Genomic DNA, 230686 nt, shown 5'->3' on the forward strand with positions numbered 1-230686 from the left:
CGCACACCGGGGTGACCGTCCAGCGCGGGCCGACCCTGGACGGGTTGGGGGCCTATTACCGGGAGATGATCCAGGAGTCGGCGGCCGAGCCGGTCGATGTCGCCGCCGCGCTGCGTGAGGCGCAGGTGGATGTGCTGGTGTCCTATCTGCCGGTGGGCTCGGAGGCCGCCGACCGGTTCTACGCCCAGGCGGCCCTGGAGGCGGGGGTGGCCTTCGTCAACGCGCTGCCGGTGTTCATCGCCTCCACCGAGGAGTGGGCGCAGAAGTTCGCCGCCGCGGGGGTGCCGATCGTGGGTGACGACATCAAGTCCCAGATCGGGGCGACGATCACCCACCGGGTGCTGGCCAAGCTCTTCGAGGACCGCGGGTACGTGCTGGACCGGACGTATCAGCTCAACGTGGGCGGGAACATGGACTTCATGAACATGCTCGAGCGCACCCGGTTGGAGTCGAAGAAGATCTCCAAGACCCAGGCGGTGACCTCCAACGTGGTCCGGGAGTTCGGCACCGAGGAGGTGCACATCGGGCCCTCGGACCACGTGCCGTGGCTCAACGACCGGAAGTTCGCCTTCGTGCGTCTGGAGGGTCACGGGTTCGGGGACGCCCCGATCTCCTTGGAGTACAAGCTGGAGGTGTGGGACTCCCCGAACTCGGCCGGGGTGATCATCGACGCGATCCGGGCGGCGAAGATCGGGCTGGACCGCGGGATCGGCGGGCCGCTGACCTCGGCGGCGGCGTACTTCATGAAGTCCCCGCCCGAGCAGCAGGCCGATGACACCGCCCGGGCCAACCTGGAGGCCTTCATCCGCGGCGACCTCGAACGCTGAGCGACGCCCCACCGGGCACGGCAGGAGCCCCGCACCGGACCGGTGCGGGGCTCCTGCCGTGGACGGTGGGGCCTACACGAAGTCCTCGAGGCCGGCGCGGTGCAGCACGAACGCGGTGACCGGATCGTAGAGGCGCGGCGGGAGGTTGTCGTCGAGCGGGACGGCGACCTCCACCTGCCCCTGCGCCTCGGCGACGAACACCCCGGGGTCGTTGCAGTCGGCGATCGCGATCGTGCGCAGCCCGTGCGAGCCGGCCGCCCCGGCGAGGCCGTGGTCGGCGACCACCAGGTCCGGCGGGTTCTGCCCGTCGCGGCGCAGCTTCTCCAGGGTCAGGGACATCGGCCCGGGGAAGTGGGTGTGCCGCAGGCCCCCGTACTGCTCGACCATCACCACGTGCTCGATCTGGCGCACGTCGCCGTCCTCGAAGGCGAAGCCGTCCGGGACCCGGACGACGTGGGCGCCCGCCCGGCGGGCCACGCGGGCCAGCTGCGCGTAGACGGGGAACAGGCCGGCCGGGTGCCCCGTGGCGAAGAGCACGCGCCCGCCGGCGGCGACCACCTCCCCGAGCACGCGCGCGTAGCGCTCCAGCGCGGCGACGGCGAGCTCGGCGGAGATCGTGTCCTGGCCCTCGACGTGGGACCGGTCGGGCGAGATGCCGACCCGGTCGCGCATGAGCGCGAAGACCTCGTCGTAGGTCCAGTCCCGGGTGCGGACCACGCCCATGTGCTGGTGCTGGTCGCCGTCGAGGAAGCCCTGGATGTTGCGCAGGTTCGCCTCCCGGGGCGTGGCCACCGCTCCGGCGAGACGGTGGCGGTCGAGGTGGCGGGCGAGGTCGGCGGGGGGAAGGAACGAAGTCGTCACCGTTCGAGTGTAGGCACGCGCCGGCGGCTACCGTGGCGTACCCGCACGCGGTCCCGGACCCGGGCGTAGACCTCGGCCGTGGCCAGGGCGGTGCGCTCCCAGGAGTGCTCCCGGGCGCGGCGGGCCGCCGCGGCGCCCATGCGCGCCAGGGTCTCCGGGTCGCGACCGAGCCCGAGGAGGGCGTGCGCCCACGACGCGGGGTCGCGGTCGGGGACCAGCCGCCCGGTGACCCCGTCCAGCACGGCGGTGCGCAGCCCGTCCACGTCCGTGGCGAGCACCGGCGTGCCGCAGGCCTGGGCCTCCAGCGCCACGAGGCCGAACGTCTCGGAGGAGGAGGGCACGGCCACCACGTCGGCGCGGCGCATCCGCTCCGCCAGCTGCTGGGCCGGCAGGGCCGGGCCGAAGCCCACCGCGTCCGCCAGCCCGAGCTCGTGCACCTGCTGCTGCAGCCCGGCCGTGAACCGGCGGGTGCCCACGCCCACGATCTCCAGCTCGACCGGCACGCCGGGGGCGTCCGCGCGGATCCGGGCGAGCGCGTCCACCAGCACGTGCGGGCCCTTGAGGGCCTGCAGCCGGCCGGCGAAGAGCACCCGCAGCGGGCGCCCCGGGGAGCCGGGCCGGGGCCCGTGCCGACGGCTCGCGCCGGGCTCCGGCGGGGAGAAGGCGGAGAGGTCGACCCCGGGCGTGATCACGGTCAGCCGCGCCGGATCGGCGTCGTAGAGCTCGACCATCTGCAGGGCCTCGGTGCGGGTGTTGACCACGGTGGCCTCGGCCCGTGCGATCAGCTCCGCCTCCGCCTCGGCGCGGGCGGCGGGCTCCAGACCCTCGTCGGCCCGGGTCCGCAGGTTCTTGCCCAGGGCCGTGGTGTGCAGGGTCAGCACGAGGGGCACGCGCCAGTCGTCGGCGAGCTCCCGGCCCGCGGCCCCGGAGAGCCAGTAGTGGGCGTGCACCACGTCCGGGCGGGGGGCCTCGGCGCGGAGCACCTCGGCGAAGGCGCCGGTCAGTCCCGGGAGGTCCTCCTTCACGGCGCCGGCCGCCCCGGGCAGCGAGACCGTGAGCAGCCGCAGACCCGCGCGGATGCGGGACGCCCGCATCCCCGCGGTGCGCGGCGCGCCGGGGTCCCGGTCCAGGGTGGCCATGTCCACGGTGTGCCCGGCGTCCACCAGCGCCCCGGCGAGCTGACGCACGTAGACGTTCATCCCGCCCGCATCGCCGGACCCCGGTTGCTCGAGGGGACTGGTGTGCAGGCTGATCAGCAGGACGTGCAGCGGAGCGTCGGACACGGCTCCACTGTAGCCCCCGGCCCCGACCCCGCCCCGTGTCGGCGCCGCTGGTACTCTCCGGCCATGGTCTTCCACGCGGTCCTGCGGCGGATCCCGGGCCCCGGCGCGTGGGTGTTCGCGCCGGTGCCGGAGGAGCACGCCCCCGAGGTGCGCGGCCCCTTCGGCAGGGTCCCGGTGACGGCCACGGTCGACGGCACGACGTGGTCCACCAGCGTCCGGCGGGACTCCCGGGCCGGCTGGCTGCTCGCCGTGCCGGCGCGCGTGCGCGGGGACAAGGACGACGGGGACGTGGTGAGCGTCGAGGTCGTCGTGGACGCCTCCCGGCTCTGAGCGGGGGCGGTCGCCCGGGTGCGAGAATGGGACCCGTGAACCGTGCTGAGCCCGTCCCGTTCCCTCCGCCCGGCGCCGCCGCCCCCGGCGCCCTCTCCCGGACCTCTCCCGGGGGCCTCTCCGGGATCTTTCCCGGGGACCGTTCCGGGACCGTCTCCGGTGGGGTCCGGCCCGAGCGCAGCGCCGTGGTCGATCTCGCCGCGGTCCGCGCCAACGTGCGCAGGATCCGGGACCTGGCCGGGCCCGCGCGGCTGATGGCCGTGGTCAAGGCGGACGCCTACGGCCACGGGGCCGTGCCCGTGGCCCGCGCCGCCCTGGAGGCCGGCGCGCACGCCCTGGGCGTCGCCCACGTCGCCGAGGCCCTCGCCCTGCGCGCGGCGGGGATCACCGCCCCGGTGCTCGCGTGGCTGCACACCGTGGACACGGACTTCCGTGCCGCCCTCGCCCAGGACGTCGCGCTCGGCGTCAGCGGGTGGGAGCTCGGCCCGGTCGCCGAGGCAGCCCGGGAGCTCGGCCGGCCGGCGCGGATCCATCTCAAGATCGACACCGGGCTGGGCCGCAACGGCGCGACGGCCGAACGGTGGCCCGAGCTCGTGCGCCTCGCCGCGCAGGCCGAGGCCGAGGGGCTCGTGCGGGTCACCGGCGTGTTCACCCACCTCGCCGTGGCCGACGAGCCCTCCCGGCCCGAGACCCGGGAGCAGCTCGAGCGCTTCCGCGCGGCCGTGGACACGGCGCGGGCCGCCGGGCTGCGGCCCGCGCTGCGGCACGCCGCGAACTCCCCGGGCCTGCTGCAGGCCGCCGGCCTCGAACGCCCGGAGGACATGCTCCTGGACATGGTCCGCGTGGGCGTCTGCCTCTACGGGCTCTCCCCGCTCCCCGACCGCACCCCGCGGCAGCTCGGCCTGGTGCCGGCCATGACCCTGCGGAGCACCGTCAGCGCGGTCAAGGAGGTCCCCGCCGGGCAGGGCGTCTCCTACGGGCTGGGCTACGTGACCGAGCGGCCGACCACCCTCGCGCTGATCCCGCTGGGCTACGCCGACGGCGTGCCGCGCTCCGGGACCGGCGGGCCGGTGCGCATCCAGGGGCGCACCTATCCGGAGGTCGGCCGGGTCGCGATGGACCAGCTGGTCGTGGACCTGGGCGCCCCCGGCCTGTCCGCGCCCGAGCACGGGCTGCTGGGCGCGGACGCCGTGCTGTTCGGGGCCGGGGACGACCCCTCCGCGTCGGCCTGGGCGGACGCCGCCGGCACCATCAACTACGAGATCGTCACCCGCGTCTCGCCCCGCGTGCCCCGGGTGCACGTGGACGGCGCGGCGAGCGACGGGGAGGAGCGGGCATGAGCGAGTGGACCCTGAGCCTGACCGTGGACGGCCCGGAGCGGACCCAGGCCCTGGCCGAGCGGCTCGGCGCCCGGCTGCGCGCCGGGGACCTGCTGGTCCTCACCGGCGAGCTCGGTGCGGGCAAGACCACCTTCACCCAGGGGCTGGGCCGGGGTCTGGGGGTGCGCCCCGGCATCATCTCGCCCACGTTCGTGCTGGTGCGGCGCCACCCCAACGTCCCGGACGGGCCCCGCCCCGGCGGCCCGGACCTGGTGCACGTCGACGCCTACCGGCTGGACAGCGCGGGGGAGGTCGACGACATCGACCTCGAGGACACCGTGGACTCGGCCGTCACCGTGGTGGAGTGGGGCGCCGGGAAGGTCGAGCACCTCGCCGACTCCCGCCTGGAGATCGTGCTGGAGCGCGCGGTGGGCGCCGCGCCCGCCGGCGGTGCCGCGGGCGGGCACGGGCAGGAGGACGCGGCGGCGGACGGGACGGAGGACGAGGACGCCGAGCCCCGCCGGATCACGCTGACGGGGATCGGCCCGCGCTGGGCGGGCGGGCCCCCGCCGCTGGAGCGGCCCGGGGAGAGCTCCGCGCGCGGGCACTAGAATGGCCGGGTGCTTCTCCTGTGCCTGGACTCCTCCGCCGTCGCCTCCGCCGCGCTCGTGACTGGGGCGGGCGAGATCGCCGGCTCCTTCGTGAGCCCCGACACCCGCTCCCACGCCGAGGTGCTGGCCCCCGCCGTCCGTGACCTGCTGGACGGGCACGGCCGGACCGGCGCCGGGCTCGACGGCGTGCTCGTGGGCACCGGACCCGGTCCCTTCACCGGGCTGCGGGCCGGGATCGCGACCGCCCGGGCGCTCGCCTTCGCCTGGGACCTGCCGCTGCACGGACTGATGAGCCTGGAGGCCCTGGCGCATGACGCCGCCGAGCACGCCCGGGCGGCCGGCCACGAGGAGTTCCTCGTGCTCACCGACGCCCGCCGCAAGGAGGTCTACTGGGCCCGCTACGCCCTCGACCCCGACGGCCCGCGGCGGGTCGCCGGACCGGGGGTCGCCGCCGCGGAGCAGCTCCCGGCGCTGCCGGCCTACGGCCGCGGCGCGGGGATCTGGGCGGAGCGGCTGGCGCTGCCCGTGCCCGCGTTCGCCGGGGCCCAGCCCACGGCGTCCTCGCTGGGCCTCGCCGCGCTGCGCCTGCGCGCCCGCGGCGAGGGACCGGACCCGGACACGACCCCCCTGTACCTGCGCGAGTCCGACGCGAAGGTCCCCGGCCCCCGGAAGAAGGCCCTCGCGTGAGCGCCGCCACCCCGCAGCCGTCCTGGACCCTGCGCCGGATGACCGCCCAGGACGTCCCCGTGGTGCACGCCCTGGAGCAGGACCTCTTCCCGGCCGACGCCTGGCCGCTGGAGATGTTCTCCGCCGAGCTGGCCCAGCCCGTGTGCTGGTACTGGGTGGCCGAGCAGGACGACCGGATCGTCGGCTACGCAGGACTGATGTGCATCCGCCCGGTCGGCGACGTCCAGACCATCGCGGTGCTGCCCGAGCACGAGGGCCGCGGGATCGGCTCGGCGCTGCTGCGCACCCTGCACGGGCAGGCCCGCGAGCTCGGCGCTACCGAGGTGCTGCTCGAGGTCCGCGCCGACAACCCCCGCGCCCAGCGGCTCTACCGCCGCTTCGGCTACGAGCACATCCACACCCGGCCCCGCTACTACCGGGACGGCACCGACGCGCTGATCATGCGCGTGGACCTCACCGCCCCGGAGCCCCCGGGCGCCCCGCGCCCGACCCACCCCACGGAGGACGACCGATGACCGACGGACCGCTGGTGCTGGGCATCGAGTCCTCCTGCGACGAGACCGGCGTCGGGATCGTGCGCGGGCGCACCCTGCTCGCCAACGTCGTGTCCTCCTCGATGGACGAGCACGCGCGCTTCGGCGGCGTGATCCCCGAGATCGCCTCCCGGGCCCACCTCGACGCCCTCGTGCCCACCCTGCGCGAGGCCCTGGACCGGGCCGGTGTGGGCCTGGCCGAGCTCGACGCCCTGGCCGTGACCTCCGGGCCGGGCCTGGCCGGGGCGCTCATGGTGGGCGTCGCCGCCGCGAAGGCGCTCGCCGTGGCCACCGGCAAGCCCCTGTACGCCGTCAACCACCTCGTGGCCCACGTCGGCGTGGGAGTGCTGGAGGACTCGGGGATCGAGGGCTTCCGGGGCGGCTTCGACGACGGCCTGCCCCGGGACCTCGGCGCGCTGCTGGTCTCCGGCGGGCACACCGAGATCCTCGCCGTCGACGACCTCTCCCGGGACGTGCGGCTGCTCGGGGGCACGATCGACGACGCGGCCGGTGAGGCCTACGACAAGGTGGCCCGGGTCCTGGGGCTGGCCTACCCGGGCGGCCCGGCCATCGACGCCGCCGCCCGGTCCGGGGACCCCACGGCCTTCCGCTTCCCGCGCGGACTGACCGCGGGCAAGTACCTGGGCTCGGCCGAACGGCCCGGCCCGCACCGCTACGACTTCTCCTTCTCCGGGCTGAAGACGGCGGTGGCGCGCGTGGTCGAGGCGCACGAGGCCGAGGGCCGGGCGGTGCCGGTCGCGGACGTCGCCGCGTCCTTCCAGGAGGCCGTGGCCGACGTCGTCACGCGCAAGGCGGTCCTCGCGTGCACCGAGCAGGGGCTCGGCACGCTGCTGCTGGGCGGGGGAGTGGCCGCCAACTCGCGGCTGCGGGAGCTCACCGCCGAGCGCTGCGCCGCGCACGGGATCGAGCTGGTGGTCCCCAAGCTCTCCCTGTGCACCGACAACGGGGCGATGGTCGCGGCCCTCGCCGCCCGGGTCGTGGCCGAGGGCCGTGAGCCCTCGGGCCTGGGCTTCGCCGCCGACTCCTCCCTGCCCGTGACCACCGTCTCCGTCTGAGCCGGGCCGCGCCCGTCAGTCCACGGGCGTGACCAGGGTGCCGTCGGCGAGCCAGCTGCGCAGGTTGCGCAGGGTCAGCTCGGCCATCGCCCGGCGCGTCTGCACCGTGGCGCTGCCCACGTGCGGCAGCAGCACCACGTTCTCGAGCCGGCGCAGCGGGGCGGGCACGTGCGGCTCGGCCCGGTACACGTCGAGACCGGCCCCGGCCAGCCGTCCGTCCTCCAGGGCGGCGACGAGCGCGGCCTCGTCCACGACCGCGCCGCGGGCGACGTTGACCAGGAAGCCGTGCGGGCCGAGGGCGTCCAGGACCGCGGCGTCGACCAGCGCGGCGGAGTCCGGGCCTCCGGGCACGGCGACCACCAGGGCGTCGACGGCCGCGGCGAGCTCCGCGGGGGAGCCGTGGTAGCGGTGCTCGACGTCGGGGACCGGCCGGCGGTTGTGGTAGTGGATCTCGCAGCCGAGCGCGGTGAGGCGGTGGGCGACGGCCCGGCCGATCCGGCCGAGGCCGAGGATCCCGACGCGGCGGCCGGAGGCGTGCACGGTCAGCGGGTAGTTGCCGGTCGTCTCCCACGCCCCGCGGCGCACGAAGCGGTCGGCGGCCGAGAACCGGCGCAGCACGTCGAGGTAGAGGGCCAGGGCGGTGTCCGCCACGGCGTCGGTGAGCACGTCGGGGGTGTTGCTCATCCGGATCCCGCGCGCGGCGGCCCCGGCGGCGTCCGTCCCGTCGTAGCCGACGCCGAAGTGCACGACGGCCTCGAGGCGGGGCAGGCGGCCCATCAGCTCCCGGTCCACGCCGGTGCGCCCGGAGCACACCGCCACGCGCACCTCCCCGGCGTGCCGGTCCAGGAAGTCCTCCCGGTCGTCGGGATCCGCGGGCAGGCGCAGCGCCGAGTGCTCGGCGGTGAGGGTGTCCTCCACCAGGGGGTGCAGGGCGCCGATCTGCAGGACGGGGCCCCGCGGCACGGGGCCGCCCGGTCGGGTCGGTTCGGTCATGTCTGCCACCTGTGGGGGACGGGAGCCCGTGCGGGCTCGGCCGGACGGGACGGTCAGTCGTTCTCGCGGGTGCGGCGCACGATGTCGAGGGCGACCGCGCGCAGGTCGCCGCCGTGGGCGCGGGCCACGGCCCGCTGGCGCTGGTAGCCGGCGCCCTCCCGCAGGATCCGCTCCACGTCGGAGAGCTCCTGCGCGCAGCCCAGCCGTGCGGCGACGGGCTCGAGCCGGTCGAGCAGGCCGATCAGGTCCTCGCGCAGGTCCCGCTCGGTGTTGTGCGGGCCGGTGATCACCTCGGCGTCCAGGCCGTAGCGGGCGGCCCGCCACTTGTTCTCCTGGATGTGCCACGGCCGCAGCCGGGCCGGCTCCCGGCCGTCCTCGACGTCGCGGGACAGGGACTCCGCGAGGCACTGGGTGAGGGCGGTGAGCGCCCCGACCTCCCACAGGGTCGAGAGCCCGTCGCAGAACCGCACCTCGTCGGTGCCCAGCCGCGGCACGGGGCGCACGTCCCAGCGCGCCTCGCTGAGCTCATCGATGATCCCGGTGGAGACCATGTCCTCGATGCACTGCTCGTAGGCGTCCCAGGAGGGGAAGTGGTGGGGCAGCCCGGCGGTGGAGAGCTGCTGGAAGATCATGGAGCGCTGGGACGCGTAGCCGGTGTCCTCCCCGGCCCAGAAGGGGGAGTTCGAGGACAGGGCCAGCAGGTGCGGGTAGTAGGTCAGCAGCCCGTCGAGCACCGGCAGGGCCTTGGCCCGCGCGTCCAGGCCCACGTGCACGTGCACCCCGTAGATGACCATCTGCCGGCCCCAGTACTGGGTCCGGTCCACGAGCTTGTGGTAGCGCTGCTTGTCGGTGACCTGCTGGTCCTGCCAGCGCGCGAAGGGGTGGGTGCCGGCGGCGAAGATCTCGAGGCCCTGCGGGGCGGTGACCGTGCGGATCTCGTCCATCATGGACGCCAGCTGCTCGGTGGAGTGGGCCACATCGCGGCACACCCCGGTGACCATCTCGACGGTGTTGAGCAGGAACTCCCCGGTGAGCTGCGGGTGATCGCCGTCGGTGCCCCACTCGGGACGGGCCTCCAGGACCGCCTCGAGCGTCTCCCGGCCGCGGGGCACGAGATCGCCCGTGGTGCCGTCCACCAGGGCGATTTCCCACTCGACGCCCAGCGTCGACTGGTCGGAGCGGGCGAACGAGATCTCCACGCGGCAGGTCCTCCGTGCTCTGCGGGCGCGTCGGCCCGCGGGGTGCGGGCCGGATCGCCCGGTCGGGTGCGGGGCCGTTCGCCCGCGGAGCCCTCAGTCTACGGTTTCGACGACGAGCACGACGCGCCGCTCCCCGGCGCGGGCCCCGCTCCCCGGACCGCCGTCCGGGACCGGCGCCGGGTCCGTGCGGGTCAGCACGAGGGTGGCCCGGCCGGGGCCCTTCGGCGCGAGCTGACGGCGCAGCTGCTCGGGCGTGACGTCGGTGCCCCGCTTCTTGATCTCGAGGGTGCCGACCTCGTGCTCCCGCACCCAGCGCTTCAGCACCTTGACGGTGTGCGGGAGCACCTCCCGCACCCGGTAGGCGCGGGCCAGGGGGGTGCGGACCAGCTCGTCGGAGCTCAGGTAGGCGATCCGCGGGTGGATCAGCCGCGCGCCCAGCCGGCGGGCGAGGTCGGTGACGAGGCCCGCGCGGATCACCGCGCCGTCCGGCTCGTACAGGTACGACCCCACCGGGCCCACGACCGCGTCCGCGTGGGCGAGGTCGAGGTCCTCCGGGCTGGTGAGCTCCGTGGACCCGTGCTCGGAGAGGACGAGGGCCGCCCGCCGGACCCCGGGCCGGGCCACGGCGTTGAACCACAGCACGGCCTCGACCACGTCCCCGCGGTCGGACACCCACTGCGCCTCGCACCCGGCCGGCACCGCCTCGTGGGGGATGCCGGGGCCCAGCTTCACGCCCACGGGCAGTCCCCGCGCGGCGAGCGCCTCGACGAAGGACAGCGGCGGGGAGAACGCCTCGGGCTCGAAGATCCGGCGGGTCCCGGACGACGACGTCTCGCGCCGGGCCGGGTCCAGCCAGACCCCGTCCGGCGGCCCCCCGGGCAGTGCGTCCAGGTCCAGGGACGCGGCGTCGGCGTGCAGCACCGTGGCCTCGGGGAAGGGGCGGAGGTTGAGCAGGGCCACCGCGGCCGTGGTCTCGTCCAGCTCCACCGCGGTGACCCGCCGGTCCAGGGAGGCCAGGGCGAGGGCGTCGGCGCCGATGCCGCAGCCGAGGTCCGCCACGTGGGCGAGGCCGGCGTCGGCGAAGCGGCGGGCGTGCAGGGCGGCCACGCGCAGCCGGGTGGCCTGCTCGAGGCCGGCCCGGGTGAACAGCATCTGCTCGGCGAAGTCCCCGAACTTCGCGCGCGCCCGCGTGCGCAGCCTCGCCTGGGTGAGCACCGCGGACACGAGCTCGGCGTCGTGCCCCTGAGCCCGCAGCCGGGTCGCGGCCGCGAGGGCGTCGTCGGCGTCGTAGGGGCCGATCTGCGCGAGCAGCCGGCGCCCCTCGTCGGTGAGCAGGGGTGCGATGTCGGTCGCCTCGTCGCGCATGGGGCCACCCTATCCGGCCCCGGCCCGGGCCCGGCGCCCGGGCGCCGGGGGGTCAGTAGAACGCGGCGAGGCGGCCCCGCGGGCCGTCGATGACGGTCACCGGGGTCTCGAAGACGCGGCTGAGGACGGCGTCGTCCATGATCTCCCGCGGCTCGCCGAACTCGGCGACCCGGCCGTCCTTCACGGCGCAGATCCGGTCGGCGTAGTGGCTGGCGAAGTTGATGTCGTGCAGGACGATCAGGATGGTGCGGCCCATCTCGTCGCAGGCCCGCCGCAGGTGCTGCATCATCGACACGGCGTGGCGCATGTCCAGGTTGTTCAGGGGCTCGTCCAGCAGCACGTGGTCGGTCTCCTGGGCCAGCACCATGGCCACGTAGGCGCGCTGGCGCTGCCCGCCCGAGAGCTGGTCGAGGTAGCGGTGCTCCAGCGGCCCCAGCCCGAAGAAGTCGATGTACCGGCTGACGACCTCCTCGTCCACCGTGGTCAGCCGGCCGTGGCTGTGCGGGAAGCGCCCGAAGCCGACCAGCTGCCGCACCGTGAGGCGGGTGACGTAGTGGTTCTCCTGGCGCAGGACGGACACGATCCGGGCGAGGTCCTTGGACTTGGTGCGGGCCACGTCGTAGCCGGCGATGTCGATGGTGCCGGCGTCGAGGCCGAGCAGCCGCCCGATCATGGTCAGGAGCGTGGACTTGCCCGCGCCGTTGGGGCCGACCAGGGCGGTCATCCCGCCCGAGGGGATCTCCAGGTCCACGGGGCCGATGGTGACCTCGCTCCCGTAGTCCTTGCGCACGTTGGTGAGGGTGATCACAGCCGGCCCTTTCGGAGGATGACGTAGAGGAAGACGGAGCCGCCGACCAGCTCGATGATGATCGAGACCACGCCCTGGGCGTAGAACACGTGGTTGAGGACGAAGTAGGCGCCCGTGAGGACGAGGAACCCGGTGAGGACCGCCACGGGGAAGACGCGGCGGTGGTCGTAGGTGTCGGCGAACTGGTAGGCGAGCGTGGCCACCAGGAAGCCCAGGAACGTCATGGGGCCGACCAGCGCCGTGGAGACCGCCATCAGCACGGAGACGAGGAAGAGCGTGCGCATGACCTCGGTCCGGTGCCGCAGGCCCAGGTTCAGGCACACGTCCCGCCCGAGGGCGACCACGTTGAGGCGGGCGCAGCTCAGCCACAGGGCGCCGCCGGCCAGCGCGCACAGGGGGATGGCCACCGGAAGGTAGTCGGCGTGGGCGTTCGTCACGGAGCCGAACAGGCGCGCGGAGAGCACGTCGAAGTCGCTGGGGGAGAGCAGGCGCTGCATGAACGTCGAGACCGACCCGAGCCCGCCCCCGATGATGATGCCCACGAGCAGCATGACCTGCAGGTTCCCGTACCGGCCGGACAGCAGCCATCCGTAGAGGGCGAGGGAGAGGGCCACCATGAGGGCGACCTGCAGCAGGAACTGCGGCACGCCCTGCAGGACGAGGATCCCGGCGGCGCCCAGGAAGTACACCGTGGAGGTCTGGATCGCCACGTAGAGGGACTCGAAGCCCATGATCGACGGGGTGATGATGCGGTTGTTCGTGGCCGTCTGGAATCCCACGGTGGCCATCGCCTGGCAGAAGGCCACGACCGCCATGATCACGACGCTGGTGACCCGGCGCTCCGCGATCCGCCAGAAGCCGTCCGAGCCCACCGGCATCGGGTTGCCCCAGGCGAGCAGGCCGAAGGCGAAGCCCGCCGACGCCAGGGCCAGCGCGGCCACGACCGCCCAGTACCGCCGCCGGGCCTGCGGCGTGGGGAAGGCGCCGGCGCCGCGCCGGCCGGCGGGGGCCGTCGGTGCTGTGGCCGGTGTCGTCGCGGGTGTCATGATCACGGCCTCAGACACGTCGACGCTGCCTGAGGAGGAGGTGGACGAACACGACGGCGCCGACGATCCCGAGGATCACGGACACCGGGATCTCGAAGGGCATGATGACGATCCTCCCGATCAGGTCGCACACCGTCACGACGGCGATGCCCAGCAGGCAGACCCACGGCAGGTTGCTGCGCAGGTCGTCGCCGCGGACCATCGAGACGATGTTGGGGACGATGAGGCCCAGGAACGGCAGGTTGCCGACGACGACGGTCACCACGCCGGTGGCCACCGCGATCAGCCCGGTGCCGAGCAGGACGGTCCGGTGGTAGTTCAGGCCGACGTTGGTGGCGATGTCCTCGCCGAGCCCGGCGACGGTGAGCCGGTCCGCCACGAGGAACACCGCGACGACGACCAGCAGCACGATCCACAGCACTTCGTACTGGCCCCGCAGGACCGAGGTGAAGCTGCCGGCGAACCAGACGCCCAGGTTCTGCAGCATGTCGGTCTGCAGCGCCAGGAACGTCGAGACGGAACCGACCACCGCGCCCAGCATGATCCCGACGATGGGGACGATGAGCGAGGAGCGCAGGGACACCCGGCGCAGGAAGAGGAAGAAGATCATGGTCCCGAGAAAGGCCGCGGCCACGGCGCCGACCATCCGGGTGAGGAGGCTCGCCGTGGGGACCAGCAGCGTGACCACGAGCAGGCCGAGCCCCGCCCACTCGGTGGTGCCCGTCGTGGTGGGCTCCACGAAGCGGTTCTGCGTGAGCAGCTGCATCACCAGCCCGGACATCGCCATGGCGGCGCCGGCGAGCACCAGGGCCACGGTGCGGGGGACGCGGGTGATGGCGAACATCTCGCCGCCGCCCTCGGCGCCGAACACGTCGTAGACCCCCGTGAGGAGGGACGCGGCCAGCAGCGCGAGGACCCCCAGCGCGCCGGCGAGCAGCTTCCGGTCGAACAGCGCGCCCTTGCTCCCCGGGCCGTTCCCGGCCGGGGGACCCGGTGTGGTCGTCGTCATGAGCCTCTCCTCCGGCCTCGTGCCCGGCGCGGGACGGTGGTGGTGTCCGCCGTCGGAGGCCCCACCACCGTCGTCCGCACGGTCGGTCAGTTCTGCTCGCCCATGGCGTCGGCCAGGGTGTTGAAGAACTCCGTGTAGGTCTGGATGCCCTCGTTGGTGTACGTGTCCTTGGGCATGTACACCACGTTGTCCTCCCGCACCGCGGTGACGTTGCGCAGCGCCTCGGCGTTCTCGACGACCTCCTGCGCCGGCGTGTACTCGGCGTCGTCGGGGCTGACGGCCGCGTCACGGTCCATTACGAGGATCCAGTCGGGGTTCGAGTCCGCGATCGCCTCGACCGAGATGTCGTCGCCCTGGTGGTCGTCGGTGGCCCCGTCGACCTCGAGGGCCGGGGCGAAGTCGAAGATCTCGAACAGCGGGCCCAGGGTCCGCCCCACCTCCGGGGCGATGTAGCCGATCTCGCCGCCGGAGACGGTGACGGCCATGACCGTGTCCCCGGGCTGGTACTCCTCGACGACTCGCTGCATCGCCGCGTCGAAGGCGCCGTTGATCTCCTCGGCCTCCGCGCTCCGGTCGAAGATCTCGCCCAGCACCGAGGTCTGCCGCTTCAGCTCCTCGTCGAAGGGCTGGTCCTCCCGGGGGTCGAGCTCCACGATGGTGGCGTCCGGCACGAGGTCGGCGAAGTCATCGCGGTAGTCCGCGAAGCGCTGACCGTTGACGATGAGGTCGGGGTCCGCCGCGACGACGGCCTCGAGGTCGGGCTCGCGGTGGTTGCCGAGGTCGGTGACGGACTCGTCGTCGGCGTAGGCGATGGTGTCCGGCATGAGGGCGCGCGGGGCGGCCACCAGCTCGATGCCCCAGTCCGCCAGCGTCTCGAAGGTCCGGTTGTCGGTGGCGACCACGGACGCCGGCGGGGCGTTCACGGTCTGGGTGCCGTAGTTGTCCTCGACCTCGACCGTGGAGGCGGCGGAGGACTCCGCGGACGCCGTCTCGCCGCCCTGGGATCCACCGCAGGCGGTGAGGGCGAGGGCGCTGACGGCGGCCAGGACGGCGGCCGGGTACTGGGTGCGGTTCATGGTGTTCCTTCGTGCGGGGATTCGGGTGCGGGTCCCGTCGTGCCGCCCCCGGCGGGGCGCACGGCGGGGCGCCGCACGTGGCGACGTCCCGGTGCAGTGCACGGGACGTCGGGGCGGCACCGGTTCTCGGCCGAGGTAAGGCTTGCCTTACCGCTCAACCTAGAGTGTTCCGGGCGGGTGAGGCAAATCATTGGAGAACATCGGCGTGCCCTAATTCGACCGGCATGGGACCGGCCGCTCCACCGCGCTGGCACTCGCCTTGACCGACTGCTAGGCGACTTCTATAGTCGGCCTTGGCACTCTCCGGGTGAGGGTGCTAAGGGCCAGGCGATCGATCGGCACCGCGACGACGGTTGGTGCGCCAACCGGCCCGAAGCACGACGGCGGGCCCTGCCCGCGGTCGCCCACCGCTTTCCACGCCTACAGAGAAGGAGAGATCGTGTCGGTCTCCATCAAGCCCCTCGAGGATCGCATCGTCGTTCAGCCGCTCGCCGCTGAGCAGACCACCGCTTCCGGTCTCGTCATCCCGGACACCGCCAAGGAGAAGCCCCAGGAGGGCAAGGTCCTGGCCGTGGGCCCCGGCCGTGTCGACGACTCCGGCAACCGCATCCCGGTCGACGTCAAGGAGGGCGACGTCGTGATCTTCTCCAAGTACGGCGGGACCGAGGTCAAGTACAACGGCGAGGAGTACCTGGTGCTCCCGGCCCGCGACGTCCTCGCCGTCGTCGAGAAGTAGAGCCGGCGCAGCAGGCCGCGCAGTCCTGACGAAGGGTGCCCGCCGCGCGCCCCGCTTTCCCGGCGGGCCCGCGGCGGGCACCCTTCGTCGTCCCCGAATTCCCGAACCCCGCTGGACCACCAGCCACCCAGAAGGAGCTCTTCGCCCATGGCCAAGCAGCTGGCATTCGACGATGCCGCCCGCAAGTCCCTCGAGAACGGCGTCAACAAGCTCGCCGACACCGTCAAGGTCACCCTCGGCCCCCGCGGGCGCAACGTGGTGCTCGACAAGAAGTGGGGCGCCCCCACGATCACCAACGACGGCGTGACCATCGCCCGCGAGGTCGAGCTCGACGAGCCCTACGAGAACCTCGGCGCGCAGCTCGCCAAGGAGGTGGCGACCAAGACCAACGACGTCGCCGGCGACGGCACCACCACCGCCACCGTGCTGGCCCAGGCGCTCGTCAAGGAGGGCCTGCGCAACGTGGCCGCCGGGGCGGACCCCCTGAGCCTCAAGCGCGGCATCGAGAAGGCCGTCGAGGCCGTCGCGCAGCGCCTGCTGGACAACGCCCGCCCGGTCGAGGGCGTCAACGTCGCCCACGTGGCGACCATCTCCGCCCAGGACCCCACCATCGGGGAGCTCATCGCCCAGGCCTTCGAGACGGTCGGCAAGGACGGTGTCATCACCGTCGAGGACGGCTCCAGCACCGAGGTGGAGCTCGAGGTCACCGAGGGCATGCAGTTCGACAAGGGCTACCTCTCCCCGTCCTTCGTGACCGACGCCGAGCGCCAGGAAGCGGTCATGGAGAACTCCCTGGTGCTGCTGTACCAGGGCAAGATCTCCTCCGTGCAGGAGCTCATGCCGGTGCTGGAGAAGGTCCTCCAGGCCAAGAAGCCGCTGACCATCATCGCGGAGGACGTCGAGGGCGAGGCCCTGTCCACCCTGGTGGTCAACAAGCTGCGCGGCACCCTCGACGTCGTGGCGCTCAAGGCCCCCGGGTTCGGCGACCGCCGCAAGGCGATCCTGCAGGACCTCGCGGTGCTCACCGGCGGCGAGTTCATCACCTCCGAGCTCGGCATCAGCCTCGACCAGGTGACCCTGGAGCAGCTGGGCACGGCCCGCCGCGTCACGGTGACCAAGAACACCACCACGGTGGTCGACGGCGGCGGGACCCCGGAGCAGATCCAGGAGCGCGTCGCCACGATCCGCGCCGAGGTGGAGCGCACCGACTCCGAGTGGGACCGGGAGAAGCTCCAGGAGCGGCTCGCCCGCCTCGCCGGCGGGGTCTCCGTGATCAAGGTCGGCGCGGCCACCGAGGTCGAGGCCAAGGAGCGCAAGCACCGCATCGAGGACGCCGTGTCCTCGACCCGCGCGGCCCTCGAGCAGGGCATCGTCTCTGGCGGCGGCACGGCCCTGGTGCACGCGGCGAAGGTCCTCGACGAGTCCGACCTCGGGCTCACCGGCGACGCGGCGACCGCGCTCGGCATCGTGCGCCGCGCGCTGCGCCAGCCGCTGTACTGGATCGCGCAGAACGCCGGCCAGGACGGCGCCGTGGTCGTCTCCCGCGTGGCCGACCTGGAGCCCGGCCACGGCTACGACGCCGCCGCCGGCGAGTACGTCGACATGGTCGCCGCCGGCATCATCGACCCGGTCAAGGTCACCCGCTCGGCGCTGCAGAACGCCGCGTCCATCGCGGCGCTCGTGCTCACCACGGAGACCCTCGTGGTGGACAAGCCCGCCGAGGACGCGGGGCACGGCCACCAGCACTGACCCGCACCGCCCGTCCGACGGACCCGTCCCGCTCCCGCGGGGCGGGTCCGTCCGCCGTTGCCGCCCGTGCCCGGCCGCCTCCGGTAGAGTGCGGGGGTCCACCCGACCACGGCCGCACCCCCCATGGCGGCACGGTGTTCCCAGGAGATGCCCATGACCAGCCTTCGCGAGCATGAGGCGACCCCCGGCGCCGGGGCGTCCACGGCCGGGCGGGTGGCCCGGTACTCCGGGTTCCGCCCGGAGGTGCAGGGGCTGCGGTTCGTGGCGGTGCTGCTCGTGGTCCTCTACCACGTCTTCCTCGACCGGGTTTCCGGCGGGGTGGACATCTTCCTGCTGATCTCCGCCTTCTTCCTCACCCTGTCCTTCGTGCGCAAGCTCGAGGCCGGCCGGCCCCTGGCGATCGGGCGGTACTGGCTGCACGTGTTCAAACGGCTGCTGCCCCTGGCCGTGCTCACCGTGCTCGGCACGCTCGTGCTCGCGTGGCTGCTGTTCCCGGAGGCGCGGATCGACCGGATCCGCACCGAGGCCCTGGCCTCGGTGTTCTACGTGCAGAACTGGGCGCTGGCCCTGGCCGAGGTCGACTACTACGCGGCCGACGCCTCCACCGCCTCCCCGTTCCAGCACTTCTGGTCGCTGTCCGTGCAGGGTCAGGTGTTCCTGCTGTGGCCGCTGGTCTTCGGGGCGGCGTGGCTGCTGACCCGGTGGCGGGGGTGGCGGCCGGTGCCGGTGCTGGCGGGCATGTTCGGGCTGATCTTCGCCGCCTCGCTGGCGTGGTCGGTGCACAGCACCGCCACCCAGCAGGCCTTCGCCTACTTCGACACCCGCACCCGGCTGTGGGAGTTCGCCCTCGGCTCCCTGCTGGCCCTGGCGGTGCCCTACCTGAACCCGCCGCGGGCCGCCCGGGTGGCCCTGGGCTGGGCCGGGCTGCTCAGCATGGTCTCGGTCGGGCTGCTCATCGACGTGCAGGGGGCGTTCCCGGGGTGGATCGCCCTGTGGCCGCTGCTCTCGGCGGCGGCCATCATCGTGGCCGGGCAGTCGGGCTCCCCGTTCGGGCTGGACCGGATCCTGGCCTCGAAGCCGCTGGTGCGGCTGGGGGACGCCTCCTACGCCCTGTACCTCATCCACTGGCCGCTGCTGATCACCTACCTCGTGCTGCGGGACCGGCCGGTGGCCGGGCCGCGGTCGGGAGCGGTGATCATCCTCGTCTCCCTGGTCCTCGCGGTGCTGGCCACGAAGCTGGTGGAGCGCCCGTTCCAGCGCTGGGCGTGGCCGGAGCAGTCCAAGCGGCGGCTGGCGGTGTCCGTGGCCGTGAGCCTCGCCCTGGTGGCCGTGCCCGTGCTCGCCTGGCAGCAGGTCGACGCCCGGCGCGCCGCGGTGCTCGCGGAGGAGGCCGCCCGCAACAACCCCGGAGCCGCCGTGCTCCGGCCCGGGTTCGAGTTCCGCGGGGACCCGCAGGCTCCCGCGCTGCCGCTGGCCAGCGCGCTGCAGGACGAGTGGGTGGGACTGCCCGAGCCCTGCTCCGGAGAGTTCGCCCCCGCACAGGAGCCGCTCGAGGAGTCCTGCCGGCAGACGCCGCTCGTGCAGGACCCCACGCGCACCGTCCTGGTGGTCGGCAACTCCCACATGGAGCAGTTCATGGGTGCGGTGATCCCCCTGGCCGAGGAGCGCAACTGGCAGCTCGTGTCGGTCCTGCAGCCCGGGTGCCCGTTCGCCGTGCGCCCGGAGGGGGACGAGTGCCACGAGGGCAACCGGTTGGCCCTCGACTACGTGGAGCAGGTGGACCCGGACATGGTCCTGACGACGTCGACGTACGCGGCCCGGATGGACGGGCCCGGCGAGACCGTGCCCAGCGGATATCCCGAACTGGTCGACCGTCTGACGAGCCAGGGGATCGAGGTCGTCGGCTTCCGCGACAACCCGCGCTTCGACTTCAACCCCTACGAGTGCGCAGAGCGCCACGGCGCGGGCGCCGCCCGGTGCGACGTCCCCGTGCCGCAGGTGCTGGCTCCCGTGAACCCGGCCGACGCCCTCCTCGACCGCCCCGGCTTCACGTCCCTGGACCTCACCGACCTGATCTGTCCCGACGGGGTGTGCCGACCCGTGGTGGGCAACGTGCACGTCTTCATGGACGCGCACCACCTCAGCTGGGCCTACACGCGGACCATGGCACCGGCTCTCGAGGAGCGGCTCCTCGGTGCCGCCGGGCCCGAGGCTTCCTTGTGAGCACGGTGCTCACCCGCGCCCCGCGGCCCGGCGGCGGGCGGTCGCCGGCCTCGTCCGCGGGAACGTCCGGCGCCGGGGCGTCCACGGCCGGGCGGGTGGCCCGGTACTCCGGGTTCCGCCCGGAGGTGCAGGGGCTGCGGTTCGTGGCGGTGCTGCTCGTGGTCCTCTACCACGTCTTCCTCGGGCGCGTCTCCGGCGGGGTGGACGTCTTCCTGCTGATCTCCGCCTTCTTCCTCACCCTGTCCTTCGTGCGCAAGCTCGAGGCCGGCCGGCCCCTGGCGATCGGGCGGTACTGGCTGCACGTGTTCAAACGGCTGCTGCCCCTGGCCGTGCTGACGGTCCTGGGGACCCTGCTGCTCGTCGAGCTGCTCTATCCGGCCTACGACGTCGGACGGTGGCGCAGCGAGGGGCTGGCCTCGGTGTTCTACGTGCAGAACTGGGCGCTGGCCCTGGCCGAGGTCGACTACTACGCGGCCGACGCCTCCACCGCCTCCCCGTTCCAGCACTTCTGGTCGCTGTCGGTGCAGGGTCAGGTGTTCCTGCTGTGGCCGCTGGTCTTCGGGGCGGCGTGGCTGCTGACCCGGTGGCGGGGGTGGCGGCCGGTGCCGGTGCTGGCGGGCATGTTCGGGCTGATCTTCGCCGCCTCGCTGGCGTGGTCGGTGCACAGCACCGCCACCCAGCAGGCCTTCGCCTACTTCGACACCCGCACCCGGCTGTGGGAGTTCGCCCTCGGCTCCCTGCTGGCCCTCGCCCTGCCGTACCTGAACCCCTCGCGTCGGGTGCGCGTGGCGCTGGGCTGGGCCGGGCTGCTCAGCATGGTCTCGGTCGGGGTGCTGGTGGACGTGCAGGGGGCCTTCCCCGGGTGGATCGCGCTGTGGCCGCTGGCCTCGGCGGCGGCGATCATCGTGGCCGGGCAGTCGGGGTCACGGGTCGGGCTGGACCGGATCCTGGCCTCGCGGCCGCTGGTGCGGCTGGGGGACGCCTCCTACGCCCTGTACCTCATCCACTGGCCGCTGCTGATCACCTACCTCGTGCTGCGGGACCGGCCCATGGCCGGACCGCGGTCGGGGGTGCTGCTGGTGCTGCTGTCGGTGCTGCTGGCCGTGCTGGTCACCCGGCTGGTCGAGGACCGGCTCAGGACGTGGTCCTGGCCGGAGCAGTCCAAGCGGCGGCTGGGCGGGGTCGTCGTGCTCTGCCTCGCCCTCGTCGTGGCCCCGGTGCTCGCCCTGCAGCACGCGGAGGACCGCCGGGCCGCCGCGGTCCTGGCCGCCGCGGACCGCAACAACCCCGGGGCCGCGGTCCTGACGCCCGGATTCCGTGACCAGGCCGACCCGGACGCGCCGGCCGTGCCGGTGATCACCGGGGACTCCTACCGGAAGCCCGGGCTGGGCGAGCCCTGCCCCGCGGAGCTGGGCATCTCCGAGCGCCAGCAGCAGTGGTGCTTCGAGACCGTCCCGAACGCCGAGCCCGCCGCGACCCTCCTCGTCGTCGGCAACAGCCACGTGCACATGTGGATCCCGGCGATCGAGGAGCTGGCCGAGGCCAACGACTGGCGGGTGCTCACCTACATCCGCGGCAACTGCATGTACTCCACCGTCGAGGAGCAGGTGGCCGACCACGAGGCCTGCGCCCGCTGGCTGGAGGGCGCCGACCCCGTGGTCGACGCGGTGGGGCCGGACCTGGTGCTGCTGCAGGGCACCCGCAGCACGGACGAGGACGAGGAACAGTTCACCCCCGGGATGGAGCAGCGCGTGCGTGGCCTGGCCGAGCGCGGCATCCAGGTCATCGGGCTGCGCGACAACGCCCGCTTCGACTTCGTCCCCGCCCAGTGCGCCGTGGACCACGGCGCCGACGCCCCCGAGTGCGCCGCCACCCACACGATCCTGGACCCGGACAGCCCACTGACGCCGGTCGCCGACGAGCTGGCCCGGGTGTCGATGGTCGACATGGGCGACCTGATCTGCCCGGACGGACGCTGCCCACCGGTCGTCGGCAACGTGTACACCTACTGGGACAGCAACCACCTCACCGTCGAGTACGTGCAGACGCTGGCCCCCATGTTCGTCGAGCGGGTCCGGGACGCCCTGGCCGCCGACGGAGTCGCCGCCGGCGCCGCGGCGTGAGTCCGGGCACAGCCCGGCCGCCGGCCGGGTCCGGCGCGGCGGCGGGCCCGTAGAATGGTCGGGATTCCCTCGATGCTGAAAGGCCCCACCGTGTCGGATACCGCCGTCCCCACCGCCCTGTCCGAGGACCCGTTCGGGTTCACCGGGCTGACCTACGACGACGTCCTGCTGCTGCCCGGCAACACGGACGTCATCCCCTCGGAGGCCTCGACGCGCACCCGCCTGTCCCGGCGCATCACCCTGGAGGTGCCGCTGCTGTCCGCCGCCATGGACACCGTCACCGAGTCCCCGATGGCCATCGCGATGGCCCGCCAGGGCGGTCTCGGCGTGATCCACCGCAACCTCTCGATCGAGGACCAGGCGGAGCACGTGGACCGGGTCAAGCGCAGCGAGTCGGGCATGATCACCGACCCCGTGACCATCTCCCCGGACGCGACCCTCGAGGAGCTCGACCGGCTCTGCGGCTACTACCGGGTCTCCGGGCTGCCGGTCGTGGACGCGGAGCAGAAGCTGCTGGGCATCATCACCAACCGGGACACCCGCTACCTGCCGGAGAGCGACTTCCCGAAGCGCCGGGTGCACGAGATCATGACGCCCATGCCCCTGATCACCGGCAAGGTGGGGATGGCCAAGGACGACGCCCACGCCCTGCTGGCCTCGAACAAGATCGAGAAGCTCCCGCTCGTCGACGGCGCCGGCCGGCTCACCGGCCTCATCACCATCAAGGACTTCACCAAGGCCGAGCAGTACCCGCACGCCACGAAGGACGACGAGGGACGCCTGCGCGTCGGCGCCGCCGTCGGCTTCTTCGGCGACGGCTTCGAGCGCGCCATGGCCCTCGTGGAGGCCGGGGTGGACGCGCTGTTCATCGACACCGCCAACGGTCACTCCCAGGGCGTGCTCGACATGGTCGCCCGGCTCAAGGCGGAGCCCGCCGCCGCCCACGTGGACGTGATCGGCGGCCAGGCCGCCACCCGGCACGGCGCGCAGGCCATCGTGGACGCCGGCGCGGACGCCGTGAAGGTCGGCGTGGGCCCCGGCTCGATCTGCACGACCCGCATCATCGCCGGCGTGGGGGTGCCCCAGGTGACCGCCGTCAACGAGGCGGCCAAGGCCGCGATCCCGGCGGGCGTGCCCCTGATCGCCGACGGCGGCCTGCAGTACTCCGGGGACATCGGCAAGGCCCTCGTGGCCGGCGCGGACTCCGTGATGGTCGGCTCCCTGCTCGCCGGCTGCGACGAGTCCCCGGGCGAGCTGATCTTCGTCAACGGCAAGCAGTTCAAGACCTACCGGGGGATGGGCTCGCTGGGGGCCATGCAGTCTCGCGGCAAGAAGACCTCCTACTCGAAGGACCGCTACTTCCAGGCCGACGTCTCCAGCGACGAGAAGCTCATCCCCGAGGGCATCGAGGGCCAGGTGCCCTACCGGGGCCCGCTCTCGGCCGTGGTGCACCAGCTCGACGGCGGCCTGCGCCAGACCATGTTCTACGTGGGCGCCCACAGCCTGGAGGAGCTCAAGCACAAGGGCCGGTTCGTGCGCATCACCCCCGCCGGGCTCAAGGAGTCCCACCCGCACGACATCACCATGACCGTCGAAGCACCCAACTACCAGCGCTGAGCGGCGGTCCGCTGCACCGTTCGGAAAGGACACCATGAGCTACGACATCGAGATCGGCCGCTCCAAACGCGCCCGCCGCACCTTCTCCCTCGACGAGATCGCCCTCGTCCCCTCCCGCCGCACCCGCGACCCCCGGGACGTCTCCACGGACTGGCAGATCGACGCCTACCGGTTCTCGATCCCCTTCCTGGGTGCACCGATGGACTCGGCCACGTCCCCGGAGACGGCCATCGCCCTCGGCCGCGCCGGGGGACTGGGCGTGCTGGACCTCGAGGGGCTGTGGACCCGCTACGAGGACCCGCAGCCGGTGCTCGACGAGATCGCGGACCTCTCCGGCGACGACGCCCCGGCCGCGACCCGCCGGATGCAGGAGCTCTACGAGGCCCCGGTGCAGCCCGAGCTGATCACCGCCCGGCTCGCCCAGATCCGGGAGGCCGGCGTGATCGTGGCGGGCTCGCTCACCCCGCAGCGCACCGTGGAGCACTACCGGACCGTCCTGGACGCCGGGGTGGACGTCTTCGTGATCCGCGGGACCACGGTCTCCGCGGAGCACGTCTCCCGCAACCAGGAGCCCCTGGACCTCAAGAAGTTCATCTACGACCTCGACGTCCCGGTCATCGTGGGCGGCGCGGCCGGCTACACCCCCGCCCTGCACCTCATGCGCACGGGCGCCGCCGGGGTGCTCGTGGGCTTCGGCGGCGGCGCGTCCATGCGGATCCAGAACACCCTGGGCATCCACGCGGCCATGGCCACGGCGATCTCCGACGTCGCCGCCGCCCGCCGGGACTACCTCGACGAGTCCGGCGGCCGCTACGTCCACGTCATCGCCGACGGCGGCGTGGGGGTCTCCGGGGACATCGTCAAGGCCCTCGCGATGGGCGCCGACGCCGTGATGCTGGGCACCGCCCTGGCCCGCACGGCGGAGGCACCGGGGCAGGGCTGGCACTGGGGCGCGGAGGCGCACCACGGGCAGCTCCCGCGCGGGCTGCGCACGCGGGTGGGCACGGTCGGGCCGCTGCAGGAGGTGCTCTTCGGCCCCTCCCGGCACGTGGACGGCACCTCCAACCTCGTGGGGGCGCTGCGCCGGTCGATGGCCACCACCGGGTACCTGGAGCTCAAGGAGTTCCAGCGCGCCGAGGTGGTCATCCGCGGCTGAGCCCCGCCCGCGCCGGGATCCGCGCGGGCCCCGGCACCGGGGCCCGCGCCGACGTCCCGGACGGGCGGGCGGGGATTGGCGAACGTCCAGGAAGGCGCACTAGCCTTGACGGGTGCTCACGACCGCCCTGCGCCCCCGATCGATCCTCACGCTGCTCGTGAGCCTCGGGCTGGCCGTGGGCTTCGTGCTGCTCAGCCAGTGGCAGCTGGAGTCCAGCGAGCAGGCCCGCACGGTGGCGGACCCCGCCAAGGACGTGGCCGTCCCGCTCGCCGAGGCCGCCGAGGCCGGCACTGCCGTCACCGCGGCGCAGGCCGACCAGCTGATCACGGTCACCGGGGACTACCGGGACGGCTCCACGCTCCTGGTCCCCGGCCGGCTGCAGGACGGGTCCGAGGGCTACTGGGTCGTCTCGGCCCTGACCGTGGCCGACAGCGCGGGCCGGTGGCCGGACGCCGCCGGCGAGCTCACCGTGGCCGTGGCCCGCGGCTGGACCGCCGATCCCGCGGCCGTGCCGGCGGAGCCCGAGGGCCGGGTCGGCGTCGTCGGGCGCTACCTGCCCGCCGAGGGGCCGGTGCCCGGCGAGGGCCTGCCGGAGGGCCAGGTGGGCACGGTCTCCCCGGCCCAGCTCACCAATCTCTGGGACGCCCCGCTCTACGCCGGGTTCGTGGCGGCCTTCGCCGAGAACCCCGCCTCCGCGCCCGTCCAGCTCCGCGCGGACGGGACGCTCGCCGCGGACCCGGCGCTGCTGAGCCCGCAGCTGTCCGAGCTGGAGATCGACCAGCAGCCCACGGACGAGTCCGTGAACCTGCTCAACCTCTTCTACGCTGTCGAGTGGGTGGTCTTCGCCGGCTTCGCCCTCTACATCTGGTGGCGGTTCGTGCGCGACGAGTGGCTGCGCGAGCAGCACCCGGAGGAGTACTTCTACTTCGAGGGCGAGTACTACCTCGACGAGGCGAGCGGACGCTACTACTACTACGACCCCGAGGCGGGGGAGTACTACTGGTTCGACGACCAGCCCGGCCACCGGCCCGAGGACGGGCCCGGCGACCGGGCCCGCAGCGCCGGCGCCCACGGCAGGACCGACGACACCCAGGACAGGACCCAGGACAGGACCGGAGCCCACCATGACTGAACCGACCCAGCCGACCCCCTCCCCGAAGGAGCGCACCGACGGGGTGCGGGTCTCGCTCCCGCAGGACGCCCGGCCCGCATCCGGCGGACCCGGCCGGGTCCCGCGCCGGGCGGCCCTGCAGCCGCGCCGGCGCTTCGGCGGCACCGAGTCGCAGATCCGGGGGGCGCTGACCTTCTACATGGTCTGCGCCTGGATCTCCGGCACGTTCCTGCTGCTGCTCGTGGCCGAGATGATCACCCGCTACGGGCTGGGCTACGACCTGATCGCCGGGGGCACGGACAAGCTCACGGGGCAGACGGTGGCCCTGGGCTGGCAGGACCTGGAGCTGGAGAACCTCGCCGGCGGGGTCAACATCTCCACGTGGATCCTCATCGTGCACGGCTGGTTCTACGTGGTCTACCTCGTCTCCTGCTTCCGGGTCTGGACGCTCATGCGCTGGCCCTTCCCCCAGCTGGTGGTCATGGCCCTCGGCGGCGTCGTGCCGTTCCTGTCCTTCGTGGTGGAGCGCAAGATCCACGCCTCGACCACCGCGGAGCTGCGCGCCAACCCGAAGGCCGCCAAGCGGTACTGAGCCCCTCCCGCGCCTGGCCTAGGATGGAGGGCGTGACCGAAACACCTGAGACCCGTACCGAGCTGGAGCAGCGCCCGGTCCTGGTGGTCGACTACGGCGCGCAGTACGCGCAGCTGATCGCCCGCCGGGTCCGCGAGGCCAACGTCTATTCCGAGATCGTCCCGCACACCTGGTCCACCGAGCAGATCCTCGCCAAGCGGCCGGCGGCGATCATCCTCTCGGGCGGCCCGTCCTCCGTCTACGCCGAGGACGCCCCGCAGCAGGACCCCGCCCTCTTCGAGGCCGGCGTGCCCGTCTTCGGCATCTGCTACGGCTTCCAGGCCATGGCCCAGGCCCTCGGCGGCACGGTCGCGCACACCGGGGCCCGCGAGTACGGCGCGACCACCGCGACCGCCGTGGGCGGCCCCGGTGCCTCCATCCTCGAGGGCTCGCCCGGCACCCAGACCGTGTGGATGAGCCACGGCGACTCCGTGGTCGAGGCGCCCGCCGGGTTCGAGGTCCTCGCGTCCACCGAGACCACCCCGGTGGCCGCGTTCGCCGACGACACCCGCCGGCTGTACGGGGTGCAGTGGCACCCCGAGGTCAAGCACTCCGTGCACGGGCAGCAGGTGCTGGAGCACTTCCTGTTCGACGGCGCGCGCGTGGAGCCGACCTGGTCCACCGGCAACATCATCGAGGAGCACGTCCAGCGGATCCGCGAGCAGGTCGGCTCCGCCTCCGTGATCTGCGGGCTCTCCGGCGGCGTGGACTCCGCCGTGGCCGCCGCCCTGGTCCAGCGCGCCGTGGGCGACCAGCTCACCTGCGTGTTCGTGGACCACGGCCTGCTCCGGGAGGGCGAGGCCGAGCAGGTCGAGAAGGACTTCGTCGCCGCCACCGGCGTCAACCTGTACGTGGCCGAGGAGAAGGAGCGCTTCCTCGGCGCCCTGGCCGGCGTCACCGACCCGGAGCAGAAGCGCAAGATCATCGGCCGGGAGTTCATCCGCTCCTTCGAGGCCGCCGCGGAGGCCGTCGCCCGCACCGCCGCCCAGGAGGGCGAGCCCGTGCGCTTCCTCGTCCAGGGCACCCTCTATCCCGACGTCGTCGAGTCCGGCGGCGGGGAGGGCGCCGCCAACATCAAGAGCCACCACAACGTGGGCGGGCTGCCGGAGGACCTGCAGTTCGAGCTCGTGGAGCCGCTGCGCACCCTGTTCAAGGACGAGGTGCGGGCCGTGGGCCGGGAGCTGGGCCTGCCCCACGAGATCGTGGGCCGCCAGCCCTTCCCGGGCCCCGGCCTGGGCATCCGGATCATCGGGGAGGTCACCGAGGCCAATCTCGCGGTGCTGCGCCGGGCGGACGCCATCGCCCGCGAGGAGCTCACCCGCGCCGGGCTCGACGACGAGGTCTGGCAGATGCCGGTCGTGCTCCTGGCCGACGTCCGCTCGGTAGGCGTGCAGGGCGACGGCCGCACCTACGGGCACCCGATCGTGCTGCGCCCGGTCTCCAGCGAGGACGCCATGACCGCCGACTGGTCGCGCCTGCCCTACGACCTGCTGGCCCGCGTCTCCAACCGGATCACCAACGAGGTCGAGGACGTCAACCGGGTGGTGCTGGACGTCACGTCCAAGCCCCCGGGCACCATCGAGTGGGAGTAGCCGTCCAGCGGGAGTAGCCGTCGAACGGGCGCAGGCCCGCACGACCGGCCCCCGCACGGGCGAGACACGAGCAGCCGGGGTCGGGTGGTCCGCGCGGACCGCCCGGCCCGTGCGCGCCGGGCCCGCGGGCCGCGGCGCAGGAGGAGAACCATGTCGATCGGATCCGACCGCACCCCCCGGACGTCGGACACCCCCGGGACGCCGCCCGAGCGCGTCTCGCTGCAGCCGTGGACCCGGCAGATGGACGCCTACACCGGGCCGGACACCCTGCTGGACTTCAACCAGGTCGACAACGTCTGCATCGACCTGACCGAGGCGAACTCCTCGGGCCAGGCGCAGCTGCTCATGGGCCGGCCCACCCGCCTGTCCACGATCGTGCACGACCCGCAGGCCTACGGCCTGGCCGTGCGGGCCGCGCGCTCCCTGCGCACCAAGATCCACGAGCTGTCGGTCAACCACGGGCTCGACGCCGCGTACCTCGCCGCCGGCACCGCCTCCTGGCTGGCCCGGCCCAAGGGCTCGGACCCGACCGGGGCGGGCCAGCGGCGCTGGATCGCCCCGGTGCTGCTCGCCCCGCTCACGCTCCGGCCGCGCCCCGAGCTCGACGACTTCGAGCTGCAGCTGGTGGGCCCCGCCCGGCTCAACCCCGCCATGGTCCGCCGGCTGGCGGCCGACCACGGCGTGGACCTCACCTCGGGAGAACTGGCCCGGCTCGCCTACGGCACCCGCCGGCTCGACCCGGCCCCGGCGCTGGAGACCCTGCGCACCCTGGCCGGGGCAGTGCCGGGGATGCACGTGGAGCACAAGCTGCTCGTCTCCACGTTCGCGGACCTGCACGACCGTCCCGCCGACCTGTCGGTCGTGGCGCGCACCGCGGTGGTGCGGGACCTCGCCCGGCTCAAGGCCGCCGCCGTGGGGCGCATCCCCCAGGTGCAGGAGATCTCCCACGACGCGCCCCCGCTGGACGAGCGCGACCCCGCCGGCGAGCTGCTGCTGCTCGACGCCGACGGCCCCCAGCAGGAGGTCCTCGACCTCGCGGCGCAGGGGCACTCCTTCGTGGTCACCGCCGCGCCCGGCACGGGCCAGCTCGACACCGCCGTGAACGCCGTGGGCACCCTCGTGGCCGCCGGGCGCACCGTCCTCGTGCTGGGGGAGCGGCGCACCACCCTCGCCGCCTTCGGGCGCCGGATGGACGGGCTCGGTCTGGGCACCGCGGTGCTGCCGCTGTCCTCCCAGCTCAGCGACGCCGACGTGGCCCAGCAGCTCATCCGCGCGGTCGCCCGCAACGAGCGCGCCGAGCGCCCCGACCTCGCCGAGCTGCACGAGACGCTGCGCACCAGCCGCGACCAGCTGGCCGAGCACGTGCGGTCCCTGCACACCGTGCGCCCGCGCTGGTCCGTCTCCCCCTACCGGGCGGTGCAGGCCCTCGCCGAGCTGACCTCCCGCCGCCCGGCCCCGGCCACCGCGGTGCGCTTCCCGCGCTCGGTGCTCGACGCCGTCGCGGACCGGGACGCCGTGGTGGCCCGCCTCGAGCGCGCCGCCGAGCTCGGGGCCTTCGACGCCGGGACCCTGGCCGGGCCGTGGAGCGGGGCGCGGCTGGTCAACGAGGACGAGTCCCGCCAGGCCCACCGCCTCGCCCAGTCCCTGCTGCTCGAGCTGACCACGCTGGAGACCGGGATGCGCCACGTCCTGGCCACCAGCGGGCTGCGCGGCGGCACGACCGTCCCGGAGTGGGGGCGGCAGCTGCGGCTGCTCCAGGAGGTCCAGGACTCCCTGACCCGGTTCACCCCGGACATCTACGACCGGCCGGTCACGGACCTGGTCGCCGCCACCGCCGGCTCCGCCTGGCGCCGCGAGCACGGGATCGAGATGACCGGTCTGCAGCGCTCGCGGCTGCGCAAGGCCGCCAAGGAGTACATCCGGCACGGCGTCCACCTGTCCGACCTGCACAGCGCCCTCGTGCGGGTGCAGTCGCAGCGGGAGCGCTGGCAGGAGTGGGCCACGTCGTCGAAGCACCCCGTGGTCTCCGAGCGGGTGGAGGAGCTCGCGGCCGTGCACGCCCGGTTCGTGGAGGACCTGGAGGGATTGGCGATCGCGCTCGAGGGCGCCCCGGCCGGCGAGGACCTGCTCGCCCGGCCGATCGACCGCCTGCGCGAGACCCTGGACGGTCTCATCAACGACGAGGACAACCTCGAGATGCTGCCCGAGCGCACGGTCCTGCTCGACGAGCTGCGCGGACAGGGCCTCGGCGAGCTCGTGGACGACCTGGTGCGGCGCACCGTGGCGCCCGAGCAGGTGCCCGGGGAGTTCGACCTGGCCTGGTGGCAGTCCACCCTGGAGGCCATGATCACCGGCGACGACTTCCTGGCGATGCCCGAGGGGCACACCCTGCGCACCGTGGAGTCCACGTTCCGGCGCGCGGACGCGGCGCACATCGCCTCCGGCGCCGCCCGGCTGCTGTGGGAGCTCGCCGACCGCTGGCAGCGCACCGTGCGGCGCTCCCCGCGCGCCGGCGCCGCCCTGCGCCGGATGCTGCGCGCCGGCGCCGCGCCGCTGGAGGAGGTCGGCGCCTCCGCCGGCGAGCTGATCGGCTCGCTGGTGCCCGTGTGGACGGCCAGCCCGCTCGTCCTCTCGGCGGCGCTGCCCGAGGAGCACGACTTCGACGCCGTGGTGGTCCTCGACGCCGAGAGCTCCCCGCTCGCAGCGGTGCTGCCCGCGCTGACCCGCTGCCGGCAGGTGATCGCGTTCGGCGACCCGCACCTGGGCCGGCCCCAGCCCTTCACCGTGGCGCCCACCGCGGCGCCGGCCCCGGGCGCCCACCCCGTGGTCGAGGTGGACAGCGCCTTCGACGCCCTCTCCCGCGTGGTGCCGGAGCGGACGCTGCGGACCGTGCACCGGTCGATGGACGAGCGGGTCTTCCACTACCTCGACGAGCAGTTCTACGGCGGGCGGCTGCGCCGGCTGCCGCACGGCGAGTCCGTCACCGGCACCGCACCGGCGCTCTCCGTGGAGTACGTCCCCGACGGCGTGGGCGCCCTGACCGCCGCGATCGAGGGCATCCAGGCGCCCGCCGCCGAGGTCCGCCGGGTCGTCGAGCTCGTGTTCGAGCACGCCGCCCGCCACCCGCGCCGCTCGCTGGCCGTGGTGACGGCCAGTGCGGTGCACGCGGCCCGGATCGCCGAGGCCGTCCGGCGGCGGATGCGGGAGGAGCCGGCCACCGCGGCGTTCTTCGCCCCCGGCCCCGAGTCCTTCCGGGTGGTCGACCTGCACCGTGCGGCGGGGATCGTCCGGGACACCGTGGTCTTCTCCCTGGGCTTCGGCAAGACGGCCAACGGCCGCACCGTGCCGTACCTGGGCGCGCTGTCCGAGCGGCACGGCAGGCAGGCGTTCGTGCTGGCCATGACCCGGGCCCGGCACACCACCCGGATCGTGACCTCGCTGCACCCGGAGGAGGTGGAGGCCAAGGGACTCCAGCACGGCGCCCGGGACTTCGCCCGCGTGCTCGCCATGCACCTGGGCGCCGGCGCGGGGCCCGAGGAGAGCCCCCGCCGCTCCCACGAGGACGCCCTGGTGGTGGACCTCGCCCGCCGGCTCGCGCAGGGCGGGGCCTCGGTGCGGCTGCACCACGCCGGGGTCGTCGACCTCGCGGCCTGGGCGGACACCGAGTCGATGTCGGCCGGCGCCGTGCTCGACGGCCGGAGCCGCGCCGAGGGCCGTCCGCTGCGCATCCCCGTGGCCGGTCAGTCCGACGGCTCCGCCGAGGCCGCGGCGCTGTCCGTGCGCGAGCGCTCGCGGCTGCGGCCGCAGCAGCTCGAGCGGACCGGCTGGAACTACCTCACCCTGTGGACGATCGAGGTCTTCACCGATCCCGACACGGTGGCCGACCTGATCCGGCGCTACCTCGGCCTGCCCACCGGCCCGGGGCGGGACTCCCGTGCCCGGTGAGCCGGGGGCCCCGGTCCCGGCCGATCCCGCCCGGGACCGGCCCGCGCAGGAGCCGCCCGCCCCGGACCGGCCCGCCGTGCGGCGCCGGTCCCGGCGGGCGACCGGCGGCACGTTTTCCGGGCCGGAGCCGCGCCTGGCCGGCCTCGACGACCCGGCATCCGGGGCCGGGGACGGATCCCCGGACGAGGCGCACGAGGACTGGCTCAGGGCCCAGCGGCCTCCGCACTGGGGCTGACGGGCGCGGGCACGAGCACCACGGTGCTGGGCCCGGCACCCGCCAGCCGGGCCGCGTCCTCGTGCGGGGCCCCCACCACCAGCAGGCCCGCCTCCTCACCGGGCGAGGCGGTGAGCAGTCCGCCGCCCGCCCCGGACGCGGGGTCGGGGACCCACAGCACGGGCAGGGCCCGGCCCAGGACCCGCCGCTCGTCGGGGAGGCCGGCGTCGGCGGGGGCGTCGTCGGAGAGGCCGACGACGTCCACGTGGTCCCCCGCGCGCACGTGCTGCAGGACGGCCGGGTCGTCGATGCGCAGCGTCACCGCGGTGGCCCCGGGCGGGCGGCCGGTGAGCAGCCCGGGGCCGACGACGGTGGAGCCGGTCAACGGCTGGCCCGTGCCGGCGGCGCCCGCCAGGGTGCGCCCGGCCAGCTCGGCCGGGTCGGCGACGGCGCCCTCGGGCACCAGCCCGCGCGGATAGGCGGCCACCGCGAGCTGCTCCGGCCCGAGCACCGTGCCCGCCGGCAGGGCCTCGGCGGCGGTCACGACCGGCACGGTGCCGGCCCGGGGCGGGCCGAGCCGGAGGACGACCAGGCCCAGGGCGAGGCTGACGAGGACGGCCGCGGCGAGCCGGCGGCGCCGGGACAGCGCCGAGCGCAGGTGCAGGGACAGCGGGTAGCGGCGCCGGGCGGGGCGCGGACGAGGACTCATGGCCGGCACGCTACGGTCCCGGCCGTCCACGGGGCACGGCCGGACGGGGGCCGGGGGACGGGGCCGCAGGGCGGGGCCCGGCCGTACGGCCGGTGGAGCGCGGACGCCGGGAGGGCGTCGGCTCAGGCCGAGGAGCCGCCCGCGCCGGAGGCGGACGCCCCGGTGGAGGCCGGGGCGGAGGACGCGGTGGACGCGGCGGCCGCGGGCGCGGCGTCGGCCGCCGCGGGAGCCGGCGAGGACGCGGCGGACGAGGAGCTCGTGCCGGAGCGGTCCGATCGCGAGTCGTTGCGGTAGAAGCCGGAGCCCTTGAACACCACGCCCACGGTGTTGAACTTCTTGCGCAGGCCGCCGCCGCACTCGGGGCAGGCGGTCAGGGCCTCCTCGCTGAACGACTGGCGGATGTCGAACGCGTGGCCGCAGTCCTTGCAGGCGTAGGCGTAGACGGGCATGGGTCCTCCTGGAAACGGTCGCCGGGTGCGCTCTCTGGCACTCGAAGGTGTCGAGTGCTGATTCTACCGTGTGCCGGCACCCGTCCGGGCGCCCAGGCGCACGGGCCCGTCCTCCGTGAGCGCGAGCCCCACTGGGGCGTCGAGCGGCTCCGTGGGGACCGCTCCGGCGGGCAGCACCTCGTCGGCGAACACGCACACCGCGGTGCGCAGCTCGGGGTGTGCCGTGCGGGGCAGCTGCGCCAGGAACCGGTCGTAGTAGCCGCCGCCGAAGCCCAGCCGCCCGCCGTCGTGGGCGACCGCGAGCGCGGGCACCAGCAGCACGCCGACCGACCGCATCACCTCGGCTCCGTGGCGAGCGCCCACGGGTTCGCGCAGCCCGCCCAGGCCGCCGGTGCGCACCAGGGCGTCCGGGGTCCAGTGCGCCCAGGCGAGCCGGCGGCCCGGCTCGCACACCGGCACCCAGATCCGGTGCCCGCGCCGGTGCGCCGCGGCGAGGGCCGGCTCCAGGGGAGGTTCGGTCGGCATCGGCAGGTAGGCCGCGACGTCGAGGTGGGGGCTGCCGGCGAGCAGCTCGGCCAGGTGCCGCTCGAAGCCCACGGCGGCGTGCTCGCGTGCGGCGTGCGCCCGCCGGGTGCGGGTCGCGCGCAGCTCCCGGCGCAGGCGGGCCTTCGCCTCGGCCGGGGTGCCCGGGTCGGTCATCGTCGCGTCCGCTCCTGTCCGGTGCCCGGCCGGGACGGCGTCCCGGACCGACCGGCCCGTCCGGGCCGGTGGTGCGAGGGTAGCCGCGGGTGGCGTGGGGATCAACCGGCTGCGGTCGTCGATCCGTTAGCCTGTGCCCATGAGTGGAAACAGCAACCCCCGCGCGGTCCGCAAGGCCGTGATCCCCGCCGCCGGGCTCGGCACCCGGTTCCTGCCCGCGACGAAGGCCATGCCCAAGGAGATGCTGCCGGTCGTGGACCGCCCGGCCATCCAGTACGTGGTGCAGGAGGCCGTGGACGCCGGTCTGCAGGACGTGCTGATGATCACCGGCCGGTCCAAGAGGGCTCTCGAGGACCACTTCGACCGGGTGCCGGCCCTGGAGCACCAGCTGGAGGAGTCCGGCAAGACCGCCCTGCTGCGCGAGGTCGAGCACGCCTCGGAGCTGGGGGAGATCCATTACCTGCGCCAGGCCGATCCCAAGGGGCTGGGGCATGCGGTGCTGCGGGCCAAGATCCACGTGGGCGACGAGCCCTTCGCGGTGCTGCTGGGCGATGACCTCATCGACGCCCGCGACGACCTGCTGACCCAGATGATCGAGGTCCAGGAGCGCACCGGCGGCTCCGTGGTGGCGCTGATGGAGGTCGAGCCCGAGCAGATCAGCTCCTACGGCTGCGCCGACGTGAGCGCGGTGGAGGGCGACGAGTACGTGCGGATCAACGGGCTGGTGGAGAAGCCGGCCCCGGAGGAGGCGCCGTCGAACCTGGCCATCATCGGCCGTTACGTGCTGCACCCGGACGTGTTCGAGGTGCTGGAGAACACGGCTCCGGGCCGCGGCGGGGAGATCCAGCTCACCGACGCGCTGCAGACCCTGGCCGGGCGCGACGGGGCCGGCGGCGGGGTGTACGGGGTGGTCTTCAAGGGCCGCCGCTACGACACCGGGGACAAGCTCAGCTACCTGAAGGCCAACATCATCCTGGCCTCGGAGCGAGAGGACCTGGGCCCGGAGCTGCGGGAGTGGCTCAAGGACTACACCCGGTCGCTGCCGGTCGGCTGAGAGGCCGCGCTGCCGTGGCCGGACAGTTCCGGTGGCCCGTCGTCGTGTCCTGGGGCGATCTCCGGCTGCGCCCCCTGGCCCGGGGGGACCGCCGCGAGTGGGACGTCGTGCGCGCCCGCAACCGCGAGTGGCTCGATCCCTGGGAGGCGACGAACCCCGCCCCCGGCGGGGCCGCCCCCACGTTCGGGCAGTTTGTGCGGACCCTCGACCAGCAGGCGCGGCAGGGCACGGCCCTCCCGTTCGTGATCACGGAGCGGATCCCGGGGACGGAGCAGTTCGGCCTCGTCGGCCAGCTCACCGTCTCCGGGATCTCCTGGGGATCCTTCCTCTCGGCGAGCCTGGGCTACTGGGTGGACCGGAAGCAGGCGGGGCGCGGCGTCGCGCCCATGGCGGTGGCCATGGCCACCGACTACTGCTTCCAGGGGCTGGGACTGCACCGGATGGAGATCAACATCCGCCCGGAGAACACCAAGTCCCTGCGGGTGGTCGAGAAGCTCGGGTTCCGGGACGAGGGACTGCGCAAGGACTTCCTGCACATCGACGGGCGGTGGACGGACCACCGCAGCTTCGCGATCACCGCCCCGGAGGTGCCCGAGGGGCTGGTGCGGCGGTTCACCGCCTCGGACCGGCCCGCCGTGTGGGAGTGACCGGGCCCGCCGTGTCCACAGGGATACCCACAGGCGGCGCCCCCCGGTAGTAGGCTGTGCCTCACGGCCCGATCCCCGGGCCGGGACACGCCGCGCGCCGGCGGTTCCCTTACCGCTCGTCCGAGCGATCGCAGAGGCAGGACCACGACCATGATCTGGGTGAGCAGCTCGGCCGTGCTGGCCGTGGTGTGCGCGCTCTCCCTGTACTGGGTCGTGCCGCGTCTGCAGCACCGCCGCGGGGCATCCGTCGCGGCGCAGGCCCAGGATACCGGCACCGACCCGGCCGGTGCGGCCTCCGCCGCGGAAGAGTCTCCTCCGCAGGCCGCGGTTCCCTTCCCCGAGTCCCGCCGACGAAGGATCACCATGGCGACCACCGACACCGTCTCCCCGTCGTCCGGCACGGCCCGGCGCCCCGGGACGCTGCGCGTCCGGCGCGGCCGCGCCGGCCTCTTCCTGGCCGGCTGCACCGCGCTCCTGGCCGCGCTGCTCACCGCCGTCGTCGCGCCCTTCTCGGCCGCGGTGAGCTGGCCCTGGCCCGTGTTCCTCCTCCTGCTGGCGGTGGGCTCCGTGCTCGCCCTGCGCTACCTGGCCGTGCAGGACCGGGCCGCCCGCCGCGGGGCGGCCACGGTCCCGGCCGCGACCGTGGACCCGCACGCCCCCCGCGGGGACGTGGCGCTGTTCGACAACGAGGACGGGGCGCTCGAGCAGCTTCCCGCCGAGCAGCTCCCCGGTGAGCGGCTGCCCGCCGCCCACGACGAGCCGGCCGAGGACCTCGACCTCCCGGCCGAGCACGAGCAGCCCCGGGTCCCCCCGGCGTTCACCGTGGAGGAGCTGCGGGCCGAGGCGCTGCGGGTGGCGCGCGAGTCCGCCGATCCCGGCCGCACGTGGGAGCCGGTGCCGGTGCCGCGGCCGACCTACGCGGAGGCGCCGGTGGTGGAGCGGCCCGCCCCGGAGCCGCTGCCGGTGCCTGAGCAGCCTGCCTCCAGCTCCAGCAGCCTCAAGGACGCGGTGCGCACGGGGGAGGAGCGCGGGCGTGCCGCCCTCGACCTCGACGACGTCCTGAAGCGCCGCCGCGCCTGAGGCGCTCGCGCCGCGGTCCGTCCGCACCCCGCTCCGCCGCCCGGTCGACGACCGGGCGGCGGAGCCGTCCGGTGGGCCGTGCGTGTCGTCCCGATATCATCGTCACAACAGCCGGCCGCCGGCTCCGGCCGCCGGGCGCCCCGACCGAGGAGGACCCATGACCGCCGTCGCCCACCGCGAGGTCGAGCGCAAGTACGAGGTGCCGGAGGGCGCCGAGAGCAGCGTCGACTGGAGCGGGCTGCCGGGCTACACGGTCTCCGCCGAGGCCGTGGAGCACCGCATGGAGGCGGTCTACTACGACACGGAGGACATGGCACTGGGCCGGCGGTCCGTGGCGCTGCGCCGCCGCCGGGGCGGCGCCGACGACGGGTGGCACGTGAAGTTCTCCGAGGCCACCGGCCGGCAGGAGTGGCAGGTCCCGCTGCTGCGGACCCCGGACCGGATGCCCGCGGCCGTGCGCCACCTGCTGGCCGGGCTCACCGGCGGGGAGCCGCTGCGGCCGATCGCGACCCTGCGCACCGTCCGGCAGGTCCAGGCGGTCAGCGACGCCGGTGGGGACGAGGTCGCCGAGCTCGCCGCCGACGTCGTGGAGGCCGTCGACGAGCGCACGGGGACGGCGCGCTCCTGGTCCGAGTGGGAGGTCGAGCTCCTCGACGGGTCGATCCCCGAGGAGCGGCAGCAGGAGATCTTCGACGCGGTCGAGTCCGCGATCTTCGCGGTGGGCGGCCGGCCCTCGAACTCCCGGGCGAAGATCGCCCGGGCGCTCGGCGCCGAGGACGGGGCCGGCGCACCCGCGGCGGACGGGTCCGCGCAGGAGGCGTCGTCGCCGGGGGAGAAGCCGGGGCAGACGACGGGGACGGGCGGCGCGGGCCAGAAGGGCCAGCAAGGCAAGAAGGGCAAGCAAGGCAAGAAGGGCCAGAAGACCGCGAAGAAGACGGATAAGACAGGGAAGAAGGGGCGGAAGGCGAAGGGCACGGGCCCGGAGGCCCTCCGGACGGTGCTGGACGGGCTGGCCGAGCAGCTGGTGCTGTGGGACTTCAAGGTCCGCCTGGACGCCCCGGACGCCGTCCACCAGATGCGGGTGACCTCGCGGTCCCTGCGCAGCGTGCTGCGCGCGGCCGGGCCCTTCTTCGCGGGGGACACCGCGCAGGAGCTGGACGGGCGGCTGCGCGAGCTCGCCGGGGCGCTGTCCGGCGCGCGGGACGCCGAGGTGACCGCGGAGCTGCTCGCCGGGCGCGTGGCGGCCCTGGACGGCCGGGTGGACCCGGCCGCGGCGAAGGTTCTGCAGCGCGCCGCGGAGGAGCAGTCGCAGCGGGCCGCCGCCGCCGTCCGCCGGCGCGTCACCTCCCGGGAGCACCTGCAGCTGCTGGCGGACGTCAGGGCGTTCGCGGCGGCGCCGCCGCTGACCGAGGAGTGCGCCGAGCTCTCGGCGCGGGAGGTCGCCGACGCCCTGGTGCACCGGGCCCTGCGGAAGGTGGTCCGGGTGGCCGAGCGGGGGGCCGCGGCGGAGGAATCCGGGGAGACGGCGCAGGAGCAGCGGCTCGAGCACCTGCACGACGTCCGCAAGGCCGTGAAGCGGGTGCGCTACGTGGACGCCGTCCTGGACCGGGCCGGGTTCCGCCCCGGGAAGTCGCTGCGCCGGGCCGCCCGGGACGCGGAGGACTACCAGGACGCGCTCGGCCGGGTGATGGACAGCACGGTGGTCGAGCGATGGCTCGCGGACCGGGCGAAGGCCCTCCAGGGATCGGGGGAGGACCGCTACGCGGTGGGCCTGCTGCACGGCGCCGAGGTGTCCCGGATGCACGCCGGGGCGGAGGGCGGCTCCGAGGTCGTGGGAGTGCTGCTGTCGCAGCTGCGCGCGGACCTCGCCTGAGGGCTGGGGTCCGGGCCGGCGGCCCCCGTGGGGCGCGGCCGGCCCGGACACGACGGAGGCCCCCACCTGGCGTCCTGCCTGGTGGGGGCCTCCTGATCCGGTGGAGCTAAGGGGAATCGAACCCCTGACCTTTTCATTGCGAACGAAACGCTCTACCAACTGAGCTATAGCCCCGGAGCAACCGTTTCATCCTATACACCCGGCGCCGGTTTCGCATCTCGGGGGATCGGCGTGCCGCCCGACCTCCCGCCCCGGTGGTCGGGAGACTGCACGGCAGTGGGTAGATTGGCGGCCATGGACGACGCGCCCGGGCCCCTGCACCCCACCGACGACGACGCCGGGAGGGCGGCCGACCTCGCCGTCGCCTTCGTGCCCGGAGTGATGCCGGGCAAGTGGTTCTTCCGCTGGCGGGACCGCAACCGCGGCCGGGTCCTGGCCGAGCACCCGCTGGAGACGGACGCGTGGCGGGAGGAGCTCGAGACGGGGCGCGCGCACGCCTGCTTCGTGCGGCTGCCCGCCCACCCGAGGACCGGCGCCGACGACCTCGCCGCCCTGCGCCGGCAGTTCCGGGCCGTGGAGCTCTACGCCGAGCAGCAGGTGGTGGTGCTCCCGCGCGAGCACGAGCTGACCCTGCTCGACGAGGTGCCCGTCGCGGAGCTCGTGGACGAGGTGCTGCTGCAGGAGCCGGCGACCCTGCCCGAGCGGGAGCGGCTGCGCTCCCCGGAGGCGGCGGCCGCGGACGCCCCGCTGCCGCCGATCCGCCACGCCCGGGACGCGATCGAGCTCGTCGCCGCGGGGCTGGGCCTGGTCGTGGTGCCGATGTCGGTGGCGCGGCTGCACCACCGCAAGGACCTCGTCCACCGTGTGGTGCCCGACGCCGCCACGGTGCCCGTGCTGCTCGTGTGGCCGCAGGACCTGCCGGAGGAGCAGGAGGAGCTCGTGCAGGACTTCGTGGGCGTGGTCCGCGGGCGCGGCCTCAACAGTTCCCGCGGAGCGGCGGCGGCGCCGGCCCGTGCGGACGGGGCGGCCGCGGGCGGCAAGGGGCGGACGCCGGCGCCCTCCCGCGGGGCCGGCCGGGTGTCGCGCGGCCCGGCCCGCGGCGGCGGGCGCGCCGCAGGAGCCAAGGGGCAGGTCAGGGGCGGGCGCCGCTCCGGCGGCCGGGGTCGGCGCTGACCCTGCGCCGACCCCGGTGTCTGCCGGGACGGGGTCGCGTTGGTCGTGCCGACGCTCAGGCACCCGATCCCGGCCCACCGGGCCGGACGGCCCGGACCTGTCCCGTCTCGGGCGCTCCGGACGGGCCGGGGGCCGTCCCGTCCTGCCGGATCACCGTCTGGTTCAGCAGCGGCACGTGCAGGCCCTCGCGGTCGAGCATCTTCTTCATCCGCAGCCGCAGCGCCCGGGCCACGTCCCACTGCTTGAGGGGCACGGTGCGCACGGCGACGCGCACGGTCACGGACTCGCCGGTGACGGCCTCCACCCCCCACACCTCCGGGTCCTCGGTGATGAACTCCCCGACCTTGGGGTCGTCCCGCAGCAGGGTGGCCTCGTGCAGGATGAGCTCGGTCATCAGCTCGATGTTCGTGTCGTAGGGCACCGGCAGGTCCAGCACGCAGCGCGCCCAGCCCTGGGACTGGTTGCCGACGCGCAGGATCTCGCCGTTGCGCACGTGCCACAGGGTGCCGTTGACGTCCCGTACCTGCGTCACCCGCAGACCCACGGACTCCACGGTGCCGCTGGCCTCGCCGAGGTCGACGACGTCGCCGATCCCGAGCTGGTCCTCGGCGACGATGAAGATCCCGGACAGGTAGTCCTTCACCAGGGACTGCGCCCCGAAGCTCAGGGCCACGCCGGCGATCCCGGCGCTGGCCAGGACGGGGCCGATGTCGTACTCGAGCTCCGAAAGGACCATCAGCAGCGCGACCGCCCAGATCAGCACGGTGCCCACGGAGGAGAGCACGGAGCCGATGGTCGTGGCCCGCTGCGACTGGCGGGCCCCCGCGAGCCCGGCGTCCTCGACCCACCGCGGCCGGCCCCGGTCGAGCCGGCGGACGATCCTGGAACGGGTGCCGCGGGCGATGCCGCCGGACACCCGGCGGATGAGCAGCCGGGCCACGGCGGCGAGCAGGGCCGCGCCGAGCAGGACGATCAGGATCCGCAGGGGCTTGTCCAGCCAGAACTGCCAGCTCAGGTCGGGTAGGGAGGGCGACATGGGGAGGAGCATGGGGGAAGCGTAGCGAACCCGCCCGCCGGTCCGGGCGCCGTCCAGCCGGCCCGGAGGAGCGTCGGGCACAATGGGGGTCGATCCGGCGGGCCGACCGCGGCCCGCCCCCGCCCAGCCCCGAGGGGACCCATGACTGCCGCCAGCCCCGTCCTGCCCGCCGCCCTCGCACCCACCGCTGCCGCGCTCCCCACGGCTCCGGACCTGGCCGCCGCGAGCGGCGCGGCCGAGGGACTGGGGGGCGTCGCGGACTGGGCGGTGCAGGTGATGGAGGCCATCGGCGCCCCGGGCGCCGGTCTGCTGGTGGCGCTGGAGAACCTCTTCCCGCCGCTGCCCTCGGAGGTGATCCTCCCGCTGGCCGGGTTCACCGCCAGCCAGGGCAACTTCTCGCTGGCCGGCGCGATCTTCTGGACCACCCTGGGCGCGGTGCTCGGGGCGGTCGCCCTGTACTGGATCGGCGCGGCCCTGGGCCGGCGGCGGCTGCGGGTGATCGTGGACCGGATGCCGCTGGTGGACCTGCACGACCTGGACCGCACCGAGGCGTGGTTCGAGCGCCACGGCCGGGCGGCGGTGTTCTTCGGACGGATGATCCCGATCTTCCGGTCACTGATCTCCATCCCGGCCGGCGTCGAACGGATGTCCTTCCTGGCCTTCGTGCTGCTGAGCACCGCGGGGTCGCTGATCTGGAACACGGTGTTCGTGCTCGCCGGGTTCTACCTGGGGGAGAACTGGCACCTCGCGGAGCAGTACGCCGGGATCTTCTCGCGCGTGGTGGTCGTGACGGTCGCCGTGCTCGTGGCCTGGTGGGTGGTCAAGCGGGTGCTGCGCAACCGCCGGGGACTGTCCGACGCCGCCCGGCGTGAGCGCGGGGAGCCCTGAGCCCGGCGCTCACAGCCAGCGCTTGAGCCTGAATACCACGTAGAGCACCACACCGGTCACCAGCATCAGGGCCAGGGCCATGGGGTAGCCCCACACCCAGGACAGCTCGGGCATGAACCGGAAGTTCATCCCGTACACGGAGCCGATGATCGAGGGCGCGAAGAGGATCGCCGCCCAGGACGAGATGCGCTTCATCTGCTCGTTCTGCTCGATCGCGGCCTCGTTCTGCCGGGCGGCGAGCTGACTGGAGTCCAGCATCAGGGCGTTGGTGAGGGAGGACTGGAAGGCCTCGACCTTGTTGTTGACGTAGATCAGGTGGTCCAGGACGTCGCGCAGGCCGTGCCGCAGCTCGAGGTCCGCGCCGTCGAGCTCCTCGAGGAACTGCCGCAGCTCCATCTCCAGCGGGGCGACCGCCCGGTGGAAGGCGCTGACCTCCCGGGTGAGCTGGTAGATCCGCTGGGAGACCAGGCCGTCGCCCGAGCCGGAGAACAGGGCGTCGGAGATCTCGTCGATGTCGTTCTCCAGCCCCTGGACGACGGGGTAGTAGTCGTCCACGGTCTGGTCGAGCACGGCGTAGAGCACCGCCTCGGGGCCGGTGGCGAGCAGCCGCGGCTCGGCCTCCACCCGGGCGCGGACCCGTCCCACCCGGCCGTGCTCGGACCGGCGGACGGTGATCACGAAGTCCGGGCCCGTGAAGACGTGGATCTCCCCGAAGTCGACCGTCTCGGTGGCGTCCTGGTAGACGGCCGGGCGCAGCACCGTGAACAGGGTGCGGCCGTAGCGGTCCAGCTTGGGCCGCTGCTCGGCCTGCCGCACGTCCTCCATGGCCAGCTCGTGCAGCCCGAAGTGCCGGGCGAGGGAGTCGAGCTCCTCCTCCGAGGGGCTGTGCAGTCCGATCCACGCCAGCACGCAGTGCCCCTCCGGGTCCGCGCACCGCGGGTCCTCGGCCCGGAGCCGGGCGAGCAGCCGGTAGGTCTCCTCGAGCGTCGCGGGCGACGCGACGCGCTGACCGTCCCGGTAGACGGCGTTGTCGACGATGCTCACGCGGCCCATTATCCCCGGGCCCGCCGCGCCGCCGGTCTTCGGTTCCCGTGGGGCCTTCCTAGAATGGGTCCATGAGCTTCCCCATGGACACCCGGGTGGGTGCCTACGCCGTCATCGTCGAGGACGGGGCGGTGCTGCTGAGCCACTGGAACCCCCGCCACCCCACGCTGCGGGGGGCGTGGAGCCTGCCCGGAGGCGGCATGGAGATCGGGGAGCAGCCCGCGCAGACCGCCCGGCGGGAGGTCGCGGAGGAGACGGGATACACCGTGGAGCTCGACGAGCTGCTCGGGGTGCACAGCCGGCACATGGGGCCCGAGGAGCGCCTGGACGGGCGCGGGCGCCCCTTCCACGCGATGCGCGTCATCTACCGGGCGCACGTCACGGGCGGGACGCTCACCGCCGAGGTGGACGGCTCCTCGGACGAGGCGCGCTGGTTCCCGCTGCACGAGGTCCCGCAGCTGCCGCTGGTGAGCCTGGTGACGGTGGGCCTGGACCTGGCCGGCGTCGCCCCGGCCGCCGCGAGGCCCGCGGGGCGGGACCGGTGAGGCGCCGCCGCACGACCGCCGGCCTGCTCGCCCTCACCGTCCTCACCGGGTGCGCCGGCACCTCCGGGGTCCCGGCGCCGGTCTCCCCGGCCGCGGGCTCGGGCGCCCTGGCCGGCCCCGTCCGGATCGCGGCCGGACCCACCGGGCAGACGGCCGTGCTCGCCCACGTCTACGCCGGGCGGCTGCGGGAGGCGGGCTTCGACGCCACCGTGGTCGAGACGGGGACCGAGCGCGCGGACTATCTCGCGGCCCTGGAGCGCGGGGACGCCGACCTCGTCGCCGACTACTCCGGCAACCTTTACCTGCATCTGCGCGGGCGGGCCCCGGTCGGGTCCGCGACACCGGCGCCCACGGGCGCCGCCGGCCCCGGCCGCACGCCCGCCCCCGAGGACGGGGGCCTCGCCGAGGACCTCTCCGAGCTGCTCGGCCTGGGCGAGGAGCGGGCGGACGACGACGACGTGCTCTCCGGCGTGCGCGACGTCCTGCCGAAGGGGCTGCGCGCCCTCGAGCCGGCGCCGGCGGAGAACACGGTGGCGGTCGTGGTCACCCGGGCGACCGCCGTGGAGCACGAGCTCGACGACCTCGAGGACCTCGGGCCCGTGTGCGACGAGCTCGCCCTCGGCACCGACCTCGACTTCGCGGGCCGCTCCTACGGCCCGGAGGGACTGGAGGACGCCTACGAGTGCGTCCCCGAGCGCTTCGTGCCGTTCGGCGACCAGGAGGAGCTCGTGGACGCCCTGCTGGGCGACCGGGTCCAGGCCGCGGCCCTGTTCACGGCCACGCCCGCGATCGAGGACAACGCCCTCGTGGTCCTCGCGGACCCGCTCAACAACTTCGTCCCCCAGCGCGTGGTCCCGGTCGGAGACGAGGAGCTGCCGGCCGCGGCCGTGGAGGTCGTCGACGAGGTCTCCGCGCAGATCGACACCGACGACCTCGTGCTGATGACGCGGATGACCACCGCCCGCGATCCGTACACCCCCGAGGAGGCCGCGCGGTACTGGCTCGAGGGCGGCGACGACACCTGAGCGGCACCCCGGGCGTCCACCGGCCCGGGGGTAAGGTGGACCGCATGTCAGTGGTGAAGCAGTCCGACAAGCTCAAGAACGTCCTCTACGACATCCGCGGGCCCGTGCTGGAGCAGGCGGAGCACATGGAGGCGGAGGGCCACCGGATCCTCAAGCTCAACATCGGCAACCCCGCGCCCTTCGGCTTCGAGGCACCCGACGCGATCCTCGTGGACATGATCAAGAACCTGCCCAACGCGCAGGGCTACTCGGACTCCCGCGGCATCTACTCGGCGCGCACCGCCGTGGTGCAGTACTACCAGACCCGCGGGATCCTGAACCTGGACACCGACGACGTGTACCTGGGCAACGGCGTCTCCGAGCTGATCACCATGACCCTTCAGGCGTTGTGCAACCCCGGCGACGAGATCCTCATCCCGTCCCCGGACTACCCGCTGTGGACGGCCTCCGTGGCCCTGTCCGGCGGCACCCCGGTGCACTACCGCTGCGACGAGGAGAACGACTGGAACCCCGACCTGGAGGATCTCGCGGCGAAGATCACCCCGAACACCCGGGGCATCGTGGTGATCAACCCCAACAACCCCACCGGCGCGGTCTACTCGCGCGAGGTGCTGCAGTCGATCGTGGACCTCGCCGCCGAGCACGAGCTGATCCTGTTCGCCGACGAGATCTACGAGAAGATCACCTACGGGGACGCGGAGATGATCAACACCGCGAGCCTCACCGGGGAGGACGTCCTCTGCCTGACGTTCTCCGGGCTGTCCAAGGCCTACCGGGTGGCCGGGTACCGCTCCGGGTGGCTGGCGATCACCGGCCCCAACTGGAAGGCCGAGAGCTTCATCGAGGGCATCAAGCTGCTGGCCAACATGCGGATGTGCGCCAACGTCCCGGCCCAGCACGCCATCCAGACCGCCCTGGGCGGCTACCAGTCGATCAACGACCTGATCCTGCCCGGCGGCCGGCTGAAGGCCCAGCGCGACCTCGCCCACCGGCGGCTCAACGAGATCGACGGCGTGTCCTGCCGGCAGGCCGACGGGGCGCTGTACCTGTTCCCGAAGCTGGACGTGGAGAAGTTCCACATCGTCGACGACGAGAAGTTCGCCCTCGACCTGCTCAAGGAGCAGAAGATCCTGGTCAGCCATGGCCGGGCCTTCAACTGGCCCGAGCCCGACCACTTCCGACTGGTGACCCTGCCCTCCGTGGAGATGCTGGCCACCGCCCTGGACCGGATCGAGGAGTTCCTCAGCAACTACCGCCAGTGAACGGCGGTCCGCCCCGCAGCCCAGGAGGACCAGCATGAGCGTCGCCGACCGCAGGACCGGCACCGGCTTCGAGCAGGACGTGCGGCCGCTGCTGCGCGCCCGGCCCGGACTGTCCCTGGCCGACGTGGACACCGGCTCCACGCCCGGGTTCTCCGGGTCCAAGAAGCTGGGCACGGCCCTGCGGGCCGCCCGCGAGGGCGAGCTCGCCGAGCTGCAGCGGCTGATCTACGCCGAGGCCACCGCCGGCGCGCGGCACCGGGTGCTGCTGGTGCTCCAGGGCATGGACACCTCCGGCAAGGGCGGGGTCATCCAGCACGTGCTCGGCCGGCTGAGCCCGCACGGCGTGCACACCCACGGCTTCGGCCGGCCCACGGCCGAGGAGGCGTCCCAGCACTTCCTCGAGCGCATCCGCCGGCAGCTGCCGCGCCCGGGGGTGATCGGCGCGTTCGACCGCTCCCACTACGAGGACGTGCTCGTGCCCGTGGTCCACGACGTCCTCGAGGACCGTCAGGTGGAACGGCGCTACACGGAGATCCGGAACTTCGAGCAGGAACTGGCCGACGACGGCACCGTCATCGTCAAGGTCTTCCTGCACCTGGGCCGGGACGAGCAGCGCCGCAACCTCACGGCCCGTCTGGGCGACCGGACGAAGCAGTGGAAGTTCGACCCCTCGGACCTCGCGGCCCGCAGCCGGTGGGAGACCTACATGGCGGCCTACGAGCGGGCGATCGACGCCACCGACGCCGACCACGCGCCCTGGTACGTGGTGCCCACCGACCGGAAGTGGTACGCCCGGGCCGTGGTCCAGGACCTGCTGATCTCCGCCCTGGCGGGTCTGCGCCTGGACTGGCCGGAGCCCCAGTACGACGTCGAGGAGATGCGCCGGCGGCTCGCCGAACTCTGAGCAGCCCGCCGCTGCGCCGGGGCCACGCCCCGGCGTGTGCCGGCCGGCCCTGTCCGGCCGGTGTGCCGGGACGGGTCAGCCGCGGGCGTCGTCGTCGCCCTCGGCGTCCGCGCGGCGGGCCCGGGCGGCGTCGAGGCGCTCGCGGGCGCCGTCCAGCCACTGCTCGCAGCGCGTGGCCAGGGCCTCCCCGCGCTCCCACAGCGCCAGGGACTCCTCGAGCGAGGTCCCTCCGGCCTCGAGCCGGGAGACCACCTGCACGAGCTCCTCACGGGCCTGCTCGTAGCCCATGTCCGCGATGTCGGACAGGTCGGGCGCTGCTGCGGGACGGTCGGTGCTCGCCATGGTGGGGCCTCTCTGCGGCGGGTGGGTGCGTGCGGTGCGGACGGCGGACCTCGTCCGGTCCGCGGCTGCGCCCATTCTTCCACCTCCGGCCGTGCCTGCGCCCTCCCGGAGCACCGGTCCCCGTCCGGCGCGCGGGTGTGTCGTGCATCCCACCGGGGGGTCCGGGCCTATCGTCGGGAGCGTTCCCATTTGCAGTGGCACACGAATCGAGGCCCCCCCTTGACACTCGACATCACCCGCCGCGGCGCCCGCTGCGCCGCGGCACTCGCCGTCACCGGCGCCGTCGTCCTCGCCCCCGTCCCGGCGACGGCCGCCCCGGCCGACGGCGCCCCCTCCGCGCACCTCGCGGGCGGCGCGCCGGGCGCGGACGGACCGGCCGCCGCGGCCGACGACCGCCCCGACCGCCCCGCCGAGGCCCGCCGGGAGCGCAACCAGCAGGCCGTGGAACTGGTCGTCTCCGAGAAGGCCCCCGTCCAGGACCGCGGGGGCTCCCGCTCCGTGCAGGTGGCGCCGGGCCAGTGGGCCCAGTACGGCCTGCAGGAGAGCGACCAGATCCTGTCCTTCCTCGTGGAGTTCGGCGACCAGGCCGACCCGCGCTTCCCCGACGCCCCCGCGGGGCCGGTGCACAACGACATCGCCGCGCCGGACCGGGCCGCCGACAACTCCACCTACTGGACGGAGGACTTCGACCGGGAGCACTACCTGGACATGTTCTTCGCCGGGGAGGGCGAGTCCCTCAAGACCCTCTACGAGGAGATGTCCAGCGGCCGCTACACGGTCGACGGCGACGTCAGCGACTGGGTCACGGTGCCCCACAGCTCGGCCAGCTACGGCGAGACCGAGAGCCAGGCGGACATGACCCGCTTCATCCAGGACACCGCCGACGCCTGGTACGCGGCGCAGCTCGAGGAGGGGAAGACCGCCGAGGAGATCGACGCCTACCTGTCCGGCTTCGACCGCTGGGACCGCTACGACCACGACGGCGACGGCGACTTCGCCGAGGCGGACGGTTACATCGACCACTTCCAGGCCATCCACGCCGGCGAGGGCGAGGAGGCCGGCGCCGACTCCTCCGCCATCTGGTCGCACCGCTGGGCGGCCGGCCAGGCCGGCCGGGGGACCACCGGGCCGGAGGCCAACCCCTTCGGCGGCGTCCGGATCGGCGACTCCGAGCTGTGGATCCGCGACTACACCACCGAGCCGGAGAACGGCGGGCTGGGCGTCTTCGCCCACGAGTACGCCCACGACCTCGGCCTGCCCGACCTCTACGACACCAGCGGCGGGGAGAACGGCACCGGGTTCGCCACGCTGATGAGCTCCGGGTCCTGGCTGGGCCACGGGGACGGCACCATCGGGACCACCCCGAACCACATGGGCGCCTGGGAGAAGCTGCAGCTGGGCTGGCTGGACTACGAGGTGGCCACCGCCGGTGAGCGCTCGACGCACCGCATCGGCCCGTCCTTCCACGCCACCAAGGCCCCGCAGGCGGTGATCGTGACCCTGCCGGAGGACGCCGAGGGCAACGGCCGGTACTACATCGCGGAGAACCGCCAGTACCTCGGCTACGACGCGACGCTGCGGACCGGGCCCTACAACTTCGGCTGGGCGCAGTCCGCGCCGGACACCGTCGAGCACTTCCCGTACCAGGACGGGCTGAGCATCACGTACTGGAACACGGCCCAGCGCAACAACAACACGCGCCAGCACCCCGGCTCCGGGCTGGCCCTGCCGGTCGACGCCCACCCGCAGGCCCTCGTCTGGTCGGACGGAGCCCTGGTGCGCAACCGCATCCAGGGGTTCGACGCCACCTTCGGGAAGGATCCGACGGACCCGATCAGCCTGCACCGTGAGGCGAACGGGGCCGTGACCACCCTGGAGGTGCCCGCGCGTGCCGGGGTGCCGGTCTTCGACGACTCCGACCCGGGGGCCTACTACGACCGGGCCAACCCGCAGGGCAGCGTGCTCGTGGCAGGCACCGGGACCCGGATCGAGGTCGTCCAGAGCAATTCCCGGGGCATGATGACCGTCCGCGTCGGCTGACCCGGCGCGCCGCCCGGCGCTGCCGCCCGAAGGGGAGCCGCCGGCGCGGCACGCCCCGTTCCGCAGGGGCCGGGAGCCGCTCCCGGCCCCTGCGGCGTGCCGGGCCCGGGGCGCGCCCGGGCTCAGGCGCCGCCGGGGTGCTCTCCCGGGCGGCGGGCGGAGACCGTCTCGGTGCGCACGCCCAGCTCGCCGGCGGCCAGGCGCACCGCCAGCCGGTCCCCGGTGCGCACGGCCGCGGCGTCGGTGACCACCGCGCCGGAGGCGTCCAGCACCACGGAGTAGCCGCGCTGCAGCGTCTCCTGCGGGGACAGGGCGCGCACGCGGGCGCGCAGGTGCCGCACGGCGTCCCGCTCCCGCAACGCCCGGGAGTCCACGGCCGACAGCGCCCGGGTGCGCCACCGGTCGACGTCCTCCTCCCGCAGCAGGATCATGTCCTCCGGCTGGGCGAGGGCCGGGCGCGAGCGCATCCCGGCCAGGCCGGCGGCCTCCCGGTCCAGGAAGGCGCGCACGGCACGGTCCAGGGACGCCCGGGCCCGGGCCACCCCGGCGCGCTCCTCCACCACGTCCGGGACGATCCGCTTGCCGGCGTCCGTGGGCGTCGAGGCCCGCAGGTCGGCCACCCAGTCCAGCAGCGGCTGGTCGTTCTCGTGCCCGATGGCGCTCACCACCGGTGTCCGCGCGGCCGCCACGGCCCGGATCAGGGCCTCGTCGCTGAAGGCCAGCAGGTCCTCGAAGGACCCGCCGCCGCGGGCGATCACGATGACGTCCACCTCGTCCGTCCCGTCGAGCTCGCGCAGCGCCTGGGTCACCGCGCGCACCGCCCCGGAGCCCTGCACGGCGACCTCGCGCACCTCGAAGTGCACGGCCGGCCAGCGCAGCGAGGCGTTGCGGATCACGTCCTTCTCGGCGTCCGAGTTGCGCCCCGTGACCAGCCCGACCCGGCGGGGCAGCAGGGGCAGCGGCTTCTTGCGCCCGGCGTCGAACAGGCCCTCCTCGGCCAGGGCCCGGCGCAGCCGCTCGAGCCGCTCCAGGAGGTCCCCGAGCCCGACCGGCCGGATCCCGCGGCCGAGCATGGACAGCCGGCCGGTCTTGGCCCAGAAGTCGGGCTTGAGCTGGGCGACCACCCGCATGCCCTTCTCGAGCGGGCGGTCCAGGTGCGCGGTCTCGTTGGCGAAGAGGGTCACGGGCACGGAGATCTCCGCCTCGACGTCGCGCAAGGTCACGTAGGTGACGCGCGCGCGCTTGTTGAGCTCGATGATCTGGCCCTCGACCCACGTGGGGGCGCAGCGGGCGATGTAGGCGTGCAGGTTCTCCGAGAGCATCCGCAGCGGCCAGGGGTTCTCCGGGGTGGTCCGGTCCGCCCGCGCGGGCAGCTCGCGTCCACCGCCCGGGGGCACGTCCTCCTGCGGCTCGAGATAGGTCATGTCCCATGCTTACCACCCGGCGAGGACAGCCGCGCGCGCCCCCCGCCCGTACAGTGGTGCCGTGACGTCCTCCGCGCCCCCCACCTCCGGACACCGTCCCCGACGACGCTCCGCCACCGTCCTGCGCACCGGCCTCGGCACGGTCCTGGGCCTGACCGCCGCCGCGCTCGTGGCCGTGCTCGTGCCGCTGCACTGGGCCCAGGACACCCTCGTCTCGAAGGACGGGTTCACCCAGGTGGTGGGCACCCTGGCGGAGGACGAGCCGTTCCAGGAGGAGCTGGCCCGCACCGCGGTGGACCAGGCGGCCGAACGGATCGTGGGGGAGCGGGCCACCGGGGTCGGCTTCCTCGACCGGATGCTCGAGAACGCCGTCCGCCGCGCCGCGGACGTCGCGGCGGGACTCACCTCCGACCCCGCCTACCAGCGCGCGTGGACGGAGTCGCTCGCCCGCACCCACGAGGCCAACGTCCCCGCCGACGGCGCGGCGGACGCCCCGCCCCAGCACCTCGTGCTCGACATCGGCCCGGTCCTGCAGGAGGTGGACGCCGCCGTGCAGCGGGCCGTGGGCGTGGACGTCGGACTGGCGGACCGGGAGAGCACCATCACCGTGCCGGGGTCGAACACCGGGCGCCTGATCGCGGCGGGGACACGGCTCACGGACCTGGCCGTGCCGCTGACCTGGGTCGCCGCGGCCCTGGCGGTGCTCGCGCTGCTGGTGACCCGGCACCGCCTCGCCACCCTGGCCGTGCTGGGGCTCGGCTCGCTGGCCGGTCTCGGCGTCGTGTGGCTGGTCGTGGAGGAGAGCGTGCAGCGGGCCTCCGGCGTGCTGGGCTCGGACCCGGTGGTCCGGCTCGCCGCCGACCGCGTGCTGACCCTGCTCACCGGCTCCCTCGGCGAGCACATGGCCACGGCCGCCTGGGCCGCCGGGATCACGGGCGTCGTGGGCCTCGTGGGAGCGATCGCGGTGTCGGGCGGATCACGGCGCGGTGTCCGGCCCACCGCGTAGCATGGAGGCCATGCCGACCACCGTTGCGCTCTCCATGCCCACCGTCCCCCGTCAGCGGCGCTCGCCTGCCGACGTGGCCGCCGCCGCCCCCGTCGACGGACCCAAGAAGGTCCTGCTCGCGTCCCCCCGCGGCTACTGCGCCGGGGTGGACCGCGCGGTGATCGCCGTGGAGAAGGCGCTCGAGCACTACGGCGCCCCGGTGTACGTGCGCAAGGAGATCGTGCACAACAAGTTCGTGGTCGGCACCCTCGAGGAGCAGGGCGCCGTGTTCGTCGACGAGACCGACGAGGTCCCCGAGGGCTCCCTGCTGATCTTCTCGGCGCACGGGGTCTCCCCGGCGGTCGTCCGCTCGGCCGAGGACCGGCAGCTGCGCACCATCGACGCCACCTGCCCGCTGGTCACCAAGGTGCACCGCGAGGCCGTGCGCTTCGCGAGGAGCGACTACGACATCCTGCTCATCGGCCACGACGGCCACGAGGAGGTCGAGGGCACCTCCGGCGAGGCCCCCGAGCACATCCAGGTGGTCAACAGCCCCGACGAGGTCGACCAGGTCGTGGTCCGCGACCCCGATAAGGTCGTGTGGCTGTCCCAGACCACCCTCAGCGTCGACGAGACCCTGGAGACCGTGCAGCGGCTGCGCGAGCGCTTCCCGTCCCTGCAGGACCCGCCGAGCGACGACATCTGCTACGCGACCTCCAACCGGCAGACCGCGATCAAGAAGATCGCCCCGGACGCCGACCTCGTGATCGTGGTGGGCTCCGCCAACTCCTCGAACTCCGTACGGCTCAAGGAGGTCGCCCTGGAGTACGGCGCCCGCCGGGCCGAGCGCGTGGACTTCGCGCACCAGGTGGACGAGGCCTGGTTCGAGGGCGTCGCCACGGTCGGGGTGACCAGCGGCGCCTCGGTGCCCGAGGTGCTCGTCCAAGACGTGCTGCGGCTGCTGGCCGACTACGGCTACGGCGAGGTGGAGCAGGTCGTCACCGCCGAGGAGGACGTCCTGTTCTCCCTGCCCAAGGAGCTGCGCGCCCGCCTGACCGCGGCCGGGGACACCTCCCACCGCCTCGGCGGCCGCGGGGCCCGCCCCACGCGCTGACCCGCGTCCTGCTCCCCGTCCGCTGAGCCCCGGCCCCCGCTGCGCCGGGGCTCAGCCGGCCGCCCGGTCCGCGCCGGCGCCCGCCTGCCCCGGCGCGGGGCGGTCCGCGGACTCGGCGGACTCGGCGGACCGCCCGCTCACCGGCTCCCGTGCCGCCCCCTCGAAGCTCGTTCCGCTCGGCTCCGCGACCGCGAGCCGCGCCGCGCCGGGCTCCGGCCCGGTGTCCTCCGGCGCGGTGGACTGCGCCCCGGTGGACTGCGCCTCGGTGAACTCCGGGGCGGTGAGCGGACGCGGCGCCACCACGAGGGGCCGGGTGCTCAGCCGGTCGTCCGGCGCGAGGGTGGGGTCGAGGTCGTTGATCCGCCGGGCCGTGGGGAACACCCGGGTCTCCACCGAGCCGGCCAGCCGGTTGTACGTCTCGACCGACTTCTGCAGCGACCTCCCCATGTCGTCCAGGTGCTTGCCCACCGTGCCCAGCCGCTCGTAGAGCTGGCGGGAGAGGTCGAAGAGCTCCTTGGCGTTCTCCGCGAGCCCGTGCTGGCGCCACGTGAATGCCACGGCCTTGAGCGAGGCCAGCAGCGAGACCGGGGAGACGAGGGCCACGTTGCGGCCCGCCGCGTGGTCGAGCAGGGTCGGGTCCGTGTCCAGGGCGGCCGACAGCGCCGACTCGGCGGGCAGGAAGCACAGCACCAGCTCCGGGGAGGCGTCCCGCGCCTCCCAGTACTTCTTCGAGGCCAGCGCGTCCACGTGCCCGCGCACGGCCTTGGCGTGGGCGCTCAGCTGGGCGCGGCGGGCGTCGTCGTCCCCGGCGTCCTGGGCGCGCAGGTAGGCGGTCATGGGCGCCTTGGCGTCCAGCACGATGTCCCGGCCGCCGGGCAGGTGCACCACCATGTCCGGGCGGATCGCGCTGCGCTCGCCGTCCGCGGTGGTGCCGGTGGAGGCGACCTGCTCGCGGAAGTCGACGTGGGCGGTCATGCCCGCGGCCTCGACCACGCGGCGCAGCTGCACCTCGCCCCAGGTGCCGCGCGCGGAGCCCGAGCGCAGCGCGGAGGACAGCGAGGTGGTGGCGGTGCGCAGGTGGTCCCCGACCTCCCGGGTGTGCGCCAGGGCCTGGGTGATCCCGCCGTACTGCTCGGCGCGGTCCCGCTCCAGCGCGGCCACGTGCTCCTCGACCGAGCGCAGCTGGTGGGCCACCGGCGCCAGGGCCCGCAGCACGTTGTTGTCCTGCACCGAGCGGGCGTCGGCGTCGCGCAGCCGGTCCTCGAGCTGCGCCCGGGCCTCGACGGCCGCGGCGCGCTCGGAGGCGAGGTCCACGAGCCGGTCCTGCACGGCGGCGAGCTCGGCCTGCAGCCCGGCCCGTTCCTCCTCCGCGGTCCGGACGTCCCGACCGGTGCGGGCCCGGGCGACCGCGGCGCCGAGAAGGGCGCCCACGAGCAGGGCGAGGAGGACGAGGGCGACGGCGAGGCTGACGGTCATGCCCAGCAGTGTGGCACGTCACCCGGACACCGCACGGCAGGGCCGCCACCGGCCACCGCGCGCCCGGCGGTCAGCGGCGGATCGTGGTCCGGCGCACGGCCAGCAGCACGACCACCGCGAAGACCACCGCCCAGATCCCGGTGTTGAGCGCCAGCGCCCACAGGGGGTCGGACTCGACGGGCGGTCCGCTCGTGGCGACGACGTCCCCTTCCACGAGCGGGTACCGGGCCAGCCCGGCCAGGCCGTAGAGCGGGGTGAACCGGGCGATGTCGAGCATGACCCCGGTGAGCGGGACGAAGAGGTTGCCGAAGAAGCTGAGCACCACCAGCAGCCCCGACGCGGCGCTGACCGCGGACTCGGAGCGGAAGAGCAGCCCGGCGGCCAGGCCGTAGAGGGCGAACACGGAGGAGCCGGCCACCACGATCGCCCCCGTGGCGGGCCAGCGCCAGCCGCCCAGCTCGGCGCCGGTCAGGGCGCCCACGGCGTACACGGCCAGCACCGGCAGCACGGCCACGGACAGGGCCACCGCCACCTTGGCCAGCACGTAGCCGTGCCGCGGCGCGGGCGTCAGCCCGATCTGGCGCCCCCAGCCGCGGGCCTGCTCCACCGCGGCGGAGCCGGCGATCGAGGTGGTGGCGGTGACCGCACCGTACACCGCCATGGAGATCATGTTGTACCCGCCGGCGTTGCCGTGCCCTACGGGCAGGTCCGCGAAGTCCTGCAGCGCGGTGAACATCAGGTACAGCACCGGGGGCAGGACCACGGCGAAGAACGAGGTGGGGACCATCCGCACGGTGCGGCGCAGGTCGTGGGCGGCGTAGCCGAGGCTCATGGCGGGGACCTTCCGGAGGGTGGGCGGGGCCGGGACGCGGGGCGGGCGCTCAGTCGGCGACGAGGCCCAGGAAGGCCTCCTCGAGGCCCGCGTGGCTGATCTCGAGGTCGGTCGCCGCGGGGTCCGCCAGCAGGCGGCGGGCGATGGCGTCCGTGTCGGGGCCGGTCAACCGCCGGCGCGCGCCCACGGCGGGCAGCGGCGTGGCGCCGGGCACCTCGACGGGCCCGGTCCCGGACCAGCGGAAGCTGACCACCCGGGTGCCGGCGAGGGACTGGACCTCCGCGGTGGGGGCGTCGGCGACGATCCGCCCGCCCTTCATGACCACCGTCCGAGCGGCGAACTCCTCGGCCTCGTCGAGGTAGTGGGTGGCGAAGACCACCGTGCGGCCGCGGTCGGCCTCCTGGTGCATCGCGGTCCAGAACTCCCGGCGGGCGTTGACGTCCATCCCGGCGGTCGGCTCGTCGAGCAGCAGCAGCTCCGGCTCCGGCAGCAGCGCCAGGGCGAAGCGCAGGCGCTGCTGCTGCCCCCCGGAGCACTTGGAGACCTTCCGGCCCGAGAAGTCCGCGGCGCCGGCCCGGGCCAGCGCCTCGTCCACGGACAGGTGCTTCCGGTGCAGGGTGGCGACCATCGCGACGGTCTCGCGCACGGAGAGGTCGTCCAGCAGCCCGCCCGTCTGCAGCACGGCGCCGATCCGTCCGGCCCGCACGCTGCGGCGGGGCGCGGCGCCGAGGGTGCGCACGGTGCCGTCGTCGGGGTCGGTGAAGCCGAGCACCATGTCCAGCAGCGTGGTCTTCCCGGCCCCGTTGGGCCCCAGCAGCGCGACGACCTCGCCGCGGCCGATGCGCAGGTCCACGCCGTCGACGGCCTGCACCCTGCGGCTCCCGTGCCCGAAGTGCTTGCGGGCGCCGACGACCTCGATCGCGGGCACGGCGCCGTCGTCGGTCGGCGCGGGTCCGGTGGTGGTGTGCATGCTCCTACTCTGGCGCATGTCCGGGACCGGGGCACGGACCGGCCGCCGGGCAATTTCCTACCGGGCGGCTCCGCACGCACCGCGCGGAGCCGCCCGGTAGGATGGTCTCCCGTGGCTCTTACTATCGGAATCGTCGGACTGCCCAACGTCGGCAAGTCCACCCTGTTCAACGCGCTGACCCGCAACACCGTCCTGGCGGCGAACTACCCGTTCGCCACGATCGAGCCGAACATCGGCGTGGTCAATCTGCCGGACCCCCGCCTGGACCGGCTCGCGGAGATCCACGGGTCCGAGCGGATCCTGCCCGCGACCGTGTCCTTCGTGGACATCGCCGGCATCGTCAAGGGCGCGTCCGAGGGGGAGGGGCTCGGCAACCAGTTCCTCGCCAACATCCGCGAGGCCCACGCCATCGCCCAGGTGGTCCGCGCCTTCGACGACCCGGACGTCATCCACGTCGACGGCGAGGTCGACCCCGCCTCCGACATGGAGACCATCAACACCGAGCTGATCCTCGCCGACCTGCAGACCCTCGAGAACGCGATCCCGCGCCTGGAGAAGCAGGTCAAGATCAAGAAGGCCGACCCGGCCAAGCTCGCGGCGATGCAGCAGGCGCAGACGGTCCTCGAGCGCGGGGACACCATCTTCGGGGCGGCCGAGCGGGAGAAGCTGGAGCTCGACCAGCTGCGCGACTTGAGCCTGCTCACCGCCAAGCCGTTCATCTACGTCTTCAACGCCGACGACGGGGTGCTCGGCGACGAGGCGAAGCAGCAGCAGCTGCGCGACCTCGTGGCGCCCGCCGACGCCGTGTTCCTCGACGCGAAGCTCGAAGCCGAGCTCGTGGAGCTCGACGAGGAGGAGGCGAAGGAGATGCTGGAGATGTCGGGCCAGGACGAGGCCGGGCTCGACAAGCTGGCCCGCACCGGCTTCTCCACCCTCGGGCTGCAGACCTACCTCACCGCCGGGCCGAAGGAGTCCCGCGCCTGGACGATCCCCGTGGGCGCCACCGCCCCGCAGGCCGCCGGCGTCATCCACACCGACTTCGAGCGCGGCTTCATCAAGGCCGAGATCGTCTCCTTCGAGGACCTCGACGCCGCCGGGTCCATGGCCGACGCCAAGGCCGCCGGCAAGGTGCGGATCGAGGGCAAGGACTACGTCATGCGCGACGGCGACGTGGTGGAGTTCCGCTTCAACGTGTGAGCCGCTCGCCGGCGCGGGTCACTCGGGCCCGGGGCGCCGGCGGTTCTGCTTGGTCTCGGAGCGCCGGCGCTTGCCCTCGAGCCGGCGCCGCCGCGAGCCGTGCGTGGGCCGGGTGGGCCGCCGCACGAGAGCCGGCACCAGGGCTTCGCGGAGTATTCCGGCCAGGCGGTCTCTCGCCGCGGTCCGGTTGCGCCGCTGCGACCGGTGCTCCGCGGCGCTGATGGTGAGCACGGTGCCCGAGAGCCGTGCGGAGAGCCGGTCGAGGACGAGCGCGCGCTGGGCGTCGCTCAGCGCGGTCGTGGTGCCCAGGTCCAGGGAGAGCTGGACCCGCGAGTCGGTCGTGTTCACGCCCTGGCCGCCGGGCCCGGAGGCGTGGGAGAACTGCTCGACCAGCTCACCCGCCGGCACCCTGAGGCCGCGGGGCACACCGGGGCCCGGGGGCACGTGCAGATCCTCCACCCGACGATTCTCTCGCACCTCCGACGTGCTCGCCGCCCTCCGGACGCACCGGACGTCGCCGGAGCCCGATCCCGGCCGCATCCGGCGGGCGCAGCGCGCTCATTCCCGTCGCCCGGCGTCCGTGGCGCGGTCGACGGTCCCGACCGCCGGCCGTACGCTCCCGATGTGCATGTCCGTCCGGAAGCGCGTACACTCGACGAGTCGCCGCGGGGTGGAGCAGTTCGGTAGCTCGCTGGGCTCATAACCCAGAGGTCGCAAGTTCAAATCTTGCCCCCGCAACCAGAGGAAGGCCCCGGACCACATCGGTCCGGGGCCTTCGTGCTGTCCCGGCCCGGGCGGTGCCGCTCGCGGGGTGCCGATCGACGGGTGCGGGCCGGAGCCCCGGCCCGGGCGTCCGCGGTCCTGGCTATCCTCGGGGCATGACCGTCCTACGCCTCGACCCCGCCGAGGCCCGGCGCATCGCCGTACGCGCGCAGCTGCTGGACGCATCGCGGCCGGCCGGCCTGCTCGCCGTGGTCCGCGGGCTCTCACTCCTGCAGATCGACCCGATCGCCGCCGTGGCGCCCAGCGCCGACCTCATCCTGTGGAGCCGGCTGGGCCGCGCCTACCGGCCGACGCAGCTGCAACAGGCCCTGGAGCGGGACCGCACGCTCTTCGAGCACAACGCCATGGTCCGCCCGATGGAGGACCTGGCGCTGCACCTGCCGGCCATGGCGGCCTGGCCCGCGCGCGAGGCGCCGCGGGAGTGGCTGCGCGCCAACGACCGGTTCCGCCGCGACGTGCTGCAGCGGCTGGGCGCGGCGGGACCGCTGCTCTCCCGCGAGATCCCGGACACCAGTGCGGTGCCGTGGCGGTCCACCGGCTGGACCGACAGCCGCAACGTCACCCAGATGCTGGAGTTCCTCATGATGCGCGGCGAGGTGGCCGTGGCCGGCCGCCGGGGCCGGCAGCGGCTGTGGGACCTCGCCGAGCGCGTCTACCCGGCCGGCACCCCGGTGCTGTCCCCGGAGGAAGCCCGGCGGCGGCGCACCGCCCGTCGGCTGCGCTCGCTGGGCATCGTGCGGGCCGGCGCGCCCGGCACGCCCGCGGAGCCGCTGGCCCTCGGGGAGGTCGGGGTCGAGGCGGTCGTCGAGGGCGTCCCGGGCACGTGGCGGGTGGACCCGGAGGCGCTGGGACGGCCGTTCGCGGGACGCACGGTGCTCCTGTCGCCCTTCGACCGGCTGGTGCACGACCGGACCCGGATCAAGGACCTGTTCGGCTTCGAGTACACCCTGGAGATGTACAAGCCACGGGCCGCACGGCGGTGGGGGTACTTCGCCCTGCCCGTCCTGCACGGCGACCGGCTGATCGGGAAGGTCGACGCCGCGGCCGACCGCGGCAGCGGCACGTTCTCCGTCTCCGCGGTGCACGAGGACGTCCCCTTTTCCCCGTCCACGGCCGAGGCCGTGGACGAGCAGCTCGAGGACCTCGCGGCCTGGCTCGGGCTCCGGGTCTCCCGGGGCGGGTGAGGCTCAGGCGGCGGCCTGCTCCGCGCCGCCGTGCCGGTCCCCGGGGTGCTCGCCGCCCGGCACGATCCGCAGATCGGTCAGGTCGGCGCCGTCGAGCAGGGGCAGGATGACGGTGGCCAGCAGGGCCAGCGCCGCGCCGTAGGCCCCGGCGCAGCTCTCCGACTCGACGTCCATCCGCACCGAGAGCCCCTGCGCCCCGCTGCTGCGGGCCGCGCAGCGGGCCACCGCTCCGGCCCGGCCGAGCGCCTCGACCGTACCGGCGTCGACCCGCCTCTCCGTCCGGACCGTGGCCTCCGCGATCCACCGGGTCCCCGGTCCCGTGGCGTCCGGGCGTGCTCCCGCCTGCGCGATGTCGTCCATCGTTGCCTCCCCCTGGCTCGTCCCCGTGCCCCGGCTCCGCCCCCGAACCCGTGGTCACGACCTTGCAAGATGGTGCTGCGGCCGGCCCCGGCCGCTCCTCCATGGTCGGGGCCGGGCGGGGCGCCCCGCCAGCATCCGTTCCGGTCCGTGCGCTTTCCGGACCACCGGTGCCCGTTCAGGCGCGCAGCGTCGCCGCCGGGTTGCACCCGTGGCGCTCGCGGTAGGCGGCGGCGAAGCGCCCCCGGTGCACGAAGCCCCACCGGGCCATCACCGTCTCCACGGTGGTGCCGGTGCCGGGATCGGCGTCGAGCAGCGCACGGTGCGCCGCGTCCAGGCGGGCGTCCCGCAGCCGGTGCGTCGGCGTGGTGCCCAGCTCCCGCCGGAACGCCGCCTGCAGGCCCCGGGGGCTCATCCGGGCCGCGGCCGCGATCTCGGCCAGGCCGATGTCCTCGTCCAGGTGCGCCTCGATGTAGGCCAGCGCCCGCCGCACGGCGGAGGGTGGGGCCGCGGGGCCGCCGGTGCGCTCCCGGGAACGCTCCAGGAAGGAGCCCGGGAAGGTCTGCAGCAGCGCCGTGACCAGGCACCGCACGGCCTCGGCGCGCACGAGCGGGGCCCGCATGAGCTCCTCGTGCGGCAGGACGTCACGCCCCAGGTGCCGCACGGTGGCGGTCCAGTACCGGGCCATGGCCGGGTCCACCGGCCGGTCCCCGGTGAACTCCGGCCGGAAGTCCTCGTCGGCCAGCAGCCGCCGGGCATGGGCCTGCACCGCCGCCGGCTGCAGGGAGACCGTCATGAGGTCGAGCTCCGCCCACCGGCTGGAGAACGGGCGGCGCGGGAACAGGAACGGTCCCCGGTGGGCGAAGCGGTCGCCGCGGCCGGTCGCCGTCAGGTGCCCGCTCAGCACGTGGCCGACGCGCAGCACGCCGGTGCCGTCCGTGCTGCCGGCGGCGGAGGAGCCCCCCAGGCGCAGCCGCTCGTGCCGCAGGGGTCCCGTGCCGGCCGAGGAGAGCTCCATCCGGAAGGGCTCCTCGGGGCTGCGGCGCACCTCCCGCACGGCGAAGACCCGGTCGAGCACGGCGACGCCCTCGGCGGGGTCCCGGGTGGCGAACGCGGCCCGGTGCATCTGCTGGTCCATGCTGGGCACGCTACGCGGCCCGGCCGGCGGAACAGCCGACTGTGACGGCGCGTTGAGCCACCGGTGCCGGAACGACGCGGCCGAGCCGAACCGGACGCACGGTCCCCCGGTCCGCACGGCTAGGGCCGGGGCTCACCGGTGTCCGGTGCGTCGTCCAGTGCGGAGCCGAGGTACTCCTCCACGTCCACGAGCACGGCGGGCCCGGCCTGGGCGACCTGCAGGGCCACGGCCAGGCTCGTCACGTCGTCGTCGTCGAGGGGCTGGTCGGGCAGGTCCACGGCGTAGCGTGCCTCGCCGTCGACCACCACGGGCGTGATGTGGGCGGCGCCGGCCGCGAGGTCGACCACGGTCGCGGGGGCGACCACATCGAGAGCGTCAGCACCGAGAGTGTCGGCATCCGGGGCGTCGGCGCCGGGGGCGTCCGCGTCGTCGGGGGGAGCAGGGCAGGTCATGGTGTCCGTCCTTCGTCGGGTGCTGTCAGGCTACGCGCTCCGCCGGCCGCAGGGGCGGAGCGGGCGCCGTGGCGCGTGCGGTCCGTCGGGGCGCCGGTCCGTCGGGGCGGAGCGGGCGCCGTGGCGGGTACGGCCCGGCGCCGCTCCGCCGGGACGGGGGCTCAGCCCAGGGCGCGCTTGATGTCCGTGCGCTCCTTCTCCAGCCTGCGCACCCGGTGGCTCAGCCGGAAGAGGCGCACGGAGCCGACGAGCCCCATGACGAGGGCGCCGGCCACCGCCGCGAAGAGCATCGCGATGCCGAGGGGGAGGACGAACTCCCAGCCGAGGAAGCGGAAGTCCGTGGGGACGTTGTTCTGCAGGATGAAGACCAGCAGCAGGACGAGGATGAGCAGTCCGAGCAGCAGGGCCGTCCACATGGCCCCCGAGACGCCGCGCTTCTGGTGCTCGTCCAGGGCGGGGTCGGTGCCCACCGGAGGCGGGGCCGGCGACGGGTCGGCCGGCCGCCGGTCCTCGGGCGGCAGGCCGGGGCGGGGTGCGTCGGGGGACTCGGGGGTGCGTGCCATGACGGTTCTCTCCCTGCTGGTGCGGACGCTCGCGGAGACGCTGGTGCGTCCACCGTAGCCCGCCGCGGGGCGCTGCTGAAGAGCCGTGCCGGCTCAGCCCGGCGCGGCGGCCGTGCGCAGGAACCGGAGCGTCTCGGCGGTGACCCGTTCGAGCGTCTCCTCCTGCCCCAGCGCCGCCGGCCGGGCCGTCCTGAGGCCGTGGTCGGCGCCCTCGACCGGGAGCACCTCGACCGCCGGCGCCCCGTGCGCGGCGGCCCGCAGCTCGGCCGCGGAGCCGAAGGGGTCCCGCGTGCCCTGCACCGCGAGCACCGGCACGCGCGGGGTCAGCAGCTCCTCGGACCGGGACCGCTCCGGCCGTCCCGGCGGGTGAAGCGGGAAGGCCAGGCACAGCACGGCCGCGGCCCCCACCGCCCCGGCCGTGCGGCACGCCACGCGGGCCCCGGCGCTGCGGCCGCCGACGACCAGGGGCGTCGCGCCGGCCAGCTCCGCGACCGCCGGGGCAGCGGCCAGCCAGGCGGCGTCCAGGGCGGCCGGGCGGGGCGCGATCCGCTTGCCGGCCACCACCCAGGGCTGCTCGTGCCGGACCACGGTCACGCCGTGCCGGGGCAGCCCGGCGGCGAGCGCGGCGAGGTCGCGGGAGCCGGCCCCGCCGCCCGCGCCGTGCCCGAGCCACAGCACCGCCCAGGGGGAGCCGGCGGGGGAGGAGGCCCGGGAGACCAGGAGGCGTCCCGGGCCGGTCTCGGTGGGCACGGTGATCTCGTCCGGTGGCGGCATGGTCCCCACGGTAGCGGGACGGCCTAGCATGGCGGGATGGCACCAGCACGGACACCGGGCGGAACCCGGCCGAGCCGGGCGGACCTGGAGGCGGCGCGGGGCGCGACCCTGCCGGACCTGCTCGGTCCCGGACTGCGGCTGCTGATCTGCGGGATCAACCCCAGCCTGTGGGCCGCGGCCACCCAGGCGCACTTCGCCCGCCCGGGCAACCGGTTCTGGCCGGCGCTGCACGACGCCGGTCTCACCGGCCACCTCGTGGACTGCTCCGCGGGGATGAGCGACGCCGACCGCGAGCACGTCGTGGGCCGCGGCCTGGGCATCACCAACCTCGTGCGCCGGGCCACCGCCCGGGCGGACGAGCTGGACCGCGCCGAGTTCGTGACCGGCTTGGAGCGGCTGGCCGGCCTCGTCGCCGAGCGGCGCCCCGCCGTCGTCGCGGTCGCCGGGGTCACCGCCTACCGGCACGCGTTCGCGGAGCCGCGGGCCGCGCTCGGGCGCCAGGAGCGGGAGCTGGCCGGGGCGCAGCTGTGGGCGCTGCCCAGCCCCAGCGGGCTCAACGCCCACGCCTCCCGGGCGGGCCTGGCCGCGGCCTTCGCCGAGGCGGGGCGCGCCGCCGGGGTGCTGCCGCCGGACCCCGGGTCCCCGCTCGGCGCCGACCCCGCCCGGCCGCCCCGGCCCTGAGCGCGTGGGCCCCGGCCCCGGCGGAGCCGGAAGCTGCCGGGTCCGGCCGATCCCGGCGGACTCAGACGAACAGCAGCGGGCTCAGACGAACAGCAGCAGGCTCACGGCCATGACCGCCATCCCGGCCACGAGCCCGTAGACCGACAGGTGGTGCTCGCCGTACTCCTGGGCCGTGGGCAGCAGCTTGTCCAGGGAGATGAAGACCATGATCCCCGCCACGCCCGCGAAGACCACGCCGAAGACGGTGTCGCTCATGAACGGGAGCAGGACCAGGTACCCGAGCACCCCGCCCAGGGGCTCGGCCAGCCCGGACAGGAACGAGTAGCGGAACGCCTTGCGCCGGTCGCCCGTGGCGGAGTGGATGGGCACGGCCACCGAGATGCCCTCCGGGATGTTGTGCAGGGCGATGGCGACGACCACCGGGATCGCCACGGACGGCTCCTGCATCGCCGCCACGAAGGTCGCGAAGCCCTCCGGGAAGTTGTGGATCGCGATCGCCACCGCCGTCATGGTGCCCATGCGCATCAGCCGGCGCTGCCGGCCGTCGTCGTCGTGGGGGTACTCGTGCGGGTTCACCCGGCTGGGCACGAGCCGGTCGATCACGGCGATCAGCGCGATGCCCCCGAAGAACCCGCCCGCCGTGGCCCACGCCCCCGCGCGCTCCCCGAGCTCCGCCACGAGGGCCACCTGGGCCTTGACGAAGATCTCGACCAGGGAGACGTAGATCATCACCCCGGCGGAGAAGCCGAGGCTGACCGCGAGGAACTTGGCGTCGGTGCGCCTGGTGACCAGGGCCAGGAAGGCCCCCACCCCCGTGGCCAGCCCCGCGAACAGGGTCAGGCCGAAGGCGAACAGCAGCTCGTGCACGGGCGGGTGGTCTCCGTTCCGACCGGGGGATGGGCGCTCGCAGTCTAGCGAACACGGGCGGGGCGGGCGGCGGCTCCCGTGGGCGAAGATGGTCGGGTGACCTGCGAGGAGGGCGGACCCATGACCGACGACGGCGCGGCACGGCTCCGGGCCGGGCTCGCGGAGCGCTACCTGGCCGCGTGGGAGCTGGTCCCGGACGGGCGGTCCCGCGACGACGACGGCGCCCTGGCGCTGCCGGTGCGCACCCGTGCGGGGGAACCGGCGCTGCTGCGCCTGGGCCCGCCGGGCGCCCGGGGCGAGCACGAGCACCTGGCGCTGCGCCTGTGGGGCGGGCGCGGCGCCGTGCGGCTGCTCCGGGCGGAGCCCGCGGACCGGGCGCTGCTGCTCGAGCGCACCGGCGAGCGGGACCTGCGGGCCCTGCCGGACCTGGAGGCCTGCCGCGTGCTGGGCGAGCTGACCCGCAGCCTGGCCCGCCCGCCCCGGCCCCCGTTCCCGGCCCTGTCGGCGGCGGCCCGGGCATGGCGGGAGGACCTGGACGGGGCCGCCGAGCTGGACGCCCGGTTCCCGCGGCGCTTCCGGCGGCAGGCGGTCGCGAGCCTGGACCGGCTGCTGCGCGAGGAGCTGGACGCCGCCCTCGTGCACCAGGACCTGCACCCGGGGGCCGTGCGCGCCGCGCGGCGCGCCCCGTGGCTGGCCACCGGGGCGGACCCGGTGCTCGGCACCGTGGAGTTCGCCCTGGTCGCCGGCCTGTGGCCCCGCACCGAGGCGGCCGGCCACGGCGGGGCCCTGGCCGCGGCGCTCGAGGACCGGATCGAGGCCCTGTCCCTCGCGGCCGGCGCCGACGCCGAGCGCCTGCGGGCCTGGGCGCTCGTGCGGTTCACCCTCGCCGCCCGGGAGGAGGCGGTCCGGCCCACCGGACTCCCGCACCGGGCGATCAGCAGACTGGTGCAGCTGTGCAAGGCCGTGCAGAAGGGCGGCTGACGCCCCGGCCGCGCTCCCGGATGTGATCCAGCTCACGGGTTAGACTCCAGCTCGTTTCCGAGCACCCCCTGCTCGATCCCACCACCCCTGGAGACACCGTGAAACGTCGTCCGTCCACCGTCCTGGCCGGCCTGCTGTCCGCCACGGCGGTCGGCGCCGCCCCGGTCGCCGTCGGCCTCGCCGCCGCGGCACCGGCCGCCGCCGCGCCCCCCGTCGTGACCCTCGTCGGCAGCCTGCAGGACGAGCTCGGCTGCTCGTCCGACTGGCAGCCGTCCTGCGCCGAGACCGTCCTCGCCCCCGTGGGCGGGGACACCTACGAGGGGACCTTCGAGGTCCCCTCCGGCACCTGGGAGTACAAGGTCGCCCTCGGCGGCGGGTGGGACGAGTCCCATCCCGCCGAGAACCTGCCGCTCGTGCTCGAGGGCCCCGCCACCGTGGTGTTCAGCTTCGACGACGCCACCGACACGGTCTCCGTGCGCCCGGCCGCGGTGGCCGGCGAGGAGGTCACCGAGCAGGACCGGGCGCTGGCCGGCGACAGCCTGCGCGCCCCCGTCACCTCCGAGCAGTTCTACTTCGTGATGGCCGACCGCTTCGCCAACGGCGACCCGTCCAACGACACCGGCGGGCTCGAGGGGGACCGGCTCGAGCACGGCTTCGACCCCACGGACAAGGCGTTCTACCACGGCGGAGACCTGCAGGGCATCCAGGAGAGGCTGGACTACATCGAGGGCCTGGGCACCACCGCCATCTGGCTGACCCCGTCCTTCAAGAACCGCCCGGTGCAGGGCGAGGAGGGCGCGGAGAGCGCCGGCTACCACGGCTACTGGATCACCGACTTCACCCAGATCGACCCGCACCTGGGCAGCAACGAGGACATGCGGGAACTCGTCGACGCCGCCCACGCCCGCGGGATGAAGGTCTACTTCGACATCATCACCAACCACACCGCGGACGTCATCGACTACGCCGAGGGCACCACCGACTACGTCACCAAGGCCGAGGAGCCCTACCGCGACGCCGCCGGGGAGCCCTTCGACGACGCCCGCTACGCGGGCTCGCCGGAGTTCCCCGCGACCGACCCCGCCACGTCGTTCCCCTACACCCCCACCTTCCGCGCCCCGGAGGACGCCGGCGTCAAGGTCCCCGCGTGGCTCAACGACCCGAACCTCTACCACAACCGCGGGGACTCCACCTGGTCCGGGGAGTCCGTCACCTACGGCGACTTCGTGGGCCTGGACGACCTGTTCACCGAGCGCCGCGAGGTGGTCGACGGGATGGTGGAGATCTACTCCGCCTGGGCGGAGATGGGCATCGACGGTTTCCGCATCGACACCGTCAAGCACGTCAACCTCGAGTTCTGGCAGGAGTTCAGCCCCCGGGTGCTCGAGGCGGCCCGGGCGCACAACGAGGACTTCTTCATGTTCGGCGAGGTCTACGACGCCGACCCGGCGTACCTGTCCTCCTTCACCACGGACGGCCGGCTGCAGGCGGTGATCGACTTCGGCTTCCAGGCCCGCTCCCTCGAGTTCGCCAAGGGCGGGGCGACCACGTCCCTGCGGGACTTCTACGCCGCCGACGACCACTACACCGACACCGACTCGAACGCCTACCAGCTGCCCACGTTCACCGGCAACCACGACATGGGCCGCGCCTCCTGGCTGCTGTTCGACGCCGGCTTCCGCGACGAGGAGCTGCAGCGGCGCGTGGAGCTGTCCAACGAGCTGATGTTCCTGACCCGCGGCCAGCCGGTGGTCTACTACGGTGACGAGCAGGGCTTCATCGGCTCCGGCGGGGACCAGCTGGCCCGCCAGGACATGTTCGCCACGCAGGTCCCGCAGTACCTGCAGGAACCCATGATCGCGGCCGAGCCCGGCGCGGCCGACCGCTACGGCACCGACCACCCGCTCTACGAGCAGATCGCCGAGCTCTCCGCGCTGCGGGCGGCCCACCCGGCGCTCGCCGACGGCGCGCAGCTGCACCGGTACTCCTCCGACCGGGACGGGGTCTACGCGTTCAGCCGGATCGACGCGGACGAGCGGCGCGAGTACGTGGTGGTCACCAACAACTCCGAGCAGGCCCGGACCGTCGCCGTTCCGACGTCCTCCGGAAACACCCAGTTCACCGCCCTCTACGGGACGGACGGGAAGGACAAGCGCAAGTCCGGCAAGGACGCCCGGCTCGACGTCGAGGTCGCCCCGCTGTCGACGGTCGTGTACCGGGCCGGGCGTGCTCTGGCCCCGGAGCAGGAGGCCCCGCAGGTGCGCCTGCAGGCCCCCGACCTCGGGGCCGACGGCCGGACCGAGCTGCGGGCGGACGTCCCCGGCCGCGGCTTCGCCCAGGTCGGCTTCGCCGTGCGCCCGGCCGGGACGCAGGAGTGGACGGCGCTGGGCACGGACGACAACGCCCCGTACCGCGTCTTTCCCGACGCCGCGGACGTGGCCGACGGCACCCTGCTCGAGTACCGGGCCGTGCTGAAGGACTCCTCCGGCAACCTCTCCGCCTCCTCGGCCTGGGCCGTGGCCGGCGCGGGCGGCGCCCCCGCGGACGGCGGGGGCACCGGCCCGGTGGTGGGCGAGGTGCAGCAGCCGGAGGCGGTCTCCGTGCCCGGCACGCACAACACCGAGATGGGCTGCGCCGCCGACTGGGCGCCCGCCTGCGAGCAGGCGCAGCTGCGCCTCGACCCCCGGGACGGGATCTGGAAGGGCACCGCCGACCTCCCGGCCGGGGGACATTCCTACAAGGTCGCGATCGACCGCGCCTGGGACGAGAACTACGGCGCCGGCGGCGCGCTCGCCGGCGCCAACATCGGCTACGAGGCCCCGGGCGGACCGGTGACGTTCTACTACGACCCGGCCACGCACTGGGCGACCACCGACGCCGACGGGCCCCTGCTCACGGCCTCCGGCACGTTCCAGGACGAGCTCGGCTGCGCCGCCGACCGCACCCCCGACTGCCTGCGCCCCTGGCTGCAGGACCCGGACGGGGACGGCACCTACGCGTGGTCCACGACCCTGATCCCGGCGGGGGAGTACACCTTCCGCGTGGTGGAGGACCTCGGCGCCGGCGCGGCGTACGGGCAGGACGGGGCCGTGGGCGGCACCGAGGTGAGCCTGTCCGTCCCCGAGGACGGGATGGTGGTCACCATCGAGTACGACGCCGGCACCCACGAGATCCGCACCCGCACCGGAGCGGCCGAGCAGCCCGCCGCCGGCCCGGACCTGGGCACGGCCCGGGCCGCGTGGGTCGGGGCGGACCTGCTGGCGGTCCCGGCGGGCACGGTCCCGGCCGGCACGGACCCGTCGCTGCTCGACTGGTCCCTCACCTGGGGCCCGGACGGCGCCCTGGCCCTCGACGCCGAGACCGTCACCGGCGGCCGCAGCGTGCCGGTCACCGTGGCGGAGCTGCCGGCCGGCGTCCTCGCCGAACGCCCCGAGCTGGCGGGCGGGTTCGCCCTGCAGGTGGACCGGCGCACCGCCCGGCAGGCCGGGGAGGTCCTGGCGGACCAGGCCGTGGTCTCCGCCACCGACGGCACGGGCCGGATCGTGGCCGCCACCGGCGTCACCGACGCCCGGTAGCGCCGCACCCGCCCCGGCAGCGGGCGCACAGAGAGGCCCCCGGAACCGGAGTTCCGGGGGCCTCTCCGTGCGCCGGGGCCGGCGGGCGCTCAGCCCTTCACGCCACCGGCCAGCAGCCCGCGGACGAAGTAGCGCTGCAGGGCCAGGAACACGATCATCGGCACGACCATGGACACGAAGGCCCCGGCGGAGAGCAGGTGCCACTCCGAGCCGCGCGTGCCGGCGAGCTCCCCGAGGCGCACCGTCAGGGGCGCCACGTTGAGGTTGGAGCCGAAGGTCAGCCCCACGAGCAGGTCGTTCCACACCCACAGGAACTGGAAGATCGCGAAGGACGCGATCGCCGGGACCAGCAGGGGCAGCAGCACCCGGAAGAAGATGGTCACGTGCCCGGCGCCGTCCATCCGCGCGGCCTCGATGAGGGTGCGGGGGATGTCCATCATGAAGTTGTGCAGCAGGAAGATCGCCAGCGGCAGGGCGAAGATCGTGTGCGAGAGCCAGACCGCCCAGAAGGACCCGGCCAGGCCCCACTGGTTGTACTGGGTCAGCAGCGGGATCAGGGTGATCTGGATCGGCACGATCTGCAGCGCGAACACGGACACGAACAGCCAGGACCGGGCGCGGAAGTCGATCCACGCGAACGCGTAGGCGGCCAGCAGGGCCAGCGTGATCGGGATGACCACCGCGGGCACCGTGATCACCACGGAGTTGACGAAGAACGCCGCGAAGCTCGAGGTCGCGGACCCCGTGATGACCTCCTCGTAGTTGGCCAGGGTGACGGACGGGTCCGCGAAGAACGTCCACCAGCCGGAGCGGCGGATGTCCAGCTCCGGGCGGAAGGAGGTGATGAGCAGGCCCAGCGTGGGGGTCGTCCACAGCACCGCGATGACGACCGCGGCGAGGGAGGCCCACGGCGAGCTGAGCTTCGTCCTCGCCCGGGCGGCCCGCTCCCCGAGGCCCCGGCGCCGTGCCGGGACCACGGTCGTCCCGGCGGGACCGCCGCGCTCCGGGCGGTCGTCCTCGACGAGGTCGTCGGGCGAGGCGGGCGGGATGTTGGCGGCGGTGGTCATCGCTGCTCCTCGGAAAGCTTCATCTGCCGGATGTTGTAGAGCACGATCGGGACGACCAGCACGAACAGCGCCACGGCCAGCGCCGCACCGATGCCCGGCTGCCCCAGCGGGAAGCTCTGCGTGTAGAACTCGTTGGCCACGATCGAGGTGCCGAAGTTGCCGCCGGTCATCGTGCGGACGATGTCGAAGACCTTCAGGGTCCCCATCGCGATCGTGGTGATGACCACGACGATGGCCGGGCGGATCGAGGGCACGGTGACGGAGGCGAACATGCGCCAGGCCCCGGCGCCGTCGAGCCGCGCGGCCTCCATGATGTCGTCCGGGATGGCCTTGATGGCCGCCGAGAGCACGGTCATCGCGAAGCCGGTCTGGATCCAGATCATCACGGCGATCAGGAAGAAGGTGTTCCAGGGCGGGTCCAGCAGGAACTGCTGGGGCGGCACGCCCAGCCACACCAGCAGCTGGTTGAGCAGGCCCGTCTGCCGGACGCCGGGCTGGTCCGGCTTGAACTCGTAGACGAACTTCCAGATGATCGACGCGCCCACCAGCGAGATCGCCATGGGCAGGAAGATCAGCGTCTTGGCCAGCTTCTCGAACCGGGTCCGGTCCACGAGCACCGCGTACACCAGTCCCACGGCCGTGGCCACGGTGGGCACGAGCAGCACCCACAGGGCGGTGTTGAACAGGACGGTCTGGAACCCGTCCTCGGTCAGGATGGTGCGGTAGTTGTCCAGCCCCACCCAGGTCTGCCGGTCCCGGGCCTGGAAGGAGCCGAGCACGGTGCGGGCGGCCGGGTACAGCAGCCCGAAGACCAGCAGGGCCACGGCCGGGCCCAGGAAGCCCACCAGCGGCACCCAGCGGGGGAGGGAGGGCCGGTCGACGAGCCACAGCACGGCGGCCGTGACCCCGACGAACAGCAGGATCGCCACGCACATGACGAGCAGTTTCTCCGCCGTCGTGTCGGCGTTCAGCAAAAGGTCCACGAAGAGCTCCTCAGGGCTCGGTTCCGGCGGCCGTCGTCGGCGCCGCGGGTCCGTCCGGTGGCACGCGGCGGGCGGGCCGGGTCGCGGGGACCCGGCCCGCCCGCCGGTGCGTCACGGACGGCCGGCGGTCACTCGGACGGCCAGCTCTTCTCGATGTCGGCCAGGACGGCCTCGCTGTCCTTGCCGAGCGAGATCCAGTCGGTCATGCCGTTCCAGAAGGACCCGGCGCCGACCGCCGCGGGCATGAGGTCCGAGCCGTCGAAGCGGAACACCGCGTTCTCGTCGGTCAGCTGCTCGTAGGCCAGCCTGTCGATCGGGGACTTCAGGTTCTCCGGGTCCAGGCCGGAGTTGGCGGAGATCCAGCCGAACTCGGTGGCCTGGGCCTTGGCGTTGGACCACTCCGGGCTGGTCAGGTAGGCCTGGAAGGCCTGGACCTCGGGCCGGTCGGCGAAGGCGACGGTGAACTCGCCGCCGCCCAGGATCGGCTTCTCGTCCTCGGACTGGCCGGGCAGGTAGAACGCGAACACGTCGCCGTCCTCGGCCACGTTGGTGCCCTCCGGCCAGTTGGCCTGGTAGAAGGACGCCTGGCGGTGCATCCAGCAGGACCCGTCGAGGATCGGCAGGCCGGCGTCGCCGAAGGCCGTGGTGGCGATGGAGCGCACGTCGCCCAGGCCGCCGTTGACCATCTTGTCGTCCTTGAGGATCGCCCCGGCCGCGTCGAGGGCCTCGACGACCTGCGGGTCGTCGAAGGGGATCTCGTGGTTGACCCACTGGTCGTAGACCTCGGGCCCGGCGGTGCGCAGCATGGTGTCCTCGAGCCAGTCGGTGGCCGGCCAGCCGGTGGCGTCGCCGGACTCGATGCCCGCGCACCACGGCTTGGCGCCGGTCCCGGCGATCGTGTCCGAGAGCTCCATGAGCTCGTCCCAGGTCTTGGGCACCTCGTACCCGGCCTCCTCGAACATGGCCGGCGAGTACCAGACGAAGGACTTGGCGTTCGCCCCGAGGGGGGTGCCGTAGAAGGTGCCGTCGACCGTGCCGTACTCCTTCCAGGAGGCGTCGTAGTACTCGTCCACGTTGGCCGCGGCGTCCTCGCCGACCGGCTGGATGACGTCCGGGTGGTCCTCGGCGATGGTCCGGATCAGACCCGGCTGCGGGACGAACGCGACGTCGGGCGCGCTGCCGGACTGCAGGCGCACGAGCAGCTGCGCCTCGAACTCCCGGGAGCCCTCGTAGACGATGTCCGCGCCGGTGCACTCCTCGAACGGGGCGTAGGATTCGATGTGGGACTGGTCCTCGGGCGCCACGATCGAGGTGTAGACGCTCACGCTCTTGCCGCTGAGGTCGCCGTACTGCTCGAAGGCGGAGCAGTCGACGTCGCCGCCGGCCGCGGTGGCGTCCTCGGAGCCGCTGTCGCCGCCGCAGGCGGTGAGCGTCACGGCCGCGGCCGTGGCGGCGAGCGCCAGGGTGATGCGTCGGGTGGAGGGGGATGTGGACATGGGCTGTCTCCGATTTCCCGGTCGGCCGGCGGGTGGGCCGGCCATGCGATGGTTTCGACTTCCGCACTCGGAGCCCGGGAAACCACGGGGGTTACCGCCGAGGAACATTTGTGCGAACGCGATGAAAGTACCACAACAGTGACCTGGCACACATTGAGTTCGGGAGTCGAAGACAAGGTGTTGCGAAAGAAAACGTCCGGTCGTCGCCGGGCCCGGGGTCCGGGGCCTCAGTCGGCCCGGCGGCCGAGGGCCTCGACGGTCTCCGCGGCCAGGGCGATCCCGGCGCCGCTGTAGAGGTTGAAGACCGTGCGCACCCCGTGCCCGCGCAGCTCCTGCACCTCGTCGTCGTACTGCGCCACGGCCGCCACGGCCCCCGTGAACCCGGACTCCGTGAGCTGGCGCAGGGCCACGAGGTTGGAGCCGTGGAAGGGCATCGCCAGCACCGCGATCCGCACGTGGCCGGTCGCGATCACCCGCTCCCAGAACTCCTGGTCGGTCGCGTCGGCCTCCTGGACGTCGAAGCCCTGGGCGCACAGCCGCTCGACCCGGTCGGTGGCGTTCTCGATGCCCACCACGGAGAACCCGTACTCCCCGGAGAACTCCTGGTAGGCGGCCTGGCCCACCCGTCCCATGCCCAGCACCAGCACGTCGGCGTGACCGATGTCGATGGGCCGGTCCTCCGGGTGCAGCCGGTGCTCCGGGTGCTCCGGCAGCCGCCGGGCCAGGGTGCCGATGAGGGGGGAGCCGCGCCGGTTGACCAGCGCGGAGACCACGAAGCTCGCCGCGACCGCCACCGAGAGGACCACGAGCCAGCGCTCCGTGAGCATGCCGGCGGACACCCCGATGGCTCCCACGATGAGGGCGAACTCGGAGTGGTTGGCCAGGGCCAGCCCGCCGCGCAGCGACGTCCGGCGGCGCAGCCCGAACAGCCACAGCAGCAGCACGAACAGCATCGACTGCACCGGCACGAGCACCAGCAGCAGCAGGCCCAGGAGCACCGTCATGGAGTCCGGCATGCCGTTGAACCCGATCGAGACGAAGAACGCCACCAGCAGCAGGTCCTTGAGGGTGAACAGGGTCCGGGAGAGCTCGCTCGCGTTCGCGTGCGAGGCCAGGAGCATGCCCACCAGCAGCGCCCCCAGGTCCCCCTTGATGCCCACCGCGGAGAAGGCGAAGTAGCCGGGCACCAGGGCCATGACCACCCCGAACAGCGCCTGCATCTCCCCGTGCCCGATCCGGTCCCAGACCCGGCGGAACACCCAGGCGGCGGGGACCAGCAGCACCAGACCGAGGGCCCAGGGGCTCGGCGGGTGCTCGTTCGTGGCGGTGATGAACACGACCGCCGCGATGTCCTGCATGATGAGGATGCCGATCGCCACGCGACCGTAGAGGGACGTGGTCTCGCTGCGCTCCTCGAGCACCTTGAACACCAGCACGGTGCTGGAGAAGGACAGCGCGAAGCCCACCAGGGCGAGCGTGGGCAGGTCCGCGTCGGGCAGGGCCAGGCCGGCCAGCATGAACAGCCCCAGGAAGCCGGCGCCCAGCGCCGTGCTCAGCACCATGTGGATCCCGGCGGTGCCCCAGACCTCCTTGCGGAGCAGGAACCGGGCGTCCAGCTTGAGCCCGATGCCGAACAGCATGAGCGTCACGCCGACGTCGGCGAGCTCCTCCACGGCCTCCAGCCGCTCCACGCCCATGCCGTTGAGCACGAAGCCCGCGGCCAGGAACCCCACCAGGGGAGGCAGCCGGAGCAGGACGGCCAGGGCGCCCGCGCCGAAGGCGACGACCAGGTACACGGCGACCGTTGTCACAGCAGGCTCCCTCGCCGGGCCGGTGGGTGGGGACCCTCCCAGTCTAGGGGCGGAGCACCTCCCCGGCGGGGCCGGGGCGGGACGGGCCCCGCCGGCGCCGTCCGCCCCGCCGACCGCCTACAGTGGTCGCAGCGCCGCGGCAGCCCCACGACCGGGGCGTCCCAGCACCGCCGTGGTCGCCGCACCGCGCACAGGGGAAGGACCGGAGCATGCACGAGAGCCCGCGGCCCGCCGGCAGCACGTCCGCGCTGACGCGGTCGCAGCGGCTGGACCGGCTGCCCTACACCACCGAGCACCGGAAGCTGCTCGTCGGCTCCGGCGTCGGCTGGGCGCTGGACGCCATGGACGTCGGCCTCGTGTCGTTCGTGATGGCCGCCCTCGCCCAGCAGTGGGCGCTGAGCTCGGGGGAGCTGTCCCTGCTGGCCTCGATCGGCTTCGTCGGCATGGCGGTGGGGGCCGGCCTGGGCGGGCTGCTCGCCGACCGGATCGGCCGCCGCCAGGTGTTCGCCCTGACCCTGCTCGTCTACGGGCTGGCCACCGGCGCCTCCGCGCTCGCGGGCTCCCTCGCCGCGCTCGTCGTGCTGCGCTTCGTGGTGGGCCTGGGCCTCGGCGCGGAACTGCCCGTGGCCTCCACCCTCGTCTCCGAGTACTCGCCCCGCCGGATCCGCGGCCGCCTGGTGGTGGTCCTCGAGTCCTTCTGGGCCGTGGGCTGGATCATGGCCGCCCTCATCGGCTACTTCGTGGTGCCGACCTCCCCGGACGGCTGGCGCTGGGCGCTGGTCGTCGGCCTGGTGCCGGCCGCCTACGCGGTGGTCGTGCGCCGGGCGCTGCCCGAGTCCGTGCGCTTCCTGGAGAGCCGCGGCCGCGCGGACGAGGCGGAGGCGGCCGTGCGCGCGTTCGAGCGCGCCCCGGCCCTGGGCCGGTCCCGGCCGGAGTCCGAGGAGCAGGCCCGGGCCGCCGAGCCCGCCGCCGCGCCGGCGAGCGGGACGGGCGGCCTCTGGTCGGCCGGGCTGCGGCGGCGCACCGGGGCGCTGTGGACCGTGTGGTTCTGCGTCAACTTCGCCTACTACGGGGCGTTCACCTGGCTGCCCACGCTGCTCCTCCAGCAGGGCTTCACCCTGACCACGTCCTTCGGCTACGTGCTGGTCATCACGCTCGCCCAGCTGCCCGGCTACGCGGCGGCCGCCTGGCTGATCGAGGTCTGGGGCCGGCGGATCACCCTGGCGGTCTTCCTCGGGGGCTCCGCGGTGAGCGCGGTGCTGTTCGGCATCGTCTCGGTCGGCACCGTCGTGCTCCCCTGGCAGGTGATCGGCTCCGGGATGGCCCTGTCCTTCTTCAACCTGGGCGCCTGGGGCGCGCTGTACGCCATCGGCCCCGAGCTGTACCCCACCGCGCTGCGCGGGACGGGCACCGGCGCCGCCGCCGCGTTCGGCCGGATCGCCTCCATCCTCGCCCCGCTGTCGGTGCCGGTGCTGCTGGGCCTGGGCGGGGAGCGCTACGACCTCGTCGTGGTCTTCGCGGTCTTCGGGGCCGCGTTCCTCGTGGCCGCGGCGGCCACGTTCGCCCTGCCCGAGCAGCGCGGCCGGACCCTGGCATGACCTCCCCGCCCGTCCTCGGCGACCGGGAGATCGGCCTCGCCCGGCTGGCCGCCCACGGGCTCGTGCGCCCCGCCGACGCGGCCCCCGAGGACGTCGTGCGCGCCCTCGGGGCCGTCCAGGCCCAGGACCTGCCCGGCGCCCTCGTGTCGGTCGGGCTGCGCCGGGGCGCCGGGGCCGCCGGGGTGCGCGAGGCCTTCGCAGAGGGGCGGATCGTGCGCACGTGGCCCATGCGCGGGACCCTGCACCTGGTGCCCGCCGAGGAGCTGCGGGCGTGGCTGGCCGTGCTCGGGCCCCGCACCGTCTCCGCGACGGCGGCCCGCCGGCGCGAGCTGGGCGTCGACGAGCGCCTGGACGCGGCCCGGGAGACCGCCCTGGCGGCGCTGCGCCACGGGCCGCAGCCCCGGGAGCGGCTGCACGCCGCGTGGGAGGAGGCCGGGCTGCTGGGCGCCCCGGGCCGGGCCTACCACCTCATGCTCGCCCTGCACCTGGACGCGACCCTGTGCATGGGCCCCCTGGCCGCCGGAGCCCGCGACCAGCTCGTGGTCTCCGTGGCGGACTGGGTCCCGGAGACCGGACAGGCCCCCGGCCGGGCCCCCGCACCCGGGGTGCCGCCCGTCGTCGTGCGCTGGGTGCGCCGCTACCTGCGCAGCCACGGCCCGGCCTCCGTCGCCGACGCCGCCCGCTGGGCGGCGCTGCCGCGCGCCACGGTGCGCGCCGCGGTGGCGGTGCTCGACGACGTCGTGGCCGTGCACGACGCCCGCGGCCGAGAGCTGTGGTGCGCCCCCGAGGTGCTCGGGGCCGCGGTGCGGGCGGACCGGCGGGCGGCCGGGGTGCACCTGCTGCCGCCGTTCGACGAGTACGTCCTGGGCTACGGGGACCGCTCCCACGTGCTGGCCGGCCGGCACGCCGCGCGCATCGTCCCCGGCGCCAGCGGGGTCTTCAAGCCCACGGTCGTGGCCGGCGGGCGCGTGGTGGGCACCTGGGGGCGCAGCCGCCGGGCGAGCTCGCCGGGACTCGTGCTGGAGCCCTTCGAGGAGCTCTCGGCCACCCGCCGCCGGGCCGCCGAGCGGTCGTTCGCGCGCCTGCCGGTCCTCTGACCCGGCCCCGGGCCGGGACCCGGCGCCGTGGGACCCCCGGCGCCCGGCCGGCGAGGTGCCGGGCCGGGCGGCGGGCGGACTCGGCGGCCGGCGGTGGCCGGGCTCACACGTCGCTGGATAGGGTGGGCCCATGAGCGATCCCACCCGCCTGCACACCGACCTGTCCCGCCTCGGGCGCGAGACCGACAGCTTCCTCGCCACGGCGGAGTCCCTCTCCGCGGAGGAGCTGGCCGCGCCCTCGCTGTGCGGCGGCTGGAGCCGCGCCCACGTCGTCGCCCACCTCGCCTCCAACGGGCGGGCCCTCGTCCGGCTGGTCGACTGGGCCGTCACGGGCCGGGAGCAGCGTCCCTACGCGTCCCCCGAGGCCCGCAACCGGGAGATCGACGAGCTCGCCGCCCTGCCCCGCGAGGAGCTGCTGCGCCGGACCCGCGAGAGCGCGGACTACTTCGCCGAGCAGAGCGAGCGGCTGGGCGGGGACCTCGCCGTGGACGAGGTGCACATGCACGGCAAGCGGATCCCCGCCCTCGCCGTCGTGGCGTTGCGGAACTCGGAGATCGTCGTCCACCACCACGACCTCGACGCGGACTGGACCCTGGAACGGGCCGAGCCGGACTCGCTGCTCGACGCCCTCGAGGCGGCGGTGCGCACCATGCGCGCCAAGGACGCCCCCGGGACGACCCTGGTGAGCGAGGGGGGCGACGAGTGGGTGATCGGCGACGGCGCCGCGCGCGTCCGGTCCGACCGCGCCGGGCTGCTGGCGTGGCTGGCGCGCGGGCAGACGGAGCGCGTCACGGCGGAGGACCGCCTGCCGGTGCTGCCCGCCTGGTGAGCCCCGCCCCGGCGCGCACCCGCCGACCCCCGACGGGTGCGGTGCCTCCCCGGGAACGGGCAGGGGAGTCCGCCGCAGCACCGGGGCCCGGCGCCGCGGGGGCGGGGGCGACGGGCCGCCGGGGTCGGCGGGGTCACAGCTCCCCGGGGTGCCGCGCGGGCGGTCCCGCAAGGTAGACTGTCCGGTGGCCCGCTGTGCGGGCGCCCCCGCCCGGGTCCCTCCGGGTGCGCGGCGGCGCCCCGGCCGCACCCATCGGGAGGGCTGCACCTCCCCCCGCATCTCCACCCGAAGAGAGACCCACGCGTATGTCTGTAACCTCCACCACCGCCCAGCGCGCCGACCTCCGCAACGTGGCCATCGTGGCCCACGTCGACCACGGCAAGACCACCATCGTGGACGCGATGCTCCAGCAGACGCACGCGTTCTCGTCCCACGGTGAGGTCGAGGAGCGCGTGATGGACTCCGGTGACCTGGAGCGCGAGAAGGGGATCACGATCCTCGCCAAGAACACCACGGTGTCCTACGACGGTCCCTCCGCCGACGGGGAGACCATCACCATCAACGTCATCGACACCCCCGGCCACGCCGACTTCGGCGGCGAGGTCGAGCGCGGCCTGTCCATGGTCGACGGCGTCGTGCTGCTCGTGGACGCCTCCGAGGGCCCGCTGCCCCAGACCCGCTTCGTGCTGCGCAAGGCGCTCGAGGCGAAGCTGCCCGTGATCCTCGTGGTCAACAAGGTGGACCGCCCCGACGCCCGGATCGAGGAGGTCGTGGGCGAGTCCATGGACCTGCTGCTGGGCCTGGCCTCCGACATCTCCGAGGACGAGCCCGACCTCGACCTCGACGCCGTCCTGAACGTGCCCGTGGTCTACGCCGCGGGCCGCGACGGCCGGGCCTCCCTCGAGCAGCCCGCCAACGGCTCGCTGCCGGACAACGAGGACCTGGAGCCGCTGTTCAAGACGATCATCGAGCACGTCCCGGCCCCCTCCTACGACCCCGAGGGCGTGCTGCAGGCCCACGTGACCAACCTGGACGCCTCCCCGTTCCTGGGCCGCCTCGCCCTCCTGCGGATCTTCAACGGCACCCTCAAGAAGGGCCAGACCGTGGCCTGGGCGCGGGCGAACGGCGAGCTGAAGAACGTGCGGATCTCCGAGCTGCTGGCCACCAAGGGCCTGGACCGGGTCCCGGCCGAGTCCGCCGGCCCCGGTGAGATCGTGGCCGTGGCCGGGATCGAGGACATCACCATCGGCGAGACCCTCACCGACCCGGAGAACCCGCAGCCCCTGCCCCTGATTACGGTGGACGACCCCGCGATCTCCATGACCATCGGCATCAACACCTCCCCGTTGGCCGGCCGCGTCAAGGGCGCCAAGGTGACCGCCCGCCAGGTCAAGGACCGCCTCGACAAGGAGCTTGTCGGCAACGTCTCGCTCAAGGTGCTCCCCACCCAGCGCCCGGACGCCTGGGAGGTCCAGGGCCGTGGTGAGCTGGCCCTGGCCATCCTCGTGGAGCAGATGCGCCGCGAGGGCTTCGAGCTGACCGCCGGCAAGCCGCAGGTGGTCACCAAGACCGTCGACGGCAAGGTGCACGAGCCCTACGAGCACATGACCATCGACGTGCCGGACGAGTTCCTCGGCGCCGTGACCCAGCTGATGGCCGGCCGCAAGGGCCGCATGGAGGCCATGGCCAACCACGGCACCGGCTGGGTGCGCATGGAGTTCAAGGTCCCCTCCCGCGGGCTCATCGGCTTCCGCACGAAGTTCCTCACCGAGACCCGCGGGGCCGGCATCGCCTCCTCCTACGCCGACGGCTACGAGCCGTGGGCCGGGGACATCGAGTACCGCACCAACGGGTCGATGATCGCCGACCGCGCCGGTGTGGTCACCCCGTTCGCGATGATCAACCTGCAGGAGCGCGGCTCCTTCTTCGTGGAGCCGACCTCCGAGGTCTACGAGGGCATGATCGTCGGCGAGAACTCCCGCGCCGACGACATGGACGTGAACATCACCAAGGAGAAGAAGCTCACCAACATGCGTGCGGCCTCCTCCGACACCTTCGAGAACCTGACGCCCCCGCGCAAGCTGACCATCGAGGAGTCCCTCGAGTTCGCCCGCGAGGACGAGTGCGTGGAGGTCACCCCGGAGTCCATCCGGATCCGCAAGGTGGTCCTCGACGCCAACGAGCGGCTGAAGGCCAACCGCGCCCGCGCCCGGGCCTGAGCCGCCGGCCCGGCAGACGAGCGCAGCAGGCCCGGTCGTGACCCAGCCCGTCCCGTACTACCCCGAGCAGGGCGTCCTCGTGCGCGAGGACGCCCTGCCGGGGCTGCTGCCCGCCGGGCTGCGCCCGGAGGACGCCCGGCTGCTGTTCGTGCACGCCCACCCCGACGACGAGTCCATCGCCACGGGCGCCACGATGGGCCGGTACGCGGAGCTGGGCGCGCAGGTCGTGCTGCTCACCATGACCCGCGGGGAGCGCGGCGAGGTGATCCCCGAACCCCTGCGCGGGCTCGAGGTCGGCCGTCCCGGCTGCACCGACGACGGCACCGCACTGGGCCGCTACCGCGTCGGGGAGCTCGACCACGCCGCCGCCGCGCTGGGGCTGGCCGACCGCTTCTTCGCGGGCGAGCCCCCCGCCCTGGACCCCGCCGTGGGCTTCGCCGGCGGCACGGGCCACTACCACGACTCCGGGATGTCCTGGGGCCCCGACGGCCGGGCGGCCCCGGCCGGGGACTCCTCCCCGCACAGCCTCACCGCGGCGTCCGCCGAGGAGGCCGCCGCGCACGTCGCCGCGGCCGTGCGCGCCGTCCGCCCGCACGTGCTCGTCACCTACGACGACGACGGCGGCTACGGCCACCCCGACCACGTCCGCACGGCCGCCGTCGCGGTGCGCGGCGCGGAGCTGGCCGCCCGTCCCGGCACGGACGCGCCGGGCGGGACCGCAGAGCCCTGGCGCACCCCTCTCCTGTGGGCCGTCGAGGGCGAGGCCCGGGCGGACGACCCCCGCCCGCAGGCCGCTGTGCACGGCTCCGCCGAGCGCAAGCGGGCCGCCATGGCCGCCCACGCCACCCAGCTGGTGCTCGCCGAGGACGGCAGCCGCTTCGCCCTGTCCAACGGGGTCTGGCAGTCCTTCAGCGCCCTGGAGACCTTCCGGCTGCTCGCCGGGGACCCGGGCGCCTCCGCGGAGCCGACGCGCACCGACGCCGGCCCGGCCTCGCTGCCCACCACCCTGGTGACCTCGGTCGCCGCCGGTCTCGCCGGCGCGAGCGTGGCCACGGTGCTGCACGGGGCGGTCTGGTACGCGCCCGCGGGCTGGTGGCTCCCGTGGGGACTGCTCTTCGCCGCCGCCCTGCTGCTGTGCGTGTCCCTGTGGGTCGGCACCGCGACCCGCCGGGTGTGGGCCGCCGCCGTGCCCGGGCTGATCGGCTACCTCGTCTCCTGGTTCTTCGCCTACGGCGGGGACGGCTCCGTGATCGTGGTGACCGACCCGGGCACCGTGGTCGGCGTCCTGGGCCTGGCCTGGTTCGTGGTGGTGTTCGCGGTGACGATCGCCTCCGTGCTCGTCACGGGCCGCTGGGTGCGCGCCCGGCGGCGGACGGCCCGCCCCGCCTGAGCACCCGGCCGCGGCCTCGGCGTCCGCCGGGGCACCCCGAGCCGCACGGGCCCGGCCGCACCTCCGGGGCCCCGCGGGTCTGACTCCGTCCCGCTCTGCCGTCCCGCACAGGGCCCCGCTCAGCCGCCCTGCTCAGCCGCCGCGCGGACGCCGGCGCGGCGGGGCCGGCGGCACCACCCGGGCGGCCCGCACCGCCGCGGCGGGGATCAGCACGTCCCCGCGCCGGGTGCGCACCGTGACCGTCCCGGCGCCCCCGCCGGGGTCCGGATCCACCAGCTCGCCCAGGGCGTCGGTGAGCGGCAGCCCGGAGGCGTCGTCGGCGGGCAGGGCGTAGCGCACGCTCACCCGTGTACCGGAGGGCAGGCCCGCGAGCAACTCCACGGCCGCGGATGACGGAACGGGGGAGGACGTTGAGCCGGATGTCGGGGAGACCATGGCTGTCATCGTAGCCAGGACACGGTGGCTAGACTGGTCGGAGAATCCCAGCAGAAAGGTGTGAAACGCCGTGACCTATGTCATCGCCCAGCCCTGTGTCGACGTCAAGGACAAGGCCTGCGTCGAGGAGTGCCCCGTCGACTGCATCTACGAGGGGGAGCGCTCGCTCTACATCCACCCCGACGAGTGCGTGGACTGCGGCGCGTGCGAACCGGTCTGCCCCGTCGAGGCCATCTACTACGAGGACGACACCCCCGAGGAGTGGGCCGACTACTACAAGGCCAACGTCGAGTTCTTCGACGACCTCGGCTCCCCGGGCGGGGCCGCCAAGCTCGGCAACACCCACACGGACCACCCGATGATCGCGGCCCTGCCCCCGCAGAACCAGGGCGCCCAGTGACCGAGACGGCACGGTCCTTCGGCCTCGCCCTCCCGGACTATCCGTGGGACACGATGGCGCCGTACCGCGCCGTCGCCGCGGAGCACCCGGACGGGGTCGTGGACCTGTCCATCGGCACGCCCGTGGACCCCACCCCGCTGGTGGTCCAGGACGCGCTCGCCGCCGCCGCGGACGCCCACGGCTACCCGACCACCCACGGCACGCCCGCCCTGCGGGAGGCCGTGGTGGCCTGGTACGCCCGCCGGCGCGGCGTGCCCGGCCTGGACCCGGCCGCGGTCATGCCCACGGTCGGCTCCAAGGAGCTCGTCGCGTGGCTGCCGCTGCTGCTCGGCCTGCGCCCGGGGGACGTGCTCGTGCGCCCCACGGTGGCGTACCCCACCTACGACATCGGGGCGCAGCTGGCCGGCGCCGAGGCGGTGGCCGCCGACGACCTCGACGAGCTGGAGGACGAGGTCCGCGCCCGGGTGCGCCTGGTCTGGCTGAACTCGCCGGCCAACCCGACCGGCATCGTGCGCGACGCCGGGTCGCTGCGCCGCGTCGTCGACCAGGCCCGAAACCTCGGGGCGGTGGTCGTCTCCGACGAGTGCTACGCCGAGCTCGGCTGGGGCGCGTGGGACGTCCAGCAGGGCGGGACGCCCGTCCCCTCCGTGCTGGACCCGCGGGTCAGCGGCGGGGACACGTCCCTGCTGCTCTCCGCGTACTCGCTGTCGAAGCAGTCCAACGCCGCCGGCTACCGTGCCGCGTTCCTGGCCGGCGACGCCCGGCTGATGGCCAACCTGGTGAACTCGCGCAAGCACGCCGGGATGATCGTCCCGGCCCCCGTCCAGGAGGCCATGCGGGTCGCCCTCGGCGACGACGCCCACGTGCACGCGCAGAAGGCGCTCTACCGGGCCAGGCGCGACCGCCTGGTGCCCGCCGTGGAGGCGTTCGGGCTGCGCGTGGAGCACTCCGAGGCCGGGCTCTACCTGTGGTGCACGGCCGGGGAGGACACCTGGTCCACGGTCCAGCGCCTCGCCGAGCGGGGCGTCGTGGTGGGCCCGGGCGTCTTCTACGGGACGGCCGGGGAGGGGTACGTGCGGCTCGCGCTCACCGCCACGGACGAGCGGATCGACGCCGCCGCGCAGCGGCTCGCCCGCCGCTGAGGCGCTCCCGCGCGGCGCCGGGATTGGTCCGCCCGCCGACGGAACAGGTAGGTTGGACCCTGACGATCGCTGTGTCCCGAGACACGCCCGTGCTGCGCCACCGGTGCCGCCCGGCAGGGCCGCCCCGGACACCGAAATCCACTCGCGGAGGACGAAGAACATGACCGAGTCTGCACAGAAGACCGAGACCGCCCAGCTCGACTACGGCAACGGCGGACGGCTCGAGCTGCCCGTCCAGGACGCCACCGTGGGCAACCGCGGGTACGCGATCACGAACCTGCTCAAGGAGACCGGCAACGTCGCCTTCGACCCCGGGTTCATGAACACCGCCAACGCGCGCTCGGCCGTGACCTACATCGACGGCAACAACGGCATCCTGCGCTACCGCGGCTACCCGATCGAGGAGCTCGCCCAGCACTCGACGTTCATCGAGACCGCGTACCTGCTGATCTACGGGGAGCTGCCCACCCCGGCCCAGCTCGAGGACTTCGACACCCGGGTCCGCCGGCACACCATGGTCCACGAGGACCTCAAGAGCTTCTTCAACGGGTTCCCGCGCAACGCGCACCCCATGCCCGTGCTCTCCTCGGCGGTCTCGGCGCTGTCCACGTTCTACGCGGACTCCCTCGACCCCTTCGACCAGGAGCAGGTGGAGATCTCCACGATCCGGCTGCTCGCCAAGGTCCCGACCCTGGCCGCGTACGCCTTCAAGAAGTCCAAGGGCGAGCCGATGCTCTACCCGCAGAACGACCTCAGCTACACGGAGAACTTCCTCCGCATGTGCTTCGGGGTGCCGGCCGAGGACTACGAGATCGACCCGACGATGGCCAAGGCCCTCGACGTGCTCCTGATGCTGCACGCCGACCACGAGCAGAACTGCTCCACCTCCACGGTGCGGCTGGTGGGCTCGTCCCACGCCAACATGTTCGCCTCGGTCTCCGCCGGGATCAACGCCCTCTACGGCCCGCTGCACGGCGGCGCGAACGAGGCCGTGCTCGCGATGCTCAACCGGATCCAGCAGGAGGGCGTCAAGCCCGAGGAGTTCATGGAGAAGGTCAAGAACAAGGAGTCCGGCGCCCGGCTCATGGGCTTCGGCCACCGCGTGTACAAGAACTACGACCCGCGCGCGCGCATCGTCAAGGACTACGCCCACGACATCCTCCAGAAGCTGGGCGGCAACGACGAGCAGCTCGACATCGCGATGCGGCTCGAGGAGAAGGCCCTCGCCGACGACTACTTCGTGGAGCGCAAGCTGTACCCGAACGTCGACTTCTACACGGGCCTGATCTACAAGGCGATGGGCTTCCCGGAGAAGATGTTCACCGTCCTGTTCGCCATCGGCCGGCTGCCGGGCTGGATCGCACAGTGGCGCGAGATGATCGAGGACCCGGAGACCAAGATCGGCCGCCCGCGCCAGCTCTACGTGGGCGAGGCCGAGCGGCACTACCCGCAGGGCTGAGCCGCACCGCCGGCGGCCGGGCCCGCGTCCCCCGAGGGGGCGCGGGCCCTGCCTTTTCCTCCTGCCGCGCGCCCCGGTAGGGTGCGGACCATGGACGAGCAGCGGCGCACCCCCGAGCGGATCACCGAGCTGGGCCCGGACGAGGTCTTCGTCTTCGGCTCCAACGCCCGCGGCGCGCATGGGGCCGGCGCGGCGCGGACCGCGGTGGAGCGCTTCGGCGCGGTGCCGGGGCAGGGCCACGGGCTGCAGGGGCGCTCCTACGCGATCGACAGCATGAGCGGGTTCCCCGCCCTGGCGCGCGAGGCGGCCGTGTTCGTGGACTTCGCCCGCGCCCACCCGGAGCTGACCTTCTGGCTCACCCGGGTGGGCACCGGCATCGCCGGCCACGACGAGCGCCGGGTCGCGGCGCTGTTCGCCGACGCGCCGCCCAACGTGGTGCGCCCGCCGGGCTGGTGAGCCCGGGGCCTCAGGACCCGGCGTAGCCCTCCGGGTTGCTCCTCTGCCAGTTCCAGTGGTCGCGGCACATCGTGTCGATGTCCCGCTCGGCCGACCAGCCCAGCTCGGCCAGGGCCGTGGAGGGGTCGGCGTAGGAGACGGCCGCGTCCCCGGGACGCCGGGCCGCGACCTCGTAGGGGATGCGGCGCCCGGACGCCCGCTCGAACGCGGCGTGCACCTCGAGCACCGAGTAGCCCTTGCCCGTGCCCAGGTTCCAGGTGTGCACCCCGCCGTGCCGGGCGAGGTGGTCGAGGGCCCGGAGGTGGCCGTCCGCGAGGTCGACGACGTGGATGTAGTCGCGCACCCCGGTGCCGTCGGCGGTGGGGTAGTCGTCGCCGAACACCCGCAGCCTCTCGCGCCGCCCCACGGCCACCTGGGCGATGAAGGGCAGCAGGTTGTTCGGCACGCCGGTGGGGTCCTCCCCGATCCGGCCGGACTCGTGGGCGCCCACGGGGTTGAAGTAGCGCAGCAGGGCCACGCTCCAGGACGGGTCCGAGGCGGCGAGGTCCACCAGCATGTCCTCGATGTGCTCCTTGGTGCGGCCGTACGGGTTCTGCGCGTCCATGGGCTGCTTCTCGGTCAGCGGCATCTCCTCCGGGGCGCCGTAGACCGTGGCGGAGGAGGAGAACACGATGGAGCGGCAGCCGTGGGCCGCCATGGCCTCCAGCAGGTTCAGCGTGCCGGTCACGTTGGTGCGGTAGTACCGCAGCGGCTGCTCGGCCGACTCGCCCACGGCCTTGAGCCCGGCGAAATGGATCACCGCCTCCGGTTGGTGCTGCGCGAACAGGGCGTCGAGCCCGGCCGGGTCCAGCAGGTCGACCTCGGCGAACGCGGCCGCCGGGCGTCCCGCGAGCTCCTCCACGCGCTCCAGGGAGGTCCGCGAGGAGTTGGCGAGGTTGTCCATCACGACGACGTCGTGGCCGGCCTCCAGCAGGGCGAGGACGGTGTGCGAGCCGATGTAGCCGGTTCCTCCGGTGACGAGAATTCTCATGCGCCCAGCGTATCGGCCCGGCCGTGGGCGGGGCCTCAGCGGCTCGCGAGGACCAGCACGACGTCCTGCGCCGGCGGGGGGCCGTCCGGGTGGGCCTCGGCGGCGTCCACCCAGCCGGGGGCGGGGGCGAAGCGGGTGGTCCGCTGGTCGGCCCGGACCCAGCTGCGCCCGTCGAAGGAGACCTCGGCGATGCCCAGCCGCTCGGCGGAGGCGACCGCCCAGTGCGCCACCGCCCAGCCGGCCGGCCCGGCCGGGGCGGGGACGACCACCCGGCCGGCCTCGGCGCGCGCCGCAGGGGCCGCGGCGCCGAAGGCGGCGCCCAGGGCGTCGGCGGTCACGGCCGCGTCCCCGGGCTGCTCGGGATCGGCGAGCACGCAGTTCAGGGACGCCTCGGTGCCCCCGGTCAGGCTGTCGGCGAAGGCCCGGGCCAGGGGCTCGTGCCGGGCGTAGGCGTCCGGGTGCCCGGAGCGCTGGACCGCCTGGGCGGCCTCGGTCACGGACAGCCCGGCGTAGTCGACCTCGGCGAGCCGGTCGTAGAAGACGCCGGTGGCGTAGGACGGGTCCATGATCTGCTCGACCGTGCCCCAGCCCTGGGACGGGCGCTGCTGGAAGAGGCCCACGGAGTCGCGGTCCCCGTAGTCGATGTTGACCAGCTGGGACTCCTGCATGGCCGTGGCCAGGGCCACGACCGCGGCATACGGGTCCGTGCCGCGCCGGACGGACTCGGCGGTGATCAGCGCCGCGTTGGCCGCCTGCTCGGAGGACAGGGTGTGCCGCCGGCGCTGTCCGTCCGGGTCCGTGGTGGCGACCACGCAGCGGGGCTCGCCGGCCGAGGGCCGCCCCGCCCGCAGCTCGACGACCACGAGGGCCCCGGCGGCGAGCACGGCGCAGACCAGCAGCAGCACGAACAGCGACAGCCCGGCCGACCTGGTGCGGCGGCCGGAGGCGGGGGAGGACACGGGGGCTCCTGGACGGGCGGGGAGACGGGGGCGGAGTGGATCTCGGCCGAGCTCCGCGGGACCGGGTGTCCGGTCCCGCGGACCTCGGCCGGCGGCGGATGCCCGCCGGCGGCGGATGCCCGCCGGCGGCGGATGCCCGCCGGCGTGGCTGCTCGGCCGGCGGGAGCTCAGCCGGGGCGGGTGCTCAGTTGGCGTGCAGGGCCGCGTTGAGCTCCACGGTCCGGCCGGCGCGCGGAAGCACCTCGACCGTGCCGGTGAGCGAGTTGCGGCGGAACAGCAGGTTCGGGACGCCGGAGAGCTCCGAGGCCTTGGCCGTGGACTGCGCCCCGTCGGCGAGCACGCTCACCCGCGTGCCGGCGGTGACGTACAGGCCGGCCTCCACCACGCAGTCGTCGCCGAGGGAGATGCCCACGCCGGAGTTCGCCCCGAGGAGCACGCGCTCGCCCACGGTGATCCGCTCCTTGCCGCCGCCGGAGAGGGTGCCCATGATGGACGCGCCGCCGCCGACGTCCGTGGCGTCGCCCACGACCACGCCGGCGCTGATCCGGCCCTCGACCATGGACTGGCCGAGGGTACCGGCGTTGAAGTTCACGAAGCCCTCGTGCATCACCGTGGTGCCGGCGGCCAGGTGGGCGCCGAGCCGGATCCGGTTGGCGTCGCCGATCCGCACGCCCGAGGGCACCACGTAGTCCACCATCCGCGGGAACTTGTCGACGCTGTGCACGGTCACGTGCCCGCCGGTGGCCTTCATCCGCAGCAGGGCGAGGGTGAGCTCCTCGGCGAGCACGGGGCCGCGGTCGGTCCAGGCGACGTTGGCGAGCAGGCCGAACACGCCGTCGAGGTTCACGGTGTTGGGCCGCACGAGGCGGTGGGAGAGCAGGTGCAGGCGCAGGTACGCGTCGGCGGCGTCGCCGGGGGCGGCGTCGAGGTCGACGACCGTCTCGACGATCTCGCTGCGGATGTTGCGGTCCGGGTCGGCGGTGGCCGCCAGCCGCAGATCGGCGTCGAGGGAGGTGTCGACCGCGTCGGACAGCGCCGGGGCCGGGTACCAGACGTCGAGGACGGTGCCCTCCTGGGGGCCGGAGGCCACGACGGTGGCCAGGCCCAGACCGGAGGCGGGGCGACCGGCGGCGGGACGGCCGGCGGCGGGACGAGAGGTGGGAGAAGTCATGGCGTCCATCCTACGGGGGAGGCCGGACCCGGATCGATCCGGCCCCGGGGGCCCCGCCGCTATGCTGGCAGCCATGATCGCACCCGACCTCGACCTCGCCGCGGACCCTGCCGAGCTCACCGCCGACCTCATCGACCTGGAGTCCGTCTCCGGCGGCGAGGGGCCCATCGCCGACGCCGTCGAGGCGGCGCTGCGCCGGCTCCCGCACCTCACGGTGCACCGTGACGGGGACGCCGTGGTCGCCCGCACCGAGCTGGGCCGGGACGAGCGGGTGGTGCTCGCCGGGCACCTCGACACCGTGCCCCTGCCCACCGTGCCCGGCGCCCGCGGGACCGTGCCCTCCTCGTGGGAGGAGGCCGACGGCCACCGCGTGCTCTACGGGCGCGGTGCCACCGACATGAAGGGCGGCGTGGCCGTCCAGCTGGCCCTCGCGGCCGCCCTGACCGAGCCCAACCGGGACGTCAGCTACGTCTTCTACGACCACGAGGAGGTCGACGCCGCGGCCAGCGGGCTGGGTCGGCTGCAGCGCAACGCCCCGGAGCTGCTCGAGGCGGACTTCGCGGTGCTCCTCGAGCCCACGGACGGGACGGTGGAGGGCGGCTGCAACGGCACGATGCGCTTCCGGATCACCACCACCGGGCGCGCGGCCCACTCGGGGCGGTCCTGGATCGGGGAGAACGCCATCCACAAGCAGGCCGACGTTCTGGCCCGCCTGTCCGCCTACACCCCGCGGACGATCACCGTGGAGGGCCTCGACTACCGGGAGGGCCTCAACGCGACCGGGATCGGCGGCGGCGTGGCCGGCAACGTCGTCCCCGACACCGCCCACGTGGAGATCAACTACCGCTTCGCCCCGGACAAGACACCGGAGGAGGCCGTCGCCCACGTCCGGGAGGTCTTCGCCGGCTACGAGCTGGAGTTCACCGACCTCTCGGCCGCGGCCCGCCCCGGCCTGGACCGCCCCGCCGCCGCGGCGTTCGTGGCCGCGGTGGGCCAGGAGCCCAAGCCGAAGTACGGCTGGACCGACGTGGCCCGCTTCTCCGCGATGGGCGTGCCGGCGGTGAACTTCGGTCCCGGCGACGCCCTGCTCGCGCACACCGACGACGAGCACGTGAGCGCCGAGGCCGTGCGGGAGTGCTACCGGGCCCTCGCCGCCTGGCTCACCGACTGAGCGGCGGGCTCAGACGGTGGCCTCCTCGGCGGCGAGGGGGCCCTCGGCCGGCTTGGTGGCGCCTCCCGTGCGGTAGCTGAGGAACCGGGAGAGCCACGCCGCCAGCAGCGTCAGCAGGTAGTTGATCAGCACGAAGACCAGGGCCACGACGAACAGCGTCTGGAGGATGTTGCCGTCCCCGGAGCCCAGGCGCCGCCCGCTGGCCAGTAGCTCCGGGTAGGTGATGATGTAGCCCAGGGCCGTGTCCTTGAGGATGACCACGAACTGGCTGACCAGCGAGGGCAGCATGGCCGTCAGGGCCTGGGGGAGCTCGATCAGGCGCAGCGAGCGGGCCGGTGTGAGCCCGATGACGAGCCCGGCCTCCCGCTGCCCCTTGGGCAGCTGGTGGACGCCGGAGCGGATCAGCTCGGCGATCACGGACCCGTTGTAGAACATCAGGCCGAGGACCACCGCCCAGAAGGGGACGTTGGACGGCTCGACCAGCCCGGCCCGGCCGATGCCCAGGTAGAAGAAGATCATCATCACGAGCACCGGGACGGCGCGGAAGAACTCCACGACCACGGTGGAGACCCACCGGACGGGACCGAGCTGGGAGAGCCGGCCGAGCCCGAAGACCAGGCCGAAGACGACGGAGAGCACCACGGCCAGCAGCGCGGCCCGGAGGGTGTCCCACAGGCCCGGGAGCAGGAAGTTCTCCCACGTGCGGGCGGTCAGCAGGGGGCTCCACTTCGCGGCGTCGAGCTGGCCCTTCTCGGCCAGCTCGCTCAGCACGATCCAGGCGAGGGCCGCCGCGAGCAGCACGCCGAGCACGTTCAGCGCCGCGCTGATCCGCCGGCCGCGGGGTCCTTGGACGTCGAAGAGGACGTTCTGGGTCCTGGCCATCAGCGCTTCACCGCCAGCTTCCGGGAGGCCCAGGTGGTGAGCAGGCCCACCGGGACCACGATGAGGACGAAGCCGAGGGCGACCACCAGGAAGATCGCGATGATCACGTCCGGGCGGAACTCGATCATGGTCTTCATGAGCGAGGAGATCTCGGTGACCGACGCGGCCGCGGCCACCGTCGTGTTCTTCGTCAGGGCGATCAGGGTGTTGCCGAGCGGCGTGACGGCCCCCCGCAGCGCCTGCGGGAAGATGATCAGCCGGGCGGCGGGCAGGAAGGACAGGCCGATGGCCCGGGCCGCCTCGGCCTGGCCGACCGGGACGGTGTTGACCCCGGAGCGGATGGCCTCGCAGACGAAGGCCGCGTGGTAGAGGCTCAGACCGATGACCGCCCAGTTGAAGAAGTTCTGGTTGAAGTCGCCGGAGAGGTTGATCCCCAGCTGGCTCCACACGCCGAGGACCAGGAACACGAGGATGATGGTCAGCGGCGTGTTGCGGAACAGGTTCACGTACCCGGTGCCCAGCAGCCGCAGCGACGCGATGGGGGAGATGCGCATCAGCGCGATCAGCCCGCCGAGGACCGCCGAGCCGATCGCGGCCCAGAAGGTCAGCCGGAGGTTGACCCAGAAGGCGGCGAGGACGTCGTACTGCTCGAACAGGCTGGCGAAGTCGGCCAGGTAGTCGCTCACGGGAGCTCCCGGGGATCGGGGTGGTGCTGGGTCACGCGAGTGCCCTTCGTCGTGGATCGGTCGGTGTGCTGCGGGGGCGCAGGTCCCGTGGCCGGCCGGACCGGCCGGTCACGGGACCTGCGCGTCCGGTGTCACTCGCCGCAGGGCTCCATCTCCGGCGGGTTGAGCTCCTCGTTGAACGAGTAGTCGGCCCCCTCCGTGTTGGCGGTGACCGCCTCCTCCCAGGCGCCCTCGTCGATCATCTTGGTGATGGCTTCGTTGACGGCCTCGCACTGGTCGGAGCCCTGGGGCAGGCCCACGCCGTAGCGCTCCTCGGAGAAGGTGTTGCCCACCACCTTGAACTTGCCCTGGTTGGCGTCGGTCGCGGCCAGGCCCGCGAGGATGATGTCGTCCGTGGTCACGGCGTCCACCTGGCCGGACTCCAGGGCGGTGAGGCAGTCGGCGTAGCCGGGCTGCTCGACGAGGTTGGCGCCGGGCTGGTCCTCCTTGACCCGCTGCGCGGAGGTCGAGCCCGTCACCGAGCACAGGTTCTTGCCCTCGAGGTCGGCGGGGCCCTGGATGCTGTTGTCCTCGGCGCGCACGAGCAGGTCCTGGCCGGCCACGAAGTAGGGGCCGGCGAAGTCCACGGTCTGGTCGCGCTCGTCGGTGATCGAGTAGGTCGCGAAGATCATGTCCACCTGGTCGTTGGCGAGCATGTTCTCGCGGTTGGCCGAGGGGGACTCCACCCACTCGATCTGGTCCTCCGAGTAGCCGAGCTCGTTGGCGACGTACGTCGCGACGTCGACGTCGAAGCCGGTGTACTCGTCGCCGTCCCGGAAGCCCAGGCCCGGCTGGTCGTACTTGATGCCGATCCGGACGGACTCGCCGGACCCGCCGGTCTCCCCGCCGCCGGCCTGCTCCTCCCCGCCGCCGCACGCGGTGAGGGTCAGGGCCGCGGCCGCGGCCATCGCGGCGAGTCCGAGGGGCTTGGTGTTGCGCATGGTCTGCTCCTTGCAGTCGGGGTGGTGGCGTTCGGTCGGAGGGACGGGTGGACGGTCAGTGGCCGAGGATCTTGCCCAGGAAGTCCTGGGCGCGGGCGGAGCGCGGATTGGTGAAGAACTCCTCGGGAGTGTTCTCCTCGACGATCTGCCCGTCGGCCATGAACACGACGCGGTCGGCGGCCTTGCGGGCGAAGCCCATCTCGTGGGTCACCACGATCATCGTCATGCCCTGCTTCGCCAGCGCGACCATGGTGTCGAGCACCTCGTTGATCATCTCGGGGTCCAGAGCGGAGGTCGGCTCGTCGAACAGCATGACCTTCGGCTCCATGGCCAGGGCGCGGGCGATCGCCACGCGCTGCTGCTGCCCCCCGGAGAGCTGGGCCGGCAGCTTCTCGGCCTGGTTCGCCACGCCCACCCGGGTCAGCAGCTCCATGGCCTGCTTCTTCGCCTCGCCCGCCGAGCGGCCACGGACCTTGACCGGCCCGAGGGTCACGTTCTGCAGGACCGACTTGTGGGCGAAGAGGTTGAAGGACTGGAAGACCATGCCCACGTCCGCACGCAGCCGGGCGAGGGCCTTGCCCTCCTCGGGCAGCTGCTTGCCGTCGATGAGGATCTCGCCGTCGTCGATGCTCTCGAGCCGGTTGATCGCGCGGCACAGGGTCGACTTGCCGGACCCGGACGGGCCGATCACCACGACGACCTCGCCGCGGCGCACCTCCAGGTTGATGTCCCGGAGCACGTGGAGGTCCCCGAAGTGCTTGTTGACGTGCGACATGCGGACCAGGGCCTCGCCCATGCCGGGCGCGGCGGCGGACGGTGCGGCGGCCGGCGGAGTGGCGTGTGACATACCGGAAAGATATCCCAGATTTCTTCCGTGTGATGGCGAACACGTTGCGGCCGCGTTAAATGCGTACCGATCCGTAGGAATGTTTCGCGTCCGGGCGGCCGCGCAGCTGCCGGGCGCCCGGAAGCCGGCGCATAGCCTGGTGCCATGACCGAACTCTTCGTGGTGCTGACCGGCCTGGTGCTGCTGCTGACCGTCGGGGGCGTCCTCCTGCTCGGCCGCGACCGGCTCTCCGCCTGGACCGCTCCCGCCCGGGACGGGATCCGGCCCGAGCGCGCCCCGGACGCCCCTCTCGTGCTGCCCGAGGTGCTGACGCGGGAGGACGTCGGGCGGATCGCCTTCTCCGTCCGGCGCCGCGGCTACGACCCCGGGGAGGTGCACGCCGTGCTCGACCGCCTCGCCCGGCAGCTGCCGGCCCGGGACCCCGGACCCGGTCCGGCGCGGGGAGCGTGAGCTCCCGCCTGGCCGCCGCCCCCTGGTGGGCCCAGGCCGCGCTCGTCTGGGCGGCCTCCCGGGTGTGGGCGTGGGCCGTGTTCACCACGGTGGGGCGTCAGCAGGGCCCCGGCCCGTGGGGGGACGGCGCACTGGGCTACCTGGCGTTCACCGGCATCTGGGACTCGGACTGGTACGAGCGGATCGCCCGGGAGGGCTACCCGGGGTCCGTGCCGCGGGACGAGGCCGGGCGCGCCCAGGAGAACGCCTGGGCGTTCTACCCGGTCTTCCCGCTGCTCGTGCGGGCGGTGACGGGACTCACCGGCGCCGGCTGGGACGCCGCGGCCTCGGCGGTGTCCCTGGCGGCGGGATTCGGCGCGGCGCTGCTCGTCCACCGGCTCTTCCTCCGGTTCGCCGCCCCGGACACGGCCCTGTGGGGGCTGGCGTTCGTGGCGTTCAACCCGGTGGCCCCGGTGCTGCAGGTGCCCTACGCCGAGTCGCTGCACCTGGCGCTGCTGGCCGGGGCCCTGCTGCTGGTGTCCCGGGGCCGGCATCTCGCGGCGGCGCCGGTGGTGCTCGTCATGTGCCTGACCCGCCCCGCGGGGGTGCCCTTCGCGGCCGCCCTCGGGATCACCTGGCTCGTGCGGACCGTGGCCCGCCGCCGGGCCGGGCAGCTGCACCGGGCGGCCGACGCGTTCGACGGGCTGTTCGCCCTCGCGGTCCTGTCCTGCGCCGCCGCGCTGGCCTGGCCGGCGATCGCCTGGTGGGCCACCGGGGAGCCGACGGCGTACACGGAGACGGAGACGGCCTGGCGGGGCGGAGGACTGGTGCCGGTGGTCCCGTGGTTCGACACCGGGACGGACCTCTTCGGCCCGGTCGCCGGACTCGTCGCCCCGGTGCTGCTGGTGGCGGGCGGTGTCCTCGTGCTGCGCTCGCGGGTGGTGCGCGAGCGGCTGGACCTGCTCACCCGGGTGTGGCTGGCGAGCTACGCCGTGTACCTGCTGCTGTTCCTGCACCCGCAGACCAGCACCTTCCGGCTGCTGCTGCCGCTGTTCCCGCTCGCCCTGCCGCTGGCGGCGGTCTCGGACTCGCGCGCCTACCGGGTCGCGTGCGTGCTCTTCGGCGCCGTGCTCCAGCTGGTCTGGGTGGGCTGGCTGTGGCACTGGAAGCAGCTGCCCGGGGGCGGGGACTACCCGCCGTGAGTCGTTCCCGGGGCCGCGCCGACGCGCGCCGCCCCGGTCCCGTGCCGTCCGGTCCCACCGTGACGGCTCGGATAGGATGGGTGCAACACCAACTGAGGAAGAGGAGTTCCCACATGGCGGCCATGAAGCCGAGAACCGGTGACGGACCGATGGAGGTCACCAAGGAGGGGCGCAGCCTCATCATGCGCGTGCCGCTCGAGGGTGGCGGCCGGCTCGTGGTCGAGCTGAAGCCGGGCGAGGCCGCGGAGCTCAAGGAGTGCCTGGCCGGCGTGACCGAGTGACGTCCCGCCCGCGACGGCGGAGGGCCCGGCACCTGGTGGTGCCGGGCCCTCCGCCGTGCTGCGGTCCCGTCCTGTGCGGTTGCTGACGGGAGGCTCCGTCCCGGGGGCCCGCCTCAGCGGCGGACGGCGAGGAGCAGGCCCGAGCCGGTGGTCAGCAGCGCGGTGCTGAAGCGCTCGTCGTCCCGGAACAGCCGGTGCACGGCCCGCATGGTCCGGGTGTTCTCCTCGCGGTTGGCCGGTTGCGCCACCTTGTCCTGGTGCAGGGCGTCGTTGACCACCAGCATCCCGCCCGGACGCAGCAGCCGCACCGCCTCCTCGGCGTAGCCCAGGGTCCCCTCGGAGTCCGCGTCGAGGAACACGAGGTCGTAGGCCCCGGCGCTGAGCCGGGGCATCACCAGGGAGGCGCGGCCGGGGATGGTGCGGGTCCGGCTCGTCGGCACCCCGGCCTCCCGGAACGTGTCCCGGGCCGCGCGCAGGGCCCGGATGTCGGTGTCGATGGTCGTCAGCACGGACGTGGCCGGCAGCCCGCGCAGCAGCGCCAGCCCGGAGACCCCCGCCCCCGTGCCCACCTCCACGACGGTGGCGGGCCGCGCCGACGCGGCGAGCACCGTCAGGGCGGCGGCCGTGCCCGGGGTGACCGGCGGGATGCGCAGGGCGAGGGACCGCTCCCGGGCGCGGTAGGCGAGCTCGTCCTCCACGGCGAACGCCTCGGCGTACGACCAGCTCGTCGTCTTGTCCGCGCCCATGTTCCGCCCTTCGTCGCTGTGGTCAATGCGCGTCATCCTACCGGCTGGGTCCCCGCGCCCGGCCATCGTCCAGTCCGCGTCCAGCTTGCCCGCCGATCATGGGACCGACGCCGCGCCCCGCGCCCGGCCCCGCCCACCAGCGCCCGCACGAAGGAGGCCCGATGCCCCGCCCGGACCGCGCCGGCCCGGTGCCGTCCCGTCCCCGCAGCAACGCGGTGCCGGTGGCCGCTGCGACCGTCAGCGCCGTGCTCACCCTGCTGCTGGGCTCGGGCTACGCGGTCGGGCGCACCGTCGTGGCGGAGTCCGCGGCGTCCACGGGCGCCGCGGAGCAGGCCCCGGTCTCGGCGTGGCACGGCACCGGCGGGGTCGTGCACGCGGACGAGGCGTCCGCGGACCGCTGGCGCGCGGAGGGCTGGACGCTGCCCACCCTCGCCTCGGACGGCTACCAGGTGCTCTCCATGGCCCGCGACACCCGTTCCGGCCACCCGGTCGTGGAGGTGCGGCTGCAGCGCGGGGAGGACCTCGTCGTCGTGGTCGAGCAGCGCGGCCGGGTCGACCGGGGAAATCCCATGGACGGGATCACCGGGCTGCCCGTGAGCGCCGAGGGGCTCCGGCCCTCCCCGGTCGAGGGCGTCCCGCTCTGGCTGGACGCCGGTCCGCCGTGGCGGGTGGTGCTGGTGGGCGAGGACGTGGTGTACACCGTCACCGGGGGCAGCGGACCCTCCTCGATGGCCCGCACCGTCCACCACGTGCTGGCCGACGAGCTCAGCCGGGTGGCGGAGCCGGCCGCGAAGGATCCCGGCGTCGCCGAGACGGTGGCCGCCGGACTGCGCAGGATCTTCGGCTGACCCGTCCCGCTCCTCCCGGCTGGTAAAATTTCATCCTGTGCTCGGCATCAACGGCGGCGAAGCGATCATCCTGGTGCTCCTTGCCCTGTTCATCATCGGGCCGGAGCGGCTGCCGGAGTACGCGGAGAAGCTCAAGGAGTTCGTCAAGGCGGCCAAGCGCTACGCCACCGGCGCCACGGAGGAGCTCAAGGAGACCCTGGGGCCCGAGATCGCCGACGTCGACTGGCGCCGGCTGGATCCCCGCCAGTACGACCCCCGCACCATCGTGCGCCAGGCGCTGCTGGAGGACGACGAGCCGGCCCGCCCCGCCCCGCAGCGCCCCCGGTCCTCGCTGACCCGGCTGGCCCCCGGGGAGCCCGCCCCCTTCGACACCGAGGCGACCTGAGCCGTCCGTCCGCGCGGACCGGGCGGCGGTGACCGCCCGGTGGGAACCGGTCAGCGGGCCCCGTCAGCGGGGGCCGAGGCCCAGCGGCCGGCCGGCCAGCCCGAGCGGCCGGGAGCCCAGCACGTCGGCCACCGAGCGCAGCGCCGCCGCCGCAGGGGAGTCCGGGGCCGACCACACCACCGGCCGGCCCGCGTCCCCGCCCTCCCGGAGGGCGACGTCAAGGGGCACGGCCCCGAGCAGCGGCACCTCGTAGCCGAGCCGGCGGGTCAGCGACTCCGCGATCCGGGCGCCGCCACCGGCCCCGAAGAGCTCGAGCACGCTGCCGTCCGGCATGGGCATGCCGGCCATGTTCTCGACCACCCCGGCCACCGTCTGCCCGGTCTGCACGGCCAGCGCCCCGGAGCGCTCGGCGACCTCGACCGCGGCCTGCTGGGGGGTGGAGACGACCAGCACCTCGGCGGTGGGCAGCAGCTGCGCCACGGAGATCGCGACGTCCCCGGTGCCCGGCGGCAGGTCGAGGAAGAGGTGGTCCAGGTCCCCGAAGTGCACGTCCGTGAGGAACTGCTCGACCGCCCGGTGCAGCATCGGCCCGCGCCAGGCGACCGGCTGGTCCGGGTCCACGAACATCCCGATCGAGATGACCTTGAGCACCCCGGCGCGGCCGGTGTCCTGCCGGGCCGCCTCGGGGACCTCCACCACCGGGGGCAGGATCATGTCCCCCACCTGGGTGGGGGACCGGTCGATGCCCAGCAGGCCCGGGACGGAGAAGCCGTGGACGTCCGCGTCCACGATCCCCACGGACCGGCCCCGGGCGGCCAGCGCGGCGGCGAGGTTCACGGTGACGGTCGACTTGCCGACCCCGCCCTTGCCGCTGGTCACGGCGTGCACCCGGGTCAGGGAGGACGGGTCGTTGAAGGGCACGGTCCGGGTGTGGCCCACCCGCTCCTTGAGCGCGGAGCGCTGCTCGGACGTCATCACCCCGACCTCCACGGTCACGGAGCGCACCCCCGCCACGGTCGAGACGGCCTCCCGGACGTCCTGCTCGATGGTCGAGCGCAGGGGGCAGCCGCTGATCGTCAGCAGCACGTGCACCGCGGCGCGGCCGGCGTCGTCGAGGGCGGCGGAGCGGATCATCCCGAGCTCGGTCACGGGCCGGCGCAGCTCCGGGTCGAGCACGCGGTCCAGCGCCGCACGGAGTGCGGGGTGCAGGGCCTCGGGGGCCAGGACGTCGTCGGCACGGGGATCAGACACGCGGGATTCCTCTGGTCTCGGGGGCGGCGGGGCGGTCGAGGCCCCTGCTCCGGCGGCGGGGGCTCTTCCGCAGGTGGGCGGACTGCTCGTCGGCGTCCGGCGCCTCCTCCTGCGCCTCGAGGAGGTCCTCGAGCACCGAGCGCAGCTCGGAGCGCACGAAGTCGCGGGTGGCGACCTCGCGCAGCGCGATCCGCAGCGACGCGATCTCCCGGGTCAGGTACTCGGTGTCGGCGAGGTTCTGCTGCGCGCGGCGCCGGTCCTCCTCCTGGGTCACCCGGTCCCGGTCGTCCTGCCGGTTCTGCGCCAGCAGCAGCAGCGGGGCGGCGTAGGAGGCCTGCAGGGAGAGCATCAGCGTCAGCAGGGTGAAGTTCAGCGCCCGGGAGTCGAACTGCAGCTCCAGCGGGGCGAGGGTGTTCCAGCCCAGCCACACCGTCACCAGCACGGTCATCCAGAACAGGAACTGGGGCGTGCCCATGAAGCGGGCGAAGCCCTCCGTCCACTTGCCGAACGCGTCCGGGTTCGGCCGGAACCGGTCCAGCAGCCCGGGGCGGTGCTCCCGGGGCTGGTCCAGGGCGTTGACGCGGGCGCGCCGGGCCTCCCGCTCACTCATATCGCTTGCCCACCTTCCGGATCGGGGTGCCGTCGTCGGCGGTGCGCCAGTCCTCGGGCAGCAGGGCGTCGAGGACGTCGTCGATCGTGATCGCCCCGACCACCCGGTCGTGGTCGTTGACCACGGGGATGATGGTCAGGTCGTAGGTCGCCAGCTCGCGGGCGACGTCCTGCAGCGAGGCGAGGTCGGAGACCGGCTCGAGCGAGCGGTCGATGAGGTTGCCCACGGCCTCGGGCGGCGGGTAGCGCAGCAGCTTCTGGGTGTGCACCATGCCGAGGTACTTGCCGGTGGGCGTCTCCAGCGGCGGCCGGGAGACGATCACGGCCGCCGCGACCGCGGGGCTGAGCTCCTCCTGCCGGATGTGCGCGAGGGCCTCGGCGACCGTGGCCTCCGGCGGCAGGATGATCGGCACGGGGGTCATCAGCGAGCCGGCCGTGCCCTCCTCGTACTCCAGCAGGCGCCGGACGTCCTCGGCGTCCTCGGGCTGCATGAGGGCGAGCAGCTCCTCGGCCTGGGCGTCGGGCAGCTCGTTGAGCAGGTCGGCGGCGTCGTCGGGCTCCATCTCCTCGAGCACCGTGGCCGCGCGGTCCCGCGCCATGTTGGTGAGGATGTAGACCTGGTCCTCCTCCGGGAGCTCCTCGAGGACGTCGGCGAGCCGGTCGTCCTGCAGCTCGTGCGCGATCTCGAGCTTGCGCTTGGCCGACATGTCGTGGATCTCGTCGGCGAGGTCGGCGGGCTGCTGCTCCTCGTGGGTGGCGACCCACTGGGTGGCCGGCTGGTGGCCCGCGGCGGAGGGGTCCCCGGCGTCCTCCCAGTCGATGATCAGCGTCTCGTTGCGCCGGCGCATCAGGCCGCCGCCGGTGCCGGTGCGCCGGACGAAGAGCTGGGTGATCAGCCAGTCGCCGGTGTTGCGCTTGCGCTCCATGGCCATGTCCTCGATGGTGGCCTCACCGGAGCCGTCGCGCAGCACCACGGTGCGGTCGAAGACCTCGCCGATGGCCAGGGTCTCCGCGCCGCGCTGCTCGAAGCGGCGCAGGTTGACGAGCCCGGTGCTGATGATCTTCTCCGCGTCGATGCTGGTCACCCGGGTCATGGGCACGAACACGCGCTTCTTGCCGAGGACCTCCACCACGAGCCCCACCACGAGCGGGCGGCGGGAGGAGCGCCCGTACCGGGAGCTCCCGCGCATCAGCACGACGACGTCGCGCAACCGCCCCAGACGGTCCCCCAGGGGGTCGAACACGTCGAGGCCGATCAGGCGCGCGATGAAGATCTTGTCGATGTTGCTGCTCACCGTACAAGACTACCCATCGGCCCGAGGCGCCCGGTCCGGCCGGGGGAGGACCCGGAAGGAGCCGGGCATGGGGGAGAATGGGGCCATGAGCACGCCACGGTCCCTGCCCCCCGCCAGCCCCGCCGTCCGCGGCCTGCCCCGCGGGGAGGTGATCGGCCGCTACGGCACCTACGCCGACGCCCAGAAGGCCGTGGACCACCTCGCGGACGAGCAGTTCGAGGTGGACCGGATCGCGATCGTCGGCAACGACCTGAAGTCCGTGGAGCAGGTCACCGGCCGGCTGAGCTATCCGAAGGTCGCCGGCCAGGGCGCGCTCAACGGCATGGTCTTCGGCGCCTTCCTCGGGATGATCCTCTCCCTGCTCGGCGGCGGCGAGTGGGTGTCTTCCCTGCTGGTGTCGGTGCTGCTCGGCGGGGCGTTCTGGATGCTGCTGGCCACGGTGACCTACGCGATGCAGCGCGGCAAGCGGGACTTCACCTCCACCAACCAGATCGTCGCCACCTCCTACGACGTCGTGGCCGCCCCGGAGGTGGCCCAGCGCGCCCGGCAGGTGCTGCAGGGGCTGCGCGGGCTGCAGAGCCTGCCGCTCGGCGGGTCCTCCCGGCCCAATCCCGCGCAGGCCCCCGCGCACGGCCAGGGCCCCGTGCACGACCAGGGGCCTGCACACGGCCAGCAGCCGCCGGGACCAGGGGCCCCGTGGCAGCGCCCGGCCTACGGCGCCCCGACCGGTCAGGGGACCGGGCCCCAGACCCCCGGGCAGCGGGGCCCCGGGCAACAGGGCCCCGCGGGGCCTGCCCCCGGGCAGCGGCCCGAGGAGCCGGTGCCCGGGCGCTCCGCCGGGTTCGAGGACCTCCCCGACGGGCGGCCGCAGTACGGCATCCGTCTCCCGGCCGGGGAGCCGGCCCGCCGCGACGCCGGGCCGGCCGAGCACCGTGCCGCCCCGGAGAAGGGCCCCGAGGACGGCCCGGGTGAGCCGTCCGCCGGCGGGAGCACCTCGGCCGACGCCTCCCGCTGACGGGCGGGACGGCCCGCCCGTCAGGCGCGGCCTCCTGCGGGGCGGGCCCGTCCTCCCGCCGGTGGGCGGCGGCTCAGCTCGGGTCGACGCCCTCCCGGGCGTGCCACAGGCCCGTCATCCAGGCCTCCACCTCGTCCGGGGTGCGCGGCAGCCCCGAGGAGAGGTTGACGTTGCCGTCCTCGGTGATCAGGACGTCGTCCTCGATCCGCACGCCGATGCCCCGGTACTCCTCCGGCACGGCGAGGTCCTCGGCCTTGAAGTAGAGGCCGGGCTCGATCGTGAAGACCATCCCCGGCTCGATCACCCCGTCCACGTACAGCTCCCGCTTGGCCTGCGCGCAGTCGTGCACGTCCAGGCCCAGGTGGTGGCTGGTGCCGTGGGGCATCCAGCGCCGGTGGTGCTGGCCCTCCGCGGACAGCGAGACCTCCGCGGACACGGGGAGCAGCCCCCAGCTCTCCAGCCGGCGGGCGAGCACCTCCATGGCCGCGGCGTGCACGTCGCGGAAGCGGTTGCCGGGCACCGCCGCGTCGAAGGCGGCGTCGGCGGCGTCGAGGACCGCCTGGTAGATCCGTCGCTGGACGTCGGTGTAGCGTCCGTTCACCGGCAGGGTGCGGGTGATGTCGGCGGTGTAGAGCGAATCGGCCTCCACGCCCGCGTCCACCAGGATGAGCTCCCCGGGGATCACCCGGCCGGTGTTGCGGATCCAGTGCAGGACGGTGGCGTTGTTGCCGCACGCCGCGATGGTGTCGTAGCCGAGGTCGTTGCCCTCCGTGCGGGCCCGGGCGAAGAACGCGCCCTCGACCATGCGCTCGCCGCGGTGGCGGTGGCCGGCGGCGGCGGGGAGCACATGCACGATGTCGGTGAAGCCGGCGATCGTCGCGTGCACGGCCTCGCGCAGCTGCTCGACCTCGTGCTCGTCCTTGACCAGTCGCAGCTCGGAGAGCGCCTCGGTGAGCTCGCCGTCGAGGGCGTCCGAGCTCTCCAGCTCCACCCCGGTGTTGATCCGCGAGGTGTCGACCAGGGCGTCGACGTTGAGGTCGACCTCGCGCACCAGCCGGATCCGCACCCCGCCCAGGGCCGCCGGCCCCGCGTTCTTGGTGATGGCGTCCTCGAGCCCGCCCAGGTCCCGGGTGCGCAGCCCGTAGGCGGTGCCCAGCTCCTCCAGGGTGGGGCGGGGCCCCACCCAGAACTCGCCGTTCTTGGCGTCCGCGTAGAACTCCTTGGAGTCGCGGCCGGCCATGGGGTGGAAGTACAGGGTGGCCTCGTGCCCGCCGCCGTCGTCGCCGCGGCCCTCCTCCACGGGCTCGAGCACCAGGACGGCGTCCGGCTCGTGGTCCACGCCCAGGCCCGTGAGGTGGGCGAATGCGGAGTGCGGGCGGAAGCGGTAGTCCGTGTCGTTGGAGCGGACCTTCAGCGGCCCGGCGGGCAGCACGAGCCGCTCGCCCGGGAACCGCTCGGAGATCCGCCGGCGGCGCCGGGCCGCGAAGTCGGCCACCGGCTCCCGCCGGGTCCCGGCCGGCTCCGGGTCGGCCCACTGGGAGGCCATGAACTGCTGGAAGGCGGGGGAGTCCGGCCGCTGCGACCGGTTCTCGACCCGGTCGGAGAGCGGCTGGTCGGCGTGCTGGGGTGTGCTGCTGTGCTCTGTCATGGTTCCTTTCCTCGTCTCGTCAGTCTCATCGTGCCACGGCGGGCCGCGGGCCGTCCCCGCCGGGACCGGTATCGTGGAGGAGGTGAAGATCGACCTGCACACCCACTCGGCGGAATCCGACGGCACGGAGCGCCCGGCGGACGTCGCCCGCGCCGCCCACGCGGCGGGGCTGGACGTGTTCGCGCTGACCGACCACGACACCACGTCCGGGTGGCAGGAGGCCGGTGACGCGGCGGTGGCCCTCGGGGTCGCGTTCGTGCCCGGCATGGAGATCTCCTGCACCACGGGCACCGGGATCTCCGTGCACCTGCTGAGCTATCTGCACGATCCCGCGGATCCGGCGCTGCTCGCCGAGGTCGAGTCCTCCCGCGGCTCCCGGCGCACCCGCGCCCAGCGCATGGTCGAGCTGCTCTCCGAGGACTACCCCATCGACTGGGACGTGGTCCTGGACCACGTCCACGAGGACGCCACGGTGGGCCGCCCGCACATCGCCGACGCCCTGGTCACCGCCGGGGTCGTGGAGGACCGCAGCGCAGCCTTCGCCTCGGTGCTGCACAGCCGCTCCCGCTACTACGTCCCGCACTACGCCCCGGACCCGGTGCGGGCCGTGCGCCTGGTGCGCGCCGCCGGCGGGGTCCCGGTGTTCGCGCACCCGCTGGCGGCCGCCCGGGGCCGGGTGGTCGGCCCCGAGGTCTTCGAGGCCATGATCGACGCCGGCCTGGCCGGGCTGGAGGTCGCCCACCGGGACAACCCCGACGACGCCCGGGCGCGCCTGGTGCAGATGGCCTCCGAGCACGACCTGCTGGTGACGGGCTCGAGCGACTACCACGGCACCGGCAAGCCCAACCGCCTCGGGGAGAACCTGACGTCGGTGCAGTCGCTCGTGCGGATCGAGGAGCAGGCCACCTCCGGCGTGGTGGTCCGGTACCCCTGAGCCGGCCGGCTCAGCTGCGCACGGCCGCGTGCGGCAGGCGCTCGCGCATGACCTCGACCGCCTCCGGGTTGCGGTCCACGCACACGAACCGCCGGTCCAGCTGATGGGCGGCGGCCCCGAGGGTCCCGGAGCCGGCGAAGAAGTCCAGCACCCAGTCCCCGCGGGCGGAGCTGGCCGCGACCATCCGCCGCACCAGGCCCACGGGCTTCTGGGTGGGGTAGCCGGTCTTCTCCCGCCCGGTGGGGGAGACGATGGTGTGCCACCACACGTCCGTGGGCAGCTTCCCCCGCTCCACCTTCTCGGGGGTCACCAGCCCCGGGGCCATGTAGGGCTCCCGGTCCACCTCGGTGCTGTCGAACAGGTAGCGCTCCGGGTCCTTGACGTAGACCAGGACGTTGTCGTGCTTGGCCGGCCACCGGCGGCGGGAGCGCCCGCCGTAGTCGTAGGCCCAGATGATCTCGTTGAGGAAGCACTCCCGGCCGAAGATCGCGTCCAGCATGACCTTGGCGTAGTGCACCTCCCGGTAGTCCAGGTGCAGGTACAGCGTCCCGTCGTCGGCCAGCACCCGCCACGCCTCCCGCAGCCGCGGCTCCAGGAAGCCCCAGTAGTCGGCGAACGCGTCGTCGTAGCTGCGCAGCGCGCCCAGCACCGTCGTGTACGAGCGACCGGCGAAGCCGGTCCGGTCGCCCTCCCCGTCCGCCGCGGGGGTCATGCTGGCGGCGCGCCGGCGCTGGGTGCGGCCCGTGTTGAAGGGCGGGTCCACGTAGATCATGCGGAAGGCCCCGCCGGGCAGCCGCCGCAGGAGATCCAGGTTCTCCGCGGCGACCACCGCGTCGGGGCCCTCGGCGTCGAAGACGAAGGGGATCACTCGGCGGCGGTGCCGCTCTGCGCCCGCTGGGCCTCGCCGCCGCCCTGGCCGCCGCGGCGGCGCCGGCGCCGGCGGGTGGTGCCGTCGGAGGTGCGCTCCACCGAGGTCTCCCGGGCGGTCTCCCGGGCCTCCGCGCGCCGCTCGCCCGTTGCCGGGGCCGCCTCCCGGCGGCTCCGGCGCTCGCCGCGGTCCTCGCCGCGGTCCTCCCGGCGGTCCTGGCCCCGGCGGGACCCGCCGCCGGAGCGGGTCGCGTCGCGGTCGCGGGTCGCGTCGCGGTCGCGGGAGCGCCCGCCCCGGCCCTCGCCGCGCGGGCCGGACTTGCGCCCGCCCGGCTCGCCGAGGTCCTCGAGCACCTCGGCCTCCAGCCCGGCGTGGGTGCGCTTGGAGCGGGGCAGCCGGCCCTTGGTGCCCTTCGGGATGCCCAGGTCCTCGTACAGGTGCTCCGAGGAGGAGTAGGTCTCCCGCGGCTCGGGGATGCCCAGCTCGAGGGCCTTGTCGATGAGCCGCCAGCGGGGCACGTCGTCCCAGTCCACGAACGTGACGGCGGTGCCCTTGTTGCCGGCGCGCCCGGTGCGCCCCGTGCGGTGCAGGTAGGTCTTCTCGTCCTCGGGGCACTGGAAGTTGATGACGTGGGTGACGTCCTCGACGTCGATGCCGCGGGCGGCGACGTCGGTGGCCACGAGCACGTCGACCTTGTTGTTGCGGAAGGCCCGCAGGGCCTGCTCGCGCGCCCCCTGCCCGAGGTCGCCGTGCAGCGGTGCGGCGGCGAAGCCGCGGGAGATCAGCTCGTCCGCCAGCTTGGCGGCGGCGCGCTTGGTCTTCGTGAAGACGATCGTGCGCCCGCGGCCCTCGGCCTGCAGGATCCGGGCCACGACCTCGTCCTTGTCGAGCTGGTGGGCCCGGTAGACGACCTGCCGGATGTCCTTCTTGGTGGCGCCCTCGTCCGGAGCGGCGGCCCGGATGTGCATGGGCTTGGTCATGTAGCGCCGGGCCATGGCCACCACGGGACCGGGCATCGTCGCGGAGAAAAGCATGGTCTGGCGGACCTCGGGCACCGCCGCGAGCAGCTTCTCGACGTCGGGCAGGAAGCCCAGGTCCAGCATCTCGTCGGCCTCGTCGAGGACCACGGCACGCACCGCGGAGAGGTCGAGGTGGCGCTGCCGGTTGAGGTCGATGAGCCGGCCCGGGGTGCCCACGACCACCTCGACGCCGCGCTGCAGCTCCTCGATCTGGGGCTCGTAGGCCCGGCCGCCGTAGATCGTGGCGACCCGGGCGTCCCGGGTCCGCGCGGCGGTCGAGAGGTCCTGCCCGACCTGGACGGCCAGCTCGCGCGTGGGCACCACGATGAGGGCCTGCGGGGCGCCCGGCTTCTTCAGCTGCTCCCAGCCGGCGTCGCCGCGGCCCACCACGCGCTGCACCACGGGGATGCCGAAGCCCAGGGTCTTGCCGGTGCCGGTCTTCGCCTGGCCGATGATGTCCTGCCCGGACAGGGCCACCGGCAGGGTCATGGCCTGGATGGGGAAGGGGTGGACGATGCCCTCGGCAGCGAGGGAGTCCACGATGTCCTGGCGCACCCCGAACTCGCCGAAGCCCTGCGGCAGCGGCTGGGGGTGCTCGTCGGTCTCCACGACGACGTCGGGGGTGCCGGCCGGCGCCGCCCCGCCGGCCGCGAGGTCCTCGGGGACGGTGTCGGTGATGTGGTCGGTGCTGCGGTCGGTGGTGTCTTCGGTCACGATGCGGGTTCCTTCGTTCGGGCACGCCCGCGCCAGGGGCGCGGACCGGGGTCCGGCCTGGGGCCGCCGTGGTGGCTGCCGCCGGGGGCGTGCGGTGGGTGGAAGCCGATCGCGAGCGTGCGCCGCCCCGACCGGGCGCGCCACGGGATCGTGGGGCCCGGCTCCGGTCCCGTGCGCGGCCGCCGTGCGGGGCCTGGTCGCCGGGAACGGGGGCGAGAAGGTGTCTGTCGTTCGTGGGATCGCGGGTACGACCGGTCATCCAGTGCGCTTAACAGTGTAGCCCGGCGACCGCGCACACTCCGTGCGGTCGCCGGGCCGGGGTCCGCCGTGCTCGGCGGGCGGGCGCTCAGTCGTCCTTGGTGAAGGGCATGAACCCCACGGGCCGCTTCTGCTCGGCGCCGACGGCGGCGTAGCCGATGACGTTCGCGGGGACGACGGTCACGTTGCCCTTGGCGTCCGTGAGGGTCAGCGGGGTCCCGGAGGAGATGGCCGCGGTGATCTGCTCGACGGCTTCCTGCGCCTCGAGCGCGGAGTCGACGACGATCTCCCTCGCGACGTGCTGAACACCGATCTTGATCTCCATGGGTCCTCCTCGAAAGCGGGGCTGCGGGTGCGTCCCGGTCAGTCTAGGGGGGGGCTACTCCCAGTCCTCGTCGAGCACCGAGATTCCGCCCCAAGCTAAACGGAAGATCTGCCGCTGGGCCTCGGCCCGCCCGCCGGTGCCCGGGTTGCGGATCCAGTGCACCGCCGCGGTCTGCGCCATGCCGGTCAGGGACCGGGAGACGAGCACCGCGTGCGGGTGGCTGAGCCCCGCGTTGGGCCCGAGCACCGTGGCGATCGCGTCGGCCACCGTCAAGTGGAAGTTCTCGAACCGCTCGGCGACCTCGGGATCCGCGAGCAGGTCCGACTCGAAGATCAGCCGGTGGGCCTCCGGGTTGGCCTCCACGAACCCGAAGTAGACGTCCAGCATGGACTCCACCCGCTCGCGGTTGACCTCGCTGCCCCGCAGCGCGGCGACGAGGGCCTCAGAGAGCTCCTGGAGGTAGTAGTCGACGAGCGCCAGGTAGAGCTCGCGCTTGCCGGGGAAGTGCTGGTACAGCACCGGCTTGCTCACCTGGGCGGCGTCCGCGATGTCGTCCATCGACGACCCGTGGTAGCCGTTGGAGGAGAACACGGTCAGTGCCGTCTCCAGCAGCTGCCGGCGGCGCGCCTCCCGCGGCAGGCGCGCGGGGCGGCCTCTCCTGGTCTCAGTCATGAACCGTTCCTCCTCAACCGGCCGGCGGAGCCGGCCGCACGAAATGCTGCCCTACCCTGCCGCCTTCGGACGGTGGTCGATCTCCGCGGCCGGAGCGGGGGCCGGGGACGCGGTCCGCTCGGCCGGGGCGGCGGGGACCTCGATGCCGTACAGGGCCTCCAGGCCGGTGATGTACTCGTCCTGCCGGCCCTGCGCGGCGAGCTCCCGGGCGCGCACGGTCGGGGTGTGCAGCAGGGAGCGGACCATGCGGCGCATCGCCAGCTCGATCTGCTCCTTCGCGGCCGTGCAGCCGTGGTGGGACGTGACCTTCTCGAGCTCGGCGTCCAGCACGGCCATGGTGTGCCGGCGCAGCGCGACGATCGCGGCGTCCATGTCCCGTCCGTCCTGGCTCGCGGCGAACTCCTGGGCGGCTTGCTCCACGATCCCGGTCGCGGCCTCGACCGACTCCCGGGTCTCCTCGGGGGCGGCCAGGCGCACCGACTCGAGGGTGATCAGGTCCACGCCCGGCAGGTCCGCCACGGCCGGGTCGAAGTCGCGGGTGAGCGCCAGGTCGACGACGGTGCGCGGTCCGGCGGGGAGCGCGGAGGCGCCCATGGGGGAGGAGCCGCCGCTGCAGCCGATCACCACGTCGGCGCGCTCCAGGGCGGCGGGCAGCCCCGCGGGCTCCACCGGGGTCCCGCCGCGGTTCTGCGTGAACTGCTCGGCGCGGCCGGACCCGGAGAACACCTCGATGTCGGCGCAGCCGCGGTCGCGCAGGGCGGCCATGGTCGCCCCGGCATAGGCGCCGGTGCCGAACACGAGGGCCCGGCGCGAGGCCCAGGTGCCGGCCGTGACGTCGTCGGCGAGGTCCAGGGCCACGGAGACGATCGACCGGCCCCGCTCACCCAGCGCGGTCTGCGTGCCGATCTTCCGCGCCGTGCGCGCGGCCGCCTCGAACAGGCGCAGGAGCCGGCCCGAGACGGTCCCCGCCTGCTGGGCGTCGTTGAGCGCCCGCCGGACCTGCCCGGTGATCTCGCGCTCGCCCACGACGGCGGACTCCAGTCCCGAGACGACCGTGAAGAGGTGGCGCGCGGCGCCCGAGTCGGTGAAGACCCGCAGCGAACCGGTGACGAACTCCGGATCCAGCCCGGAGCGGTAGCCGATCTGTTCGGCGAGCTCGGAGAGGACCTCGTCCAGTGCGGCCCGCGGGGAGGCGCCCGGCGCGGGCTCGAGCTCGCCGTAGAGCTCGAGCCGGTTGCACGTGGACAGGGTGACGGCCCCCTGGAGCCGGCCGGAGCCGACCATCTCCTCGGACAGGCCGAGGGCACCGGTGCTGAGACGCGCAACGGTGTTCAGATCGACGTTCTGGTGGGAGGCGACGAGTGCGAAGAGGACCACAGTCCATTCATACTAGACGGTCACCGCGATTGCGTGCCCCGGTGACGCGTGAGAGGCCGCTCACCCCCGGCGGTGACGCTGCGTCGGCAAACGACGTCGGTGTTCCTTGGCACAATGGAGGCACTATGCCTACCACCCCTGAGACGGCGAGCACGCCGGACACGTCGACCGCAGCCGTTCCCGGGCATCCCACGGGCGGCACCCACCCCTCGGCGGCGTTCGACCGCCTGACCGGATCGCTCGGGGCGCTGCCGGAGCGCCACCCGCTGCGCGCCGCCGGGACGATGGACGCGCCGCTGCTGCAGGCTCTCACCGGCCGCACGCCCGACCGCCGCCCGGTGTGGTTCATGCGGCAGGCCGGCCGCTCGCTGCCGGAGTACCGCAGCCTGCGCCAGGGCACCGCGATGCTCGACGCGTGCCTCGACCCGGCGATGGCCGCCGAGATCACGCTCCAGCCGGTGCGCCGCCACGACGTGGACGCCGCCATCTTCTTCTCCGACATCGTCGTGCCCATGCGCGTGGCCGGCGTGGACGTCGAGATCGTCCCCGGTCGCGGTCCCGTCCTGGAGCACCCCGTCCGCACCGCCGCGGACGTCGCCGCGCTCCCGGAGCTGGCGGACGCCGCCCTGGACCCCGTCCGGGAGGCCGTCGCCCGCACCGTCGCGGAGCTCGGCGCCACCCCGCTGATCGGCTTCGCCGGCGCCCCCTTCACCGTGGCCGCCTACATGGTGGAGGGCGGGCCCTCGCGGGACCACCTCCTGCCGCGCACGATGATGCACGCCGACCCCGCCGCGTGGCGGGCGCTGGCCGAGTGGGCCGCCCGGACCTCCGGGGCGTTCCTTCGCGCCCAGGTCGAGGCGGGCGCCTCGGCCGTGCAGCTGTTCGACTCCTGGGCGGGCTCCCTCTCGCTGCCCGACTACCGGGCGCACGTGCTGGAGCACTCGACGGCCGCGCTCGGGGCCGTGGCCGACCTCGCCGTGCCCCGCGTCCACTTCGGGACCGGCACCGGCGAGCTGCTCCCGGCCATGCGCGACGCCGGGGCGGACGCCGTCGGCGTCGACTACCGGCTGCCCCTCGAGGAGGCCAACCGCCGGCTCGGCGGCCGCACGGTGCTCCAGGGCAACATCGACCCCGCCCTGCTCGCGGCCCCGTGGCCGGTGCTCACCGAGCACGTGCGCGAGGTCCTGCGCGGCGGGGACCGGGCGCCCGGCCACGTCGTGAACCTCGGCCACGGCGTCCCGCCCGGGACGGATCCCCAGGTGCTGACCGATCTCGTGGGCTTCGTCCACGACCAGCCGGTGGAGCGGGCCCCGCGCGAGGGCACACCGTGAGCCCCCGCCCCGCCGGACGGACGGCACCGCCCCGCTCCGCCCTCGTGGTCGGCGGGGGCGTCTCCGGTCTGGTGGCCGCCCACGACCTCGCCGCGCGGGGGCTGCGCGTCACGCTGGTCGAGGCCGAGGACCACCTGGGCGGCGCCGTCGGCGCCCACCAGGTCGCCGGTCTCGTCATGGACTCCGGCGCGGAGTCCTTCGCGACGCGCTCCCGGGCGGTGCCGGACCTCCTGGAGGAGCTCGGGCTGGGCGACCGCGTGGTGCAGCCCCGCCGGGGCGGCTCCTGGCTGTTCCTGCCCGAGGGTGCCGTCCCGGCGCCCGACTCCGGGATCCTCGGCATTCCCGCTGATCCGACCGCCCCGCGGCTGCGGGCGGCCCTGGGCCGCGCGGGCATGGTCCGGGCCGGCCTCGACCGCCGGCTGCCCGCCTTCGTCGGCACGACCGAGCGCTCCCTGGGCGGTCTCGTCCGGGCGCGGATGGGGGACCGGGTGCTGGAGCGTCTCGTCGCCCCGTTCACCACGGGCGTGCACTCCGCCCACCCCGACGATCTCGACGTCGACGCGGTGGCGCCCGGCCTGCGCCGGGCCCTGCGCGAGCACGGCTCCCTCGGCGCCGCGGCGGGGGCCCTGCGCCGCGCCGCGCCCGCGGGGGCGAACGTGGCCGGGCTGCGCGGCGGGATGAACGCCCTGTCCGAGACGCTCGTGCGCGAGCTCGAGCGCGCGGGCGTGAAGCTGGTCACCGACTACGACGTCATCGCCCTGGACCGCGACCCCCGGCGCGAGGGCTGGATGGTCATCCAGCGCCAGCCCCGCCGCGGCGAGAAGACCGCTGTGGCCCGCGGCGAGCTGCTGGTCGTGGCCACGGACGGCGCCACCGCCGTCCGGCTCCTGGCCGGACACCGCCACGAGCTCCAGCGGTTCACCCCGGAACCGGGTCCCCAGGTGGCCCTCGCCACCCTCGTGGTGGACGAGCCGCGCCTGGACGGCGCGCCCCGGGGCACGGGCCTGCTCGTCAGCGAGGACGCCCGCGCGGTGCGCGCCAAGGCCCTGACCCACGCCAGTGCCAAGTGGGACTGGCTGCGGGAGGCCGCCGGCCCGGGCCGGCACGTGCTGCGCCTGTCCTACGGCCGCGCCCAGCCCGACGCCTCCGCGGTGCCCCCCGAGGTCGCCCTGCCCGACGAGCAGCTGATCCGGCTGGCGCTCTCCGACGCCTCGACCCTGATGGGGGTGCCCCTGCGCCCGGCGCAGCTGGTCGGCGCGGACATCGTGCGGTGGCGCTCGGCGCTGCCCCGCGCGGGGGTCGGCCACGCCCGCCGCGTGACGGAGTTCCGCCGGGCGCTGGCGCAGCTGCCCGACGCCGTCGCCGTCGGCGGCTGGCTGGCCGGCACGGGACTCGCCTCCGTCGTCGCCGACACCCGCTCCCAGGTCCGCGCGCTCCTCGCCGAGGCCGGCGTCCCGGAGGCCGCCGCGCCGCCCGGGTCCGGACCCGCCCGGACCGACACCGACCCCACCCGACGAAAGGACTGATCCTTGAGCCACGACACCAGGCCGCAGTCGCACGACGGCCGACCCGCCGCCGAGCCCGAACAGGCGCAGGACGGGGGTGCGGAGCAGCTCCACTGGGCCGTCTGGACCGTGTTCGCCCGGCCCGCGGGGCCCTCCGGCGGAGCCTCCGCCGGTTCCGACGGGGCCGCCGCGGAGTTCGACGGCGTCGTCGAGCAGCTGTCCGCCGAGGGCGTGACGCTGCGCGGGGTCTACGACGTCTCCGGCATGCGCGAGGACGCCGACGTCCTGACCTGGCTGCACGGCGAGGACCCCCAGGCGCTGCAGGCGGCGGTCCGCCGGCTGCGCCGCACGGGCCTGCTCGCGGGCACCGCCCAGGTCTGGAACGCGATGGGCGTCCACCGGGACGCCGAGTTCACCCGCAACCACTCCCCGTCCTTCGCCCGGGGAGTCCCGGCCGAGCAGTGGGTGTGCGTCTACCCGTTCGTGCGCTCCTACGAGTGGTACTACATGAACCCCCAGCGCCGCGGCGAGATGCTGCGCAACCACGGCATGGCCGCCCGGGACTACCCCCAGGTGCTGGCCAACACCATCGCCTGCTTCGGGCTCAACGACTTCGAGTGGCTGCTGGCCCTGGAGGCGCCCGAGCTCGTGGACCTCGTGGACGTGATGCGGGCCTTCCGCAACACGGAGGCCCGGCTGCACGTGCGCGAGGAGACGCCCTTCTACACCGGTCGCCGGATCGGCACCGAGGAGATCGCGGAGGTGCTGCGATGACCGCCGAGAACGACCTCTCCCGCGCCCGGGCCCACCCGCCCGAGGACTACGACGCCGTCATCCTCTCCTCCTTCGGGGGCCCCGAGGGCCAGGACGACGTCCTGCCCTTCCTGCGCAACGTCACGAAGGGCCGCGGCATCCCCGACGAGCGGCTCGAGGAGGTCGCCACCCACTACCGGGCCAACGGCGGCGTGAGCCCCATCAACGCCCAGAACCGCGCGCTGCGCTCCGCCCTCGAGGCGGAGCTGCTGGGCCGGGGGATGCACGTGCCCGTGCTCTGGGCCAACCGCAACTGGGCTCCCTACGTGGCCGACGTGGTGCGGGAGTGCCACGCCCGGGGCATGCACCGGCTGCTGGTGCTGGCCACGAGCGCGTACTCCAGCTACTCCGGGTGCCGGCAGTACCGCGAGGACTACGGCGTCGCGCTCGAAGAGCTCGGCCTGCGGGACGAGATGCACATCGACAAGGTGCACCAGTACTACGACTCCGAGGGGTTCGTGCAGCCCTTCGTCGAAGGCCTCCGGGACGGCCTCGCACAGGTCCGGGAGCGGCTGGGCGCCGAGGGCGGACGGATCGCGATCCTGTTTTGCACCCACTCCATCCCGACCACCGACGCCGAGGCGTCCGGGCCGGCGCGGATGGACTTCGAGGAGAACTCCGCCTACGTGGCGCAGCACCTCGCCGTCGCCCGCACCGTGCTCGAGCGCGTGGGGCCGGAGGAGCTGGGCGACCACACCTGGGACCTCGTCTACCAGTCCCGCTCCGGGCCCCCGCAGGTGCCGTGGCTCGAGCCGGACGTCAACGACGCCCTCGAGGAGGTCGCCGGGCGCGGGGTCGCCGGTGCGGTGCTGGTGCCGCTGGGCTTCGTCTCCGACCACATGGAGGTCAAGTGGGACCTCGACACGGAGGCCCTCGAGACCTGTGAGCGGCTGGGCCTGCCGGCCGTCCGCACCCCCACCGCCGGCACGCACCCGGCCTTCGTGTCCGGGCTGGCCGACCTCGTCGAGCAACGGGTCGCCGGCCGCGCCGCGCCGCCGCGGGTCTCCGCGTGCGCCCAGGGCACGTGGTTCGACGACTGCGCCCCGGACTGCTGCGTCAAGGTGCTGCGGGGCGCCGCCGGCCCGCGCCCGACCATCGCCCAGCGTCCCGAGGGCGACCCGATCCCCGTCGATCTCGACGAGTCCGGGGAGGTGCGGTACGCGTGACGGCCGAGACCGCCGCGGACCGGCCCGTCCTCCGGGTCGGGACCCGCGGCTCCCAGCTGGCCCTGACCCAGACCGCCACGGCCGCGCGCGCCGTGGCGGCCGCGGGCGGACTCGAGCCGGAGCTCGTCACGATCCGCACGGAGGGTGACGTCCTGACCGGCCCGCTCTCCCAGATGGGCGGCACCGGGGTCTTCGCCACGGCGCTGCGCGCGGCGCTGCTGGCCGGCTCGGTGGACCTGGCCGTGCACTCGCTCAAGGACCTGCCCACCACCCCCGTGCCCGGTCTCGAGGTGGCCGCGGTGCCGGAGCGGGAGGACCCCCGCGACGCCCTGTGCGCCCGCGACGGGCTCACCCTGGCGCAGCTGCCGGCCGGGGCGAAGGTCGGCACGGGCTCGCCGCGGCGGGCGGCGCAGGTGCGCGCCGCCCGCCCGGACCTGGAGATCGTGGACATCCGCGGCAACGTCGGCACCCGCCTGGCGCGTGTGGCCCCCGGCGACCTCGACGCGGTGGTCCTCGCCGCCTCGGGGCTGCACCGGCTGGGCCGGCAGGACGCGATCACCGAGCTGATCGACCCGTCCGTGATGCTCCCGGCACCGGGCCAGGGCGCCCTGGCCCTGGAGTGCCGGACCGAGGACGCCGCCGGGGACGCTCCCCTCGCCACCGCCCTGGCCGCGGTGGACCACCTGGAGACGCGGCTCGCCGTGACCGCCGAGCGGGCGCTGCTGACCCGTCTCGAGGCCGGGTGCGCCGCCCCCGTCGGCACCTACGGGAGGACCCGGGGCGACGAGCTGGTGCTCGACGTGGTCGTGGCCGACCCGGACGGCAGCCAGGTGATGCGCCGCGGCGGCAGCACGGCGGAGCGCACCGTCGACGCCGCCCGGGACCTCGGCACCCGGCTGGCCGACGAGCTGCTCGCCGACGGCGCCGGCCGGCTGGCCCGGTTGACGCTCTGAGACCCGTGCCGCGCCCCGGCCACGACGACCGCTCCGGTGCCCTGCGCGGGGCCCGGGTCGTCGTCACGCGCTCCGCCGGGCGGGCCCGGGAACTCGTGGCGCTGTTGCGCGCGGACGGGGTCCGCGTCCGGCTCGCGCCGCTGCTCGAGCCGACCCTGGCGGCGGACACCGCGGCGCTGTCCGCGCTGCTGGACCGCGCGGCGGCGCCCGGACCCGCGGGGCGCACCTGGCTGGCGGTGACCTCCGTCAACACCGTGCGCGCCCTGCAGGCCGTCACCGGGGCCTCCGGTCCGCCCGGGCTCGGCACGCGGCTGGCCGCGGCCCGGAGCGCGGGACTGCGCGTGGCGGCGGTGGGGGACGCCACGGCCGCCGCCCTCGCGGACGCCGGGCTGGCCCCGGACCTCGTCCCCGGCACGGCGCACTCGGCCGCGGGGCTGCTCGCGGACTGGCCGGCCGAAGCGGCCCCCGGCACCGTGCTGCTGCCCCTCTCCGGCCGGGCCCGGCCGACCCTCGAGGCGGGCCTCGCCGCGAAGGGGTACCGTGTCCTCACGGCCACGGCCTATGACACGGTCCCGTGGCCGGCCCCGGAGCCCCTCGTGCCGGAGACGGCGGCGGACGCCGCCGTGCCGACGCTGGACCGGGCCGGGCTGCTGGCGGCCCTGGCCGCCGGCGAGGCCGACGCAGTGGTGCTCACCGCGCCCTCCCACCTCGCCGAGCTGGTGGGCGAGGACCCCGCCGTGCTGGCGGGCACCGCGCTCGTGGCCATCGGCGAACCGACCCGGCAGGCGGCCGCCGACCGCGGCCTGACCGCCCACGCGGCGGACCGTCCCACCCCGGAGGCGGTCCGCGCCGCCCTCGCCCGCGCCCTCGCGGACCCCGGCGGGCCGCGGCGCCCGGCACCGACGACACCGACGACATCCCCGACCGAGGAGACGACTCCCGTGACCCACCGAACCCCGCGCTACGACCTCGTGTCCCGGCCCCGCCGGCTGCGCACCACACCCGCCGTCCGGCGCCTGGCCGCCCAGACCCGGGTGCACCCGTCCGACCTCATCCTCCCGGTGTTCGTGCGGGAGGGACTCACCGAGCCCGCCCCGCTCGGCTCCATGCCGGGTGTCGTCCAGCACTCCATGGACTCGCTCCGCCGCGCCGCGGCCGAGGTCGCGGCCAAGGGACTGGGCGGGATCATGCTCTTCGGCGTGCCCGCGCAGCGGGACGCCCGGGGCAGCGCGGGGTGCGATCCCGAGGGCGTCCTGAACCGTGCCCTGCGCGCCGTGCGCGCCGAGGTCGGCGACGACACCGTGGTCATGGCAGACCTGTGCCTCGACGAGTTCACCGACCACGGGCACTGCGGCGTCCTGGCCGAGGACGGGACCGTGGACAACGACGCGACCCTGGAGATCTACGGCCGGATGGCCGTGGCGCAGGCCGAGGCGGGCGCCCACGTGCTCGGCCCCTCCGGCATGATGGACGGCCAGGTCGGGGTGATCCGTGCCGCCCTCGACGAGGCGGGCCGGCCCGACGTGGCCGTCCTGGCCTACTCCGCGAAGTACTCCTCGGCGTTCTACGGCCCCTTCCGGGAGGCGGTGGACTCGCAGCTGCAGGGCGACCGGCGCACCTACCAGATGGACCCCGCCAACCGGCGCGAGGCGCTGCACGAGCTGCAGCTGGACCTGGACGAGGGCGCCGACATGGTCATGGTCAAACCTGCCATGAGCTACCTCGACATCCTGCGCGACGTCGCCGAGGTCTCCCCGGTGCCCGTCTCCGCGTACCAGATCTCCGGGGAGTACGCCATGATCGAGGCCGCCGCGGCCAACGGGTGGATCGACCGGCGGGCCGCCGTCCAGGAGTCCGTGCTCTCCATCCGCCGCGCGGGGGCCGACTCCGTGCTGACCTACTTCGCCGTCGAGCTCGCGGACTGGTTCCGCGAGGAGAACGGCCTCTCCTGAACCCCATCCTCCCCCGAGCCGGCACCCCCGGCGAAAGGAAGCAGACAGAACCCATGAGCGTTTCCCAGGAACTCTTCGACCGAGCCCGCAAGGTCATGCCCGGCGGGGTCAACTCGCCGGTGCGCGCCTTCGCCTCCGTGGGCGGCACCCCGCCGTTCATCACCGCCGCCAAGGGCCCGTACCTCACCGACGTCGACGGCCGCGAGTACGTCGACCTCGTCAGCTCGTGGGGGCCGGCCCTCATCGGCCACTCCCACCCCGCGGTCATCGAGGCCGTGCACGAGGCCGTGGAGCGGGGCCTGTCCTTCGGGGCGACCACCCGCGGCGAGACCGAGCTCGCCGAGCTGGTCGTCGACCGGATCGGCGCGATCGACGAGCTGCGGATGGTCTCCACCGGCACCGAGGCGGCCATGACCGCGATCCGCCTGGCGCGCGGCGTGACCGGTCGGGACCTGATCGTGAAGTTCGCCGGCTGCTACCACGGCCACGTGGACTCCCTGCTCTCCGAGGCGGGCTCCGGCGTCGCGACCCTGGCCCTGCCCGGCTCGGCCGGGGTCACCGCGGCCACCGCCGCCGAGACCCTCGTGCTGCCCTACAACGACCTCGCCGCCGTGGAGGAGGCCTTCGCCGCCCACCCCGGCCGGATCGCGGCCGTCATCACCGAGGGCGCGCCCGCCAACATGGGCGTCGTGACGCCCCTCGAGGGCTTCAACGCGGGTCTGCGCCGGCTCACGCGCGAGCACGGCGCGCTGATGATCTTCGACGAGGTGCTGACCGGCTTCCGTGTGCACGAGGCCGGCTACTGGGGCCTCACCGCGGCCGGCGAGGACGGCTGGGAGCCGGACCTCTTCATGTTCGGCAAGGTCATCGGCGGCGGGCTGCCCGCGGCCGGGGTGGGCGGCCGCGCCGAGGTGATGAACCACTTGGCGCCGCTGGGTCCCGTCTACCAGGCGGGCACGCTGTCCGGGAACCCGGTGGCGATGGCCGCGGGCGCGGCGACGCTGCGCACCGCGGACCGGATCGCCTACCAGACCGTCGACCGCCGGTCGGCCCAGCTGCAGGAGGCCGTGCGCGCCGCGCTGGACGAGGCCGGGGTGAACCACTCGATCCAGTCGGCCGGCAGCCTGTTCTCGGTGGCCTTCGGCACCGCGGCCACGGGCGTGCACGACTACGCGCAGGCCAGGGCGCAGGAGACGTTCCGCTACCCGGCCTTCTTCCACGCGATGCTGGACCAGGGCGTGTACCTGCCCCCGTCCGTGTTCGAGGCGTGGTTCCTCTCCGCCGCCCACGACGACGCCGCCATGGACCGGATCGTCTCCGCCCTGCCCGCGGCCGCGCGGGCCGCCGCCGAGGCCCGGCCGGCCGCCTGAGCGAGGACCGCTCCGGGGACGCTCAGGCGTCCTCGGGGCGGCGCAGCGGCCAGGCGCCGTCCACCACCGCGTCGGGCCGGGTGCGCCGGAAGTACTCCTGCAGGCTCGCGGCCTGCTCCGCCGCCCAGCCCACCTGGTCCTCGTGGAGCTCGGCGGCCGGGCGCACGAGCTCGCGGAACCGCCGCGCCATCAGCACCGCGAGCCGCTCGGTGGCCACCGAGTCCGCCGCCGAGGTGTGCGCGGCGGTGAGCTCGACCCCGTACTCCTCGCACAGCGCCCCGAGGGTGCGCTTGCCGCGCCGGTACCGGTGCACCTGCTTGTTCAGGACATAGGGGTCGAGCACCGGGAACGGCTGCGGCACCTCGACACCGTGCCGGCGCCCCTCGTGGGCGAGGACCGTGAAGTCGTAGGAGGCGTTGAACACCAGCACGGGCGTCCCGGCCGCGAACAGCTCGGCCAGAACCCCGGCGATCTCTCTGACCACGTCGGCCGCCGGCCGGCCCTCGGCGCGGGCATGCTCGGTGCTCACCCCGTGCACGGCCGCCGCCTCCTCCGGGATCTCCACCCCCGGGTCCGCCAGCCACTCCCACTGGTCCGTCACCGTGCCGGAGGCGTCGGTGCGCAGGACGGACGCCGTGACGATGCGGGCGGTGTGCGGGTCCCGTCCGGTCGTCTCCAGGTCGAAGGCCGCCCGCGGACCCTCGGTCCACGCCGGGGCGGCGCCGGGCGCGACCGGCGGAGGGTCGAGCTCGAACAGGACGTCCTGCTCCGCGTCGGCGCCGGCCGCCGAGGGCGCCGGCGCCGGGGCGCGCAGCGGCGCGGCGTCGAACAGGGGAGGCTGGTCGGTGGGCTCGGCAGGACGTGAGGGCGAGGACATGGACCCACCGTACCGGCCCCCTCGGACCCGCCACGCCGCGTCGCCGGGCACGGCCGGCCGTGCCCGGCGACGGATCCGCCCCCGTGCCGCACGGGCCCCGGCGGTGCACGGTCGCGGCCACGGCGGCGCCCGCCGAGCGCCGCCCGCCGAGCCCCGCCCCGCGCGTGGTCCCTGCGGGGGTCTTGCCCAAACAGGTGAACAGTGCTTCACTTGTCGGAGCAGGGAGGGGAGTATCCCACCAGCGCACCGTCGTCACTACGGCCCCTGGAGGGGTCCGGCGGGCGGGCCCGGACCGGGCCGGGAGAGACCTCCGATCGGATCGATCGGAAGGTGCTGTGATGGACGTCCCGTTCTGGATCTGGACCGCGGTGCTCGGCTTCATCGTGCTGATGCTGGCCGTGGACCTGTTCGCCCACCGGCACGCCCACGTGATCGGGGTGCGGGAGGCGGCCCTGTGGTCAGGGGTGTGGGTTGCCTTCGGCGTCGGCTTCGGAGCTCTCGTCTGGTGGGGATGGGGGGCGGAGTTCGGCCAGCAGTACTTCGCCGGCTACCTCATCGAGAAGTCCCTGGCGGTGGACAACGTGTTCGTCTGGGCGATCATCTTCAGCTACTTCGCGGTGCCGCGGCAGTTCCAGCACCGGGTGCTGTTCCTGGGGGTGCTCGGGGCCCTGGTGTTCCGCGGGATCTTCATCGCCGCCGGGGCGGTGCTGATCCAGAACTTCTCCTGGATCCTCTACGTCTTCGCCGCGTTCCTGCTCTACACCGGGTGGCGGATGATCCGCCAGCGCGACCAGCACCTGGAGCCGGACCAGTCCGCCGTCCTGCGCCTGTTCCGCCGCTTCGTGCCGATGACCGACACCTACCACGGGCAGAAGCTGCTGGTCCGCCGCGGCGGGGTGCTGCTGGCCACCCCGCTGCTGGCGGTGCTGGTGCTGATCGAGGTCACCGACGTCGTCTTCGCGGTGGACTCGATCCCGGCGATCTTCGCGGTGACCGAGGAGGTGTTCCTGGTCTTCACGGCCAACGCCTTCGCGATCCTGGGGCTGCGGGCGATGTACTTCCTGCTGGCGGACCTGATCCACCGCTTCGTGTACCTGAAGGTCGGCCTGGCCCTGGTGCTGGTCTGGGTGGGGCTCAAGATGCTGCTGAAGATCGACATCGTCTACATCCCCACCGGCATCTCCTTGGCGGTGGTCGCCACGATCCTCACCGTCTCGATCGCCGCCAGCCTGCGCGCCACCCGCGGTCAGGGCCGCCGCGCCCTTCCCGCCCCGCCCGTCCCGCCCTTCCGCACCGCCTCGGAGGAGGAGACGGCCGCGCTCGAGCCGCTGTGGCGCCGACCCGCGCGGGGCCGGGCCGGGCAGACCCACGACGCCGCCGTCCCGTCCGGCCGCGGCGCCGAGGGCGGGTCCCGGCCCGGGGCCCGGGACGACCACGACCGACAGCACGAGGGAGAAGCCCGATGAACGTTTTGGCCACCGGAGCCCGGCACCCGGTCGCCGCGGTGATCACCGACGGCCCCGAGGCCGCGGCGGTGGCCCGACGAGCCGCCCGGATCGCCGCCGAGGCGGGCCGGCCGCTGCTGCTGCTGGTGCCGACGCTCCGGTCGGCGTTCACCGACGACGCCGTCATCGGCCGCCACGTGCACGAGGAGGCGCTGCAGGACGCGCGAGCCGTCGCCGCCCGCGCCCTGCCGGCCCTGGAGGCCTCCGGCGTGCCGTTCCGGGTGCACGTGGTCTGGCACCGCAGCTGCGGCCTCAGCGGCCCCCGGCAGGCCCGCGCCATCGCCCTGGCCCACGCGGCGCACCGGGCCGGGGCCTTGGTGGTGGTCACCCCGGTCCAGCTGCCCGTGCCCACGGTCGAGCACGGACCCGGCGTGGTCCTCGTGGCCTCCGGGGCGGCCGCCCCGCTCGCGGTGCACCGCCCGGCGCGCTCCCGCCGGCTGGACCAGCTGTGACCCGCCCGCTGCACGGGAGGAGCTCGCCGTGACCCGTTCGGCCGCCCCCGGCGCCCCGGCTCCCGACCCGCCGGACCTCGACGCACCGGACCTCGACGCACCGGATCTCGACGCGCCGGCTCCCGTCCCGCCGCGCGACGACGGCCCGCGCGACGGGCGGACCCCGAGACCCGGGCCGCCCGCGCCCGCCGGTACGGTCGTCCGGCCGCCCTGGACCTTCCTGACCAACCACGGCCACGTGCTGCTGGCCGTGGCCCAGTCGCAGGACGCCCGGGTCAGCGAGATCGCCGCCCGGGTGGGCATCACCACGCGCGCCACGCTGGCGATCCTCAAGGACCTCGAGTCCGCCGGCTACCTCCGCCGCCACCGCACCGGGCGCCGCAGCCACTACACGGTCGACGGTCACCGGCCCTTCCGGCACCCGGCCATCGCCGCCCACGAGATCGGGGAGCTGCTGGACGTCCTCGCCCCGGCGCCGGCCGGGGCCCAGGACGTCTCCTGACGAGTGGCCGCGGCCGGTGGCGTTATCCCGTCGGAGTGCCGTGATGGGATGAGACCCATGCGGCACTCCGAGGACAGCACCCAGACGACCAGCACCGCCGCGGCGCCCGGGGCGGGACCGGTGCGCTGGAACCTCGTGCCCCCGTCCGGCGCCGGCCCCGCCCGGCCGCCGTGGCAGCCGGCCCCCGAGCAGGAGGCCGTGGCCGGTCTGCCGGCCGGGTGCGGGCCCCGTCTCGTGCTCGGCGGGCCCGGAACCGGGCGCACCCGGGTGCTCGTGGAGCTGGCGGCACGCCGGATCCGGGCGGGCCTGGACCCGGACCGGCTGCTCGTGCTCACCCCCTCCCGGCTCTCCGCCGCCCGGGTGCGGGACGAGCTCACCGCCTCCGTGTCCGCGACCATGAGCACCCCGCCGGTGCGCGCCTGGCAGTCCTACGCCTTCGACCTGCTCCGGCGGGCGCAGAACGAGGGCCTGCTGCCCGGCGTGGCCCACAGCCCCAAGCTGCTGTCCGGCCCCGAGCAGGACGTCCTGATCGGCGAGCTCATGGCCGGGCACGCCGCGGGGGAGGGCGCCGCCGTCGTCTGGCCCGCGGACCTGCGGGAGGCGCTGGGCACGCGGGGCTTCCGGCAGGAGGTGCGCGAGCTGTTCGACCGGATGTCCGAGTACGACCTCGCGCCCGGGGAGCTGAGCGACCTCGCCCGCCGGCTGGGCCGCCCGGACTGGTCCGCCGCCGCCGCGATGCGCGCCGAGTACCAGGCCGTGCGCCGGCTGCGGATGCCCGAGTCCTACGACCCCTCGGCCCTGGTGACCGAGGCCGCGCGGGTCCTCGAGCAGCAGCCGGATCTGCTGCGGGCCGAGCAGGAGCGCCTCGACCTGGTGCTCGTGGACGACCTCCACGAGGCGACGCCCTCGATCCACCGGCTGCTCGCCGTGCTCTGCCGGGGCCGGGACACCGTACTGACCGCCTGCACGGACACCGTGGTGCAGGGCTTCCGCGGAGCCCGGCCCGATCTGCTCCGCACCCTCGACGACCGGCTCGCCGAGCCCGGCCGCCCGCTCGAGCGGCACCTGCTGGGGGAGAGCCGCCGGATGCCGCCGGCGGTGGCGGAGGTCTGGCAGCGCGTCGCGGAGCGCATCCCCGCCGTGGCCGGCGCCCGGCACCCGCGGCGGCTGGAACCGTCGGACGACGTGGCGGGGGAGGGGGAGGTCGTCACCGTCGTGCTCTCCTCCCCGCTGCACGAGGCCCGCTGGATCGCCCACGAGATCCTCGAGCGCCACCTGGTGCAGGACGTCCCCCTGGCGGACATGGCCGTGGTCGTGCGCAGCGGCCGCTACCTGGAGAGCCTGGAGCGCCAGCTCTCGGCCCTGGGCGTGCCCGTCAGCACGTCCGCCGCCGAGACACCGGTGCGGGACGAGGCGGCGGTGCGCCCGCTGCTGGGCGCCCTGCGGATCGTGACCGAGGCGGACGCCGCGGCCGCCGAGCGGGACGGGGGCGGGCACTTCGCCGCCCTCACGGTGCAGGCGGCCGTGGAGCTGCTGTCCTCCCGGATCGGCAACGCCTCCCCGATGGACGTCCGGCGGCTGCGCCAGCGGCTCCGGGGCGAGGAGCTCGCCGCCGGCGGCGGCCGGACCAGCGACGACCTGCTCGTCGAGGCCCTCGTGGCCCCCGGCGCGCTGGACGCCGCGGGAGTGCGCTCCGGGCCCGCCCGCAGGATCGCCCGGATGCTCACGGCCGGCCGCCGCGCCCTGCGCGAGGAGGGCGCCACCGCGGAGACGGTCCTGTGGGCGCTGTGGGAGGCCGCCGGGGTGGCCGAGTCCTGGCGCCGCCGCGCCCTGGAGGGCGGACCCGCGGGCGAGCGGGCGGACCGCGACCTCGACGCCGTCGTCGGCCTGTTCGAGGCGGCCGAGCGCTACGTCGACCACCTGCCCGGCGCGAGCCCCGCGCAGTTCCTGGACTACATCGACAGCCAGGAGCTGCCCATGGACACCCTGGCCGCCCGCGCCCCGACCGACGAGACCGTCGAGATCATGACCCCGGCCACCTCGGCCGGTCGGCAGTGGCCGGTCGTCTTCGTCGCCGGGGTCCAGGAGGGCGTGTGGCCGAACACCCGCCTGCGCGGGCAGCTGCTGGCCGCGGACCTGCTCACGGACGCCCTCGACCTCGGCGTCGAGCAGGCCTCGCGGGTCACCCCGGTCACCCGGATGCGCGAGGTCCGCCACGACGAGCTGCGCTCCTTCTCCGCCGCGGTCTCCCGCAGCCGGGGCACGCTCGTGGTGACGGCGGCCTCCGACGAGGACCAGCAGCCCTCCGAGTTCCTGGACCTCGTCGACCCGCCGGGCACGGGTCCGGGGGACGGCGTCCGGGCCGTCGTGGACGCCCCCCGGCCCATGACCCTGCGAGCCCTGGTGGCGGAGCTGCGGCAGTGGGTGCAGCTGCACGACGAGGACCCCGTGCGCGCCGAGGCCGCCGCACGGCTGCTGCACCGCATCGCCTCGTCCCCGCGCCCGGTGCCCGGGGCGCACCCCGACACCTGGTGGGGCGCGGCGGAACTCTCCAGCACGGCCCCGGTCTTCGACGACGGGGTCCCGGTGCCCGTCTCCCCGTCGCGGATCGAGACCATCCACCGGTCCCCGCTCGACTGGTTCGTCGCGGCCTCCCGCGCGGAGGCCGCCACCGACCTCAGCCGCAGCCTCGGCTCCCTCGTGCACGCCATCGCCGAGGAGCTGCCGGAGGCCTCCGGGTCCGAGCTCGTGGCCGAGCTCGAACGCCGCTGGCCCACGCTGGGGCTGCCGGAGACGTGGGAGTCCGCGGTGCAGCTGGAGCGCGCCCGGCAGATGCTGCGCAAGTTCGCCCAGTACGTGGTGGACGCCCGCAGCCGGCACGGCCGGCGGCTGGCCTCGGTGGAGGGCTCCTTCAGCGTGCTCGTCCAGGGACGGGCCCGGGACGCCCTGCTCCGCGGACGCGTGGACCGGCTGGAGCTCGACGAGCAGGGGCGCTACGTCGTCGTCGACCTGAAGACCGGCCGGAACCAGCCGGCCGGGGCGAAGATCGCCGAGCACCCCCAGCTGGCGGCCTACCAGGTGGCGTTGTCCGCGGGCGCGGGGACGGCCATGGTCACGGGCGAGGACGAGGCCGTCCTGGAGCTGCCCGGCGGCACGGTCACGGAGCTCTCCGGCGGTGCCCTCCTGGTCCAGCTCGGGACCCGGGCGAAGTCCCCCTCCGTGCAGCAGCAGGACCCACTGGACCCGGCGGACACCTGGGCGCGGGACCTGATCACGCGCGCCGCGGAACTGGTGGCCGGTGAGCGCTTCGTCTCCCGCCACGACCAGGCGGAGGGCGCCTTCGGCGGGCACGGGTGCCGGCTGCCGCAGATCTGCCCCCTGTGCGCCGAGGGCCGGCAGGTGAGCGAGCCGTGAGGACCGCACCCGGGTCCGCCGGACCCCACGCCGGGCGCCACGGCGCCACCACCCCCGGAGCACAGGAGGACCAAGCCCCCATGACCGAGGCCCCCGCCACCCCCGCCGCGCGGACCGGGCACGACCCGGACCACCCCTACGGCGGCGTCGACCCCCGGTACAGCCCCGAGGAGCTCGCGGAGCTGCTCGGCGGCAACCGCCCCACGCAGCAGCAGTCCGCCGTGATCTCCGCCCCGCTCTCGCCCCGGCTCGTGGTCGCCGGCGCGGGCTCGGGCAAGACCGCCACCATGGTCGACCGGGTCGTGTGGCTCGTGGCCAACGGCATCGTGGCCCCCGACCAGGTCCTCGGCGTCACCTTCACCCGCAAGGCCGCCGGGGAGCTGGGGGAGCGGATGCGCTCCCGGCTCGCCCGCCTGCGCGCCGAGGGGCTCGTGGCACCCGCCGGCGCCGAGGACGACGACGTCCCGGCCGCGCCCCAGGACCCGACCGTCAGCACCTACCACTCCTACGCCAACACCCTCGTGCGCAACTACGGGCTGCGGATCGGCATCGAGCCGGACACCACGCTGCTGGGCCAGGCCCGGACGTGGCAGATCGCCGCCCAGACCGTCGAGGCGTGGACCGGGGAGCTGCTCGAGGCCATGCCCGCGAAGTCCACCATGGTCCGCGCCGTCCTGGACCTCGCCTCGGCGTGCGCGGAGCACCTCGTGGACCCGGCGGCCGTGGAGCGCTTCGCGGCCGGGCTCCTGGGCGAGCTGGCCACCACCCCGCCGGGCCGGCGGAAGAAGACCCTCGGCGCGTCGCTGAAGAAGGTCGAGGAGAACCAGCGCACCGCGTGGGTGCTCGCCGAGCTCGTGGCCGACTTCGCCCGGCGCAAGGAGGAGGCCCAGGCCATGGACTTCGGGGACCTGCTCTCCGCGGCGGCCCGGCTGGCCGAGCAGGACCCCGCCGCCCGCCGGACCGAGCGGGAGCAGCACCGCGTGGTGCTCCTCGACGAGTTCCAGGACACCTCGCACGCCCAGCTGCGGCTCTTCGCGGCCCTGTTCGGGCAGGGCCACTCCGTGATGGCCGTGGGTGATCCCCAGCAGTCGATCTACGGCTTCCGCGGGGCCTCGGCCGGCCAGCTGTTCGGCTTCTACGACTCCTTCCCGGTCGCCCCCGGCCAGGACGGGGAGCCCAGCTTCCTCACGACGGCGTGGCGCAACGACGCCGGCATCCTCGACGTCGCCAACACCCTCGCCGCCCCCCTGCGGACCCTGCCGGCGTGGGCGCGGGGGGCGTCCTCCCTGACCGTCCCCGAGCTCACGCCCCGGCCCGGCGCCGGTCCCGGGCACGTGCGGCTCAGCCGGTACGCGACCGACGTCGAGGAGGCGGCCGCCCTCGCCGAGCAGATCGGCGCCCGCCGCGAGGAGCACCGCGGGGACCCGGAGGGCGAGATGCCCACCATGGCGGTGCTGTGCCGCAAGCGGGCCCAGATCGAGCCCGTGCGCCGGGAGCTCGCCGCCCGCGGCATCCCCTACGAGGTCGTGGGCCTCGGCGGGCTGCTCAGCACCCCGGAGGTCTCCGACGTCGTCGCGACGCTGCGGGTGCTGGACGACCCCGGCCGCTCGGACGCCCTGGTGCGCCTGCTCGCGGGGGCCCGGTGGCGGATCGGGGCCCGGGACCTCATGGTGCTGTCCGACTGGGCATCGCACCTGGAGCGGCGCCGGACCGAGGCCGCGCAGGCCGGGCGGCCGGAGGACCTCGAGAGCCCCGTGACCGCGGAGGAGGCGGAGGAGGAGGCCCTGGTCGAGCCGGACCTCTCCGACCACGCCTCGCTGGTCGAGGCGCTGGAGACCCTCCCGCGCCCGGGCTGGACCTCCGCGCACGGCCGGACCCTGTCCGAGGCCGCCCGGCACCGGCTCGGCAGGCTGCGGGCCGAGCTGGGGCACCTGCGCTCCTACCTCTCCGACGACCTGCCCAGCCTGCTGCACGAGATCGAGACGGTCCTCGGCCTCGACATCGAGGTCGCCGCGCACCCGCACCGCTCGTCCCACCAGGCGCGGCGCAACCTGGACGCCTTCCAGGAGGCGGCGCAGTCCTTCACCGCCTCCTCCGCGACCGGCGACGTGTCGGCGTTCCTCGCCTGGCTCGACGTCACGCTGGCGGAGGAGAACGGGCTCGAGCCGGGTCCCGACCGCACCCGGCACGACGCCGTGCAGCTGGTCACCGTGCACTCGTCCAAGGGGCTGGAGTGGGACCACGTCTACGTGCCCGGCCTCAACGCCAAGAACTTCCCGACCGACAACCCCGCGCGCTGGACCCTCGACACCGGCGCCCTCGCGTGGCCGCTGCGCGGGGACGCCCGGTTCCTGCCGCAGTGGTCCGTGGACACCACCGACCTCAAGGCCCTCGAGGAGTCCCACACGGAGTTCGTCGAGCTCGCGGCGCAGCACGCCGAGGACGAGGAGCGGCGCCTGGCGTACGTGGCGGTGACCCGTGCCCGGTCGGTGCTGGAGCTCTCCAGCACCGTCTTCCGGGGCACCGCCGCCAAGGGGCAGGAGCCCTCCCGGTTCGTGGCCGAGCTGGCGCCGCTGACCGAGGGGGTGGCACCGCCCGTCCGGCTCGGGCCGTGGGCCGAGGTGCCCGAGGGGGCGCGCAACCCGGCCGCCGCCACCGTGCTGAGCGCGCCGTGGCCCTACGACCCGCTGGAGGGCCCGGAGATCACCGAGACGGTCACGGGGGAGGACGGCACGCAGACCGTGCGGGTGAGCCCGCCGGCCCACCTCGGGCGCCGGTCCCGCCTGGAGCGGGCCGCCCGGGCGGTCCGGGAGCGCGGCTTCGAGGACACCGCGGACCTCGACGTCGAGGACCTGCTCGGCGCCGGGGAGCGCGACGGACGCTCACCGGACCCGCGGCGCTGGTCCGAGGAGGCCCGGATCCTGCTGGCCCGGCACGAGGACGCACGGGCCGAGCGGTCCGTGCCCATGCCGTCCCACGTCTCCGCGTCGACGCTCGTGGCGCTGGCCCGCGACCCGCTCGAGGTCGTCTCGGGTCTGCGGCGCCCCATGCCCCGGCGGCCCGGCACCGCCGCCCGGCGCGGCACCACCTTCCACGCGTGGATCGAGCAGTACTACGGCAGCTCCGCGATCTTCGACGTCGGCGAGCTGCCCGGCACGGCCGACGAGTACGTCGACGAGGCCTACGACCTTCCCGAGCTCGCGGCGACGTTCCGCTCGAGCCCCTGGGCGGACCGGCAGCCGCACGCCGTGGAGTTCCCGCTCGAGACCCCGATCGCCGGGATCACGGTGCGCGGGCGCGTGGACGCGGTGTTCCGCAACGGCGACGGCACGTGGGAGCTCGTCGACTGGAAGACCGGGCGGGCACCGGCCGGACGGGAGCTGCGGGAGCGCTCGGCGCAGCTGGCCGTCTACCGGCTCGCGTGGTCCCGCCTGCGGGGCATCCCGCTCGAGGAGGTGACCGCGGCGTTCTACTACGTGGCCGAGGACCGGGTGGTCCGCCCGCACGACCTCTCCGGGGCCGAGGAGCTGGAGGCGGTGATCCGCGAGGCCTACGACGTGGTGCTGCGGTCCTGACCGGGCCCGTCCGCCGGCGGCGCACCCGCGGTCCGTCCGGGCCCCGCTGCCGGGCGCGGGACGCCGCCGTCAGCCGCGTCTCGTGCCCTGTCCCCGATGCCCCTGTCCCCGGCGCTGTCCCCGGTGTCCCGGTCCCCGGCGCTGTCCCTGGCGGCCGGTGCCCCGATCGCCTGCGCCTCCGCGGCGGAGCGCCGGGCGACGTCCTGGTCGAGCGTGTCGAGCATCTGCTCCGCGTCCGCCACGAGGCCGTCCATCCCGCGGTCCACCGCGCGCACCAGCCACTGCGCGAGGGCGAGCTCCGCGTCCAGCCGGGCGCGGTCCAGCAGATGCGGGTCCGGCTCCCGGTCCGGGGCCTGGAACGAGGTGCGGCGGCAGGCCGCGGCGTAGGCCTCCAGCACGCCCTCGGCGAGGCGGGCGTCCCGCGCTGCGAGCAGCCACGCGAAGTCCCCCGCGGGATCGCCCACGTGCAGGTCCGTCCAGCCGGTGACCCCGCGCACCCGGCCGCGGGAGATCAGCAGGTCGTCCTCCTGCAGGTCGCCGTGGACCACCCGGGGCGGGAACTGCCACACGGCCCGGTCCTCGAGGACCTGCTCCCACCGGTGCAGCAGCGCCGCGGGCACCCGGCCCGTGGCGGCGGCCCGGCGCAGCTCGACCACGCGCCGCTGCCGGCACTGCTCGGCCGTGTAGCTCGGCAGGTCCGCGTCCAGCACCAGCGCCGGCGGCAGGGCGTGGATCGCGGCCAGCAGGCGCCCGAGCTGCACGCTCAGGGTGGGGGGCGGCTCGGCGCTGGGGACGTGCCGGTGGTGCTCCGGGTCCGGGGCGGCGGCCATGCGGGCGAGCTCGTCGATGTCCAGCGGCGCGCCCTCGATGTGCGAGTGCACGAAGGCGTGCAGGTGCCCGTCCTCGACCGAGCCCGCCGCGGTGGGCACGAGGAAGGGCAGCCGGGAGCGGATCGCGGGGGTGAAGCAGCGCAGCACCAGGTGCTCCGTCTCCAGGCGCACGCTCGCCTCGGGGCTCAGCGGCGAGCGCACCCGCCACCGGCGGCCCGCGGCGTCGAGGACCACGGCGGAACGGAAGTCGGCGTCGTCGTCCGGGGAGGGGCCCACGGCCACGGGCGCGAGTCCGGGGACGCCCGCGGCGGCAACGGCGGCCAGGTGCTCGAGGGAGGTGCTCACGGCGTTCACCCTACAAGAGGCCCGGTCGGGGGCGACCACCGCCGTCCCCGCCCACCGGCCGGCCCGCTCCGGGGTCCGCCGGGATCGCTACAGTGGGAGGCGTGTCCGCCTCCACCGTTCCCCTGCCCGAGCCCGGCCCCGGCGCGTCCTCCGCGCCGGCCCCCGGGCGCCTCTCCGCGGCCCGGCTGCCGTTCGCCGCGACCGCCTTCGACCGCGACGCCGTCGACCGTGAGCTCGAGGACGTCCGCGTGCTCGCCGCCCAGGACCCCTCCTCGCTCGTGCTCGTGCTCGCGGGCGGGCTCGCCCCCGTGGCCGGCGACGCCCTGGTCCTCGTGCCGGTCGGCGACGTGCCGCGCGTCGACCACGACCCGCGCCGCCCGGAGGTCTACCTGGGCCGGCTGCCCGGCGCCGAGGGCGAGCGGGGCCCTCGCGTGCTGCTGCGGGCCGTCCCGGCGGCGGAGCCGGCGGACGGGGACGCGGCGGCCGAGCCGTTCGTGGTGCCCGAGCCCGTCGTGGCGGCGGTGACGGCCTCCGCCGCGGCGCGCGGGGTGGAGGGGCTGCGCTGGGCCGGGCTGCGGGAGCTGGGCCCGGTGCTCCCCGCCGCGGACACCGCGCTGCTGGTCACCGCCCAGTCCGTGGGGCTGTGGCACCGGGACCACCCCCGGTGCCCGCAGTGCGGGGAGCCCACCGAGGTGATCCGCTCCGGCTGGGCGCGGCAGTGCCCCGACGACCGTTCCCTGCACTTCCCGCGCACCGACCCCGCGATCATCGTGGCCGTCAGCGACGGCCACCCCGACCCCGTCCGGGAACGGCTGCTGCTGGGCCGCTCGGCGCTGTGGAAGGGCAACCGGTTCTCGACGCTGGCCGGGTTCGTGGAGCCGGGGGAGTCCCTCGAGCAGGCCGTGGTCCGGGAGGTGGCCGAGGAGGCGGGACTGATCGTGGGGGACGTCGACTACCTCGGCTCCCAGCCCTGGCCGTTCCCGCGCTCCCTGATGCTCGGCTGCCGGGCCGTGGTGCGCTCCGGCGCGGCCGTCCCGGACGGCCAGGAGATCCTGGAGCTGCGCTGGTTCACCCGGGCGGAGCTGCGGGAGGCCGCGCGCACCGGGTCCGTGACGCTGCCCGGGCGGGTCTCGATCGCCCACGCCCTCATCGAGCACTGGCTCGGCGAGGACCTGCCGGAGACCGCGTGGTGAGCGGGGAGGACACCGGAGAGCTCTCGGAGGCCGGGCTCGAGGAGCGGGTCCTCGCCGGGCTGGACCCGGAGCAGCGGGAGGTGGCGACGACGCTGCGCGGCCCCGTGTGCGTCCTGGCGGGGGCCGGCACGGGCAAGACCCGGGCGATCACCCACCGGATCGCGTACGGCATCGCCACGGGCGTGTACACCCCGCAGAAGGTGCTGGCCCTGACGTTCACGGCGCGCGCCGCGAACGAGATGCGCAACCGTCTGCGCGGCCTGGGCGCCGGCGGGGTGCAGACGCGCACGTTCCACGCCGCCGCGCTGCGCCAGCTCCAGTACTTCTGGCCGCAGGCGGTGGGCGGGCCCCTGCCCGGGCTCGTGGAGCACAAGGCCCGGCTGATCACCGAGGCCGCGCAGAACATGCGCCTGTCCACGGACCGCGCGGCCGTTCGCGACCTCGCCGCGGAGATCGAGTGGGCCAAGGTCTCGATGCTCACCCCCGACACCTACCCGGCCCGCGCGGCCCGGCGGGACATGCCCCTGGGCTACGAGGTGCGCACCGTGCAGCGGCTCTACCAGACCTACGAGGAGCTCAAGACCGACCGGCACCTCATCGACTTCGAGGACGTCCTGCTCCTGACCGTCGCCGTGCTCGAGGAGGACGAGCGCGTGGCGGCGACCGTCCGCGAGCAGTACCGGCACTTCGTGGTCGACGAGTACCAGGACGTCTCCCCGCTCCAGCAGCGCCTGCTCGACGCCTGGCTCGGCGGGCGGGACGACATCTGCGTGGTGGGCGACGCCTCCCAGACGATCTACTCCTTCACGGGCGCGAGCTCCCGGCACCTGCTGGACTTCCCGCGCCGGCACCCGGAGGCCCGGGTGGTCCGGCTCGTGCGGGACTACCGCTCCACCCCCCAGGTCGTGGAGACCGCCAACCGGCTGCTCGCCGCCCGCCGGCCGGGTCCCGGCTCGACCCCCGGCTCCTGGGCGACCCCGCTGCACCTCGTGGCCCAGCGCCCGGACGGCCCCCGCCCGTCCTGGAACGAGTACCCGGACGACGAGGCCGAGGCCGCCGGGACGGCCGCGCGCATCCGGGACCTGATCGACGACGGCGTGCCCGCCTCCGGGATCGCCGTGCTGTTCCGCACGAACGGGCAGTCCCAGGCCTTCGAGACGGCCCTGGCCGAGGCGGGCATCGGGTTCCAGCTGCGCGGCACGGAGCGCTTCTTCAACCGCCCGGAGGTCAAGCAGGCCGTGGTGCAGCTGCGCACGGCCGCCCGGGCCGCCGAGGCCTCGGACGAGCCCACCCGCCTGGTGCGGGACATCCTCTCCTCGCTGGGCTACTCGGACCGGGCGCCGCGCTCCACCGGGGCGGTGCGGGAGCGGTGGGAGTCCCTGGCCGCCCTCGTCTCCCTCGCCGACCGGATGGCCGAGGAGGCCGCGGCCCGCGGGGAGCAGCTCCTGCTGCCGGACCTCGCGGCCGAGCTGGAGCGCCGCACGGCCCAGCAGGACGCCCCCGTGATGAACGGGGTGACCCTGGCGTCCCTGCACTCGGCCAAGGGCTTGGAGTGGGACGCCGTGTTCCTGGCCGGGCTCAGCGAGGGGCTCGTGCCCATCGGCTTCGCCGAGACCGCCGACGAGATCGACGAGGAGCGCCGCCTGCTCTACGTGGGGATCACCCGGGCGCGCGAGCACCTGGTGCTGTCCTGGACGCTGTCCCGCACCCCGGGCGGGCGGCCCACGCGCAAGCCCTCACGGTTCCTGGACGGACTGCGGGAGACCCCGCCGCCCCGGGCCCGCGGCCCGCGCGGCCGGGGGGCCCGGGCTCACGCCTGACCGAGTCCGCACAGGCAGAGGCCGCGGTCGAGCTCCAGCGGCGTCCCGTCGCCGGGCCACGGCGGGGCGAGGAGCCGGGCGCGCGGCCACCGGCCGTCCGGCCCTTCCGGGGCGCCCCGCTGCGCCGCGGGGACGCCCCCGCTCTCCAGGGTGTCGTCCCACAGCGCGTCCAGGGCCACGGCGAGCACCTCGACGGCCAGACCGCCGGCCACGGCCGCCGCGTGGGCGGGCCGCGCCCACGCGGTGAGCACGGCACCGGGGCCACCGGGCACCGGATCGGGCTCCCGGGCACCGAGGGTGGCCCGCAGGCAGTCCGGGCACGGCCGGTGCGCCCAGGGCACCGTGGGCCAGCGCAGCAGCGCGCCGTCGGCGTGGTGCAACGACACCAGGGGGTGGCGAGGGTCCAGGGCCGGTTCCGCCCACACCGCGCCCCCGCCCGGCCGGACGTGCCCGGTGCTGCGCACCACCACGGTGCCCGGCAGCAGCGCCCCGGGGAACAGCTCCGGCGCGCTGACCGGGACGCAGCGGGGGTCCAGCGCGCGCAACCGCCGGCGCAGGGCCTCGTCCCGGGGGCGACCGAGATCGGCCGGACGGTACACGCCGGTGCCCAGGTCGGGGGCGGCCACGGGCGAGCCGTCGTTGACGTTGAGCCCCAGCACCCCGCAGCGCAGCAGGAGCACGGCCAGGGCGGCCGCGAGGTCGTCCAGGCCCAGCAGCAGGACGTGCACCTCCTCGGGGCGCGGCGGCTCGGGCCGGTGCGGGCCCGGCTGCGGCGCGGGGCGGGGACCGGGGACGGAGGGCAACGGCACGGGAGCACCTTCCGGACGGGCGGGCGGGATGCCGTCACTGTGGCCCGGGCCGGACCCGCCGCGCGCGCGAGCGCGGCCCGTCCACTGTGCACGTCGGGGGCCGTCCACACGCGCGGACCACCGGTTCGCGGCCGGCGGCGCGGGCGTGTTCAATGAGCCCATGCCCGTACCGTCGCAGCCCGAGGTCGTCGTGCGCCGCTCCACCCGCCGGCGCAAGACCGTGTCCGCGCACTGGAGCGAGGACACGGTGGTGCTCTCCGTCCCGCAGTCCGCGACCCGGCGGGAGATCGAGCACTGGACCCGGGAGCTCGTCCCCCGGGTCGTGGAGCGCCGCCGCCGGGAGGCGGCCAGGGGCGCCGACCGCCGGTCCGACGACCGGCTCCTGGAACGCGCCCGGGAGCTGTCCCGGCGCCACCTCGAGGGCCGGGCCCGGCCCTCGGACGTGCGCTGGTCGGCGCGGCAGAACACACGGTGGGGCTCGGCGACACCGGCCACCGGGGTGATCCGGATCTCGGCGCAGCTCCAGGAGGCCCCGGAGTGGGTCCTCGACTTCGTGCTGGTGCACGAGCTGGCGCACCTCCTCGAGGCCGACCACAGCCCCCGCTTCCGTGAGCTGGAGGCCCGGTACCCGCTGGCCGGGAAGGCCCAGGCGTTCCTCGACGGGGTCGCCTGGGCCCAACGGGCCGGGCGGGCCGCGGCGGATCAGCGGGGCGCGTCCCCGCCCTGAGGCCCCTCGCCCTGCGGCCCCTCGCCCTGCGGCCCCTCGTCCTGGGGCCCCTCGCCCTCCGGCCGCTGCGGGCCGGCGCCGCCGTCCGCGCCGGGACCCTCGTAGCCGCCCGAGAGCAGCCGCTGCAGCGCGGCGTCGACCTCGTCCTCGGAGGCGGTGAGCAGTCCGCGGCGCTCGGAGAAGCCCGCGGGGTCGTCCAGGTCCTGGTCGGTGGGCAGCAGCTCCGGGCCCTCCCACAGCCCGTCACGGTCCTGGATCCCGCGGCGCTCGCCGACGTACTGCCAGAACTCCGCCGCCTCGCGCAGCCGGCGCGGGCGCAGCTCGAGTCCGACCAGGGCCCCGAAGGCGTGCTCGGCCGGGCCCCCGGAGGCACGGCGGCGCCGCACGGTCTCCGAGAGGGCCCCCGCGGAGGGCAGGTTGGCCGTCGAGTCCACGGTGACCACGTGCACCCAGCCCTCCACGAGCGCCAGCACCGTCTCCAGCCGCTTGAGCGTGGCCTCCTGGTCCGGGGTCTGCTGCGGGGCGAAGATCCCCGAGGAGAGGGCGTCCTGCATGCTGGAGGGGTCCATGGGGTCGATGTCCCGCGCCGCCTCCTCGATCCGGGACATGTCGATGTGGATGCCCGCGGAGAAGCGCTTGATGAGTTCCAGGATGTGCTCCCGCAGCCAGGGGTGCGCCGCGAACAGCCGGACGTGGGCGGCCTCGCGCACGGCGATGTAGAGCATGATCTCCTGCGCCGGGATGTCCAGGCCCTCGCCGAACTCCTTGATGCTGGCGGGCAGCAGCCCGGACCGGCCCTCCGCCAGCGGCAGCCCGATGTCGGTGGAGCAGAGCACCTCGCGGGAGAGCCCGCCGATGGCCTGCCCCAGCTGCATGCCGAACAGCATCCCGCCGGCGCCGGCCAGCATCCCGGAGGCCCCGCCCATCATGCTCGACAGCTCCGCGGGCAGCTGCTGGGTGAGGGCGTCGGTGAGCGCCTGGGTCACCGACTCGGCGACGGGCCCGGTCATGTCCTTCCACGTCTCCTGCGTGGCCTCGATCCACTCCGCGCGCGACCACGCCTGCGGGCGGATCGACGTCTGCCCGAACTCGGTGTGGTCCACCAGCCACAGCTCGGCGAGCCGCATGGCGTCCTCCACCGCCCCTCGCTGGGCGGGCGTGACGGAGGGGTCGCCGTCCGCCGCGGCGATCCGGCGGGCCTGGTCGTGGGCGAGCTTCCAGTTCACCGGGCCCTCGCCGGCGCCGGCGCCCATCATGGACTGGATCTGCTGGAACATCATGGACATCGACTGCGGGTCCATCGGGATCCCGGCGCGGCCCAGGTCCTCGGGGCTCATCCCGCCCTGGCCCATGAGGCGCTCGAGCATCTCCTGGAAGGGGTCCTTGCGGTGGTCACCGGAGTCGTCCCCGGGGGTGTCCCCGGAGCGGTCGTTGGGGGGCTGCGGAGTCATGGGTCCACCGTTTCGTCGTATCGGTCACGGGATCGGGGCGCGCGGGTGCTCCCGACGTCTCTGCGTCCAGCCTAGCGATCCGCGGTCCGGGCCGACCATGGGCCAACTCCCAGTTCGCTGGAAGCTCACGGGGGGCTCGGCCGCGATAAACTGGACCGTCCGGACCGGGAGGCGCCCGGCTCCACCCCACCGACGACCGCTGAGGACTGCCCGTGACCCTTTCCCCCCGCCCGCGCCGCGGCCTGCGCCGCCGGAGCCTCGAGTCGTGGGCGCTGCTGGGGTCTGCCGGGCTGCTGCTCGCCGGGACGGTGCTGCCCGCGCCGTTCGTGATCGAGTCGCCGGGGCCCACGTTCAACACGGTGGGGGAGCACGACGGCCGGCAGCTGCTGGGCGTGAGCGGCGCGCCGACCTATCCGAGCGACTCCGTCCTGGACCTCACCACGGTCTACGTGACCGGGGGCCCCACCAAGAACGTCAACGTCCTCACGGTCCTGGGCTCCTGGCTGGACCCCTCCGCCTCCGTGGTGCCGGCCGACAGCCTCTATCCGCGGGAGGTCTCCGGCCAGGACGTGGACGACGCCGGGATGCTGGCGATGACGTCCTCGCAGGAGCACGCCGTCGCGGCGGCCCTGGACCACCTGGGCATCGGCTTCGACACGGAGCTGTCGGTGCACGGCACCGTGCCCGGCGGCCCGGCCGACGGGCTCCTGGAGAGCGGCGACGTGCTGCGCCGCGTCGACGGCTCGACCGTCTCGTCCCTGGCCGGTCTCAAGGGCGCGCTCGACGCTGCGGGGGAGCGGGGCGTGCGCCTGGAGGTCGAGCGCTCCGGCGAGCCGCGCGAGGTCGCGGTGGACACCGTGCGGGACGAGGCGACCGGCGCCTGGCAGCTCGGCGTGTTCCTGGTGCCCGACTTCGACTTCCCCGTGGACGTGGACTTCGAGCTCGACGAGGTCGGCGGCCCCAGCGCAGGCATGATGTTCGCCCTCGGGATCGTGGACGAGATGACCCCGGGCTCGATCGCCGGCGACCGCCACCTGGCGGGCACCGGCACCATCACCCCGGAGGGGGACGTCGGGCCCATCGGCGGGATCCGGCAGAAGCTCGAGGGGGCGCAGCAGGCCGGGGCCGAGGTGTTCCTGGTCCCCGAGGGCAACTGCGCCGAGGCCCGGGGGCACGTGCCCGCAGGCCTGACGGCGGTGTCCGTGCGCACCCTCGACGACGCCGTGGCCGCCGCGGAGGCCGTCGGCGAGGGCGGGGACCTCTCGGCGCTGCCCGGGTGCACCGACACATGAGGGCCGCCGCGTGCACGATTGCACCCCCGAGAACGGCCCGGGCAGAATGGTCGGGGCCCCCCGTCGATCCGTCGGCGGACCCGATCCCGCCCGGAGCAGTGCACCACCCACGACCTGACGCACCACATCTGACGATCGACGCGAAATGCAGAGGTAACCAGTGACCGCCGGACCCACAGCCCCCCGACCACCGAGGCAGCAGCCAGCAGGACAGCGGCGGAAACGGGGTGCGCTGTGGCCGACCGTCGTCATCGTGCTCGTCCTCGTGGCCGCCTTCGTGGGGCTGACCCAGCTCTACACCGACGTCCTGTGGTACGACCACCTGGGCTACCTGAGCGTGTTCTTCACCGAGAACGCCACGAAGATCGCGATCTTCGTGGTCTCCGCGGTGCTCGTGGCCGCGCTGATGTTCGCGAGCCTGTTCCTCGCCTACCGCAGCCGGCCCATCACGGCCGAGTCGATCGTCGACGACAACCTGCGCCGCTACCAGGAGGCCCTCGAACCGGTCCGCAAGATCGTCATGATCGTCGTGCCGGTGCTGTTCGGGCTCTTCGCGGCGAGCACGGCGATGACCCAGTGGGACACGGTCCTGCTGTTCCTCAACCAGGAGCCGTTCGGCCAGGAGGACCCGCAGTTCGGCCTCGACCTGGGCTTCTACGTCTTCACCCTCCCGTTCCTGCGCTTCCTCATCGGCTTCCTGGTCTCGGCCGTCCTGCTGGCCGGCGTCGCCGGGATCCTGATGCACTACGTCTACGGCGGCATCCGGATCACCGAGCGCGGCCTGTCCACCACCCGGGCCTCCCGGGTGCACCTGGGCGTGCTGGCCGCGCTGTTCCTGCTGCTGCAGGCGGCGAACTTCTGGCTGGACCGCTACTCCACCCTGCAGTCGACCTCCGGGGAGTGGACCGGCGCGCTGTACACCGACGTCAACGCGGTGATCCCCACCAAGGCGATCCTCGCCGCGGCGGCCCTGATCGTCGCGGTCCTGTTCGTCGTGGCGTCCGTCATCGGCCGCTGGCGACTGCCGGTGATCGGCACGGCCATGCTGCTCGTGGTCGCGGTCGTGGCCGGCGGGATCTACCCGTGGATCGTCCAGCGCTTCCAGGTCCTCCCGACCGAGCAGGCCCTGGAGAGCCAGTACATCGAGCGCAACATCCAGCTCACCCGCTCGGCGTACGGGCTCGACGCGGCCGAGGTGATGCCCTACGACGCCACCACCCAGACCGAGCAGGGCGCGCTGCGCCAGGACACCGAGACGACGTCGAACATCCGCCTGCTGGACCCCAACGTGGTCTCCTCCGCGTTCTCCCAGCTGCAGCAGTTCCGCCCGTACTACCAGTTCCCCGACACCCTCAACGTGGACCGGTACGAGATCGACGGCGAGGTCCAGGACACGGTCATCGCCACGCGCGAGCTGAACCCGGACCAGAACCAGGGCTGGTACAACCAGCACGTGGTCTACACCCACGGCTACGGCGTGGTCGCGGCCTACGGCAGCCGGGTCGAGGCGGACGGCAAGCCGCAGTTCATGCAGGCCGGCATCCCCTCCCGAGGCGTCATCTCCGACGACTACGAGCCGCGCATCTACTTCGGCGAGAACTCCCCGATGTACTCGATCGTCGGCGGCGGGGAGGGCGACGAGCCGCTCGAGCTCGACCGCCCGCAGACGGCCGGGGACGAGGCCGGGGACGCCAAGACCACGTTCGCCGGCAACGGCGGGCCCAGCATCGGCAACTTCTTCAACCGCCTGGCCTACGGCATCAAGTTCCAGTCCTCCGACCTGCTCCTGTCGGACGCCGTGCGCCCGGAGTCCCAGATCCTGTACGACCGGGACCCGCGCGAGCGGATCGAGAAGGTCGCCCCCTACCTGACGGTCGACGGCGCGCCGTACCCGGCGATCATCGACGGTCAGGTGCAGTGGATCGTCGACGCCTACACCACCTCCGACGCCTACCCGTACTCCACGCCGTCGGTGCTGGACGAGGCCACGCAGGACGCCCAGACGGCCCAGGGCGCGGCCGCGACCCTGCCGCCGGAGCGGGTGAACTACATCCGCAACTCGGTCAAGGCCACGGTCAACGCCTACGACGGCTCGGTGTCCCTGTACGCCTGGGACGACCAGGACCCGGTGCTGAAGGCGTGGCAGAACGTCTTCCCGGACACGCTCAAGCCCTACTCCGAGATGTCGGCGGAGCTGATGGCCCACGTGCGCTACCCGCAGGACATGTTCAAGGTCCAGCGCGAGCTGCTCAACCGCTACCACGTGACGGACCCGAACAGCTTCTACCAGAACGACGACGTCTGGTCGGTGCCCAACGACCCGACGCAGGACTCCGAGGTCGCGCTGCCCCCGTACTACCTGTCGATGCGGATGCCCGGTGAGGAGGAGGCCAACTTCTCCCTCACCACGTCCTTCATCCCGCAGCAGTCGGAGACGGGCAACACCCGCAACGTGATGTACGGGTACCTCTCGGCCAACTCCGACGCCGGCACCGGTGAGGACGGCGTGAAGAGCGAGGAGTACGGCACGCTGCGCCTGCTCGAGCTCCCGCGCTCCTCGGTGGTGCCCGGGCCCGGCCAGGCGCAGAACCTCTTCAACTCGGACACCGACGTCTCGACGGAGCTGAACCTGCTCCGCCAGGGCGCGTCCGAGGTGATCAACGGCAACCTGCTCACCCTGCCCGCCGGCGGCGGCATGCTCTACGTGCAGCCGGTCTACGTGCAGTCCTCGGGCGACGCCGCGTACCCCACGCTGCGGCGCGTGCTCGTCGGCTTCGGCGAGGAGGTGGGCTTCGCGCCCACCCTGGAGGAGGCGCTCGACGAGGTCTTCGGCGGCGACTCCGGCGCCCAGACCTCCGCCGGCGCCGGCGTGAACGACGCCGAGGCGCAGTCCCCGGACGGGGAGGCCCCGGCGGACGGCGAGGCCCCTGCGGGTGGTCTCGACGACGCCCTGCTGGAGGCCAACCGGGCGATCCAGGAGTCGGAGCAGGCGCTCGCGGACGGCAACTGGACCGCCTACGGGGAGGCCCAGCAGCGGCTGCAGGACGCCATCGAGCGGGCGCTCGAGGCGGACGGCGTCGTCGAGCCGGAGGCCGAGGGCGCGCTGGCCCCCGAGCAGCCCGCCGAGGAGCCCGCCGAGTAGCCGGTTTGCGGCTCCACCCCGCGGCACGTATAGTCGTACCTGTCGCCGCGGGGTGGAGCAGTTCGGTAGCTCGCTGGGCTCATAACCCAGAGGTCGCAAGTTCAAATCTTGCCCCCGCAACCACGGAAGGCCCCCGGACCGTAACGGTCCGGGGGCCTTCGCCGTGTCCGCCGTGGTCGTCGTCATCCCGGCACCCGGCGGGGCGGCGCAGCGCACGGCCCCCGGGTACGGCGGAGGCCCCACGGCGCACGGCCGTGGGGCCTCCGGCGTGCGGGGCAGCCGCCCGTCAGACCTCTTCGGAGGAGACGATCCGCTCGGCGTTGCGGGACTTCAGCGCCGCCAGCCGGGCCTCGATCTCGCTCTGCTGGCCCAGGGCCTCCAGGGACTCGAACTGCGCGTCGAGGGAGGAGGAGGCGAGCTCCTGCTGGCCGAGCAGGCGGGCCTCCTCGCGGCGGATCTTGTCCTCGAAGCGGGAGACCTCGCTGGTCGGGTCGAGCACGTCGAAGGCCTTGATGGCGTCCTGGACCTGCGACTGCGCCTGGACGGACTTCTGCCGGGCGTTGAGCTCGTCGCGCTTGTTGGACAGCTCCTGGAGCTTCCCGCGCATCTTGTTGAGCCCGTCCTTGAGCTTGTCCACGACCTGGGTCTGGGACTGGATCTGCGGCTCGGTGCCCCGCGCCTCCGTCTCGTACTGGATCTGGCGCTGGAGGGCCACCTTGGCGAGGTTGTCGAACTTCTCGGCCTCGGAGGCCTTGCCCGAGGCGCGGAACTCCTCGGCCCGGTTGGAGGCGGCCAGGGCCTTGTTGCCCCACTCCTGGGCCTCGCGCACGTCCTCCGCGTGGTCCTGCTCGAGCAGGCGGAGGCTGCCGATGGTCTGGGCGACGGCGGCCTCGGCCTCCCGGATGTTCTCGGTGTAGTCGCGCACCATCTGGTCCAGCATGAGCTGCGGGTCCTCGGCGGCGTCGATCATGGCGTTGATGTTGGCCTTCGCGAGCTGGGCGATGCGGCCGAAGATGGACTGCTTGATCATCGTTCCTTCTCTCCTCTGGTGCTGCCGGGAGGGGTCTCCCGGATCGTCGGACGGTCGTGGTCGTCGTGGCGGTCGTGGTCCTGGCCGGGCGGGCCGCGGTCCGGGCGGGCGGCGGCGCTCAGAACCCGCCGCCGATGTCGCCGCCGAAGCCGCCCCCGAAGCCACCGCCGAAGCTGCCGCCGAACCCGCCGCCACCACCGTCGCCGCCGCTGAATCCGCCCCCGCCGAAGCCGCCGCCGCCGTTGAGGATGGAGCCGAGCAGGATCCCGCCGAGCATCGCCCCGCCGAGCCCGCTGTTGGACCGGCCCCGGTAGCCGCCCATGCCCATCGGCCCGCCGAAGCCGCCGTAGGAGAAGGACTCCACGTCGCGCTGCGCGGCGTACTGGGCCTCGCCGGCGAGCCGGATCGCCTGGTTGGCGTAGCCGACGGCCTCGGAGGGCTGCGACTGCCGTGCCTGCTGGGCGGCCTCCAGGCAGCGCTCGGCCTCGGCGAGGCGGGTGCGGGCCTCCGGTCCCACCCCGCCGCGGCGGGCCCAGATGTACTCGCTGGCCGAGCTGACCTGGGCCTGCGCGGAGACGAGGGTGTGGGCCAGGGTCTCCCGCGCGGAGCGGTCGCGGTCGTTCTGCGAGCGCACGGAGGCGAGCCCCTTGTCGAGCTCGTCCTTGGCCACGGCCAGCCGGCGGCTGAGCCCGAGCGGGTCGATCCGCCCGGCGCGCATCTGCTCCTCGACGGTGCCCAGCACGGCGGCGACCCCGGCCACGGCCCCGGCCAGCTCCGGGTTGGACCCGCGCCGGACGAGGGCGTCCGCCTCGGCGACGTCCCGCTGGGCGATCGTCACGGCGTCCCGGAGGGACTCCTCGGCGGCGGCGAGCTCGGTGGCGGCGTGGTCCACGGCGTCGAGCAGGCCCCGGGCCTGGCCCACGCCCTCCTCGGCCGCGCGGATGTCCACCACGGCGTCGCTCGTGCGGCCGGCCGCGAGCTCCTCGCGGGCCTCGTCCACGGCGGCGCCCACGAAGTCGAGGCGGTCGCGGGCCTGGTCGATGTTGTCGCGGACCGGGGCGAGCGCGGTGTCGTTGTAGCGGCCGGCGAGCTCGCGCAGCCGGGCGTCGGCGGTGCCGAAGCGGGGCCGCACGGCCTCGGCCTCGCGCTGGACGTCCGCCAGCGCGTCCGGGGCCCGGGTCTCCAGCTGCCGCAGGGAGCTGAAGGCCTTCTGGTGCTCCTGGAGGGGGCGCTGGGCGTCCTGCGACCGGGCGATGATCTCGGCGAGCCAGGCCCGCTGCTGCTCCTCGGTGTCCGGGATGTGGTCCTCGAGCTGCTGCTGCAGGGCGAAGGAGGCCTGCATGTGCTTCTTGGCGTCCTGGACGGCACGGCGGAAGGGCTCCACCTGCTCGTCCCCGTACTGCAGCTGGGCGAAGGCCAGCTCCTGCTCGGAGTGCTGGATCGCGTTGTCGGTGGCCACCAGCAGCGTCCCGGCGCGCTTGCGCAGCTCGGGCACCGGCACGTCCGGATAGGGGCCGGCCGGGTGCTCCTGCGCGGCCGGCCGGCCGTCCTGCGGGTGCCCGCGCTGCCGGCGCTTCTTGTTCCGGGAGGCGATGCCGTAGACGGCCAGCCCGCCCAGGCCCAGGGCGCCGAGGCCCAGGATGCCCGCGCCCGCACCGGCGCCGGAGGCACCCTCCTCGCCGCCGCCGCCGGTGCCGCCGAGCTCGGCGTCGATGCCCTCGACCGCTCCGCGGACCGCGCCGTCCCAGTCCCCGGAGGACAGGGCGGGGGAGATGTGCTCGCGGTAGATGCGCTCCTGCTGCGCCTGGTCCAGGGGGCCGGCGGAGGAGGCCGCGAAGCGCGCCTGGCGGTCCTCGGTGGCCACGACCAGCACCGCGTCGGAGCTGCCGAAGCCGTTGAGCGCGGCGAACTCCTCCAGCCACGCGTCGGGCGCGGTCGGACTGGTGAACGTGTCCACGAACACCGTCGTGAGGTTGACGCCCTCCTCCGTGGCGAGGTCGCGCACGTCCGCCTCCAGCGCCGCGGGGTCCTGCAGCACCCCGGAGTCGTCGACGATGCGCTCGCCCGGGGGCACGTCCACGGGCGGCTCGGCGACGGCCGCCCCCACGGGCACGAGCAGGGCGAGCGCCAGGCCGCAGCCGGCGGCGGTGCGGCGGGACACGGGGCACCAGTGCATGATCTCCCTCACGAGGTCGGTGGTCCCGATTCTAGGGCGGGGCCGCGGCGCCGTCCCGGACGACGGGTTTCCTACGCGCAGGGCGAAATCGAAAGGGGGCTGTCGACTGCACCGCGGATGTCCGGGTGGTGCCCAGAACTCGTCCGGGCCATCTCCGGGCTGTTCCCGGGCAGCTCCTGGCCGATGGTGAGGGCTCTCAGCGTCGTTTCAGTGCCGACCGGGATACTGGGGAGCAGATCCGCCCGTACCGCCCTTCCCGGCGGGCCGGGCCCGGCCGTTCCCAGGAGGAGAGCCCCCATGTCCGAGCCCCGCGACCCGCGCTTCGACGCCGAGACCCAGCACACCCAGCCGATCCCGCCGGTCGGCGACCGCCCGTCCCAGGCTCCCTGGCCGCCCGCCGGCGCACCCGCACCGGGCGCCCGGCCCGTCTACGGGGCCGCGCAGCCCGGACCCGGACAGCCTGCCGCGCAGCCCGGGTGGGGGAGCGGCGGCGGGGACGGGTCCGAGGGGGCCCGTCCCGGCCGGCGCCGGGGCTTCTCGGCGGGCGCGCTCGTCACCGGGATGGCGCTCGCCGCGCTCGTGGGAGCGGGGGCGGCCGTGGGGACCGACGCCCTGCTGGACGGAGGCGGCACCGCTCCGGTGACGAGCGGCTCGACGTCGGAGTCGATCATCGTCAACGACCAGGACGAGGTGAACGCGGTCACCGCGGCGGCGCTCAAGGCCTCCCCGTCGGTGGTGACGATCTCCGCCTCCGGCGGCGGCCAGTCCGGCTCCGGCTCCGGCGTGATCCTCGACGACGAGGGCCACATCCTGACCAACACGCACGTGGTCACGCTCGACGGCACGGCCAGCGACCCCGGCATCGAGGTCCAGCTCGAGGACGGCAGCGTCCACCCGGCCACCGTGGTCGGCACGGACCCGCTCTCCGACCTCGCGGTGCTCAAGGTCGACGTCCCGGGCCTGACGCCGGCGACCCTCGGCTCCCTGGACGACGTCAACGTGGGCGACACGGCGATCGCGATCGGGGCCCCCCTCGGGCTCGCGGGAACGGTGACCGACGGCATCGTCTCCACCCTGAACCGCACCATCGCCGTGGCCTCCTCCGCCGCGCCGTCCACGCCCTCCGAGGGCGGCTCCGAGCAGGGCGACGGCAACAACTTCTTCTTCGACCTCCCCGACGAGGAGGGCCGGGGCGGGGGCTCGCAGCGCGCCGCGGCGTCGGTCTACCTCAACGTGATGCAGACCGACGCCGCGATCAACCCGGGCAACTCGGGCGGTCCGCTGATCAACACCGACGGCGAGGTGATCGGGATCAACGTGGCGATCGCCTCGGCCGGGGCCGGCACGGAGGCCGGCAACATCGGCGTCGGCTTCTCGATCCCGGTCGACACCGCCCGGCGCGTGGCCGAGGAGATCATCGCGGACGGCACCGCCAGCCACGGCTACCTCGGCACGAGCGTCAGCGCCGCGCCCGCCGCCGACGGGCAGAGCCGGGCGTTCTCCGACGGCGCCGTGGTGCGCGAGGTCGTCCCCGGCTCGCCGGCCGACGAGGCCGGGCTGGAGGTCGACGACGTCGTCACCGAGTTCAACGGGCACCGGATCGAGGACGCGAACTCCCTCACCGCCGCCGTGCGGGAGCTGCCGGCGGGCGGGACCGGCAGCATGACGTTCCTGCGCGACGGCGAGGAGCGCACCGTCGAGGTGACCGTCGGGGACGCCGCGGAGCAGTCCTGATCCGGTGCGCGCGCCGGCCGGGCTACCGGCCGGCGCCGGCGAAGCCCAGCTGCCGCCAGGCCTCGTAGACGGCGATGGACGCCGAGTTCGCGAGGTTGAGCGAGCGGCGGGCGGGCAGCATCGGGATCCGGACCCGCGCGGTGACGTGCGGGTCCGCCTTGACCTCCGGGGGCAGCCCCACGGACTCGCGGCCGAACAGCAGCACGTCGCCGGGGCGGTAGGCGACGTCGGTGTGCGCCAGCTCCCCGTCCGTGGTGAAGGCGAAGACCCGCTCCGGGGCCAGCGCCGCCCACGCCGTCTCCAGGTCCGGGTGCACGGTCAGCACGGCGAGGTCGTGGTAGTCGAGGCCGGCCCGGCGCAGGTGCGCGGAGCCGAAGTCGAAGCCCAGGGGCTCCACGAGGTGCAGCTCGGCCCCGGTGACGGCGGCCAGACGGATCGCGTTGCCGGTGTTGCCCGGGATCTCGGGGGTGTGGAAGAGGATGCGGAGCATGCCCGCCAGTCTACGGACGCCGGGCCGGCGCCCGGTCCGGCGGCCTAGACTGGAGGGCGTGCCGCACCGTCCCGTCTACCTCGACCACGCCGCCACCGCGCCCCTCCGGCCCTCCGCGCTCGCCGCGGTCACCGAGCAGCTGGCCCGCGGCGGCAATCCCTCCTCGCTGCACCGGGCCGGGCGGTCGGCGCGCACGGTGGTCGAGCAGGCCCGCGACGACGTCGCCGCGGCCCTCGGCGCGGACCCCGTCGAGGTGATCTTCACCTCCGGGGGCACCGAGGCCGACAACCTGGCCGTGCAGGGCCTGTACCGGCACCGCCGGGAGGCCGACCCGCGCCGCCGCCGCATCCTCGTCTCCTCGGTGGAGCACGCCGCGGTCGCCGAGACCGTGGAGTGGCTGGCCGCCCACGAGGGTGCCGAGCCCGTGCACCTGCCCGTCGACGCCGCGGGCCGGGTGGACCCGGTGACGGTCCGGGCGGAGCTGGCCAGGGACCCCGGCGCCGTGGCGCTGCTGAGCGTCATGTGGGCCAACAACGAGGTCGGCACCGTCCAGCCCGTGGCGGAGCTGTCCGCGCTCGCCGAGGAGTTCGGCGTCCCCTTCCACTGCGACGCCGTCCAGGCCTTCGGCTCCCTGCCCGTCGACGCGCACCTGCCCGGGCTGACCACGCTGGCCGTCTCGGCGCACAAGGTGGGCGGTCCGGTGGGCGCGGGAGCCCTCGTGGCCGGGCGCGCGGTCGGGCTCGCCCCCGTCCAGCACGGGGGCGGGCAGGAGCGCCGGATCCGCTCCGGCACCCTCGACGCCGCCGCGCTCGCCGGCTTCGGGGCCGCGGCCCGGGAGGCCGTGGCCGAGCGGGCGGACGAGGCCGAGCGGCTCGCGGCCCTGCGCGACCGCCTGGTGGAGGGCGTGCGGCGGGCCGTGCCGGAGGCCGTGCTGCGCGGACCGGAGGACCCGGAGCACACGGGCGCCCGGTTGCCCGGCAACGCCCACTTCACCTTCCCGGGGTGCGAGGGGGACTCGCTGCTGTTCCTGCTCGACGGCGCCGGGATCGCCTCCTCCACCGGCTCGGCCTGCCACGCCGGGGTGCCCCGGGCGTCCTCGGTGCTGCTGGCCATGGGCCTCGACGAGGCCGCGGCCCGCGGTGCCCAGCGCTTCAGCCTGGGGCGCACGAGCACCGAGGCCGACGTCGACGCCCTGCTCGACGCGCTGCCCGGGGTCCACGCCCGGGCCCGGCGCGCCGGGCTCTCCGGGGCGCCCCCGGGCTGAGCCCGCACCCCCGGGCCGGGAATAGGCCCCGGCACCGGGTCGTTGAGCCCACGACCCCCGATCCCGACCCACCTGCCCCCGCGCAGGGGAAGGACCCGACCGTGCGAGTACTGGCAGCCATGAGCGGCGGCGTCGACTCGGCCGTGGCGGCCGCCCGGGCCGTCGACGCCGGCCACGACGTCACGGGCGTGCACCTGGCCCTCTCCCGCACCCCCGGCACCCTGCGCACCGGCTCCCGCGGCTGCTGCACGATCGAGGACTCCCGGGACGCGTGGCGCGCCGCCGACGTGCTGGGCATCCCCTACTACGTGTGGGACTTCTCCGAGCGCTTCCAGGCCGACGTCGTCGACGACTTCGTCGCCGAGTACGCCGCCGGGCGCACGCCCAACCCGTGCCTGCGCTGCAACGAGAAGATCAAGTTCGCGGCTCTGCTGGAGAAGGCCCTCGCCCTGGGCTTCGACGCCGTGTGCACCGGCCACTACGCCAAGGTCGTCCAGGACGCCGACGGCCGGCGGGAGCTGCACCGGGCCGCGGACTGGGCCAAGGACCAGTCCTACGTGCTGGGGGTGCTCACCGCCGAGCAGCTCGAGCACGTGCTGCTCCCGCTGGCCGACACCCCGTCCAAGGCCGAGGTGCGGGCCGAGGCGGCCCGGCGGGGCCTGTCCGTGGCGCAGAAGCCCGACTCCCACGACATCTGCTTCATCCCCGACGGCGACACCCGCGGCTGGCTCGCCGAGCGCATCGAGATGCGCGAGGGCGAGATCCGCGACGTCGAGGGCACCGTCGTCGGCACCCACCCCGGGGCCAACGCCTTCACCGTGGGCCAGCGCAGGGGCCTGCGGATCGGCACCCCCGCCCCCGACGGGAAGCCGCGCTTCGTGCTGGAGATCCGGCCCAGGACCAACGAGGTCGTCGTGGGCCCGGAGTCGATGCTCGCCGTGGACGAGCTGCGCGGGATCCGCCCCTCCTGGGCCGGGGCGCCCGTGCCCGAGGCGGCGCCGGTGCTGCGGCCCGGTGCCGCGGCGGGGGAGGTGTCGTCGTCGTTCCCCGTCCGGGCGCAGGTCCGTGCGCACGGGGACCCGGTGGCCGCCCGGGCGCACCTGGAGCTCGTCGAGGGGGCCGGCGGCGCCCCGGTGCCCGAGCTGGTGGTCCGGCTCGAGGAGCCGCTGCGCGGGGTCGCCCCCGGGCAGTCCGTCGTGCTCTACCAGGGCACCCGCGTGCTCGGGCAGGCCACCGTGGACCGGGCGCACTCGCTGGCCCGCCCCGACGTCGCGAGCGGGCCCGGCGCCGGCCGATAGACTGGCGGGCATGAGCGCTCCGCACCCCCACGCCTCCGCCGACGTCCGTGCCCACCACGACTTCGACCCCGCGGCGTCCTCGCTGCGGGGCGAGGCGGACCCCCGGGTGCTCGCCGAGCTGCAGTCCATCCGCGGCACCATCGACAACATCGACGCGGCCCTGGTGCACCTGCTCGCCGAGCGGTTCAAGGCCACCCAGCGCGTCGGGGTGCTCAAGGCCACCCACGGCCTGCCGGCCGGGGACCCGGACCGCGAGACGGCCCAGATCGGCCGGCTGCGCGCTCTCGCCGCCTCCGCCCAGCTGGACCCGGAGTTCGCGGAGAAGTTCCTGAACTTCATCATCAGCGAGGTCATCCGCCACCACGTGGCCATCTCCGAGGACCACCGGCGGCAGGACCCGGACGAGTCGTGAACCGCGCACCCGACCCCCGGCGCACCGACCCGGACGTCCCGCACGTCGTGGGCACGGCCCTGGGCGCGATGCCCGGCACCGACGTGGTGGAGACCGTCACGCTGCTGCGCGGCGAGCTCGGCGCCCCGCACCTCTCCTTCCTGCCGTCCCTGCCCGCCCGCGGACCGGCCGCGGACCCGGTGGCCCGCACCGCCGCGGTGCTCGACGAGCTCCACGCGGACCGCCAGCCGCACGGGCTGCGCGTCTCCGGGGTCCCCGGCAAGGACTCCCGGGCCGCCCGGGCCCTGCTGGCCGGCGACGTCAACGTCCTCGCCGACGTGATCGGCGCCGAGAGCGGCGGTGACGACGCCCCGGTCAAGACCCAGCTGCTCGGTCCGCTCACCCTCGCCGCCCGGCTGCACCTGCACGCGGGGGAGCGCGCCCTCAAGGACCACGGCGCCCGCCGCGACCTGCGCGACTCCCTGGCCTCCGGGGTCGCCGCGCACGTGTACGCCGTGCGGGCCGCGGCGCCCGGCCGCGAGGTCGTCGTCCAGCTGGACGAGCCGGACCTCGCGCAGGTGCTCGCGGGCACCCTGCCCACGATGAGCGGCTACCGCACCCTGCGGGCCGTGCCCGCGACGGAGGCCCGGACCTCGCTGGCCGCCGTGGTCGAGGCCTGCCGCCAGGCCGGGGCCGCCGCCGTCGCGCTGCGGCTGCCCCCCGGGGTCGACCCCCGGCTGGCCCCGGAGGCCGGCGCCGACGCCGTCCAGCTGACCGCCCCGGAGGGCGCCGCCCGCGCCTGGGAACCGCTCGCCGCGCTCGTGGAGGACGGCACCGAGCTGTGGCTCGGCCTCGTCCCCGTGCCCCCCGCCGGAGCCGGCGCCGACGCGCTCGCGGCGGCCGTGTGGGGCATCTGGCGCGACCTGGGGCTGCCCGCGGCGGTCCTGGACCGCGTGCGCATCACGCCCCGGGAGGACCTCCTCGCCCTGGGCCCCGACGGGGTGCGCGAGGTCCTCTCCCGCGTCACCGGGACCGCCTCGGCCCTCGCCCGCACCGCGGCCGAGGCCTGAGGGGGCACCCGTGGCAGCCGACACACTGCGCGCCGAGGTGCGCGCCCCGGCCGGGATCAGGGACAATGCAGGTGGACCCCGGTCCAGCACGGTGCCCCGGACCTCCCGGGGCCACGGCAGGAGCCGCCTCCGGCGGGCCCGCCCGATCCCAGCGGAGAGGCGATGAACGCGCGAATACTGGTCGTCGACGACGACGCTGCCCTGTCGGAGATGATCGGGATCGTCCTGACCGCGGAGGGCTTCGAGCCCGTCTTCTGCTACGACGGCGGCACGGCCGTGGACACGTTCCGCGCCGTGCGCCCGGACCTGCTGCTGCTCGACCTCATGCTCCCGGGCAAGGACGGCATCCAGGTCTGCCGCGAGATCCGCACGATCTCCGACGTCCCGGTCGTGATGCTCACCGCGAAGTCGGACACCGTCGACGTCGTCCGCGGGCTGGAGGCCGGCGCCGACGACTACGTGCCCAAGCCCTTCAAGCCGGCCGAGCTCGTGGCCCGGGTCAAAGCCCGCCTGCGCCCGGTCGAGCGGGCCCACTCCTCCGAGCTGCGGATCGGTGACCTGACCATCGACGTCAGCGGGCACAGCGTGCACCGCGGCGACCACGAGATCAACCTCACCCCGCTCGAGTTCGACCTGCTCACCGCCCTGGCCCGGGCCCCGCACCAGGTCTTCTCCCGCGAGATGCTGCTGCGCGACGTGTGGGGCTACCAGCACGCCGCCGACACCCGGCTGGTCAACGTCCACGTGCAGCGGCTGCGCTCCAAGATCGAGCGGGACCCGGAGAACCCCGAGATCGTGGTCACCGTGCGCGGCGTCGGCTACAAGGCGGGCTCGTCCGCCCGATGACCCCGCCGGACGCCGTCGCCTCCCCCCGGCGCCGCGGGCCGGCCCGCGCCACGGGCCGCCGCCTGCAGCTGTTCCGGCTCCTCCTGGCGCGCCGCTGGCGGCAGTCCCTGCAGTTCCGCGCCATCGCCGTGTCCCTGTCCCTGACGGCACTGGCGTTCTTCGTCACCGGCAGCTTCCTCTCGCACCAGATCGCCGACCGGCTCTTCAACGAGCGCCTCGACCAGGTGCTCGCCTCCGCCACCGCGGACTTCGAGCAGGTGCAGGCCAGCTTCGACGCCTCCGACGCCTCGGACCGCGACGAGCTGCAGGCGCTCGTCGCCTCCACCCTGGGCGCGCTCTCGGTCGACGGCGCCGAGACGGAGCGCTGGATCCTGCTGCCGATGGACTACACGAGCGGGCAGACCCTCATCCCGGCGCAGAGCCAGAGCCCGTGGATGACGTCGAGCACCGTCCCGCAGGAGCTGCAGAAGCGCCTCGCGGAGCAGGACGGGGTGTTCTGGCAGCCCGCCTCGGTGCGGATGACGGAGAACGGGGACGAGGTCCCGGTCGTCGTGGTGGGCACGGTGGTGGAGCTCTACCAGAACTCCCGCTACGGGCTCTACCTCGTCTACGACTTCTCCGAGCCCCAGCGGACCCTGGACGCGATGCACGCGGTGCTGCTGCTGTCGGTCGTGGTGCTGCTCCTGCTCGTGGGCGCGATCGTCTGGTACGTGACCCGGGAGGTCGTCCGCCCCGTCTCCAGCACGGCCCGGGTGGCCGAGCAGCTCGCCGAGGGCGACCTCGGGGTGCGCCTGCCGGTCAGCGGCTCGCACGAGGTCGCCCGGCTGGCGCGCTCATTCAACCGGATGGCCGACAGCCTGCAGGAGCAGATCACCCAGCTGGAGCAGCTCTCCTCGATGCAGCAGACCTTCGTCTCCGACGTCTCCCACGAGCTGCGCACCCCGCTGACCACGGTCCGGATGGCCGCGGAGGTGCTGTTCAACGCCCGCGAGGACTTCGACCCCGTCAACCGGCGGTCCGCCGAGCTGCTCTACCACCAGGTGGACCGCTTCGACTCCCTCCTGGCCGACCTGCTCGAGATCTCCCGTTTCGACGCCGGCGCCGCCCGGCTCGAGGTGACCAGCGTGGAGCTGTTCTCCGTGGTGCACGACGTCGTGGAGGGCGCCGCCCCGCTCGCCGTCTCCTCGGGGTCGGCCGTGCGGGTGCGCTCCGAGCTGTCCCGCTGCACGGTCCAGGGCGACCAGCGGCGGATCGAGCGGATCCTGCGCAACCTCGTCGTGAACGCCCTGGAGCACGGGGAGGGCCGGCCCATCGACATCGTCGTGGGCGCCTCCGACGTCGCGGCGGCCGTGGCCGTGCGGGACCACGGCATCGGCATGGACGAGGCGGAGGCGGAGAAGGTGTTCAACCGCTTCTGGCGCGCCGACCCCGCCCGGGCCCGCACCACGGGCGGGACCGGCCTGGGCCTGGCCATCGCGACCGAGGACACCCGGTTGCACGGGGGCCGCCTCGACGTCTGGGGCGCCCCGGGGGAGGGCGCCTGCTTCCGGCTCACCCTGCCCCGCACCCGCGCGCGCCGGCTCGGACCGGAGGACACCAGCCCCGTCGGCCTGCCCCCGGATCCCGCCGCCTACCCGGAGACGGCGGAGGTCACGGCCACCGGCACCCTGGTCCTGACGTCCGTGCGGCCGCCGGAGGAGACACCTCCGGCGGCGCCGGCCGACGAGGAGGACCGATCATGAGCAGCACCCACCGCCGCCGGGCCACGACGGCCGCCGCCCTGTGCCTGGCGGTGGCCCTCGGCGGCTGCGGCGCCATTCCACGCTCCGGGCCGGTCCACCGCCACGCCGAGCCGACCCGCACCACGGCCGAGCCCACCTACGACGTCGCACCGGCGGGCCCCCAGGACGGCGCGGCGCCCGAGCAGGTGATCCGCGGCTTCCTCGCGGCCGGCACGGGCGTGGGCGACGACTACTCCGTGGCCCGGGAGTACCTGACCCCGGAGCTCGCGGCGACCTGGCACCCCGACGCGCGCACCATCGTGCACCGCGGCGAGCCGTCGCTCGTGCCCCGGCTGGAGGAGAACGAGTACCGGATGAGCCTCGAGGTCGCCGCCGTCGTGGACGGCACGGGCGTGATCGAGCGCAAGCCCGCCGGGGCCGCCGAGGTGCTCGACTTCGACGTGGTCCAGGTGGACGGGCAGTGGCGGATCTCGGACGCCCCCGACGCCACCGTGCTCACCGCCACGGACTTCGAGGAGATCTTCGAGCCCCACCAGCTCTACTTCGCCGACACGGACGAGAGCAACTTCGTCGCGGACCCGCGCTGGTTCCCCGACCGCACGCCCGTGTCCACCTCGATCGTGCGCGGCCTGCTCGGCGGCCCCGCCCCCTACCTGCGCGGCGCGGTGAGCACCGCCTTCCCCGCCGGCACCACGCTGGCGGGCTCGGCGGTGCCGGTGCGCAACGGCACCGCGACCGTGGAGCTCAGCGTGCCCGACTTCGACCCGGCGAACATCGAGACCAACCGCCGGATGCACGACCAGCTCGCGCTGAGCCTGCGCTCGCTCACCGCCGTGAACGACGTCGAGCTGCTCGTGGACGGCGCGCCCGTGGAGCTCGGTGCGGGATGGACCGACGCGGCCCCGGTCGAGGACGTCACGGTGCCGTCCCGGCAGATCGGCCTGCGCGACGGCGGGCTCGTGTTCTACCAGGGCGGCCAGACCGACGTCGTCAACGGCCTCGCGTCCCTGGACGGCCACCGGCCCTCCAGCCCGGCGATGGACACCGCCGCCGAGCACTTCGCGTTCGTGGACGCCGGCACCGGCGCCCTGGTGACCATGGACCGTGCGTCGGAGCCCGTGGAGCGCTTCAGCGGCACGGGCCTGACCCGCCCGAGCTTCGACGAGCACGGGTGGGTGTGGGCCGCGGACTCGGCCGGGACGGTGCGGGCCGTGCGCCCCGGGGCCCGGGACGCGGAACCGGTGCGCGTGGAGGCCCCGTGGCTGGCCGCGCGGACGGTGACGTCCCTGCGGATCTCCCGCGGCGGCACGCGGGCGCTGGTGGTCACCCAGGACGACGGGGTCGCGCAGGTGTGGCTCTCGGGCGTGGTGCGCGGATCCGGGGGCGCTCCGCAGCGGCTCAACGAGCCGTACCGGGTGGCCGCCGACGTGGACGCGGACGTGGCGCTGTGGCTCAGCGACCGGGAGTTCGTGACCGCCCCGCTCGGCGGGACCGGGTCCGTGCGGCCCCGGGTCTACGACGTGTCGGGGCGCCACCGGGAGCTGCCCGGCCTGGAGGGGCTCACGGGACTCAGCGGCGGCAACGGCGCCTCCTCCGTCTACGCCGTGGCCGGCGGGACGCTGCACATGCTCACCGGCAACGCCTGGGCCCCGCAGAGCGAGGACGTGCGGGACACCGCCTTCGCCGGCTGACGCCCCCGCCGCCGTCCGCCGGCGGGACGTCCGCCACGGGTGCCCCCCGGCGCGTCGTCGGGCGCCGCGCGGTCCACAGGCGCGGCCGTGCGGACCCGGGTCCGCCCCGCGCGCCGGGCGGGTCCTCCGGGCCACCATGGGCCCATGCCCGTCGAACCGCAACGCGCCCGCGCCCTGGACCGTGCGGCCGTCCGCGTCCTGGACCGGCTGGCCGAGGCCGCCGAGGTCCTCGTGCCGGTGGAGTGCGCGGTGTGCCGGGCGCCGGGCAGCGGCCTGTGCCGGGGCTGCCGGATGTTGCTGCGCCGCTCGTGCGCCCGGCCGTTCGAGGCCGCCTCGGCCGCGCCCCTGCTCGGGCCGTGCCTGCCGGTCACCGCCGCCGGCCGCTACGCCCACGAGCTGGCGACCTGTTTGCTGGCGTTCAAGAACGGCGGCCGCACCGACCTCGCCCCCGTCCTGGCGGCCGCTCTGGCCACCGCCCTGCGTGCGGCCGCGCCGTCGTGGCCGCCGGGGCCGGTGCTCCTGGTCCCGGTGCCCACTGCGCCGTCCGCCCTGCGGCGGCGCTGGTTCGACCCCGTGCTCGTCCTGCTGGAGGACTGCGCACGCCGCGGGGTGCTCCCGGCGGGGACCGCGGTCGCCGGGCACCTGCGGCACCGCAGCGGCGTGCTCCCCGGGCCGGCGCAGAAGCGGCTCGGCCGCGCGGGCCGGCGCACCCGGCAGGCGGGGTCGCTGCGGGCGGCCGTGCCCGCCGGGGCCCGCTGCGTCGTCGTCGACGACGTGCTGACCACGGGCGCGACCCTCGCCGAGGCGGCCCGGGCGCTGCGGGCCGGCGGCGCGGACGTGGTGGGCGCCGTGGTCCTCGCGGCGGTGCGCCCGCCGGCGGTTCCGCTCACCGCTGATTCCCGCCCGGCGCCTCCGGGGGCTGGTGAATATCGACTGTGATTCCACTAACGTTGAGTCACGGGAAGCAACAATCCTCCCGGGTGGGCGGCCCCATCCGCCCACGTCACCCCCGACAACTGGAGGGCATCATGGAACTGAACGTCATGGGGCGCAACGTCGCCGTACCGGAGCGGTTCAAGGAGTACGCCGCCGAGAAGGTCGTCAAGTTCGAGGAGCTGGGCGAGAAGGTCCAGCGCATTGATGTCAAGGTCACCAAGGACCACGCGATGCCGGGCCATCAGGGCATGGGCGTGGAGATCACGGTGTCCGGGCGCGGCCCGGTCCTGCGGGCCGAGGCGCGCGGCGACGACAAGTTCGCGGCCTTCGACGAGGCCTACAGCAAGCTGCTCGAGCGGCTGCGCCGCGCGCGCGACCGCCGCAAGGTGCACCGCGGCGCCCACCGCCCCACCGCCGTTCACGAGGCCACCGGCGCCCTGCCCGTGGTCCCGAGTTCCGGACCCATCTACACCACCCCCGAAGAGCTCGCGACCGCCGAGCAGGAGGCGTTCGACCAGAGCGTGAGCCTCTCCGACGCGGTCACGCCCGTCGAGATCCGGCGCAAGCGGTTCCCCGCCGCCGAGCTGAGCGTCGACGAGGCCGTCGACCACATGGAACTGGTCGGCCACGACTTCTATCTCTTCCTCGACAAGGAGACGGGGGAGCCCTCCGCCGTCTACCGCCGCAAGGGCTGGAGCTACGGCGTGATCAGCCTCAGCGAGAACGGCGAGGAGCCCCAGGAGAGCGTCCGGGCGTACCAGACCGAGGGCGCCCGCTGAGCACGCACCGCTGAGCGCGGGACCCCGCCGGCCGGGAGCCGGCCGTGTCCCGCCCCGGAGGAGCCCGGTGGTCGGCGCCACCGGGCTCCTCCGTGCCCGCCGGAACGGGCCTGCTCCCGTAGACTGGAGCAGGTGCCGTAATTCCCCCCACCAGCCCAACACGGCAGTCGAACACCGAGGAGCGTGTGCACGTGGCGTCATTCCTGGAGAAAGTCCTCAGGACCGGAGACAAGAAGGTCCTGACGAGGCTGCGGTCCTACACGGCCGCCATCAACAGCCTCGAGGACAGCTTCCGGGAGCTCAGCGACGCGGAGCTGCGCGCCGAGACGGTCGCGTTCCGCGCCCGGGTGGCCGACGGCGAGTCGCTGGACCGGCTGCTGCCCGAGGCCTTCGCCGTGGTCCGGGAGGCGGCCTCGCGCACCCTGGGCCAGCGCCACTACGACGTCCAGCTCATGGGCGGCGCCGCCCTGCACCTCGGCAACATCGCAGAGATGAAGACCGGCGAGGGCAAGACCCTCGTCGCCACGGCCCCGGCCTACCTCAACGCCCTCACCGGCAAGGGCGTGCACGTCGTCACCGTGAACGACTACCTGGCCGAGTACCAGGCGAACCTGATGGGCCGCGTCTACCGGTTCCTCGGCATGGAGACCGGGGTGGTGCTGGCCAACCAGGACCCCGCGACCCGCCGGCAGCAGTACGTCGCGGACATCACCTACGGCACCAACAACGAGTTCGGCTTCGACTACCTGCGCGACAACATGGCCTGGAGCCCCGACGAGTTGGTCCAGCGCGGGCACAACTTCGCCATCGTCGACGAGGTGGACTCCATCCTCATCGACGAGGCGCGCACCCCGCTGATCATCTCCGGGCCGGCCTCCGGCGAGGCCAACCGGTGGTACACCGAGTTCGGCCGCCTCGTGCAGCGCCTGCACCCGGAGACGGACTACGAGGTCGACGAGAAGAAGCGCACCGTGGGCGTGCTCGAGTCCGGGATCGAGAAGGTCGAGGACTGGCTGGGCATCGACAACCTCTACGAGGCGCAGAACACCCCCCTCATCGGCTTCCTGAACAACGCGATCAAGGCCAAGGAGCTCTTCCGGGCCAACAAGGACTACGTGGTGCTCAAGGGCGAGGTGATGATCGTCGACGAGCACACCGGCCGCATCCTCGCCGGGCGCCGCTACAACGAGGGCATGCACCAGGCCATCGAGGCGAAGGAGGGGGTGGAGATCAAGGCGGAGAACCAGACCCTCGCCACGGTCACCCTGCAGAACTACTTCCGCCTCTACGACAGGCTCTCCGGCATGACGGGCACCGCCGAGACCGAGGCCGCCGAGTTCATGAACACCTACGGGCTGGGCGTCGTGTCCATCGAGACCCACCGCCCGCTCGCCCGCGTGGACCGCCCCGACCTCGTCTACAAGAACGAGGTCGCCAAGTTCGCCGCCGTGGTCAAGGACATCGAGGAGCGCCACGCCAAGGGTCAGCCGGTCCTGGTGGGCACGGTGTCGGTCGAGAAGAGCGAGTACCTCTCCAAGCTGCTGGCCCAGCGCGGGGTCCGCCACGAGGTGCTCAACGCGAAGAACCACGCCCGTGAGGCCGCGATCGTCGCCCAGGCCGGTCGCCGGGGCGCCGTCACGGTGGCCACCAACATGGCCGGCCGCGGCACCGACATCATGCTCGGCGGCAACGCCGAGTTCAACGCGGTCGACCGGATGCGCGAGCGGGGCCTGGACCCCCAGCGCGACGCCGAGGAGTACGAGCGCGTCTGGCCCGAGGTGCTGGCCGCGTGCGAGGCCGAGACGAAGGTGGAGCACCAGGAGGTCGTCGAGGCCGGCGGCCTGTACGTGCTGGGCACCGAGCGGCACGAATCCCGGCGCATCGACAACCAGCTGCGCGGGCGGTCCGGGCGCCAGGGCGACCCGGGCGAGTCGCGGTTCTACCTGTCGCTGGCCGACGACCTCATGCGCCTGTTCAACGCCGGCGCCGCCCAGCGGCTCATGGCAGGGGCCCCGGACGACACCGCGCTCGAGCACAAGATCGTCTCCCGGGCCATCGCCTCCGCGCAGAGCCAGGTGGAGGGCCGCAACGCCGAGCAGCGCAAGAACGTCCTGAAGTACGACGACGTCCTCAACCGCCAGCGCGAGGCTGTCTACCGGGACCGCCGCCGCGTTCTGGAGGGCGACGACCTGCAGGAGCAGATCGTCCAGTTCGTCGACGAGGTCGTCAGCTCCACGGTCGAGGACCGCACCGCGGTGGGCCATCCCGAGGACTGGGACCTCGAGGGGCTGTGGGAGTCGCTGCGCACGATCTACCCCGTGACCCTCACGGTCGACGAGGTCGTGGAGGAGGCCGGCGGGCGCACCCGCCTCACCGCCGAGTTCCTGCGCGAGCAGATCCTCTCCGACGCCCGCCTCGTCTACGCCCAGCGCGAGGAGGAGGTCGGCCCGGAGGCCATGCGCAACCTGGAGCGGCGTGTGCTGCTCTCGGTCATCGGGCGCAAGTGGCCCGAGCACCTGTACGAGATGGACTACCTCAAGGAGGGCATCGGCCTGCGGGCCATGGCCCAGCGGGACCCGCTCGTGGAGTACCAGCGCGAGGGGTACGCGATGTTCCAGGAGATGATGGGGGCGATCCGCGAGGAGACGGTCTCCACGCTGTTCCGGATGGAGATCCGCCGTCAGCGCGTGGGCGCCGACGGCGGTCCCGTGGAGCTGCAGATCCCGCGCCAGCCCAGCTTCCTGCAGTACACCGCCCCCGGCGAGACCGGCGGGACGCAGACCCGGGTGGAGCCGGCCCCCGCGGCGGTCCGGGCCGGCGCGGACGGAGCGGACGGGGCGGCCGCCGCGGACGACGCGGCCCCGAACCGGGCGGGGCGCCGGGCCCGCGCCCGGGCCGGCAGCGCAGAGGCCGCGGAGGGCTGAGCGGAGCCGGGCGCACCGGGGCGGCGTCAGCCGACCTCGAGCTCGGTGACGCTCCAGCCCCGCCCCAGGCGCTCCACCCGCATGGCCACGGCCCGCCCGCGCCGCGGCTCGACCAGCACGAGGGCCACCTCGTAGACGCCGCGGTCCACCCGGCAGACCCGGCACCGGCGGACGTGCGGGTTGCGGTGCAGCTCCTGCAGCGAGGCCTTGCCCTCGAACTGCTCCTGCAGCAGCCGCAGCATGTCGGCCCGCTGCTGGAAGCGCTGCACGATCTCCGGGCTGGTCCACCGGCCCAGCTGCGCCGCCGGCCGGCTCCCGCCGAGCACCTCCACGGCCGCCTGGCCGATGGATCGGGCGAGCGCGGTGACCCGGCCCAGCTCGTCCTCGGCGGTGCCGCCGACCACGCGGGTGGCGCCCCAGGTGTAGCCGCCCGGGGCCGTGGGCGGCGCGGGGCGCTCCCGGCGGACCGGCGGGGCGGCCGGGGACGGTCGGGGAGCGAGCGGCCGGGCGACAGGATCGGAACCGGCGGCGGGTGCGTTCATGGCGGGCCTCCTGGGAGCGGTGCGACGGTGGTCGGGGCGGAATGGTCAGGACGGAGTGTTCAAGGCGGAGTGGTCGGGACGGGGCAGTCGGGGCGGAGCGGTCAGTGGTCCCCGGTGCCGGGGACCACGAGCCGCTGACCGGGGAACAGCAGGTGAGGCCCGTGCGGCAGGACGTGCCGGTTCAGCTCGTACCAGGCCGGCCAGGCGCGGTCGACCTCCGCGGCCGAGGCCCCGGGGCCGAGCTGCGCCGCCGCAAGGGACCACAGGGTGTCGCCGCGCAGGACGGTGACGGCGCCGTCGACCGTGCGCTCCGCCGGCGCCGGAGGCGCACCGGGGAATCGCGGTGCCTCCCCGGTCGAGGGCGCGGAGGGTGCGACCGGCACGACGGGCGGGGGGAGCGGTGCGGGGTGTGCCGCTCCGGGGTCGGCCGGTGCGGCGGACGGTTGCGCCGGTCCGTCCGGAACCGACGCGGAGGGTCCGTGCACCGTCGTGCGCCCGGACCAGAACGGGGAGGGCGCGTCGTCGGCGACCGCGCCCGGGGCCGCGACGAGCTGCAGCCCCAGGGCCGCGGCGGCGGCCCGGCGCAGCAGCGCCGGGGAGCAGTGCCCGCACAGCCGGCCCAGGCGCTCCCACCGGTGGTGCCCGGCCAGCACCGCGAGGACGGCGAGGGAGGCGGCCGCCGCCCAGGCCAGCACCACGGCGCAGCCGAGGCCGGCCGCAGCGAGCCCGAGCAGCTGCTCGGGCTCCGCGGCGGCGGACCACCTGATCCCGCGGATCCCGCTGCTGCGCTCGCCGCCGGGAACCCCGCCGAGGAGGACGGCACCGCTGGCGGCGAGCGACAGGCCGAGGGCGGGAAGCAGCAGGGCCGGCCACAGCTCGGCCGCGGCGCGGGACGCGGAGCCCGCCGTGGCACCCCTGTGCGACGCTCGACCTTCACGACGTTTGCTTCCACTTGGTGCTGTTTGGTGTCGTTTGACACGTTTTGGTGTCATGGGGAATTGGTAGCACCGTCAGCGCCCGGGTGTAAAGGCCCCACCTCCTGCGGTGCACAGGGAACTCCTTGACGGCCGTGCGGGGCGGTCCTAGGTTGAGGGCCTGCCCGGCCGGAGGTGCCGGGCGCCGGAGGGAGGCCCGGGTGCGCTGGGAGCAGCTGTTCGCGGACATGGAGGCCCAGCTGGCCGCCGCGGGCCAGCAGGCGCTCGAGGCCGAGGCCGCCGAGCAGGCCCGCGCCGAGTACGCGCGGGTGCAGCTGGCGGACCGGCTGCGCCGGCGGCGCGGGGAACCGGTGCGGGCACTGCTGGCCGGCTCCGTCCCGGTCGAGGGACGGGTGCGGGCGCTGGGCGCCGGGTGGGTCGCTCTCGAGGACCGGGGGGCCGAGCACCTCGTGCCGCTGAGCGCGGTGCTGTGGTGGGAGTCCCTGGGCCGGGGATGGCAGCCGGCCGCGGATACCGTGACCGTGCGCCTGGGGCTGGCCCACGCGCTGCGGGCGCTCGCCCGGGGACGGGCGCGGGTGCGGATCCGGCTCACCGGCGGCGGCGCCCTGGGGGAGCTCGACGGGACGATCGACGGGGTGGGCGCCGACTTCGTGGACCTGGCCCTGCACCCGGACGACGACTACCGCAGGCGGGGCAGCGTGACCGCCTCGCGGGCGGTGCCGTTCTCGGCCCTGGTCTGCGTCTCCTCTCTCAGCGGAGAGTGAGCGCACCGCCGGAGCGGCGCCGCCCGGGGACTGGTCAGTCCAGGGAACCGGAGCGCACGGCCTCCGCGGTGCGCTCGTAGCCGCGGGCGATGTACTCCTCCAGCTTGGCCGTCTCCACCCGCCACTGACCACGCCCGCCCACCTGGATGGCCGGCAGCTCCCCGCTGCGCACCAGGGCTCTCGCCTGCGTGGCGGAGATGTTGAGGATCTCGGCCACGTCGGCCAGGGTCAGGAAGCGCTGCTGCGCCATGCTCCGCCTCCTCGCACGTCGTTGCTCGTCGGTCCCAGTCTGCCACCGAACGCCCGTCCCCGGGTGGCCGTCCACAAGGGGGGGACGCACCCGTCCTGCTGACCCGGAGCCCGTGCGGGACGGGCGCGGGCTGTCCCCAGTTGTGCACCGGGCTGTTCCGGTGCTCCTGCCGCACGGGCAGAATGTGGGCGACGAGCGCGGCGCCAGGGCCCGCCCACGCAGGAGGAAGGCGGTCGCCGATGAGCGGCACGGTCAGGGGCGCGGACGCCGCGTCGGCCCGGTTCAGGAAGCCGACCTGGAAGGATCCGCGGCTGCTCACCGGGCTGCTGCTCGTGCTGCTCTCCGTCGCCGGGGTCACCGCGGTGGTGACGGCCACCAACCGCACGGACCCCTATCTGGCCGCGGCCCGTGACCTCGAGGTCGGGCAGGCCGTGACCGAGGACGACGTCGTGGCCGTGGACGTCCGCCTCCAGGACGCCGCCGACCTGTACGTCCCCGCGGGCGCCGGCCCCGCCCCGGGCACGGTGGCGACGCAGCGGATCCCGCAGGGCCAGCTGCTGCCGGGAGCCGCCCTCGGCACGGCCGACCGGCTCGATCGCAAGCCGGTCGCGGTGCCCATCGAGCACCCGCTGCCCGAGGACGCCGCGGCGGGCGCGCGCGTCGACGTGTGGGTCGCGGCCCAGAGGCCCTCCGGTCGCGGCCACGAGCCCGCGCGCCTGCTGCTGCCCGCCGCGGAGATCGCCTCGGTCTCCGCGGAGGAGACCGCGCTGGGGGCGGGCCGCGGCACGGTGGTGCACGTGCTCGTCGAGGACGGCCCGATGGAGGACGTCGTGGACGCCCTGGGCAACGACGCCCGGGTCACGCTCGTGTGGAACCCGGCGGGCGCGCCGTGACGGGTCTGCCGGTCATGGCCCTCGGGATCTCCACGTGGCCCCTGGTCGACGGCATCGAGCGGCTGCACGGGCCCGTCACGGTGGTCCGGCGCTGCCTGGACCTCACCGAGCTCCTCGCGGCGGCGCGGGCGGGCCTCGGCCGGGCCGCCCTCGTCGCGGAGGGCGCCGAGGAGCTGACCGCCAGCCTGCTGGAGCAGGTCCGGCTCGGCGGAGCGGTGCTGCTGGTGCTCGAGGGGCACGACCACCGCCGGCTCGCCGGGCTCGGCGCGGTGGTCGTCCCGGAACGAGCGGGTCCGGCCGACGCCGCGCGCCTGATGGAGGAGGCGGTGGCCGCCGCGGCGGCCGCCCCGAGTGCCGTCGGCTACGCCGACGTCGCCGCGTACGCACCGGAGCGGAAGGCCGACGGCAGAGAGCTCGCCGCCGTCGAGGCCGCCGACGGGCCGGTCAGCGGGCCCGAGTCCGCCCCGCCCGGCGCGGAGCCGCCGCACCCGCCCCGGTCCGGGCGGATCGTGGCGGTGTGGGGCCCCACCGGAGCGCCCGGCCGCACGACCGTGGCGGTCAACCTCGCGGCGGAGCTCGCGCTGCTCGGCGAGGACGCGGCCCTGGCGGACGCCGACACCTACGGGCCCTCGGTGGCCGCCGCCCTGGGGATGCTGGACGAGGCGGCGGGGCTCGCCCAGGCCTGCCGCCTGGCCGACCAGGGCCGGCTCGACGGCCCCGCGCTGCGCCGGACCGCCGCCGACGTGGCGGTCGCGGGGCGGACAGTGCGGGTGCTCACCGGCCTCACCCGTCAGGACCGGTGGCCGGAGCTGCGCTCGGGAGCGGTGGCGACGGTCCTCGAGCGGTGCGCCCAGGAGTTCGGGACGACGGTCGTCGACTGCGGCTTCGCGCTCGAGGCCGACGAGGAGCTGACCGTGGACTCGATGGCGCCCCGCCGGCACGCGGCGGCGCTGACGGTGCTGGAACGGGCCGACGTGGTCGTGGCCGTGGGGGCGGCGGACGCCATCGGCGTGCCCCGGCTGGTCAAGGGTCTGTCCGACGTCGCCGCCGCGGCGCCGGGCGCCCGGCTCGTCGTCACGGTCAAGAAGCTGCGCCGCTCCGCGGCGGGACGGGCCCCGGAACTGGGGATCCGCGAGGCATGGGCCCGGTTCGGCTCCGGACCGGCCGTGGAGCACTTCGTGCCGTGGGACCCGGAGACCTTCGACGAGGCGCTGCTGGCGGGCGCGGTGCTGGCCGAGACCGCGGCCGGCTCGCCCGTGCGGGCGGCGCTGCGCCGGCTCGCCGCGGGGGTGCTCGCCGAGCCGGCGGACGCGGGCGGGGAACCGGTGGTGCGCGGTACTAGGCTGGGCGGCAGGATCGGGGCCTGGCTGCGCCGCTGATCCCGGAGGCACCGCCCGGTTCCTCCGCCCGCGACGACCGGAGACGACGTGGCGTTCACGGACCCCCTGAGGAACTGCGGGGACTTCGGTCCCGGCGACTACGAGTGGCTGCACCTGCTCGTGGGGGACTGGCAGCTCATCTCCGACCTCGCCTTCGGCGACCTCGTGCTGAGCTTCCCGGTGGACTACATCCCCTCCGCCGGCAGCGGCAACGGCCGCGGCATGCCCGCACCGGGCAGCCCCTTCCGGGTCCTCGCCCACGTCCGGCCGGCCACGGGGCCCACCGTCTTCCACCAGGACATGGTCGGGGAGCTGATGCCCGAGGAGCTCGCCGGGCCGCTGCGCGCGGCATGGGTGGGGCGGCGGATCGAGCTCCTGCGTGCGGGAGGGGACGGGCCGGCCTCGGCCGCCCAGGTCAAGATCGTCCCGCTCGTGCGCAACGGCCGCACCCTCGCCCTGCTGACCGTGCACACCGGGCGGCGGTCCGGGCAGGTGTCCTCCCTCCAGGAGGTCGTCTACCGGGAGGCCGCGGACGCGCTGCTGCGGATGGCCAACGAGGGCCTGTGGCCCGACTTCTCGGCGCCCACGGGCTCCCGCCGCGGCGCGCCGCGGGTCGGGGACGGCGCCATCCGGATCGACGCCGACGACCGGGTGGCCTACGTCTCGCCCAACGCCGAGTCCGCGCTGCGCCGGCTGGGGATCGACGGCGACCTGGTCGGCAAGCGCCTCATGGACGTCGTCCCGCCGGCACTGGGTCCGGGCGTCGAACCGGACGAGACGCTCGCCCCGGTGCTCAGCGGGCGCACCGCCTGGCGCACCGAGGTGGAGGGCGCCCGGGTGAGCGTGAACTTCCGCTCCGTGCCCCTGCGGGACCGGTCGGGCCGGCTGGGCGCCGTGCTGCTGTGCCGCGACGTCACCGAGCTGCGCCGCCGGGACCTGGAGCTCGTGTCCAAGGACGCGACGGTCCGGGAGATCCACCACCGGGTCAAGAACAACCTCCAGACGGTCTCCGCCCTGCTGCGGCTGCAGGCCCGGCGGATGACCACCGACGAGGCCCGGCACGGGCTCGAGCAGGCCATGCGCCGCGTGGCGACGATCGCCATGGTGCACGAGACGCTCTCGCAGGGGTTCTCGCAGAACGTGGACTTCGACGAGCTGATCGAGCGGCAGTTCCGGCTCGCCGCGGAGGTGGCCGCCCCGGAGCAGTCGGTGCGCACCCGGCTCATCGGGGAGTTCGGCGAGCTGCCGACCCGCCTGGCCACGCCCCTGGCCCTGGTCATCAACGAGCTGGTGACGAACGCGGTCGAGCACGGACTGGCCGGCCGGACCGGGACGGTGACCTTGGAGGCCTCCCGGGTGCCCGACGGGGAGGGCGCCGGCCAGCTGCTGGAGGTCGTGGTGAGCGACGACGGGGTGGGCATGGGCGCGGTCGTGCCCGAGGAGACCGGCACGGCCGCGTTCCGGCGGGCGGACGTCGGGGAGGGCCTGGGGATGCAGATCGTGCGCACCCTCGTGGCCGGGGAACTGGGCGGGTCGATCCACTGGTCCCGGCGCCAGGGCGGCGGCACCGAGGTCACGGTGCGGGCCCGTCTCGACGACCAGCCCGGCCCCTGACGACGAAGGACCGGGACCCCGTGGGGTCCCGGTCCTCGGGTGCCGCGAACGTCCTCGTCGCGGGCGGGTGCCTCAGGAGGCGCGACGGGCGCGGGCGGCGCGGCGCTTGAGGGCGCGCCGCTCGTCCTCGCTCATCCCGCCCCAGACCCCGGCGTCCTGGCCGGACTCGAGGGCCCACTGGAGGCAGGTGTCCATCACGGGGCAGCTGCGGCACACGGCCTTCGCCTCCTCGATCTGGAGCAGAGCAGGTCCGGTGTTGCCCACGGGGAAGAACAGCTCGGGATCCTTCTCCAGGCATGCTGCGCGACTACGCCAATCCATGGTCAGCGATCGCTCCTTTCAAGGACGGGTCCCGGCGCACAGGGCAGAACGATCCTGCGGCAGGGGCGTCCGGGACAAGAGAAAAGGCCCACTCGCACGGGCCTTGTGAAGAACTGTCGTCCACCTTCCCACGCCGCGGGGTGGGGGACAAGGGGTTTAGGGCGCCGGTCACACCCGTGTCGGTGAGGTCTTCCTCACAGCCGGTCCCGGCCGGGCCCGCCGGGGGCGTCCCCGCCGCCGCCCGGCGCACTATGGTGGCGGGGGAGCGCGGCAGTCCGCGCCCCGCGGCCCGGCCGGAAGGAGATCGTCACCATGTCCACCCCCTCCCCGGACGTGCGCCCGCGCGAGATCGCCGTGCTGTCCGGCATCGTGCTGCTGGAGGCCCTGGCCCTGGCCGTCGCCGGGCTGCGCCTGGTCTGGACGCTGCTCTTCGAGCAGCCCCTGACCGTGGGCGGGACGGTCTTCCTGGTGCTCGTGCTCCTCGGCGGCGCGCTGTGGCTGCTGCACGTGGGCCGCGGCCTGTGGCGCGGCTTCCGCTGGCCGCGGGCCGCGGCGCTGGTGGTCCAGCTGTTCGTGCTGGTGCTCGCCCTCCCGCTGCTCCAGGGCGGCCAGTGGGCGCTCGGCCTGGCCCTGGCCGTGCCGGCCGCCGTCGTGCTCCTCCTGCTGTTCCGCCCCACGGTGCTCGCCTGGACGAGCCGCACCGTGCGGTAGCACCGAGCCAGTAGAGTGGGAGCGCCCGAAACCGGCGCCGTCGTGCCCTGCCCCCGCCCGTGTCCCTGCCCGTCGAGAAGCTCCGAACAGGTGGTCTCCCCGTGACTCCCCGCCGCGTCGTCATCGTCAGCCGCATCTTCGCCCCCGAGCCGGCTGCCGCGTCCTTCCGGCTGCGCGCCCTGGCGCGGGGCCTCACCGAGCGGGGTGCGCAGGTGCGCGTCCTCACCACACGCCCGCCCGCGGGGACGGAGATCGAGCCCGAGCCCTATCCGGTGCGGCGCTGGCCCGTCCTACGGGACCGGTTCGACTACGTGCGCGGCATCGTGCAGTACCTCAGCTTCGACGTCCCCGTGTTCTTCCGGCTGCTGCTCACCCGCGCCGATCTCGTGGTCAGCGAGCCGCCCCCCACCACGGGGATGGCCGTGCTCGCCGCCTCGGTGCTGCGGGGCCGGCCCTACATCTGGTACGCGCCGGACATCTGGACGACCGCCGCGGAGAAGATGGACGTCTCGCCGCTGGTCAAGCGGGCCATGCGGGTCATGGAGACGCTCGCGGCGCGGCGGGCCGCCGGTGTGCTCACCGTCTCCGAGGCCATGGGACGGGAGCTGCAGTCCGTCACCGGCGTCGCGTGGGAGAAGGTGCTCGTGGCCGAGAACGGCATCGACACCGACGTCTTCCGGCCCGACGGACCCGTGGCCGACCCCGGCGCCCCCTACTTCGTCTACGCCGGGTCGATGTCCGAGTGGCAGGGCGCGGACGTCTTCGTCCGCGCCCTGCCGCGGGTCCTCCGCGCCCATCCGGACGCGCAGCTGCGCTTCTTCGGCCGTGGCTCCGACATCGACCGGGTCGAGGAGATCGCCGCCCGCACGGCCCCCGGCCACGTCGTCTTCGAGGGGCTGCGTCCTGCCGCCGAGACCGCCGAGTGGACCCGCGGGGCCGTGGCGGCCCTGGGTGCCGTGCTGCCGAACATCGGCTACGACTTCACCAAGCCCACCAAGATCTACGCGGCCGCCGCGTGCGGCACCCCCGTCGTCTACGCCGGGGCCGGCGTCGCCGCCCAGCTCGTGGAGGACAACGGCCTGGGCGCGGCCGTGGACCACGACGCGGACGCGGTGGCCGAGGCGATGATCGCCGCCCTGGACCGCCGGCGCGACCCGGCCCTCGCCGAGGAGAACGACCGGCTGCGGCGCCGGCGCGCGGACTGGGCGGCCGAGAACGCCTCCCTGGCGGCCTCCGGCCGCCTCGCCGCCGAGTGGCTGCTTCAGGGCTTCGCGGACTGATCAGGTACTTTGGTACGCAGCGCACGCCCGGCGCGCCCGTGCCCTCACCCCCCAACCGGCCGGATGTCGACCGGGCCCACCAGGACCCCAATGTCAGGAGTATGCCCGTGAACGCAGATCTCGTCGTCGTAGGGTCGGGCCTTTTCGGCCTGACCGTGGCAGAGAGGGCCGCCAACGAGCTGGACCTCAACGTGGCCATCATCGACCGTCGCTCCCACATCGGGGGCAACGCCTACACGGAGAACGAGGAGCAGACCGGGATCGAGGTGCACCGCTACGGCGCCCACCTCTTCCACACCTCCAACGAGCGGGTCTGGGACTACGTCAACCGCTTCACCGACTTCACCGACTACGTGCACCGCGTCTACACGCGCCACCAGGACGAGGTCTTCCCCATGCCGATCAACCTCGGCACCATCAACCAGTTTTTCCGTGCGGCGTACTCGCCGGCGGAGGCGCGGGCGCTGATCCAGGAGCAGGCCGGGGAGCTCGCCGGGACGGACCCGCAGAACCTCAACGACAAGGGCATCCAGCTCATCGGCCGGCCCCTCTACGAGGCGTTCATCAAGCACTACACGGGCAAGCAGTGGCAGACCGACCCCAAGGACCTGCCCGCCTCGATCATCAACCGGCTGCCGGTGCGCTACACCTACGACAACCGGTACTTCAACGACAAGTACGAGGGCCTCCCGGTGGACGGCTACACCGCCTGGCTCGAGCGCATGGCGGACCACCCGAAGATCGACGTCCGCCTGGACACCGACTTCTTCGACGAGGGCCACGACTACTCCCGCTCCGCGGTCTCCGGGCAGGTGCCGGTGGTCTACACCGGCCCCGTGGACCGGTACTTCGACTACGCCGAGGGCGACCTCTCGTGGCGGACCATCGACCTGGAGCAGGAGGTCCTGCCGGTCGAGGACTTCCAGGGCGCGCCGGTGATGAACTACCCGGACGCCGACGTCCCCTTCACCCGGATCCTCGAGTTCCGTCACTTCTACCCGCAGCGCAACTACACCAAGGACGCCACGGTGATCATGCGGGAGTTCTCGCGCTTCGCGGAGAAGGGCGACGAGCCGTACTACCCGGTCAACACCTCCGTGGACCGCGAGAAGCTCCTGAAGTACCGGGACCTCGCCCGTGGCGAGGACAACGTCCTCTTCGGGGGCCGGCTCGGCACCTACAAGTACCTCGACATGCACATGGCCATCGGCGCCGCCCTGTCCATGGTCGACAACAAGCTCAAGCCCCACTTCACCGGCGGGGCCTCCATCGAGAGCGGGGGAGTGGACGCGTGACCGCGACGACCCAGGACATCAACCGGACCGGTACCGAGGACGTCAGCTACCGGGTGCTGCAGGAGCTCGTGTTCCCGGCGAAGGACCGGCTGCCGACCCAGCCCCTCTACATGGACACCCGGTCGGACACCGGCACGGCCGTGCCGTCGGAGGACGCCCTGCAGGGGGACCGGCAGATCGTGGTCAACGTGGCCTCGCAGCCCGCCGCCACGGACTCCCTGACCATCCTCGGCCGGCGCTCCCTGCGGGTGCACGCGCGCAACACGGTCTCCTTCGCCACCTACTTCAACGCGTTCCCGGCCAGCTACTGGCGGCACAACACCCACCTGCGCGAGGTCGTGCTCAGCGTGCGCACCTCCGGGCGGGGCTCCGTGACGGTCTACAGCTCCAACGCCCGCGGCGAGTCGGTGCCCGTGTCCGTGCACGAGGTCTCCGGCGACGAGCAGGTGACCGAGGCGGCGCTGCCGTTGAAGGCCTTCGCCGACGGCGGCTGGTACTGGTTCGACCTCGCGGCGGCGGACGAGAGCTTGACCCTGCTGGGGGCGCAGTGGCTGGGTGACGGCGCCGGCACGACCGAGGGCTCGGTGACCCTCCAGATCACCACCATGAACAAGCCGTCCTACTGCCTGACGAACGCGCGGCTGCTGGTCGAGCAGCAGGAGAACCTGCCGCAGGTCAGCGAGGTCGTGATCGTCGACCAGGGCAATCAGAAGGTCGTCGAGGAACCCGGTTTCCGCGAGGTGCAGGATCGTTTCGGCGGGCGGCTGCGCGTGATCGACCAGGCCAACCTCGGCGGCGCGGGCGGCTTCGCGCGCGGGATGTACGAGGCCGTCAAGGCGGAGAGCACCTACGTGCTGCTCATGGACGACGACGTCGAGATCGAGCCGGAGGCCGTGCGCCGCGTCAGCGTGTTCGCGGACTACTGCAAGCGGCCCACCCTCGTGGGCGGGCACATGATCGACCTCCTGAACCCCACGAAGATCCACAACTTCGGTGAGGCCATGGACCCGTACAGCTTCCAGTACGCCCCCGCCGGGGACGGGGTGGAGACCGGTCACGACTTCCGGCGCAACAACCTGCGGGCGACGCCGTGGATGCACCGTCGGGTCGAGGTCGACTACAACGCGTGGTGGATGTGCCTGATCCCCACGCAGGTCATCCGCGAGATCGGCCTGGCCCTGCCCGTGTTCATCAAGTGGGACGACGTGGAGTACGGCATCCGCGCCAAGGCCGCGGGCTACCGCACGGTCTCCCTGCCCGGCGTGGCCGTGTGGCACCTCGCCTGGGCGGACAAGGACGACACGATCAGCTGGCAGGCCTACTTCCACAAGCGCAATCAGCTCGTGGCCGCCCTGCTGCACTCGCCGTTCGACCGCGGCGGGGAGGTGCTCGCGCGCAACGGCGTCAAGGACCTGCGGCACGTGCTGTCCATGCAGTACTTCGCCGAGGAGGCTCGGGTGCTCGCGCTGCGGGACGTGCTGGCCGGGCCGGAGGCTCTGCACGAGCTGCTGCCGCAGCGGATCCGGGACGTGCGCAAGCTCATGACCCAGCACTCCGACGCCGTCTACGAGCAGGACCTGGACGCCTACCCCCAGGTCGCCGCGCCCAAGCCGGTCCGGGCCAAGCGCGTGAGCGCCCCGCACGGGCTGAAGGTCCTCACCTCCGCGGCGACCGCCGTGGCGCGCCACCTCGCCGTGGCCCCCAAGCAGCAGGCCGAGGAGCACCCGCAGGTGCACCTGCCCTACCAGGACGCCCGCTGGTGGCGGCTGACCCGCTACGACAGCGCCCTGGTGACGGCCTCCGACGGCACCGGCTACACCTGGTACAAGCGCTCTCCCAAGGACGCCCGCGCCCTGCTCGCCGAGTCCGTGCGCCTGCACGCCCAGCTGGCCCTGCGCTGGCCGGAGCTCTCGCGCCGCTACCGTGCGGCGATGCCCGACATCACGTCCATGGCGGCGTGGGAGGCCACCTTCCGCGAGCACTCGGAGACCGAGGCCTGATGGCGACAGCCACCGTGGTCCGCGCCCCGTCCCCCGGGACGGGGCTGCCGGCGGTCTTCCGGCAGCGCTACCTGCTGAAGCTGCTGGTCGACAAGGAACTGCAGATCCGCTACCGGGGGACGATCCTGGGCCTGCTGTGGTCCTACGTGAAGCCGGGCGTGCAGTTCGTGGTGTTCTACGTGGCGCTGGGCATCTTCCTGGGCCTGGAACGGGGGATGGAGAACTACGCGGTGTACCTGTTCTCCGGCATCATCCTGATCAACTTCTTCTCGGAGTCCTTCGGCAACGCCGCCCGCTCGATCGTGGCCAACGCGAGCCTGATCAAGAAGATCTACCTGCCCCGGCAGATGTTCCCGGTGGCCTCCGTGTGGGTCGCCGGGGTGCATCTGCTCCCGCAGCTGGTGGTGATGCTCGTCGCGTGCCTGATCGTGGGCTGGTCGCCCACGTGGATCGCCCTGCTGGCCATCCCCACGGCCCTGCTGATCGTGGGTCTGCTGGGCGCGGGCCTGGGCATGCTCTTCGGCGCGGCGAACGTGTTCTTCCGCGACGCCGAGAACTTCGTGGACCTGATCATCATGGTGAGCACCTGGTCCGCGCCGGTGCTCTACGCCTGGACCATGGTCCGCGACGTCCTGGGCCCGGTGTGGTTCGCCGGGTTCATGCTCAATCCCCTCACGGTCGCGGTCGAGCTGTCCCACGCGGCGTTCTGGCTGCCCACCACCACCCCCGGCGCCCACGAGGTCCCGCCGCACCTGTTCTCCCAGTGGACGCCCCTGGCCCTGTTGCTGGTCGTCGTCGTCATGGTCCTGGGCGACTGGGTGTTCCGCCGCCTCGAGGGCCGATTCGCGCAGGAGCTGTGACGATGAGTTCGAGATCCGTGCCCGGCCGCGCCGGGGTGCCCGGCGCGCCCGCCGTCGTGGCCGAGCACCTGGCCAAGGAGTTCTCCCTGCGCCACGCCCGGTCCCTCAAGGAGACGGTGGTGTGGCTCGCGAAGGGACGCCGCCAGGACATCTCCAACCGCTTCCGCGCGCTGGAGGACCTCAGCGTGCGCATCGACCCGGGGGAGAGCGTGGCGCTGGTGGGGCTCAACGGTTCCGGCAAGTCGACGTTCCTCAAGCTGATCTCCGGCGTGATGAGCCCCGACGGCGGCACGCTGGAGGTCAACGGCCGCGTGGCCGGGCTGATCGAGGTCGGTGCCGGGTTCCACCCGGACCTCACCGGGCGGGACAACGTTTACCTCAACGGCGCGATCCTCGGCATGACCAGGGCCCAGATCGACGAGAGGTTCGACGAGATCGTGGCGTTCTCGGAGATCGAGCAGTTCATCGACACCGAGGTGAAGTTCTACTCGTCGGGCATGTACCTGCGTCTGGCGTTCGCCGTGGCCGTGTTCACGGACCCGGACATCTTCCTCATCGACGAGATCCTCTCGGTGGGCGACGAGCCCTTCCAGCGCAAGAGCCTGGGGCGGGTGCGGGAGCTGTCCGAGGAGGGCAAGACGCTGCTCGTCGTCAGCCACGACTTCGACGTGGTCCGCAAGGTCTGCGAGCGCGCCGTGTGGATCGAGCACGGCCGGGTCCGCAGCGACGGCCCGATCGATCGTGTGATCGAGGAGTTCCGGGCGGCGGAGAACGCCTGAGCCGCTGATCCGGACCCGCAGAAGGGGCTCCCGCGCGCCGACGGTGCACGGGAGCCCCTTCTCGGCTCAGCAGGCGGTGACCTCCCAGAGCTCCGCCTCGCCCACCGCGGCCACCAGCCCCAGGTTCGTCTCCGGGCGCTCGCCCAGGGTGTCGATCGGCAGGTACGGGCGGGCCCGGGGCGTATCGATCTCCAGGTACTGCCGGCCGAAGTCCAGGACGTAGTCGATGCTCTCGGACTGTGCCAGCTCGCAGGCCCGGGCGGGCTCCTCGGACGGCAGACCCGCGATGATCTCGGCGATCCGGCCGCCCTTCGACCCGCCGATGTGGTACTGGGTCACCTCGGTGCCGGCCACGGCGTACGCCAGGGACCCCCCGTTCCAGGGGTTCACGAGGATGACGTCGTCCTCGTCGGTCCACCGCGGCAGCTGCTCCAGCAGCGCCTGCTCGTCCTCGGTGAGGATGCCGTCCGGGTTGTCCCAGCCGAAACGCGCCTGGGTGGCCAGGAGGGTGTCGCGCATGGTGCGCATCTGGGTGAGCGGCACGGACACGGCCACCAGGAGCACCGCCGTGCCCCCGGCGATGAGCTGCTGGGCGCGGCGGGTGCGCCGGTGCGGGGTCACGGCCGCCTCCACGCGGCTCCGAAGGAGTCCGGCGAGGGCCGTCGCGCCGAGCGCGATCAGGGGCACGGCCAGGATCGGGAGGCTGGCCGCCAGCCGGAAGGAGTCCTGGTACCAGGAGCCCACGGCCCACTCCCGCCACGGGCCCTTGGGCGCTGAGGCGGCCACCACGTACAGGAGGACGACCAGGAACTGGGCCACCCCCAGCCAGCGCAGTTCGCGTCGCGCGACGGTCGCGCCGACCCCCAGGACGGTCAGGACCACCAGGAACCAGGGAATGTCCAGGCGCCCGTTCGTGGCGTAGAGCAGCGCCTCGCCGTAGGCGCCGGCGGGCGTGGTGTGCGCGAAGCGGATGAAGTCGGTCCCCAGGCTGTCCCACAGGTACGTCCACGCGTACACCGCCAGAGCCAGCAGCGCCACGAGCAGCAGGATCGGGCCCGGGCGCCGGGCCGCGACCGCTCGGCGGACCGCGCGCGACCAGACGACCAGGACCATGGGGCTCAGCAGCACCAGCAGCAGCGTTCCCACGTTCGGGTGGGCCAGCAGCGCACCGCCCGTGACGACCAGCCAGCACAGGCCGGTGAAGACCAGCTGTGCGGGGGCGCGGTCGGTCTTCCCGGCCCGGGTGTCCGCGTCCAGACCGAGCAGGGCCGCCAGGTAGGCCAGCGCCACCGGGGCCACGCTCAGCCCCAGCAGGTTGGGGAGGAGGGGGCCAAACTCCAGGATGGCGTACGGGAAGACGGCGAAGCCGGCCGAGGCGACACCGGCCACGGCCAGGGCCACGGGGGACGGGCCCACCAGGGTGCGGGTGAGGAAGACGCACGACGCCGGCCACACCAGCGCGGCCACGACGAGCAGCACCACGTTGCTCGCCACCATCGGGCTCTGGTCCGCCAGCGGCCAGACCAGTCCGGCGAGCCCGTGCCACACCGCCGGGTAGACCGCCACCGCCTTCTCGGGGTCGACCATCCGGCCGAGGGTCAGCGACGAGGCGGAGGCGGTCTCCACGACGTAGCGGACGGCGTTGAGATGGAAGATGTTGTCGTAGCGCTGGGCGAAGCGGTCCGGCTCCAGGACCACGAACAGCAGCCGTCGAGCCAGCAGCGCCGCCCCCAGCACGAGACCCGCCACCACGCCGGTCCGGTACACCGCGGCCGGGGAGAGGCCGAAGAGCGCGCTGCTGTCCGCCCGGTCGCCGTCCGCCGGCGTGCCCTGCCGTGCTGCGGCGCGCGTGCGGCGGAACAGCAGGCCTACCAGGCCCGCGAGCGCCCCGACGAGCAGCGTGAAGACACCCGTGCTGAGCAGGGAGAAATCGAGGTCCGCCAGCTCCAGCACCACTCCGGCGGTGCCGATGACGGCCATGCTGTAGGCGGGAGCGGCCAGGAAGAACAGCGGCCTCAGATCGCGGACCAGGAGCTGGAGGACCAGCCCGGGGATCCACAGCAGGGCGACCACCAGCAGCAGCGCCGGGACATAGGGCAGCCAGTCACTCAACAACAGGGGGTTCCTCTCCACGGCTCTCCCACGCCCACGGGGGGCCTGTGCTGCCGAGTCCTGCAGCGTGCGGCCCGATCGGGAAGGGGCGAGGGCGCGGGGGGAAGTACCGGATCAGTATATGCGGCGGTCACGACGGGGCCGGCCAGATCCACGGCCCCGCCTGTGCGAGAATGTTCCGGTGAGTCGTTCGTGGATCGTCATGCCCGTGTACAACGAGGCGGCCGTGGTGGGAGAGGTGCTGAGGGAGCTCCGCAGGACCTTCCCGCACGTCGTCTGCGTCGACGACGGATCCTCCGACGACTCCGCCCGCATCTGCGCCGAGGCCGGCGCCGTGGTCGTCCAGCACCCCATCAACCTGGGACAGGGCGCGGCCCTGCAGACCGGCTTCGAGTACGCCCTGCAGGACCCGGGGATGGACTGCGTGGTGACCTTCGACTCCGACGGCCAGCACCGTGTGGTCGACGCGTGGGACATGGTCGAGCGCATCCGCTCCGGAGAGGCGGAGGTCGTGCTCGGCTCCCGGTTCCTGGACCGGCGCACCCAGGTCTCCGCGCTCAAGCGCGTGGTGCTGCGCACCGCGGCGTTCTTCTCCAAGCTCTCCACGGGCATGGACCTCTCCGACGCGCACAACGGGCTGCGCGCCATCGACCGGGGCACGCTCTCGCGGATCCGGCTGACCCAGAACCGGATGGCGCACGCCTCCGAGATCGTCAACCAGCTCGCGGACATCCAGCCTCGCTGGGTCGAGCACCCGGTGCAGATCATCTACACGGACTACTCGAAGTCCAAGGGGCAGTCGCTGCTCAACGGCGTGAACATCCTCGCCGAGCTGTTCGTGAAGTAGCCCCCGCACCGACCCGCCCGCACACCGCACCACCGAAGGGAAGAGCCGCCCCCCATGATCTACGCCGTGCAGATCCTGCTGGTCCTCGCCGTGGGCTACGGCGCGCTCGCGCTGATCCGCGGCGGCGCCAACGCCAAGCACCAGGCGATCCGCCGGGTCGTCGGCCTGGCCTTCTTCGTCTTCGCGGCCCTGTCCATCTTCTTCCCCGACCTGCTCACGGGCGTGGCCCAGTTCTTCGGCATCGGCCGCGGCACCGACCTGGTGCTCTACGGCTTCGTGGTGATCTTCATGATCACCCAGGCCACCTCCGCCCTGCGCAACCGGCAGCAGGAGGTCAACGTGACCCGGCTGGCCCGGCACATCGCCGTGACCGAGGCGGAGCAGCCGTGGGCCCCTGCCCCGGCCCACGCCGGACGGGCCTCGGTGCAGACCTTCGCGGAGTCCTCCCCGGGGGAGCGCCCCGCCGGCTGACCCGCGCGGGTCAGGCCTCCCGCACCACCCGGGAGAGCAGGTCCGGCCGGTCGGTCATGACGCCGTCCACCCCCCACGCCAGCAGCCGGCGCATGTCCTCCTCCCGGTCGATCGTCCACACGTCCACGCGGAGGCCGGCCTGCTGGGCGGCCCGCAGCAGCCGGGGCGTGAGGACCCGCAGCCCCAGGAGGGTGTCCGGCGGCTGCAGGCCCTGGAAGGGAAGGGCGTGGCGGTCCTGCCGCCCCAGCAGGCACAGGAGCCGGAAGGCCGCGAACTCCGTGACGGCGGCCGCCGTGGGGACCGCGCCGCCCGAGGCCCGGCGGAAGCGCCGGATCGAGGTGGTGCGGTTGGCCGCGACGAACGTGCGGTCCTCGGCGCCCGCCGCACGGATGGTCCGCCAGACGATCTCCTCCGCACCGGGGCGGTTGCCCTTGAGCTCGATCGCCACCCGGTGGTCCGGGAAGGACGCGTAGACCTCCGCCAGCGTGGGGACCCGCACCCCGCGGCCCCGCCACGGGAAGGTCTGCCCGTCGGGGGTGAACGCGTGCCCGGCGTCCAGGCGCTGCAGCTGCGCGGCGGGCAGCAGGGCGACGGCCCCGGTCCCGTCCGTCGTGCGGTCCACCGTCAGGTCGTGCATCAGCACGGCCGTGCCGTCGGCGCTGACCTGCACGTCGAGCTCCAGCACGACGTCGCCGAGGGCTGCGGCCGCCCGGAACGCCTCGAGGGTGTTCTCGGGCGCGACCTCGGCGCCGCCCCGGTGGGCGAAGGTCGTCGGCCAGTCCAGGGGCACGGGGGTCCTCGTGCCCGGTGCGGGGGAACCCACGTGCCGGACCAGGGCCGCGCCGGCGGCGCCGGTGAGCAGGTTGCCGGTGAAGGGGACGGCCGCGAGCAGCAGCGCCCGGGCCCGGGCGGCGACGCCGGGGCGGGTCCCGTGCTGCGCGGTGGTCACGTGGGTCACGGCGGTCCTTCCGGTCGACGGCGGCCATGGCCCGGGCCGCGCCGTGCTGGGGGCGCTGGGTGCGGACCTCGGACGGGGACGTCCGGTGCGGGGCACGTCCGCCCGCCCACCTTACGGCTCGCGCGGCGTGCGGCGCACGCCGGCGCGGGCGGTGGCGGCTCGCGGCCGCCCGACGGAGAGCCGCGCCGCCCAGGACCCGTTCCATGCACCTGCATCCTGCGACGGATTGTGCGTTCGCAGTCGGGAACAACGTCGCAGGTCAGCGTCGGCTGTCCACAGGGGACGGTCACGGGGTTGTGGCGGGTGCCGCCGTCTCGCCTATGTTCCTGTGCATGCGCTCCGGGGGGAGCGCTGCCGGTGCGCACCGCGCGCCGGGCACCGCGCAGGGGGTCACATGGCGGCACTGCTCTCCGAGGACGCGCTCGGGCTCGTGGAGGCCGAGGTGCGCGAACTGATCCGGCGCCGGGGACTGGACCCGGTGCTGGAGCTGGAGCGGACGCGGGAGCTGGTGGACGCCGCGGTGCGTGACTACGACCAGCGCTCGGCGCGCGGGGTGCTGCCGGCCCTGACGGATCTGCAGGCCGCCCGCCGGGTGCTGCTGGACCTGGTGGCGGGGTTCGGGCCGCTGCAGCCGCTGCTGGACGACCCCCGGATCGAGGAGATCTGGATCAACGGCCCCGCGGAGGTCTACGCGGCCCGCGGCGGGGAGTCCGAGCTGACCAGCCTGGTCCTGACCGAGGCGCAGATCCGCAACCTGGTGGAGCGGATGCTGAAGTCCTCGGGCCGCCGGCTGGACCTCTCCTCCCCGTTCGTGGACGCAGCGCTGCCGGACGGGTCCCGGCTGCACGTGGTGATCCCGGACGTGACCCGCAGGCACTGGGCGGTGAACATCCGCAAGTTCGTGGCCCGGGCCCGCCGGCTCGACGACCTGGTGGAGCTGGGCTCGCTGCCGGCCCGCGCGGCGCGCTTCCTCGACGCGGCGGTGGCCGGCGGCCTGAACATCCTCGTCTCCGGCGCGACGCAGGCTGGGAAGACGACGCTCCTCAACTGCTTGTGCGCCTCGATCGGCCCGCGGGAGCGGGTCGTGACCGTGGAGGAGATCTTCGAGCTGCAAGTGCCCCTGCGCGACGTCGTGGGCATGCAGTGCCGCCAGCCCAACCTCGAGGGCGCCGGTGAGATCCCCCTGCGGCGGCTGGTCAAGGAGGCGCTGCGGATGCGCCCGGACCGCCTCGTGGTGGGAGAGGTGCGGGAGGCGGAGAGCCTGGACATGCTCATCGCGCTCAACAGCGGGCTGCCCGGGATGTGCAGCCTGCACGCCAACTCAGCCCGGGACGCCGTGACGAAGATCTGCACCCTGCCGCTGCTCGCGGGGGAGAACATCAGCACGGGTTTCGTGGTGCCGACCGTGGCCTCGTGCTTCGACCTCGTGGTGCACTGCCACCGGGACGCCGACGGCCGCCGCCGCGTCACCGAGATCCTCGGCATCGGCAACCGGGTGGAGAACGGCGTGATCGAGACGTACCCGGTCTTCGCCGAGGGGGTCGACGGCCTGCGGGCGGTCGCCGCGGAGGCCCCGGCGGCATGGAAGTTCGAGCGGGCCGGGCACCGGGTGCGCGACCTGCTCGCCGAGGACGGACCCCGTGGGGGCACCCCGTGAGCGCCGCGCTCGGCGTGCTGATGGGCGCGGGCGTGTTCCTGCTCTGGTGGTCCTGCTGGGCGGAGGAGACGCCACGGGCGCCGCGGCGCCGACGACCCGGGCGGCTGCGCGAGCTGGTCGTGCGCGCGGACCTGCCCCAGGTCAGCCCCGCGGGGCTGCTGGCGGCCTGCGCCGGGGCCGGGGCGCTGAGCGGCCTGCTCGTCGCCGCCGTCACCGGGGCGGCCGTGCTCGGGCTGTGCGCGGGCCTGCTCGGCGCCTGGCTCCCGGCAGCGGTCGTCCGGCACCGGGCCCGCAGCCGGGCCGCGGTGCTGCGGGAGGTGTGGCCCGACGTCGTCGACCACCTGCGCTCCGCGATCCGGGCGGACATGTCCCTGCCGGAGGCGCTGATCCAGCTCCAGTACCGCGGCCCCGAGCCGGTGCGCCCGGCCTTCGCCCGCTTCGCCGCCGACTACCGGGCGTCGGGCCAGCTGCAGGGCTCGCTCACGCTCCTCAAGGACCGGCTGGCCGACCCGGTCGCGGACAACATCGTCGAGGCGCTGCGCGTGACCCGGGAGGTGGGCGGCACCGACCTCGGCAGGCTGCTCAGCACCCTCTCGGAGTTCCTGCGCGAGAACGCCCGCACCCGCGGCGAGCTGGAGGCCCGCCAGTCCTGGACCGTCAACGCCGCGCGCCTGGCCGTGGCGGCCCCGTGGATCGTGCTGCTGCTGATGGCCACCCAGCCCGCGGCCGTCCGCGCCTACGACACCCCGGCCGGTGCGCTCGTGCTGCTGGGCGGGCTGGTCGTGTCCGTGCTCGCCTACCGCCTGATGCTGCGGATCGGCGCGCTGCCCGAACCCGAGCGGGTGCTGCGATGAGCGCCTCCCCGGCCCTGCTGGTCCTCCTCGGCCTGCTGCTCGCCGCGGGCCTGTGGCTCGTGCTCACCGGGAGCCGGGCGACCGGCGGGCCGTCCTTCGCCGTGCGGATCTCCCCCCAGCTGCGCTCGGTCGAGGTCGAGTCCGCGCTGCTGGCCGGACCGGGGCTGCGCCGCGCCGGGACGCACGACCCCGCGAGCACGGTGCTGGGCTCCGTCGCCCGGGACCTGGCCCGGCGGCTGGTGCGGCACGCCGGCTCCTCGGCGCGGTTGGAGCGGCGGCTCGCGCGCGCCGGGTCCGCCGGCACGGCGGCCGACTTCCGCGCCGAGCAGCTGCTGTTCGCGACGGGGGGCCTGCTCCTGGGCGTCCTGCTGGGCCTGGCCGCCACCACCCGCTGGGGCACGGGCGCCGGGGGCGTGGTGCTGGCCGCGGCGGCCACGGCGGCGGCCGGCCACCTGCTGCGCGACCACCTGCTGAGCCGGCGGATCCGGGCCCGGGAGGCGAGGATGCTCGCCGAGTTCCCCGCCGTGGCCGAGCTCATGGCCCTGTCCGTGGGGGCGGGCGAGAGCGCGGTGGGCTCGCTCGAGCGGGTGTGCCGGGTCGCGGAGGGCGAGCTCACGGCGGAGTTCCGCCAGGTGCTGGCCCAGACCCGGTCGGGGGCGGGCCTGGTGCAGGCCCTGCAGGACTTCGCCGCGCGCACCCCGATCGCCCCGATCGGGCGGTTCGTCGACGGCATCGTCGTCGCGATCGAGCGCGGCACGCCCCTGGCCGACGTCCTGCGCGCCCAGGCCCAGGACGTGCGCGACCACGACAAGCGCGAGCTGATGGAGGCCGCCGGCCGCAAGGAGATCGCCATGATGGTCCCCCTGGTGTTCTTCGTGCTGCCGCTGACCGTCGTGTTCGCGGTGTACCCCGGGCTGGCCGTGCTGGAGCTCGGCTTCTGAGACCCCCACCGCGCCCGGCTCCGGGCGCCGTCACCACGAGAGGACACTCCATGAAACACCTGCTCCGGCCGGCCGCGCTGCTCGGCCTGCTCGCCCTGCTGCGCACCGGCCTTCTCGACCGGCTCGCCACCGGGGACCCCGACCGCGGCGACGTCCCCGGCTGGGTCATGCTGACGCTGATGTCGGCGGTGCTCGTGGCCGGGCTGCTCCTCGTGGCGCAGCCGGCCCTGGAAGGGCTCTTCCAGGACGCCATGGCCCGGGTCAGCCAGAACTGAGCATGCGGCTCGCGCGCCTGCTCCGGCCGCTGCGGGACCGGTTCCGGGGAGCCGGCGGAGCCGCGGCCGCGGACCGGGGCCACGCCGTGGTGGAGTACGTCATGGTGGCCGGTCTCGCGGCGATGATCTTCGCCGGCACCCTGCAGCTGGCGCTGGCCCTGCACGTGCGCAACACCCTCGTCGACGCCGCGGCGGCCGGGGCCCGGTACGGGACCCTGGCGGACCGGTCGCCCGAGGACGGGGTGGAGCGCACCCGCGGGATCGTCGCCGACGCCCTCGGGCCCCGCTACGCCCAGGACGTCGCCGCCTCCCCCGTGACGGTGGGGGAGGTGCGGACGCTGGAGGTCCGCGTCGTCTCCCCGCTGCCGGTGGTGGCGCTGTTCGGCCCGCCCGCCTCCCTGGAGGTGCGCGGCCATGCCGTGCTCGGCGGCTGAGCCGGGCCCGGCCGAGGACGAGGGCAGCGCGGTGGTCGAGTTCGTGGCGCTGGGGACGCTGCTGCTGGTCCCGGTCGTGTACTTCGTGCTCACGGTGGCCCAGGTCCAGGCCGGGGCGTTCGCGGTCGTGGCCGCCGCCCAGCAGGGCTCCCAGGTGCTGGCCGGGGCGGAGCCGGGAGAGCTCGCCGCCGCCGACCTGTCCGCGGCGGCGCAGCTGGCGGCCGCGGACCAGGGCTTCGGGCCCGAGCAGCTGGCCGTGCGGCTCGAGTGCTCCGACGGGAGCTGCACGAGCCCCGGCGCGGTCGCCACGGTGCACACCACCCTGGAGGTCCCGCTGCCCCTGGTGCCGGGCTTCACCGACCTGGAGGTCGCCGTGCTCACCTCCTCGGCCACGGTCGTGCCCGGGAGGTACGGGTGAGCGTGCCGGACGGGACTCCGGTCCGGGACCCGGAGGGCGGCTCGGAGGACGGCCCGGACCGCGGGCAGGTCACCATCCTGGTGATCGGCTTCGCGGTGGTCTCCCTGCTGCTGACGGTGGTGGTCATGGGTGTCACGTCCGTCTACCTGGGGGAGCGGAAGCTGCAGGTGCTGGCCGACAACGCCGCGCTCGCCGCGGCGGACACGTTCGTGGCGCTGCGCCCCGGCGGGCCCGGCGCCCCGCCCAGCACCGTCCTGGACGACGACGCCGTGGCCGGGGCCGCCGCGAGCTACCTCGACACCGTGAGCGCCTGGACGGCCACCCCGGGCCTGGCCCTGGCCGCACCGACGGGCAGCCCGGACGGGCGCACCGCCGAGGTGACCCTGAGCGCCGTCGTGCACCCGCCGGTGGTCAACCTGCTGGTGCCCGAGGGCATCGCGATCACCGCCACCAGCGAGGCCCGTGCCCAGCTCGGGCGGTGAGCGGCGTCGCCTCCGCAACGTGGTGGACGCGGCGGGCCACGGTTCTCAGCGGGCGAGAACGCCCCTGGCGCCGGGCGCCGCGCAGTTCCTACGCTGGCGGGCACCGGGGAGGACTCCCCGGACGGCACACGCACCGTCCTGCCGGCACCGTCGTCGAAGGAGAAGGCCATGGACGCTCCCGTCCGCTCCGTCATCAGCCCCGGGCGCTACGTCCAGGGACCGGGCGCCATCGCACGCCTGGGAGAGTATCTCTCCGCCATCGGGCAGACCCCCCTCGTCGTGGCCGACGACGTCGTCTGGGGGTTCGTGGGCCACGACGTGGAGGCGTCCCTCACGCGGGCCGGGATGACGGCCACGCGCGAGACGTTCCACGGCATCCCCTCGGCCGGGGAGATCGACCGGCTCACCGCGGTCATCCGGAACACGGGCGCCGACGTGGCCGTGGCCGTGGGCGGCGGCAGCACGATCGACGCGGTCAAGGCCTCCGGGTACCTCGCCGGGATCCGGTGGGTCAGCGTGCCCACCGTCGCCTCCACCGACGCTCCCACCTCGGCGCTGGCGGTCGTCTACACCGACGAGGGCGTGTTCGAGGAGTACCGCTTCTTCCCCCGCAACCCCGACCTCGTCCTCGTCGACTCCCAGCTGGTGGCCAACGCGCCCGCGACCTTCCTGGCCGCCGGGGTCGGCGACGCCCTGGCCACCTGGCTGGAGGCCCGGGCCACCGCGGCCTCGGGGTCGCTGACCATGGCCGGGGGCACGGCCACCCTCACGGGCACCGCCCTGGCCCGGCTGAGCTGGGACGTGCTGTGGGAGAACGCCCTCATGGCGATGGACGCCGCCCGGGACCACGTGGTGACCCCGGCGCTGGAGAAGGTCATCGAGGCCAACACCCTGCTCTCCGGACTCGGCTTCGAGTCGGGGGGCCTCGCGGCGGCCCACGCCGTCCACAACGGGCTGACCGCGGCACCGCAGACCCACGGCCTGGCCCACGGGCAGAAGGTCAACATCGGCTCGATCACCCAGCTGGTGCTGGAGGGGGCGCCGAGCGCGGAGATCGAGGACTTCATCGAGTTCACCACCCGGGTGGGGCTGCCCACCACGCTCACGGAGATCGGGCTGCGCCCGGAGGACACCGAGGAGATCCGGGCCGTGGCCCGGGCGGCGACCGTGGAGGGCGAGACCATCCACAGCATGCCCTTCGCCGTGCGGGCGGAGGACGTCGCCGCGGCGCTGACCTCGATCGAGCGACTGGGCCGGCGGGTGCGCGAACGCGCCGGTCTGCCCGAGCCGCAGCCCTACCGCCACGCCCACTAGCCACCGGCCCGGTCGGGCACCGCCCGGGCGGGCTCAGAAGCCGCGGGGCAGGACGGCCCGGCGGTCGAACTCCTCGGTGACGGACACGGCGCCGGCCTCGTCGAGCAGGGTGACGGCGCCGGGACCCCCGTGCTCGCCCGCGGGGATCGCGGCGCCGACGTCGGCCACGACGTTCTCCAGGCGCGCCCCGGCGGGCACCCGCACGCCGTCCAGCAGCACCGAGTGGCGGACCGTGGCGCCCTCCTCGACCACCACGCCGGGGCCCAGCACGGAGTGCTCCACGGTGCCGCGCACCGTCGAGCCCGCCGCCACCATGGACCGGCGCACGTCGGCGCCGCCCTCGATCCGGGCGGGCACCAGCTGCGGCTGGGCCGAGAGGATCGGCCAGTCCGGGTCGTCGAGGGTGACCCCCTCGCCGTCGAGCACCTGCAGGTGCGCGGTCCAGTAGGACTGAATGGTGCCCAGGTCCATCCAGTACCCCTCCAGGCGGTGCTCCACCACGGTGCGGTGGGCCACGAACCAGGGTACGAGGTCGTTGCCGTAGTCCTCGAGCTGCCCCTCCTGCTCGTGCAGCTCCTCCAGGGCCGCGAGCAGCTGGCGCGCGTCGTAGAGGAACATCTCGCCGGCCACCAGCTGTCCCTCCGGCCGCTCGGGCTTGTAGTCGAAGCCGGTCACGCGCCCGTCGTCGTCGGCCTGCACCACCCCGTAGCGGGAGGGGTCCTCGTCCACGACCGTGGTGACCATGGTCAGGTCCGCGCCCTTCTCCTGGTGGGTCCCGATCACGTCGAGGAAGTTCAGGGTGTAGAGGTGGTCGGCGCTGAGCACCAGGACGAGGTCCGGGGCGAAGTCCCGGATGAGGTCCTTCTGCCGGTAGAGGGAGTCCGCGTTGCCCTCGGCGAAGCCCGCGTCCTCGGTGCCCTCGTACGGGGGCAGGACCTGCAGGCCGCCGTGGGTGCGGTCGAGGTCCCAGGGGCGGCCGTTGGCCAGGTGCCGGTTGAGGCTGTGGGGCAGGTACTGCTGCACCACCCACACGTCGGAGATGTGGGAGTGCACCAGGTTGGACAGCGCGACGTCGACCAGCCGGTAGGTGCCGGCCACGGGCAGCGCCGGCTTGACCTTCTTCTCGGTCAGCGCGGCGAGGCGGGAGCCCTTTCCGCCGGCGAGCACGAGGGCCAGGGTCCGGGGAATGCGCATGGTGCGTCCTCTCTCTCGGCTTCATCCTGCCAGAGGGGCGGCCTCCTGGCCCGGGGCAATTTGCCCCCATGCGATAATCTTGGCTTCCATGGCCTCCCTTGACTTCCCGGCAGAGATCTCCGCCCTCCGTTCCACGTTCGCCTCCATCGAGGCCGTGAGCGATGTCGACGCGATCCGGCGGGACATCGCCGAGCTCTCGCAGCAGGCGACCGCCCCGGACCTGTGGGACGATCCCGCCGTGGCGCAGAAGATCACCTCCAAGCTCTCCCACAAGCAGTCCGATCTCGAGCGGCTCGAGAAGCTGGGCGGCCGGATCGACGACATCGAGGTCATGGTGCAGCTGGCCGCCGAGGAGGACGACCCGGAGACCCTGGAGCTGGCCGTGGAGGAGCTCGCGTCGGTCAAGCAGGCGCTCTCCCAGCTCGAGGTGCAGACCCTGCTGTCCGGGGAGTACGACGAGCGCGAGGCCGTGGTGACCATCCGCTCCGGCGCCGGCGGGGTGGACGCGGCCGACTTCGCCGAGATGCTGATGCGGATGTACCTGCGCTGGGCCGAGCGCCACGGCTACCCGACCACGGTCCTGGACACCTCCTACGCGGAGGAGGCGGGCCTGAAGTCCGCCACCTTCGAGGTGAAGGCGCCCTACGCGTTCGGCACCCTCTCCGTGGAGGCCGGCACGCACCGGCTCGTGCGGATCTCCCCGTTCGACAACCAGGGCCGGCGCCAGACCTCCTTCGCGGCCGTGGAGGTCATCCCGCTCATCGAGCAGGACGACTCGATCGAGATCCCCGAGGCCGAGATCAAGGTCGACGTGTTCCGCTCCTCGGGCCCGGGCGGCCAGTCCGTGAACACCACCGACTCCGCGGTGCGGATGACCCACATCCCCACGGGCATCGTGGTGTCCATGCAGAACGAGAAGTCGCAGATCCAGAACCGCGCCGCCGCGCTGCGCGTGCTCCAGTCCCGTCTGCTGCTGCAGCGCCAGGAGGAGGAGAGCGCCAAGAAGAAGGAGCTCGCCGGTGACGTCAAGGCGTCCTGGGGGGATCAGATGCGCTCCTACGTGCTCAACCCGTACCAGATGGTCAAGGACCTGCGGACCAACCACGAGGAGGGCAACCCCTCCGCGATCTTCGACGGCGCGATCGACGGCTTCGTCGACGCCGGCATCCGCTGGCGGGCCGATCAGCGGCACGCGCCAGCCGACGCCTGAGCCCGCCGGGTCCGCGCCGGCCGGATCTGCGCCCGTCGAGGCCACGCTCCGAGGGAGCCGGCTGAGCCCGTGCTCCCGCAGGACGGAGGAGCACGGCCGGTCGACGGGCCGGCCGTGCTCCTCCCGTCAGCGGCGCAGGAAGCGGGCCACCGCCCGGCCGGGCAGGACCCGTCCGGCGGCGACGGCCGGCGGGTCCTCCGGCGCCTCCGGCGCCGGGTAGAGCTCCTCCGCCTCCCGCAGCTTCGTGCGGTGCAGCCGGTCGGCGGTCTCCGGGAACGACGACGAGCGCGCGGGCGGCCGCGCCGTGCGGTCGCCGGCCGGGGTGACGGACCAGCCGGTGCCGGCGTCGAGCAGGGACTGGTGCTTGACCCGGTAGTAGTCTGCACTCACCTCCAGCGCCGTGCCCGCGGCCCCGCACGCGGCGGCCAGCAGGTGGAAGTGGAACCGCGAGGTCAGCCACGTCTGGCCGGCGCGGGCGGGGAAGCCCTCCTGCCACACCCGGGTGAAGGGCACGAAGTGCTCCTCGGGGATCAGGTCCGCCAGGCGTTCGAAGGCCGCGCGGTCCGCGCCCGGGATCGCCTCGAGGTAGCGCACGGTCCGGCCCGCCAGCTCGGGGCCCGTGAGGGCGGAGCGCACGGCGGCCACCGCGTCGTCCAGGACGCCGGGGTCGGCCATGTCGCTCTGCAGGCACACCCACACGTCGCCCTCCGCAGCGGGCGCCCCGGACGGTCCGGCCCGGAACCCGGCCACGTCGGGCAGCCCGAGGAAGGCGTCGTCGGGCGCCTGCCGGGCCCGGGACAGCTGCGCGCTGGGGGCGTCCCGGACGGTGACGTGGTCGAAGGCGGCGAGCGCCTCGCGCAGGGCCTCCGTGTCCGCGGCGGTGTCCGCGGCCGGGGTCAGGCCCAGACCGGTGGCCGCCAGCCGCGCGCCGGAGAGCTCGCCCAGCCGCCGCGCCGCGCGCAGCAGGCGGGCGTGGTGCGGCCAGATGGCGTTGAGGTAGCCGCCCCCGATCAGGTGCACCGATCCCGCCCGTCGGGCGCCGAGCAGGCCGAGGTCGTAGCGCGGGGAGCCCAGGGAGGTCACCACTCGATCCACGTGGGCGTCCGCGGCGGCCGGGTCCATCCCGGTCGTCTCGAAGACGAGCCGCCAGAGCGTGTCCGTGGTCCGCAGCCGCGGGTGCAGGCCGCCGAAGAGGTGGGACGCCAGCCCGGGGTGGGGGCAGTCGAGCCAGACCTCGGCGTCGGGCCGGGTGCGGGCGAGGAAGCGCAGCCACGAGGCGGCGATGAACTCGTCGCCGAAGTTCGGGTGACCGCTCGTGCCGACGAGGTAGAGGATGTCCGCCGCCGGGGACGGCGCGGAGGGGGCGATGTCCAGCATTGGCCCAGCGTACCGGGTGCCCGGGGCGCGACCTGGGACGACGCCGGGGGAGGGCCGGTGGCGTAGGATGGAGGACCGGCCGCGCGCCCCGGCGCGCGGCCGCGTTCCGTCCACACCGTTCCCGAGGGAGGAGGCCCATGGCCACGAAGGACACCGGCCGCCAGGTCGTCGCGAACAACAAGAAGGCCCGGCACGACTATCACGTCCTCGACACCTACGAGGCCGGTCTCGCCCTCATGGGCACGGAGGTGAAGTCGCTGCGGATGGGCCGCGCGTCGCTCGTGGACGGGTTCTGCCAGTTCACCGACGGCGAGCTGTGGCTCGAGGGCGTGCACATCCCCGAGTACCTCCAGGGGTCCTGGACGAACCACTCCGCCCGGCGGCGCCGGAAGCTGCTGCTGCACCGCAGCGAGATGGACAAGATCGAGCAGAAGGTCCGGGAGACGGGCTTCACGATCGTGCCGCTGTCCCTCTACTTCGTGGACGGCAAACGGGTCAAGGTGGAGATCGCCGTGGCCAAGGGCAAGAGGGAGTACGACAAGCGCCAGGCCCTGCGGGAGAAGCAGGACAACAGGGAGGCCCAGCGGGCCATGCGGTACAAGAACCTGGGCTGAGCTCCGGCACCACGTCCTTGCACGCCCACATACCGCGCGGTAGACTGGGACATCCCGCTGCGGCGGGGTGCTTGGAAACAGAATACGGGGATGATCGGTTTCGACGATGTGAGTTGAGACAGGGGAAGCGGGTCGAGGACGCAGAGTTATCTCGTAAACGCTCTCTGTAAAACAATAGTTGCCAATTCCAACAGCAACGCCACCGCAAAGTCTGACCTCGCGCTCGCCGCGTAACCAGACTTAGGTGACTGTCAGCCCGGGTTCGCCTTCGACCCGGGGCCTGGCATCAGCTAGAAGGCCACTGCTCCAGCCGTTCGTCGCGGGCGTCTGGAGAACACTTGCGCGACTGAGTCCGTCGGCCACGGGTCTGCACGAGGGCCGGGACTGAGAAAACGCCACGCAGACTGCACCCGGAGAAGCCCTGACAAAGCTGCATCGGACGGGGGTTCAATTCCCCCCATCTCCACGATTCCCCGACCGGGGAGCGCCGCGAGGCGCTCCCCGGTTTTTTCGTGCCCGGAGCTCCTGCGCCGGCGGGCCGGGGAAGGGGCCCGGGGCCGGGCGCCCGGCTCGTGGCCGGGCCGGGAGATGGGCGGCGACCGGGGGCGGTGTGACAAGCTGGAGGTGTACCGCCGACGACCGAAAGGGCAACGCCATGAGCCAGAACGACAACACGCCAGACCAGGGCGGCACGGGTGCCGGCGGGTCGTCGAGCTACGGCGGCCAGGGCGGGCCCGAGTACGGCCAGCGCACCGAGGGCGCCCCCTCCGGGCCGTCCTACGAGGCGCCGCGCTACGGCCAGGGCGGGGACCAGTACTCGTCCCCGCAGTACGGCCAGGGCCAGTACGGCCAGGGTCAGCAGGGCCAGTACGGCGGGGGACAGTACGGCCAGGATCAGTACGGCCAGGGTCAGCAGGGCCAGTACGGCGGGGGACAGTACGGCCAGGACCAGTACGGACAGGGTCCGTACGGCGCCGGTCAGTACGGTCAGGACCAGTACTCCCAGGGGCAGTACGGCGGCCAGGGCTATCCCGCCCAGTACCAGCAGGGCCAGGGCTACCCGGGGCAGCAGGGCCAGTACGACATGGGCCAGTACGGCGGGGGCGCGAAGCCGCAGGGCACGGGCCTGGGCATCGCCGCCCTCATCCTGGGCATCGTGTCCCTGCTGACCTGCTGGTTCGTGCTGGGCCTCGTGCCGGGGCTCGTGGGCCTGGTGCTCGGCATCGTGGCCGTGCGCAAGCTCGGCCGCACGCCGGGGGCGTCCAAGGCGGTGCCCATCATCGGCATCGTGCTCAGCGTCCTGGGCATCCTGGCGAGCATCTTCTTCCTGGTGATCTTCGGGGCGCTGTTCGGGGAGATCGGCCCGGCGATGGAGGCCTGCAACCAGTACTCGTCGGACCCGACCGCCTTCCAGCAGTGCATCGAGCGCGAGATGGGACTCACCACCCAGAACCTCTGAGCGCCGCCGAGGACGCGTGGGGCCCGCACCGACCGGTGCGGGCCCCACGCGTTCCCGTGCCGGAGCACCCGGCACGGCACCGGGCGCGGACACCGGGCTCCGCCGGGCACGGCGGACCGGGACCCGGGGACCGGGGTTCAGGAAGCGGGCGTGAGCAGCTCCAGCACCTCGTCGTGCAGCAGGCCGTTGCTGGCCAGCGCGCTGCCGCCGAAGGGGCCGGGCTCGCCCTCGAGGGAGGTGAAGCGGCCGCCGGCCTCCTCGACCACAGGCACGAGCGCGGCCATGTCGTGCAGGTTCAGCTCGGGCTCGCACGCGATGTCCACCGCGCCCTCGGCGAGCAGGCAGTAGGACCAGAAGTCGCCGTAGGCCCGGGTCCGCCACACCTCGTCGGTGAGCTCGAGGAAGCGGTCCCGCACCCCGCGGTCCCGCCACCCGGTCAGGGAGGAGTAGGACAGGGAGGCGTCGGAGAGCCGCCCGACCTGCGAGACCCGGATGCGCTGGGCGTTGGCCAGGGACTTGCCGGTGAACGCCCCGGTCCCGGACGCGGCCCACCAGCGGCGCCCGAGCGCGGGCGCGGAGACCACCCCGACCACGGGCCGGCCCTCGTCGACGAGGGCGATCAGCGTGGCCCAGACCGGCACGCCGCGCACGAAGTTCTTGGTGCCGTCGATCGGGTCCACGACCCACTGGCGGGCCCCGTTGCCGGTGGTACCGTACTCCTCGCCGATGACGGCGTCCCGGTTGCGCGTGCGCCCCAGCTGGGCGCGGATCAGCTGCTCGGCCTCGCGGTCGGCGTCCGTGACCGGGGTCAGATCGGGCTTGGTCTCCACCGTCAGGTCCTGGGCCTTGAACCGGCGCATGGTCAGACGGTCCACGGCGTCGGCCAGGATGTGGGCGAGGCGGAGGTCGTCGGTGTAGTTGCTGGGGCTGCGCATTGCTCCAACCTACCCCGAACCGGTACCGTGCCCGGCCGGGCGCGGACCGGCGGCCGGGCACGGCCGTCGGCTCACTGGACGCCGAGCTCCTTGTCCTCCCGGGACTCGCCCGGGCGCTCCCCGGCGCCGAGCAGCCGGCGCAGCGAGGCCAGCCGGGACCCGCCCGCGTCCCCGGCCCGGCCCTGCGCCACCCAGTCGTCCAGCGCGCAGCCCGGGGAGGCCTCGGTGTGGCGGCAGCCCTTGGGGCACTCGGCGATCGCCTCGGCGAGCTCGTCGAAGGACTCCACGATGCGGTCGGGGTCCACGTGGGCGAGGCCGAAGGAGCGGATGCCGGGGGTGTCGATGATCCAGGACCCGGGGGAGGCGTCCTCGATCCTCAGGGCCAGGGCCGACGACGACGTGTGCCGGCCCCGCCCGGTCACCGCGTTCACCCCGCCGGTCGCCCGGTCCGCGCCCGTGAGGGCGTTCACGAGGGTGGACTTGCCGACCCCCGAGTGCCCGAGGAGCACCGAGACGTGGCCGTCGAGCCGCGCGCGCAGGGCCTCCACGAGGGCGCGGTCGAGGGGCAGCGTGGCCCCGCCGTCGTCGGCCGCGGCGTCCCGCGCGGGACCGGAGACGAGCACGGGCAGCTCCAGGGCGGTGTAGTGGGAGATCAGCTCGGCGGGGTCGCGCAGGTCGGTCTTGGTGATGCACAGGATCGGCTCGATCCCGGCGTCGTAGGCGGCCACGAGGGAGCGGTCGATGAAGCCGGTGCGCGGCTCGGGGTTGGCGGCGGCGACCACGATCACGAGCTGGTCGGCGTTGGCGACCACCACGCGCTCGACCGGGTCGGTGTCGTCGGCGCTGCGCCGCAGCACCGTGGCGCGCTCCTCGATCCGCACGAGGCGGGCCAGGCTGTCCGGGGCGCCGCTGACGTCCCCGACGAGGCCGACGAGGTCCCCGGCGACCACGGGCCGGCGGTGCAGCTCCTTGGCGCGCACCGCCACGACCAGCCGCTCGCGGTCGGTGTCCTCGTCGAGGACCGCGGTGTAGCGGCCGCGGTCCACCGTGACGATGCGGCCGGTCACGGCGTCCCGGTGCGCCGGGCGGTCCTTGGTGCGGGGCCGGGAGCCGGACTTGTTCGGGCGGACGCGGACGTCCGACTCGTCCCAGTCGCGCCGGGCGGAGTCCCTACGTGCCACGGCCGGTCCCCAGGAGCCCGGACCACAGCCGCGGGAACTCGGGCAGGGTCTTGGCGGTGGTCCCGATGTTCTCTACGCGCACCCCGGGCACCACCAGGCCGATCACGGCCCCGGCGGTGGCCATCCGGTGGTCCTCGTAGCTGCGGAACGTGCCGCCGTGCAGCGGGGCCGGCCGGATCAGCAGGCCGTCCTCGGTCTCCTCGGCGTCGCCGCCGAGCCGGTTGATCTCGGCCACGAGCGCCGCGAGCCGGTCCGTCTCGTGGCCGCGCAGGTGGGCGATGCCGCGCAGCCGGGACGGGGTGGTGGCCACGGCGCACACGGCGGCGACGGTGGGGGCCAGCTCCCCGGCCTCGCCCAGGTCCAGGTCCACGCCGGTGACGACCGGGGGGCCGGTGACCGAGAAGGTCCCGTCCGCGAGCTCCACCTCGGCGCCGAAGGCGGGCAGGATGTGCTTCCAGTGGTCCCCGCCCTGGGTGGTGTGCCCGGGCCAGCGCGGCACGGAGACCCGTCCGCCGGTGACCACGGCCGCGGCGAGGAAGGGGCCGGCATTGGAGAGGTCCTGCTCGATGGTGACGTCGAAGGCCCGGACCGGGCCGGGGGCCACCCGCCACTGCTCCGGCACGGAGTCGTCCACCGCGACCCCGAGCCCGCGCAGCACCGCCACGGTCATCTCGACGTGCGGCATGGAGGGCACGCCGCGCCCGTCCGCGCCCCGGTGGCGCAGCAGCAGCCCGTCGTCGAAGCGCGCCCCGGCGAGCAGGAGGGCGGAGACGAACTGGCTCGAGCCGGTCGCGTCGATCTCGAGCTCCCCGCCGGGCACCCCGCCCGTCCCGTGCACGGTGAAGGGCAGTCGGCCGCGGCCGCCGTCCTCGACCCGCAAACCGAGCGCCCGCAGGGCGTCGACCACCGGGCCCATCGGGCGCACCCGGGCGCCCGGATCGCCGTCGAACGTCACCGGGCGGCGGCCCAGGGCCGCCACGGGCGGGACGAAGCGCATCACGGTCCCGGCGAGCCCGCAGTCGACGGTGACGGGGTCGGCGGCCTCCCAGGAGGCGGGCCGCACGATGAGGTCGGGGCCGAAGTCACCGTCCCCGGGCACCTCCTCGATGCCGGCTCCGAGGGCGCGCAGGGCCTGCACCATGAGCCGGGAGTCGCGGGAGTGCAGCGGTGAGCGCAGGCGGCACGGGCCGTCCGCGAGGGCGGCGAGGAGCAGGTACCGATTGGTGAGGGACTTGGAGCCCGGCACCGTCAGCTCGGCGACGACCGGGCGGTCGCCCACGAACGGAGCCGGCCACAGCTCGTGCTGCTGGGCCGGCTCCGGCACGTCGGGCGGGGTTGCGGGCACGGGTGCCTCGGACGGGATCACGACGGCGGGACCCCGGCTCAGCCGTGCTTGACGGCGTGCTGGAGCGTCTTCTCGGCCTTGGCGACCTGCTTCTGGGTGTCCTTGCCGAGCTTGGAGGCGTTCTTCTTGACGTCGCCGGCGAGGTGCTCGGCGCGCCACAGCAGGGAGGGGTTGCCCTCGGTGTCCACAGCGGCGAGCATGACGGCGCCGACGAGGGAGGCGTTCTTGAAGGCGGTCGCCCGACGGCCGGCCTTCTGCTCCGGGGTGTCCGCCTCGGCGGCGCGGTAGTCGGCGTAGGCGTTGAGCGCGGTGGTGGTCACCAGCACCCCGGCGGACAGACGCGGCAGCCGGCCCAGGCCGAACAGCACGGCGGCGCCGACCTGTGCGGCGGCGAGCCCCTGGGCGACCACGGCCGGGTTCTGCAGCACGGGCCCGGCCTGCGGGAAGGCCTTGGCCGCCGCGGAGGCGGCAGGGGCGAGGTGCTCGGCGGCGCGGGACGAGTTGCGGAAGCTCTCGACACCGTTGGCGACGTAACCGGTGGCCAGCAGCGGGCGGGCGATGCGACGGACGATGCTCATGGGTTCCTCCTGGGCGGCAGGCGTGACCGCGGGGCGTTGTCGGACGGGTACTGGTGCGGCGGACGGCGCCGCCTCACCCATCCTAGCCACGGGGGCCGGGGCAGGGGCGAGCCGCGACCCGCCGCGACGGGGAATACGCGCGCCCGTGACCTCCGTTGTGCAGGAGGACGGCGAGCGGGCCGTCCCGCCGCAGCAGGACCGCCGGAGCCCCGGCGGCACGCGCGACGTCCAGCGAGCACACCGGCACGGCCGGGGAGAGGAGCAGTCATCAGCACCGCCGCCAGCACCCTTGCCCCAGCCCCGGCCCCGGCCCGCCGGCGGGTCCCCGTAGACTGGTCCGTGATGAACGAGCAGAACCAGCAGGGGGCCGTCCCCCAGCGCACCGAGCCGCCCGTCGACGTCGACACCGAGACCCCGGAGGCCCGGAAGGCGCGCTTCGAGCAGGACGCCATGGAGTACGTGGACCAGCTCTACGCCGCTGCCCTGCGGATGGCCCGCAACCCCGCCGACGCCGAGGACCTGGTGCAGGAGGCCTACACCAAGGCGTTCTCGGCGTTCCACCAGTACCGGCCCGGCACGAACCTCAAGGCCTGGCTGTACCGGATCCTCACGAACACGTACATCAACCTCTACCGCAAGCGCCAGCGCGAGCCGCAGCAGGCGAACACCGACACCGTGGAGGACTGGCAGCTGCACCGCGCCGAGTCCCACACGTCCTCGGGACTGCGCTCGGCGGAGGTGGAGGCCCTCGACCACTTGCCGGACAGCGACGTCAAGCGGGCCCTCCAGGAGCTGCCCGAGGAGTTCCGCCTGGCCGTGTACTTCTCCGACGTGGAGGGCTTCGCCTACAAGGAGATCTCCGAGATCATGGACACGCCGATCGGAACGGTGATGTCCCGGCTGCACCGCGGGCGGAAGCTGCTGCGCGAGAAGCTCGCCGACTACGCGGCCGAGCGCGGCTTCGACACGTCCAAGGTGACCGGCGACAAGAAGAAGGAAAAGGACAAGTAGACATGGCCGACTGCGAGAGCCTCGGACACTGCACGGACGAGCGGATCCGCCGGATCTACGAGTACCTCGACGGGGTGCTCCCGGCGCAGGACCTCGACGAGATCCACGGCCACCTCCTCAAGTGCCGGGAGTGCGCGCGCGAGTACGACCTGGAGTGCGTGATCCGCTCCGTGGTCCGCCGGTCCTGCGCGGAGACCGCTCCCGCCGACCTGCGGGTCTCGATCCTCGCCCGCCTGCACGCCCAGCGACAGGAGCCCCCCGCGGCCTGAGCGCCGCCGCCCCGGGACCCGGGCACACGGAAGGGCCCCGGACCGCTGAGCGGTCCGGGGCCCTTCCGTCACGGCGTTGCCGGGTCCGGGGACCTCAGGCGTTGGGGCGCTTGCCGTGGTTGGCGCTGCCCTTGCGGCGGTCCTTGCGCTTGCGTCCGCGCTTGCTCATACGAGCCTCCTGTCTGTCCGCGGTCGTCCGCGGCGGATCGTGGGTGTCGGCGTCCGTTCCCGCGTGCTCAGGTGAGTTTCAGCGGCGGCCGGACGAGGCACTGCCCGCCATTGTCTCACATGCGCGGGAAGCCGGGATCACTGGGGCTGGGGCAGGTCCAGCCAGTTGTACCAGCCGCGGTGCAGCACGAGCCAGGCCATCAGCCCGTAGCCGGCCTGTCCCGGGTGGCCGTGGTTCGCGGCCAGGTCCTTGCGCCACTGCTCGTGGTGCTGCAGCGGGTTGAAGGTGTCGACGTAGACGTGGTTGCGGCGGGTCGTGACGTCGGCGTAGGCGGCCGAGAGGTCCGCGATGCGCCGGTTGCGCTCGCCGTCCAGCGTGGGCGGGGGCCCGACGACGAGCACCCGCACGTTGTGCTGGGACGCCGTGTCGATGATGTTGGCCATGTTCAGCCGGGAGCGGGCGCTCGTGATGGACAGGTCGATGTCCAGCGTGGAGGGCGCGATGACGAGGCGGTTGTCGTGGCCGGGGGAGAAGCGGCGGGCCGCCTCCTCGAACCAGCGCTCGTTGAGGGACTCGCTGCCCTCGCCGGGGGCGGCGAGGTTGTAGGCCGCCACGGGGGCCACGTGGTGCGGGGTGCGGGCCATGACGCGCCCGAACCAGCCGAGGCCTCGCGGGTCGCCCTCGCCGGCCAGCAGCTCGTCACCGACTGCGACAATTCTGATCCTTCGTTGCTCCACGTCGTTCTTTCTGGTCGGGGGTGCGGTGGTCATGGGCAGCGCCGACCCGTGGGGCACGGGCCGGCGCCGGACTCGCTGGGAACGTGCGGGACGGCGGGGGCCGCGGCCCCCGCCGTCCCGGGCGGGCTCAGTCCCGCTCGAAGGCCGTCTGGACGAGGGTCTCCAGCTCGGCGGCGTGGCGCTTGGCCGAGCCGTTGGCCGGTGAGGCCGAGGCCGGCCGGGAGGCCAGGCGCACCCTGCGGTCCAGCTCCGGCACCAGGTTGACCGCCATGAACGGCCAGGCGCCCTGATTGGCGGGCTCGTCCTGGGCCCAGGTGAGACGGGCCTCCGGGTACTTGGCCAGCTCCTCCCGGATCTCCGCGAGCGGCAGCGGGTAGAGCTGCTCCACGCGCACGATCGCGGTGCTGCGGTCCTGGCGCTGCTCGCGCGCGGCGGCCAGGTCGTAGTACAGCCGGCCCGAGACCAGCACCACGTCGGTGACCTCGGAGGCGTTGAGCCCGCCCTGGTCGCCGATCACCGGGCGGAACGCGCCGGAGGTGAACTCCTCGATCGGGGAGGCCGCCGCCTTGAGCCGCAGCAGCTGCTTGGGCGTGGCCACGACCAGCGGCTTGCGCGGGCGGCTGTAGGCCTGCCGGCGCAGCAGGTGGAAGTGGCTGGCCGGGGTGGACGGGTTGGCCACGATCATGTTCTGCTCGGCGCACAGCTGCAGGAACCGCTCGATCCGGGCCGAGGAGTGGTCCGGGCCCTGCCCCTCGAAGCCGTGGGGGAGCAGCATGACCAGCGAGGTGCGCTGGCCCCACTTCTGCTCGGCCGAGGAGATGAACTCGTCGACCACGGTCTGCGCGCCGTTGACGAAGTCCCCGAACTGGGCCTCCCACACGGTCAGGGCGTCGGGCCGCTCCACGGAGTAGCCGTACTCGAAGCCCAGCACGCCGTACTCGGACAGCAGGGAGTTGTAGATCGCCAGCTTGGCCTGGTCCCCGGAGAGGTGGTTGAGCGGGGTCCACTCCGCCCCGGTGTCGGCGTCGAAGAACACCGCGTGCCGCTGGGTGAAGGTGCCGCGCCGCACGTCCTGGCCGGACATGCGCACCGGGATGCCCTCCATCATCAGGGAGCCGAAGGCCATGAGCTCGCCCATGCCCCAGTCCACGCCGCCCTCGCGGGTCATCGCCTCCCGGCGCTCGAGCAGCTTGCGCAGCTTCTTGTGCACGGTGAAGTCCTCGGGGACCTCCACGTGCACCGCGCCCAGGCGCTGGGCGGCCTCCGCGGAGATCGCCGTGGTCCGCGGCACCGAGATCCCGGAGTCCGCCTGCTGGGCGGAGGGCCGCTCGATGTTCGAGATCGCCGCGGAGTCGCCGGTGACCAGCGGGATGGACGAGGTCTGCGCCTCGTGGGTCTCCGCGAACACCCGCTCCAGGCGCTCCTGGTAGTCCTTCAGCGCCCGGTCGGCCTCCTCCTGGGTGATGTCGCCGCGGCCCACCAGGTTCTCGGTGTAGATCTTGCGGGTCGAGCGCTTCTCCTCGATGAGGTTGTACATCAGCGGCTGGGTCATCGAGGGGTCGTCGCCCTCGTTGTGGCCGCGGCGGCGGTAGCACATGAGGTCGATCACGACGTCCTTGTGGAACGCCTGGCGCCAGGCGAACGCCATCTGCCCCACGTGCGTGACGGCCTCCGGGTCGTCCGCGTTGACGTGGAAGATCGGCGCCTGCAGGCCCTTGGCGATGTCGGTCGCGTAGGTCGTGGAGCGCGCCGCCGCGGGGGAGGTGGTGAAGCCCACCTGGTTGTTCACGATGACGTGGACGGTGCCGCCCACCGTGTACCCGGGCAGCTGCGCCATCTGCAGGACCTCGGCCACGACGCCCTGGCCGGCGAACGCGGCGTCGCCGTGCACCTGGATGGGCAGCACGGGGTAGGTGCCGTCGCCCTCCGGGCCGGCGCCGAGGACGTCGGTCTTGGCGCGGGCGATGCCCTCGATGACCGGGTCCGCCGCCTCGAGGTGGGACGGGTTGGCGGCGAGGTAGACCTGGGTCTCGTTGCCGTTGTCGGAGGTGAAGGTGCCCTCCGTGCCGAGGTGGTACTTCACGTCGCCGGAGCCCTCGGTGGTGCGCGGGTCCTGGCTGCCCTCGAACTCGCGGAACACCTGGGCGTAGGACTTGCCGGCGATGTTGGTGAGCACGTTGAGCCGGCCGCGGTGGGCCATGGCGATGCCCACCCCGGCGAGCCCGGCGTCGGCGGCGTCGGCGATGATCTCGTCGAGCAGCGGGATCAGGGACTCACCGCCCTCCAGGGAGAAGCGCTTCTGGCCCACGTACTTGGTCTGCAGGAACGTCTCGAAGGCCTCGGCGGCGTTGAGCCGGCCCAGGATGCGGAACTGCTCCTCGCGGCTGGGCTTCTGGTAGCCGTGCTCGAGCTGGTCCTGGAACCACTCGCGCTCCTCGGGCTCCTGAAGGTGCATGTACTCCACGCCGAGGGTGCGGCAGTAGGCGTCCCGCAGCCGGCCCAGGATGGTGCGCAGGCTCAGCACGTCCGCGCCGCCGAAGCCGCCGGTGGGCCACTCGCGCTCCAGGTCCCAGAGGGACAGCCCGTAGGTGCGGATGTCGAGGTCGGGGTGCTTGCGCATCACGTACTCGAGCGGGTTGGTGTCCGCCATGAGGTGCCCGCGCACGCGGTAGGCGTGGATGAGCTGCTGGATCCGGGCGACCTTGTTGACCTGGATCTCGGGGTTGACCTGGTTGTCCACGGCCCAGCGCACGGGCTCGTAGGGGATCCGCAGGGCCTCGAAGATCTCGTCGTAGAAGTCGTCCCCGCCCAGCAGGTAGGACTCGATCAGGCGCAGGAACTCGCCGGAGCCCGCGCCCTGGATCACGCGGTGGTCGTAGGTCGAGGTCAGCGTGATGATCTTGGAGACGGCGTGCCGGGCGATGGTCTTCGGGGAGGAACCCCGGTACTCCGCCGGGTGGTCCAGAGCGCCCACGCCGACGATGCAGGCCTGTCCCTTGGACAGCCGCGGCACGGAGTGCACGGTGCCGATGCCGCCGGGGTTGGTCAGGGACACCGTGGTGCCCTGGTAGTCCTCCATGGTCAGCTCGTTCGTGCGCGCCCGGCGCACGATGTCCTCGTAGGAGTTCCAGAACTGCAGGAAGGACATCGCCTCCGCGCCCTTGATGTTGGGCACCACGAGGTTGCGGGAGCCGTCCTTGTTCGGGATGTCGATGGCGATCCCGAAGTTGACGTGGGCGGGGTGCACGGCCACCGGCTTGCCGTCCTGCTCGTCGTACACCACGTTCTGCGACGGGTAGTTGGCCAGCGCCTTGATCACGGCGTAGCCGATCAGGTGCGTGAAGGAGACCTTGCCGCCGCGGTTGCGGGCGAGGTGGCTGTTGATCACGATCCGGTTGTCGATGAGCAGCTTCGCGGGGACCGCGCGCACGGTCGTGGCGGTCGGCACCGTGAGCGAGGCGTCCATGTTGGCGGCCACCGCCTTGGCGGGACCGCGGAGCTTGACGACCTTGTCCTCCGCGGGGGCGTCCGTGCTGGGGGCGCTGGCGCGGGCCCGGGCGGGCTGCGCCGGGATGGGCCGGCGCGACTCGGTCTCGCCCTGTCCGCTCTCGGGGCGGCCCTCGGCCTTCGCCCCGGACTTCGTGGCGGGCGGGGCAGCGGCCGGCGCCGACGTCGACGCGGCCTTGGGGGAGCTCTGCTGGGCGGCGGGCGGCCGGGGGGCGGCCGCGGCCTTGGGCTGGGCGGGGGCCTCCCGCGGGGCGGGCGCCTTCGGGGCCGGGTCCTTCGCGGCGGGGGTCCGCTCGGTGGAGGACTGGGCGCCCGGCTGCTCCGTCGCAGTGCCGTTGTCAGCGCTCATCGCCTCGAAGATGGGCCACCACTTCTCGTCCACCGAGTTCTTGTCCGACCGGTACTTCTCGAACAGTTCGTCGACGAGCCACTCGTTACCTGCGAATTCTTCAGGGATGGGGTGCTGTGGCTGATGTGGCACGGGGAATACGCCTCTTCCATAGGTTGATCGCGCGCAGGACCGGCTCTCCGGTCCCCGCGTTGTCGGTCCCAGCAGCATCCGGTCCCGCCGCCGGTGTTCGTCGCCGGCCGTCTCCCGCGACAGCCGACGGCGTCCTCCGGACCTGCCGGACGGTCGTGAACCGGGCGCGGCCGTACCTCCGGCGAGTCTAGTGATCTGCGCGGCGGCATGGCTAGTCCGCGCCTCCCGCGCCGCGACGCGTGTCGCGGGCCCCCCGCTAGACTGGTCCGCGTGCGCTTCCTCAACACCCCCACCTCCGACCTGACCTACAACGACGTCTTCCTGGTCCCCGCCAGCTCCCGGGTCACCTCCCGCTTCGACGTCGACCTGACGCCCCGCGACGGCACGGGGGCCACGATCCCCCTGGTCGCGGCGAACATGACGGCGGTCACCGGCCGCCGCATGGTCGAGACGCTGGCCCGGCGGGGCGGTCTGGGCATCCTCCCGCAGGACATCCCGCTCGACGTCATCGCCGAGGTGACCTCCTGGGTGAAGAACCGCTCCCCGCGCTTCGAGACGCCCGTGGTGCTGGGCGCGGAGGACACGGTCCACGACGCCCTCGGCATCATGCACAAGCGCCCCCACGGCGCCGTGGTGGTGTGCGGCCCGGACCGTGCCTATCGCGGGGTGGTGCTCGCCGCGGACTGCACGGAGGTGGACCGCTTCACCCAGCTCGGCTCGATCATGCGCACCGACGCGCCGGTGTTCTCGCTCGCGGAGGTCTCCGCGCGCTCCGGCGAGGACGTCCTGGCCGCCGCCTACGACCGCCTCACCCAGACGCGGGCGCACGTGGCCCCGGTGCTCGACGGCGACACCGTGGTGGGCGTGCTGACCCGCAAGGGCACCGTCCGCTCGACGATCTACACCCCCGCCCTCGACGGCGCCGGCCGGCTCCGGGTCGGCGCGGCGGTGGGCATCAACGGCGACGTCCGGGGCAAGGCGCGGGCGCTGCTGGACGCCGGGGTGGACGTGCTGGTGGTGGACACCGCCCACGGCCACCAGCGCAAGATGATCGAGGCCCTCGGCCAGGTCCGCGCGGCGGCGCCGGACGTGCCGGTCGTGGCGGGCAACGTGGTCACCGCCGACGGCGTGCAGGACCTCGTGGACGCCGGGGCGGACATCGTGAAGGTCGGCGTCGGCCCCGGGGCGATGTGCACCACCCGGATGATGACGGCCGTGGGCCGGCCCCAGTTCTCCGCGGTGCTCGAGTGCGCCGACGCGGCCGCCGGCCTGGGCCGGCACGTGTGGGCCGACGGCGGGGTGAAGCACCCCCGCGACGTCGCCCTCGCGCTCGCGGCCGGCGCCAGCCAGGTCATGGTCGGCTCCTGGTTCGCCGGCACGCACGAAGGACCGGGCGAGCTCAACGTCGACGCCGACGGGCGCGCGTACAAGGAGAGCTTCGGGATGGCCTCCACCCGCGCCGTGCGCGAGCGCACCCGGGGCGAGGGCGCCTTCGCCCGGGCCCGCAAGGGCCTGTTCGAGGAGGGCATCTCCAGCTCCAAGATGTACCTGGACCCCGAGCGCCCCGGCGTGGAGGACCTCGTGGACCAGATCACCGCGGGGGTGCGCAGCTCCATGACCTACGCGGGCGCCACCAGCCTCGAGCAGTTCGCGGCGCGCGCGGTGGTCGGCATCCAGTCCGCCTCCGGCTACGAGGAGGGCAGGGCGCGCCCGGTCAGCTGGTCCTGAGCACGCGCCGACGGGCCCCGCTCCGGTACCCTGGAGACCTCATGGACTCCTCCAGTAGTTGCCGGCCCGGCCGCGGCGGCCCCCGCCGCGGCCCCCGAGCCGGCTCACCCACCGACCCCCCACCAGCCTCCGACCGCCCGGCCCCGGGCCGGCGGTCCCCCCGGGGAGGCAGCGCCTGATGGAGTGGTTGCTGCTGGCCGCGGGCCTGCTCCTGATCCTGGGCACGGGCTTCTTCGTGGCCGTGGAGTTCTCCCTCGTGGCCCTGGACCAGACCACGGTCCGCCGCGCGATCGCCGAGGGCGACCGGGCGGCCGAGCCCCTGCTGAAGTGCCTCAAGTCCCTGTCCACGCAGCTCTCCAGCTGCCAGCTGGGCATCACCCTCACCACCCTGCTCACCGGGTACACCCTGGACCTGGCGCTGCAGTCCTTCCTGCGCGAGCCGATCGTCGAGCTGACCGGCCTGTCCGTGACCGCCGCCGGCGGCGTCACGCTGGCGCTGTCCATGCTCATCTCCACGCTGCTGTCGATGCTGCTGGGGGAGCTGGTCCCGAAGAACTGGGCCATCGCGGAGGCCTTCCGGGTGGGCCGGGTCGTCGCCCGCCCGCAGCTGCTGTTCACCGCGGTGTTCAAGCCCTTCGTGCTCGCGCTCAACGGCGTCGCCAACCGGGTCCTGCACCTGTTCGGCATGGAGGCCAAGGAGGAGCTCTCCGGGGCGCGCTCGCCCGAGGAGCTGTCCTCGATGGTGCGCCGCTCCGCGAAGATGGGCACGCTCGACGTCGGCACCGCCACCTTCGTGGCCAAGACGCTGACCTTCGCCGAGCGCACCGCCGCGGACGTGATGACGCCGCGCATCCGCGTGCAGATGCTCGACTCCCACGAGTCCGTGGCGGACGTCGTGGCGCTGGCCTCCCGCACCGGGCACTCCCGCTTCCCCGTCATGGACGACTCCCCGGACGACGTCCGCGGCGTGGTGCACATCAAGAAGGCCGTGGCCGTGCCGTCGGAGCGCCGGACCGCCCTGGAGTGCGGGGCGATCATGGCTGAGGTCCTGCGGGTGCCCGAGACCGTGCACCTGGACTCGCTGCTCGTGCAGCTGCGCTCCGGCGGGCTGCAGATGGCCGTGGTCGTCGACGAGTGGGGCGGCACCGCCGGCGTCGTCACCCTCGAGGACCTCGTGGAGGAGGTCGTCGGGGAGGTCTCGGACGAGCACGACCGGCTCACCCTCGGGGCCCTGCAGTCGGCCACCGGAGAGTGGTACTTCCCCGGCCTGATGCGCCCCGACGAGGTCTCCGAGCAGATCACCGAGCTCGACATCGAGGACGGCCCCGCCTACGAGACCATGGGCGGGTTCATGATGGACCGGCTCGGTCAGATCCCGAGGCCCGGGGACGCCGTGCCCGTCCAGGGCGGGACGCTGGAGGTCGCCCGGATGGACGGCCGGCGTGTGGACCGCATCCGCTTCGTCCCGTCCGCGGACGACCAGCAGGACGCGGGAGCCGCCGCGGCCGGGGAGGAGGCACGATGAGCGACTGGGCAGGCCTGGCGTGGCTGGTGGTCCTCCTGGCCGGCAACGCCTTCTTCGTGGGCGGCGAGTTCGCCGTCATGTCCGCGCGGCGCAGCCAGATCGAGCCGCTCGCCGAGGCCGGGAACAAGCGTGCGCGCACCGCGCTGTACGCGATGGAGCGGGTCTCCCTCATGCTGGCCTGCTGCCAGCTGGGCATCACGGTGTGCTCGCTGCTGATCCTCAACATCTCCGAGCCCGCGCTGCACCACATCGTCTCCGGGCCGCTGGAGCACCTGGGCGTGCCCGTCGAGGTGGCCGACGTCAGCGGGTTCCTCACGGCACTGGTCGTGGTCACCTTCCTGCACGTGGTCTTCGGCGAGATGGTGCCCAAGAACATGTCCGTCTCGGCCGCCGACCGCGCGGTGCTGCTGCTGGCTCCGCCGCTGGTGTTCGTCTCGCGGGTGGTCAAGCCCGTCATCGCGACGCTGAACTGGTCGGCCAACCACGTCCTGAAGCTCATGGGCATCGAGCCGAAGGACGAGGTGTCCTCGACGTTCACCCTCGACGAGCTGCAGTCCATCGTCGCGGAGTCCACGAAGGAGGGCACCGTGGCCGACCAGACCGGGCTGCTCTCCGGGGCCCTGGAGTTCTCCACGAAGCGCACCGCCGACGTCATGGTCCCGCTGCACGAGCTCGTCACCCTGCCGGAGGACGTGTCCCCGGCGGAGGTCGAGAAGGCGGTGGCCCGCACCGGCTTCTCGCGCTTCGCCCTGACCGAGGACGACGGCGTGCTCAACGGCTACCTGCACATCAAGGACGTGCTCTCCATCCCGGGCAGCCGGTACAACGAGCCCGTGCCGGTGACCCGGGTCCGCTCCCTGGCCAACCTGCGTCCCGAGATCGAGATCGACGACGCCCTCGCCGCGATGCAGCGCACGGGCTCGCACCTGGCCCGCGTGGTCGACGCGGGCGGGCGGACGCTGGGCGTGCTGTTCCTCGAGGACGTCATCGAGGAGCTCGTGGGCGAGATCCGCGACACCACGCAGGACCGCCGCCAGCGCCGCGGGGACCGGGTCGACTCCTCGGAGCCGCCGGGCTGACCCGCGGTGCTGCCCTGCCGGGCTGCACCGCCGGGCTGGGCCGCGGCGCGCCGGAGGGCTCAGGCCAGGATCCGCACCGCCGCGGGGAGCACGTCCACCCGCACGGGCAGCGGGCCGAGGCGCTCCCCGTCGGCGTAGGCGGTGACGCCCGGCGCCGTCACGCGCACCGAGCGCACCCGCTCGATGCGCACGCTGGGCAGGGCGACGTGGCGGCCCGAGAACAGCCGCGGGAACAGGACCAGGAACCTCGCCCGGCCCAGGGGCGCCACGGTGAACAGCTCCAGCAGCCCGTCGTCCTCCCGGGCGCCGGGCACGACGGGCAGCCCGCCGCCGATCGAGGAGGTGTTGGCCACGTTCAGGAGGACCCCCGTCCGGTCCTCCGTGCGGCACCGTCCCGCGGCGTCCTCGACCTCCAGCCGGTAGGCGATGGTGCGCAGCCGCACGATCTCCACGAGGACGGCCAGCAGGTACCTGCCGGGCCCGGTCAGGCGCGGCCAGCGGTTGGCGCGCTCGTTGACCACGGCGTCGAAGCCGGCGCACAGGGCGGTCCCGAAGCAGCGGGTGCTCCCGTCCGGGAAGCGGACGCGGCCGACGTCGAGCCGGCGCGGGACCGGGTCGTCGAGCCGGCGCAGGATCCGTCCGGCCGCGCCCACCGGGTCCCGCAGGGGAACGGCGAAGTGCCGGGCCAGGTCGTTGCCGGTACCGCAGGGCACCATGCCCAACGGGATCTCGATGCCCTGCTCGGCGAGCTCCACGAGCACCTCCAGGCCGGCCTGCACCATCCCGTCCCCGCCCACGACCACCAGGGCGCGGGTGGAGAGGGCGGCGGCGCGGAGCCGGTCGCGGACCAGCGTCATCAGGGTGCCGAGGTCCCCCGCCGAGAGCACCACGGCGTCGTCTCCGCCGGTGCGCAGCAGGTCCGCGGCCAGGTGCGCCTCCGCGAGGGCACGGCCGCGGCCGGCGCGGGGGTTGACGGCGAGGACGAAGGTGCCGCGGGGGAGCGCGGGCTCAGCCATCGGCGCGCCGCGCGCTGCAGGCGGCGCACAGGCCGGTGATCTCGACGGTGTGGTCCACCTCGGTGAAGCCGTGGGCGGCGGCGGTGCGCCCGGCCCACTCCTCGACCGTGGGAGCTTCCAGCTCCACGGCGGCGCCGCAGCGGCGGCAGACCAGGTGGTGGTGGTGGTGCTCCGCCGCGCAGCGGCGGTAGATCGCCTCGCCGTCGCCGCCGCGCAGGACGTCCAGCTCCCCGAGCTCGGACATCGACTGCAGGATCCGGTAGGTCGTGGCCAGGGAGACGGACTCACCGCGCTCGCGCAGCAGGGCGTGCAGGTCCTGGGTGGAGATGAAGTCCTCGAGGGAGGCCAGGGCCTGGCTGACGGCACGGCGCTGCCGGGTGTTGCGGACCTCACCGCCCCCGCTGGTTCGCACGCTCACGCCTCGTCCTCTCGTCGGTCTGCTCCGCCGGGCGGCCCGGCCCGGGCGCCGGCGCCCGGACGCGTCCGGGCGAGCCACCAGCTTAACAAGGCCGGTGCCGGCCCGCTCCCGGGGCCGGGCTAGGCTGGGCCCATGGAGCTGATCAAGTACACCCACTCGTGCGTCCGGCTCGAGAACGAGGGCCGGGTCCTGGTCATCGACCCGGGCAACTTCTCCGGGCCGGAGGAGCTGGCGCGGGCCCTCGACGGGGCGGACGTGCTGCTCGTGACCCACGTGCACCCGGACCACCTGGACGCCGAGCCCGTGCAGGAGCACCTGCGGGCGCACCCGGAGATCCAGGTGCACGCCCCGGCGCCCGTGGCCGCCGGGCTGCGGGAGGCGCTCGGGGAGGGGGCCTCCGTGCACGACGCGGCGCCGGAGACGGTGCTGGAGCTGGACGGCTTCACGGTCCGGACCTTCGGCGGTCAGCACGCCCTGATCCATCCGCTGATCCACACCGTCGACAACGTGGGGTACCTGGTCAACGACACCGTCTACCACCCCGGCGACTCCTTAGTGGTGCCGCACGGGCGGGAGGTCCCGGTGCTGCTCGCCCCGATCCACGCGCCGTGGAACAAGCTCTCGGAGGTCGTCGACTTCATCGTGGCCGTGCGCCCGCGCCAGGTCTTCCAGATCCACGACGGACTGCTCTCGGCCAACGGCTTCGGCATCATCGAGGGCCAGCTGACGGCGTTCGCCGCCAAGTACGGGGCCGAGTACCGCCACCTGGACACCGGGGAGCGCGTGCGGCTGCAGCCGCCCCGCCCCGTGCCGGGCCGGCGCGCCGAACGCGCGGACGGCGGCGCCGCGGCCGCCACCCCACGGACCTGACCGCGGACACCCCGTCCGCACGAGGAGCGAAGGAGCACCTGTGAGCACCGTGTTCACCAAGATCATCGAGGGGGAGATCCCCGGCCGCTTCGTGTGGCAGGACGAGCGCTGCGTGGCGTTCCTGTCCATCGAACCGCTCGGGCCGGGGCACACGCTGGTGGTCCCGCGCGAGGAGTACGACCACTGGATCGACCTGCCCGAGGACCTGGCCGCCCACCTGATGGTGGTCTCCTGGAGGATCGGCCGGGCCCTCGACGCCGTGTGGCGGCCCGCGCGCGTCGGCCAGATGATCCAGGGCTTCGAGGTCCCGCACACCCACGTGCACGTGTGGCCCGCGAACTCCGTCGAGCAGTTCCAGTTCGCCAACGCGGACCGGCACCCGGACGCGGCCGCGATGGACGAGGCCGCCAGGCGGATCCGGGCGGCCCTGGCCGACGCCGGGCACGGCAGCTCGGTCCCGCAGCCCTGACCCGGCGCGCCGGGGCGGACCCCGGCGCGCGGGCCCGTGCGGGTCAGGCCCGGGCGGCCTCCAGCGCGTCCTTGAGCGCCTTGCGGATCCGCTTCTCCGACACCGTGTGGGCGGTGCCCAGCTCCTGGGCGAACAGGGAGACCCGCAGCTCCTCGATCATCCAGGCCACCCGGCGCAGCTCGTCGGGCACCGGCGCCGAGGGCGGCAGGGTGTCCAGCGCGGCGTCGTAGTCGTCCTCGAGCTTCTGCACCGCGAGCATGTTCACCGTGTCCCGCTGCAGGTGCCCCGCGAGCTTCTCCAGCCGCACCTCCATGGCCCGCACGTAGCGGGGCAGGTGCTGGAGCTGGTCGTAGCCGGTGGCGGCCACGAACCCGGGGTGCACCAGGTGCTCGAGCTGGGCCTTGACGTCGTTGAGCGAGTTCACCGCGGCGAGGGAGGGCGCCCGCTTCAGCTGCTTGCGGATCCGCGCGGCACCGGAGAGCACCTGCTCCACCAGCGCGGTGACCTGGAAGACCGTGTCGATGAGCTCGGCCCGCACGTGCTCGTGCAGGGTGTCGTACGCCGCGCGCGTGAACGGCGGCTCGGACGGGGTGAGCTTGTCGATCGCCGCGACCGTGCAGTCGGCGATGAGCTCGGTCACGGACCCGTGCGGGTTCTGCGTGAAGACGAGCTTCTCCCTGTTGTTGAGGTGCTCGAGCACGTACCGCTCGGGGGAGGGGACGCGCAGCAGCAGCAGGGTGATCACCCCGCGCCGCTGGGCGGCCCGCTGCTCCGCGGCCGAGGACAGGATGCGCACCGCCACGGTGGCGTCCCGGCCCGGGGTCCGCCGGCCCGGCTGCCGGTCCGCGGTCTCCCGCGGCCGCTCGGGGACGAGGGCCGGCCAGCCGGTGATCCGCTGGCCCGCCACGGTCGTCTCCACGCTGCGCGGCAGGTCGGGCTCCGGCCACGCGGTCAGGCCCGTGCGCTCCAGCGACGGCGCCGCCGGGCCGGCCGCAGGCCGCGGGGCGGGGGAGGGCCGGTCCGTGCGCCCGGAGGCCCCGGACGGCGCGGCACCGGCCCCGTCGGCCGAGGGGACCGCGCCGAGGGACTCGGCCAGGGCCGCCCGGATCTCGTCGTGCAGCTCGGCCTTGAGCTGCTCAAGGTCCTGGCCCTCGCCGAGCACCCGGTTGCGGCGGTCCCGCACCTCGAAGCGCATCCGCAGGTGCGCCGGGACCGCGTCCCGGTTCCAGGACCCGGGGGGCACCACGTGGCCCCTGAGCCGGCGCAGCACCAGCTCCAGGGACGGCTCCAGGGCGTCGACGGCGGGGTCGAAGTCCTCCTGGAGCATCCGTACGGCCTGGCGGGCGACGTCCGGGGCGGGCACGAAGTTGCGCCGCACGGCCTTGGGCAGCGACTTGATGAGCGCGGTCACCAGCTCCGTGCGGAGGCCGGGGATCTGCCACTCGAACTGCGCGGGGTCGAGCTGGTTGAGGAACAGCACGGGCACCCGCACGGTCACCCCGTCGGCCTGGTCCGCGCCCGGGGCGAACTCGTAGACGAGGTCCAGCACGAGCTCCCCGTCGGCGGTCCGGCGCACCCACTGCCGCGGGTACAGGGACTCGTCGTAGTCGCGGGCGTCCTCGGCGATCAGGTCCTCGGGGTCGAGGTCGAGCAGGTGCTCGTCCTGGTGCCGGGCCTTCTTCCACCAGGCGTCGAAGTGCCGGGCCGAGACCACCGACGCCGGGATCCGGGCGTCGTAGAACGCGAACAGGGCCTCGTCCTCGACGCGCAGGTCCTTGCGGCGCAGCCGGTTCTCGAGCTCCTCGACCTCCGCCAGGCGCTTGCGGTTGCGCGCCCAGAACCGGTGCCGCGTCTGCCAGTCGCCCTCGACGAGTGCGTGGCGGATGAACAGCTCCCGCGCCAGGTCAGGGTCCACCCGCCAGAAGTTGATCCGGCGCTGGGCCACCACGGGGACGCCGTAGAGGGTGACCTTCTCGTAGGCCATCACGGAGCCCTGGGCGCGGGACCAGTGGGGCTCCGAGACGCTGCGCTTGACCAGGTGGGGGGCCAGCTCCTCGGCCCACAGGGGGTCGATCGCCGCGTTGACGCGGGCCCACAGCCGGGAGGTCTCCACCAGTTCCGCGGACATGATCCAGTCCGGGGACTTCTTGAACAGGTTGGAGCCGGGGAAGACGGCGAACCGGGAGCCGCGGGCGCCCTGGTACTCGCGCTTGCGCTCGTCCTTGAGCCCGATGTGGCTGAGCAGGCCGGCCAGCAGCGAGACGTGGATCTCCCGCTCCTTCCCGGACGGGTCCACCTCCCGGCCCTTGCCGACCCGGATGCCGACCTGCTGACCCATCTGGCGCAGCTGGGCGTAGAGGTCCTGCCACTCGCGGATCCGCAGGAAGTTCAGGAACTCCCGCTGGCACAGCTTCCGGAACCGGGTCGACGAGAGCTCCTCCTGCTGCTCCTGGACGTAGCGCCACAGCAGCAGCCAGCTGGTGAAGTCGGAGTTCTCGTCGAAGAAGCGCTTGTGCAGCTCGTCGGCCTGCTGCCGCTTCTCCAGGGGACGCTCCCGGGGGTCCTGGACGGTCAGCGCCGCCGCGAGCACCATGACCTCCCGGGCGCAGCCCCGCCGGTCCGCCTCCACGATCATCCGGCCCAGCCGGGGGTCCACCGGCAGCTGCGCCAGCTGGCGTCCGACCGGGGTCAGCGGCCCGCCCGCGTCGTCGTCCCGGCGCTCCCGCGGGCCGGTGCCCCGGGCCTCCTTCAGGGCGCCGAGCTCCCGCAGCAGCGCCACGCCGTCCTTGACGGCCCGCGACTCCGGCGGCTCCACGAACGGGAAGCGCTCGATGTCCCCGGGCTCCTTGACGACCCCCACGGAGGTCATCTGCAGGATCACGGACGCGAGGCTGGTGCGCAGGATCTCGGGGTCGGTGAACTCCGGGCGGGAGAGGTAGTCCTCCTCCGCGTAGAGCCGGATGCAGATGCCGTCCGAGACGCGCCCGCAGCGGCCCGCCCGCTGGTTCGCGGAGGCCTGGGAGATGCGCTCGATCGGCAGCCGCTGCACCTTGGTGCGTGCCGAGTACCGGGAGATGCGGGCGGTGCCGGGGTCGATGACGTACTTGATGCCCGGGACGGTCAGGGACGTCTCGGCCACGTTGGTGGCCAGCACGATCCGCCGCCGGCCGGACGGGGCGAACACCCGGTGCTGCTCGGCCATGGACAGCCGGCCGAACAGGGGGAGGATTTCGGCGTCGGCCATCCCCCGGATCCGTTTGAGCGCGGCCTGCAGCGCCTCCTGGGCGTCGCGGATCTCGCGCTCGCCGGCGAAGAAGATCAGGATGTCCCCGGGCGGCTCGTGCGAGAGCTCCTCGACCGCGTCGCACACCGCGTCGATCGGGTCGCGGTCCTCGTCCTCGAGACCGTCGCCGGCGTCCTCGGCGTCCGGCCCGCCGTCCCCGGACCGGGGCTCGGAGAGCGGGCGCCAGCGGATCTCCACGGGGTAGGTGCGCCCGGACACCTCGATGACCGGCGCCGGCTCGGGCTCCCCGGCGGCGTCCGGTCCGGCCGCGCCGGTGGGCTCCGGGGCGAAGTGCCGGGCGAAGCGGTCCGGGTCGATCGTGGCCGAGGTGATGATGACCTTGAGGTCGGGGCGCCGGGGCAGGATCCGCCGCAGGTAGCCCAGCAGGAAGTCGATGTTCAGCGAGCGCTCGTGCGCCTCGTCGATGATGATCGTCGAGTACCGGCGCAGCAGCCGGTCGTGCTGGATCTCGGCGAGCAGGATGCCGTCGGTCATCAGCTTGATCCGGGAGTCCGCGCCCACCTCGGAGGTGAAGCGCACCTGGTAGCCGACGGTCCCGCCGATCTTCTCGCCCAGCTCCGAGGCGATCCGCTCCGCCACCGAGCGCGCGGCGATCCGCCGCGGCTGGGTGTGCCCGATCAGCCCCTGCTCGCCCAGGCCGAGCTCGAGGCACATCTTCGGGATCTGCGTGGTCTTGCCGGAGCCGGTCTCACCGGCGATCACGACGACCTGGTGCTCGGAGATCGCGCGCTTGATGTCCTCCCGGCGCGCGGAGACCGGGAGGTCCTCGGGGTAGACGACGGTGCGGGGGCGGCTGAGCGATGCTGGCATGACCCCCCGATCCTACCGGTGACGGGCCCCGATCCGGGCCCGGGCGCGGTGGACGATCCGGGCCCGGCGGTCCGCCGGCGGAGCCGTTCTGTCATCATTTGTGAGCTGCCTCTCATTTCTCGACCGAACGGCAGGTAATATCCCTGACATCACCCGTTCCAGAAAGGACACACCATGCAGCGACTGTTCCCGTTGACGGCGGCCCTCGCCTCCTCCGCCCTCCTCCTCACGGCCTGCGGCGGCTCCGACATCTCGGGCGCCGCCGGCTCCGGGGAGTCGGGCGCGGCTGTCGAGGAGGCCACCGTCGGGATCAGCCAGTTCGTGGAGCACCCCTCCCTCGACGCCGCCCGCGAGGGCTTCGTCGCCGCGCTGGAGGAGGGCGGCTACACGGAGGGCGAGAACCTCACCCTCGACCTCCAGAACGCCTCGGGGGACCAAGGCACCTCCACCAGCATCGCCTCGAACCTCGCCGGCTCCGACGCCGACCTCGTCCTGGCCATCGCGACCCCCTCGGCCCAGGGCGTGGCCCAGGCCGTCACCGACCGGCCCGTGCTCTTCACCGCCGTGACCGACCCGGTCGAGGCGGGGCTCGTGGAGTCCCTGGAGAACCCCGGGGGCAACGTCACAGGCACCACGGACATGAACCCCGTGGCCGAGCAGATCGCGCTGATCAAGCAGCTCGACCCGGACGCGAAGTCCGTGGGCATCATCTACAGCTCGGGCGAGACCAACTCGCAGGTCCAGGTGGAGATGGCCAAGGAGGCCGCCGCCGAGGAGGGCCTGGAGGTCGTCGAGAAGGCCGTGACCAACACCTCCGAGGTCGCCCAGGCCGCCGAGTCCTTCGACACGGACGCGATCTACGTGCCCACCGACAACAAGGTGGTCTCCGGCCTGGAGGCGGTCATCTCCGCTGCCGAGGCCAAGCAGATCCCGCTGATCGCGGGCGAGGGCGACTCCGTGGAGCGCGGCGCCCTCATCACCAAGGGCATCGACTACGAGCAGCTCGGGCGCCAGACCGGCGAGATGGCCGTGCGGATCCTCGCCGAGGGTGCCGACCCGGCCACCATGCCCGTGGAGTCCCAGGAGGAGACCGAACTGGTCATCAACATGCAGGCCGCCGAGCGGATGGGCGTGGAGGTCCCGCAGGAGCTGCAGGACTCCGCCGCGCAGGTCATCGAGTAGGCCCGGACGGGCCCGCACCGTGTCCCCGGCGCCCGGTGACCCCGGGCGCCGGCCGGCCCGGGCCCACCCCACCACAGCCGGGGCGCCCCCGCCCGATCGGCGGCGGCGCCCCGTGTCCCACCAATCAGAACGGATCCACCAGAAGTGATAGCCGGTATCGAACTCGGACTGCTCTACGCGGTCATGGCGCTGGGCGTCTACCTCACGTTCCGGGTGCTCGACTTCCCCGACCTGACGGTCGACCAGTCCTTCACCACGGGCGCCGCCACCACGGCGATGATCATCCTCGGCGGCGGCAGCCCCTGGCTGGCCACCGCCGCCGGCTTCGTGACCGGCGCGCTCGCCGGGCTGATCACGGGCCTGCTCCACACCAAGGCCCACATCAACGGGCTGCTCGCGGGCATCCTCACCATGACCGCCCTGTACTCCATCAACCTGCGCGTGATGGACGGGCGGGCCAACCTGTCCCTGCTGCGCGAGGACACGATCTTCACCCCCCTCGCCGAGCTGGGCGTGCAGGGCACGTGGATCGGCATCGCCCTGTTCCTGCTGGGCGTGGCCGTGGTGAAGGTGCTGCTCGACTGGTTCCTCTACACCGACGCCGGCCTGGCCATGCAGGCCACCGGCGACAACCCGGAGATGATCCGCTCCTTCGGGGTGAACACGGACCACCAGAAGATGCTGGGCCTGTGCCTGTCCAACGGGCTGGTGGGCCTGGCCGGGTCCCTCGTGGCCCAGTACCAGGGCTTCGCCGACATCGGCATGGGCATCGGCCTGATCGTCGTCGGGCTCGCCTCCGTGATCCTGGGCCAGGGCCTGTTCGGCTCGCGCACCGTGGTCGTCGCCACCCTCGCGGTGGTCCTCGGCTCGATCGTCTACCGCCTGGTGATCACCGTCGCGCTGCAGGCCGGGCTCAACCCGTCCGACATGAAGCTGATCTCCGCGGTCCTGGTGGTGCTCGCCCTGGTGGTCCCGCAGATGCAGTTCTTCCGGCGCCGCCGGGAGCGGCACCTGGCGAGCCAGGCGGCGCAGCTCGTCGACGACCTGACCGACACGCCCGCGACCACGAAGGCAGGTGCCTGAGCCGTGCTCACCATCGACAACGTCCACAAGACGTTCTTCGCCGGGACCGTCAACGAGCGCCGCGCCCTCGCCGGCGTCTCGCTGACCCTGCAGGAGGGCGACTTCCTCACCGTGATCGGCTCCAACGGCGCCGGGAAGTCCACGATCCTCAACGCGATCTCCGGCACCCTCATCCCGGACACCGGCACCGTGCGCGTGGACGACACCGACGTCACCCGGCTGCCCGAGCACAAGCGGGCCCGGTACCTCTCCCGGGTCTTCCAGGACCCCATGAAGGGCTCCTCGCCGACGATGACGGTGGAGCAGAACATGGCCATCGCCCTCCAGCGGGGAAGGCAGCGCGGACTCGTCCCGGGACTCACCGGCGCGCGCCGGCAGCTGTTCCGGGACAAGCTCGCCAGCCTCGAGCTCGGGCTGGAGAACCGGCTGGGCGCGAAGGTCGGCCTGCTCTCGGGCGGTCAGCGCCAGGCCCTCTCCCTGCTCATGGCCACGTTCTCCGAGCCGCGCATCCTGCTCCTCGACGAGCACACCGCGGCCCTCGACCCGCAGCGGGCGGACCTCGTGTCCCGGCTCACGGCGGACATCGTGGCCGAGCAGCGCCTGACCACGGTGATGGTCACGCACAACATGGAGCAGGCGCTGCGCCTGGGCAACCGGCTGATCATGATGCACGAGGGGCGGGTGCTCTTCGAGCTCGACGCCGCCCAGAAGCAGACCATGACCGTGCCGGGCCTGCTGGAGCAGTTCCGCCGGCTCCAGCCGGGGGCGGAGCAGGGCGCCTTCGACGACGCTACGCTGTTCGAGAGCGTCAAGACCGAGGACGGCCACTGACCGCACGTCCGTGACCGGCACCGACGGGGCGGACGGGGCGGGCCGGACACGGCCCGCCCCGTCGCCGTTCCCCGCGCGACCCCACCAGCCCAGGAGGCCCCGACCGTGCCCGAGTCCACCGAGCAGCAGCGCGCCCGCCGCCGACGCACCGGGGGGTGGATGCTGGCCGTGGGGGTGGTGGCGCTGTTCGCCTCCACGTTCACGGTGCCCGAGGCGCTCCACGACCTGGCCCGCGTCTCGGCCGGGCAGGAGGCCGGGCTGACCACGCGCGGGGTGGTGGTCACCGTGGTGGGAGCTGCGACCCTGCTCGGCGGCGGGGCCCTCGCGATCCTCGGCTTCAACTGGCGGCGGTCGGTGGGGGAGGGCCCCCACCCGGAGGACCTGCTGCTCGACGAGCAGTTCGGCGACGCGCCCGTGCGCCCGTACGACCCCGACGAGCTCCGCCGCCGGCCGCGGCGCCTCGATCCCGAGGACGGGCCGCGGGACGACCGGTCCTGACCCCGTGGGTCAGCCGCCCAGGCCCGTCCGGCCGGAGGCGTCCTCCGCGGCCGCCGGGGAGACCCCGTCCGCGGTGGCGTCCTCGCGGCCCGGGGCCCCGGGGCGCCGGCCGGTCAGCCGGGCGACGGCGTAGAGCAGGGCCCCGGCCCCGATCAGGATCCCGCCGCGCCACCACACCTCGGCGCTCTGCTGGGACAGCAGGACGAGGCAGGACAGCACGGCCAGCACGGGCAGCGGCGTCCAGGCGCGGAAGTGCTCGTGCGACACCGGCTCCCGCCGCAGCACGAGCACGGCGATGTTGGAGCTGAGGAAGACGAACAGCAGCAGCAGCACCAGGGTCTCGGCCAGGACCACGACCCCGCCGGTGGTGGTGAGCACGACGGCCACGGCCGTGGTCGCGGCGATCGCCGCCCAGGGGGTGCCGCGCCGCGGCAGGACCCGCCGGAAGGCCCCGGGGAGCAGCCCCTGCACCCCCATGCCGTAGGCCAGCCGGCTGGCCATGATCATGGTCAGCAGGGCACCGTTGGCCACCGCGACGAGCGCGATGAGGCTGAACAGCCAGCCCGGGACGGCGATGCCGGAGGCGGCGACGACGTCGAGCAGCGGGGCGCTCGAGGCCGCGAGCCGCTCCGCCGGCAGCACGACGGACGCCGCCGTGCCCACCAGCACGTACATCACCCCGGCCGCCGCCAGCGCGCCGAACAGCGCCCGAGGGTAGGTGCGCGAGGGCTCCCGGAGCTCCTCCGCGACGTTGGCGGAGGTCTCGAAGCCCACGAAGGAGTAGTAGGCCAGCAGCGCCCCGCCGAGGACCGCAGGCAGCGGGTCCACGCCCTCCCCGAAGCTCAGCGCCCGACCGGGGTCGCCCTCGCCCCGGCCGAGCAGGAGGGCCGCGGCGACGACGACGATCAGCAGGCCGGTCAGCTCCACCGCGGTCATGACGACGTTGGCCCGCAGGGACTCCTTGATGCCGCGCGCGTTGAGCAGGGCCACCAGGACCAGGAAGACCGCGGCGCCGGCCGTCGGCGGGACGTCGAGGAAGACCGAGAGGTAGTCGCCGCTGAAGGCCAGGGCCAGGGCGGCCGCGCTGACCACGCCGGCCGCGAGCATGCAGAACCCGACGAGGTAGGAGACGAGGGGCACGCCGAAGGCCCGCTCGGCGAACACCGCCGCGCCCCCCGCCCTCGGGTACTTGGTGACCAGTTCGGCGTAGGAGGCCGCGGTCAGCAGCGCCAGCACCAGGGCCAGCAGCATGGGCGCCCAGGTCACGCCCCCGACCCGGCCCGCGATGGTGCCCACCAGGGCGTAGACGCCGGCGCCGAGGACGTCGCCGAGGATGAACAGGAACAGGAGCGGTCCCGTGATGTCCCGCTTCAGGGCGGAACCGACAGTGTGCTGTTGAGTCATGGGGGGCACTCTATGCGCCCCGCCGGGCGGGGGCGTGCGGCCGGGGCGCGGGCACGCCGGAGGGGCGACAGAGAGGGGCGACAGCGAGGTCGACAGGCGGGACGACACAGGGCCCCGGACCGTTCGGTCCGGGGCCCTGTGTCGTACGGGGTGCCCGCGGTAGGATTCGAACCTACGGCCTTCTGCTCCGGAGGCAGACGCTCTATCCCCTGAGCTACGCGGGCCTTTCACCGCCTCAGCGATGAACCTCGACGATACTAGCAGGTTTTGCGCGGCTGTCGTTCCCCGTCCGGCACGGGGCCTGTGGGGCGCCCGGTTACACTGGTCCGGTGACTCCAGAACAACTTTCTCTCGCTGTATCCGCATGCCTGCAGGACGCCGTGGCCCAGGGCGATCTCGCCCTCGCCGACGGCGCCGCGCTGCCGGAGGTGCGCATCGAGCGACCGAAGAACCGGGAGCACGGGGACTGGGCGACGAACGTCGCCATGCAGCTGGCCAAGAAGGTGGGCAGGGCCCCCCGCGACGTCGCCGCCGTCGTGCAGGACCGGCTGCAGGGCACCCCGGGCGTGGCCGCCGTGGACGTGGCCGGCCCGGGATTCCTCAACATCACCCTCGACGCCGCCGCCGCCGCCGGGATCGCCCGCACCGTGGTGGAGCAGGGGGAGGCCTTCGGCCGGGCGGACTCGCTGGCGGGGACGTCCATCAACCTCGAGTTCGTCTCGGCGAACCCCACCGGCCCGGTGCACCTGGGCGGCACGCGCTGGGCCGCCGTCGGAGACTCCCTCGCGCGGGTGCTCGAGGCGCAGGGTGCGGAGGTGGTGCGGGAGTACTACTTCAACGACGCCGGCGCGCAGATCGACCGCTTCGCCCGCTCCCTGCTGGCCCGCGCCCAGGGCCTGCCCGCCCCGGAGGACGGCTACGGCGGGGAGTACATCACCGAGATCGCCGAGCGGATCGTGGCCGAGAACCCCGGCGTGCTCGACTCCGGGGACCCCCAGGAGGGCTTCCGGGCCGCCGGGGTGGAGCTGATGTTCGCGGAGATCAAGTCCTCGCTGCACGAGTTCGGCGTGGACTTCGACGTGTACTTCCACGAGCAGTCGCTGTTCAGCAACGGCGCGGTGGAGGGTCTGCTGGAGCAGCTCAAGTCCTCCGGCGCCCTCTACTTCGCGGACGGGGCGTGGTGGCTGCGCTCCAGCGCCTACGGCGACGACAAGGACCGGGTGGTCGTCAAGTCCGACGGCCAGGCCGCCTACATCGCCGGGGACATCGCCTACTTCAAGAACAAGCGGGACCGCGGCGCGGACCTGTGCATCTACATGCTCGGCGCCGACCACCACGGCTACGTGGCCCGGCTCAAGGCCGCCGCGGCCGCCCTGGGCGACGCCCCGGAGCGGGTGGAGGTGCTGATCGGCCAGATGGTCAACCTGGTCAAGGACGGCGTGCCGGTGCGGATGTCCAAGCGGGCCGGCACGGTGGTGACCATGGAGGACCTCGTCGAGGCCGTCGGCGTGGACGCCGCCCGCTACTCGCTGACCCGGTTCTCCGTGGACTCCAACATCGACGTCGACCTGGACCTGCTGACCCGCCGCTCCAACGAGAACCCGGTCTTCTACGTCCAGTACGCCCACGCCCGCACCTGCGCCGTGGGCCGCAACGCCGAGGCCGCCGGGGTGTCCCGCACCGGGGCGGACGGCGAGGCCGTGTTCGACGCCGCCCTGCTCGACCACCCGACGGAGGGCGAGCTGCTCGCCGCCCTGGGCCAGTACCCCTCGGTGCTCGCGCAGGCCGCCGAGTTCCGGGAGCCGCACCGGGTGGCCCGCCACCTGGAGGTCCTCGCCGGGACCTACCACCGCTGGTACGACGTCTGCCGCGTGGCCCCGCAGGGCGACGACGGCGTCACCGACCTGCACCGCACCCGGCTGTGGCTCAACGACGCCGCGCGCCAGGTCCTGGCCAACGGCCTGGGCCTGCTCGGCGTGTCGGCCCCCGAGAGGATGTGATCGCATGACCGCCCACCCCACCACCCGCCCCGGGGGCTCGCCCCTGGCCCCGCCGTGGCTCAGCGTGCCCGAGGACCTCGACGCGCTCGACCCGGCCATCTGGCCCGAGGCGTTCCGGCGCGACGCCGAGGGAGCGCTGACCGTGGCCGGGATCCCCGCCACGGAGCTCGCCGAGCGCTACGGCACCCCCTCCTACGTCTATTCCGAGGACACCTTCCGGGCGCGCGCCCGGGAGTTCCGCACGGCCTTCACCGAGGCGTTCGCGCGGATCGGGGCGGAGGTCTCCGTCTACTACGCCGGGAAATCCTTCCTGACCACCGAGGTGGTGCGCTGGATCCGCGAGGAGGGGCTCAACGTCGACACCTCCTCGGGCGGGGAGCTGGCCGTGGCCCTGCGCGGCGGCATGGAGCCGGCCCGGATCGCGCTGCACGGCAACAACAAGTCGGCCGCCGAGATCACCCGTGCCCTCGACAACGGGCTCGGGCGGATCGTGGTGGACTCCCTCGCCGAGATCGAGCTCGTCGCGCGCCTGGCGCGCACCCTGGGCGTCGTGGCGCCGGTGATGATCCGGGTGACCCCGGGGGTGCACGCCTCCACGCACGAGTTCATCGCCACCGCCCACGAGGACCAGAAGTTCGGCCTGTCCCTGGCCGCGCCCGAGGGCGGCGGGGACAGCCCCGCGATGCAGGCCGTCGCCGCCTGCGTGGTGGACCCCGACCTCGACCTGCGCGGCCTGCACTGCCACATCGGCTCCCAGATCTTCGACGCCGACGGCTTCGGCAAGGCCGCGGAGCGGGTGCTGACCTTCATGGCACTGGCCGACGAGCGCTTCGGACTGACCCTGCCGGAGCTCGACCTCGGCGGCGGCTACGGCATCGCCTACACCGAGGCGGACACCCCGCGCCCGGCACGCGAGATCGCCGAGTCCCTGGCGGACCAGGTGGCCGCCACGGCCCGGTCCCTGCACATGGCGGTCCCGCACCTGTCCATCGAGCCCGGCCGGGCGATCTCCGGGCCCGCCGCGTGCACCCTCTACACCGTGGGCACGCTGAAGACCGTGACCGTCGAGGACGGCGCCCGGCGGCGCTACGTGTCGGTGGACGGCGGAATGAGCGACAACGCCCGTCCCGTGCTCTACGGCGCGGACTACACCGCCGTGCTCGCCAACCGCCGTGCCGAGGGCGCCCCCGTGCTCTCCCGGGTGGTCGGCAAGCACTGCGAGTCCGGGGACGTCGTGGTCCGCGACGTCTACCTGCCCGAGGACCTCGCCCCCGGCGACGTCCTGGCCGTGCCGGCCACGGGGGCCTACTGCTGGGCCCTGGCCAGCAACTACAACTGGATCGCCCGCCCGCCGGTCGTCGCCGTGCGCACCGCCGCGGACGGGCCCGAGGCCCGGCTCATCGTGCGGGGCGAGACCGAAGATGACCTGTTCGCCCGCGACCTGGGAGCCTGATTGAGCGACTCGACCCCCGCGACCCCCCGCCCGACCACGACCGTGAAGGTCGCCCTGCTCGGGGCAGGAAACGTCGGCGCCGAGGTGGCCCGCATCCTGCTCGACCACGGCACCGAGATGGCCGCCCGCGTGGGCGCCCCCCTCGAGCTGGCCGGCATCGCCGTGCGGGACCTCGCCGCGCGGCGCACGGTGGAGCTGCCCGAGGAGCTGTTCACCACCGACGCCGAGGCCCTCATCGACGCCGCGGACGTGGTCATCGAGCTCACCGGCGGCATCGAGCCCGCCCGCAGCCGCATCCTGCGCGCCCTGCACGCGGGAAAGCCCGTGATCTCGGGCAACAAGGCGCTCATCGCCCGGCACGGCCGCCAGCTGCAGGACGCGGCCGACGACGCCGGGGTGCCGCTCTCCTACGAGGCCGCCGTGGCCGGGGCGATCCCGATCGTGCGGCCCATGGCCGACTCCCTGGCGGGGGACCGGGTGGACCGCGTGCTGGGCATCATGAACGGCACCACCAACTACATCCTCGACCAGATGGACACCACGGGCGCGCAGTTCGACGACGCGCTCGCGGAGGCCCAACGGCTGGGCTACGCCGAGGCGGACCCGACCGCCGACGTCGAGGGCCACGACGCCGCGGCCAAGGCCGCGATCCTGGCGTCCCTGGCCTTCCACTCCACCTACACCATCGACGACGTCTACTGCCGCGGCATCACCGGCGTCACCGCCGAGGACGTCGCCGCGGCCGCGGAGGCCGGCTACGTCATCAAGCTCCTCGCCGTCTGCGAGCGCTGCGCGGGCGGCGTGAACCTGCGGGTCACCCCCACCATGATCCCGCGCGAGCACCCCCTGGCCGGCGTGCACGGGGCCTACAACGCCGTGTTCGTCGAGGCCGCGAACGCCGGGTCCCTGATGTTCTACGGCGCCGGCGCCGGCGGCGCCCCCACCGCCTCCGCCGTGCTGGGGGACTTCGTCTCGGCGGCCCGCCGCCTGGTGCTGGGAGCCCCCGCCCAGGGCGCGGAGCCGCACGCACAGCTGCCCGCGGTGCCCATGGACGACGTGCGCACCAGCTTCTCCATCACCCTCACCGTGCAGGACCGGCTCGGCGTCCTGGCCCGGATCGCCCAGGTCTTCGCCGACCACGGCGTGTCCATCCACACGATGCAGCAGAAGGACGACCCGCACGGGTCCACGCAGCGCTCCGAGATCCGCCTGGTGACCCACCGGGGCTCGAACAAGGACCTCGTGGCCACCGTGGAGTCCCTGCGCGAACTGCCCTTCGTCGAGGACGTCACCGGCGTGATCCGCGTGGAGCACGCCGACTGACTCCCCGGCGGCGCCCTCCCGCACGGCGCCGCCCTCCCGGGGCACCAGCACCCCACCGCACCCTCCGCAGTCCACAGGAAGAGATCCAGCACATGGCACACGTCTGGCAGGGCGTCATCAACGAGTACCGGGACCGGCTGCCGGTCACCGACTCCACCGAGGTCATCACCATGGGGGAGGGCGGCACGCCGCTCATCCGCGCCCGCGCCCTGTCGGAGCTCACCGGCAACACGGTCTGGCTGAAGTTCGAGGGGATGAACCCGACCGGTTCGTTCAAGGACCGGGGCATGACCATGGCGATCACCAAGGCCAAAGAGGAGGGCGCCGAGGCCGTCGTGTGCGCCTCGACCGGCAACACCTCGGCGTCCGCCGCGGCCTACGCGAAGCAGGCCGGTCTCACCTGCGCGGTGCTCGTGCCCGAGGGACGGATCGCCATGGGCAAGCTCTCCCAGGCGGTGGCGCACGGGGCGGACATCCTCCAGGTGGACGGCAACTTCGACAACTGCCTGGAGGTCGCGCGCAAGCTCTCCGAGTCATACCCCGTGTTCCTGGTGAACTCCGTGAACCCCCACCGGATCGAGGGGCAGAAGACCGGCGCGTTCGAGGTGGTCGACACCCTCGGCGACGCCCCGGACTACCACCTGCTGCCGGTGGGCAACGCGGGCAACATCACCGCGTACTGGAAGGGCTACCAGGAGTACGCCCGGCCCTACGACTCCGCGACCGCCGGGCAGCTGCCGGCCGCGTCGACGAAGCTGCCCGTGCTGTGGGGCTTCCAGGCCGAGGGCGCCGCCCCGCTGGTGCTCGGCCACCCGGTCACCGAGCCCGAGACCATCGCCACCGCCATCCGGATCGGCAACCCGGCGTCCTGGGACACCGCGATCGCCGCCCGGGACGAGTCCGGCGGGCTCATCGGCTCCGTCTCCGACGACGAGATCCTCGCCGCCCACCGCTGGCTCTCCGCGCAGGAGGGCGTGTTCGTGGAGCCCGGCTCCGCCGCGGGCGTGGCCGGGCTGCTCCAGAAGCACGCCGCCGGCGAGGCGCCCACCGGTGCCACGATCGTGATCACCGTGACCGGCCACGGGCTGAAGGACCCGCAGTGGGCGGTGAAGGCCGCCGAGCTGGAGGACCCCTCGCTGGTCGAGCCGAAGCGCGTGCCGTTCGACGTCGTGGCCGTGGCCGCGGCGCTGGGCCTGGAGTAGGCGCGGATGTTCGAGATCGGGCAGCGGGTCGAGCTGAGCGTGCCCGGGTCCACGGGCAACGTGGGCCCCGGCTACGACAGCCTGGGACTGGCGCTCGGCCACTACGACGACCTCGCGGTGACGGTGACCGGGGCGGGACTGGAGTTCGAGCTGCACGGCGAGGGCGCCCAGGCCGTGCCCCGCACCGCGGAGCACCTGGTGGTGCGCGCCATGCGCGCCGCCTTCCGCGCCGCGGGCGTCGAGGACCTGCCCGGACTGCGGCTCGAGGCGACCAACCGCATCCCGCACGGACGGGGCATGGGCTCGAGCGCCTCCGCCGTGGTGGCGGGCGTGCTCGCGGCGAACGCGCTGCTGCCCGCCGGGCGCGCCCTGGACGACCGCCGGCTGCTGCAGGTCGCCGCCGCGATGGAGGGCCACCCGGACAACGTGGCCCCGTCCCTCTACGGCGGCCTCGTCATCTCCTGGAGCGGGCCCGACGGCTACCGCAGCGCCCCCGTGACCGTGCACGAGGACGTGGTGCCGGTGGTCGCGATCCCCGACTACGAGGTCCCCACCCGGCTCGCACGGTCCCTGGTGCCCGCGACCGTCCCGCACCACGACGCCTCGGTCAACGCCGGGCGAACGGCCCTGCTCGTCGAGGCCATGACCCGCCGCCCCGAGCTGCTGCTGCCGGCCACCGAGGACCGGCTGCACCAGCCGTACCGGGCCTCGGCGATGCCCCCGAGCGCCCGCCTCATGGCGGCCCTGCGGGACCGGGGGCTGCCCGCCATGATCTCCGGCGCCGGCCCGACGGTCCTGGTCCTGGCCGCGGGCCCGGCGCAGGCGGCGGCGACCGAGAGCGCCCTGACGGAGCTCACCCGGGCCGGCGCCGACGCCCCGGGAGTCTCCTGGCGTGTCCTGCGTCTGCGGGTCGACGGGCAGGGTGCTAAGCTGGAGAAGCACCCGCAGAAGATCCAGGGGTAGGAGACCGCGCCCGGCGCGGTGAGGACAGCGGGCACCATGAGGGGCGTCGCCCCGGGCGGATGCCCTCGATCTCTCGCCTCCACCGCTCCGATCCCCCGGTGATCCCCCGCCGGCACCTGCTTCCACGATGCCGACGGTGCACCGGCCCGCTCTCTGCGGACCGGGGCGCACCACGATCTGACGGGTGACACCATGTTCGCCCAGGCTGCCGCGCCCTGAAGTGCGCCCCGCCGCCGGCGGCCCGCGTGCGCGGCCCGCCGGGAACCCATCACGGTCCTGGACTCTGAGATCCACGGACCCCCCACCGAGGGAGAAGGACACTTCGTGACCGAGACCACCGACCTTTCCACGGGTACGGAAGAGACCACCACCGACACCAGGAACGCGGGCCTGTCCGCGCTCAAGCTGGCCCAGCTCCAGGCGCTCGCCTCCCAGCTCGGCATCACCGGCGCCCGCCGGATGCGCAAGAGCCTGCTGGTCGACGCGATCGCCGCCCACCAGCGCGGCGGCGCCGTGGCCGACCGCGACCGCGCGGTCGAGCAGAAGATCGCCCAGACGGTGGAGAAGACCGCCGACCAGCAGCCCGCCGCTCCCGCCGAGCGTCCCGCGGAGGACTCCGGCCGGCCCGCCGCGGCGGGGCAGCCCGACGGCGAGCAGGGCGGCCAGGACGCCCCGCCGCAGCGGCGCACCCGCTCCCGCCGGGCCACCAGCACCGGCGTGGTGGCCCCCGCGGAGCAGGACGGCTCCACGCGTCCGGCCGAGGCCGGCGAGCCGTACGGCCAGTCCGCCCCCGAGCAGTCCACCTCCGCGCAGTCCGGCCCCGAGCAGTCCGGCGAGGACGCCTCCGGCTCGGAGGGTGAGGGCGGCCGCGGCCGCAGCCGCAACCGGCGCAACCGCAGCCGTGAGGACAACGGCGGCAACGGTCAGGAGAGCTCGCAGCGCGCCGAGGAGTCCCGTCCCGCGGCCGAGGGCCGTGACGAGGACCAGAAGCAGGACCGCAGCCGCAACCAGAACCGCGGCCAGGACAACCGGGGCCAGGACAACCGCCAGGACAAGGGCGGTCAGGACAACCGGGGCCAGGACAAGGGCGGCCAGGACAACCGCCAGGACAAGGGCGGCCAGGACAAGAACGACGGCCGCGGCAAGGGCGGCAGGTCCCAGGAGTCGAAGGGCCAGGACAACCGCCAGGACAACCGTGGCCAGGACAAGAACGGTCAGGACAACCGCGGCCAGGACAACCGGGGCCAGGACAAGAACGGCCAGGACGGGGAGGGCGGCAGCCGACGCAGCCGCCGCAACCGCAACCGCAACGACCGGGACCGGGACCGCAACGACCGCGCCGAGCGCAACGAGCGCCGCAACCGGCGGGGGCGCAGCTCCGGCCCCGAGGTGGACGACACGGAGTTCACCGAGGACGACGTGCTGCTGCCCGTGGCGGGCATCCTGGACGTGCTGGACAACTACGCGTTCGTGCGCACGTCCGGCTACCTGCCGGGCCCGAACGACGTCTACGTCAGCCTCGCCCAGGTCAAGAAGCACAACCTGCGCAAGGGTGACGCGGTGGTGGGCGCGATCCGGGCCCCCCGCGACGGCGAGCAGCAGAACAACACGCGGCAGAAGTTCAACGCCCTCGTCCAGCTGACCACGGTCAACGGCAAGAAGGCCGAGGACAACAGGGACCGGGTGGACTTCGGCAAGCTGATCCCGCTCTACCCGCAGGAGCGGCTGCGCCTGGAGACGGAGCCCAAGAAGATCGGGCCCCGCGTCGTCGACCTCGTCGCGCCCATCGGCAAGGGTCAGCGCGGCCTGATCGTCTCCCCGCCCAAGGCCGGCAAGACGCTGATGCTGCAGGCGATCGCCAACGCGATCACCACGAACAACCCCGAGGTCCACCTCATGATGGTGCTCGTCGACGAGCGCCCCGAGGAGGTCACGGACATGCAGCGCACCGTGAAGGGCGAGGTCATCGCCTCGACCTTCGACCGCCCGGCCGACGACCACACCACGGTCGCCGAGCTGGCGATCGAGCGGGCCAAGCGCCTGGTGGAGATGGGCATGGACGTGGTGGTCCTGCTGGACTCCATGACCCGCCTGGGCCGTGCGTACAACCTCTCGGCCCCCGCCTCCGGCCGCATCCTGTCCGGCGGCGTGGACTCCGCGGCGCTGTACCCGCCGAAGAAGTTCTTCGGCGCGGCCCGCAACATCGAGAACGGCGGCTCGCTGACCATCCTCGCGACCGCCCTGGTGGAGACCGGGTCCAAGATGGACGAGGTCATCTTCGAGGAGTTCAAGGGCACCGGCAACATGGAGCTGCGCCTGTCCCGTTCGCTCGCGGACAAGCGGATCTACCCGGCCGTGGACGTCAACTCCTCGGGCACCCGCCGTGAGGAGAACCTGCTCTCGCCCGACGAGATCAAGATCATGTGGAAGCTGCGCCGGGTGCTCTCCGGCCTGGACCAGCAGCAGGCGCTGGAGCTGCTCACGAACAAGCTGCGGGACACCCAGTCCAACACCGAGTTCCTGCTCCAGGTGCAGAAGACCACGCTGTCGGCCCGCTCCGAGAGCGACCGCTAGCGCACCCGCTGCCGCCGCGGCCCGCACCGGACACCCGGTCCGGGCCGCGGCGGCGTCGTCGTGTCCGGGCCCCGCGCCCGCGACCCGGCGCCGTCGTCCCCGCCGCCGTCGTCCCCGCCGCCCGAAGAAGGAGCGTCCCATGCCGGACCCGATCCAGTCCCTGCTCGACGAGCACGCCGAGCTGCAGCGCCAGCTCGCCGACCCCGCGGTGCACGCCGAGCCGGGCAGGGCCCGGAAGCTGGGACGCCGCTACGCCGAGCTCAACGGCATCGCCGAGACCCACCAGCGGGTGCGGCGTCTGGAGGAGGACCTCGGAGCCGCACGGGAGCTCGCCGACGAGGAGCCGGAGTTCGCCGAGGAGATCCCCGCGCTGGAGGAGCAGCTCACCGCGGCGCGGGAGCGGCTGCGCCGGCTGCTCGTGCCCCGCGACCCGGACGACGGGCGCAACGTCATCCTGGAGGTCAAGGCGGGGGAGGGCGGGGACGAGTCCGCGCTGTTCGCCGGGGACCTGCTGCGGATGTACCTCAAGTACGCGGAGGCCCGCGGCTGGAAGACCGAGTTCATCTCCACCAACGAGTCCGACCTCGGCGGGTACAAGGACGTCCAGGTGGCCATCAAGTCCACCGCCACGGACCCCGCCGAGGGCGTGTGGGCCCGCCTGAAGTACGAGGGCGGGGTGCACCGCGTCCAGCGGGTGCCCGTCACCGAGTCGCAGGGCCGGATCCACACCTCGGCGGCCGGGGTGCTGGTCTTCCCGGAGGTCGACGAGCCGGAGGAGGTGGAGATCAGCCAGAACGACCTGAAGATCGACGTCTACCGGTCCTCGGGCCCCGGCGGGCAGTCCGTGAACACCACCGACTCCGCCGTGCGCATCACCCACCTGCCCACGGGCATCGTGGTGGCCATGCAGAACGAGAAGTCGCAGCTGCAGAACCGTGAGGCCGCGATGCGGGTGCTGCGCGCCCGCATCCTGGCCCACCAGCAGGAGCAGGTCGACGCGGAGAACGCCGCGCAGCGCCGCTCCCAGGTGCGCACCATGGACCGCTCCGAGCGGATCCGCACCTACAACTTCCCGGAGAACCGGATCAACGACCACCGCACCGGGTACAAGGCCTACAACCTCGACCACGTGATGGCCGGGGACCTCGAACCGGTGGTGCGATCCGCGATCGAGATGGACGAGCAGGCCCGGCTCGAGGCCATCGGCCGGCAGGACGGCTGAGGGCGGGGGCGCGGGCATGCACAGGTCGCTGGGCCAGGCGGTGCGCTGGGCGGAGCAGGTCCTCGCCGAGGCGGGGATCGACTCCGCCCGCACGGACGCGCTGCTGCTCGCGGGCCACCTGCTGGGCCTGTCCCGCGGGGAGGTCGAGGCGCGCGCCATCATCGGCGGGGACGAACCGGAGGGCTACGCGAAGCTGGTCGCCGAACGGGCGCGCCGGGTCCCGCTGCAGCACCTCACCGGCGTCGCGCACTTCCGATACCTGACGCTGTCCGTCGGGCCCGGTGTGTTCGTGCCCCGGCCCGAGACGGAGACCGTGGTGCAGACCGTCGTGGACGAGCTGCGGAGGCAGCTGGCCGCGGGGGTGCACCGTCCCCGGGTGGTCGACCTGGGCACGGGCTCCGGGGCGATCGCCGCCTCGGTCGCCCACGAGGTGCCGCAGGCCCGGGTGCACGCCGTGGAACTGTCCGAGAGCGCCCACGCCTGGGCCGCGCGGAACCTGCGCGGCACCCGCACCGAGCTCGTCCGTGGCGACCTGCGCACCGCCTTCCCCGAGCTCGAGGGCCGCTGCGACGTGGTGGTCTCCAACCCCCCGTACATCCCGGCCGATGCGCTCCCGAGGGAGCCGGAGGCGCGCGAGCACGACCCGGAGCTCGCCCTGTACGGCGGCGGCGAGGACGGCCTCGAGCTGCCGCGGGCCGCCCTGGCCTCGGCCCTGCGGCTGCTGCGCCCGGGCGGGTTCTTCGTCATGGAGCACGCCGAGGTCCAGGCGGAGCCCGTCGCCCGCGCCTTCCGGGAGGCAGGCCTGGTGGACGTCGTGGGCCACCAGGACCTCACGGGACGGGACCGTGCCACCGCCGGACGGACCCCGGAGGCCGCCGCGCCGGCCCCGGACGGAACGGCCCCGGACGAGATGGGAGAATGACACCGTGAGCCACACCGTCTACGACTGCAGCAGCATCGCCCAGCGCACCGCCGGGCTCAAGCACGCCGCCCGGGCGCTGGCCGCGGACGCCTGCGTGGTGCTGCCCACCGACACCGTCTACGGCATCGGCGCCGACGCCTTCTCCGCCCGCGGCGTCGCGACCCTGCTCGCGGCGAAGGGCCGCTCACGGGCGATGCCCCCGCCCGTGCTCATCGCGCACGCCGGGGTGCTGGACGGGCTCGCGGACGAGGTGTCCGACGACGCCCGCGCGCTCGCCGCGGCCTTCTGGCCGGGCGGGCTGACCCTGATCCTGCACGCCCACCCGTCCCTGGGCTGGGACCTCGGCGAGACCCACGGCACCGTGGCCCTGCGCGTGCCCGACGACGAGCTGGCGCAGGCCCTGCTCATCGAGAGCGGTCCGCTGGCCGTCTCCTCGGCGAACCGCACCGGCCACCCGGCCGCCCTGAGCGCCGGGGCCGCGGTCGGGATGCTCGGCGAGGCCGTGGAGGTCTACCTCGACGACGGCCCGCGGCCCGCCGACCGGCCCGGCACCCCGGAGGGCGACCCCGTGTCGTCCTCGATCGTCGACTGCACCGGGGAGACCCCGCTGCTCGTGCGCCACGGCGCCGTGAGCCTGGCCCGGCTGCGCGCCGTGGTGCCCGCGGTGACGCCGGCGGACGGGGACGAGGAGCTCGAGGGCGCTCCCGCGGCGGCTCCCGCCGATGCCGCGGACCGGCCCGAGGGCTCCGGCTCCCACGCGGTGAGCGAGATCGACCCGGAGGCCGGCCCCGGTCCGGAGCCGGCCCCGGCACCCGCCCCGGCGGACCGTCCGGCCGCGCCCGCTCCGGCGCAGGCGGCCGCCGCGCAGGGCCTGGCGGCCTCGCTCGTGGCCCGCTCCGTGCCCGGGCCCGCGGCCCGCCCCGAGGTGGACCAGGACCGCACCCGGGCCCAGCACCCGGCCGCGCCCGGTCAGCCCCGGCCCCTGTCCGTCGACGAGGCCGCCCGGCTCGTGGCCCGGGGCCTGGACGGCTCCTGAGGCGGGTCCGCGGCGGGCCGGCGGAGCGCCGCATCCCCGCGTGCGGGCCGCCGGAGCGCCGCATCCCCGCGTGCGGGCCGCCGGAGCGCACCCCGCGCGGCCGCCGGCGGACCCGGGGACCGGACGGTCCCCGGCGCCGGCTCAGCGCCGGCCGACGGCCATGTGGGCCTGGCGCAGCACCTCGGTGATCCGCGGCTCCGGCAGCTCGCCGTGCTCCTCGGCCCAGCCGCGCACCTGGCGCTGCCCGAACCAGGTGACCTCCAGCCGGCGCACGAGCCCGTGCCAGCGGTTGCCGGCCAGGCCGGACACGGCGAAGCCGATGTCCACCGCGGCCCGGCACAGCAGCGCCGGGAGGTGCAGCGGCTCCCGGCGGCCGGCGTCCCGCAGGATCGAGGCGGTGGTCGCCCCCTCCCAGGGCTGCAGCAGGACCGGGGGCAGCTCCCCGGGGTGGCGCCCGGCGCGGGAGACGAACTCCGCCAGGGCGTGCACGGAGCTGACCGGCGTGGGCGCGGAGCCGTCGCCGGCCACGGAGCTCAGCCGCGAGGACGCGAAGCGGGCCAGCCGCGCGGTGGTGCGCCGGCCCGAGCCCTGCACCGAGGTGGCGCGCAGCGCCGTGAGGGCGGGGCCCCCCGGCTCGGCGGCCCAGTCCCGGCGCAGCTTCAGCAGGGCGCTCTCACCGAGCGCCTTGGAGAAGGAGTAGGGGGAGAAGGGCCGCACTGTGGGGGTCTCGTCCAGGACGTCGATGTCGCCCTGGACGGCGGCGCTGCTGAGGTGCACGACACGCCGCACGCTCGTGCGGCGGGCGGCGAGGGCCACGAGCACCGGCAGCAGCGCGTTGGCGCCCAGCAGCGATTCCTCGTGCGTCTGGTCCGGCGCCGCGAGACCGGCGGCGTTGACGACCACGTGGGCCCCTGCGAAGGACTCGGCGAGGTAGTCGATCACCGATTCGAGGCGCCCGGCCTGCTCCAGCAGGTGGTGGACGGTGTGCGCGCCGGACGCCAGGCGGGGGGCGGAGACCGGGACCACCGTCTGGCCGTCCGCCTGCAGCCGGGCCACGGTCGCGGAGCCCACGAACCCCGTCGCTCCCAGGACTGCCCACGTCGTCGATGTCACGGTGCTTCCTTCCCGCCGGTCTGCGCCGGTCGCCGTCGTCCGGGCCGGAGCCCCTGGGCTCATCGTACAGACCGGCCCCGGCCGCGCCCGGTTGCTAGACTCGGCACGATCCGGCGCCCACCCCGGCACCCTGCCGCGCCGGAGCCCGCTACCGCACCTGGAGGATCCGCATGCCGTCCGACCCCACGCCCACGGTGGCGGTGGCCTGCGTGACCCAGGACCGGCACGAGGACGTGCTGACGCTGGTGGCGGCGCTGCGGGCGCAGACGGTGCCGGTCGCGTCGCTGTGCCTCGTCGACGCGGGCCGCGAGGCGGTGCCCCGGGACGCGCTCGAGGAGGCGGTCGGCGGCCGGTTCGAGCTGCACCACGTGCGGTCCCTGGCCAACCTGGGCGGCGCCGGCGGGTTCTCCCTCGCGATCCTCACCGCGCTGGCCACCGGCGCGGACCGGGTGTGGCTCATGGACGACGACGCCCACCCGGAGCAGCCCGACTGCCTGGAGATCCTCCTGGAGGAGGCCGCGCGGCGGGAGCTCGCCGTGGTCTCCCCGCTGATCGTCGCCCCGCAGGACCACACCGCCCTGGCGTTCTCCTACCGGCTGGACGGGCGGCTCACGCACGCCCGCTCCGACCTCGAGCCGCTGGGCTTCCTGCCCGGGTACGCCACCTTCTTCAACGGCGCGCTCGTGGCCGAGGACGTGTTCTTCCGGGTGGGGCTGCCGGACCTCAAGCTGTTCCTGCGCGGGGACGAGGTGGACTTCCTGATCCGGCTTCGCCGCTCCGGCCTGCCGTTCGGCACCACCACCCTGGCGGCGGTGGCCCACCCGCCGGGCTGGGCCGAGGAGCACGTGGTGATCCCGGGCCGGCTCAAGGTCGTGGTGCCGGAGACCGCGTTCAAGCGGGCGCACTTCTTCCGCAACCGCGGCTGGACCACCTGGCGCTACAAGCGGCCGGTGCAGCTCGCGGCCGACCTCGTCGGCTACCCCCTGTACTACCTGCGCCGCCGGGACGTGCGCGGCCTGGCGTCCTGGGCCGGCCGCTACGTCGGCGGGATGCGCGGCCGGGGCTTCGGCGGGCCGCGGTGACGGCGGCCCCCGCGGCGGTGCCCGAGTTCTCCGTCCTGATGCCCGTGTACCGCGGCGACACGCCCGAACGGCTGCGCCGGGCCGCGGAGTCGACCACGGTGGAGCAGCAGCGTCCGCCGGCGGAGCTCGTCGTCGTGCGCGACGGCCCGGTCCCCGCGCCCCTCGAGGCGGAGCTGGGCCGGCTCGCCCGGGAGCTGCCCGTGCCCGTGGTGCGGGTCGACCTCGAGCGCAACGAGGGGCTCACCGCCGCCCTGAGCGCGGGCCTGGCCCAGTGCCGGCACGACGTCGTGGCGCGGATGGACGCCGACGACGTCTCCTACCCCCGCCGCTTCGCCGTGCAGCTGCCGGTGATCGAGGCGGGCGCCGACGTGGTCGGCTCCTCGATGCACGAGATCGGCGAGGACGAGGCCCGTCCGCTCGCGCTGCGGCGGGCCCCGGTGGGGCAGGACCGGATCCTGGCGGTCTCCCGGCGGCGCAACCCGCTCAGCCACCCGTCCGTGGTGTTCCGCCGCTCCGCCGTGACGGCGGTGGGCGGCTACGAGGACGTGCCGCTGGCGGAGGACTACTGGCTGTGGGTCCGGCTGCTGCGGGCGGGGGCGGACCTGCGCAACGTGGCCGAGCCGCTGGTGGGCTACCGCGTCTCGGCGGGGGCCTACGAGCGCCGCGGCGGCATGCGGATGTTCCGGGCCGACCTGGCCCTGCAGGCCCGCCTGCTGCGGTCCGGGCACGTCGGCTTCCTACAATGGGCCGTGAACGTCGGGGTCCGCGCGGGGTACCGCTTCGTCCCCACCCGGCTCCGGGAGCTCGCCTACCGGGCCATGGCCGGGACCGGCCGCCGGTGACCGCGGGCCCTGCGCCCCGCCCGCCGGCTCCGACCGCGAGCGGCCCCGACCACGAAAGGAACGACTCGATGAGTGGTGAGCCCGAGCGCACCCCCCGCGCCGGGGCGTCCGCGCTCCCGGCCCCGCCGGGGTCCCCGGAGAAGCCGGTGGCGTGGCTGTGGATCCAGATGCTCCTGGACTCCGCCGCCTGGATCGTAGCGCTCGTGCTGGCCCTGGTGCTGCGCTACGAGATGGCCCTGCAGTTCATCACCGTGCCGGGGCTGCTCGTCGTGTCCGCCGTGGCGGTGGCCGCCCAGCTCGTCGTGGGCTTCTCCTTCGCCCTGTACAAGGGGCGCTACTCCTTCGGCAGCTTCGACGAGGCCAAGCTGCTCGTGGTCGTCACGCTCATCGTCACGGCGGTGCTCCAGGTGCTGCTCCTGGTGGTGGGCACGAGCATCGGCATCCCCCGCTCCACCGCCCTGATCGCCTTCCCGTTCGCGTGCCTGTTCATGGCCGCCTTCCGGTACCTGAAGCGGATGTACCAGGAGGCCTCGGCCCGGCCGGGCGCCGCCGCCCAGCACGTGGTGATCTACGGTGCCGGCTACCTCGGGACGTTCCTGGTGCACCGGATGATGCAGGACCCGAACTCCGACTTCCTGCCCGTGGCCCTGCTCGACGACGAC

General features: G+C 74.2%; 201 protein-coding genes, 4 tRNA genes, 1 other RNA gene and 1 pseudogene (1 of these 207 cut by a window edge). 130 read left to right on the top strand and 77 right to left on the bottom strand.

Annotation, left to right across the window (positions count from 1 at the left end):
- On the top strand, nt 1–827 hold an 827-nt coding region (locus PU704_RS01960; protein ID WP_277549916.1), incomplete at its 5' end, for an inositol-3-phosphate synthase.
- A gap of 72 nt (nt 828–899) precedes the next feature.
- Here the strand turns inward: PU704_RS01960 and PU704_RS01965 are convergent.
- Both PU704_RS01965 and PU704_RS01970 read right to left on the bottom strand, forming a co-directional pair.
- Entirely contained in the window at nt 900–1688 is a 789-nt protein-coding gene (locus tag PU704_RS01965; protein ID WP_277549917.1) for a phosphatase, read from the bottom strand.
- Nucleotides 1685–2971 carry a glycosyltransferase gene (locus tag PU704_RS01970; RefSeq protein WP_277549918.1) on the bottom strand — a complete coding sequence of 429 codons (1287 nt, stop codon included), beginning with the start codon at nt 2969–2971 and terminating at the stop codon, nt 1685–1687. Before PU704_RS01970 ends, PU704_RS01965 begins: the two co-directional genes overlap by 4 nt.
- 63 nt (nt 2972–3034) lie before the next feature.
- Here PU704_RS01970 and PU704_RS01975 point away from each other — a divergent pair, with 63 nt between their 5' ends.
- The 6 genes from PU704_RS01975 to tsaD all read left to right on the top strand — a co-directional run bounded on the left by PU704_RS01975 (nt 3035) and on the right by tsaD (nt 7527).
- Nucleotides 3035–3301, top strand: a complete 267-nt coding sequence (locus PU704_RS01975; RefSeq protein WP_277549919.1) for a DUF1905 domain-containing protein — start codon at nt 3035–3037, stop codon at nt 3299–3301.
- 185 nt (nt 3302–3486) lie between these two features.
- On the top strand, nt 3487–4641 hold the full coding sequence (gene alr, locus PU704_RS01980; RefSeq protein ID WP_047801827.1) for an alanine racemase: 1155 nt from the start codon (nt 3487–3489) through the stop codon (nt 4639–4641).
- Nucleotides 4638–5231, top strand: a complete 594-nt coding sequence (tsaE, locus tag PU704_RS01985) for a tRNA (adenosine(37)-N6)-threonylcarbamoyltransferase complex ATPase subunit type 1 TsaE (RefSeq protein WP_277549920.1) — start codon at nt 4638–4640, stop codon at nt 5229–5231. The genes alr and tsaE overlap by 4 nt, the downstream gene beginning before the upstream one ends.
- A 9-nt stretch (nt 5232–5240) precedes the next feature.
- Nucleotides 5241–5918: a tRNA (adenosine(37)-N6)-threonylcarbamoyltransferase complex dimerization subunit type 1 TsaB gene (gene tsaB, locus PU704_RS01990; RefSeq protein ID WP_277549921.1), complete on the top strand. Its 678-nt coding sequence runs from the start codon at nt 5241–5243 to the stop codon at nt 5916–5918.
- 38 nt (nt 5919–5956) lie between these two features.
- Nucleotides 5957–6433 carry a ribosomal protein S18-alanine N-acetyltransferase gene (gene rimI / locus PU704_RS01995; RefSeq protein ID WP_277550213.1) on the top strand — a complete coding sequence of 159 codons (477 nt, stop codon included), beginning with the start codon at nt 5957–5959 and terminating at the stop codon, nt 6431–6433.
- Nucleotides 6430–7527, top strand: coding sequence for a tRNA (adenosine(37)-N6)-threonylcarbamoyltransferase complex transferase subunit TsaD (gene tsaD / locus PU704_RS02000; protein WP_047801812.1), 1098 nt, complete (start codon nt 6430–6432; stop codon nt 7525–7527). The genes rimI and tsaD overlap by 4 nt, the downstream gene beginning before the upstream one ends.
- Nucleotides 7528–7542: 15 nt before the next feature.
- On the opposite strand, the gene PU704_RS02005 is transcribed toward tsaD, so the two are convergent.
- The 7 genes from PU704_RS02005 to PU704_RS02035 all read right to left on the bottom strand — a co-directional run bounded on the left by PU704_RS02005 (nt 7543) and on the right by PU704_RS02035 (nt 15023).
- Nucleotides 7543–8520 (bottom strand): 2-hydroxyacid dehydrogenase, encoded by a 978-nt coding sequence (locus tag PU704_RS02005; RefSeq protein ID WP_277549922.1) that lies wholly within the window; start codon nt 8518–8520, stop codon nt 7543–7545.
- A 53-nt stretch (nt 8521–8573) separates the two neighbouring features.
- On the bottom strand, nt 8574–9719 hold the full coding sequence (locus PU704_RS02010; RefSeq protein WP_277549924.1) for a glutamate--cysteine ligase: 1146 nt from the start codon (nt 9717–9719) through the stop codon (nt 8574–8576).
- Nucleotides 9720–9812: 93 nt separating this feature from the next.
- Complete coding sequence (locus PU704_RS02015) at nt 9813–11084, bottom strand: THUMP-like domain-containing protein (RefSeq protein WP_277549925.1); 1272 nt, start codon at nt 11082–11084, stop codon at nt 9813–9815.
- A 52-nt stretch (nt 11085–11136) separates the two neighbouring features.
- Nucleotides 11137–11892: an iron ABC transporter ATP-binding protein gene (locus PU704_RS02020; protein ID WP_277549926.1), complete on the bottom strand. Its 756-nt coding sequence runs from the start codon at nt 11890–11892 to the stop codon at nt 11137–11139.
- On the bottom strand, nt 11889–12938 hold the full coding sequence (locus PU704_RS02025; RefSeq protein ID WP_277550214.1) for an iron chelate uptake ABC transporter family permease subunit: 1050 nt from the start codon (nt 12936–12938) through the stop codon (nt 11889–11891). Before PU704_RS02025 ends, PU704_RS02020 begins: the two co-directional genes overlap by 4 nt.
- Nucleotides 12939–12948: 10 nt before the next feature.
- Nucleotides 12949–13947 carry an ABC transporter permease gene (locus PU704_RS02030; protein ID WP_277549927.1) on the bottom strand — a complete coding sequence of 333 codons (999 nt, stop codon included), beginning with the start codon at nt 13945–13947 and terminating at the stop codon, nt 12949–12951.
- A gap of 86 nt (nt 13948–14033) precedes the next feature.
- Nucleotides 14034–15023 (bottom strand): siderophore ABC transporter substrate-binding protein, encoded by a 990-nt coding sequence (locus PU704_RS02035; RefSeq protein WP_277549928.1) that lies wholly within the window; start codon nt 15021–15023, stop codon nt 14034–14036.
- Between the two features lie 439 nt (nt 15024–15462).
- Between PU704_RS02035 and groES the strand changes: the two genes are divergently transcribed.
- The 10 genes from groES to PU704_RS02085 all read left to right on the top strand — a co-directional run bounded on the left by groES (nt 15463) and on the right by PU704_RS02085 (nt 31906).
- Nucleotides 15463–15759: a co-chaperone GroES gene (gene groES, locus PU704_RS02040; protein ID WP_047801805.1), complete on the top strand. Its 297-nt coding sequence runs from the start codon at nt 15463–15465 to the stop codon at nt 15757–15759.
- A 147-nt stretch (nt 15760–15906) separates the two neighbouring features.
- Nucleotides 15907–17508: a chaperonin GroEL gene (gene groL, locus PU704_RS02045; RefSeq protein ID WP_277549929.1), complete on the top strand. Its 1602-nt coding sequence runs from the start codon at nt 15907–15909 to the stop codon at nt 17506–17508.
- A 153-nt stretch (nt 17509–17661) separates the two neighbouring features.
- Nucleotides 17662–19731 carry an acyltransferase family protein gene (locus PU704_RS02050; RefSeq protein ID WP_277549930.1) on the top strand — a complete coding sequence of 690 codons (2070 nt, stop codon included), beginning with the start codon at nt 17662–17664 and terminating at the stop codon, nt 19729–19731.
- A complete protein-coding gene (locus PU704_RS02055) occupies nt 19728–21854 on the top strand; it encodes an acyltransferase family protein (protein WP_277549932.1) in 2127 nt (708 codons plus the stop codon). The genes PU704_RS02050 and PU704_RS02055 overlap by 4 nt, the downstream gene beginning before the upstream one ends.
- Nucleotides 21855–21926: 72 nt before the next feature.
- Complete coding sequence (guaB, locus tag PU704_RS02060; protein WP_277549934.1) at nt 21927–23471, top strand: IMP dehydrogenase; 1545 nt, start codon at nt 21927–21929, stop codon at nt 23469–23471.
- A 34-nt stretch (nt 23472–23505) separates the two neighbouring features.
- Nucleotides 23506–24627 (top strand): GuaB3 family IMP dehydrogenase-related protein, encoded by a 1122-nt coding sequence (locus PU704_RS02065; protein WP_047801800.1) that lies wholly within the window; start codon nt 23506–23508, stop codon nt 24625–24627.
- A 112-nt stretch (nt 24628–24739) separates the two neighbouring features.
- Nucleotides 24740–25759 (top strand): SURF1 family protein, encoded by a 1020-nt coding sequence (locus PU704_RS02070; RefSeq protein WP_277549938.1) that lies wholly within the window; start codon nt 24740–24742, stop codon nt 25757–25759.
- Complete coding sequence (locus PU704_RS02075; RefSeq protein ID WP_277549939.1) at nt 25752–26330, top strand: DUF3817 domain-containing protein; 579 nt, start codon at nt 25752–25754, stop codon at nt 26328–26330. Before PU704_RS02070 ends, PU704_RS02075 begins: the two co-directional genes overlap by 8 nt.
- 23 nt (nt 26331–26353) lie before the next feature.
- Nucleotides 26354–27961, top strand: a complete 1608-nt coding sequence (guaA, locus tag PU704_RS02080; protein ID WP_047801797.1) for a glutamine-hydrolyzing GMP synthase — start codon at nt 26354–26356, stop codon at nt 27959–27961.
- 150 nt (nt 27962–28111) lie between these two features.
- Nucleotides 28112–31906, top strand: coding sequence for a hypothetical protein (locus tag PU704_RS02085; protein ID WP_277549940.1), 3795 nt, complete (start codon nt 28112–28114; stop codon nt 31904–31906).
- Nucleotides 31907–32109: 203 nt separating this feature from the next.
- Here PU704_RS02085 and PU704_RS02090 read toward each other — a convergent pair whose 3' ends face one another.
- From PU704_RS02090 to PU704_RS02100, 3 genes are all read right to left on the bottom strand, one after another.
- Nucleotides 32110–32829: an SAF domain-containing protein gene (locus PU704_RS02090; protein WP_277549941.1), complete on the bottom strand. Its 720-nt coding sequence runs from the start codon at nt 32827–32829 to the stop codon at nt 32110–32112.
- Between the two features lie 122 nt (nt 32830–32951).
- Nucleotides 32952–33278: an FmdB family zinc ribbon protein gene (locus PU704_RS02095; protein WP_277549942.1), complete on the bottom strand. Its 327-nt coding sequence runs from the start codon at nt 33276–33278 to the stop codon at nt 32952–32954.
- Between the two features lie 63 nt (nt 33279–33341).
- Nucleotides 33342–33977 (bottom strand): 5-formyltetrahydrofolate cyclo-ligase, encoded by a 636-nt coding sequence (locus PU704_RS02100; protein ID WP_277549943.1) that lies wholly within the window; start codon nt 33975–33977, stop codon nt 33342–33344.
- 139 nt (nt 33978–34116) lie between these two features.
- Between PU704_RS02100 and galU the strand changes: the two genes are divergently transcribed.
- The 4 genes from galU to PU704_RS02120 all read left to right on the top strand — a co-directional run bounded on the left by galU (nt 34117) and on the right by PU704_RS02120 (nt 38631).
- Nucleotides 34117–35031, top strand: coding sequence for a UTP--glucose-1-phosphate uridylyltransferase GalU (gene galU / locus PU704_RS02105; RefSeq protein ID WP_047801791.1), 915 nt, complete (start codon nt 34117–34119; stop codon nt 35029–35031).
- A gap of 14 nt (nt 35032–35045) precedes the next feature.
- Nucleotides 35046–35678 carry a GNAT family N-acetyltransferase gene (locus PU704_RS02110; RefSeq protein ID WP_277549944.1) on the top strand — a complete coding sequence of 211 codons (633 nt, stop codon included), beginning with the start codon at nt 35046–35048 and terminating at the stop codon, nt 35676–35678.
- 150 nt (nt 35679–35828) lie between these two features.
- Nucleotides 35829–36758 (top strand): hypothetical protein, encoded by a 930-nt coding sequence (locus tag PU704_RS02115; protein WP_277549945.1) that lies wholly within the window; start codon nt 35829–35831, stop codon nt 36756–36758.
- A 157-nt stretch (nt 36759–36915) separates the two neighbouring features.
- Nucleotides 36916–38631 carry a CYTH and CHAD domain-containing protein gene (locus PU704_RS02120; RefSeq protein ID WP_277549946.1) on the top strand — a complete coding sequence of 572 codons (1716 nt, stop codon included), beginning with the start codon at nt 36916–36918 and terminating at the stop codon, nt 38629–38631.
- 101 nt (nt 38632–38732) lie between these two features.
- Here the strand turns inward: PU704_RS02120 and PU704_RS02125 are convergent.
- Nucleotides 38733–38805: transfer RNA gene (locus tag PU704_RS02125), tRNA-Ala, on the bottom strand.
- Nucleotides 38806–38925: 120 nt separating this feature from the next.
- Between PU704_RS02125 and PU704_RS02130 the strand changes: the two genes are divergently transcribed.
- Nucleotides 38926–39804: a LysR family transcriptional regulator substrate-binding protein gene (locus PU704_RS02130; protein ID WP_277549947.1), complete on the top strand. Its 879-nt coding sequence runs from the start codon at nt 38926–38928 to the stop codon at nt 39802–39804.
- A gap of 55 nt (nt 39805–39859) precedes the next feature.
- Here PU704_RS02130 and PU704_RS02135 read toward each other — a convergent pair whose 3' ends face one another.
- The gene (locus PU704_RS02135; protein ID WP_277549948.1) at nt 39860–40852 is read right to left on the bottom strand and encodes a mechanosensitive ion channel family protein; all 993 of its coding nucleotides are present in this window, start codon (nt 40850–40852) and stop codon (nt 39860–39862) included.
- 129 nt (nt 40853–40981) lie between these two features.
- On the opposite strand from PU704_RS02135, the gene PU704_RS02140 reads away from it, so the two are divergent.
- A complete protein-coding gene (locus tag PU704_RS02140) occupies nt 40982–41728 on the top strand; it encodes a DedA family protein (RefSeq protein WP_277549949.1) in 747 nt (248 codons plus the stop codon).
- 9 nt (nt 41729–41737) lie between these two features.
- On the opposite strand, the gene PU704_RS02145 is transcribed toward PU704_RS02140, so the two are convergent.
- Nucleotides 41738–42772: a magnesium and cobalt transport protein CorA gene (locus PU704_RS02145; protein ID WP_277549950.1), complete on the bottom strand. Its 1035-nt coding sequence runs from the start codon at nt 42770–42772 to the stop codon at nt 41738–41740.
- A gap of 71 nt (nt 42773–42843) precedes the next feature.
- Between PU704_RS02145 and PU704_RS02150 the strand changes: the two genes are divergently transcribed.
- From PU704_RS02150 to PU704_RS02165, 4 genes are read left to right on the top strand one after another with little or no spacing between them, the layout of a single operon-like run.
- Nucleotides 42844–43317, top strand: a complete 474-nt coding sequence (locus tag PU704_RS02150; protein WP_277549951.1) for an NUDIX hydrolase — start codon at nt 42844–42846, stop codon at nt 43315–43317.
- On the top strand, nt 43314–44342 hold the full coding sequence (locus tag PU704_RS02155; protein WP_277549953.1) for a glycine betaine ABC transporter substrate-binding protein: 1029 nt from the start codon (nt 43314–43316) through the stop codon (nt 44340–44342). The genes PU704_RS02150 and PU704_RS02155 overlap by 4 nt, the downstream gene beginning before the upstream one ends.
- Before the next feature lie 44 nt (nt 44343–44386).
- Nucleotides 44387–45604: a pyridoxal phosphate-dependent aminotransferase gene (locus PU704_RS02160; protein ID WP_277549954.1), complete on the top strand. Its 1218-nt coding sequence runs from the start codon at nt 44387–44389 to the stop codon at nt 45602–45604.
- Between the two features lie 34 nt (nt 45605–45638).
- The gene (locus tag PU704_RS02165; RefSeq protein ID WP_277549955.1) at nt 45639–46508 is read left to right on the top strand and encodes a PPK2 family polyphosphate kinase; all 870 of its coding nucleotides are present in this window, start codon (nt 45639–45641) and stop codon (nt 46506–46508) included.
- 75 nt (nt 46509–46583) lie between these two features.
- On the opposite strand, the gene PU704_RS02170 is transcribed toward PU704_RS02165, so the two are convergent.
- On the bottom strand, nt 46584–46850 hold the full coding sequence (locus tag PU704_RS02170) for an exodeoxyribonuclease VII small subunit (RefSeq protein ID WP_047801819.1): 267 nt from the start codon (nt 46848–46850) through the stop codon (nt 46584–46586).
- A gap of 219 nt (nt 46851–47069) precedes the next feature.
- Here PU704_RS02170 and PU704_RS02175 point away from each other — a divergent pair, with 219 nt between their 5' ends.
- The gene (locus tag PU704_RS02175; RefSeq protein ID WP_277549956.1) at nt 47070–48890 is read left to right on the top strand and encodes an immune inhibitor A domain-containing protein; all 1821 of its coding nucleotides are present in this window, start codon (nt 47070–47072) and stop codon (nt 48888–48890) included.
- 122 nt (nt 48891–49012) lie between these two features.
- Here PU704_RS02175 and xseA read toward each other — a convergent pair whose 3' ends face one another.
- The gene (gene xseA, locus PU704_RS02180) at nt 49013–50314 is read right to left on the bottom strand and encodes an exodeoxyribonuclease VII large subunit (RefSeq protein ID WP_277549957.1); all 1302 of its coding nucleotides are present in this window, start codon (nt 50312–50314) and stop codon (nt 49013–49015) included.
- 61 nt (nt 50315–50375) lie between these two features.
- On the opposite strand from xseA, the gene PU704_RS02185 reads away from it, so the two are divergent.
- Entirely contained in the window at nt 50376–51320 is a 945-nt protein-coding gene (locus PU704_RS02185; RefSeq protein ID WP_075871377.1) for a hypothetical protein, read from the top strand.
- A gap of 10 nt (nt 51321–51330) precedes the next feature.
- The gene (locus PU704_RS02190; RefSeq protein ID WP_047801521.1) at nt 51331–52413 is read left to right on the top strand and encodes a 4-hydroxy-3-methylbut-2-enyl diphosphate reductase; all 1083 of its coding nucleotides are present in this window, start codon (nt 51331–51333) and stop codon (nt 52411–52413) included.
- 51 nt (nt 52414–52464) lie between these two features.
- Here PU704_RS02190 and PU704_RS02195 read toward each other — a convergent pair whose 3' ends face one another.
- The 3 genes from PU704_RS02195 to PU704_RS02205 all read right to left on the bottom strand — a co-directional run bounded on the left by PU704_RS02195 (nt 52465) and on the right by PU704_RS02205 (nt 55691).
- Entirely contained in the window at nt 52465–53889 is a 1425-nt protein-coding gene (locus PU704_RS02195; protein WP_277549958.1) for a DNA recombination protein RmuC, read from the bottom strand.
- Between the two features lie 70 nt (nt 53890–53959).
- Nucleotides 53960–54721, bottom strand: coding sequence for an ABC transporter permease (locus PU704_RS02200; RefSeq protein WP_277549959.1), 762 nt, complete (start codon nt 54719–54721; stop codon nt 53960–53962).
- Nucleotides 54722–54770: 49 nt separating this feature from the next.
- Nucleotides 54771–55691: an ABC transporter ATP-binding protein gene (locus PU704_RS02205; RefSeq protein WP_277549960.1), complete on the bottom strand. Its 921-nt coding sequence runs from the start codon at nt 55689–55691 to the stop codon at nt 54771–54773.
- A 111-nt stretch (nt 55692–55802) separates the two neighbouring features.
- Here PU704_RS02205 and ychF point away from each other — a divergent pair, with 111 nt between their 5' ends.
- Nucleotides 55803–56888: a redox-regulated ATPase YchF gene (gene ychF / locus PU704_RS02210; RefSeq protein WP_277549961.1), complete on the top strand. Its 1086-nt coding sequence runs from the start codon at nt 55803–55805 to the stop codon at nt 56886–56888.
- An 18-nt stretch (nt 56889–56906) separates the two neighbouring features.
- Here ychF and arfB read toward each other — a convergent pair whose 3' ends face one another.
- Complete coding sequence (arfB, locus tag PU704_RS02215; protein ID WP_277549962.1) at nt 56907–57347, bottom strand: alternative ribosome rescue aminoacyl-tRNA hydrolase ArfB; 441 nt, start codon at nt 57345–57347, stop codon at nt 56907–56909.
- Nucleotides 57348–57552: 205 nt separating this feature from the next.
- On the opposite strand from arfB, the gene PU704_RS02220 reads away from it, so the two are divergent.
- Both PU704_RS02220 and PU704_RS02225 read left to right on the top strand, forming a co-directional pair.
- Nucleotides 57553–57629, top strand: a tRNA-Met gene (locus PU704_RS02220).
- A gap of 137 nt (nt 57630–57766) precedes the next feature.
- Nucleotides 57767–58855: a DNA glycosylase AlkZ-like family protein gene (locus PU704_RS02225; protein WP_277549963.1), complete on the top strand. Its 1089-nt coding sequence runs from the start codon at nt 57767–57769 to the stop codon at nt 58853–58855.
- Between the two features lie 3 nt (nt 58856–58858).
- Here the strand turns inward: PU704_RS02225 and PU704_RS02230 are convergent, their stop codons facing one another.
- The 5 genes from PU704_RS02230 to PU704_RS02250 form a co-directional block, all read right to left on the bottom strand.
- Entirely contained in the window at nt 58859–59215 is a 357-nt protein-coding gene (locus PU704_RS02230) for a hypothetical protein (protein ID WP_277549964.1), read from the bottom strand.
- Between the two features lie 175 nt (nt 59216–59390).
- A complete protein-coding gene (locus tag PU704_RS02235) occupies nt 59391–60350 on the bottom strand; it encodes an AraC family transcriptional regulator (protein WP_277549965.1) in 960 nt (319 codons plus the stop codon).
- 119 nt (nt 60351–60469) lie between these two features.
- On the bottom strand, nt 60470–60802 hold the full coding sequence (locus PU704_RS02240) for a hypothetical protein (protein ID WP_277549966.1): 333 nt from the start codon (nt 60800–60802) through the stop codon (nt 60470–60472).
- 161 nt (nt 60803–60963) lie between these two features.
- Nucleotides 60964–61365, bottom strand: coding sequence for a LapA family protein (locus PU704_RS02245; protein WP_277549967.1), 402 nt, complete (start codon nt 61363–61365; stop codon nt 60964–60966).
- A 93-nt stretch (nt 61366–61458) separates the two neighbouring features.
- Nucleotides 61459–62139 carry an alpha/beta hydrolase family protein gene (locus PU704_RS02250; protein WP_277549968.1) on the bottom strand — a complete coding sequence of 227 codons (681 nt, stop codon included), beginning with the start codon at nt 62137–62139 and terminating at the stop codon, nt 61459–61461.
- Nucleotides 62140–62175: 36 nt separating this feature from the next.
- On the opposite strand from PU704_RS02250, the gene PU704_RS02255 reads away from it, so the two are divergent.
- Complete coding sequence (locus tag PU704_RS02255) at nt 62176–62820, top strand: mismatch-specific DNA-glycosylase (RefSeq protein WP_277549969.1); 645 nt, start codon at nt 62176–62178, stop codon at nt 62818–62820.
- 81 nt (nt 62821–62901) lie between these two features.
- Here the strand turns inward: PU704_RS02255 and zupT are convergent, their stop codons facing one another.
- Nucleotides 62902–63687: a zinc transporter ZupT gene (gene zupT, locus PU704_RS02260; protein ID WP_075872746.1), complete on the bottom strand. Its 786-nt coding sequence runs from the start codon at nt 63685–63687 to the stop codon at nt 62902–62904.
- A 120-nt stretch (nt 63688–63807) separates the two neighbouring features.
- Here zupT and PU704_RS02265 point away from each other — a divergent pair, with 120 nt between their 5' ends.
- A complete protein-coding gene (locus PU704_RS02265; RefSeq protein WP_277549970.1) occupies nt 63808–64668 on the top strand; it encodes an aminoglycoside phosphotransferase family protein in 861 nt (286 codons plus the stop codon).
- Between the two features lie 98 nt (nt 64669–64766).
- On the top strand, nt 64767–68243 hold the full coding sequence (locus PU704_RS02270; protein WP_277549971.1) for a pullulanase X25 domain-containing protein: 3477 nt from the start codon (nt 64767–64769) through the stop codon (nt 68241–68243).
- Nucleotides 68244–68332: 89 nt separating this feature from the next.
- Here the strand turns inward: PU704_RS02270 and PU704_RS02275 are convergent, their stop codons facing one another.
- From PU704_RS02275 to PU704_RS02290, 4 genes are all read right to left on the bottom strand, one after another.
- Entirely contained in the window at nt 68333–69310 is a 978-nt protein-coding gene (locus PU704_RS02275; protein ID WP_277549972.1) for a carbohydrate ABC transporter permease, read from the bottom strand.
- Nucleotides 69307–70293, bottom strand: coding sequence for a carbohydrate ABC transporter permease (locus PU704_RS02280; protein WP_047801507.1), 987 nt, complete (start codon nt 70291–70293; stop codon nt 69307–69309). Before PU704_RS02280 ends, PU704_RS02275 begins: the two co-directional genes overlap by 4 nt.
- 128 nt (nt 70294–70421) lie before the next feature.
- A complete protein-coding gene (locus tag PU704_RS02285; protein ID WP_277549973.1) occupies nt 70422–71789 on the bottom strand; it encodes an ABC transporter substrate-binding protein in 1368 nt (455 codons plus the stop codon).
- Nucleotides 71790–72016: 227 nt separating this feature from the next.
- A complete protein-coding gene (locus PU704_RS02290; protein ID WP_047801509.1) occupies nt 72017–73600 on the bottom strand; it encodes a cation:proton antiporter family protein in 1584 nt (527 codons plus the stop codon).
- 209 nt (nt 73601–73809) lie between these two features.
- On the opposite strand from PU704_RS02290, the gene PU704_RS02295 reads away from it, so the two are divergent.
- From PU704_RS02295 to PU704_RS02315, 5 genes are all read left to right on the top strand, one after another.
- Nucleotides 73810–75198, top strand: coding sequence for an MFS transporter (locus tag PU704_RS02295; protein WP_277549974.1), 1389 nt, complete (start codon nt 73810–73812; stop codon nt 75196–75198).
- On the top strand, nt 75195–76295 hold the full coding sequence (locus PU704_RS02300; protein WP_277549975.1) for a winged helix DNA-binding domain-containing protein: 1101 nt from the start codon (nt 75195–75197) through the stop codon (nt 76293–76295). Before PU704_RS02295 ends, PU704_RS02300 begins: the two co-directional genes overlap by 4 nt.
- A gap of 130 nt (nt 76296–76425) precedes the next feature.
- Nucleotides 76426–77124 carry a maleylpyruvate isomerase family mycothiol-dependent enzyme gene (locus tag PU704_RS02305; protein WP_277549976.1) on the top strand — a complete coding sequence of 233 codons (699 nt, stop codon included), beginning with the start codon at nt 76426–76428 and terminating at the stop codon, nt 77122–77124.
- Between the two features lie 305 nt (nt 77125–77429).
- Nucleotides 77430–79343 (top strand): translational GTPase TypA, encoded by a 1914-nt coding sequence (gene typA, locus PU704_RS02310; protein ID WP_277549978.1) that lies wholly within the window; start codon nt 77430–77432, stop codon nt 79341–79343.
- A gap of 37 nt (nt 79344–79380) precedes the next feature.
- Nucleotides 79381–80733 carry a PIG-L family deacetylase gene (locus PU704_RS02315; protein WP_277549979.1) on the top strand — a complete coding sequence of 451 codons (1353 nt, stop codon included), beginning with the start codon at nt 79381–79383 and terminating at the stop codon, nt 80731–80733.
- A 132-nt stretch (nt 80734–80865) separates the two neighbouring features.
- Here PU704_RS02315 and PU704_RS02320 read toward each other — a convergent pair whose 3' ends face one another.
- Entirely contained in the window at nt 80866–81168 is a 303-nt protein-coding gene (locus PU704_RS02320; protein WP_277549980.1) for a putative acetyltransferase, read from the bottom strand.
- Nucleotides 81169–81238: 70 nt separating this feature from the next.
- Here PU704_RS02320 and fdxA point away from each other — a divergent pair, with 70 nt between their 5' ends.
- The 4 genes from fdxA (at nt 81239) to PU704_RS02340 (ending at nt 84625) form a co-directional block, all read left to right on the top strand.
- Nucleotides 81239–81568, top strand: a complete 330-nt coding sequence (fdxA, locus tag PU704_RS02325) for a ferredoxin (RefSeq protein WP_047801516.1) — start codon at nt 81239–81241, stop codon at nt 81566–81568.
- Nucleotides 81565–82710 (top strand): succinyldiaminopimelate transaminase, encoded by a 1146-nt coding sequence (gene dapC / locus PU704_RS02330; RefSeq protein WP_277549981.1) that lies wholly within the window; start codon nt 81565–81567, stop codon nt 82708–82710. The genes fdxA and dapC overlap by 4 nt, the downstream gene beginning before the upstream one ends.
- A gap of 160 nt (nt 82711–82870) precedes the next feature.
- Nucleotides 82871–84169 (top strand): citrate synthase, encoded by a 1299-nt coding sequence (locus PU704_RS02335; RefSeq protein ID WP_075872514.1) that lies wholly within the window; start codon nt 82871–82873, stop codon nt 84167–84169.
- Between the two features lie 90 nt (nt 84170–84259).
- Nucleotides 84260–84625, top strand: coding sequence for an A1S_2505 family phage non-structural protein (locus tag PU704_RS02340; protein WP_047801518.1), 366 nt, complete (start codon nt 84260–84262; stop codon nt 84623–84625).
- A 10-nt stretch (nt 84626–84635) separates the two neighbouring features.
- Here the strand turns inward: PU704_RS02340 and galE are convergent, their stop codons facing one another.
- The 3 genes from galE to dapD form a co-directional block, all read right to left on the bottom strand.
- Complete coding sequence (galE, locus tag PU704_RS02345; protein WP_277549982.1) at nt 84636–85655, bottom strand: UDP-glucose 4-epimerase GalE; 1020 nt, start codon at nt 85653–85655, stop codon at nt 84636–84638.
- Nucleotides 85656–85690: 35 nt separating this feature from the next.
- Complete coding sequence (locus PU704_RS02350) at nt 85691–86614, bottom strand: hypothetical protein (protein ID WP_277549983.1); 924 nt, start codon at nt 86612–86614, stop codon at nt 85691–85693.
- Between the two features lie 184 nt (nt 86615–86798).
- Nucleotides 86799–87785 (bottom strand): 2,3,4,5-tetrahydropyridine-2,6-dicarboxylate N-succinyltransferase, encoded by a 987-nt coding sequence (gene dapD / locus PU704_RS02355; RefSeq protein ID WP_075872512.1) that lies wholly within the window; start codon nt 87783–87785, stop codon nt 86799–86801.
- Between the two features lie 61 nt (nt 87786–87846).
- Between dapD and dapE the strand changes: the two genes are divergently transcribed.
- Entirely contained in the window at nt 87847–88956 is a 1110-nt protein-coding gene (gene dapE / locus PU704_RS02360; RefSeq protein WP_277549984.1) for a succinyl-diaminopimelate desuccinylase, read from the top strand.
- Between the two features lie 9 nt (nt 88957–88965).
- On the opposite strand, the gene PU704_RS02365 is transcribed toward dapE, so the two are convergent.
- The 4 genes from PU704_RS02365 to PU704_RS02380 form a co-directional block, all read right to left on the bottom strand.
- Entirely contained in the window at nt 88966–89838 is an 873-nt protein-coding gene (locus tag PU704_RS02365) for an amino acid ABC transporter permease (RefSeq protein WP_277549985.1), read from the bottom strand.
- Complete coding sequence (locus tag PU704_RS02370) at nt 89838–90524, bottom strand: amino acid ABC transporter permease (protein ID WP_047803717.1); 687 nt, start codon at nt 90522–90524, stop codon at nt 89838–89840. The genes PU704_RS02365 and PU704_RS02370 overlap by 1 nt, the downstream gene beginning before the upstream one ends.
- Before the next feature lie 131 nt (nt 90525–90655).
- Nucleotides 90656–91504: a glutamate ABC transporter substrate-binding protein gene (locus PU704_RS02375; protein WP_277549986.1), complete on the bottom strand. Its 849-nt coding sequence runs from the start codon at nt 91502–91504 to the stop codon at nt 90656–90658.
- Nucleotides 91505–91559: 55 nt separating this feature from the next.
- Nucleotides 91560–92300, bottom strand: a complete 741-nt coding sequence (locus PU704_RS02380) for an amino acid ABC transporter ATP-binding protein (RefSeq protein ID WP_380113922.1) — start codon at nt 92298–92300, stop codon at nt 91560–91562.
- 195 nt (nt 92301–92495) lie between these two features.
- Here PU704_RS02380 and PU704_RS02385 point away from each other — a divergent pair, with 195 nt between their 5' ends.
- From PU704_RS02385 to PU704_RS02395, 3 genes are all read left to right on the top strand, one after another.
- Nucleotides 92496–92801, top strand: coding sequence for a DivIVA domain-containing protein (locus tag PU704_RS02385; RefSeq protein ID WP_075872509.1), 306 nt, complete (start codon nt 92496–92498; stop codon nt 92799–92801).
- Nucleotides 92798–93982, top strand: coding sequence for a hypothetical protein (locus tag PU704_RS02390; RefSeq protein WP_238986046.1), 1185 nt, complete (start codon nt 92798–92800; stop codon nt 93980–93982). Before PU704_RS02385 ends, PU704_RS02390 begins: the two co-directional genes overlap by 4 nt.
- A gap of 113 nt (nt 93983–94095) precedes the next feature.
- Nucleotides 94096–94263 (top strand): DUF3117 domain-containing protein, encoded by a 168-nt coding sequence (locus PU704_RS02395; RefSeq protein ID WP_075872508.1) that lies wholly within the window; start codon nt 94096–94098, stop codon nt 94261–94263.
- A 113-nt stretch (nt 94264–94376) separates the two neighbouring features.
- On the opposite strand, the gene PU704_RS02400 is transcribed toward PU704_RS02395, so the two are convergent.
- Complete coding sequence (locus tag PU704_RS02400) at nt 94377–95009, bottom strand: O-methyltransferase (protein ID WP_047803713.1); 633 nt, start codon at nt 95007–95009, stop codon at nt 94377–94379.
- A 161-nt stretch (nt 95010–95170) separates the two neighbouring features.
- Here PU704_RS02400 and PU704_RS02405 point away from each other — a divergent pair, with 161 nt between their 5' ends.
- A complete protein-coding gene (locus PU704_RS02405; RefSeq protein WP_277549987.1) occupies nt 95171–95857 on the top strand; it encodes a hypothetical protein in 687 nt (228 codons plus the stop codon).
- 37 nt (nt 95858–95894) lie between these two features.
- Nucleotides 95895–96242, top strand: a complete 348-nt coding sequence (locus PU704_RS02410) for a twin-arginine translocase TatA/TatE family subunit (RefSeq protein WP_277549988.1) — start codon at nt 95895–95897, stop codon at nt 96240–96242.
- Between the two features lie 63 nt (nt 96243–96305).
- On the opposite strand, the gene PU704_RS02415 is transcribed toward PU704_RS02410, so the two are convergent.
- Genes PU704_RS02415 through PU704_RS02425 form a run of 3 tightly spaced genes read right to left on the bottom strand, consistent with a single transcriptional unit; the run spans nt 96306 to nt 99397 of the window.
- Nucleotides 96306–97493: an Mrp/NBP35 family ATP-binding protein gene (locus tag PU704_RS02415; protein WP_277549989.1), complete on the bottom strand. Its 1188-nt coding sequence runs from the start codon at nt 97491–97493 to the stop codon at nt 96306–96308.
- Nucleotides 97486–98103 (bottom strand): DUF1003 domain-containing protein, encoded by a 618-nt coding sequence (locus tag PU704_RS02420; protein WP_277549990.1) that lies wholly within the window; start codon nt 98101–98103, stop codon nt 97486–97488. Before PU704_RS02420 ends, PU704_RS02415 begins: the two co-directional genes overlap by 8 nt.
- The gene (locus PU704_RS02425) at nt 98096–99397 is read right to left on the bottom strand and encodes a magnesium transporter MgtE N-terminal domain-containing protein (RefSeq protein WP_047803709.1); all 1302 of its coding nucleotides are present in this window, start codon (nt 99395–99397) and stop codon (nt 98096–98098) included. The genes PU704_RS02420 and PU704_RS02425 overlap by 8 nt, the downstream gene beginning before the upstream one ends.
- A gap of 85 nt (nt 99398–99482) precedes the next feature.
- On the opposite strand from PU704_RS02425, the gene PU704_RS02430 reads away from it, so the two are divergent.
- Nucleotides 99483–100412, top strand: coding sequence for a general stress protein (locus PU704_RS02430; protein WP_277549991.1), 930 nt, complete (start codon nt 99483–99485; stop codon nt 100410–100412).
- A 73-nt stretch (nt 100413–100485) separates the two neighbouring features.
- Here PU704_RS02430 and PU704_RS02435 read toward each other — a convergent pair whose 3' ends face one another.
- Nucleotides 100486–102060, bottom strand: coding sequence for an aminopeptidase P family protein (locus tag PU704_RS02435; protein ID WP_277549992.1), 1575 nt, complete (start codon nt 102058–102060; stop codon nt 100486–100488).
- Nucleotides 102061–102142: 82 nt separating this feature from the next.
- Here PU704_RS02435 and PU704_RS02440 point away from each other — a divergent pair, with 82 nt between their 5' ends.
- Nucleotides 102143–102994: a PHP domain-containing protein gene (locus PU704_RS02440; RefSeq protein ID WP_277549993.1), complete on the top strand. Its 852-nt coding sequence runs from the start codon at nt 102143–102145 to the stop codon at nt 102992–102994.
- A 10-nt stretch (nt 102995–103004) separates the two neighbouring features.
- On the opposite strand, the gene PU704_RS02445 is transcribed toward PU704_RS02440, so the two are convergent.
- The 5 genes from PU704_RS02445 to PU704_RS02465 form a co-directional block, all read right to left on the bottom strand.
- Complete coding sequence (locus PU704_RS02445) at nt 103005–103862, bottom strand: DNA-methyltransferase (protein ID WP_277549994.1); 858 nt, start codon at nt 103860–103862, stop codon at nt 103005–103007.
- Nucleotides 103859–105598 carry a DEAD/DEAH box helicase gene (locus tag PU704_RS02450; protein ID WP_380113924.1) on the bottom strand — a complete coding sequence of 580 codons (1740 nt, stop codon included), beginning with the start codon at nt 105596–105598 and terminating at the stop codon, nt 103859–103861. The genes PU704_RS02445 and PU704_RS02450 overlap by 4 nt, the downstream gene beginning before the upstream one ends.
- Nucleotides 105599–105941: 343 nt before the next feature.
- The gene (locus tag PU704_RS02455; RefSeq protein ID WP_047803470.1) at nt 105942–106178 is read right to left on the bottom strand and encodes a DUF3107 domain-containing protein; all 237 of its coding nucleotides are present in this window, start codon (nt 106176–106178) and stop codon (nt 105942–105944) included.
- A 54-nt stretch (nt 106179–106232) separates the two neighbouring features.
- A complete protein-coding gene (locus PU704_RS02460) occupies nt 106233–106850 on the bottom strand; it encodes a TetR/AcrR family transcriptional regulator (protein ID WP_047803469.1) in 618 nt (205 codons plus the stop codon).
- A 51-nt stretch (nt 106851–106901) separates the two neighbouring features.
- Complete coding sequence (locus PU704_RS02465) at nt 106902–108227, bottom strand: glutamyl-tRNA reductase (protein ID WP_277549995.1); 1326 nt, start codon at nt 108225–108227, stop codon at nt 106902–106904.
- Between the two features lie 125 nt (nt 108228–108352).
- Here PU704_RS02465 and hemE point away from each other — a divergent pair, with 125 nt between their 5' ends.
- The 8 genes and pseudogenes from hemE (at nt 108353) to hemL (ending at nt 117317) form a co-directional block, all read left to right on the top strand.
- On the top strand, nt 108353–109558 hold the full coding sequence (hemE, locus tag PU704_RS02470) for a uroporphyrinogen decarboxylase (protein ID WP_277549996.1): 1206 nt from the start codon (nt 108353–108355) through the stop codon (nt 109556–109558).
- The gene (hemG, locus tag PU704_RS02475) at nt 109555–111084 is read left to right on the top strand and encodes a protoporphyrinogen oxidase (RefSeq protein WP_277549997.1); all 1530 of its coding nucleotides are present in this window, start codon (nt 109555–109557) and stop codon (nt 111082–111084) included. The genes hemE and hemG overlap by 4 nt, the downstream gene beginning before the upstream one ends.
- Nucleotides 111085–111087: 3 nt before the next feature.
- Entirely contained in the window at nt 111088–111837 is a 750-nt protein-coding gene (hemQ, locus tag PU704_RS02480; protein ID WP_277549998.1) for a hydrogen peroxide-dependent heme synthase, read from the top strand.
- Nucleotides 111834–113042, top strand: a complete 1209-nt coding sequence (locus tag PU704_RS02485; protein ID WP_277549999.1) for a ferrochelatase — start codon at nt 111834–111836, stop codon at nt 113040–113042. The genes hemQ and PU704_RS02485 overlap by 4 nt, the downstream gene beginning before the upstream one ends.
- Nucleotides 113039–113995, top strand: a complete 957-nt coding sequence (hemC, locus tag PU704_RS02490) for a hydroxymethylbilane synthase (RefSeq protein ID WP_277550001.1) — start codon at nt 113039–113041, stop codon at nt 113993–113995. Before PU704_RS02485 ends, hemC begins: the two co-directional genes overlap by 4 nt.
- Nucleotides 113996–114090: 95 nt before the next feature.
- Nucleotides 114091–114825, top strand: a pseudogene (locus PU704_RS02495) (uroporphyrinogen-III synthase); the annotation flags it as partial.
- Nucleotides 114826–114936: 111 nt separating this feature from the next.
- Nucleotides 114937–115947: a porphobilinogen synthase gene (gene hemB / locus PU704_RS02500; protein ID WP_277550217.1), complete on the top strand. Its 1011-nt coding sequence runs from the start codon at nt 114937–114939 to the stop codon at nt 115945–115947.
- A 53-nt stretch (nt 115948–116000) separates the two neighbouring features.
- A complete protein-coding gene (gene hemL, locus PU704_RS02505) occupies nt 116001–117317 on the top strand; it encodes a glutamate-1-semialdehyde 2,1-aminomutase (protein ID WP_277550002.1) in 1317 nt (438 codons plus the stop codon).
- Nucleotides 117318–117339: 22 nt separating this feature from the next.
- Here hemL and PU704_RS02510 read toward each other — a convergent pair whose 3' ends face one another.
- Nucleotides 117340–118194 carry a 3'-5' exonuclease gene (locus PU704_RS02510; protein ID WP_277550004.1) on the bottom strand — a complete coding sequence of 285 codons (855 nt, stop codon included), beginning with the start codon at nt 118192–118194 and terminating at the stop codon, nt 117340–117342.
- Between the two features lie 338 nt (nt 118195–118532).
- Between PU704_RS02510 and PU704_RS02515 the strand changes: the two genes are divergently transcribed.
- The 5 genes from PU704_RS02515 (at nt 118533) to PU704_RS02535 (ending at nt 127642) form a co-directional block, all read left to right on the top strand.
- Nucleotides 118533–119660: a TerC family protein gene (locus PU704_RS02515; protein WP_277550005.1), complete on the top strand. Its 1128-nt coding sequence runs from the start codon at nt 118533–118535 to the stop codon at nt 119658–119660.
- Entirely contained in the window at nt 119657–120151 is a 495-nt protein-coding gene (locus PU704_RS02520) for a hypothetical protein (RefSeq protein ID WP_277550007.1), read from the top strand. The genes PU704_RS02515 and PU704_RS02520 overlap by 4 nt, the downstream gene beginning before the upstream one ends.
- Before the next feature lie 28 nt (nt 120152–120179).
- Nucleotides 120180–120653 (top strand): helix-turn-helix transcriptional regulator, encoded by a 474-nt coding sequence (locus PU704_RS19975; RefSeq protein WP_338130208.1) that lies wholly within the window; start codon nt 120180–120182, stop codon nt 120651–120653.
- 57 nt (nt 120654–120710) lie between these two features.
- A complete protein-coding gene (locus PU704_RS02530; protein ID WP_277550008.1) occupies nt 120711–124067 on the top strand; it encodes an ATP-dependent helicase in 3357 nt (1118 codons plus the stop codon).
- A gap of 80 nt (nt 124068–124147) precedes the next feature.
- Complete coding sequence (locus tag PU704_RS02535) at nt 124148–127642, top strand: ATP-dependent helicase (protein ID WP_277550009.1); 3495 nt, start codon at nt 124148–124150, stop codon at nt 127640–127642.
- Here PU704_RS02535 and PU704_RS02540 read toward each other — a convergent pair.
- Nucleotides 127618–128817, bottom strand: coding sequence for a phosphotransferase (locus tag PU704_RS02540; RefSeq protein WP_277550010.1), 1200 nt, complete (start codon nt 128815–128817; stop codon nt 127618–127620). The genes PU704_RS02535 and PU704_RS02540 overlap by 25 nt on opposite strands.
- A gap of 101 nt (nt 128818–128918) precedes the next feature.
- Here PU704_RS02540 and nudC point away from each other — a divergent pair, with 101 nt between their 5' ends.
- Both nudC and PU704_RS02550 read left to right on the top strand, forming a co-directional pair.
- Entirely contained in the window at nt 128919–130010 is a 1092-nt protein-coding gene (gene nudC / locus PU704_RS02545) for an NAD(+) diphosphatase (protein WP_277550011.1), read from the top strand.
- A complete protein-coding gene (locus tag PU704_RS02550; protein ID WP_277550012.1) occupies nt 130004–131830 on the top strand; it encodes an ATP-dependent helicase in 1827 nt (608 codons plus the stop codon). The genes nudC and PU704_RS02550 overlap by 7 nt, the downstream gene beginning before the upstream one ends.
- Here the strand turns inward: PU704_RS02550 and PU704_RS02555 are convergent.
- Nucleotides 131821–132639, bottom strand: coding sequence for a hypothetical protein (locus PU704_RS02555; protein WP_277550013.1), 819 nt, complete (start codon nt 132637–132639; stop codon nt 131821–131823). The two genes, PU704_RS02550 and PU704_RS02555, sit on opposite strands and share 10 nt — an antisense overlap.
- 160 nt (nt 132640–132799) lie before the next feature.
- Between PU704_RS02555 and PU704_RS02560 the strand changes: the two genes are divergently transcribed.
- Entirely contained in the window at nt 132800–133366 is a 567-nt protein-coding gene (locus PU704_RS02560) for a M48 metallopeptidase family protein (RefSeq protein ID WP_277550014.1), read from the top strand.
- Here PU704_RS02560 and PU704_RS02565 read toward each other — a convergent pair.
- Nucleotides 133342–134817: a zinc-dependent metalloprotease gene (locus PU704_RS02565; RefSeq protein WP_277550015.1), complete on the bottom strand. Its 1476-nt coding sequence runs from the start codon at nt 134815–134817 to the stop codon at nt 133342–133344. The genes PU704_RS02560 and PU704_RS02565 overlap by 25 nt on opposite strands.
- 212 nt (nt 134818–135029) lie before the next feature.
- Between PU704_RS02565 and PU704_RS02570 the strand changes: the two genes are divergently transcribed.
- From PU704_RS02570 to PU704_RS02580, 3 genes are all read left to right on the top strand, one after another.
- Nucleotides 135030–136109 carry a YlbL family protein gene (locus PU704_RS02570; RefSeq protein WP_277550016.1) on the top strand — a complete coding sequence of 360 codons (1080 nt, stop codon included), beginning with the start codon at nt 135030–135032 and terminating at the stop codon, nt 136107–136109.
- Nucleotides 136110–136269: 160 nt separating this feature from the next.
- Nucleotides 136270–139251 (top strand): UPF0182 family membrane protein, encoded by a 2982-nt coding sequence (locus PU704_RS02575; RefSeq protein WP_338130209.1) that lies wholly within the window; start codon nt 136270–136272, stop codon nt 139249–139251.
- A gap of 46 nt (nt 139252–139297) precedes the next feature.
- Nucleotides 139298–139374: transfer RNA gene (locus PU704_RS02580), tRNA-Met, on the top strand.
- 163 nt (nt 139375–139537) lie between these two features.
- Here the strand turns inward: PU704_RS02580 and PU704_RS02585 are convergent.
- Together PU704_RS02585 and PU704_RS02590 are read right to left on the bottom strand one after the other, a co-directional pair.
- On the bottom strand, nt 139538–140281 hold the full coding sequence (locus PU704_RS02585; protein WP_277550017.1) for a PspA/IM30 family protein: 744 nt from the start codon (nt 140279–140281) through the stop codon (nt 139538–139540).
- A 118-nt stretch (nt 140282–140399) separates the two neighbouring features.
- Complete coding sequence (locus PU704_RS02590; protein WP_277550018.1) at nt 140400–142457, bottom strand: TPM domain-containing protein; 2058 nt, start codon at nt 142455–142457, stop codon at nt 140400–140402.
- Nucleotides 142458–142754: 297 nt separating this feature from the next.
- On the opposite strand from PU704_RS02590, the gene PU704_RS02595 reads away from it, so the two are divergent.
- Complete coding sequence (locus PU704_RS02595) at nt 142755–144191, top strand: S1C family serine protease (protein ID WP_277550019.1); 1437 nt, start codon at nt 142755–142757, stop codon at nt 144189–144191.
- 22 nt (nt 144192–144213) lie between these two features.
- Here PU704_RS02595 and PU704_RS02600 read toward each other — a convergent pair whose 3' ends face one another.
- Nucleotides 144214–144681, bottom strand: coding sequence for a tRNA (cytidine(34)-2'-O)-methyltransferase (locus PU704_RS02600; RefSeq protein WP_047802255.1), 468 nt, complete (start codon nt 144679–144681; stop codon nt 144214–144216).
- A gap of 58 nt (nt 144682–144739) precedes the next feature.
- Here PU704_RS02600 and PU704_RS02605 point away from each other — a divergent pair, with 58 nt between their 5' ends.
- The 10 genes from PU704_RS02605 to secA all read left to right on the top strand — a co-directional run bounded on the left by PU704_RS02605 (nt 144740) and on the right by secA (nt 157622).
- Complete coding sequence (locus PU704_RS02605) at nt 144740–145945, top strand: cysteine desulfurase family protein (protein ID WP_277550020.1); 1206 nt, start codon at nt 144740–144742, stop codon at nt 145943–145945.
- Between the two features lie 101 nt (nt 145946–146046).
- Entirely contained in the window at nt 146047–147243 is a 1197-nt protein-coding gene (mnmA, locus tag PU704_RS02610) for a tRNA 2-thiouridine(34) synthase MnmA (protein WP_277550021.1), read from the top strand.
- 10 nt (nt 147244–147253) lie between these two features.
- Nucleotides 147254–147655, top strand: a complete 402-nt coding sequence (locus PU704_RS02615) for a chorismate mutase (protein ID WP_047802252.1) — start codon at nt 147254–147256, stop codon at nt 147653–147655.
- Nucleotides 147652–148704, top strand: coding sequence for a uroporphyrinogen decarboxylase/cobalamine-independent methonine synthase family protein (locus PU704_RS02620; protein ID WP_277550022.1), 1053 nt, complete (start codon nt 147652–147654; stop codon nt 148702–148704). The genes PU704_RS02615 and PU704_RS02620 overlap by 4 nt, the downstream gene beginning before the upstream one ends.
- A gap of 162 nt (nt 148705–148866) precedes the next feature.
- Complete coding sequence (gene mtrA, locus PU704_RS02625) at nt 148867–149550, top strand: MtrAB system response regulator MtrA (protein WP_047802251.1); 684 nt, start codon at nt 148867–148869, stop codon at nt 149548–149550.
- A complete protein-coding gene (gene mtrB, locus PU704_RS02630; protein ID WP_277550023.1) occupies nt 149547–151292 on the top strand; it encodes an MtrAB system histidine kinase MtrB in 1746 nt (581 codons plus the stop codon). The genes mtrA and mtrB overlap by 4 nt, the downstream gene beginning before the upstream one ends.
- Nucleotides 151289–152983: an LpqB family beta-propeller domain-containing protein gene (locus PU704_RS02635; protein ID WP_277550024.1), complete on the top strand. Its 1695-nt coding sequence runs from the start codon at nt 151289–151291 to the stop codon at nt 152981–152983. The genes mtrB and PU704_RS02635 overlap by 4 nt, the downstream gene beginning before the upstream one ends.
- A 144-nt stretch (nt 152984–153127) precedes the next feature.
- Nucleotides 153128–153922 carry a ComF family protein gene (locus tag PU704_RS02640; protein WP_277550025.1) on the top strand — a complete coding sequence of 265 codons (795 nt, stop codon included), beginning with the start codon at nt 153128–153130 and terminating at the stop codon, nt 153920–153922.
- A gap of 89 nt (nt 153923–154011) precedes the next feature.
- Entirely contained in the window at nt 154012–154698 is a 687-nt protein-coding gene (gene hpf / locus PU704_RS02645) for a ribosome hibernation-promoting factor, HPF/YfiA family (protein ID WP_047802454.1), read from the top strand.
- Nucleotides 154699–154889: 191 nt separating this feature from the next.
- On the top strand, nt 154890–157622 hold the full coding sequence (gene secA, locus PU704_RS02650) for a preprotein translocase subunit SecA (protein WP_277550026.1): 2733 nt from the start codon (nt 154890–154892) through the stop codon (nt 157620–157622).
- A 26-nt stretch (nt 157623–157648) separates the two neighbouring features.
- Here secA and PU704_RS02655 read toward each other — a convergent pair whose 3' ends face one another.
- Both PU704_RS02655 and PU704_RS02660 read right to left on the bottom strand, forming a co-directional pair.
- Entirely contained in the window at nt 157649–158164 is a 516-nt protein-coding gene (locus tag PU704_RS02655; protein ID WP_277550028.1) for an Rv3235 family protein, read from the bottom strand.
- Between the two features lie 101 nt (nt 158165–158265).
- Entirely contained in the window at nt 158266–159156 is an 891-nt protein-coding gene (locus PU704_RS02660; RefSeq protein ID WP_277550029.1) for a LysM peptidoglycan-binding domain-containing protein, read from the bottom strand.
- A 143-nt stretch (nt 159157–159299) separates the two neighbouring features.
- Here PU704_RS02660 and PU704_RS02665 point away from each other — a divergent pair, with 143 nt between their 5' ends.
- A complete protein-coding gene (locus PU704_RS02665) occupies nt 159300–159863 on the top strand; it encodes a hypothetical protein (RefSeq protein ID WP_047802456.1) in 564 nt (187 codons plus the stop codon).
- Between the two features lie 34 nt (nt 159864–159897).
- On the opposite strand, the gene PU704_RS02670 is transcribed toward PU704_RS02665, so the two are convergent.
- Nucleotides 159898–160113, bottom strand: coding sequence for a helix-turn-helix domain-containing protein (locus tag PU704_RS02670; RefSeq protein ID WP_047802457.1), 216 nt, complete (start codon nt 160111–160113; stop codon nt 159898–159900).
- A 239-nt stretch (nt 160114–160352) separates the two neighbouring features.
- Here PU704_RS02670 and PU704_RS02675 point away from each other — a divergent pair, with 239 nt between their 5' ends.
- From PU704_RS02675 to PU704_RS02685, 3 genes are read left to right on the top strand one after another with little or no spacing between them, the layout of a single operon-like run.
- Nucleotides 160353–161006: an SAF domain-containing protein gene (locus PU704_RS02675; RefSeq protein WP_277550030.1), complete on the top strand. Its 654-nt coding sequence runs from the start codon at nt 160353–160355 to the stop codon at nt 161004–161006.
- Nucleotides 161003–162385 (top strand): CpaE/TadZ family protein, encoded by a 1383-nt coding sequence (locus tag PU704_RS02680; protein WP_277550031.1) that lies wholly within the window; start codon nt 161003–161005, stop codon nt 162383–162385. The genes PU704_RS02675 and PU704_RS02680 overlap by 4 nt, the downstream gene beginning before the upstream one ends.
- Nucleotides 162386–162433: 48 nt before the next feature.
- Nucleotides 162434–163999, top strand: coding sequence for a sensor histidine kinase (locus tag PU704_RS02685; protein ID WP_277550033.1), 1566 nt, complete (start codon nt 162434–162436; stop codon nt 163997–163999).
- A gap of 72 nt (nt 164000–164071) precedes the next feature.
- On the opposite strand, the gene PU704_RS02690 is transcribed toward PU704_RS02685, so the two are convergent.
- Nucleotides 164072–164320, bottom strand: a complete 249-nt coding sequence (locus PU704_RS02690; protein WP_017833636.1) for a WhiB family transcriptional regulator — start codon at nt 164318–164320, stop codon at nt 164072–164074.
- Nucleotides 164321–164632: 312 nt separating this feature from the next.
- Here PU704_RS02690 and PU704_RS02695 point away from each other — a divergent pair, with 312 nt between their 5' ends.
- From PU704_RS02695 to PU704_RS02720, 6 genes are all read left to right on the top strand, one after another.
- On the top strand, nt 164633–165031 hold the full coding sequence (locus PU704_RS02695; RefSeq protein ID WP_047802460.1) for a hypothetical protein: 399 nt from the start codon (nt 164633–164635) through the stop codon (nt 165029–165031).
- Nucleotides 165032–165132: 101 nt separating this feature from the next.
- Nucleotides 165133–166311 carry a glycosyltransferase family 4 protein gene (locus tag PU704_RS02700; RefSeq protein WP_277550035.1) on the top strand — a complete coding sequence of 393 codons (1179 nt, stop codon included), beginning with the start codon at nt 165133–165135 and terminating at the stop codon, nt 166309–166311.
- 107 nt (nt 166312–166418) lie between these two features.
- Nucleotides 166419–167606, top strand: a complete 1188-nt coding sequence (gene glf, locus PU704_RS02705; RefSeq protein ID WP_075872037.1) for a UDP-galactopyranose mutase — start codon at nt 166419–166421, stop codon at nt 167604–167606.
- A complete protein-coding gene (locus PU704_RS02710) occupies nt 167603–169606 on the top strand; it encodes a glycosyltransferase (protein ID WP_277550036.1) in 2004 nt (667 codons plus the stop codon). The genes glf and PU704_RS02710 overlap by 4 nt, the downstream gene beginning before the upstream one ends.
- Nucleotides 169606–170466, top strand: coding sequence for an ABC transporter permease (locus PU704_RS02715; protein ID WP_075872036.1), 861 nt, complete (start codon nt 169606–169608; stop codon nt 170464–170466). Before PU704_RS02710 ends, PU704_RS02715 begins: the two co-directional genes overlap by 1 nt.
- 2 nt (nt 170467–170468) lie before the next feature.
- Nucleotides 170469–171245: an ABC transporter ATP-binding protein gene (locus PU704_RS02720; RefSeq protein WP_083665077.1), complete on the top strand. Its 777-nt coding sequence runs from the start codon at nt 170469–170471 to the stop codon at nt 171243–171245.
- Nucleotides 171246–171311: 66 nt separating this feature from the next.
- Here PU704_RS02720 and PU704_RS02725 read toward each other — a convergent pair whose 3' ends face one another.
- Nucleotides 171312–173378 carry a DUF6541 family protein gene (locus PU704_RS02725; RefSeq protein WP_277550037.1) on the bottom strand — a complete coding sequence of 689 codons (2067 nt, stop codon included), beginning with the start codon at nt 173376–173378 and terminating at the stop codon, nt 171312–171314.
- 160 nt (nt 173379–173538) lie between these two features.
- Between PU704_RS02725 and PU704_RS02730 the strand changes: the two genes are divergently transcribed.
- Nucleotides 173539–174204 carry a glycosyltransferase family 2 protein gene (locus PU704_RS02730; RefSeq protein WP_238985988.1) on the top strand — a complete coding sequence of 222 codons (666 nt, stop codon included), beginning with the start codon at nt 173539–173541 and terminating at the stop codon, nt 174202–174204.
- 54 nt (nt 174205–174258) lie between these two features.
- Nucleotides 174259–174675, top strand: a complete 417-nt coding sequence (locus tag PU704_RS02735) for a DUF2304 domain-containing protein (protein ID WP_047802468.1) — start codon at nt 174259–174261, stop codon at nt 174673–174675.
- 10 nt (nt 174676–174685) lie between these two features.
- Here the strand turns inward: PU704_RS02735 and PU704_RS02740 are convergent, their stop codons facing one another.
- Nucleotides 174686–175633: a glycerophosphodiester phosphodiesterase family protein gene (locus tag PU704_RS02740; protein WP_277550038.1), complete on the bottom strand. Its 948-nt coding sequence runs from the start codon at nt 175631–175633 to the stop codon at nt 174686–174688.
- 394 nt (nt 175634–176027) lie between these two features.
- Here PU704_RS02740 and PU704_RS02745 point away from each other — a divergent pair, with 394 nt between their 5' ends.
- The 8 genes from PU704_RS02745 (at nt 176028) to PU704_RS02780 (ending at nt 182008) form a co-directional block, all read left to right on the top strand.
- Complete coding sequence (locus tag PU704_RS02745) at nt 176028–177290, top strand: TadA family conjugal transfer-associated ATPase (RefSeq protein ID WP_277550039.1); 1263 nt, start codon at nt 176028–176030, stop codon at nt 177288–177290.
- A complete protein-coding gene (locus PU704_RS02750) occupies nt 177287–178144 on the top strand; it encodes a type II secretion system F family protein (RefSeq protein ID WP_277550040.1) in 858 nt (285 codons plus the stop codon). Before PU704_RS02745 ends, PU704_RS02750 begins: the two co-directional genes overlap by 4 nt.
- On the top strand, nt 178141–179085 hold the full coding sequence (locus PU704_RS02755; RefSeq protein ID WP_277550041.1) for a type II secretion system F family protein: 945 nt from the start codon (nt 178141–178143) through the stop codon (nt 179083–179085). The genes PU704_RS02750 and PU704_RS02755 overlap by 4 nt, the downstream gene beginning before the upstream one ends.
- A gap of 50 nt (nt 179086–179135) precedes the next feature.
- Complete coding sequence (locus PU704_RS02760) at nt 179136–179360, top strand: hypothetical protein (RefSeq protein WP_075872031.1); 225 nt, start codon at nt 179136–179138, stop codon at nt 179358–179360.
- Nucleotides 179361–179362: 2 nt separating this feature from the next.
- Nucleotides 179363–179794: a TadE family protein gene (locus tag PU704_RS02765; RefSeq protein ID WP_338130210.1), complete on the top strand. Its 432-nt coding sequence runs from the start codon at nt 179363–179365 to the stop codon at nt 179792–179794.
- Entirely contained in the window at nt 179775–180212 is a 438-nt protein-coding gene (locus PU704_RS02770) for a hypothetical protein (protein ID WP_277550042.1), read from the top strand. The genes PU704_RS02765 and PU704_RS02770 overlap by 20 nt, the downstream gene beginning before the upstream one ends.
- Complete coding sequence (locus PU704_RS02775; protein WP_277550043.1) at nt 180209–180694, top strand: pilus assembly protein TadG-related protein; 486 nt, start codon at nt 180209–180211, stop codon at nt 180692–180694. The genes PU704_RS02770 and PU704_RS02775 overlap by 4 nt, the downstream gene beginning before the upstream one ends.
- Before the next feature lie 168 nt (nt 180695–180862).
- A complete protein-coding gene (locus PU704_RS02780) occupies nt 180863–182008 on the top strand; it encodes a glycerol dehydrogenase (protein WP_277550044.1) in 1146 nt (381 codons plus the stop codon).
- Nucleotides 182009–182041: 33 nt separating this feature from the next.
- Here the strand turns inward: PU704_RS02780 and PU704_RS02785 are convergent, their stop codons facing one another.
- Complete coding sequence (locus tag PU704_RS02785) at nt 182042–183202, bottom strand: glucose-1-phosphate adenylyltransferase family protein (protein ID WP_277550045.1); 1161 nt, start codon at nt 183200–183202, stop codon at nt 182042–182044.
- A gap of 88 nt (nt 183203–183290) precedes the next feature.
- Between PU704_RS02785 and prfB the strand changes: the two genes are divergently transcribed.
- A complete protein-coding gene (gene prfB / locus PU704_RS02790; RefSeq protein ID WP_277550046.1) occupies nt 183291–184412 on the top strand; it encodes a peptide chain release factor 2 in 1122 nt (373 codons plus the stop codon).
- Between the two features lie 126 nt (nt 184413–184538).
- On the opposite strand, the gene PU704_RS02795 is transcribed toward prfB, so the two are convergent.
- The gene (locus tag PU704_RS02795) at nt 184539–185789 is read right to left on the bottom strand and encodes a polysaccharide pyruvyl transferase family protein (RefSeq protein ID WP_277550047.1); all 1251 of its coding nucleotides are present in this window, start codon (nt 185787–185789) and stop codon (nt 184539–184541) included.
- Nucleotides 185790–185926: 137 nt separating this feature from the next.
- Here PU704_RS02795 and smpB point away from each other — a divergent pair, with 137 nt between their 5' ends.
- The 3 genes from smpB (at nt 185927) to PU704_RS02810 (ending at nt 187862) form a co-directional block, all read left to right on the top strand.
- Complete coding sequence (gene smpB, locus PU704_RS02800) at nt 185927–186403, top strand: SsrA-binding protein SmpB (RefSeq protein ID WP_047802487.1); 477 nt, start codon at nt 185927–185929, stop codon at nt 186401–186403.
- A gap of 86 nt (nt 186404–186489) precedes the next feature.
- Nucleotides 186490–186872, top strand: a transfer-messenger RNA (tmRNA) gene (ssrA, locus tag PU704_RS02805).
- Nucleotides 186873–187058: 186 nt separating this feature from the next.
- Nucleotides 187059–187862 (top strand): DUF4190 domain-containing protein, encoded by an 804-nt coding sequence (locus tag PU704_RS02810; RefSeq protein ID WP_277550048.1) that lies wholly within the window; start codon nt 187059–187061, stop codon nt 187860–187862.
- Nucleotides 187863–187999: 137 nt separating this feature from the next.
- Here the strand turns inward: PU704_RS02810 and hisN are convergent, their stop codons facing one another.
- The 4 genes from hisN to PU704_RS02830 all read right to left on the bottom strand — a co-directional run bounded on the left by hisN (nt 188000) and on the right by PU704_RS02830 (nt 191901).
- Nucleotides 188000–188797 (bottom strand): histidinol-phosphatase, encoded by a 798-nt coding sequence (hisN, locus tag PU704_RS02815; RefSeq protein WP_047802488.1) that lies wholly within the window; start codon nt 188795–188797, stop codon nt 188000–188002.
- Nucleotides 188798–188868: 71 nt separating this feature from the next.
- The gene (rsgA, locus tag PU704_RS02820) at nt 188869–189978 is read right to left on the bottom strand and encodes a ribosome small subunit-dependent GTPase A (RefSeq protein ID WP_277550049.1); all 1110 of its coding nucleotides are present in this window, start codon (nt 189976–189978) and stop codon (nt 188869–188871) included.
- Nucleotides 189968–191323, bottom strand: coding sequence for a 3-phosphoshikimate 1-carboxyvinyltransferase (aroA, locus tag PU704_RS02825; protein WP_277550050.1), 1356 nt, complete (start codon nt 191321–191323; stop codon nt 189968–189970). The genes rsgA and aroA overlap by 11 nt, the downstream gene beginning before the upstream one ends.
- A 38-nt stretch (nt 191324–191361) precedes the next feature.
- Nucleotides 191362–191901, bottom strand: a complete 540-nt coding sequence (locus tag PU704_RS02830) for a DoxX family membrane protein (RefSeq protein WP_277550051.1) — start codon at nt 191899–191901, stop codon at nt 191362–191364.
- Nucleotides 191902–192243: 342 nt separating this feature from the next.
- Here PU704_RS02830 and PU704_RS02835 point away from each other — a divergent pair, with 342 nt between their 5' ends.
- Nucleotides 192244–192912, top strand: a complete 669-nt coding sequence (locus PU704_RS02835) for a sigma-70 family RNA polymerase sigma factor (RefSeq protein WP_047802491.1) — start codon at nt 192244–192246, stop codon at nt 192910–192912.
- Nucleotides 192913–192914: 2 nt separating this feature from the next.
- A complete protein-coding gene (gene rsrA / locus PU704_RS02840; RefSeq protein ID WP_277550052.1) occupies nt 192915–193181 on the top strand; it encodes a mycothiol system anti-sigma-R factor in 267 nt (88 codons plus the stop codon).
- Nucleotides 193182–193275: 94 nt separating this feature from the next.
- Here the strand turns inward: rsrA and PU704_RS20035 are convergent, their stop codons facing one another.
- The 3 genes from PU704_RS20035 to PU704_RS02850 all read right to left on the bottom strand — a co-directional run bounded on the left by PU704_RS20035 (nt 193276) and on the right by PU704_RS02850 (nt 198075).
- Complete coding sequence (locus PU704_RS20035) at nt 193276–193350, bottom strand: 50S ribosomal protein bL37 (protein WP_373868229.1); 75 nt, start codon at nt 193348–193350, stop codon at nt 193276–193278.
- Between the two features lie 137 nt (nt 193351–193487).
- Entirely contained in the window at nt 193488–194087 is a 600-nt protein-coding gene (locus PU704_RS02845) for a GDSL-type esterase/lipase family protein (RefSeq protein WP_047802493.1), read from the bottom strand.
- Nucleotides 194088–194214: 127 nt separating this feature from the next.
- The gene (locus PU704_RS02850) at nt 194215–198075 is read right to left on the bottom strand and encodes a multifunctional oxoglutarate decarboxylase/oxoglutarate dehydrogenase thiamine pyrophosphate-binding subunit/dihydrolipoyllysine-residue succinyltransferase subunit (protein WP_277550053.1); all 3861 of its coding nucleotides are present in this window, start codon (nt 198073–198075) and stop codon (nt 194215–194217) included.
- 270 nt (nt 198076–198345) lie between these two features.
- Here PU704_RS02850 and guaB1 point away from each other — a divergent pair, with 270 nt between their 5' ends.
- The 3 genes from guaB1 (at nt 198346) to PU704_RS02865 (ending at nt 202407) form a co-directional block, all read left to right on the top strand.
- Complete coding sequence (gene guaB1, locus PU704_RS02855) at nt 198346–199803, top strand: GMP reductase (RefSeq protein ID WP_075871290.1); 1458 nt, start codon at nt 198346–198348, stop codon at nt 199801–199803.
- A gap of 178 nt (nt 199804–199981) precedes the next feature.
- On the top strand, nt 199982–201328 hold the full coding sequence (locus PU704_RS02860) for a hemolysin family protein (protein WP_277550054.1): 1347 nt from the start codon (nt 199982–199984) through the stop codon (nt 201326–201328).
- A complete protein-coding gene (locus PU704_RS02865) occupies nt 201325–202407 on the top strand; it encodes a hemolysin family protein (RefSeq protein ID WP_277550055.1) in 1083 nt (360 codons plus the stop codon). The genes PU704_RS02860 and PU704_RS02865 overlap by 4 nt, the downstream gene beginning before the upstream one ends.
- Before the next feature lie 59 nt (nt 202408–202466).
- On the opposite strand, the gene PU704_RS02870 is transcribed toward PU704_RS02865, so the two are convergent.
- Together PU704_RS02870 and PU704_RS02875 are read right to left on the bottom strand one after the other, a co-directional pair.
- Nucleotides 202467–203423, bottom strand: a complete 957-nt coding sequence (locus PU704_RS02870) for a diacylglycerol kinase family protein (RefSeq protein ID WP_277550056.1) — start codon at nt 203421–203423, stop codon at nt 202467–202469.
- Nucleotides 203416–203841, bottom strand: coding sequence for a Fur family transcriptional regulator (locus PU704_RS02875; protein ID WP_075871292.1), 426 nt, complete (start codon nt 203839–203841; stop codon nt 203416–203418). The genes PU704_RS02870 and PU704_RS02875 overlap by 8 nt, the downstream gene beginning before the upstream one ends.
- Before the next feature lie 132 nt (nt 203842–203973).
- On the opposite strand from PU704_RS02875, the gene PU704_RS02880 reads away from it, so the two are divergent.
- Nucleotides 203974–204711, top strand: a complete 738-nt coding sequence (locus PU704_RS02880; RefSeq protein WP_277550058.1) for an MBL fold metallo-hydrolase — start codon at nt 203974–203976, stop codon at nt 204709–204711.
- A gap of 40 nt (nt 204712–204751) precedes the next feature.
- A complete protein-coding gene (locus PU704_RS02885) occupies nt 204752–205180 on the top strand; it encodes an HIT family protein (RefSeq protein ID WP_047802500.1) in 429 nt (142 codons plus the stop codon).
- Nucleotides 205181–205223: 43 nt separating this feature from the next.
- Here the strand turns inward: PU704_RS02885 and hrpA are convergent, their stop codons facing one another.
- Nucleotides 205224–209294, bottom strand: coding sequence for an ATP-dependent RNA helicase HrpA (hrpA, locus tag PU704_RS02890; RefSeq protein ID WP_277550059.1), 4071 nt, complete (start codon nt 209292–209294; stop codon nt 205224–205226).
- A gap of 174 nt (nt 209295–209468) precedes the next feature.
- Between hrpA and PU704_RS02895 the strand changes: the two genes are divergently transcribed.
- From PU704_RS02895 to PU704_RS02910, 4 genes are all read left to right on the top strand, one after another.
- Nucleotides 209469–210476 carry an ABC transporter substrate-binding protein gene (locus PU704_RS02895; RefSeq protein WP_277550060.1) on the top strand — a complete coding sequence of 336 codons (1008 nt, stop codon included), beginning with the start codon at nt 209469–209471 and terminating at the stop codon, nt 210474–210476.
- A gap of 144 nt (nt 210477–210620) precedes the next feature.
- A complete protein-coding gene (locus tag PU704_RS02900) occupies nt 210621–211559 on the top strand; it encodes an ABC transporter permease (protein WP_047802503.1) in 939 nt (312 codons plus the stop codon).
- A 3-nt stretch (nt 211560–211562) separates the two neighbouring features.
- A complete protein-coding gene (locus tag PU704_RS02905) occupies nt 211563–212390 on the top strand; it encodes an ABC transporter ATP-binding protein (RefSeq protein WP_277550061.1) in 828 nt (275 codons plus the stop codon).
- A gap of 105 nt (nt 212391–212495) precedes the next feature.
- Nucleotides 212496–212888 carry a hypothetical protein gene (locus PU704_RS02910; protein ID WP_053004779.1) on the top strand — a complete coding sequence of 131 codons (393 nt, stop codon included), beginning with the start codon at nt 212496–212498 and terminating at the stop codon, nt 212886–212888.
- Between the two features lie 9 nt (nt 212889–212897).
- Here PU704_RS02910 and PU704_RS02915 read toward each other — a convergent pair whose 3' ends face one another.
- On the bottom strand, nt 212898–214292 hold the full coding sequence (locus PU704_RS02915; protein ID WP_277550062.1) for an APC family permease: 1395 nt from the start codon (nt 214290–214292) through the stop codon (nt 212898–212900).
- A 151-nt stretch (nt 214293–214443) separates the two neighbouring features.
- Nucleotides 214444–214516 (bottom strand) — tRNA-Arg (locus PU704_RS02920).
- A gap of 105 nt (nt 214517–214621) precedes the next feature.
- On the opposite strand from PU704_RS02920, the gene argS reads away from it, so the two are divergent.
- The 9 genes from argS (at nt 214622) to PU704_RS02965 (ending at nt 226987) form a co-directional block, all read left to right on the top strand.
- On the top strand, nt 214622–216292 hold the full coding sequence (gene argS / locus PU704_RS02925) for an arginine--tRNA ligase (protein WP_277550063.1): 1671 nt from the start codon (nt 214622–214624) through the stop codon (nt 216290–216292).
- Nucleotides 216293–216296: 4 nt separating this feature from the next.
- Nucleotides 216297–217745 (top strand): diaminopimelate decarboxylase, encoded by a 1449-nt coding sequence (gene lysA / locus PU704_RS02930; RefSeq protein ID WP_277550064.1) that lies wholly within the window; start codon nt 216297–216299, stop codon nt 217743–217745.
- Nucleotides 217746–219068, top strand: a complete 1323-nt coding sequence (locus PU704_RS02935) for a homoserine dehydrogenase (protein WP_075871296.1) — start codon at nt 217746–217748, stop codon at nt 219066–219068. It begins immediately after the preceding gene.
- A gap of 92 nt (nt 219069–219160) precedes the next feature.
- Nucleotides 219161–220270: a threonine synthase gene (thrC, locus tag PU704_RS02940; protein WP_277550065.1), complete on the top strand. Its 1110-nt coding sequence runs from the start codon at nt 219161–219163 to the stop codon at nt 220268–220270.
- A gap of 6 nt (nt 220271–220276) precedes the next feature.
- On the top strand, nt 220277–221233 hold the full coding sequence (thrB, locus tag PU704_RS02945; protein ID WP_277550066.1) for a homoserine kinase: 957 nt from the start codon (nt 220277–220279) through the stop codon (nt 221231–221233).
- Between the two features lie 324 nt (nt 221234–221557).
- Nucleotides 221558–223807 carry a transcription termination factor Rho gene (gene rho / locus PU704_RS02950; protein ID WP_277550067.1) on the top strand — a complete coding sequence of 750 codons (2250 nt, stop codon included), beginning with the start codon at nt 221558–221560 and terminating at the stop codon, nt 223805–223807.
- A gap of 139 nt (nt 223808–223946) precedes the next feature.
- A complete protein-coding gene (gene prfA, locus PU704_RS02955) occupies nt 223947–225029 on the top strand; it encodes a peptide chain release factor 1 (RefSeq protein WP_047802512.1) in 1083 nt (360 codons plus the stop codon).
- A gap of 16 nt (nt 225030–225045) precedes the next feature.
- Entirely contained in the window at nt 225046–225951 is a 906-nt protein-coding gene (gene prmC, locus PU704_RS02960; RefSeq protein WP_277550068.1) for a peptide chain release factor N(5)-glutamine methyltransferase, read from the top strand.
- A gap of 4 nt (nt 225952–225955) precedes the next feature.
- Complete coding sequence (locus PU704_RS02965; RefSeq protein WP_277550069.1) at nt 225956–226987, top strand: L-threonylcarbamoyladenylate synthase; 1032 nt, start codon at nt 225956–225958, stop codon at nt 226985–226987.
- A 141-nt stretch (nt 226988–227128) separates the two neighbouring features.
- Here PU704_RS02965 and PU704_RS02970 read toward each other — a convergent pair whose 3' ends face one another.
- Nucleotides 227129–228100, bottom strand: a complete 972-nt coding sequence (locus PU704_RS02970; RefSeq protein ID WP_277550070.1) for an NAD-dependent epimerase/dehydratase family protein — start codon at nt 228098–228100, stop codon at nt 227129–227131.
- 170 nt (nt 228101–228270) lie between these two features.
- Here PU704_RS02970 and PU704_RS02975 point away from each other — a divergent pair, with 170 nt between their 5' ends.
- The 3 genes from PU704_RS02975 to PU704_RS02985 all read left to right on the top strand — a co-directional run.
- Nucleotides 228271–229182: a glycosyltransferase gene (locus PU704_RS02975; RefSeq protein WP_277550071.1), complete on the top strand. Its 912-nt coding sequence runs from the start codon at nt 228271–228273 to the stop codon at nt 229180–229182.
- Nucleotides 229179–230024, top strand: coding sequence for a glycosyltransferase (locus PU704_RS02980; protein WP_277550072.1), 846 nt, complete (start codon nt 229179–229181; stop codon nt 230022–230024). Before PU704_RS02975 ends, PU704_RS02980 begins: the two co-directional genes overlap by 4 nt.
- A gap of 68 nt (nt 230025–230092) precedes the next feature.
- A protein-coding gene (locus PU704_RS02985; protein WP_277550073.1) for a polysaccharide biosynthesis protein crosses the window boundary here: on the top strand, nt 230093–230686 show its start. 1317 nt of this gene lie beyond the right edge of the window; the window shows 594 of its 1911 coding nt (coding positions 1–594); it begins with the start codon at nt 230093–230095; its stop codon lies off the right edge, out of view.

This window comes from Kocuria oceani (assembly GCF_029524215.1).
GTDB classification, from domain to species: domain Bacteria; phylum Actinomycetota; class Actinomycetes; order Actinomycetales; family Micrococcaceae; genus Kocuria; species Kocuria oceani.

Bases quoted from the DNA above. Each gene is read 5' to 3' on its own strand.
- PU704_RS02030 (WP_277549927.1), bottom strand. From the start codon at position 13,947: ATGACGACGACCACACCGGGTCCCCCGGCCGGGAACGGCCCGGGGAGC.
- PU704_RS02835 (WP_047802491.1), top strand. From the start codon at position 192,244: ATGAACGAGCAGAACCAGCAGGGGGCCGTCCCCCAGCGCACCGAGCCG.
- PU704_RS02660 (WP_277550029.1), bottom strand. From the start codon at position 159,156: ATGACACCAAAACGTGTCAAACGACACCAAACAGCACCAAGTGGAAGC.
- prfB (WP_277550046.1), top strand. From the start codon at position 183,291: ATGGCCTCCCTTGACTTCCCGGCAGAGATCTCCGCCCTCCGTTCCACG.
- PU704_RS02780 (WP_277550044.1), top strand. From the start codon at position 180,863: ATGGACGCTCCCGTCCGCTCCGTCATCAGCCCCGGGCGCTACGTCCAG.
- PU704_RS02765 (WP_338130210.1), top strand. From the start codon at position 179,363: ATGCGGCTCGCGCGCCTGCTCCGGCCGCTGCGGGACCGGTTCCGGGGA.
- PU704_RS02385 (WP_075872509.1), top strand. From the start codon at position 92,496: ATGACCGAACTCTTCGTGGTGCTGACCGGCCTGGTGCTGCTGCTGACC.
- guaB (WP_277549934.1), top strand. From the start codon at position 21,927: ATGCTGAAAGGCCCCACCGTGTCGGATACCGCCGTCCCCACCGCCCTG.
- PU704_RS02160 (WP_277549954.1), top strand. From the start codon at position 44,387: ATGTCAGTGGTGAAGCAGTCCGACAAGCTCAAGAACGTCCTCTACGAC.
- smpB (WP_047802487.1), top strand. From the start codon at position 185,927: ATGGCCACGAAGGACACCGGCCGCCAGGTCGTCGCGAACAACAAGAAG.
- PU704_RS02785 (WP_277550045.1), bottom strand. From the start codon at position 183,202: ATGCGCATTCCCCGGACCCTGGCCCTCGTGCTCGCCGGCGGAAAGGGC.
- PU704_RS02115 (WP_277549945.1), top strand. From the start codon at position 35,829: ATGATCTGGGTGAGCAGCTCGGCCGTGCTGGCCGTGGTGTGCGCGCTC.
- PU704_RS02420 (WP_277549990.1), bottom strand. From the start codon at position 98,103: ATGAGTGAGCGGGAGGCCCGGCGCGCCCGCGTCAACGCCCTGGACCAG.
- PU704_RS02335 (WP_075872514.1), top strand. From the start codon at position 82,871: ATGACCGAGTCTGCACAGAAGACCGAGACCGCCCAGCTCGACTACGGC.
- PU704_RS02755 (WP_277550041.1), top strand. From the start codon at position 178,141: ATGAGCGCCTCCCCGGCCCTGCTGGTCCTCCTCGGCCTGCTGCTCGCC.
- PU704_RS02050 (WP_277549930.1), top strand. From the start codon at position 17,662: ATGACCAGCCTTCGCGAGCATGAGGCGACCCCCGGCGCCGGGGCGTCC.
- PU704_RS02810 (WP_277550048.1), top strand. From the start codon at position 187,059: ATGAGCCAGAACGACAACACGCCAGACCAGGGCGGCACGGGTGCCGGC.
- PU704_RS02375 (WP_277549986.1), bottom strand. From the start codon at position 91,504: ATGCGCAACACCAAGCCCCTCGGACTCGCCGCGATGGCCGCGGCCGCG.
- PU704_RS02320 (WP_277549980.1), bottom strand. From the start codon at position 81,168: ATGGTCTCCCCGACATCCGGCTCAACGTCCTCCCCCGTTCCGTCATCC.
- PU704_RS01975 (WP_277549919.1), top strand. From the start codon at position 3,035: ATGGTCTTCCACGCGGTCCTGCGGCGGATCCCGGGCCCCGGCGCGTGG.
- PU704_RS02025 (WP_277550214.1), bottom strand. From the start codon at position 12,938: ATGACACCCGCGACGACACCGGCCACAGCACCGACGGCCCCCGCCGGC.
- PU704_RS02915 (WP_277550062.1), bottom strand. From the start codon at position 214,292: ATGACTCAACAGCACACTGTCGGTTCCGCCCTGAAGCGGGACATCACG.
- PU704_RS02635 (WP_277550024.1), top strand. From the start codon at position 151,289: ATGAGCAGCACCCACCGCCGCCGGGCCACGACGGCCGCCGCCCTGTGC.
- PU704_RS02065 (WP_047801800.1), top strand. From the start codon at position 23,506: ATGAGCTACGACATCGAGATCGGCCGCTCCAAACGCGCCCGCCGCACC.
- PU704_RS02395 (WP_075872508.1), top strand. From the start codon at position 94,096: ATGGCGGCCATGAAGCCGAGAACCGGTGACGGACCGATGGAGGTCACC.
- PU704_RS02760 (WP_075872031.1), top strand. From the start codon at position 179,136: ATGAAACACCTGCTCCGGCCGGCCGCGCTGCTCGGCCTGCTCGCCCTG.
- PU704_RS02435 (WP_277549992.1), bottom strand. From the start codon at position 102,060: ATGACAGAGCACAGCAGCACACCCCAGCACGCCGACCAGCCGCTCTCC.
- PU704_RS02460 (WP_047803469.1), bottom strand. From the start codon at position 106,850: ATGACTGAGACCAGGAGAGGCCGCCCCGCGCGCCTGCCGCGGGAGGCG.
- PU704_RS02615 (WP_047802252.1), top strand. From the start codon at position 147,254: ATGAGCGCTCCGCACCCCCACGCCTCCGCCGACGTCCGTGCCCACCAC.
- thrC (WP_277550065.1), top strand. From the start codon at position 219,161: ATGGCACACGTCTGGCAGGGCGTCATCAACGAGTACCGGGACCGGCTG.
- galU (WP_047801791.1), top strand. From the start codon at position 34,117: ATGAGTGGAAACAGCAACCCCCGCGCGGTCCGCAAGGCCGTGATCCCC.
- PU704_RS02135 (WP_277549948.1), bottom strand. From the start codon at position 40,852: ATGCTCCTCCCCATGTCGCCCTCCCTACCCGACCTGAGCTGGCAGTTC.
- PU704_RS02405 (WP_277549987.1), top strand. From the start codon at position 95,171: ATGCCCCGCCCGGACCGCGCCGGCCCGGTGCCGTCCCGTCCCCGCAGC.
- PU704_RS02195 (WP_277549958.1), bottom strand. From the start codon at position 53,889: ATGACCGTCAGCCTCGCCGTCGCCCTCGTCCTCCTCGCCCTGCTCGTG.
- PU704_RS02865 (WP_277550055.1), top strand. From the start codon at position 201,325: ATGAGCGACTGGGCAGGCCTGGCGTGGCTGGTGGTCCTCCTGGCCGGC.
- PU704_RS02130 (WP_277549947.1), top strand. From the start codon at position 38,926: ATGGACGACGCGCCCGGGCCCCTGCACCCCACCGACGACGACGCCGGG.
- PU704_RS02880 (WP_277550058.1), top strand. From the start codon at position 203,974: ATGGAGCTGATCAAGTACACCCACTCGTGCGTCCGGCTCGAGAACGAG.
- PU704_RS02455 (WP_047803470.1), bottom strand. From the start codon at position 106,178: ATGGAGATCAAGATCGGTGTTCAGCACGTCGCGAGGGAGATCGTCGTC.
- PU704_RS02585 (WP_277550017.1), bottom strand. From the start codon at position 140,281: ATGATCAAGCAGTCCATCTTCGGCCGCATCGCCCAGCTCGCGAAGGCC.
- PU704_RS02560 (WP_277550014.1), top strand. From the start codon at position 132,800: ATGCCCGTACCGTCGCAGCCCGAGGTCGTCGTGCGCCGCTCCACCCGC.
- PU704_RS02275 (WP_277549972.1), bottom strand. From the start codon at position 69,310: ATGACCACCGCCGCCAACATCCCGCCCGCCTCGCCCGACGACCTCGTC.
- PU704_RS02075 (WP_277549939.1), top strand. From the start codon at position 25,752: ATGACTGAACCGACCCAGCCGACCCCCTCCCCGAAGGAGCGCACCGAC.
- mtrA (WP_047802251.1), top strand. From the start codon at position 148,867: ATGAACGCGCGAATACTGGTCGTCGACGACGACGCTGCCCTGTCGGAG.
- xseA (WP_277549957.1), bottom strand. From the start codon at position 50,314: ATGACCTATCTCGAGCCGCAGGAGGACGTGCCCCCGGGCGGTGGACGC.
- PU704_RS02745 (WP_277550039.1), top strand. From the start codon at position 176,028: ATGGCGGCACTGCTCTCCGAGGACGCGCTCGGGCTCGTGGAGGCCGAG.
- PU704_RS02090 (WP_277549941.1), bottom strand. From the start codon at position 32,829: ATGAGTCCTCGTCCGCGCCCCGCCCGGCGCCGCTACCCGCTGTCCCTG.
- PU704_RS02005 (WP_277549922.1), bottom strand. From the start codon at position 8,520: ATGACCGAACCGACCCGACCGGGCGGCCCCGTGCCGCGGGGCCCCGTC.
- PU704_RS02430 (WP_277549991.1), top strand. From the start codon at position 99,483: ATGAGCACGCCACGGTCCCTGCCCCCCGCCAGCCCCGCCGTCCGCGGC.
- PU704_RS02640 (WP_277550025.1), top strand. From the start codon at position 153,128: ATGCCCGTCGAACCGCAACGCGCCCGCGCCCTGGACCGTGCGGCCGTC.
- groL (WP_277549929.1), top strand. From the start codon at position 15,907: ATGGCCAAGCAGCTGGCATTCGACGATGCCGCCCGCAAGTCCCTCGAG.
- PU704_RS02285 (WP_277549973.1), bottom strand. From the start codon at position 71,789: ATGTCCACATCCCCCTCCACCCGACGCATCACCCTGGCGCTCGCCGCC.
- PU704_RS02860 (WP_277550054.1), top strand. From the start codon at position 199,982: ATGGAGTGGTTGCTGCTGGCCGCGGGCCTGCTCCTGATCCTGGGCACG.
- PU704_RS02715 (WP_075872036.1), top strand. From the start codon at position 169,606: ATGGCGACAGCCACCGTGGTCCGCGCCCCGTCCCCCGGGACGGGGCTG.
- hemL (WP_277550002.1), top strand. From the start codon at position 116,001: ATGAGCGTTTCCCAGGAACTCTTCGACCGAGCCCGCAAGGTCATGCCC.
- hisN (WP_047802488.1), bottom strand. From the start codon at position 188,797: ATGCGCAGCCCCAGCAACTACACCGACGACCTCCGCCTCGCCCACATC.
- thrB (WP_277550066.1), top strand. From the start codon at position 220,277: ATGTTCGAGATCGGGCAGCGGGTCGAGCTGAGCGTGCCCGGGTCCACG.
- guaA (WP_047801797.1), top strand. From the start codon at position 26,354: ATGGAGGGCGTGACCGAAACACCTGAGACCCGTACCGAGCTGGAGCAG.
- mtrB (WP_277550023.1), top strand. From the start codon at position 149,547: ATGACCCCGCCGGACGCCGTCGCCTCCCCCCGGCGCCGCGGGCCGGCC.
- PU704_RS02340 (WP_047801518.1), top strand. From the start codon at position 84,260: ATGGACGAGCAGCGGCGCACCCCCGAGCGGATCACCGAGCTGGGCCCG.
- PU704_RS02255 (WP_277549969.1), top strand. From the start codon at position 62,176: ATGGCACCAGCACGGACACCGGGCGGAACCCGGCCGAGCCGGGCGGAC.
- PU704_RS02240 (WP_277549966.1), bottom strand. From the start codon at position 60,802: ATGACCTGCCCTGCTCCCCCCGACGACGCGGACGCCCCCGGCGCCGAC.
- PU704_RS02515 (WP_277550005.1), top strand. From the start codon at position 118,533: ATGGACGTCCCGTTCTGGATCTGGACCGCGGTGCTCGGCTTCATCGTG.
- PU704_RS02170 (WP_047801819.1), bottom strand. From the start codon at position 46,850: ATGGCGAGCACCGACCGTCCCGCAGCAGCGCCCGACCTGTCCGACATC.
- PU704_RS02720 (WP_083665077.1), top strand. From the start codon at position 170,469: ATGAGTTCGAGATCCGTGCCCGGCCGCGCCGGGGTGCCCGGCGCGCCC.
- PU704_RS02205 (WP_277549960.1), bottom strand. From the start codon at position 55,691: ATGCACACCACCACCGGACCCGCGCCGACCGACGACGGCGCCGTGCCC.
- PU704_RS02485 (WP_277549999.1), top strand. From the start codon at position 111,834: ATGACCGCCGAGAACGACCTCTCCCGCGCCCGGGCCCACCCGCCCGAG.
- PU704_RS02200 (WP_277549959.1), bottom strand. From the start codon at position 54,721: ATGAGCCTCGGCTACGCCGCCCACGACCTGCGCCGCACCGTGCGGATG.
- PU704_RS02085 (WP_277549940.1), top strand. From the start codon at position 28,112: ATGTCGATCGGATCCGACCGCACCCCCCGGACGTCGGACACCCCCGGG.
- PU704_RS02830 (WP_277550051.1), bottom strand. From the start codon at position 191,901: ATGAGCATCGTCCGTCGCATCGCCCGCCCGCTGCTGGCCACCGGTTAC.
- PU704_RS02250 (WP_277549968.1), bottom strand. From the start codon at position 62,139: ATGCCGCCACCGGACGAGATCACCGTGCCCACCGAGACCGGCCCGGGA.
- PU704_RS02150 (WP_277549951.1), top strand. From the start codon at position 42,844: ATGAGCTTCCCCATGGACACCCGGGTGGGTGCCTACGCCGTCATCGTC.
- PU704_RS02235 (WP_277549965.1), bottom strand. From the start codon at position 60,350: ATGGACCAGCAGATGCACCGGGCCGCGTTCGCCACCCGGGACCCCGCC.
- PU704_RS02520 (WP_277550007.1), top strand. From the start codon at position 119,657: ATGAACGTTTTGGCCACCGGAGCCCGGCACCCGGTCGCCGCGGTGATC.
- galE (WP_277549982.1), bottom strand. From the start codon at position 85,655: ATGAGAATTCTCGTCACCGGAGGAACCGGCTACATCGGCTCGCACACC.
- PU704_RS02510 (WP_277550004.1), bottom strand. From the start codon at position 118,194: ATGTCCTCGCCCTCACGTCCTGCCGAGCCCACCGACCAGCCTCCCCTG.
- PU704_RS02100 (WP_277549943.1), bottom strand. From the start codon at position 33,977: ATGACCGACCCGGGCACCCCGGCCGAGGCGAAGGCCCGCCTGCGCCGG.
- rsrA (WP_277550052.1), top strand. From the start codon at position 192,915: ATGGCCGACTGCGAGAGCCTCGGACACTGCACGGACGAGCGGATCCGC.
- PU704_RS02295 (WP_277549974.1), top strand. From the start codon at position 73,810: ATGCACGAGAGCCCGCGGCCCGCCGGCAGCACGTCCGCGCTGACGCGG.
- PU704_RS02305 (WP_277549976.1), top strand. From the start codon at position 76,426: ATGAGCGATCCCACCCGCCTGCACACCGACCTGTCCCGCCTCGGGCGC.
- rimI (WP_277550213.1), top strand. From the start codon at position 5,957: ATGACCGCCCAGGACGTCCCCGTGGTGCACGCCCTGGAGCAGGACCTC.
- PU704_RS02165 (WP_277549955.1), top strand. From the start codon at position 45,639: ATGAGCGTCGCCGACCGCAGGACCGGCACCGGCTTCGAGCAGGACGTG.
- PU704_RS02795 (WP_277550047.1), bottom strand. From the start codon at position 185,789: ATGCTGGACATCGCCCCCTCCGCGCCGTCCCCGGCGGCGGACATCCTC.
- PU704_RS02895 (WP_277550060.1), top strand. From the start codon at position 209,469: ATGCAGCGACTGTTCCCGTTGACGGCGGCCCTCGCCTCCTCCGCCCTC.
- PU704_RS02595 (WP_277550019.1), top strand. From the start codon at position 142,755: ATGTCCGAGCCCCGCGACCCGCGCTTCGACGCCGAGACCCAGCACACC.
- lysA (WP_277550064.1), top strand. From the start codon at position 216,297: ATGACCGCCCACCCCACCACCCGCCCCGGGGGCTCGCCCCTGGCCCCG.
- PU704_RS02120 (WP_277549946.1), top strand. From the start codon at position 36,916: ATGACCGCCGTCGCCCACCGCGAGGTCGAGCGCAAGTACGAGGTGCCG.
- PU704_RS02655 (WP_277550028.1), bottom strand. From the start codon at position 158,164: ATGAACGCACCCGCCGCCGGTTCCGATCCTGTCGCCCGGCCGCTCGCT.
- PU704_RS02095 (WP_277549942.1), bottom strand. From the start codon at position 33,278: ATGCCCGTCTACGCCTACGCCTGCAAGGACTGCGGCCACGCGTTCGAC.
- PU704_RS02015 (WP_277549925.1), bottom strand. From the start codon at position 11,084: ATGCGCGACGAGGCGACCGACATCGCACCCCTGCTCACCGACGAGGGG.
- hpf (WP_047802454.1), top strand. From the start codon at position 154,012: ATGGAACTGAACGTCATGGGGCGCAACGTCGCCGTACCGGAGCGGTTC.
- PU704_RS02140 (WP_277549949.1), top strand. From the start codon at position 40,982: ATGACTGCCGCCAGCCCCGTCCTGCCCGCCGCCCTCGCACCCACCGCT.
- PU704_RS02565 (WP_277550015.1), bottom strand. From the start codon at position 134,817: ATGACTCCGCAGCCCCCCAACGACCGCTCCGGGGACACCCCCGGGGAC.
- PU704_RS02365 (WP_277549985.1), bottom strand. From the start codon at position 89,838: ATGGCCAGGACCCAGAACGTCCTCTTCGACGTCCAAGGACCCCGCGGC.
- PU704_RS02670 (WP_047802457.1), bottom strand. From the start codon at position 160,113: ATGGCGCAGCAGCGCTTCCTGACCCTGGCCGACGTGGCCGAGATCCTC.
- prmC (WP_277550068.1), top strand. From the start codon at position 225,046: ATGCACAGGTCGCTGGGCCAGGCGGTGCGCTGGGCGGAGCAGGTCCTC.
- PU704_RS02675 (WP_277550030.1), top strand. From the start codon at position 160,353: ATGAGCGGCACGGTCAGGGGCGCGGACGCCGCGTCGGCCCGGTTCAGG.
- PU704_RS02035 (WP_277549928.1), bottom strand. From the start codon at position 15,023: ATGAACCGCACCCAGTACCCGGCCGCCGTCCTGGCCGCCGTCAGCGCC.
- PU704_RS02400 (WP_047803713.1), bottom strand. From the start codon at position 95,009: ATGGGCGCGGACAAGACGACGAGCTGGTCGTACGCCGAGGCGTTCGCC.
- PU704_RS02190 (WP_047801521.1), top strand. From the start codon at position 51,331: ATGCCGACCACCGTTGCGCTCTCCATGCCCACCGTCCCCCGTCAGCGG.
- PU704_RS02870 (WP_277550056.1), bottom strand. From the start codon at position 203,423: ATGGCTGAGCCCGCGCTCCCCCGCGGCACCTTCGTCCTCGCCGTCAAC.
- hrpA (WP_277550059.1), bottom strand. From the start codon at position 209,294: ATGCCAGCATCGCTCAGCCGCCCCCGCACCGTCGTCTACCCCGAGGAC.
- PU704_RS02600 (WP_047802255.1), bottom strand. From the start codon at position 144,681: ATGCTCCGCATCCTCTTCCACACCCCCGAGATCCCGGGCAACACCGGC.
- PU704_RS02245 (WP_277549967.1), bottom strand. From the start codon at position 61,365: ATGGCACGCACCCCCGAGTCCCCCGACGCACCCCGCCCCGGCCTGCCG.
- PU704_RS02590 (WP_277550018.1), bottom strand. From the start codon at position 142,457: ATGCACTGGTGCCCCGTGTCCCGCCGCACCGCCGCCGGCTGCGGCCTG.
- PU704_RS02770 (WP_277550042.1), top strand. From the start codon at position 179,775: ATGCCGTGCTCGGCGGCTGAGCCGGGCCCGGCCGAGGACGAGGGCAGC.
- PU704_RS02690 (WP_017833636.1), bottom strand. From the start codon at position 164,320: ATGGATTGGCGTAGTCGCGCAGCATGCCTGGAGAAGGATCCCGAGCTG.
- PU704_RS02975 (WP_277550071.1), top strand. From the start codon at position 228,271: ATGCCGTCCGACCCCACGCCCACGGTGGCGGTGGCCTGCGTGACCCAG.
- tsaE (WP_277549920.1), top strand. From the start codon at position 4,638: ATGAGCGAGTGGACCCTGAGCCTGACCGTGGACGGCCCGGAGCGGACC.
- dapD (WP_075872512.1), bottom strand. From the start codon at position 87,785: ATGACTTCTCCCACCTCTCGTCCCGCCGCCGGCCGTCCCGCCGCCGGT.
- PU704_RS02735 (WP_047802468.1), top strand. From the start codon at position 174,259: ATGATCTACGCCGTGCAGATCCTGCTGGTCCTCGCCGTGGGCTACGGC.
- PU704_RS02530 (WP_277550008.1), top strand. From the start codon at position 120,711: ATGCGGCACTCCGAGGACAGCACCCAGACGACCAGCACCGCCGCGGCG.
- PU704_RS02225 (WP_277549963.1), top strand. From the start codon at position 57,767: ATGACCGTCCTACGCCTCGACCCCGCCGAGGCCCGGCGCATCGCCGTA.
- prfA (WP_047802512.1), top strand. From the start codon at position 223,947: ATGCCGGACCCGATCCAGTCCCTGCTCGACGAGCACGCCGAGCTGCAG.
- dapE (WP_277549984.1), top strand. From the start codon at position 87,847: ATGCTGGCAGCCATGATCGCACCCGACCTCGACCTCGCCGCGGACCCT.
- PU704_RS02695 (WP_047802460.1), top strand. From the start codon at position 164,633: ATGTCCACCCCCTCCCCGGACGTGCGCCCGCGCGAGATCGCCGTGCTG.
- tsaD (WP_047801812.1), top strand. From the start codon at position 6,430: ATGACCGACGGACCGCTGGTGCTGGGCATCGAGTCCTCCTGCGACGAG.
- PU704_RS02265 (WP_277549970.1), top strand. From the start codon at position 63,808: ATGACCGACGACGGCGCGGCACGGCTCCGGGCCGGGCTCGCGGAGCGC.
- hemE (WP_277549996.1), top strand. From the start codon at position 108,353: ATGCCTACCACCCCTGAGACGGCGAGCACGCCGGACACGTCGACCGCA.
- typA (WP_277549978.1), top strand. From the start codon at position 77,430: ATGTCTGTAACCTCCACCACCGCCCAGCGCGCCGACCTCCGCAACGTG.
- PU704_RS02230 (WP_277549964.1), bottom strand. From the start codon at position 59,215: ATGGACGACATCGCGCAGGCGGGAGCACGCCCGGACGCCACGGGACCG.
- PU704_RS02300 (WP_277549975.1), top strand. From the start codon at position 75,195: ATGACCTCCCCGCCCGTCCTCGGCGACCGGGAGATCGGCCTCGCCCGG.
- PU704_RS02380 (WP_380113922.1), bottom strand. From the start codon at position 92,300: ATGGGCGAGGCCCTGGTCCGCATGTCGCACGTCAACAAGCACTTCGGG.
- PU704_RS02535 (WP_277550009.1), top strand. From the start codon at position 124,148: ATGACCGAGGCCCCCGCCACCCCCGCCGCGCGGACCGGGCACGACCCG.